This is a genomic window from Agrobacterium sp. 22-3639C2, assembly GCF_053522105.1.
Genome location: NZ_JBNWDB010000002.1, coordinates 970225 through 1149318, shown reverse-complemented (window position 1 = coordinate 1149318; position 179094 = coordinate 970225). Strand labels below are relative to the sequence as shown.

152 protein-coding genes, 2 tRNA genes and 1 pseudogene (1 of these 155 only partly in view) are annotated in these 179094 nt (G+C 58.6%); 107 read left to right on the top strand and 48 right to left on the bottom strand.

The genetic code is table 11. The features are described 5' to 3' along the window. A partial coding sequence (locus ACQZ6D_RS12915; protein WP_212509344.1) for a hypothetical protein occupies positions 1–203 on the top strand: 203 nt, incomplete at its 5' end. A 101-nt stretch (positions 204–304) separates the two neighbouring features. Here the strand turns inward: ACQZ6D_RS12915 and hutC are convergent. After that, the gene (hutC, locus tag ACQZ6D_RS12910) at positions 305–1030 is read right to left on the bottom strand and encodes a histidine utilization repressor (protein WP_025595286.1); all 726 of its coding nucleotides are present in this window, start codon (positions 1028–1030) and stop codon (positions 305–307) included. 48 nt (positions 1031–1078) lie between these two features. Beyond that, complete coding sequence (locus ACQZ6D_RS12905; RefSeq protein WP_448729978.1) at positions 1079–2425, bottom strand: formimidoylglutamate deiminase; 1347 nt, start codon at positions 2423–2425, stop codon at positions 1079–1081. Between the two features lie 115 nt (positions 2426–2540). Between ACQZ6D_RS12905 and hutI the strand changes: the two genes are divergently transcribed. The 6 genes from hutI to ACQZ6D_RS12875 all read left to right on the top strand — a co-directional run bounded on the left by hutI (position 2541) and on the right by ACQZ6D_RS12875 (position 9688). Continuing rightward, positions 2541–3800, top strand: a complete 1260-nt coding sequence (gene hutI, locus ACQZ6D_RS12900; protein WP_448729977.1) for an imidazolonepropionase — start codon at positions 2541–2543, stop codon at positions 3798–3800. After that, a complete protein-coding gene (hutH, locus tag ACQZ6D_RS12895) occupies positions 3797–5332 on the top strand; it encodes a histidine ammonia-lyase (RefSeq protein ID WP_065660391.1) in 1536 nt (511 codons plus the stop codon). The genes hutI and hutH overlap by 4 nt, the downstream gene beginning before the upstream one ends. Before the next feature lies 1 nt (position 5333). Next, the gene (gene hutG, locus ACQZ6D_RS12890; protein WP_065660392.1) at positions 5334–6152 is read left to right on the top strand and encodes an N-formylglutamate deformylase; all 819 of its coding nucleotides are present in this window, start codon (positions 5334–5336) and stop codon (positions 6150–6152) included. Beyond that, positions 6149–7822 carry a urocanate hydratase gene (gene hutU, locus ACQZ6D_RS12885; protein ID WP_121557323.1) on the top strand — a complete coding sequence of 558 codons (1674 nt, stop codon included), beginning with the start codon at positions 6149–6151 and terminating at the stop codon, positions 7820–7822. Before hutG ends, hutU begins: the two co-directional genes overlap by 4 nt. A gap of 245 nt (positions 7823–8067) precedes the next feature. Next, positions 8068–9075: an alpha/beta fold hydrolase gene (locus ACQZ6D_RS12880; protein WP_112682381.1), complete on the top strand. Its 1008-nt coding sequence runs from the start codon at positions 8068–8070 to the stop codon at positions 9073–9075. 43 nt (positions 9076–9118) lie between these two features. Next, positions 9119–9688, top strand: coding sequence for a HutD/Ves family protein (locus ACQZ6D_RS12875; protein ID WP_448729976.1), 570 nt, complete (start codon positions 9119–9121; stop codon positions 9686–9688). On the opposite strand, the gene ACQZ6D_RS12870 is transcribed toward ACQZ6D_RS12875, so the two are convergent. The 4 genes from ACQZ6D_RS12870 to ACQZ6D_RS12855 form a co-directional block, all read right to left on the bottom strand. Then, positions 9674–11179 carry a M81 family metallopeptidase gene (locus ACQZ6D_RS12870; RefSeq protein ID WP_112391380.1) on the bottom strand — a complete coding sequence of 502 codons (1506 nt, stop codon included), beginning with the start codon at positions 11177–11179 and terminating at the stop codon, positions 9674–9676. The genes ACQZ6D_RS12875 and ACQZ6D_RS12870 overlap by 15 nt on opposite strands. A gap of 71 nt (positions 11180–11250) precedes the next feature. Next, the gene (locus ACQZ6D_RS12865; RefSeq protein ID WP_149916139.1) at positions 11251–12339 is read right to left on the bottom strand and encodes a D-TA family PLP-dependent enzyme; all 1089 of its coding nucleotides are present in this window, start codon (positions 12337–12339) and stop codon (positions 11251–11253) included. A 32-nt stretch (positions 12340–12371) separates the two neighbouring features. Further along, complete coding sequence (locus ACQZ6D_RS12860) at positions 12372–12767, bottom strand: RidA family protein (protein ID WP_003511636.1); 396 nt, start codon at positions 12765–12767, stop codon at positions 12372–12374. A 417-nt stretch (positions 12768–13184) separates the two neighbouring features. Then, positions 13185–14570, bottom strand: a complete 1386-nt coding sequence (locus ACQZ6D_RS12855; protein ID WP_448729975.1) for an FAD/NAD(P)-binding protein — start codon at positions 14568–14570, stop codon at positions 13185–13187. Between the two features lie 439 nt (positions 14571–15009). Between ACQZ6D_RS12855 and repA the strand changes: the two genes are divergently transcribed. The 6 genes from repA to ACQZ6D_RS12825 all read left to right on the top strand — a co-directional run bounded on the left by repA (position 15010) and on the right by ACQZ6D_RS12825 (position 20883). After that, positions 15010–16224 carry a plasmid partitioning protein RepA gene (gene repA / locus ACQZ6D_RS12850; protein WP_029658853.1) on the top strand — a complete coding sequence of 405 codons (1215 nt, stop codon included), beginning with the start codon at positions 15010–15012 and terminating at the stop codon, positions 16222–16224. Then, complete coding sequence (gene repB / locus ACQZ6D_RS12845; RefSeq protein ID WP_003511631.1) at positions 16221–17231, top strand: plasmid partitioning protein RepB; 1011 nt, start codon at positions 16221–16223, stop codon at positions 17229–17231. Before repA ends, repB begins: the two co-directional genes overlap by 4 nt. Positions 17232–17416: 185 nt before the next feature. After that, positions 17417–18694 (top strand): plasmid replication protein RepC, encoded by a 1278-nt coding sequence (gene repC, locus ACQZ6D_RS12840; protein ID WP_080671298.1) that lies wholly within the window; start codon positions 17417–17419, stop codon positions 18692–18694. Positions 18695–19093: 399 nt separating this feature from the next. Next, the gene (locus ACQZ6D_RS12835) at positions 19094–19306 is read left to right on the top strand and encodes a hypothetical protein (protein WP_019565010.1); all 213 of its coding nucleotides are present in this window, start codon (positions 19094–19096) and stop codon (positions 19304–19306) included. A 66-nt stretch (positions 19307–19372) separates the two neighbouring features. Continuing rightward, positions 19373–19645 (top strand): hypothetical protein, encoded by a 273-nt coding sequence (locus ACQZ6D_RS12830; RefSeq protein WP_003511627.1) that lies wholly within the window; start codon positions 19373–19375, stop codon positions 19643–19645. Positions 19646–19683: 38 nt separating this feature from the next. Continuing rightward, positions 19684–20883 carry a low temperature requirement protein A gene (locus ACQZ6D_RS12825; RefSeq protein WP_448729974.1) on the top strand — a complete coding sequence of 400 codons (1200 nt, stop codon included), beginning with the start codon at positions 19684–19686 and terminating at the stop codon, positions 20881–20883. On the opposite strand, the gene ACQZ6D_RS12820 is transcribed toward ACQZ6D_RS12825, so the two are convergent. Continuing rightward, positions 20880–22349, bottom strand: a complete 1470-nt coding sequence (locus tag ACQZ6D_RS12820; protein ID WP_448729973.1) for a glycosyl transferase family protein — start codon at positions 22347–22349, stop codon at positions 20880–20882. The genes ACQZ6D_RS12825 and ACQZ6D_RS12820 overlap by 4 nt on opposite strands. 147 nt (positions 22350–22496) lie before the next feature. Between ACQZ6D_RS12820 and ACQZ6D_RS12815 the strand changes: the two genes are divergently transcribed. After that, positions 22497–24602 carry a TonB-dependent receptor domain-containing protein gene (locus tag ACQZ6D_RS12815; RefSeq protein WP_448729972.1) on the top strand — a complete coding sequence of 702 codons (2106 nt, stop codon included), beginning with the start codon at positions 22497–22499 and terminating at the stop codon, positions 24600–24602. Positions 24603–24756: 154 nt separating this feature from the next. Then, entirely contained in the window at positions 24757–25212 is a 456-nt protein-coding gene (soxR, locus tag ACQZ6D_RS12810; RefSeq protein WP_013761951.1) for a redox-sensitive transcriptional activator SoxR, read from the top strand. Positions 25213–25250: 38 nt separating this feature from the next. On the opposite strand, the gene amyA is transcribed toward soxR, so the two are convergent. The 6 genes from amyA to ACQZ6D_RS12780 form a co-directional block, all read right to left on the bottom strand. Then, positions 25251–26738, bottom strand: coding sequence for an alpha-amylase (amyA, locus tag ACQZ6D_RS12805; RefSeq protein WP_080849916.1), 1488 nt, complete (start codon positions 26736–26738; stop codon positions 25251–25253). A gap of 132 nt (positions 26739–26870) precedes the next feature. Next, positions 26871–28601 carry an acetyl/propionyl/methylcrotonyl-CoA carboxylase subunit alpha gene (locus tag ACQZ6D_RS12800; RefSeq protein WP_448729971.1) on the bottom strand — a complete coding sequence of 577 codons (1731 nt, stop codon included), beginning with the start codon at positions 28599–28601 and terminating at the stop codon, positions 26871–26873. A gap of 11 nt (positions 28602–28612) precedes the next feature. After that, complete coding sequence (locus tag ACQZ6D_RS12795; protein WP_448729970.1) at positions 28613–30211, bottom strand: 5-oxoprolinase subunit B/C family protein; 1599 nt, start codon at positions 30209–30211, stop codon at positions 28613–28615. 7 nt (positions 30212–30218) lie between these two features. Then, complete coding sequence (locus ACQZ6D_RS12790) at positions 30219–31028, bottom strand: putative hydro-lyase (protein WP_003511619.1); 810 nt, start codon at positions 31026–31028, stop codon at positions 30219–30221. Between the two features lie 11 nt (positions 31029–31039). Beyond that, positions 31040–31807 (bottom strand): LamB/YcsF family protein, encoded by a 768-nt coding sequence (locus ACQZ6D_RS12785; protein WP_448729969.1) that lies wholly within the window; start codon positions 31805–31807, stop codon positions 31040–31042. 122 nt (positions 31808–31929) lie between these two features. Next, the gene (locus tag ACQZ6D_RS12780) at positions 31930–33171 is read right to left on the bottom strand and encodes an NRAMP family divalent metal transporter (RefSeq protein WP_003511614.1); all 1242 of its coding nucleotides are present in this window, start codon (positions 33169–33171) and stop codon (positions 31930–31932) included. Between the two features lie 263 nt (positions 33172–33434). Here ACQZ6D_RS12780 and ACQZ6D_RS12775 point away from each other — a divergent pair, with 263 nt between their 5' ends. From ACQZ6D_RS12775 to glpK, 19 genes are all read left to right on the top strand, one after another. Further along, positions 33435–34088 (top strand): GntR family transcriptional regulator, encoded by a 654-nt coding sequence (locus ACQZ6D_RS12775; protein ID WP_003511611.1) that lies wholly within the window; start codon positions 33435–33437, stop codon positions 34086–34088. Positions 34089–34190: 102 nt separating this feature from the next. Further along, the gene (locus tag ACQZ6D_RS12770) at positions 34191–34778 is read left to right on the top strand and encodes an ANTAR domain-containing response regulator (RefSeq protein ID WP_003511609.1); all 588 of its coding nucleotides are present in this window, start codon (positions 34191–34193) and stop codon (positions 34776–34778) included. Between the two features lie 36 nt (positions 34779–34814). Next, positions 34815–36092 carry a CmpA/NrtA family ABC transporter substrate-binding protein gene (locus ACQZ6D_RS12765; protein ID WP_448729968.1) on the top strand — a complete coding sequence of 426 codons (1278 nt, stop codon included), beginning with the start codon at positions 34815–34817 and terminating at the stop codon, positions 36090–36092. Positions 36093–36468: 376 nt separating this feature from the next. Beyond that, positions 36469–37761 (top strand): CmpA/NrtA family ABC transporter substrate-binding protein, encoded by a 1293-nt coding sequence (locus ACQZ6D_RS12760; protein WP_448729967.1) that lies wholly within the window; start codon positions 36469–36471, stop codon positions 37759–37761. 112 nt (positions 37762–37873) lie between these two features. Continuing rightward, entirely contained in the window at positions 37874–38767 is an 894-nt protein-coding gene (gene ntrB / locus ACQZ6D_RS12755) for a nitrate ABC transporter permease (RefSeq protein ID WP_035199774.1), read from the top strand. A gap of 13 nt (positions 38768–38780) precedes the next feature. After that, on the top strand, positions 38781–39578 hold the full coding sequence (locus ACQZ6D_RS12750; RefSeq protein ID WP_013761942.1) for an ABC transporter ATP-binding protein: 798 nt from the start codon (positions 38781–38783) through the stop codon (positions 39576–39578). A gap of 5 nt (positions 39579–39583) precedes the next feature. After that, complete coding sequence (gene nirB / locus ACQZ6D_RS12745; protein WP_025595309.1) at positions 39584–42031, top strand: nitrite reductase large subunit NirB; 2448 nt, start codon at positions 39584–39586, stop codon at positions 42029–42031. Between the two features lie 5 nt (positions 42032–42036). Beyond that, positions 42037–42372 carry a nitrite reductase small subunit NirD gene (gene nirD / locus ACQZ6D_RS12740; protein ID WP_065704499.1) on the top strand — a complete coding sequence of 112 codons (336 nt, stop codon included), beginning with the start codon at positions 42037–42039 and terminating at the stop codon, positions 42370–42372. A 214-nt stretch (positions 42373–42586) separates the two neighbouring features. Further along, entirely contained in the window at positions 42587–45235 is a 2649-nt protein-coding gene (locus tag ACQZ6D_RS12735) for a nitrate reductase (RefSeq protein WP_448729966.1), read from the top strand. Beyond that, a complete protein-coding gene (gene cysG, locus ACQZ6D_RS12730) occupies positions 45207–46685 on the top strand; it encodes a siroheme synthase CysG (protein WP_448729965.1) in 1479 nt (492 codons plus the stop codon). Before ACQZ6D_RS12735 ends, cysG begins: the two co-directional genes overlap by 29 nt. A gap of 141 nt (positions 46686–46826) precedes the next feature. Then, positions 46827–47600, top strand: a complete 774-nt coding sequence (locus ACQZ6D_RS12725; protein ID WP_003511588.1) for a DeoR/GlpR family DNA-binding transcription regulator — start codon at positions 46827–46829, stop codon at positions 47598–47600. 108 nt (positions 47601–47708) lie between these two features. After that, complete coding sequence (locus tag ACQZ6D_RS12720) at positions 47709–49232, top strand: glycerol-3-phosphate dehydrogenase (protein WP_113472804.1); 1524 nt, start codon at positions 47709–47711, stop codon at positions 49230–49232. A gap of 38 nt (positions 49233–49270) precedes the next feature. Then, complete coding sequence (locus ACQZ6D_RS12715) at positions 49271–50341, top strand: ABC transporter ATP-binding protein (RefSeq protein ID WP_013761937.1); 1071 nt, start codon at positions 49271–49273, stop codon at positions 50339–50341. Between the two features lie 13 nt (positions 50342–50354). Next, a complete protein-coding gene (locus tag ACQZ6D_RS12710) occupies positions 50355–51425 on the top strand; it encodes an ABC transporter ATP-binding protein (RefSeq protein WP_111788917.1) in 1071 nt (356 codons plus the stop codon). Between the two features lie 2 nt (positions 51426–51427). Further along, on the top strand, positions 51428–52294 hold the full coding sequence (locus tag ACQZ6D_RS12705) for a carbohydrate ABC transporter permease (RefSeq protein ID WP_003511582.1): 867 nt from the start codon (positions 51428–51430) through the stop codon (positions 52292–52294). Positions 52295–52297: 3 nt separating this feature from the next. Continuing rightward, complete coding sequence (locus tag ACQZ6D_RS12700) at positions 52298–53221, top strand: carbohydrate ABC transporter permease (RefSeq protein WP_003511581.1); 924 nt, start codon at positions 52298–52300, stop codon at positions 53219–53221. A gap of 1 nt (position 53222) precedes the next feature. Beyond that, the gene (locus tag ACQZ6D_RS12695) at positions 53223–53516 is read left to right on the top strand and encodes a DUF2160 domain-containing protein (protein WP_111788916.1); all 294 of its coding nucleotides are present in this window, start codon (positions 53223–53225) and stop codon (positions 53514–53516) included. A gap of 76 nt (positions 53517–53592) precedes the next feature. Beyond that, on the top strand, positions 53593–55314 hold the full coding sequence (locus ACQZ6D_RS12690; RefSeq protein WP_003511579.1) for an ABC transporter substrate-binding protein: 1722 nt from the start codon (positions 53593–53595) through the stop codon (positions 55312–55314). A gap of 69 nt (positions 55315–55383) precedes the next feature. Continuing rightward, positions 55384–56883: a glycerol kinase GlpK gene (gene glpK / locus ACQZ6D_RS12685; RefSeq protein ID WP_003511578.1), complete on the top strand. Its 1500-nt coding sequence runs from the start codon at positions 55384–55386 to the stop codon at positions 56881–56883. Between the two features lie 18 nt (positions 56884–56901). Here the strand turns inward: glpK and ACQZ6D_RS12680 are convergent, their stop codons facing one another. Further along, positions 56902–57762 (bottom strand): LysR substrate-binding domain-containing protein, encoded by an 861-nt coding sequence (locus ACQZ6D_RS12680; RefSeq protein ID WP_003511576.1) that lies wholly within the window; start codon positions 57760–57762, stop codon positions 56902–56904. A 99-nt stretch (positions 57763–57861) separates the two neighbouring features. On the opposite strand from ACQZ6D_RS12680, the gene ACQZ6D_RS12675 reads away from it, so the two are divergent. Beyond that, positions 57862–58881 carry a bile acid:sodium symporter family protein gene (locus ACQZ6D_RS12675; RefSeq protein WP_025595317.1) on the top strand — a complete coding sequence of 340 codons (1020 nt, stop codon included), beginning with the start codon at positions 57862–57864 and terminating at the stop codon, positions 58879–58881. Between the two features lie 66 nt (positions 58882–58947). On the opposite strand, the gene hspL is transcribed toward ACQZ6D_RS12675, so the two are convergent. Next, positions 58948–59430 (bottom strand): heat shock protein HspL, encoded by a 483-nt coding sequence (hspL, locus tag ACQZ6D_RS12670; RefSeq protein ID WP_019564988.1) that lies wholly within the window; start codon positions 59428–59430, stop codon positions 58948–58950. Positions 59431–59815: 385 nt separating this feature from the next. Here hspL and ACQZ6D_RS12665 point away from each other — a divergent pair, with 385 nt between their 5' ends. Further along, the gene (locus ACQZ6D_RS12665) at positions 59816–60757 is read left to right on the top strand and encodes an alpha/beta fold hydrolase (RefSeq protein WP_448729964.1); all 942 of its coding nucleotides are present in this window, start codon (positions 59816–59818) and stop codon (positions 60755–60757) included. A 53-nt stretch (positions 60758–60810) separates the two neighbouring features. On the opposite strand, the gene hisN is transcribed toward ACQZ6D_RS12665, so the two are convergent. Then, positions 60811–61587 carry a histidinol-phosphatase gene (gene hisN, locus ACQZ6D_RS12660; RefSeq protein ID WP_003511569.1) on the bottom strand — a complete coding sequence of 259 codons (777 nt, stop codon included), beginning with the start codon at positions 61585–61587 and terminating at the stop codon, positions 60811–60813. Between the two features lie 319 nt (positions 61588–61906). Beyond that, positions 61907–62791, bottom strand: a complete 885-nt coding sequence (locus ACQZ6D_RS12655) for an N-formylglutamate amidohydrolase (RefSeq protein WP_003511568.1) — start codon at positions 62789–62791, stop codon at positions 61907–61909. Between the two features lie 181 nt (positions 62792–62972). Between ACQZ6D_RS12655 and cpdR the strand changes: the two genes are divergently transcribed. The 11 genes from cpdR (at position 62973) to ACQZ6D_RS12600 (ending at position 76348) form a co-directional block, all read left to right on the top strand. After that, the gene (cpdR, locus tag ACQZ6D_RS12650) at positions 62973–63335 is read left to right on the top strand and encodes a cell cycle two-component system response regulator CpdR (protein ID WP_003497910.1); all 363 of its coding nucleotides are present in this window, start codon (positions 62973–62975) and stop codon (positions 63333–63335) included. Between the two features lie 81 nt (positions 63336–63416). Further along, positions 63417–63491, top strand: a tRNA-Val gene (locus ACQZ6D_RS12645). Positions 63492–64045: 554 nt separating this feature from the next. Further along, positions 64046–65059 (top strand): substrate-binding domain-containing protein, encoded by a 1014-nt coding sequence (locus ACQZ6D_RS12640; protein WP_065662405.1) that lies wholly within the window; start codon positions 64046–64048, stop codon positions 65057–65059. Positions 65060–65128: 69 nt separating this feature from the next. Continuing rightward, a complete protein-coding gene (locus ACQZ6D_RS12635) occupies positions 65129–66649 on the top strand; it encodes a sugar ABC transporter ATP-binding protein (RefSeq protein WP_448729963.1) in 1521 nt (506 codons plus the stop codon). A gap of 12 nt (positions 66650–66661) precedes the next feature. After that, positions 66662–67663, top strand: a complete 1002-nt coding sequence (locus ACQZ6D_RS12630) for an ABC transporter permease (RefSeq protein WP_003511562.1) — start codon at positions 66662–66664, stop codon at positions 67661–67663. Between the two features lie 29 nt (positions 67664–67692). Continuing rightward, the gene (locus ACQZ6D_RS12625; RefSeq protein WP_025595320.1) at positions 67693–68667 is read left to right on the top strand and encodes a sugar-binding transcriptional regulator; all 975 of its coding nucleotides are present in this window, start codon (positions 67693–67695) and stop codon (positions 68665–68667) included. After that, a complete protein-coding gene (locus tag ACQZ6D_RS12620; protein ID WP_025595321.1) occupies positions 68664–69662 on the top strand; it encodes an aldo/keto reductase in 999 nt (332 codons plus the stop codon). Before ACQZ6D_RS12625 ends, ACQZ6D_RS12620 begins: the two co-directional genes overlap by 4 nt. A gap of 122 nt (positions 69663–69784) precedes the next feature. After that, positions 69785–71509: an FAD-dependent oxidoreductase gene (locus tag ACQZ6D_RS12615; protein WP_448729962.1), complete on the top strand. Its 1725-nt coding sequence runs from the start codon at positions 69785–69787 to the stop codon at positions 71507–71509. A gap of 2 nt (positions 71510–71511) precedes the next feature. Next, entirely contained in the window at positions 71512–72354 is an 843-nt protein-coding gene (locus tag ACQZ6D_RS12610; RefSeq protein WP_003511545.1) for a class I fructose-bisphosphate aldolase, read from the top strand. After that, the gene (locus ACQZ6D_RS12605) at positions 72347–73846 is read left to right on the top strand and encodes an FGGY-family carbohydrate kinase (protein ID WP_448729961.1); all 1500 of its coding nucleotides are present in this window, start codon (positions 72347–72349) and stop codon (positions 73844–73846) included. The genes ACQZ6D_RS12610 and ACQZ6D_RS12605 overlap by 8 nt, the downstream gene beginning before the upstream one ends. A gap of 297 nt (positions 73847–74143) precedes the next feature. Then, positions 74144–76348, top strand: coding sequence for a methyl-accepting chemotaxis protein (locus ACQZ6D_RS12600; RefSeq protein WP_019564977.1), 2205 nt, complete (start codon positions 74144–74146; stop codon positions 76346–76348). Positions 76349–76364: 16 nt separating this feature from the next. On the opposite strand, the gene ACQZ6D_RS12595 is transcribed toward ACQZ6D_RS12600, so the two are convergent. The 7 genes from ACQZ6D_RS12595 to ACQZ6D_RS12565 all read right to left on the bottom strand — a co-directional run bounded on the left by ACQZ6D_RS12595 (position 76365) and on the right by ACQZ6D_RS12565 (position 88570). Then, on the bottom strand, positions 76365–77333 hold the full coding sequence (locus ACQZ6D_RS12595) for a GNAT family N-acetyltransferase (protein WP_448729960.1): 969 nt from the start codon (positions 77331–77333) through the stop codon (positions 76365–76367). 201 nt (positions 77334–77534) lie between these two features. Beyond that, the gene (locus ACQZ6D_RS12590; RefSeq protein WP_035199743.1) at positions 77535–78683 is read right to left on the bottom strand and encodes an alpha-hydroxy acid oxidase; all 1149 of its coding nucleotides are present in this window, start codon (positions 78681–78683) and stop codon (positions 77535–77537) included. Positions 78684–78769: 86 nt separating this feature from the next. Further along, positions 78770–80392 carry an ABC-F family ATP-binding cassette domain-containing protein gene (locus tag ACQZ6D_RS12585; RefSeq protein WP_003511539.1) on the bottom strand — a complete coding sequence of 541 codons (1623 nt, stop codon included), beginning with the start codon at positions 80390–80392 and terminating at the stop codon, positions 78770–78772. Positions 80393–80554: 162 nt separating this feature from the next. Continuing rightward, on the bottom strand, positions 80555–81793 hold the full coding sequence (locus ACQZ6D_RS12580; RefSeq protein WP_003511537.1) for a vWA domain-containing protein: 1239 nt from the start codon (positions 81791–81793) through the stop codon (positions 80555–80557). A 157-nt stretch (positions 81794–81950) separates the two neighbouring features. Beyond that, positions 81951–82829 (bottom strand): transglutaminase family protein, encoded by an 879-nt coding sequence (locus ACQZ6D_RS12575; protein WP_003511536.1) that lies wholly within the window; start codon positions 82827–82829, stop codon positions 81951–81953. A gap of 4 nt (positions 82830–82833) precedes the next feature. After that, positions 82834–85239: a circularly permuted type 2 ATP-grasp protein gene (locus ACQZ6D_RS12570; protein WP_003511535.1), complete on the bottom strand. Its 2406-nt coding sequence runs from the start codon at positions 85237–85239 to the stop codon at positions 82834–82836. Between the two features lies 1 nt (position 85240). Continuing rightward, positions 85241–88570 (bottom strand): transglutaminase family protein, encoded by a 3330-nt coding sequence (locus ACQZ6D_RS12565; RefSeq protein WP_003511533.1) that lies wholly within the window; start codon positions 88568–88570, stop codon positions 85241–85243. A 71-nt stretch (positions 88571–88641) separates the two neighbouring features. On the opposite strand from ACQZ6D_RS12565, the gene ACQZ6D_RS12560 reads away from it, so the two are divergent. Together ACQZ6D_RS12560 and ACQZ6D_RS12555 are read left to right on the top strand one after the other, a co-directional pair. Continuing rightward, positions 88642–88878, top strand: coding sequence for a hypothetical protein (locus ACQZ6D_RS12560; RefSeq protein ID WP_158006614.1), 237 nt, complete (start codon positions 88642–88644; stop codon positions 88876–88878). Further along, positions 88863–90671, top strand: a complete 1809-nt coding sequence (locus ACQZ6D_RS12555) for an ABC transporter ATP-binding protein/permease (RefSeq protein WP_035199741.1) — start codon at positions 88863–88865, stop codon at positions 90669–90671. Before ACQZ6D_RS12560 ends, ACQZ6D_RS12555 begins: the two co-directional genes overlap by 16 nt. Before the next feature lie 38 nt (positions 90672–90709). On the opposite strand, the gene ACQZ6D_RS12550 is transcribed toward ACQZ6D_RS12555, so the two are convergent. Next, entirely contained in the window at positions 90710–90904 is a 195-nt protein-coding gene (locus ACQZ6D_RS12550; RefSeq protein ID WP_013761913.1) for a hypothetical protein, read from the bottom strand. 172 nt (positions 90905–91076) lie between these two features. On the opposite strand from ACQZ6D_RS12550, the gene ACQZ6D_RS12545 reads away from it, so the two are divergent. The 5 genes from ACQZ6D_RS12545 to ACQZ6D_RS12525 all read left to right on the top strand — a co-directional run bounded on the left by ACQZ6D_RS12545 (position 91077) and on the right by ACQZ6D_RS12525 (position 95788). Further along, positions 91077–91466, top strand: coding sequence for an acyl-CoA thioesterase (locus ACQZ6D_RS12545; RefSeq protein ID WP_003511527.1), 390 nt, complete (start codon positions 91077–91079; stop codon positions 91464–91466). A 165-nt stretch (positions 91467–91631) separates the two neighbouring features. Continuing rightward, on the top strand, positions 91632–92819 hold the full coding sequence (locus ACQZ6D_RS12540) for a carboxylate--amine ligase (protein ID WP_065660426.1): 1188 nt from the start codon (positions 91632–91634) through the stop codon (positions 92817–92819). Between the two features lie 6 nt (positions 92820–92825). Next, positions 92826–93875, top strand: a complete 1050-nt coding sequence (locus tag ACQZ6D_RS12535) for a polysaccharide deacetylase family protein (RefSeq protein WP_448729959.1) — start codon at positions 92826–92828, stop codon at positions 93873–93875. A gap of 160 nt (positions 93876–94035) precedes the next feature. Beyond that, positions 94036–95076, top strand: coding sequence for a four-carbon acid sugar kinase family protein (locus ACQZ6D_RS12530; protein WP_111789632.1), 1041 nt, complete (start codon positions 94036–94038; stop codon positions 95074–95076). 4 nt (positions 95077–95080) lie between these two features. After that, entirely contained in the window at positions 95081–95788 is a 708-nt protein-coding gene (locus ACQZ6D_RS12525) for a FadR/GntR family transcriptional regulator (RefSeq protein ID WP_003511522.1), read from the top strand. Between the two features lie 48 nt (positions 95789–95836). Here ACQZ6D_RS12525 and ACQZ6D_RS12520 read toward each other — a convergent pair whose 3' ends face one another. From ACQZ6D_RS12520 to ACQZ6D_RS12510, 3 genes are read right to left on the bottom strand one after another with little or no spacing between them, the layout of a single operon-like run. Further along, on the bottom strand, positions 95837–96964 hold the full coding sequence (locus ACQZ6D_RS12520) for an iron-containing alcohol dehydrogenase (RefSeq protein ID WP_065704462.1): 1128 nt from the start codon (positions 96962–96964) through the stop codon (positions 95837–95839). Further along, on the bottom strand, positions 96961–97917 hold the full coding sequence (pdxA, locus tag ACQZ6D_RS12515; protein WP_038494367.1) for a 4-hydroxythreonine-4-phosphate dehydrogenase PdxA: 957 nt from the start codon (positions 97915–97917) through the stop codon (positions 96961–96963). The genes ACQZ6D_RS12520 and pdxA overlap by 4 nt, the downstream gene beginning before the upstream one ends. Next, on the bottom strand, positions 97914–99110 hold the full coding sequence (locus ACQZ6D_RS12510) for a sialidase family protein (protein WP_111782982.1): 1197 nt from the start codon (positions 99108–99110) through the stop codon (positions 97914–97916). Before ACQZ6D_RS12510 ends, pdxA begins: the two co-directional genes overlap by 4 nt. A gap of 320 nt (positions 99111–99430) precedes the next feature. Here ACQZ6D_RS12510 and ACQZ6D_RS12505 point away from each other — a divergent pair, with 320 nt between their 5' ends. From ACQZ6D_RS12505 to ACQZ6D_RS12365, 29 genes and pseudogenes are all read left to right on the top strand, one after another. Next, entirely contained in the window at positions 99431–100939 is a 1509-nt protein-coding gene (locus ACQZ6D_RS12505; RefSeq protein ID WP_038495835.1) for an ABC transporter substrate-binding protein, read from the top strand. Positions 100940–101012: 73 nt separating this feature from the next. Then, a complete protein-coding gene (locus ACQZ6D_RS12500; protein ID WP_003511517.1) occupies positions 101013–101927 on the top strand; it encodes an ABC transporter permease in 915 nt (304 codons plus the stop codon). Positions 101928–101941: 14 nt separating this feature from the next. Further along, positions 101942–102865, top strand: a complete 924-nt coding sequence (locus ACQZ6D_RS12495; RefSeq protein WP_038494361.1) for an ABC transporter permease — start codon at positions 101942–101944, stop codon at positions 102863–102865. After that, positions 102858–104498, top strand: a complete 1641-nt coding sequence (locus ACQZ6D_RS12490) for an ABC transporter ATP-binding protein (protein ID WP_038494358.1) — start codon at positions 102858–102860, stop codon at positions 104496–104498. The genes ACQZ6D_RS12495 and ACQZ6D_RS12490 overlap by 8 nt, the downstream gene beginning before the upstream one ends. Next, on the top strand, positions 104495–105376 hold the full coding sequence (locus ACQZ6D_RS12485) for a dihydrodipicolinate synthase family protein (protein WP_038494355.1): 882 nt from the start codon (positions 104495–104497) through the stop codon (positions 105374–105376). Before ACQZ6D_RS12490 ends, ACQZ6D_RS12485 begins: the two co-directional genes overlap by 4 nt. A 197-nt stretch (positions 105377–105573) precedes the next feature. Next, a tRNA-Ser gene (locus ACQZ6D_RS12480) sits at positions 105574–105663 on the top strand. Between the two features lie 318 nt (positions 105664–105981). Further along, positions 105982–106344, top strand: a complete 363-nt coding sequence (locus ACQZ6D_RS12475) for a hypothetical protein (protein WP_003511512.1) — start codon at positions 105982–105984, stop codon at positions 106342–106344. A gap of 296 nt (positions 106345–106640) precedes the next feature. Further along, a complete protein-coding gene (locus ACQZ6D_RS12470) occupies positions 106641–107318 on the top strand; it encodes a helix-turn-helix domain-containing protein (RefSeq protein ID WP_019564961.1) in 678 nt (225 codons plus the stop codon). Between the two features lie 96 nt (positions 107319–107414). After that, the gene (locus tag ACQZ6D_RS12465; RefSeq protein ID WP_019564960.1) at positions 107415–108320 is read left to right on the top strand and encodes a class II glutamine amidotransferase; all 906 of its coding nucleotides are present in this window, start codon (positions 107415–107417) and stop codon (positions 108318–108320) included. A gap of 35 nt (positions 108321–108355) precedes the next feature. After that, positions 108356–109042, top strand: a complete 687-nt coding sequence (locus ACQZ6D_RS12460; RefSeq protein WP_035200614.1) for a GltB/FmdC/FwdC-like GXGXG domain-containing protein — start codon at positions 108356–108358, stop codon at positions 109040–109042. 16 nt (positions 109043–109058) lie between these two features. Beyond that, on the top strand, positions 109059–110387 hold the full coding sequence (locus ACQZ6D_RS12455) for an FMN-binding glutamate synthase family protein (protein ID WP_003511507.1): 1329 nt from the start codon (positions 109059–109061) through the stop codon (positions 110385–110387). Positions 110388–110470: 83 nt separating this feature from the next. Further along, entirely contained in the window at positions 110471–111778 is a 1308-nt protein-coding gene (gene glnT, locus ACQZ6D_RS12450) for a type III glutamate--ammonia ligase (RefSeq protein ID WP_003511506.1), read from the top strand. 91 nt (positions 111779–111869) lie between these two features. After that, positions 111870–112754: a formyltetrahydrofolate deformylase gene (gene purU, locus ACQZ6D_RS12445; RefSeq protein ID WP_003511505.1), complete on the top strand. Its 885-nt coding sequence runs from the start codon at positions 111870–111872 to the stop codon at positions 112752–112754. A gap of 144 nt (positions 112755–112898) precedes the next feature. Then, positions 112899–113594 carry a GntR family transcriptional regulator gene (locus ACQZ6D_RS12440; protein WP_003511504.1) on the top strand — a complete coding sequence of 232 codons (696 nt, stop codon included), beginning with the start codon at positions 112899–112901 and terminating at the stop codon, positions 113592–113594. A gap of 184 nt (positions 113595–113778) precedes the next feature. Next, positions 113779–114639: a transporter substrate-binding domain-containing protein gene (locus ACQZ6D_RS12435; RefSeq protein WP_013761897.1), complete on the top strand. Its 861-nt coding sequence runs from the start codon at positions 113779–113781 to the stop codon at positions 114637–114639. A 76-nt stretch (positions 114640–114715) separates the two neighbouring features. After that, a complete protein-coding gene (locus ACQZ6D_RS12430) occupies positions 114716–115405 on the top strand; it encodes an amino acid ABC transporter permease (RefSeq protein WP_003511502.1) in 690 nt (229 codons plus the stop codon). 29 nt (positions 115406–115434) lie between these two features. Continuing rightward, a complete protein-coding gene (locus tag ACQZ6D_RS12425) occupies positions 115435–116166 on the top strand; it encodes an amino acid ABC transporter ATP-binding protein (protein ID WP_025595347.1) in 732 nt (243 codons plus the stop codon). A 97-nt stretch (positions 116167–116263) separates the two neighbouring features. Then, complete coding sequence (locus ACQZ6D_RS12420) at positions 116264–117442, top strand: iron-containing alcohol dehydrogenase (RefSeq protein WP_038494319.1); 1179 nt, start codon at positions 116264–116266, stop codon at positions 117440–117442. Positions 117443–117560: 118 nt separating this feature from the next. After that, a complete protein-coding gene (locus ACQZ6D_RS12415) occupies positions 117561–118163 on the top strand; it encodes an amino acid synthesis family protein (protein ID WP_003511499.1) in 603 nt (200 codons plus the stop codon). Positions 118164–118174: 11 nt separating this feature from the next. Next, positions 118175–119020 carry an alpha/beta fold hydrolase gene (locus ACQZ6D_RS12410; RefSeq protein WP_035199722.1) on the top strand — a complete coding sequence of 282 codons (846 nt, stop codon included), beginning with the start codon at positions 118175–118177 and terminating at the stop codon, positions 119018–119020. Further along, positions 119017–119955 (top strand): flavin reductase family protein, encoded by a 939-nt coding sequence (locus ACQZ6D_RS12405; RefSeq protein WP_035199719.1) that lies wholly within the window; start codon positions 119017–119019, stop codon positions 119953–119955. The genes ACQZ6D_RS12410 and ACQZ6D_RS12405 overlap by 4 nt, the downstream gene beginning before the upstream one ends. After that, positions 119952–120992 (top strand): LLM class flavin-dependent oxidoreductase, encoded by a 1041-nt coding sequence (locus tag ACQZ6D_RS12400; protein WP_035199716.1) that lies wholly within the window; start codon positions 119952–119954, stop codon positions 120990–120992. The genes ACQZ6D_RS12405 and ACQZ6D_RS12400 overlap by 4 nt, the downstream gene beginning before the upstream one ends. A gap of 4 nt (positions 120993–120996) precedes the next feature. Next, entirely contained in the window at positions 120997–122463 is a 1467-nt protein-coding gene (locus tag ACQZ6D_RS12395; RefSeq protein ID WP_065704548.1) for an aldehyde dehydrogenase, read from the top strand. Positions 122464–122467: 4 nt separating this feature from the next. After that, a complete protein-coding gene (locus tag ACQZ6D_RS12390; protein ID WP_019564951.1) occupies positions 122468–122782 on the top strand; it encodes an NIPSNAP family protein in 315 nt (104 codons plus the stop codon). Positions 122783–122838: 56 nt separating this feature from the next. Next, positions 122839–123849, top strand: coding sequence for an ABC transporter substrate-binding protein (locus ACQZ6D_RS12385; RefSeq protein ID WP_026330721.1), 1011 nt, complete (start codon positions 122839–122841; stop codon positions 123847–123849). 109 nt (positions 123850–123958) lie between these two features. Next, a complete protein-coding gene (locus tag ACQZ6D_RS12380) occupies positions 123959–124786 on the top strand; it encodes an ABC transporter permease (RefSeq protein ID WP_370647636.1) in 828 nt (275 codons plus the stop codon). A 1-nt stretch (position 124787) separates the two neighbouring features. Further along, complete coding sequence (locus ACQZ6D_RS12375) at positions 124788–125588, top strand: ABC transporter permease (RefSeq protein ID WP_035199713.1); 801 nt, start codon at positions 124788–124790, stop codon at positions 125586–125588. Beyond that, positions 125585–126667, top strand: a complete 1083-nt coding sequence (locus tag ACQZ6D_RS12370) for an ABC transporter ATP-binding protein (RefSeq protein WP_065660446.1) — start codon at positions 125585–125587, stop codon at positions 126665–126667. Before ACQZ6D_RS12375 ends, ACQZ6D_RS12370 begins: the two co-directional genes overlap by 4 nt. Before the next feature lie 36 nt (positions 126668–126703). Beyond that, positions 126704–126838, top strand: a pseudogene (locus ACQZ6D_RS12365) (aldehyde dehydrogenase family protein); the annotation flags it as partial. Positions 126839–126876: 38 nt separating this feature from the next. Here ACQZ6D_RS12365 and ACQZ6D_RS12360 read toward each other — a convergent pair. The 3 genes from ACQZ6D_RS12360 to ACQZ6D_RS12350 form a co-directional block, all read right to left on the bottom strand. Continuing rightward, a complete protein-coding gene (locus ACQZ6D_RS12360; RefSeq protein ID WP_035199708.1) occupies positions 126877–127506 on the bottom strand; it encodes a LysE family translocator in 630 nt (209 codons plus the stop codon). Next, positions 127506–127961 carry an Lrp/AsnC family transcriptional regulator gene (locus tag ACQZ6D_RS12355; protein WP_013761886.1) on the bottom strand — a complete coding sequence of 152 codons (456 nt, stop codon included), beginning with the start codon at positions 127959–127961 and terminating at the stop codon, positions 127506–127508. The genes ACQZ6D_RS12360 and ACQZ6D_RS12355 overlap by 1 nt, the downstream gene beginning before the upstream one ends. Before the next feature lie 147 nt (positions 127962–128108). Beyond that, on the bottom strand, positions 128109–129011 hold the full coding sequence (locus ACQZ6D_RS12350; protein ID WP_013761885.1) for a LysR substrate-binding domain-containing protein: 903 nt from the start codon (positions 129009–129011) through the stop codon (positions 128109–128111). 107 nt (positions 129012–129118) lie between these two features. On the opposite strand from ACQZ6D_RS12350, the gene ACQZ6D_RS12345 reads away from it, so the two are divergent. Genes ACQZ6D_RS12345 through ACQZ6D_RS12335 form a run of 3 tightly spaced genes read left to right on the top strand, consistent with a single transcriptional unit; the run spans position 129119 to position 130523 of the window. Then, positions 129119–129520, top strand: coding sequence for a tautomerase family protein (locus ACQZ6D_RS12345; RefSeq protein WP_019564945.1), 402 nt, complete (start codon positions 129119–129121; stop codon positions 129518–129520). Beyond that, positions 129517–129951: a cupin domain-containing protein gene (locus ACQZ6D_RS12340; RefSeq protein ID WP_080671296.1), complete on the top strand. Its 435-nt coding sequence runs from the start codon at positions 129517–129519 to the stop codon at positions 129949–129951. Before ACQZ6D_RS12345 ends, ACQZ6D_RS12340 begins: the two co-directional genes overlap by 4 nt. After that, the gene (locus tag ACQZ6D_RS12335) at positions 129948–130523 is read left to right on the top strand and encodes a DUF4865 family protein (RefSeq protein WP_035199704.1); all 576 of its coding nucleotides are present in this window, start codon (positions 129948–129950) and stop codon (positions 130521–130523) included. The genes ACQZ6D_RS12340 and ACQZ6D_RS12335 overlap by 4 nt, the downstream gene beginning before the upstream one ends. A 47-nt stretch (positions 130524–130570) precedes the next feature. Here the strand turns inward: ACQZ6D_RS12335 and ACQZ6D_RS12330 are convergent, their stop codons facing one another. Both ACQZ6D_RS12330 and ACQZ6D_RS12325 read right to left on the bottom strand, forming a co-directional pair. Next, positions 130571–131602 carry a fatty acid desaturase gene (locus ACQZ6D_RS12330; RefSeq protein ID WP_035199703.1) on the bottom strand — a complete coding sequence of 344 codons (1032 nt, stop codon included), beginning with the start codon at positions 131600–131602 and terminating at the stop codon, positions 130571–130573. Between the two features lie 570 nt (positions 131603–132172). Beyond that, positions 132173–132787, bottom strand: a complete 615-nt coding sequence (locus ACQZ6D_RS12325; RefSeq protein ID WP_019564940.1) for a TetR/AcrR family transcriptional regulator — start codon at positions 132785–132787, stop codon at positions 132173–132175. A 305-nt stretch (positions 132788–133092) separates the two neighbouring features. Between ACQZ6D_RS12325 and ACQZ6D_RS12320 the strand changes: the two genes are divergently transcribed. The 4 genes from ACQZ6D_RS12320 to ACQZ6D_RS12305 all read left to right on the top strand — a co-directional run bounded on the left by ACQZ6D_RS12320 (position 133093) and on the right by ACQZ6D_RS12305 (position 139256). Continuing rightward, positions 133093–134169, top strand: a complete 1077-nt coding sequence (locus ACQZ6D_RS12320; protein WP_025595357.1) for an efflux RND transporter periplasmic adaptor subunit — start codon at positions 133093–133095, stop codon at positions 134167–134169. Beyond that, entirely contained in the window at positions 134169–135254 is a 1086-nt protein-coding gene (locus tag ACQZ6D_RS12315; protein WP_019564938.1) for an efflux RND transporter periplasmic adaptor subunit, read from the top strand. The genes ACQZ6D_RS12320 and ACQZ6D_RS12315 overlap by 1 nt, the downstream gene beginning before the upstream one ends. Then, entirely contained in the window at positions 135251–138322 is a 3072-nt protein-coding gene (locus ACQZ6D_RS12310; RefSeq protein WP_019564937.1) for an efflux RND transporter permease subunit, read from the top strand. The genes ACQZ6D_RS12315 and ACQZ6D_RS12310 overlap by 4 nt, the downstream gene beginning before the upstream one ends. A 217-nt stretch (positions 138323–138539) precedes the next feature. Continuing rightward, complete coding sequence (locus tag ACQZ6D_RS12305; RefSeq protein ID WP_019564936.1) at positions 138540–139256, top strand: FadR/GntR family transcriptional regulator; 717 nt, start codon at positions 138540–138542, stop codon at positions 139254–139256. On the opposite strand, the gene ACQZ6D_RS12300 is transcribed toward ACQZ6D_RS12305, so the two are convergent. Beyond that, a complete protein-coding gene (locus ACQZ6D_RS12300; protein WP_065704453.1) occupies positions 139225–140637 on the bottom strand; it encodes an aspartate ammonia-lyase in 1413 nt (470 codons plus the stop codon). The genes ACQZ6D_RS12305 and ACQZ6D_RS12300 overlap by 32 nt on opposite strands. Positions 140638–140926: 289 nt before the next feature. Here ACQZ6D_RS12300 and ACQZ6D_RS12295 point away from each other — a divergent pair, with 289 nt between their 5' ends. The 10 genes from ACQZ6D_RS12295 to ACQZ6D_RS12250 all read left to right on the top strand — a co-directional run bounded on the left by ACQZ6D_RS12295 (position 140927) and on the right by ACQZ6D_RS12250 (position 151823). After that, positions 140927–142384 carry an amino acid permease gene (locus ACQZ6D_RS12295; protein ID WP_019564934.1) on the top strand — a complete coding sequence of 486 codons (1458 nt, stop codon included), beginning with the start codon at positions 140927–140929 and terminating at the stop codon, positions 142382–142384. Further along, positions 142381–143334 carry an asparaginase gene (locus ACQZ6D_RS12290; RefSeq protein WP_065704452.1) on the top strand — a complete coding sequence of 318 codons (954 nt, stop codon included), beginning with the start codon at positions 142381–142383 and terminating at the stop codon, positions 143332–143334. Before ACQZ6D_RS12295 ends, ACQZ6D_RS12290 begins: the two co-directional genes overlap by 4 nt. Positions 143335–143500: 166 nt before the next feature. Continuing rightward, a complete protein-coding gene (locus tag ACQZ6D_RS12285; RefSeq protein ID WP_003497749.1) occupies positions 143501–143638 on the top strand; it encodes a hypothetical protein in 138 nt (45 codons plus the stop codon). Between the two features lie 12 nt (positions 143639–143650). Beyond that, complete coding sequence (gene kdpF / locus ACQZ6D_RS12280) at positions 143651–143740, top strand: K(+)-transporting ATPase subunit F (protein WP_003511473.1); 90 nt, start codon at positions 143651–143653, stop codon at positions 143738–143740. A 33-nt stretch (positions 143741–143773) separates the two neighbouring features. After that, entirely contained in the window at positions 143774–145477 is a 1704-nt protein-coding gene (gene kdpA / locus ACQZ6D_RS12275) for a potassium-transporting ATPase subunit KdpA (protein ID WP_448729958.1), read from the top strand. Positions 145478–145486: 9 nt separating this feature from the next. Continuing rightward, positions 145487–145651, top strand: a complete 165-nt coding sequence (locus ACQZ6D_RS12270; protein ID WP_162995269.1) for a hypothetical protein — start codon at positions 145487–145489, stop codon at positions 145649–145651. A gap of 44 nt (positions 145652–145695) precedes the next feature. Further along, on the top strand, positions 145696–147780 hold the full coding sequence (kdpB, locus tag ACQZ6D_RS12265; RefSeq protein ID WP_035199695.1) for a potassium-transporting ATPase subunit KdpB: 2085 nt from the start codon (positions 145696–145698) through the stop codon (positions 147778–147780). A gap of 11 nt (positions 147781–147791) precedes the next feature. Next, positions 147792–148358: a potassium-transporting ATPase subunit KdpC gene (gene kdpC / locus ACQZ6D_RS12260; protein WP_025595364.1), complete on the top strand. Its 567-nt coding sequence runs from the start codon at positions 147792–147794 to the stop codon at positions 148356–148358. A 54-nt stretch (positions 148359–148412) separates the two neighbouring features. Beyond that, entirely contained in the window at positions 148413–151115 is a 2703-nt protein-coding gene (locus ACQZ6D_RS12255; RefSeq protein ID WP_019564930.1) for a sensor histidine kinase, read from the top strand. An 18-nt stretch (positions 151116–151133) separates the two neighbouring features. After that, positions 151134–151823: a response regulator transcription factor gene (locus ACQZ6D_RS12250; protein WP_003511468.1), complete on the top strand. Its 690-nt coding sequence runs from the start codon at positions 151134–151136 to the stop codon at positions 151821–151823. A gap of 36 nt (positions 151824–151859) precedes the next feature. On the opposite strand, the gene ACQZ6D_RS12245 is transcribed toward ACQZ6D_RS12250, so the two are convergent. Then, on the bottom strand, positions 151860–152912 hold the full coding sequence (locus ACQZ6D_RS12245; RefSeq protein WP_019564929.1) for a threonine aldolase family protein: 1053 nt from the start codon (positions 152910–152912) through the stop codon (positions 151860–151862). Between the two features lie 371 nt (positions 152913–153283). On the opposite strand from ACQZ6D_RS12245, the gene gltB reads away from it, so the two are divergent. From gltB to ACQZ6D_RS12230, 3 genes are read left to right on the top strand one after another with little or no spacing between them, the layout of a single operon-like run. After that, positions 153284–158029 (top strand): glutamate synthase large subunit, encoded by a 4746-nt coding sequence (gltB, locus tag ACQZ6D_RS12240; protein WP_065704450.1) that lies wholly within the window; start codon positions 153284–153286, stop codon positions 158027–158029. Positions 158030–158037: 8 nt separating this feature from the next. Beyond that, positions 158038–158196, top strand: coding sequence for a hypothetical protein (locus ACQZ6D_RS12235; RefSeq protein WP_158006613.1), 159 nt, complete (start codon positions 158038–158040; stop codon positions 158194–158196). A gap of 15 nt (positions 158197–158211) precedes the next feature. After that, positions 158212–159666, top strand: a complete 1455-nt coding sequence (locus tag ACQZ6D_RS12230) for a glutamate synthase subunit beta (RefSeq protein ID WP_003511464.1) — start codon at positions 158212–158214, stop codon at positions 159664–159666. A 180-nt stretch (positions 159667–159846) separates the two neighbouring features. On the opposite strand, the gene ACQZ6D_RS12225 is transcribed toward ACQZ6D_RS12230, so the two are convergent. The 4 genes from ACQZ6D_RS12225 to ACQZ6D_RS12210 form a co-directional block, all read right to left on the bottom strand. Next, positions 159847–161202: a sensor histidine kinase gene (locus ACQZ6D_RS12225; RefSeq protein WP_065704448.1), complete on the bottom strand. Its 1356-nt coding sequence runs from the start codon at positions 161200–161202 to the stop codon at positions 159847–159849. Continuing rightward, positions 161199–161873 carry a response regulator transcription factor gene (locus ACQZ6D_RS12220; protein WP_003511462.1) on the bottom strand — a complete coding sequence of 225 codons (675 nt, stop codon included), beginning with the start codon at positions 161871–161873 and terminating at the stop codon, positions 161199–161201. The genes ACQZ6D_RS12225 and ACQZ6D_RS12220 overlap by 4 nt, the downstream gene beginning before the upstream one ends. A gap of 206 nt (positions 161874–162079) precedes the next feature. Beyond that, complete coding sequence (locus ACQZ6D_RS12215) at positions 162080–163315, bottom strand: SGNH/GDSL hydrolase family protein (protein ID WP_035200604.1); 1236 nt, start codon at positions 163313–163315, stop codon at positions 162080–162082. 64 nt (positions 163316–163379) lie between these two features. Further along, positions 163380–164603, bottom strand: coding sequence for a lytic murein transglycosylase (locus ACQZ6D_RS12210; RefSeq protein ID WP_003511460.1), 1224 nt, complete (start codon positions 164601–164603; stop codon positions 163380–163382). 195 nt (positions 164604–164798) lie between these two features. Here ACQZ6D_RS12210 and galU point away from each other — a divergent pair, with 195 nt between their 5' ends. Continuing rightward, positions 164799–165686 (top strand): UTP--glucose-1-phosphate uridylyltransferase GalU, encoded by an 888-nt coding sequence (galU, locus tag ACQZ6D_RS12205; RefSeq protein ID WP_003511458.1) that lies wholly within the window; start codon positions 164799–164801, stop codon positions 165684–165686. 59 nt (positions 165687–165745) lie between these two features. Here the strand turns inward: galU and uppP are convergent, their stop codons facing one another. Further along, positions 165746–167224, bottom strand: a complete 1479-nt coding sequence (gene uppP, locus ACQZ6D_RS12200) for a polysaccharide biosynthesis protein UppP (RefSeq protein ID WP_065662448.1) — start codon at positions 167222–167224, stop codon at positions 165746–165748. 404 nt (positions 167225–167628) lie between these two features. Here uppP and ACQZ6D_RS12195 point away from each other — a divergent pair, with 404 nt between their 5' ends. Further along, entirely contained in the window at positions 167629–167994 is a 366-nt protein-coding gene (locus ACQZ6D_RS12195; protein WP_013761857.1) for a PAS domain-containing protein, read from the top strand. 60 nt (positions 167995–168054) lie between these two features. Then, positions 168055–169050 (top strand): KpsF/GutQ family sugar-phosphate isomerase, encoded by a 996-nt coding sequence (locus ACQZ6D_RS12190; RefSeq protein WP_035199687.1) that lies wholly within the window; start codon positions 168055–168057, stop codon positions 169048–169050. A gap of 3 nt (positions 169051–169053) precedes the next feature. On the opposite strand, the gene ACQZ6D_RS12185 is transcribed toward ACQZ6D_RS12190, so the two are convergent. The 6 genes from ACQZ6D_RS12185 to ACQZ6D_RS12160 form a co-directional block, all read right to left on the bottom strand. After that, positions 169054–169521, bottom strand: a complete 468-nt coding sequence (locus ACQZ6D_RS12185) for an NfeD family protein (protein WP_035199685.1) — start codon at positions 169519–169521, stop codon at positions 169054–169056. Between the two features lie 2 nt (positions 169522–169523). Continuing rightward, positions 169524–170573, bottom strand: coding sequence for an SPFH domain-containing protein (locus ACQZ6D_RS12180; protein ID WP_013761854.1), 1050 nt, complete (start codon positions 170571–170573; stop codon positions 169524–169526). Between the two features lie 60 nt (positions 170574–170633). After that, the gene (gene hemH / locus ACQZ6D_RS12175) at positions 170634–171668 is read right to left on the bottom strand and encodes a ferrochelatase (protein WP_448729957.1); all 1035 of its coding nucleotides are present in this window, start codon (positions 171666–171668) and stop codon (positions 170634–170636) included. 357 nt (positions 171669–172025) lie between these two features. After that, entirely contained in the window at positions 172026–173957 is a 1932-nt protein-coding gene (locus tag ACQZ6D_RS12170; protein WP_035199683.1) for a 5'-nucleotidase C-terminal domain-containing protein, read from the bottom strand. A gap of 217 nt (positions 173958–174174) precedes the next feature. Beyond that, positions 174175–174549 (bottom strand): outer membrane lipoprotein Omp10, encoded by a 375-nt coding sequence (omp10, locus tag ACQZ6D_RS12165; protein WP_003511448.1) that lies wholly within the window; start codon positions 174547–174549, stop codon positions 174175–174177. 148 nt (positions 174550–174697) lie between these two features. Then, positions 174698–176143 carry a homospermidine synthase gene (locus ACQZ6D_RS12160; protein ID WP_019564920.1) on the bottom strand — a complete coding sequence of 482 codons (1446 nt, stop codon included), beginning with the start codon at positions 176141–176143 and terminating at the stop codon, positions 174698–174700. 323 nt (positions 176144–176466) lie between these two features. Between ACQZ6D_RS12160 and ACQZ6D_RS12155 the strand changes: the two genes are divergently transcribed. Next, a complete protein-coding gene (locus ACQZ6D_RS12155) occupies positions 176467–177375 on the top strand; it encodes a sensor domain-containing diguanylate cyclase (protein WP_003511446.1) in 909 nt (302 codons plus the stop codon). On the opposite strand, the gene ACQZ6D_RS12150 is transcribed toward ACQZ6D_RS12155, so the two are convergent. After that, a complete protein-coding gene (locus ACQZ6D_RS12150; RefSeq protein ID WP_035199681.1) occupies positions 177372–178007 on the bottom strand; it encodes an aminotransferase class IV family protein in 636 nt (211 codons plus the stop codon). The genes ACQZ6D_RS12155 and ACQZ6D_RS12150 overlap by 4 nt on opposite strands. Before the next feature lie 42 nt (positions 178008–178049). Then, positions 178050–179094, bottom strand: the 3' portion of a protein-coding gene (locus ACQZ6D_RS12145) for a M3 family oligoendopeptidase (protein WP_035199679.1). The gene runs 806 nt beyond the window's last position; the window shows 1045 of its 1851 coding nt (coding positions 807–1851); its start codon lies off the right edge, out of view; the stop codon is at positions 178050–178052.

Sequence of the window (179094 nt, the reverse complement as noted above, 5' to 3'; positions counted from 1 at the left end):
GGAAAACAACAAGCAGTCAGCTCATCAACATGATTTCTTTAGAACGAAAGACTTCGTCGCCAGCAGCGCCGCCGCCCTCGTTCAGTGAGCGGACTTATAAGAGATCACCCTCAAACAAGTCAACACACCAAAATACAAATTCTAAAAAAAACATTCAAAGCATTGATTTTAAAGGGGAGTTTGAAATTAGTCATACAAACTAACAGATTTTAACGTTTCGGAACTGCATGACGGGAGCTAGGGCTTTTCCTACCACGACGAGGGCGCTCTCTTGGGCATTGCAGGCATTGCGCCCTTCCCAGTCTTATTCGGAAGACGGGCTGAAACGGGCGACCAGAGCGTGCGCATTGCCGGGATAGGTGAAGCGTACATATGTGACGGCACCCGAATTGCTCCATGTGCGCCGCTCCACGACAAGGCAGGCCTGCCTGTCGGAGATACCCAACAGGCGTGCCACATCTTTCGAGGGCGTTTCGGCACTGATGCGGTGTTCGGCATTGCTCCAGGGAACATGGCCGAGAAGCCAGGGTCCGGGTGCAATCTCCGTGAAGTCGATTTCAGCGGCATCGGGAACGGTTGCCAGATTGACGAGACGCTGCTCGATGCAGAATTCCCGCGTGCCCGCAAAATGAATGCAGACGATATCGAGCAGCGATGTACCAATGGCAATATCGAGACTTGTCCGATCCTCACGCTTTGCGACACGCTGTGTGCGCTTAAGGACCTTGAAGCCATATTCCAGGCCAAGGGATTCGACTTCCGCCCTGATATCGTGGATTTCGAGAACCGCGGACTGAATCTGCGGCTGGCGAACGAAACTGCCGGATTTCTTGCGGCGCTCGATCAAGCCGGCCTTCACAAGCTGGCCCATGACCTTGTTGACGGTCATGCGGGAGCAATCGTAGTGGGCGGCGAGATCAACCTCGAAAGGCAACCGGTGACCCGGCGGCCATTCGCCCGATACGATCCGGCCTTCTATATCACCGAGGATACGCTGGTGCAGGGTTTGCCCGGCCGATGCTTTCGTCACGTCCGCAATGCCTTCCAACGGCTCGATGTCGTTCCTATCGAGCGCATATCAGCTATCGACAAGTTCGGCCATGACCTTGTTGAAGCGATCCGATATTTCGCGGCGATGGACGTGCCGGCCCGCTTGCACCAGTTTTTTACCGCGCACCCAGACGGTATCGACATGGACGCTACTCGCGAACATCCACTGGTCGAGAATCTGGGATGCCGGAAGATGGGGAATGGCCGAGCAATCAAGCGCGACAAAATCAGCGCTTTTTCCCGCTTCTATCTGATTTTTTGAATCCAGCGCCCTGCCACCGCCGTGAAGCGCCTGCTGGAACAGTTTCTCGCCCGTGGAGCGGCCGGCATCGGCGATGACATTTCGCGCCCGAAGCGACAGGCGCTGCGAATATTCGAGCATCCGCAATTCTTCCGGCACGGAGATCAAAATGTTGGAATCCGAACCGACACCGTAATGGCCGCCTTCCGCGATGAAACCGGGAGCGGGGAAGATGCCGTCGCCAAGATTGGCCTCGGTGATGGGGCAAAGGCCGGCAACGGCACCGCTTTTTGCCATGCGGCGGGTTTCGGCTTCTGTTATATGCGTCGCATGGATAAGGCACCAGCGATCATCGACCGGCGCATTCTGCAAAAGCCACTCCACCGGCCGCGCACCTGAAAAGGCGAGCGAGTCCTCGATTTCCTTGACCTGCTCCGCCACATGAATGTGGATCGGGCCGCCTTTCGCCAGCGGTTCGATCGCCGCCAGTTCTTCACCAGTTACGGCACGGAGACTGTGTGGCGCGATGCCGAGCGTTGCACCCGGAAGCCCATTCACCACGGCTTGGGCGCCCTGCATGAGCCTTTCGTAACTGTCGAGCGAATGGATGAAACGTTTCTGACCGTCTATCGGCGGCTGACCGCCGAAACCGGAATGCGCATAAAATACCGGCAGCAAAGTCAGGCCTATACCCGTTTGCGAGGCGGCGGCACCGATACGTTCGGCCATTTCGGCGATATTGCCGTAATGCGAACCATCCATATCGTTATGCAGGTAATGAAATTCACCGACCCGTCCAAAACCGGCTTCCAGCATTTCCATATAAAGCTGGGCAGCAACCGCCTCGACATGATCCGGTGTCATCGACAGCGCGAATTTGTACATGACCGTGCGCCAGCTCCAGAAGCTGTCATCGGCAGGCCCGCGAATTTCCGCAAGCCCTGCCATGGCCCGCTGAAAGGCATGGCTGTGGAGATTGGGCATGGCTGGCACGATAACGGCATACCGTTCATCCTGCGGCTGCGGAGAAACACCGGTTTCGACGGATGAAACAGCACCGCCCCTGCAATGGATGCGAACATTTTGCACCCACCCGTCGGCCAGAAGTGCTGCGCCCGCGTGAATTACCGTCATGCCACCCTCTCCTCTTGATCTCTTCTGACAAGGCGACGTCGCATACGAAATTGCGGCTTGCCAACGTGATTATTATGTATATACATTTGAGACATAAAAGAAAGGCGAAAAGCAAATGCCAGGGAACAAATATACAAAGGGAATGGCGACGGGTGACACTACCGCATTGTGGCGCAATGCCCGGCTGGCGACGTTTGATCCTACCATGGAAGGCATCGGCGCTATCGAAAATGCAGCCATTGCCATATGCAACGACCGCATCGTCTTTGCCGGCGCTGAAAGCGATCTGCCCGCCGACCTGGCAACGGCCGACGAGATAACCGATTGTGAGAGACGCTGGATCACCCCGGCCCTGATAGACTGCCACACACATCTGGTCTTCGGCGGCAACCGCGCCATGGAATTCGAAATGCGCCTCAATGGCGCGACCTATGAGGAGATCGCCAAAGCGGGCGGTGGTATCGTTTCTTCGGTACGCGACACGCGCGCCCTCTCGGAAGAGGCTTTGGTGGCACAGGCATTGCCCCGTCTGGATACGCTTCTGGCGGAGGGTGTCTCGACCCTCGAAATAAAATCCGGTTACGGTCTTGATATCGAAACCGAACTGAAAATGCTGCGCGTCGCCCGCAAACTTGAGACACTACGGCCCGTTAGAATCGTCACCAGCTACCTGGCCGCGCATGCGACACCGGCCGAATATAAGGGCCGTAACGCCGACTACATTATGGACGTGGTTCTGCCGGGGCTGGAAAAAGCCAATGCGGAGGGACTGGCGGATGCGGTTGACGGTTTTTGCGAAGGCATCGCCTTTTCCGTTGAGGAAATGACCCGGGTTTTCGAGGCGGCAAAACAGTACGGTCTTCCCGTCAAGCTGCATGCCGAACAGCTTTCCAACCTCGGCGGTACGGAGCTTGCCGCATCCTACGGTGCGCTTTCCGCCGATCATCTGGAATATCTTGATGAGGCCGGTGCAGAAGCACTGGCTAAAGCGGGAACGGTGGCCGTGCTTCTGCCCGGGGCCTTTTACGCGCTCCGGGAAAAACAGCTGCCCCCGGTTCAGGCCTTGCGCGATGCAGGCGCTGACATCGCGCTGGCTACCGATTGCAATCCTGGCACCTCACCACTGACTTCCCTGTTGCTGACCATGAACATGGGTGCCACGCTTTTTCGTATGACGGTGGAGGAATGCCTGACGGCGACCACGCGCAATGCCGCAAAGGCGCTCGGCCTGCTTGCGGAAACCGGCACGCTTGAAGCAGGAAAATCCGCTGATTTCACCATCTGGGATATCGAACGCCCGGCTGAACTTGTCTACCGCATCGGCTTCAACCCGCTCCACGCCCGCATTTTCAAGGGACAGAAGGTTTCTCCATGACTATCACGCTTCACCCCGGCAATGTGACCCTTGCTGAACTTGCCGCAATCTACTGGGATAACGGCACAGCGAAACTCGACCGTTCGTTCGATGCCGGCATAAAAAAAGCAGCGGGCCGCATCGCCGAGATCGCCGCCGGCAATGCGCCGGTCTATGGCATCAATACCGGTTTCGGCAAACTCGCCTCGATCAAGATCGACGCAGCCGATGTGGCGACGCTACAGCGTAACCTCATCCTGTCACATTGCTGCGGCGTCGGTGCGGCGCTTCCGGAAAATGTCGTGCGCCTGATCATGGCGCTGAAGCTGATTTCGCTCGGTCGCGGCGCCTCCGGCGTGCGGCTGGAACTGGTGCGGCTGATTGAGGACATGCTGGAAAAGGGTGTCATCCCTTCCATTCCGGAAAAGGGTTCGGTCGGAGCGTCGGGCGATCTCGCACCGCTTGCCCATATGGCCGCCGTGATGATGGGCGAAGGCGAGGCTTTCTATGAAGGTACGCTTCTGCCCGCCGGCGAAGCTCTCACTAGAGCCGGGCTGACCCCGGTCGTGCTCGCCGCCAAGGAAGGGTTGGCGCTGATCAACGGCACGCAAACCTCGACGGCGCTGGCGCTTGCCGGTCTTTTCCGCGCTCACCGCGCGGCACAGGCAGCGCTGATAACAGGTGCGCTTTCCACCGATGCCGCTATGGGTTCTTCGGCTCCCTTCCATCCCGATATTCACACATTGCGCGGCCACAAGGGCCAGATCGATGCGGGGGCTGCACTGCGCAACCTGCTGGAAGGATCCGAAATCCGTGTCAGCCATATCGAAGGCGACGAGCGCGTTCAGGATCCCTATTGCATCCGTTGCCAGCCGCAAGTGGACGGCGCCTGCCTCGATCTTCTGCGACAGGTAGCCCGCACGCTTGAAATCGAAGCCAATGCCGTGACGGACAATCCGCTGGTGCTTTCCGACAATTCCGTCGTATCCGGGGGCAACTTTCACGCTGAACCGGTGGCATTTGCCGCCGACCAGACGGCGCTTGCCATCTGCGAAATCGGCGCGATCGCGCAACGCCGCGTGGCGCTGCTTGTCGATCCGGCTCTATCCTATGGCCTTCCGGCATTTTTATCGAAAAAACCGGGGCTGAATTCCGGCCTGATGATTGCCGAAGTCACCTCCGCTGCGCTGATGAGCGAGAACAAGCAGATGGCTCATCCGGCTTCGGTCGATTCGACGCCAACCTCAGCCAATCAGGAAGACCATGTCTCCATGGCCTGCCACGGCGCGCGCCGCCTGCTACCGATGACGGAGAATCTTTTCGCCATCCTCGGCATCGAGGCGCTTTCGGCGGTTCAGGGCGTTGAGCTGCGTGGGCCATTGAAAACCAGCCCGGAGCTGCAAAAGGCAATCGCCGTGCTGCGTCAGGCGATCCCTTCACTGGAAGAGGACCGTTATATGGCGCCGGATCTGAAGGCGGCATCCGACCTTATTGCGACCGGCGCTCTTGTGTCCGTGATCTCCGACGGCATTCTTCCGAAGCTGGAGGCGTAAGATGCGCGTCTTCGATATTAAAGAAGGCACATCGCCCGTCATTCTCGGCCTGCCCCATACCGGCACCGATGTTCCCGCAGCGATTTGGCAACGCTTGAACGACAACGGCAAGATGCTTGCCGATACCGACTGGCATATTCATGATCTCTACGCGGATCTGCTCCCCGACGCGACGACGGTTCGCGCCACCTTTCATCGTTATGTGATCGATGCCAACCGCGATCCTGAAGGCGTTAGCCTCTATCCAGGACAAAACACCACAGGCCTTGTTCCGGAAACCGATTTCGACGGCAAATCGATCTGGAATGAGGGGCAGGAACCGAATCAGGACGACATCGTCTCTCGGCTGGAAACGTTTCATGCACCCTATCACGCGGCCCTTGCCGCGGAAATCGAGCGGGTTAAGGCCATTCACGGCATCGCCATTCTCTATGATTGCCATTCGATCCGCTCGCATATCCCGTTCCTGTTCGAAGGCAAGCTGCCGGATTTCAACATCGGTACGGATATGGGCAGGACCTGCGACCCAGCCATCGAGACAATGGCGGTCGAAGCGACCGCTGCGGCAGAAGGTTACACCAGCATTCTCAACGGTCGCTTCAAGGGTGGCTGGACGACACGCCACTACGGAAAGCCCGAAACCGGCGTGCACGCCATCCAGATGGAACTGGCGCAATCCACCCATCTAACGACAGAGGCACTGCCGTTTGCCTATGACGACGCCAAGGCCACCAAGCTTCGTATCCACCTGAAAGACATTCTCACGCGCATCGAAACGACTGCGCTGACACTCGCACACACCAAAAGGGGAACCAAATGACCAATCCTCGTCACAATATTCGCGACGTCCGCGCTGCGCGTGGAACCGAGCTGACCGCGAAATCGTGGATGACAGAAGCGCCGCTGCGCATGCTGATGAATAATCTCGATCCTGAAGTGGCCGAGAACCCGCATGAACTTGTGGTTTATGGTGGCATCGGCCGTGCCGCCCGCACCTGGGCGGATTTCGACAAGATCGTCGCGACCCTGCGCGACCTTAACGAAGACGAAACGCTGATGGTCCAGTCCGGCAAACCGGTCGGCGTCTTCCGCACCCACAAGGATGCGCCACGCGTGCTGATTGCCAACTCCAACCTCGTGCCGCACTGGGCGACATGGGATCATTTCAACGAGCTGGATAAAAAGGGTCTTGCCATGTACGGCCAGATGACCGCCGGTTCGTGGATCTATATCGGCAGCCAGGGCATCGTGCAGGGCACCTACGAAACCTTCGTCGAGGCCGGTCGCCAGCACTATAATGGCGATCTCACAGGCAAATGGGTTCTGACCGGCGGCCTTGGCGGCATGGGCGGCGCCCAGCCACTTGCCGCCGTGATGGCCGGTGCCTGCTGCCTTGCCATTGAATGCAATCCCGATTCGATCGATTTCCGTCTGCGCACCCGCTACGTCGATGCCCGCGCCGAAACTCTTGATGAGGCGATGGAGATGATTGAGCGCTGGACCGCCGCCGGCGAGGCAAAGTCCGTCGGCCTGCTCGGCAACACCGCTGAAATCCTGCCGGAAATGGTCCGCCGCGGCATCCGTCCAGACATGGTAACCGACCAGACCTCGGCGCACGACCCGATCAACGGCTATTTGCCGAAGGGCTGGACGATGGCCAAGTGGAAGGATAAGCGCGAGAGCGACCCGAAAGCCGTCGAAAAAGCTGCCCGTGCCTCGATGCGCGAACATGTCGAAGCGATGATTGCCTTCCAGGACATGGGCATTCCGACTTTCGACTACGGCAACAACATCCGCCAGGTGGCAAAAGAAGAAGGGCTGGAAAACGCTTTCGCCTTCCCGGGCTTCGTTCCGGCCTATATCCGCCCGCTGTTTTGCCGCGGCGTCGGCCCGTTCCGCTGGGCGGCACTATCGGGTGATCCGGAAGACATCCGCAAGACCGATGCCAAGGTGAAGGAACTGCTGCCCGACAACAAGCACCTGCACAATTGGCTTGATATGGCCGCCGAGCGCATCGCCTTCCAGGGCCTGCCGGCGCGTATCTGCTGGGTTGGCCTTGGTGATCGCCATCGTCTTGGTCTTGCTTTCAACGAAATGGTCAAGAACGGCGAGCTCAGCGCTCCGATCGTCATCGGCCGCGACCACCTCGACAGCGGCTCCGTCGCCTCGCCGAACCGCGAGACCGAAGCCATGCAGGACGGTTCGGATGCCGTATCCGACTGGCCGCTGCTGAACGCGCTGCTCAATACCGCATCCGGCGCGACATGGGTTTCCCTGCACCACGGCGGCGGTGTCGGCATGGGCTTTTCCCAGCATTCCGGCATGGTCATCTGCTGCGACGGCACCGATGACGCGGCCCGCCGCATAGAGCGCGTGCTGTGGAACGACCCGGCAACCGGCGTCATGCGCCATGCCGATGCCGGTTACGAAATCGCCGTGGAATGCGCAAAAGAGCAGGGCCTGCGACTGCCCGGCATTCTCGGTAACTAAAGAAAAAACTCGGCGCAGTCTTCAGGCTGCGCCGTTTATCTGATCGGGGAAGAGAGCCGCGATCCACCCATCGTACAGTGCCGATAGCGGTGCCGCATCAGTTTCGACGCCGCTGTCGGCGGCCGGTGGAACTTCTGGTCTGTCTGCGGCTTTCTTACGTTGCTGTTTTTAACCGACCGACTGTATGCTCGTTTGAAAGCCGCGCTAACCGTTAGGCAGGCATGAAGGACATGGTAGATCAAAGAATGGCGTACAGGTTCCTTCCGCTTGCATTTACCCTCCTGCTCGGGGCACTTCTTCCGGTTTCCGCTACGAATGCCGTGGCGTCCGAAAAGCAGCAAAATGTTCCCGTGCGGATCGATGTGGGCGGCTACAAGCTGAACAGCATCTTGGTCGAGCCGAGAAAAAGCGCCGAGCTTCCGCCGATCCTCTTCATTCACGGGGCAAGCGCCAGTCTCTATGATCCGATGTTTTCGTTTCTCGAAAAGCTGAGAGGCCGTGCAAAACTGCTATTTGTCGACAGGCCAGGGCACGGCAATTCGGATATCGGCGGCAAGGCAAATATTCTCCCGGATGGACAGGCGGACGCCATTGCCCAGCTTATGAAAAAGCGAGGCGTCCCGAGAGCGATTATCGTCGGACATTCCTTTGGCGGCGCCATCGCGGCATCGCTTGCGGTCCGTCATCCGGAGATGGTCGCGGGCCTCGTATTCCTTTCTCCCGCTGTCTATCCATGGGAGGGCGGCATCGCCTGGTATTACACAGCGGCAAATGCGCCCTTTACCGGTCCGCTGTTTAGCACCTTCATTGCTCCGCCCGCCGGCCTCCTGGCATTGGATCAGGCAACGCGCGGTGTTTTTGCACCCAATTCCAGACCCGCCGGTTATGTGGAAGCAACGCATTCCGTGGCGGCCCTGCGGCCCAGGGCCTTTCGGCACAATGCGCAGGAGGTCGCGGCTCTCAATGAATGGGCGCGCGGAGCTTCCTCGAAGTATCGGCGCATCACGGCACCAACCGTCATCATAACCGGTGATACGGACACGATCGTCTCGCCAGAGGTGCATTCCCGTCATCTCGCCAGAGATATTCGCGGCTCCACTTTGATCGTCGTGCACAATCTCGGGCATAAATCTGACTATGTCGCCAGTGACCTTGCCATTGCCGCGATCGAAAAGGTTGCCGGCCGGCCATCCGATTTAAAGGCAGTCCAAAAAACGATTGAGCGACGCATCGAGAATGATCGCGGATCGTAAACTTTCGCCCCCGCCCCCTTAACGACCCGATTCTGGACATCACATGAGAATATTACGCGCTTCCGAATACAAAACCATGCCGTGGAAAAATGGCGGGGGCGTTACGGTGGAAATCGCCATCCATCCGCCGGGTGCTTCCGTGGATGCATTCGACTGGCGCGTCAGCATGGCGACCGTTGCTCAGGACGGACCATTTTCCAGCTTCCCCGGCGTAGACCGCACGCTTGCGATTATCGAGGGAAACGGCCTTGCACTCGCTATTTCGGGTCATGAGCCGGTGGCGCTGACGACGGAGAGTACCCCCCTGCCCTTTGCCGCCGATGTTCCCGTGGATGCGACCCTGATGGACGGCGCAATCGTCGACCTGAACGTCATGACCCGCCGCTCATCCTTCGCCCACAGCGTGCAAAGACTATCCGGCAGCTGTTCGATGCAAGCGGCAACGGGAACAAGGCTGATCCTCGCGCTCGATCCTCTGACGGTCTCCGTCAACAACGACACAACCCGGCTGGAGAAGCTGGATAGCGTTTTCATCACGGAAAGCGTGCCGTTCACCATCGATGCAGATCATGGTGAAGGCATATTCTTTCTGATCACGCTAAAAGATATCTGAAGCGCCGCAGCCTAAGTCCAACCCCAGCGGATCGGCCACCCGTGGCCATAGCTGGAGGCTTGCCTTGCGATAGGCGGTTGTGGCCGGATCGGTCGGATAGGAAGTGGGCGCGGCGATATAAACGATCTCGGAAGCGACCGGCGCAAAACCCGCATGGAAGTGGTTGGTGGACTTCACCAGCAGCACGTCTTTCCTGGCAAAATCGATGCCGAGATTGGAAAAGATATCCGGCTCATAAGTTTGCGTGCGGCTGGTAATGAGAATGATATCGATTTCCGTTCCGACCGGTCGAACGACGGCGGCGCGGCCGAGCGTGACGCGGCTGTTTCGGAAACTCTGCCACCCTGCTTCTGCAGTGCGCATGACCCTGATCCGGAAATCGAGCGGCTCGCCACCTTCGGGACTGGATTTGCCGCCAATACGCAGATCAATCTCCGCCCCCTCGCCTGCCGCGTGACAGAAAGACACAGCAATCGGATCCCAGATCGTTGCCACACCAATATTGTCCATGCCGCGCTCCACCATGCGCCGCAGAATATGGGTGGCATCACCCGCAACGCCGCCACCGGGATTATCCCATATATCCGACACCACGACCGGCATATCCGGATGCTCACTACGAATGGCGAGAGCCTTGTCGAGACCCGATTCCGTGTCGAGCATCGGCATGGCAGTCAACTTGCGCATGGCATAAAGCTCATGGCCGAGTTTTTCGGCCAGTGCGTCACCTTTTGCCCTGTCATTATCTGTCACGACGACGATACGCGTGCCCATATCTGGTACATCGCCTGCCATGAAACCGTGAATGATGGAAATAGACAGCACGCCGTCCTTGCCCTCCAAAGCCTTCAAACGGTCAACATAAGAACGCATCGGTTCGCGGCTGGTGGGGTAAATGGTGATCATGCGGCAATCGAAAGTGGAAATAACCGGCCTGATTTCTCCGCGGAGGGTGTGAAGTGCCAGTTCAACGACGTGCTCACCACGTTCCTCAAAATCCGTATGCGGGAATTCCAGAAACGTCGCCATGATATCGAGATTTTGGACCCTTAAAGGGGTCAAATGGCTGTGGGGATCGAATTCCGCCGCGATCAGTACGTCGGGACCAACAAGCGTGCGGACATGTGACAGGAAATCGCCTTCCGGATCGTCATAACCCTGCGCGACCATGGCGCCATGTAGACCAAGAATTACCGCATCGACTGGCAGGGCGGCGGCAAGCTCGGCAAGAATCGTATCGCGCAGCGTTTCATAGGTCTGGCGCTGTATCAGCCCCGCCGGTTCCGCCCAGCAGGAGGTACCCTCGATTACCGTAAACCCTTCCGCTTTGCCGCGCCGGCGCAGAATTGGTACCGGTGAGGAGCACAGTGTCGGCGTTTCCGGATGTTCGCCGGGCCCAGCGTAAAAAGCCGCGCGAAAGGCGTCCATGTCCGTCGGGACGGGTGAAAACGTGTTGGTTTCGGTGGCAAGCGATGCCGTGAATATGCGCATGACTGTCATTCTCGTTGCCGATGCCCGCATTTCGGCAGCATCTTTTTTGCAATTTAATTAGCCGGGTAATGTTACCAGACGGTGCCGCGTGCTGCCACGTCTTCCACCCGCGTCACGATACCGTTTCGATGGAAAACCATCCTGTCGAAAAGATTAGTGATGACGCAGGTGTGGTTCGGCACGACCTTGACCAGCTCACCGATTTCCGGCCGGCCCGATGTGCAGCCCGACAAATCGACCACCGCATGTTCTTCCGAAAGCGACATGATTTTCGCGCCTTCATACCCTTCAATCAGCCCGTAATCGCTGAACCCAAGGAGATCGGAGGTCAAAGCCTTGGAGCCACAATCGAGCACAGCGCGATCAGCTGTCGGTCGCGACACCACGGTGGCAAGAACATGCATTGCCAGGTCGCCAGCGGTGCAATGTCCGGCACGCAGCATCGAACGATCATTATATACATAGGTGCCCGCCCGATATTCGGTTGCGGAGGGAACGAGGTGAGCAGAGAAAAAATCCGGTGAGCCGCCACTGGAGCGAACCGGGCAGTCGATGCCCTTTTCCGCAAGCAACGCCATGGTTTCCCGAATGAAGTTCTCCACCTTTTCAGCGCCACCGGGTGCCGGATAGGTCAAAATGCCCTTGAAATTGAGGCCCGGTGCCGCGACGATCTTTTCTGCAAGCTGCAACACGGCTTCAGGGGTCTGCACACCGCAGCGTTTTCCGCCGGTATCGCATTCGACAAGAACGGAAAGCGGTCTTTCCGCATCGAATGTGCCGGCAAGGCCGGCAATCGTCACGGCGCTGTCGGCGACGACGCTCAGTTGCCCTATACGCGCATTCAATGCCCTCAGCCGCGAGAGTTTCGCCACGCCGAGGATATTGTAGGTAATGAGGATGTCGTCGAAACCGGCATCCGCGAAAACTTCCGCCTCGCTGACCTTCTGACAATTGATGCCGATGGCGCCCGCCTGAAGCTGCTGCTTCGCAATGGCTGGTATCTTATGCGTCTTGATATGGGGGCGAAAAGCCATGCCATGTCTATCAAGATAGGACTGCGCCCGCGCAATATTGGCGGCAAGTCGGTCCTCGTCAATCACGGGCATCGGCGTCGAGATCGCATCGAGTGGGGTGCCTTCGTCAGGCCAGGGGTAGGTCATCGTCAAACGCTCTCAGAATCGGAAATTGGCAATCAAACCAGTGGCTTATAGGCTATAACATCCATTTCAACCTTCGCATCGACCATCAGAGGCGACTGCACGGTTGAACGTGCCGGTGGATGATCGATGAAATATTTCTGGAAGACCGCGTTGAAGCTCGAAAAATCCCGAGCATCATCCAGCCAGACATTGACCTTGACGACATCGGCAAGTGTACAATCCGCAAGCGCCAGAACATCCATGATATTGGCCACAACCTGCTCGGTCTGAGCCACAATGCCGCCAGTTACTACTTCACCATCGACCGTTGGCACCTGTCCAGACACATAGACGAAATCACCGGCCCGCACGGCCTTCGCAAAAGGCCTGCGCTGTCCGCCAGCCTGAGCGTCAGCCGTCTCGAATCGTACCAGTTTCTGCTTTTCCATAGATGCCTCGCAAATAATTTTCATGGAAATCGTATTTTTAAGGGTTTAATAGCTCGTTTTGCATCAATATTCCATAAGTGATGTAAATAATTTAGCAATTGTGTAAATCATCAACTCGCGGACGGATGGACGTCACGGTGAGCTATTCGTATCGCCGCACGTTGTCGAACCGAATAATGTGGCTCAAAACCCATTGTCTGTCGCGATCTATGGAAGCGGCTATTGGCTGAGCGAAGGCTCTTACTAACCCTTAGCTCTATCGCGTAATGAGGAAAGCCCGGTACATTCGGATGGCTGCCTGATGAGAGAAATAGAGAGGTTAGCCGCGGCAAACCTCAGTATCTGAAAAGTTAGAGGAACAGTCTCAAGCGCAAACTCTTCAAGACCTGGCACTGTGCGAGTGTTCTTTCCTTCACATCAACCGTGTGCCGAAACCCGCCGGTCCGATACCACTCTGTCCGTGACAGCTTGCGCGATCTTTTGCGCCTGCACGCGGATATCCGGCACGGCGGTTATCTCCCAAAAGCGGCCCGCCGTCAGCGCCCCGGCGGCAAACAGGCCAGGCCAGACCTGCCCGTCCGAGCTTGACAAGCGCGACTGGCCATCGACCTCGACCCCAAGACCAAAGGCGTCGAGCAAAAGCACGCCATCGTCCCGCATGGTTTCCAGAAGCCGTGAATGACCGATCCCCGCCCTCTCCATTCCGGTACAATTAACGACCCAATCGACCTGAAACTCTCTAAGCGTCTCCGTATGCCGACGGCGATAAAGTACGGCGATCCCCTCGTCCTGCTCGTCGAGAGAGCGAAGATAACCGGCATGGATCTCTAGGACGCCGTCAGATAATAGCTTTTCAAAAGCCTTATGCACTTCGGGCGCGATTCGGTGCCGGTGAATGTTCCACCAGGGCAAAGCATGGCGAAGAAACCGGCTTCGCTGCTCAGATGTCAGGCTCTGCCAAAGCAGCTGGGTCTTCGGCCGTAGACCATCCATGACAGTACGCCACGGCGCACCATCCTTCACCTGCCTACGCAGAGCCTGCACTAACCGGCTGATCTCGGTCGAACCTTCTGGTAAGCGCGGATCAGCTGGCGACAGTGGCGGGCTGATATGTGGATGCGGCACAAGTCCGCGGCGGGACAATACGTGGATTGGGCCACGATGTCCCTTTCCTCGAAGCGTCAGGACCTGATCTATCATCGTCAGGCCAGAACCCAGAATACAGATGCGGTCCCCCGCCTTTACTTTCGACAGCCATCCGGACTGCCAGCAATGCCCGATAATGCGATGCGGCGCGTCGTCATCTTTCGTCAGAGTTTGCACCGGCAAACTCGCTGCGCCGACACCAAGACATAAGACAACATTTTTAGCGCGCAGCTTCTCACTATTCTCCAGCGCAAAAGAGAAACCGCCATTCCCATCCGGGCGACAGGCTGAAGCCTTGGCACGGATGAAGTCCACCCTCGCCCGCTGATCCCGGCTTCTCAGCAGGCTGGCGAGCCTGTCCCTGAGATAGAGGCCGTAATCGCCACGTGAGGCAAAAGCCAATGGATCATTGCCGAGCCCATTCTCCGTCAGCCAATCGAGAAAGTCATCCGGCCTGTCGGGGAATACGCTCATGCGCCCTGCCGGCACATTGAGCCGGTGATAGGGCAACTCGGTACGATAGGCCGTACCGCGCCCGAAATCCGACTCGTCGCCGACAATGGCGATCGACGCGTCCCCGGGCAGGGATGATAAGAGATGAGCGGCGGTACAGATAGCCGAGAAACCCGAACCGACGATAGCGACATCATAGGACATTCATTCCTCCAACCTGCAACAGCACGAAAGGTCAGGCGGTGGGCGCCGAACCCGTTGATACTCTAGTCGATGAGTAGAGATTAAACACCTGCCAATGTCTACCCTTCACTTCCACCGGCGGGATCGCGCCTTGCACATTTGGTGCGCAGGATTGTCAAAGTTAGCCGCGGCAAACTTTCGCTCTGATCGCTCCATGTCAATTTTAAAGGAAGCCAAAAAACCGCGTCTCAGCCAGAACGAAGATGAAGTTAGCCGCGGCTAACCGAAAAACTGTCACAAAAAGCAAAACTGATTCTTCCACAATGCCTTAGCGGTACTTCTGCATCCGGGAAAAAAGCCTATTGCGCCAAAAAGAGAATCGGCGCTTATATCTCAGTTGCGGAAAAAACCGTCTTTTTCGAAAAAAACCGCAACTGCAATATCGAGCGAAAGTAGATCCATGACACAGAGTGCCGACTCAAGATTTGCTGCAGGGGCACCCGACCTCACGAGCCTTATACAACAGCATTCGGCTGCATTGTCAGCCCAATTGCAGGCGCATAATGCGAATACGTTTTCACCGCATACCGAAAAGAGTATGCGCCATTTTTCGCCGGCGGAAACCGCCCGGCTGATTGGCATCGGTGAAGCCTATCTTCGTCAGATCGCCGCTGAGCGTCCGGAGCTCGATGCAGCGCAGGCATCCGGTCGTCGTTCCTATTCGGTAGAGGATATGGACGAGATCAGAAAGTTTCTCGATCAGGGCGCGCGCGGCACGCGTCGCTATCTGCCCCACCGTCGCGACGGCGAGGAATTGCAGGTCATCGCCGTCATGAATTTCAAAGGCGGTTCGGGTAAGACCACGACATCCGCGCATCTGGCGCAATATCTGGCACTGCGCGGTTACCGGGTTCTGGCTATCGATCTTGATCCGCAGGCCAGTCTCTCCGCTCTCTTCGGTCACCAGCCCGAAATGGATGTCGGCCCGAATGAAACGCTCTACGGCGCGATCCGCTACGATGACGAACGCCGGCCGATCGCCGAGATCGTTCGCGGCACCTATATTCCCAACCTTCATATCGTTCCGGGCAATCTGGAGCTTATGGAGTTCGAACATGATACCCCGCGCGCACTGATGCGTCGCGCACCAGGCGACACGCTGTTCTTCGCTCGCATCGGCCAGGCAATCGCCCAGGCCCAGAATTTCTACGACGTCGTGGTCATCGATTGCCCACCGCAACTCGGTTACCTGACGCTTTCGGCGCTGACGGCAGCAACATCGGTTCTCGTGACCGTTCATCCGCAAATGCTTGATGTCATGTCCATGAACCAGTTCCTTGCCATGACTGGCGATCTTCTCGCTGAAATCGGCAGGGCCGGCGCACGCTCCGATTATAACTGGATGCGTTACCTCATCACGCGTTTCGAACCGAGCGATGGGCCGCAGAACCAGATGGTGGCTTTCCTGCGCTCGATCTTCGGTGAAAACGTCCTCATTCACCCGATGCTGAAGAGCACGGCCGTTTCGGATGCCGGATTGACCAACCAGACGCTTTTCGAGGTGGAAAGAACCCAGTTCACGCGCTCCACCTATGACCGCGCACTGGAAGCCATGAACAACGTGAACGCTGAAATCGAGGGATTGATTAAAAAAGCGTGGGGTAGGGCAGCATGAGCAGAAAACAGATTTTCGCCAATCTTGGTACGCCAGGCACAGACAACGATACCACTCCCGAGCGGTCCCGTCCGCGTGTCAGACCCATCCTCGGTTCTCCCGAACTGGTGACGGATGTGTTGAACTCGCCAGTCGGCATGATCGGCCAGTCTCTGAACGAAGTGTCGGAGCGCTCCAAGCGTGCTGAAGAGATCGAAAAACGGCTCGCAGAGGGCCTTACGATCGTTTCGCTCAATCCTGCTGATATCGATCCGTCCTTCATACCCGACCGCATGCCAGCCTCAGAAGAGGCGGATGCAGGCCTGGTGGAGGCTATTCGCGAGCAGGGCCAGCAGGTTCCCATTCTGGTGCGCCCTCATCCCGAATTTCCGGGACGTTATCAGGTCGCATTTGGCCATCGCCGTCTGCGCGCCGTTTCCAACCTGGGTATTCCGGTCAAGGCCGTGGTTCGCGATCTCAGCGACGAACAGCTGGTTGTCGCCCAGGGACAGGAAAACAACGAGCGCCGTGACCTAACCTATATCGAAAAGGCGCGCTTCGCCCAGAAACTGCAGATGCGGTTTCCGCGTGATACGATCATGGCGGCGATGTCCCTGCACAAGGGCGATCTTTCCAACATGCTATCGGTTGTCGGTCGCATTCCCGAGGATTTGGTCGATCTTATTGGTCCGGCACCCACCGTCGGTCGCCGTAACTGGATGGATCTCGCAGATCAACTCTCCTCGTCACAGGTCAAGGAAGCTGCGCGCGCTTATGTCAGGGAACCTTCAGTTGCCGCTCTTCCGTCCGAAGAACGCTTCAAGTCGCTTCTGGATTTTCTGAAACCCAAGGCACAGGCAAAGAAAGCCGGTGTCTGGTCTTCGGAAACTGGCAGCAGACTGGCAAAGGTGGTCGAAAGCGACCGCAAGCTGGATATATCCATCGACAAGAACGAGGCGCCGGAATTTGCCGATTTCGTTCTGGAACATCTTCAGGCGCTGTTTGCCGAATACCGGTCCAAGCAGTGATTGTTAATACCAACGACTAACAGGAGACGCATTACAAAAGAAAAAAGCCCCCGAACGTTGCCGCACGGAAGCCTTTCTTTGATCTAAGCAACCAAAGAATCTCATTTCCGCGAATCATAGTCAAGAGTCTTGGCATCGAATTTTTCGGTGAGCGATTTTCTTTTGCCTTGTGAAAGGTGAAAGACATGGACAGCACATGTGTAACGACGCCCTTTGGGCGGCGAGCGATGTCGTTTGGCGTTCTCGCAACTCAGTTTGCCGCGCAGAAAAACAAAAAGACCGAGGCGGTCGATAAATGGAAACTCTACCGTTCGGTCTGTGAAGCCAGACCATTGCTCGGCGTGACCGATCGTTCTCTCGCGGTCTTGAACGCCCTTCTGAGTTTTTATCCGAAAAATGAACTCTCCAGCGAAGCCGGTTTGGTCGTCTTTCCGTCGAATACGCAATTGTCATTGCGAGCACATGGAATGGCAGAACAGACATTGCGCCGCCATCTCTCGGCTCTCGTCGAGGCCGGTCTCATCATCCGCAAGGATAGTCCGAACGGAAAACGCTACGCCCGTAAGCACAGGGGCGGGGAAATCAGCGAAGCCTATGGTTTTTCGCTGGCACCGCTTCTCGCCCGCAAATCGGAAATCGAGGAACTCGCCGAACGCATCGTTCGCGAGCGGCTCGACCTTCAGCGGCTTCGTGAAAACATCAGCCTGTGCCGCCGCGATATCCAGAAGCTTTGCGAAATGATAGCCGCCAGCGGTGAAGTCGTAACGTCAGAAGGATTCCAGGCGCGCTACAATGCCATTGCCCGGTCTCTCGGCCGTAATTCAAAGCCTGTCGAACTCAAGGAAATCGCCGGATTTTTGGTCTCCCTGCGTGCAGAAGTGACCAACTATCTGGAAAATATTGAAAATTCGGAGAAATCGGGCGGCAATGACTGCCAAAATGAGCGCCTCATAAAGAATTCAGAATCCGAATCTATATCTAAACCGCAAAATTTGCGTGAACCGGTAATCGTCACACCTGCCGACACGACAGTCGTACAGCCAGAATACGCCGTACCCGTCAGTGCAAAGCCGTCATCGCAACAGCCAAAGCCTGTTCTTCATAAGCAATTTTTTGTTCCTGATATTGTTTTGGTTGTGAAGGCTTGCCCGGACATTTCTCTCTATGCACCCGGAGGAGCAGTGACTGGATGGCGTGATCTGGAAGTGGCGACATCAGTCATCAAAACCATGTTCAACGTTAGCCAGTCGGCCTACCAGGACGCCCTCACCACTTTCGGTCGACAGGGAACAGCGGCGATTCTTGCCTGCCTGCTGCAAAAGGCGGACCAGATCAGCTCGCTGGGCGGATATCTGCGCAATCTCACCCGTAAGGCCCACGAGGGCGGGTTTGATCTTCAGGCCATGCTTCTGGCGCAACTGCGGGGTCGAACTGACGGGATAGAGAGAAGCATGGCTGTATGAGTTCTTGAGGACGGACAGAAAATGGCGCCGGCTTGCCGAATTCCCAGTCTGCAGCTACATTGACGCTGTTTCTGCAAGACTCCGAAGATTCGCTGTGAGGCTGCCAGTGTTTACGAACAGACTGTGCTGGCAGGGGTTCCTATGGTTAATGCAAAGTAATGAAAGTTAAGCCTCGATTGACTTTCGTTTGAGTTATTCCATGATTGGTTTCAATCGCTTGAGTCCGGGTATCTTTTAGCGGTAGTGCGATGATATGGGCAGGAAAAGCGCGATTTTTACGCGTTTCTTGCCTGACTAGACCGGGGTAATGCAGATATCTCGATATGGCACGATGTTGGAACTGAACCTTCCCTAAGATTGTGCGTTTCCGTGTCGATGTTGGAAGGGGGCCTTGAGCCTATGGTTTTTCCAGACGATATGGAGCTGGCTGTCGCTGTTTACATGGCGGACATTGCATTGCCTCGAGATACCGCCATCGAAAAGCTCTTGAAGGCGGGACTTGAAGAAGCCGGTTATTTGACCGGAGGTGAGGGGCGGCCGCCGGAAATTATCGACGGGCAACCAAGTTCGGACTATGTGCAATATCGCACATATCTGGACGAGGACAGCTGAAAGACGGCTGGAACCAAACCGGGCGAAGGCTGTTTATGGCGCAGTCAATTGTGACAGGATGTGCCGATGTTCTCCAAGTCCCTCTTTATCGCGACAATTGTCATCTCCGCGACGAGCCACCCGATATTTGCTCAGCCTCTAGAGGTCAGCATATTGGAACCGACCAAGACCCGTAGCGCCGAATTCTCGCCTGGGGCGACCGCATCGAATTATATTACCGATGTCTCCGGCAAGACAGTGCGTCTGGTAGGACCGCGTTTTTATCCCGACAATGCGCGGGCGCTGCAGTTTCCCGGCCGGGACTCGAATGTTAATTCTTCGGCTGAAGCGCAACGCTAACGCGATCGCAATAATTCATATTGACGAACAGGGGCAGAATGGGAACCGAAAGCGAAACGTCCGGGCAGAAACCGGATGCGCAAACCTGGATCAAACAGGACGGGCACGAAGCAGAAAAGGCGACCTTTCCTGAACTGTTCTTCGATCTGGTTTTCGTTTTCGCGCTCATTCAGCTTTCCCATGCGCTAGCAAAGGACTTCGGACCGACAGCTGCGCTTGAGGCGGGCATACTGATATTGTCACTTTGGTGGTTGTGGATACACACCACCTGGATCACCAACCTGCTGAATACCGAAAAGGAGCCTGTCCGGATTCTGCTTTTCGTCCTGATGTTCGGCGGGGTTCTTTTGGCCATCGCGCTGCCGGAGGCTTTTGCGGAACAGGGTTTCGTGTTTGCCCTGATCTACAGTGCCATGCAGGTGGGACGGAGCCTGTTTGCACTTTATGCCTTCAAGGGAGAGGACAGGCAGTCTTTTCTGGTTTTTGTGCGCGTGACGATCTGGCTAGTCATATCGAGCCTGTTCTGGCTGGCTGGTGGGCTTGTCGATTTGACGGATCGAATCCTCCTGTGGGGTATAGCACTCGCGATAGAATATGCCGGACCGGCTTGTCGTTATGTCGTCCCGGGATTGAAAGCAAGCGATGCGGATAAGCTGCATCTTTCCGGCGAGCACCTTGCGGAGCGCTGTGCGCTTTTCGTCATCATCTGTCTCGGGGAAACGATCCTAACCACCGGCCGCACGGCCACGGAATATATGAATTCTGGCCTCACATTCATCGTCTTTTGTTCGGCCTTCGTCAGCACCGTCACAATGTGGTGGATCTATTTCCATCACGGGCAGGAAGAGGCCTCCAGAAAGGCCGAGCATGCCGACGAGAAAGCGAAGATTGCCCAGAATCTTTTCAACTACGGACATTTGCCTATCGTGGCCGGCATCATCCTTACGGCAGTTGGAGAGGATTTCAGCCTGTCCCATGCCCATGAAGGGACGACGATGAGGGAGTCACTCGCCATTCTTGGTGGCCCGATCCTGTTTCTAGCCGGTAATATCGGCGTCAAGATTGCTGCCACCTATCAGCGGCCGATCTCGCATTTTGCCGGAGTAGCGGCGTTCTGCCTGCTTCTGCCGGTGCCGGGCGTGCCGCTTTTTGCGCTGCAACTGGCAAGCACGGGGATTTTGCTGCTGGTGGCGCTGTGGGAATATCTGGCGCTGAAAAAATCAGTCGCCAACGCCTAGGCAGTGGCGAAATTGCGTGCCCTGTCGTGCCATAGCCTCAGGCTGCGGGCATAGGCCTCTTCGAAAGGCAGAACCATATCATTGACCAGCATCAGGGCAATGGCAGCGGTGGAGACGATGATGGTTTCCGCTCTCTCGTCTCTGGCCGCCCCCGTCCAGACGGCGCGCCAATATTCGAAGGTGGTGAACATGGTCGGCATTTCGGCCGGTGGCGTTTCGCGGGCGGGAATGACAAACTCGACATCTTCGCCCTTGGAAAGACCGAAGATCCGGGTGCTGCGGAAGGGAGTAAATTGTGCGAAATCCCGCGTATTGCCGAGAATGGCAAGGCTCTCGACGGAAAGCAGCCGCGCCGTATCGCGATGAAGCTCCTGATAGGAGGGGCGGGCGACGCCGATAATGGTGCTTCTGGCGCGAAGCGGATTGAGAAGATGCACGACCGTATTGAGCGGCAGGCGCATTTCCAGAATGCCGTGCAGGCCAAGCAGGCTCTGAAACTGTAACGATAGTCCACCGATCGGCAGATAGGCGATCCCTTGCGAGGCAGTGGCCTTGGCCGCCTGCGAAAGTGAATGGCAGAGCGGTATCCCGCAGGCTTCAGCGGCGAGTTCGAGCTTACCGCCATTTTCTCCCTGGCCCACATGGCCGTGTAACAAGACGCTATATCCCGCCATGGAAACGAGACGCGCGGAATGCAGGAACCAGGGTGCATCGCGATGTTTGGGCGACATATAGGCCGGCCAGTCGAGATCGACCGATGCGGGCGCTTGCTGGTCTCTTTTTATATGGCCCCACATGGCTTCGATAAAACCGGCAAGCTCTGCCGCGGTCACACCGCGATATTGCATGGTCGCAAGCAGCGCTCCTATCTGTATGGGATCTGCATCGCCTTCGAGAATGATCGAAAGCGCGTCCATCGCCTCTTGCTGGCTGAGCGGGCGGCTGTTGCCGATGCCCATCGCCGAGGTCGCTATATATTTGGCGAGCCTGTGCTGCGGATCGGCATTGTGGCCGATGCGGGCAAGGCGGTCCGCTATATTTTCCGGTGTCGGCTGACCTTCCAGAAGAACGCTGGGGCGCAGCGAAAGAGGCGGCGCCTTCATCAGCACCGGCCGCTCCCAGCCGCTAACATTTGCGGCGGCGGGAGCTGCCGCTTTTTCCTGTGAATAATCGATCAGGTTTTCCGCCTCCGCCGCCAGCGAACGAATGCGCAGCCGCATGGTCTCGGCAAAAGGGGTGGGTCGCAAACCCTGGCCGGTGCGTAAGAACAGCTGGTCGCCGTATTTCTCGCGCAGCTGCTGTAATATCCGACTCATCGATGATGTCGGCAGTCCCATGCCTGCCGCTGCGCGGCTGACGCTTCCTTCCCGCAACAACGCATCGAACGCGACAAGTAGTTTCAGCTGACCAAGCCTGTCGGGCTTTGTCGGGGAAGCTGGTTCTTCTTTTCTCTTGCCGGTTGTCATCTTGCTGTTTTTTTACCCCGCCCCCGATTAGAGGGGGCCTTTTTGCAATTTCTGGAATTTAGAACTGTTCGAAAACAAACGCGTTGCGCCAGACCTCCCTCCTAAATAAGTGGGGGTAAATTCTCAAGTTAAATGCGGGGGCGTAACATGGAATTGAAGTACCGCGGGCAGGATATGGCCGCGACGATAATAAAGGCCGGCATTTTCGTCGCTATGGCGGGAACGGCGCTCAGCGTTGCCTTGCCTGCTGTCGCGCAGCAGGCGACCGACGGAACCACCGTTCTTCAGCAGATCGTGGTGACCGCGTCCGGCTTCGAGCAGAATGTAAAGGATGCTCCGGCAAGCATCACGGTCGTGACGCGAGAAGATCTGGAAAAGGGGTCTTACCGCGATCTGACAGACGCCTTGCGCGAAGTTCAGGGCGTGTCTGTCACCGGCATTGCCAATGAGAAGGATATTTTCATTCGCGGATTGCCCGGCGCTTACACGTTGATCCTGGTTGACGGTAAGAGGCAGAGCACGCGCGATGCTCGTACCAATGGTAATTCCGGCTTCGAACAGAGTTTCGTGCCGCCGGTTTCGGCGATCGAACGCATCGAGGTCGTGCGCGGCCCGATGTCCTCTCTTTACGGGTCCGATGCCATGGGCGGCGTCATCAACATCATCACCCGCAAGGTTGGCGATGTCTGGTCTGGCTCCGTCACCAGCGAGGGTACGGTTCAGCAACATTCAAAATTCGGCAATAGCGGTCAGGTGTCCTGGTATGCCAATGGGCCGATCCTGAAGGACCGGCTGGGGCTGCAGATCTGGGGCAGGGGCTTCACGCGCGGCGAAGACCGCATATTGAATGGTACGACGGGCGCGAAGGAATATGATTTCAATGGACGTTTGACCTTCACGCCGAATGAGGATCACGACATCTATCTCGAGGCTGGCAAAGCACGGTTGCGCCGCGATGCCGAGTCCGGCGAGACGCTGGCAGCCAATGCAGACGGCACCTACAACACCAATACGCGCGACCATTGGTCATTGTCGCATGCCGGCCGGTGGGGACCGACCACGTCTGAATTCTCCTTCCAGCAGGAATGGGCCGAGCGCACCAACTTCACCAGAAATTTTCGCACGGGACGCGTCACTGAAAATCCGCGCTCGCCGGAGGTTCGCAATAGCGTTCTCGACGGCAAGTTCACCACGCCGTTCGAACTGTTCGGCAACCATACGCTCGTCACCGGCGGTCAATATTTCGAGGCACAGCTGAAGGACCAGAATCCGGGACGCCGTACCGGTCGCGACGAAACTTTCTCGGCGACGCAATGGGCGCTCTTCGTCGAGGATGAATGGCGCATCGTCGATAGCTTTGCGCTGACGGGCGGCCTTCGTCTGGATAACCATGAAAAATATGGCAATCATTTCAGCCCGCGCCTTTACGGCGTCTGGAGCGCAACCGACGATCTTACGATCAAGGGCGGCATTTCAACAGGTTTCCGCGCACCGGAAATCCGCCAGATCGCACCGGGTTACGCCTATACGACTGGCGGCGGTGGGTGCACCTATGCCTCGAACGGTACCTGCGGCGTGATCATCGGCGATCCGGGTCTGGAGGCGGAAAAAAGCACGAGTTATGAATTGGCAGCACTCTGGGACAATGGTGATGTTGCCCTCGGTGCCACTTATTTCTACACAGATTTCAAGGACAAGATTTCTAACGCGCTCGTGCTCAATCCGGATGGTACGCCTGCCCGCTGGAGCGAAGATAGCAATTATCGCCTCTGGTACAATTACAATATCGACGACGCGGTCATTCAGGGCATAGAACTGACGGCAGCATGGTATGCGACGCCGGAACTGACATTGCGCGGCAACTATACCTATACGCATTCCGAACAGAAGACGGGCGATTACGAGGGTTTTCCGCTGGCGCGGACGCCGGAGCACATGGCCAATCTGAGAGGCGAATGGGTCACCCCGGTGGACGGGCTGGAAGCCTGGGCCTCGGTGAATTATCACGGATCGGAAATCAATGCGGGTCCGCGCATCGGTACGAACGGCAAACCGGTTACGATCAACGGCAAGGCCGGGCGTAAATATGACGCTTACACCACCCTCGACATCGGGGCGAAATATGCGGTGGCCGAAAATGTCGATCTCAACGCGGCGGTTTACAATGTATTCGACAAGGAAGTCGGCGCTGACGATTTCAACACGGTCATGGAAGGCCGCCGCTTCTGGATCAGCATGACCGCCAAATTCTGATCCGCGATATTTAAGAATTCAGAGGCGCCCGATGGGCGCCTCTTTTTGCCATCCATCCTATTGACCTCAACTATGGTTGAGGAATTATACCGGCTGCTCTCTAGTGTGTTTCCGCGTTTTTCAGAGCGGAGGCCGTTCAGAAAACGGAGCCGGCATGGAAAATACCATCTTTAAACACAGCCTGACGGTTGGGGAGGTTGCGCGTCGTAGTGGCGTCGCCGTTTCCACCATCCATTTTTACGAGGCGAAGGGATTGATCGAAGGCTGGCGTACCAGCGGGAACCAGCGTCGTTATCATCGCGCCGTCCTGCGGCGCATTGCCATTATCCGCATTGCGCAGCGGGCAGGTATCCAGCTCAGCATCATCAGGGACGCCTTGGCGGATTTGCCGCAGGACAGGGTGGCGACGACCGCTGACTGGCGCGTGTTCTCGCAGTCCTGGCGGGAAATGCTGCAGCTTCGTATCAACAACCTGATTATGCTGCGCGACCAGCTTACCGGCTGTATCGGTTGCGGTTGCCTCTCACTTGATGACTGTCCCTTACGCAATCCAAACGATGTTCTGGCCGATGCCGGCGCGGGCCCGCGCCGTCTCGTATCCGTCAAATGAGCAAGGTTTCCGGCTGGCTGCTTTAAAAGCAATTGTTCCTACTCGACGTCGGCCGGAACCCAGACACTGACGCTGCCGCCATTAGTGGAAAACAGACCCTTGCCATGCTCGTCAAGGGTGATCTGCTCGTGACGGTGACCAAGGAAATCGCGCCATACAGCTCCTGCCTGCTCAGGGCCGAGATCTATCTGTTTTTCCGCCGCCTCGCCGTTCGACATCACCACAACGCAGCCCGGCTCATCGGCGGTACCGTGGCGAATAAACGCAACGCAGCTCGGATCGTCGAAAATATCCGTCTGGGCACCGTTGGAAAAGCGGCTGCGTGCCTCGATAAGCTTCGGAAGGCATTCAATAGCCGGCATGACGATCTCATGGTCGTTGCCGTCATTGCCGGTGTCTGTATAGGTCGTACCGAAAAGATCGGGATAAAAGACGCAAGGCACACCTTCTTCGCGCAGCAGAATGATCGCATAGGCCAGAGGCTTGAACCAGGGTTCTACCGGCGCTTCCAGAGATTGCAGCGGCTGCGTGTCGTGGTTGTCGACAAGCGTGACGGCGTGATCTGGAACAGCGGAAAGCAGCGAACCATCGAAGATAGTGCGCATGTCGAAATCGCCGCCCTGCTTGGAAGCGTCATGGAAGCGGTGGTGAAGGGCGACATCGAAGAGCATCAGCTGCTTGTCCACCAGATCGAGATAGCTTTTTAGCGCGTCTATATCGGGGTGCCAGTATTCCGCGACAACGAAGAGGTCGGGATTAATCGTGTCGCGCATATGGCCTACCCAGTCGCGGAAGAACCATGCCGGAATATGTTTGGCCGCATCCAGACGGAAACCATCCACCTGCACCTGTTCGGCAAGCCACCGGCCCCAATATTTCAGTTCCTCGTAGACAGCCCTGTTTCGGAATTCGACATCCGCGCCCATGAGATAATCGAAGTTGCCGTTTTCCTCGTCGACCTCCTCATTCCATTCGCCGTCGCCATATTCGTTGACGAGACGGAAAATGCCGTCCTCATCAGGCTCCTCGATATGGTCGACGCCGCTGAAGCACTTCAGGTCCCAGATGAATTTGGAATGTGTGCCGTTTCGGCCGGGAAACGTGAAGCGCGTATAGGCGTGCGCCTCGAAATCCTCGTCCTCTATTTCGGTGCGGTCATCGGGATTGACGCGACGAACCCGCACCTTCTCCCGTTCATCCGCGCCCATCTTGTGATTAAGAACCACGTCGTGAATGACGCGGATGCCGTTTTCCTTCAGCGTCCGACCGGCCTGTTCGAGGGCAGCGCGATCACCGTATTTGGTCGCGACTGTTCCCTTCTGGTCGAATTCGCCAAGGTCGAAGAGATCATAGGTATCGTAACCTACCGAAAAACCGCCGGCAGAACCCTTGTAGGCCGGCGGTAGCCAAACGTCGGTAATACCCATTCGGGCAAGGCTTTCCGCCTTTTCGGCCACCTCGCTCCATAATTTCCCTCCGTCCGGATAGTACCAATGGAAGAATTGAAGCAAGGTGCGTCCGGCCATATTTCCCTCATGATGGTTAGCAGGTCGCGCCATAAACGGCCCGGCGGCGAAAGGGTTCCGCCGCCGTATTGACCAAACTTCGATTGTGAGGGGACCACCTTCCCTGATGGGTCCGGTGGCCTGGTCTATGCGTTATTCCGCAATTTCGAGAAGTGCCGCGCCCGCCTGAAGATAGTCGCCTTCCTTGACGATCAGGCGGACCTTGCCGGCCTTCGTCGCCACGATTTGCGTTTCCATTTTCATGGCTTCCATGACGGCCAGAAGATCGCCTTTGGAAACAGTTTCGCCATCGTTCACCTTGAACGATTGCAAGGTGCCGGAAACGGGAGCGATAATTTCACCTTCCTTCTCCTTGACCGACGCGCCGGGGGCTGCGGCATTGCCGCCGCTGACAGCGCCGAGGCCGGAGAGCAGCAGGTTCGGCAGGCCGACAGAAACACGCTTGCCGTCGATTTCCAGAAAGGTGCGCGTGATGGAAGGGTCTTCAGCCGGTGCAGGACGTTCCATGGCGTCAGGCATGGCGGCGAAATCGGTCTCGATCCAGCGGGTATGAACCTTGAAACCGTCGGTGCCGATGAAGTCGTCCGTCTCGATTGCGGCGCGATGGAACGGCAGAACCGTGGCAATGCCTTCGATACGGAATTCTTTCAGCGCGCGGCGCGCGCGGCGCAGAACCTGATCGCGGTCGGTACCCGTAACGATGAGCTTCGCCATCAGCGAGTCGAATACGCCAGGCACGCTGGAGCCGCTGACGACGCCGCTATCCATACGGATGCCGGGGCCGGAAGGAGCATCGAAAATCGAGATCGTGCCGGGTGTTGGCAGGAATCCTCGGCCGGGATCTTCGGCATTGATGCGGAATTCCATCGAGTGGCCGCGCGGTTCCGGCGTTTCAACCACCCGCAGGGTGTGGCCCTCGGCAATGCGGAACTGCTCGATGACGAGATCGATACCGGTGGTTTCCTCGGTAACGGGATGTTCCACCTGCAGGCGCGTATTGACCTCCAGGAAAGAAATCGTGCCATCAACGCCGAGCAGAAATTCGACGGTGCCGGCACCGGAATAGCCCGCGGCGGCACAGATCGCCTTTGCCGCGTCGTGGATTTTTTGTCGCTGTTCGGCAGACAGGAACGGGGCCGGAGCCTCCTCTATCAGCTTCTGGTTTCGACGTTGCAGCGAGCAATCGCGAGTGCCCAGCACCAGCACATTGCCGTGCTTGTCGGCCAAAACCTGCGCCTCGATATGGCGGGGCCGGTCGAGGAAGCGTTCGAGAAAGCACTCGCCGCGACCGAAAGCGGCGGTCGCTTCGCGAACGGCGGATTCGTAGAGATCGGCGATCTCTTCCATCTTCCATGCGACCTTCAGGCCGCGCCCACCACCGCCATGCGCCGCCTTGATGGCGACGGGCAGGCCGTATTCTTCGGCAAAAGCGGTGACTTCGGCGGCGGTAGAGACGGGGCCGTCACTGCCGGCCACCAGCGGTGCGCCGACGCTGGTGGCGATGCGCCGCGCCTCCACCTTGTCGCCCAGCGCTTCAATGACATGTGGGTCGGGGCCGATCCAGCTAAGGCCGGCATCGATAACCGCCTGCGCAAATTCGGCGCGTTCGGACAAAAAGCCGTAACCGGGATGCACGGCATCCGCGCCGGCGCGTTTGGCAATCGCGATCAGCTTGGCGATATCGAGATAGGTTTCGGCGGGGCGGACGCCTTCCAGCGCATAGGCCTCATCCGCCAACCGAACGAATAGCGCATCCTGATCGGGATCGGCATAAACGGCAACCGATTGCAGGCCGTAATCACGGCATGCGCGGATGATCCGCACCGCGATCTCGCCGCGATTGGCAATCAGCACTTTTTTCATCGCTATTCTCCCTACAGACTTTTAGCCGCCGCGATTTCGGCAAAAGGGCCGATCGGGCGGAACTTGATTTTGGCATTGACGGGGATTTGCCCCGCAAGATCGAGATGGTATTCCGCGACCGCGCCGATGACGGGATAGCCGCCGGTCAACGGGTGGTCGGCAAGGAAAAGAACGGGCTGGCCGCTATGGGGAATCTGGATTGCTCCGGTGGCCGTGCCTTCGCTCGGCAATTCGGCACTGTCCCTGCGCTCCATCGGCACTTCGCCGGCAAGGCGAATGCCGACGCGGTTCGATTGCGGCGTGACCTGCCAGAGCTGGCCGGTCAGCGTATCGAGGCCCTTTTGCGTGAACCAGTCGGTACGCGGTCCGAGAACCACGTCGAGCGTCACAATATCGCCGGTTGCCGGCGGATCGAAGGCCGGAGCCTCGTCGACAGACACGCTGGAAAGTCCTGCCTTTTCGCCCTTCAGCGGCAGAGTAGTGCCCGCAGTCACGCTTTCTGGACCGACTACGGCGAGCGTATCCGTCGCATAGCTGCCCAGCACGGGCTCGACATCGAACCCGCCACGCACAGCAAGATAACAGCGCATGCCCTTCGGCGGCTGACCCAGGGTTACGATATCGCCGGGTTCGAGAGACACGGGAACATGGGTTTGTGCGGTGAAACTGCGATCTGCGGTCTTGACGGTGATGGGGCAGGGCGCGCCCGCAATGCCGATGACAGCGCGGCTCGTGCTTTTGAAGGAAAAGCCGCCGAGCGTCAGCTCGAGACACGGCGAGTTAACGGGATTGCCGACGATACGGTTGGCGGCGTTAAACGCGCCACGATCCAGTGCGCCGGAGGCGGAGACGCCCTGCCCGGTTTGCCCGAAGCGGCCAAGATCCTGAAAAATGGCGGGCATGGGGGCCGCGAGCACCTCGAAATGCGGGCCTTCTCTCGTCATCTCAGGCCGGGCGGTGCGCGGCAATGAGGTGGGAACATCAACCGTTCTTCCGGCCTTGTCCATATCGAAGAAACGTACGCGATAACCCGGCTGGAAAAGCGCGCCGGGATCACGGTCTATATCCCACATCTTCACCGGTGTGGTGCCGATGATCTGCCAGCCGCCGGGGCTGTTTTGCGGATAGACGCCGCTGAAGGCGCCAGCCAGCGCCACCGAACCCGCCGGAATGCGGGTACGCGGGCTTTGCCGGCGCGGCACGTGAAGAGCCGTATCGCCGCCAACCAGATAACCGAAGCCGGGCGCGAAACCGCAGAAGGCCACGGTAAATTCGCTTTCGGTATGGCGGCGGATGACTTCTTCGATGCTCATGCCGGTCAGTTCGGCAACGTCGGCCAGATCTTCGCCGTTATAATGGACGGGGATTTCCACCAGATTGTCCGAGGGCGCGATTTTTGCGGAGAGATCGCGGCTGGAAAGCCGTGCAACCAGCGCCTCTGCGCCAATCTTTTCGGGGCGGAAACGGATCATCAGGGTGCGGGCAGCCGGAACCGTTTCGTCGATGCCCTCGATCGGATCGTTCTGAAGCGAGGCGAACAGCGCCAGCGTTTCATCGAGATCGGCAAGTTCGACGAGAATGGTGGTGAGGCTGACGGGGAGAAAACGCATCATATCCTCACGCGTGATAGGCAGAATCGGGAATGTCGGTGATGAACATGTGCCCGGGCGCATGGGTAATCGCGAACGGCACGCCGGACGCCATGACTGCAGCCTGAGGCGTCACGCCGCAGGCCCAGAAAACTGGAACCTCGCCGGGTTCGATCCGCACCGCATCACCGAAATCCGGTTTCGCGAGATCCGATATGCCGATTTCTTCCGGCGCGCCGACATGCACGGGCGCACCGTGAACCGCCGGAAAACGTCCTGAAATTGTCGCGGCATCGGCCACGCGCGAAGCCGGGATCGGTCGCATGGAAACGACCATGTTGCCCTTAAATCGGCCGGCCGGCCGGCAGGGGCGGTTGGTCAGATACATCGGAACGTTGCTTTTGTCGGTCATGTGACGGATTTCGATACCCGCTTCGACCATCGGCGTTTCAAAGGTAAAACTGCAACCGATCAGGAAAGCGACGAGATCGTCACGCTCTGCCCAGGCGGCGGTCGCATCCGCCGTTTCCTCGGCAAGTTTGCCGTCACGCCAGATACGGTAAAGCGGCAGGTCGGTCCTGAGATCGGCACCGGGGGCAAGAAGCGTGGTTGGTGAGCCGGGATCTGAAACATCGAGCACAGGGCAGGGCTTGGGATTACGCTGCGCATAGAGGAGGAAATCGAAGGCCCAGTCGCGCGGCAGCACGATCATGTTGGCCTGCGTGAAACCTGGAGCGATGCCGGAGGTCGGTGCAACGAGGCCGCCACGATAATCGGCGCGGGCCGTCCGGGCGGCATCCGCATTGGTGTGGCTCAGAAAGGATAAGGGTATCGTCATTGGTCGCCCTTTTAGAGAATGGATGCAAAAGAGCGGATTTCGATGCCCTCGGCTTCGAAACGGCGGCGGATTTCCTGGGCGATCGCCACCGCGCCGGGGCTGTCGCCATGCACGCAGATGGATTGTGCTTCGATCTTGATGCTGCTGCCGTCGATGGCTTCGAGTGTTCCTTCGCGGGCAAGCTGCACCATCCGGTCGGCGATTTTGGCAGCGTCGTGCAGTACGGCGCCCGCCTCGCGGCGCGAGACGAGTTGGCCTTCTGGCGTATAGGCGCGGTCAGCGAAGGCTTCCGCGACGACGGCAAGGCCTGCCTTGCGGGCGAGATCGAGGATGGGCGAATTGGCAAGGCCCATCAGCACCAGCGAGGCATCGACGGCCTTTATACCGTCGATGACCGCTTGTCCCTGTTTCGCGTCATTGGCGATGCGGTTGTAAAGCGCGCCATGCGGCTTCACGTAACGCACCGTGGTTCCGGCAGCGGCGGCAACACCCTTCAGTGCGCCTATCTGGTAGATGACATCGGCTATCAGCTCTTCGGAGGTCACATCCAGATCGCGGCGGCCAAAGCCGACGCGGTCCGGGTAGGAAACATGGGCCCCGACGACCACGCCTTTTTCGGCAGCGGCCTTGACGGTGCGGTAAATCCCGGCCGGGTCACCTGCGTGAAATCCGCAGGCGATGTTAGCGCTGGAAACGATGGCAAGCATCGCCTCGTCGTCTCCCATGCGCCACGCGCCGTAACTTTCGCCAAGATCGCTGTTGAGATCGATAGCGGCCATGTTTGCCTCCCTTTAGAGCATTTCCAGCAAAAGTGCGTAGCGGTTTTGCGTCGGGAAAATGCGTAATAACAAATATATAGAGCGTTTCCGCTTTTCTCCGAAATGCGGAAACGCTCTAGTTTTTACAGGCCGAGCAGGCCGAAAATGGTGCCGGCGGACTTGTAGCCCATGTACCACGTCAATGCGCATGTCAGAACGCCAAGCCCGAGCAGAATGCGCGAGTAGCGATGGCCGCCCATCAGGTCTTCACGCTTCCATGCGGCAAACAGGAAGATGCTAAGGCCGATGGGCAGGATAAGACCGTTCAGGCCGCCGACGAAGACCAGCATGGCGGCGGGCGGCGTCGTGATGAGCAGGTAGCAGACGAGCGAGACAGCGATGAAGATGACCGTCGCCATGTTGCGGGCGCGTTCGGTCATGTCCTGCTTGAACACGGGCAGGAACGAGACGGAGGTATACGCCGCGCCGATGACGCTTGTGATGGCCGCAGCCCAGAAGATGATGCCGAATAGGCGGAAGCCGAGATCGCCCGCGGCCGACCGGAAAGCCTGTGCGGCGGGATTGGCGGCCTGGCCCGATGTATCGATGACGACGCCGCTGGCGACAACGCCGAGAATGGCGAGGAACAGCACGTAACGCATGATGCCGGTGACAGCGATGCCGGTCAGAGCGGCGCGGTTGACGGCGGGCAGGTTTTCAATGCCGACCATTCCCCGGTCCAGCAGGCGGTGCGCGCCGGAATAGGTGATGTAGCCGCCAACGGTGCCGCCGACGATGGTGGTGATGGTCGCGAAATTGATTGTGTCCGGCAGGAAGGTCTGGCGGAAGGCATCACCGACCGGAGGCGCGGATACGAATGCAACGTAGAGCGTCAGCACGATCATCAGGATACCGGCGAAAATGATGAACCGGTCGACGGCGAGGCCAGCCCGTTTGGAAACGAAGATGGCGATGGAAAAGATTGCGCTGATGGCGCCGCCGATTTTCGGATCGAGCCCGAAGATGGCGTTCAGGCCGAGGCCGGTGCCGCCAATATTGCCGATATTAAAGAAAAGGCCGCCGATGATGACGAGAATGGCGAGAAGATAGCCGGAGCCCGGAATGGCAGCATTGGCGATGTCGGACGCACGCATGCGCGTCAGCGTTACGATGCGCCAGATGTTGAGCTGAACGACGAAGTCTATGAGGATGGAAGCAAGAATGCCGAAGGCGAATGCGGCACCAAGCTGCATGGTGAATGTCGCCGTCTGCGTGATGAAGCCGGGACCGATGGCAGATGTTGCCATCAGGAAGATTGCTCCCAAAAGAGATGCACGTTTTGACATTTTGAGATCGGCAGTCGGGGTGAGCTTTTTCTGCTCCATGGATTTTCTCCGCTCCTGTCGCAATCCGCCCCTCGCGGATGCTTTATGACGCCGATCTTGTCTTGTTCCGTGAGATTGTCAATATTGTTCAACAATAAATGATAATCGTTCTTTTATTTTGTCTATTTGTTGGACGTTATGAGTATGAATTCATCACGTTTTTTTGGCGCTTTGCTGAAGCTTTGTGCTATGGGCAATCATGCCGTGTCCGAACATGCCTGTCACGGAATTCCCAACGTTGCATTGCTCTTAAGGAAAGCGCCATGACGGAAACGATAGAGGGTCTGCCGCTTGCGGATCGATTGGCAAAGGGTATTCGCACCCTGCTGATCTCCGGTGAACTGATGCCGGGCCAGCGTCTTTCGGAAGCAGCCTTCAGCGAACGTTTCGAGGTCTCCCGCAATTCGCTGCGTGAAGCCTTTCGTCTCCTGACCAAGGATGGTCTGCTGCGTCACGAGGCCAATCGCGGCGTTTTTGTCGCCGTTCCCACCCTGGCTTCGGTGATTGATATTTACAGGGTGCGGCGCATGGTGGAATGCGGGGCGCTGCGTCAGGCCTGGCACAAGCACCCGGCCATCCGGACAATGCGCACGGCGGTCGATGATGCCAGGATAAAGCGCGACCAGGCAGACTGGTTAGGCGTGGGCAGCGCCAACATGAAGTTTCACGCCGCCGTAGTCGACCTTCTCGACAGCGCTCGTCTCAGCGATTTTTACGAGCGCATTGCCGCTGAGCTCAGGCTTTGTTTCGGCCTGCTGAAAGACCCGGAACAGCTCCATTCCCCCTTTGTGGACATGAACAGCAAGATTCTGTCGCTGATGGAAGAGGGCAAGGCGGCTGAGGCCGGTGACGAGATGGAAATCTATCTCAATCTTTCCGAGCGGACGGTTTTGAAGGCGCTCGAACGGGCGTCCTGAGAAATCAGGCGGAGCGGGATGAAAACGTCCCTTTCACGTCCGCTCCATTTTTATATCGGCGCCTGATTGCCAAGTTTGTTGCGGTGCGTCATCAATGCCGACATGACGCTTCGCGACCTCACCATTCTCGTTATAGACGAAAACGCGATCCGCGCCTCGATCATCGAGGAGGGGCTGCGCGAAGCCGGGTATAATCGCGTGACGCTCATCCATGAGGTGCACGGCGTGGCGCGGACCATCGAGACGCTGCAGCCCGATGTCATCTTCATCGACCTTGAAAATCCCAACCGCGACATGATGGAGCATCTTTTTCAGTTGACACGCACGGTCGGCCGGCCGATCGCCATGTTTGTCGACCGCTCCGATACCGCGTCCATCGAGGCGGCCGTTGAGGCCGGTGTTTCCGCCTATGTCGTTGACGGGCTGAAGAAAGAACGCGTCAAACCCATCCTCGATATGGCGGTCAGCCGCTTCAACGCTTTCAGCCGTCTGCGACAGGAACTTGCCGAAGCAAAATCGGCGCTTGAGGAGCGCAAGGTCATCGAGCGCGCCAAAGGCATTTTGATGAAAATGCGTGGCCTGTCCGAAGAGGAGGCTTTTGCGCTTCTGCGGCAAACGGCGATGAACGAGAAAAAGAAAATATCCGAGATCGCGCAAAGCGTGGTCACCGCGGCCGGTCTGTTGATGTAACGAACCCGCCGGCAGGACAGTCGAGGAGTGTATGATATGGCGGCACAGGAAAAATCGGCCGGTTCAAAAGCGGGCGCGCCGGCAATTGTTGGCAGCGACCGGCAAAAAATCCTGCGGGCAGGTTTTATTCCTCTTGTCGATGCGTCCGTCCTCATTGCTGCGGCGGAATTCGGCTTTGCCGAGCGCGAAGGCCTGACGCTCGATCTCGTCAAGGATGTTTCCTGGGCGAATGTGCGCGACCGGCTGGCATTCCGGCAATTCGACGTTGCCCATATGCTGTCGCCGATGCCGGTTGCCTCCATGCTCGGACTCGGCTCCAACCCTTCGCCGACGATCACGCCGTTTTCACTTGGGCGCGGCGGCAATGCTATAACGCTTTCGACGCGGCTTTTTGCCCGGATGAAGGCGTTGACGGGGCTTTCCGAAACGGCGGGGGCGCTGGAAAATGCGAAGGCCTTAAAGGAGGTGCTGGATGACATGCGAGCGCGGGGCGAAGCTACACCGACGCTCGGCATGACCTACCCGTTTTCCTCGCACAATTACGAATTTCGCTATTGGCTCGCCGCTGGTGGCATTCATCCCGATCACGACGTCAAACTGGTGGTCGTACCACCGCCATTGACGTCGGACGCATTGGCGGCGGGCGCCATAGATGGTTTCTGTGTCGGTGCACCGTGGAACATCGTTGCCGCCGAGCGCGGTGTGGGCAGGATCGTCGCTGCCAAGCAGGATTTGTGGCCGTCTGCGCCGGAAAAAGTGATCGGGATGCGGCCTGAATGGGCCGAAAGCCAGCAGGAAACGGTCAGCCGGCTGCTGACGGCGCTCGATGCCGCCGCACGTTGGTGCGACCTTGCGGAAAATCACGATGATCTGAGCAGGACACTTGCCGATCCGCGTTATATCGGTGCGCCGCAAAGCATCATCCGCCATGTGCTTGCCGGTGAATTCAACATCGACAGCCAGGGCAACCGCCGGGTCATCGACAAATATTTCCTCTTCCACGGCGGCCATGCCAATTATCCGCGCCAGAGCCAGGCACTGTGGATTTACAGCCAGATGATCCGCTGGGGGCAGACGGAGTTTTCGCAAGGTGGTGTGGAGGCCACCCTGTCCGCTTACCGTCCAGATATTTATCGGGCGGCACTGGGCGATGCCAATGCGCCCGATGATGCCGATATTCGAGTCGAAGGGCAGGAGGCGGGTGACCGGTTCGTGGACGGTTTTGTTTTCGATCCCGCAGACATTGCTGGCTATGTGAATGGCTTTTCCGTGCGCAGTTCTGCCTCGTTTTCCATCTCCCAAGGCGAGGCCTGACAGCCGTCGGCCGGGCAAGCTGCGCAAATTTCAAGCGAGGAATTTATCCATTTGCGCAAACCATAGACAAAATTTCTACTGATTAAAATTTAATCGTCCGATTCAATCTCGGAAATTCCGTTTTTTTCCAAGGCGATAGCTTCCACAAGTAAAACTGGCACGCCTCTTGCTTCGTCGTCTTTGCACTGGTCAACGGCGATCGGGGCGAGCAGGGCGCGGCATAAGCGCTTTCACAGACATAGACGTCGCAAGGTTTTGCTGCCCGGAACACCTCCCGTTCCGAAGGCGCAAACACCGAGCGGCGTTTTTTTATTTTCAGGTTTTTTCGCAAGCGAACGCGCCACCCATGCGGTGGTCCAATAAGGGGAAGATGCGAATGAAAAAGATATTCTCGGGCGATGTCAGCCGCCGCACCATACTGAAGACGACAGCCGCCGCAGCCCTTGTTACCGCCGTGCGCACCGCTTTTCCGTCAGGCGCTTTCGCAGCCACGGCTGAGCCGGAAGTGAAGGGCGCGAAAATCGGCTTCATCGCGCTGACCGACGCCGCCCCGCTTATCATCGCGGCGGAAAAGGGACTGTTCGCCAAGCATGGCATGCCGGATGTCGAGGTTCTCAAACAGGCATCCTGGGGTGCGACACGTGACAATCTCGTGCTCGGCGGCGCATCGAACGGCATTGATGGCGCGCATATCCTGACCCCGATGCCCTATCTCATGCATACCGGCAAGGTGACGCAGAACAACGTGCCTGTGCCGATGGCGCTTATCGCCCGCCTCAATCTCGACAGCCAGGGTATTTCCGTCGCCAAAGAATATGCTGAAACCGGCGTTCAGCTCGACGCGTCCAAGCTGAAGGAAGCTTTCGAGAAGAAGAAGGCAGAAGGCAAGGAAATCAAGGCTGCCATGACATTTCCCGGCGGCACGCATGATCTGTGGATCCGCTATTGGCTGGCCGCCGGCGGCATCGACCCGGACAAGGACGTCTCCACCATCGTCGTTCCGCCGCCGCAGATGGTCGCCAACATGAAGGTCGGCAATATGGACGTCTTCTGTGTGGGCGAACCCTGGAACGAGCAACTCGTCAATCAGGGCATCGGCTTCACTGCCTGTACCACCGGGGAACTCTGGAAAGGGCATCCCGAGAAGGCGCTCGGCATGCGCGCCGACTGGGTGGAAAAGAACCCCAACGCCACCAAGGCATTGCTGATGGCCGTGATGGAGGCCCAGCAATGGTGCGATGAGATGGCGAACAAGGAGGAGATGTCCACGATCCTCGGCAAGCGCCAATGGTTCAACGTGCCACCGAAGGACGTTCTTGGCCGCCTCAAGGGCAATATCAATTACGGCAACGGCCGCGTGCTGGAAAATACCGGTCTGCAGATGAAGTTCTGGCAGGATCACGCGTCCTATCCCTTCCGCAGCCACGACAGCTGGTTCATCACGGAAAACATCCGCTGGGGTAAATTTGCACCCGATACGGACGTGAAGGCGCTGGTTGCCAAGGTCAACCGCGAGGACATCTGGCGCGACGCTGCAAAGGATCTCGGTGTTGCCGATATTCCCGCCTCCACGTCGCGCGGCAAGGAAACCTTCTTCGACGGCAAGGTCTTCGACCCCGAAAACCCGTCGGCCTATCTCGAAAGTCTTTCCATCAAGGCAGCCTCCTGAGGAGGAGACACGGGTGTCGCCCCTCCTCCGCCGGGTTGCCATTTAAAGTTGGACACCAAAGGCCGGATGAGGGGCGAGACCCTGACCGCAACCGAAATCCAAAGGAAACGCCATGTCCGCATTGGCTCGAAATTTCAAGGAACAGCCGCAGCAACCGGTGGTACAAAAGGCAAACGTCGTGACCCTTCCGCCCAAACATCCCTCGCGGTTCAATCTGCGTAAACTGGGTGCTGCGGCGGCCCGCAATATCATACCGCCATTTGTCGTCCTCGCCGTTCTGCTGGGCGTCTGGCAGGTGCTCTGTTCCGCCCCCGGCTCGTCCCTGCCGCCGCCAAGCCAGGTATTCGAGGAAAGCTACGATCTCATCGTATCGCCGTTCTTCCATAATGGTTCGCAGGATATCGGCCTCGGCTTGCGCGTGCTGGTCTCGCTGGAGCGCGTGGCATACGGTTTCGGCCTTGCGGCCATCGCCGGCATCATTCTCGGTGCGGTCATCGGCCAGTCGGTCTGGGCCATGCGCGGCCTCGACCCGATTTTTCAGGTCCTGCGCACCGTGCCGCCGCTCGCCTGGCTGCCGCTTTCACTTGCCGCCTTTCAGGACAGCAATCCGTCGGCCATTTTCGTGATCTTCATCACCTCCATCTGGCCCGTCATCATCAATACGGCGGTCGGCGTGCGCAACATTCCGCAGGACTATCGCAACGTTGCGAAGGTGCTGCGGCTCAACCAGATCGAATTCTTCTTCAAGATCATGCTGCCGTCGGCCGCGCCTTACATCTTCACCGGTCTGCGCATAGGCATCGGCCTCTCCTGGCTCGCCATCGTGGCGGCGGAAATGCTGACCGGCGGGGTCGGTATCGGCTTCTTCATCTGGGATGCGTGGAACTCCTCGCGCCTGCCCGACATCATCGTGGCACTCGCTTACATCGGCGTTGTCGGCTTCATGCTCGACAAGCTGGTAGCGGCGCTCGGCAAGGTCATCACCCGCGGCGCTGCGGCCAACTAAAAGGGCGACCATCATGAACGCTTATCTGAAACTCGATCATATCGACAAATATTTCGACAAGGGCGGTTCGCGCGCCGAGGTGCTGAAAGGCATCAACCTGACCATCGGCAAGGGCGAATTCGTCTCGGTCATCGGGCATTCCGGCTGCGGCAAGTCCACCATGCTCAACCTCATCGCCGGGCTGACCAAAGTCTCAGCAGGCGTCGTGCTTCTGGAAAACCGCGAGGTCAACGAACCTGGCCCGGAACGCGCCGTCGTCTTCCAGAACCACAGCCTGCTCCCCTGGCTTTCGGTTTATGAAAACGTCAACCTCGCCGTCGCGAAGGTCTTCAGCAATACCAAGACCAAAGCGGAACGCCATGACTGGGTCATGCGCAATCTGGATCTCGTGCAGATGGCCCATGCCAAGGACAAGAAACCGTCTGAAATTTCCGGTGGCATGAAACAGCGCGTCGGCATTGCCCGGGCGCTCGCCATGGAGCCGAAAATCCTGCTGCTGGACGAGCCTTTCGGCGCACTGGATGCGCTGACGCGCGCCCACCTTCAGGACGCCGTGATGGAAATCCACGCCCGGCTCGGCAACACCATGGTCATGATCACCCACGATGTGGATGAGGCGGTGCTGCTTTCCGACCGTATCGTGATGATGACCAATGGTCCCGCCGCCCATATCGGCGAAGTGCTTGACGTGCCGCTGCCGCGCCCGCGCAACCGCATCGAGCTTGCATCCGACAAGACCTACCTCAAATGCCGCGAGGCCGTGCTGAAGTTCCTTTACGAACGTCACCGCTTCGTCGAAGCTGCGGAGTAACCACCATGGCGCAAAAACTCGTCATCATCGGCAATGGCATGGCGCCGGGGCGCATGCTGGAAAACCTTTTCGAAACCGCCCCCGGCCTCTACGACGTCACCATTTTCAACGCCGAGCCGCGCGTCAATTACGACCGCATCATGCTCTCGCCAGTACTCTCAGGCGAAAAGAGCTATGAAGATATCGTCATCCACAATGACGAATGGTACGCGGCCAACAATGTGACGCTGCACAAGGGCGCCAAGGTCACCGGCATCGACCGCGACAACAAGACCGTAACCAGCGAAAACGGCATCACCGTTTCCTACGACAGGCTGGTGATCGCCACCGGTTCCCTGCCCTTCATCATTCCCGTCCCTGGCCATCAATTGCCGGGCGTTCTCGCCTATCGCGATCTCGACGATGTCACGAAGATGCTTGAGATCGCCGAGGGCAAGGGCCGCGCCATCGTCATCGGCGCCGGCCTTCTGGGTCTGGAAGCAGCTTACGGGCTGAAGCGCCAGGGAATGGACGTCACCGTCATCCATCTGATGCCGACGATCATGGAGCGGCAGCTCGATCCGGCAGCGGCCTATCTTCTGGAAAAGGCGCTGAACGAGCGCGGCATCGACATCATCACCAAGGCCAATACCAAATGCATTCTCGGCGCGGAGAAGGTCGAAGGCATCGAGCTGGAAGACGGCCGCGTCATTAAAGGCGACATGGTGGTGATGGCGGTCGGCATCCGTCCCGCCTCGGGTCTCGCCAAGGAAGCCGGCATCGCCGTCAATCGCGGCATCGTCGTGGATGATGGCATGATGACGTCGGATGCCTCGATATATGCGCTTGGCGAATGCGCCGAGCATCGCGGCATGTGCTACGGGCTGGTCGCGCCGCTTTATGAATCTGCGCGGGTGCTGGCGGACCGGCTTTGCGGCGGTTCAGCCGAGTATCATGGGTCTGTTACCAATACCAAACTGAAGGTCACCGGCATCAACCTGTTTTCCGCCGGCGATTTTGCCGAGGGCGACGACCGCGAGGAAATCGTGCTGCGCGATGCCACCGCCGGTGTCTACAAGCGCCTGATCCTCAAGGAAAATCGCATCATCGGCGCGGTTCTTTACGGCGAGACGGCGGATGGTTCGTGGTTCTTCGACCTGATGAAGAAATCGACCGACATTTCCGCCATGCGCGAAACCCTGATCTTCGGCCAGGCCTATCAGGGAGGGTCCCCGCTGGACCCTATGGCGGCCGTTGCAGCCTTGCCGGATGATGCGGAAATCTGCGGCTGCAACGGCGTCTGCAAGGGCAAGATCACCTCGGTCATCACCTCAAAGGGGCTGACCTCGCTGGATGATGTGCGCGCCCATACCAAGGCATCCGCCTCCTGCGGCAATTGCACCGGTCTTGTCGAACAGCTGATGACGCTGACGCTTGGCGACAGCTACAATCCCGCTGCCGTGCAGCCCATGTGCAAATGTACCGATCTCGGCCACGATGATGTGCGCCGTCTCATCAAGGCCAAGGGCCTGAAGACCATTCCCGCCGTGATGCAGGAACTGGAATGGAAGACCTCCTGCGGCTGCGCCAAGTGCAGACCTGCGCTCAACTACTATCTCGTCTGCGATTTTCCCGACGAATATGCCGACGACTACCAGTCGCGTTATATAAATGAGCGCGTCCATGCCAATATCCAGAAGGACGGCACCTATTCCGTCGTTCCGCGCATGTGGGGCGGTGTCACATCTTCCTCCGAACTGCGGGCAATTGCGGATGTGGTCGACAAGTTCGAAATCCCGATGGTGAAGGTGACAGGCGGGCAACGCATCGATCTTCTCGGCATCGAGAAGGAGGATTTGCCGGCGGTCTGGGCCGATCTCGGCAAGGCCGGTTTCATTTCCGGCCAGGCCTATGCCAAGGGGCTTCGCACCGTGAAGACCTGCGTTGGAGAACAATGGTGCCGCTTCGGCACGCAGGATTCCACCGGCCTCGGCATCCGCATCGAAAAATTCATGTGGGGCTCATGGACGCCCGCCAAGCTGAAGCTTGCGGTTTCCGGCTGTCCGCGAAACTGCGCTGAGGCGACATGCAAGGATATCGGCGTCATCTGCGTCGATTCCGGTTTCGAAATCCACTTCGCCGGTGCCGCTGGTCTCGATATCAAGGGTACGGAAGTGCTGGGCCTCGTCCATACCGAGGATGAGGCGCTGGAGCATATCGTGGCGTTGACCCAGATGTACCGCGAGCAGGCGCGCTACCTCGAGCGCATCTATAAATGGGCCAAGCGCATCGGTTACGACGAAGTCCGCCGCCAGATCATGGACGATGCCGACAAGCGCCGGGCCTATTTTGACCGCTTCGTCTTCAGCCAGAAATTCGCGCAGGTCGATCCCTGGTCGGAACGTGTGTCCGGCCACGACAAGCACGAATTCAGGCCGATGGCGGCAATCGGTTTCAACGAGGCAGCGGAGTGAGAACGATGGACAGCAACTGGATCGATATTGGCGACATTTCCGACATTCCGCTGCGCGGCGCGCGCTGCGTGAAAACGCCTATGGGCAAGATCGCCGTATTTCGCACGGCTGACAATCAGGTCTTCGCCATCGAGGATCATTGCCCGCACAAAGGCGGCCCGCTGTCTCAGGGCATCGTGCACGGGGCTTCGGTGACATGTCCTTTGCACAATTGGGTCATTTCGCTGGAGACCGGCAAGGCGTTGGGGGCGGATGAGGGTGAGGTGAGGACCATTCCTCTCCGCAATCTCGACGGGCGGCTTTCGATTGCGCTCGAAACTTTGATGATTGCGGCGGAGTGATATCAGATGTTGGCGACGATACTCCCCTCTGTCCTGCCGGACATCTCCCCCTCGAGGGGCAAGATCGACAAGTGGCACGCTTCTCGCTTCATCTCTCTTGTCGGAGACGAAAGCTGTAAAATAGAGCCGGTGCCACAATTGATCTACCCCTTTGAGGGGCAGATGTCCGGTAGCGCAGAGGGGGGTAAACGCCACTTGCTCACGGGGCAAACCCATGCCCGTTGAAACGAAAACCACCTGTCCCTATTGCGGTGTCGGCTGCGGTGTCATCGCCACCGTTGCCGATGACGGCACCGTTTCCGTCAAAGGCGATCCGGACCACCCCGCCAATTTCGGTCGACTTTGCTCCAAAGGTTCAGCTCTGGCCGAAACCATCGACCTCGACGGACGGCTGCTCCATCCCGAAATCCACGGAAAGCGGGTGGCATGGGACGAAGCGCTTCAACTCGTTGCTTCAAGATTTTCCGAGGCCATTTCCGAGCACGGCCCGGATTCGGTTGCCTTTTACGTTTCCGGCCAGTTGCTGACGGAGGATTATTACCTCGCCAACAAGCTGATGAAAGGTTTCATCGGATCGGCCAATATCGATACGAATTCACGGCTTTGCATGTCGTCTTCGGTCGCCGGCCATCGCCGCGCCTTCGGGGCCGATACGGTGCCTGGCACCTATGAGGATATGGAGCTTGCCGATCTGGTAATCCTCACCGGATCCAATCTCGCCTGGTGTCATCCCGTCCTCTATCAACGGCTTGCTGCCGCAAAGGCGGCGCGGCCGGACATGAAGGTGGTGGTCATCGATCCGCGCCGGACGATGAGCGCCGATATTGCCGATATGCACCTCGCCATCCGCCCGGATGGAGATGTGGCGCTGTTTACCGGTCTTCTGGCCCATCTTTCCGGCAGTTCCGCGTTCGATAACGCTTATGTTGGAAACCACACAGTAGGCCTCGATGCCGCGATGCAGGCAGCGACCGGGCACAGCCTGCCGGAGATTGCCGACAAGACCGGTCTGACAATCGCGGAACTGATTTCCTTTTACGAATTGTTCGAACGCACGCAAAAAACCGTCACCTGCTACAGTCAGGGCGTCAACCAGTCGCAAAGCGGCACCGACAAGGTCAACGCCATCATCAATTGCCATCTCGCCACAGGCCGCATCGGCCGGCCGGGCATGGGGCCGTTTTCGCTGACCGGCCAGCCCAACGCCATGGGCGGACGCGAGGTGGGCGGGCTTGCCAATATGCTGGCGGCCCATATGGCGATCGAGAACGCTGAAGACCGCGACCGCGTGCAGCGCTTCTGGGCCTCGCCGGCGATTGCGCAGAAGCCTGGCCTCAAGGCCGTGGATATGTTCGGGGCGGTTGCCGATGGCCGCATCAAGGCGCTGTGGATCATGGCCACCAACCCCGTCGTTTCCATGCCGGATGCCGGTGCCGTCGAGGCGGCGATCAAGGCCTGTCCCTTTGTCGTGGTGTCCGATGTCATCGCCAATACCGATACCGCCCGCCACGCCCATGTGCTGTTGCCATCGCTCGGCTGGGGTGAAAAAGACGGCACGGTCACCAATTCCGAACGACGTATTTCCCGCCAGCGCGGTTTTCTTGACGCGCCCGGCGAAGCAAAGGCCGACTGGTGGCAATTCGCCGAAGTTGGACGGCGCATGGGTTTTGACGCCGCCTTCGGCTACCGGCAACCTTCTGAGGTTTTCGCCGAGCATGCCGCTCTCTCCGGCTTCGAGAACGCCGGAAGCCGCGATTTCGATATCGGCGGGATCGACCGTGATTCCTACGATACGATGACACCGTTTCAATGGCCAAAAGCCGAACCCGGTGAAGCCGCCACGACCCGCTTTTTCGCGGATGGCCGCTTTTTCCATGCGGATGGCAAGGCCCGCTTCATCGCCACGGCACTGCCGGAGACCGGCAGGACATCGGCGGACTACCCGCTGACGCTGAATACTGGCCGTATCCGCGACCAATGGCACACCATGACCCGCACCGGCAAAAGCGCGCGGCTTACCGCCCATATCGCCGAACCCTTTGCCGAACTTCACCCGCGCGATGCACAGTTGCTGGGCATCGACAGCGCCGATCTGGTGGAGATTGAAAGCCCGCACGGCAAGGTCCTGCTGCGGGCTCTGGTCAGCGAGAGGCAGGCACGGGGAGCTGTGTTTGCGCCGATGCACTGGAACGACCAGTTCGCCTCGCAGGCCCGCATCGATATGCTCGTGCCAGCGGTCACGGACCCGCATTCCGGCCAGCCCGCTTCGAAGAATGTCGGCGTGAGTGCACGACGTTTTGTGGCGAAAGCCTATGGATTTGCGATCTCCCGCACCCGGCCTGATGCGCCGGGCTGCGCCTATTGGGCAGTTGCGAAGGCGGATGGCGGCTACCGCATGGAGCTTGCCTTCGAGGAACAGCCGCAGGACTGGACGCTCTGGGCGCGACAGGTTTTCGGCATCGATATCAGGGTTGAGCCTCTGGGTTACAGTGACCGGCAGACGGGCGATCTGCGGCTTGCTTTCTTCGACGGTGATACCCTGCTGGCAGCGCTCTTCGTCGCCAGAGAGCCGGTGGCCGTTGCCCGCAACTGGGCGATTTCACAGCTGAACGAACGCCATGAGGATTTGCGCATGCGTTTTGCGCTGGTCGCCGGGCGTCCCGGCGCCGGTCGCGCCGATCCGGGGGCGACGGTCTGCTCCTGCTTCAATGTCGGGGTCAACCAGATCACGGCTGCCGTCCGCGATGGCTACCACAGCGTCGAAGCCATAGGTGCTGCGTTGAATGCCGGAACCAATTGCGGCTCCTGCCGCGCCGAGATCAGGGGGATCATCGATGGATGCCTTAAAACTGCAGCGGAATGAACCGAACCGCATGGAGAAGCTCGCCAAGTTGCCGGTCTTCTGGGGGCTTGAGGGCAAGCGCGTGGTGCTGGCGGGCGGATCGGATGGGGCCGCATGGAAAGCGGAACTGCTGCTTGCCTGCGGGGCGGAACTTCACCTCTATTGCGAGGAAAGCGAGCTTTCGGATTGCTTTGCGGCGCTCGTTTCGACAAGCCAGATGCTGACATGGCATGACCGTTCCTGGGGTCCGGATAGTTTCAAAGGCGCGGAACTGGCGCTGGCGGATTGTGAGACCGACGAAGAGGCGGGAAGATTTTACAATGCCGCGCGCTCAGCCGGCGTGCCTGTCAATGTCATCGACAAGCCGGAATTCTGCCAGTTCCAGTTTGGCTCCATCGTCAATCGTTCGCCGGTGGTGGTGTCGATCTCCACCGATGGCGCCGCACCCATTCTGGCGCAGGCCATTCGCCGGCGCATCGAGACTTTGCTGCCGCACGCTCTCAAGGATTGGGGGGCGCTTGCCCAGACCATCCGAGAGCGGGTCAATATACGCCTCGCGCCCGGCCCGGCGCGGCGATCATTCTGGGAGAAATTTGTCGATCTAGCGTTTACCGAAAGGCTGGATGAGGGCAGCGAAGAAAGGCTGCTAACAGACATCGGCACGCAAGCCGGTCGGAGAGGATCGGGACGTGGCCTTGTGACGCTGGTCGGTGCCGGACCGGGCGATGCCGAGCTGCTGACGCTGAAAGCGGTACGCGCCCTCCAGGCGGCGGATGTCATTCTGTTCGACGATCTCGTTTCATCCGAGGTGCTGGAACTGGCGCGGCGGGAGGCGAAGCGTATGCTTGTTGGCAAACGCGGCGGCCGGGAAAGCTGCAAGCAGGAAGATATTAACGACATGATGATCCGCCTTGCCAAGGCCGGCAAAAGGGTAGTGCGGCTGAAATCCGGCGATCCGATGATTTTTGGACGCGCCGGCGAGGAGATCGCGGCGCTGGAGGCTGAAAACATCCCGGTCGAAATCGTACCCGGCATCACCGCGGCAAGCGCCATGGCTTCGCGGCTCGGCGTTTCCCTCACCCACCGCGATCACGCCCAGTCGGTCCGCTTCGTCACCGGGCACTCCAGACAGGGCAAGCTGCCCGAGAATATAGACTGGCAGTCCCTGTCGAACCCTTCCGTGACCACGGTTTTTTACATGGGCGGGCGAACCGCTGCCAGCATCGAGGAAGCCCTTCTGGCGCATGGCATGCCGGCCTCTACGCCCGTCGCCATCATGATTTCCGTCAGTCGCGAAAATGAGCAGCGCTGGTGCGGTTCGCTTGTGCAACTGGCTGCGGCGGTTGAGCGCCTGGGCGTGAACGAGCCTATATTGATCGGCATCGGTGATGCGTTTGGTGCTGCAATCTCTGCGTTTTCCGAGATCGGCCTGCCGGAGCCGGTCCCGATGTCAATTCAGAAAGCCGGCTAATAATCTTGATGGTCCGTGCGGATACGTTTTTCGCATACCTCCGCAAGTGGACCTGATCGGCGCCACAAAACCGTCCCTTGACATTGGTTTTTCGTTCGCTCTTCAATAAAACGAAAAAATTGAAAGAGGAGGGAGGGTGAAATGATGCTCACACCGCGTCAGGATGAAATCGTTGCGCTGGCGAAAGCAAGCGGGCGTGTGCTGGTGGACGAGCTGGCCACGCGGTTTTCGGTAACGCCACAGACGATCCGCAAGGACCTCAACGATCTCTGCGATACGCGGGTGCTGACGCGCATCCATGGCGGCGCACTTTTTCCGAGCGGCAACGAAAACGTCAAATACGAGGCACGCCGTGCGATCGCCTCCTCCGAAAAGCAGGCGATCGGCGCCGCTGCCGCTGCCCTAATCCCCAACAACTCCTCGCTTTTCATCAATATAGGTACGACGACCGAGGCGGTGGGCGAAGCGCTGGCGGATCATCACGAGCTGATGGTCATCACCAACAATATTAATGTTGCCAATAGGTTACGGGTTTTTCCGGGCATCGAGGTGGTGATCGCTGGCGGCGTCGTGCGCGGTTCCGATGGCGGCATCGTTGGTGAGGCCGCAGTGGATTTTATCCGCCAGTTCAAGGTCGATTTCGCCGTCATCGGCGTTTCTGCAATCGATGAAGACGGCGCTTTGCTGGATTTCGACTTTCGCGAGGTCAAGGTTGCCCAGGCGATCATGTCCAACGCTCGCCACGTCATTCTTGTATCGGATTCACTGAAATTCGAGCGGACGGCGCCGGTGCGCATCGGCCATCTTTCACAGGTGCACACCTTCATTACCGATCATTGTCCGGTCGATTCGATCCGATCCATCTGTGCCGATCATGACGTCAGGTTGATTGAAACCGAGGTTGGGGAGCCTTGATCCGAACCGCCCCGGAATTTCGTTTGACATTCGTTTTGTCTTCAAATTAGATGTCCGTGCTTTCAATATATCGATGAGGAGAGCGTCGATGAAAGCACGGGAGGGTCCATGTCTGACGAGGCAATCCACGATGTTTTCGTGATCGGCGGCGGCATCAACGGCTGCGGCATCGCGCGTGACGCTGTCGGCAGGGGTTATTCTGTTGCGCTTGCGGAAATGAACGATTTTGCCTCCGGCACCTCGTCGGCCGCCACAAAGCTCATTCATGGCGGTTTGCGTTATCTCGAACATTACGAATTTCGTCTGGTGCGAGAAGCGCTGATGGAGCGCGAGGTGTTGTGGGCCATGGCGCCGCACATCATCTGGCCTATGCGCTTTGTTCTGCCATTCCAGAAGGGCGGCGTGCGCCCGGCCTGGCTCGTGCGTCTCGGGCTTTTTCTTTATGACCATCTCGGCGGCCGCAAGCTTTTGCCCGCCACCCGCTCGCTCGATCTGCGCCGTGATCCCGCAGGGAAACCGCTGAAGCCGATTTTTGCCCGGGCTTTCGAATATTCTGACGGCTGGGTGGACGATGCCCGTCTTGTGGTGCTGAACGCCCGCGATGCCGCCGATCGCGGCGCCTTGATCCTCAACCGCACGCAGGTCGTTTCGGCACGCCGCGAAGGCGCCTTCTGGCGGGTCGAAACGAAAAATGGTGCCGGAGAAACCGCGACCTACCGGGCGCGCATGCTGGTAAATGCGGCTGGCCCCTGGGTGGACAAGGTTCTGGCTGCGACGTTCGGTAAAAACAATGTCCACAATGTCCGCCTCGTGCAGGGCAGCCACATCATCGTGCGCAAGAAGTTTTCCGATCCGCGCGCCTATTTTTTCCAGAACCCGGACGGGCGCATCATCTTCGCCATCCCCTATGAGCAGGATTTTACCCTGATCGGCACGACGGATCGCGACTATACCGCCGACCCCCGGGCTGTTAAGATCAGCGACGAGGAGATCAGCTATCTTTGCAACGCGGCGAGCGAATATTTCGCTGAACCGGTGACGTCGGCCGATATCGTCTGGACCTATTCCGGCGTGCGGCCGCTGTTTGACGACGGCGCATCGAAAGCGCAGGAGGCAACCCGCGATTATGTGCTGAAAACCGAAGGAGCTGAAGGCGAAGCGCCGCTTCTCAATATCTTCGGTGGCAAGCTCACCACCTATCGGCGGCTTGCCGAACATGCTCTTGAAAAAATCGGTGATGCGCTGGGTGAAAAGGGCTCGCCGTGGACGGCCGGTTCACATTTGCCGGGCGGAAATTTCGGTGCCGAGGCTTATGCGGGAGAGGTCACGGCCCTGCGGTCGCGTTATCCTTTCCTCGATGAGCGGCATGCGAAGCGGCTCATCCGCTGCTACGGAACGGACGCCGCGTCGATTATTGGCAATGCCGGGGACATGGCAGGGCTGGGACGGCATTTCGGCGGCACGCTTTATGAGGCCGAGGTGCGCTGGCTGATGGCCCGGGAATGGGCGCTGACGGCGGAGGATATTCTGTGGCGCCGCACCAAGCAGGGGCTTTTCTTTACCCCCGAAGATGTGCGCGGGCTGGAGGATTACATCGATGACATTGCAGGTGGACGCTTGAAGGCAATCTGACGATCCGAATCAAAAAGCGGAGGAGGCTTTGGATCACCATGCTTGAATTGCGAAACGTCTCGAAGATGGCCGGCGGTGAATATCATATTCACCCGACCGATCTGACGTTGCAGCGCGGAAGCCTGAACGTCCTGCTTGGACCGACACTTTCGGGCAAGACGACACTCATGCGGCTGATGGCCGGGCTGGACAAGCCAAGTGGCGGTACGATTCTCTTTAATGGGGAGGACGTGACGGGCTGGCCGGTTCAGAAGCGCAATGTCGCCATGGTCTATCAGCAGTTCATCAATTATCCGGCGCTCAGCGTTTATGAAAACATCGCCTCGCCGATGCGCGTTGCCGGCAAGGACAAGGCAACGATCGACAGGGAGGTGAGGAAGGCCGCCGAGCTTCTGAGGCTGACGCCCTATCTCGATCGTACGCCTCTCAACCTCTCCGGTGGCCAGCAACAACGCACGGCACTTGCCCGCGCCATCGTCAAAAACGCCAATCTGGTGCTCCTCGACGAGCCTCTCGCAAATCTCGATTACAAGCTGCGTGAGGAGTTGCGTGAGGAATTGCCGCGCATCTTTGCCGAATCCGGTGCGATCTTCGTTTATGCCACGACGGAACCCTCCGAAGCTCTGCTGCTTGGTGGCAATACCGCGACGCTGAACGAGGGCAAGGTAACGCAATTCAGCCGCACGATCGAGGTTTACAGGCGTCCGGTGGATATCGTGACCGCGAAAATCTTTGCCGATCCGCCACTCAACACCATCGAGGTCATCAAGACGGGCGGCGCCTTCACGCGCGCCGACCATGCGGTTGTGCCGGTGCCAGCGCATCTTGCCGCCATGCCTGACGGTCCAGTGACCATTGCCTTCCAGCCACATCATCTTTTCCCACAGCAAAAGGGGCAGGCGGCGCAATCCATCCGGGCGCGGACACTGATCTCGGAGATCGCCGGATCGGAAAGCTTCGTACATGTGGAATTTTCAGGCCAGCGTTGGGTGATGCTGGCGCAGGGCATTCACGACATCGAGCCGGACACGGAGATCGAACTGTTTCTCGATACGCGGCACCTGATGGCTTTCGATACGCACGGCCACGCCATCGGCGAAGCGGCTTAAGGGGAGATCGATCATGGCACGCATCACGCTCGATCATATTCGCCACGCTTACAACGCCAAGGCGCAGGCGGCAGGTGATTATGCCCTGAAGGAAGTTCATCACGAATGGGAGGATGGCGGTGCCTATGCGCTGCTTGGCCCTTCCGGCTGCGGCAAGACCACGTTGCTTAACATCATTTCCGGCTTGCTGCGCCCCTCGGAAGGTCGCATCGCCTTTGACGGAACGGATGTCACCGATCTTTCCACCGAAGATCGCAACATCGCCCAGGTATTCCAGTTTCCGGTCGTTTACGACACGATGACAGTCTATGACAATCTGGCTTTTCCGCTGCGCAACCGGCAAGTGCCGGAGGCCGAAATCGACCGCCGCGTGCGGGAAATCCTCGAGATGACCGATCTTTCCGGCATGGCAAAACGCCACGCGCGCGGACTTACGGCGGACCAGAAGCAGAAAATTTCGCTGGCGCGCGGGTTGGTGCGATCCGACGTCAATGCCATCCTCTTCGACGAGCCGCTGACGGTGATCGATCCGCATATGAAATGGGTGCTGCGCTCGCAGTTGAAGCGCCTCCACCGCCAGTCCGGTTTCACCATGGTCTACGTTACGCACGACCAGACCGAAGCGCTGACTTTCGCCGACAAGGTGGTGGTCATGTATGACGGTCAGATCGTCCAGATCGGCACACCCGCCGAGCTTTTCGAACGCCCGGGACATACGTTCGTCGGTTACTTCATCGGTTCGCCCGGCATGAATGTGATGCCTGCCAGCATCGATGGCGCAACGGCGGTTGTCGGCGGCCTTGGCGTTCCGCTTGCCGGCGTGCCGGTGGTGGATGGATCGAAGCGGATCGAAATCGGCATCCGCCCGGAATTCGTTCGGCTGGAGCGGGGTGGCATGCCCATCACCGTCGACAAGGTCGAGGATATCGGCCGGCAAAAGATCGTTCGCGCCCGGTTCGCCGGCCAAAAGCTTGCGATTGTCGTTCCGGAGGAGGAGGACATTCCGGCAGAAGCGGGTGTTCGCTTCGATCCGGCCGCTATCGGTGTCTTTGCCGATTCCTGGCGTGTGAAGATGGGGGCCTGACCATGGAAAAGACCTGGAACAACAAAGCGTGGTTCATGGTGCTGCCGGTTCTGGTGCTGGTCGCATTTTCCGCCGTCATCCCGCTGATGACGGTCGTGAACTATTCGGTGCAGGATACTTTCGGCAACAATCAATTCTTCTGGGCGGGAACCCAATGGTTTCAGGAAATTCTTGGCTCCGACCGTTTCTGGAACGCGCTCGGACGCAATCTGGTATTTTCCGGCATCATTTTGGCGATTGAAATTCCGCTCGGCATATTCATCGCGCTCAAGATGCCCAAATCCGGCATCGGCGTGCCGGTCTGCCTCGTCACCATGGCGCTGCCGCTTTTGGTGCCATGGAATGTGGTAGGCACGATCTGGCAGGTGTTCGGCCGCAGCGATATCGGGTTGCTGGGTTATTACGCCAATCAGCTTGGGCTTGATTACAACTACGTCAACGATCCCGTCGACGCATGGATCACCGTCGTCATCATGGATGTGTGGCACTGGACAAGCCTCGTCGTCCTCCTGTGCTACGCCAGCCTCGTCTCCATTCCGGATGCCTATTATCAGGCAGCAAGGATCGATGGCGCATCGCGCTTTGCGGTTTTCCGGTTCATTCAGTTGCCGAAGATGAAGCGGGTGCTGCTGATCGCATTCCTGCTGCGCTTCATGGACAGCTTCATGATCTACACCGAGCCTTTCGTCGTCACCGGCGGCGGCCCCGGAAATTCCACCACCTTCCTGTCCATCGATCTCGTCAAGGTAGCGCTCGGCCAGTTCGATCTGGGTCCCGCGGCCGCCATGTCGCTGATCTACTTCCTCATCATCCTGCTGTTGTCCTGGGTGTTCTACACCGTGATGACCAGCCACGACGCGGAGACTTGAGACATGAGCGCCTCTGATGTCACCACAAGCGTGGAACTCAACGGTATCGGCAATCCACCGGTAAGAGCCAGTTCGGCAAGAATATCAGGCCTTGCTGCGAATTCACGATCGCGCCGCCGCCATGGGCCATCGCGCTTTTCCTGGCTGGTGCCGACGATCTACATCATCCTGCTGCTCGTGCCGATCTACTGGCTTATCAATATGAGCTTCAAGACGAACACAGAAATCGTCTCGTCGATGACGCTTTATCCGCACCAGCCGACGTTGCAGAATTATCGGACGATCTTCACGGATTCATCCTGGTATTCGGGTTACATCAACTCGATCATCTACGTCGTCATGAATATGGTGATCTCGGTCTCGGCGGCCCTCCCGGCGGCCTATGCCTTCTCCCGTTACCGCTTCCTGGGCGACAAGCACCTGTTCTTCTGGCTTTTGACCAACCGCATGGCGCCACCCGCCGTCTTCGCGCTGCCCTTCTTCCAGCTCTATTCCGCTTTCGGGCTGATCGACACGCATATTGCCGTGGCGCTGGCGCATTGCCTGTTCAACGTGCCGCTGGCGGTGTGGATTCTCGAAGGTTTCATGTCGGGTGTACCGAAGGAAATCGACGAGACCGCCTATATTGACGGCTATTCCTTCCCGAAATTCTTCGTGAAGATTTTCATGCCGCTCATTGCCTCCGGCATCGGTGTCGCCTGTTTCTTCAGCTTCATGTTCTCGTGGGTCGAGCTTCTGATCGCCCGCACGCTGACGACGACCGACGCCAAGCCGATCGCCGCGACCATGACGAGAACCGTTTCTGCCGCCGGCATGGACTGGGGCCTGCTCGCCGCCGCCGGCGTGCTGACGCTCATTCCCGGTGCGCTGGTGATCTGGTTTGTTCGCAATTACATCGCCAAGGGCTTTGCGCTGGGGAGGGTTTGACATGACGAAGATGCCCGATTTTACCTGGATGGCATGGACCTGGCAGACGGCCGCGTTTTTCGGTGCAATCGCCGTGTTGCTGGTTGGGATGTGGTTCTGGGAACAGTTCTCGCCCGGCGGCAACCCCCGCTTCGGCCTGCTGCGCTTCGAGACAACGCGTGGCGACAGGTTGTTCATTTCGCTGCTCGGCAGCGCTTTCATTCATCTTGCATGGCTCGGGCTGGTCGGCCCGAACCTGTGGTGGGCTCTCGCTCTATCGGCGGTTTACGCAATTGGCGTTTTCCGTTTCGTCTAGAGCAGGAAGAACGGTGCGGCGGAGGAAAACCGCACCCGGCAGACTTCGTGCAATCGCAACCCTTGGGAGGACTGATATGCGACGGCATCTGATGACGACGACGGCAGCCATGCTGCTGGCAATGACAGGTTCCGCTTTCGCCGGAATGGAGGAGGCAAAGCAATTTCTGGACAAGGAAATCGGCGATATGTCGTCGCTTTCGCGTGCAGATCAGGAAAAGGAACTGCAATGGTTTATCGATGCCGCGAAACCTTTTGCTGGCATGGACATCAAGGTCGTTTCCGAATCCCTGACAACACATGAATATGAATCGAAGGTCCTGGCACCGGCGTTTACCGCTATTACCGGCATCAAGGTCACGCACGACATCATCCAGGAAGGTGACGTCGTCGAAAAGATTCAGACCCAGATGCAGACCGGCCAGAACCTCTATGACGGCTGGGTGAATGACAGCGACCTCATCGGCACGCATTGGCGTTACCAGCAGGTGCGCAACCTCACGGATTTCATGGCAAATGAGGGCAAGGACGTCACCAATCCCGGCCTGGATCTCAAGGATTTCATCGGCAGCGCCTTTACGACGGCACCGGACAAGAAGCTCTACCAGCTTCCCGACCAGCAATTCGCGAACCTGTACTGGTTCCGCTACGACTGGTTCAACGACGACAAGAACAAGGCCGATTTCAAGGCCAAATACGGCTACGACCTTGGTGTGCCCGTAAACTGGTCGGCCTATGAGGATATTGCCGAATTCTTCACCGGCCGTGATGTCGGCGGCAAGAAGGTCTTCGGCCATATGGACTATGGCAAGAAGGACCCGTCGCTTGGCTGGCGCTTCACCGATGCCTGGCTTTCCATGGCCGGCAACGGCGACAAGGGCCTGCCAAACGGCCTGCCTGTCGATGAATGGGGCATCAAGGTCAACGACAAGTCGCAGCCGGTCGGCTCGTGCGTGGCACGCGGCGGCGATACCAACGGTCCGGCGTCGGTCTATTCCATCGAAAAATATCTCGAATGGCTGAAGAAATTTGCGCCGCCAGAAGCGCAGGGCATGACCTTCTCCGAATCCGGTCCGGTGCCGGCGCAGGGTAACATTGCCCAGCAGATCTTCTGGTACACAGCCTTCACTGCCGATATGGCCAAGCCCGGCCTGCCTGTCGTGAACGAGGACGGTTCGCCGAAATGGCGCGTCGCACCTTCCCCGCATGGCGTCTACTGGAAGGACGGCATGAAGCTCGGTTATCAGGACGTGGGTTCGTGGACGCTGATGAAATCCACCCCTGACGATCGCGCCAAGGCCGCATGGCTTTACGCGCAGTTCGTAACTTCCAAGACCGTGGATGTGAAGAAGAGCCATGTTGGTCTAACCTTCATTCGCGATACCACCATCCATCACAAGAGCTTCACGGACCGGGCCGCCAAGCTTGGTGGTCTGATCGAGTTCTATCGCTCGCCCGCTCGCGTGCAATGGTCGCCAACCGGCACCAACGTGCCTGACTATCCGAAGCTGGCACAGCTCTGGTGGCAGGCAATTGGCGATGCATCTTCGGGTGCCAAAACCGCTCAAGCCGCAATGGACTCGCTCTGCGCCGAGCAGGAAAAAGTCATGGCCCGTATCGAGCGCGCCGGTGTGCAGGGCGATATCGGCCCAAAACTGGCGGAAGAACACGATATCGACTACTGGAACAAGGACGCCGTTTCGAAGGGCAATCTGGCACCGCAGCTGAAGATTGCCAACGAAAAGGAAAAGCCGGTCACCGTCAATTACGACGAGCTGGTCAAAAGCTGGCAGAAGTAATGTCTGCGTGAAATCTTAAACCGGGGCGGCTTTGCCGCCCCGTCATTGCGTTTGAAAGGGAGTGACATAATGGGCGGTTATATTCTGGCGATCGATCAGGGGACGACATCGACAAGGTCGATGGTCTTTGATCGCGACATGCGGGTCATCGGTGTCGGCCAGCGAGAATTTCCGCAGCATTTCCCGGCCTCCGGCTGGGTCGAACACGATGCCGAGGATATTTGGAAAAGCGTGCTTGAAACAATCCGGCTGGCGCTTGCCGATGCCGGTATCTCCGCTTCCGATATCGAGGCGATCGGTATCACCAATCAGCGCGAAACGACCGTGCTGTGGGACCGTAATACGGGTGAGGCCGTGCATCGGGCCGTTGTCTGGCAGGATCGCCGTGCTGCACCAATTTGCGAGGATTTGAAACGAAGGGGGCTGGAGCCGCTCTTTTCGAAAAAGACCGGTCTGCTGCTCGACCCCTACTTTTCCGGCACGAAGCTGAAATGGCTTCTCGACAGCGTCAGCGGCCTTCGCGAAAAAGCCGTGAAGGGCGAAATCTGCTTCGGCACGGTCGACAGTTTCCTGATCTATCGCCTCACCGGCGGTCGCCGCCATGTGACCGACGCCACCAATGCCTCGCGCACGCTGATCTACAATATCGAGGACAATGCCTGGGATGACGAATTGCTGTCCATCCTCGACATTCCCCGCGCCATGCTGCCGGAGGTGCTTGATTGCGCTGCCGATTTCGGCGTAACGGACAAGGCGCTTCTGGGTGCGGAAATTCCGATCCTCGGCGTCGCCGGTGATCAGCAGGCTGCCGTTATCGGTAACGCCTGCTTCGAACCCGGCATGATGAAATCGACCTATGGCACCGGCTGCTTTGCGCTTCTCAATACCGGCACCGACCGGGTCGCCTCGACAAACCGGTTGCTGACGACCATTGCCTACCGTCTCGATGGCGTGACGACCTATGCGCTCGAAGGCTCGATCTTCATTGCCGGCGCCGCCGTGCAATGGCTGCGTGACGAGCTCGGTTTCATATCGGTCGCGTCTGAAGTCAGCGCCCTTGCCGAAAAGGCTGATCCCAAGCAGCGGGTTTACCTCGTGCCGGCCTTCACCGGCCTTGGCGCGCCCTATTGGGATGCCGAAGCGCGGGGCGCGATTTTCGGCCTGACGCGTGGCACCGGCCCTGCGGAGTTTGCCCGTGCGGCTCTCGAAAGTGTCGCCTATCAGACTTTCGATCTTCTGGATGCCATGCGCAACGACTGGGCGGGCGACAATGGCAAGACGGTGCTCCGGGTCGATGGCGGCATGGTTGCCTCGGATTGGACCATGCAGCGGCTGGCGGACATTCTCGCTGCACCGGTCGACCGGCCGGTATTCCTGGAAACCACCATTCTCGGTGCGGCATGGCTCGCAGCATCGCGCGCCGGCATCTGGCCGGACCGGGAGGCCTTTGCCGCCCATTGGAAACGGGATCGCCGTTTTCTGCCAGATATGGATGAGACTGAGCGTAAGAGCGCCATCGCGGGGTGGCGTGATAGTGTTGGCCGCTGCCTCTCGAAACGGGAAGATTGACGCAAGCAAGCGTCTTTTTTACGCAAAACTGCCCGGTGCGATGCTCTTGCTGGATACCAGATCGGAAAGGGCGCGCACCAGTTTTGTGTCCGCGCCCTTACTTGGCTGAAGCACGAATTCCACGTCTTCGAGCGCCGGCAGCACATCAGCCGCAATCTCCCTGAGGCCGGCTGGCGCCATGCTGCGCGGTTGCACGAGGATCCCCATGCCCGCCCTTGCGGCAGCGGTCAGTCCGCTAAGGCTGCCACAGGTGCAGACGATCCGCCACGCGAGACCTGCCCGATCCAGCGCTTCCTGTGCCGCCTTTCGAGTAATGCTTGGCGGCGGAAAGGCGATCAACGGCAGGGCGTCCGGTTGGCTCAGCATTCGCTCCGGGTCACGCGCGAGCCATACCAGAGGTTCGCGGTACAGGAAGTGGCCGAGCTTATCACCGAGTCGACGTTTCGCGAGCACGACGTCCAACTCGCCATTATCCTGCATCTGGTAAAGCACGCCGCTCAGCGACACCGTCAGCTCCAGATCGACCAAGGGATACAGGCGGATGAATTCTTCCAGAATGGCAGTGAGCCGGCTGGCGACGAAATCCTCGGAAACGCCGAGCCTTAAGCGCCCGCGCAGGCGGTTTTCGCTGAACAGCGATGAAACCCTGCTGTCGATCTCCAGCATATTGCGGGCATAACCGAGCAGCGCCTCGCCTTCGCCCGTCAGCTTCACCTGATGGGTGCTGCGCGCAATCAACCGACGGCCAAGTGCCGCCTCAAGCCGCTGAATATGCTGGCTGACGGTGGATTGGCCGATACCCAGCCGCTCGGCAGCCAGCGTGAAGCTGCCGGTTTGCTGAAGCATCACGAAGCTGGCAAGATGTTGAAGGTTCAGCATTTATCTCATATCGTGATAACTGTTAGTCTTTGCATCCGAATTCATGATGAGCGATAGTATGGGATATTTCAAGCAAAACCGATGTCGGAAAGACCTCCCATGACCCGCTTCCTGCCTGACCGTTTCACCATGATGCTGGTGGCCACCGTGATCCTGGCTTCCCTTTTGCCGATCAGCGGACAGCCAGCGGTGTATTTCGGGCTTGCCACGAAACTGGCAATCGCATTGCTGTTTTTTCTCCACGGCGCGCGGCTGTCGCGGGATGTGGTGATTGCGGGTATCTTGCACTGGCGCCTGCACATGGCGATCCTTCTCGTCACCTTCGGCCTTTTCCCATTGCTGGGCGTGGCGATCGGTTTCATTCCCGAGAGCATTCTGCCGGCACCGCTTTATATGGGTGTGCTGTTTCTCTGCGTCCTGCCGTCGACGGTGCAATCGTCCATCGCCTTCACATCCATGGCAGGCGGAAACGTGCCTGCCGCGATCTGTTCAGCCTCCGCCTCGAATATTTTCGGCATGGTGCTGACACCGCTGCTGGTCGGGCTGCTGTTCACGGTCGGTGGCCATGGTGGTGGATTTTCGCTGGATGCGTTCCTGCAAATCTTCCTGCAACTGCTCTTGCCCTTCATCGCCGGCCAGGTGCTGCAGCCTTGGATCGGTGACTGGATCAGGGCACGCAAGAAATTACTGTCGCCGGTCGATCGCGGTTCCATCCTGATGGTGGTCTATCTTGCCTTCTCCGAAGCAGTTATCGAAGGCATATGGCAGACGTTTTCCGTGCGCGATATCGGCGTTGTCATCGGCATCAATATCGTTCTTCTGGCGCTTGTTCTCTGCGTGACGATGTTCGGCAGCCGGGCGCTCGGTTTCGACAAGGCGGATGAAATCACCATCACCTTCTGCGGGTCGAAGAAGAGCCTTGCCAGCGGCGTGCCCATGGCAGGAGCGATCTTCGCCGGCCAGAGCATCGGCGCAATCGTATTGCCAATCATGCTCTTCCATCAGATTCAGCTGATGGTCTGCGCAGTGCTGGCCCAGCGTTATGCCCGCAAGGCCCATGAAAAAGCAGCGATAACGGAAACTGTCGCTGCGGAAGGCGCGGCAGTATCCACCCGCTGAGGGCTGAATTTTCGGCAAACAAAAACGGCCCCTTAACGGGGCCGTTCGTTTGATATCCGGATCGGCTTAGTTGACCTGGGCCGGCGTGATCTGTGCCTCGATCGTCTTCGGCGCATCTGCGCTGTCGGAGGAGATCGCGATACGGCGCGGTTTCATGGCTTCCGGAATATTGCGGACGAGATCGATGTGAAGCAGGCCATTCTTCAGGGAAGCGGTCTGGACTTCGACATGATCGGCCATCTGGAAGCGGCGTTCGAAAGCGCGCGTGGCAATGCCGCGATACAGGAACTCGCCTTCAGACGACTTCTCATCTGCAGCCTTCTCGGCTTTCACCGTCAGCGTATTGGCACGGGATTCTATGCTGAGTTCCGTTTCATCGAAACCGGCAACCGCCATGGTTATACGATAGGCGTTTTCACCCGTCCGCTCGATGTTATAGGGCGGATAGGACTGGGCCTGTTCGGGCTGGCCGAGGCCGTCGAGCATCGAAAAAAGACGGTCGAAACCGACGGTGGAGCGATAGAGGGGGGAAAAATCGACGTGACGCATGGTGTCCTCCTTATGAAGCGACTGTTTGCGGTTGATCCGGCGTCCCGTTCTGGCGACGGCCGGACATATGGCGCGGCCCCGTTCTGGCGGCCGCATGAATGAGATGGGAATGGCTTGGCGCTCCGTCAAGGGGGCGCATTAAAGCGGAAAGGGCGACAACAAGATGAACCATCGCTGAACATCCGGTTCCAGGATCGTTCAGTTTGAGAGCCATAAATATCCGTCATCGGAGACATGCTCCGTGGCAGAAGCAATAACGTCCCTTCTTCTTCTGTCCTATTCGCCGGAACCGCGACTGCTTTAACCGACGGTTCCGGCAATTTTTTCTTTGACCTTCCGCCGCCGCCGACCTATCCCGAAAAGGCAGAGAAGCCGGAAAAGACCGATGATCGAAGCCACATTGCGCGAGAGCGAAGACAACCCGGTTCCCGGCAACCATACCGTCGGTTATTTCACCGGCCACGGCGGCAAACAGCTTCGATACGCGATCTTCCGCGCCAGCCGACACATTGCGCGCGGAACCGTGGTTCTGCTGCATGGTCGCAACGAATGTATCGAGAAATATTTCGAGACCGTCAGCGATCTGACGGCCATGGGATTCTGGGTCGCGACCTTCGATACGCGCGGGCAGGGCGGTTCCGAACGGCTGCTGAAGAAGCCAGGCGCCGGGCATGTACGACGTTTTTCCGACTACAAGCGCGATATAAGTTTGTTTCTCGAACAGGTGGTGCTGCCGGATACCCGGCTGCCATTCTTCATGATCGCGCATTCAACCGGCGCACTTGCAGCACTGGCCGCAGCACCCGGCCTGTCGAACAGGATCGACCGTCTGGCGCTTTGTTCGCCCTTTATCGAGCTGGACAGCCAGCAATCCGTTCCGTCGTCAGTCATCCGGCTGGTCGCGACCGCTTTAAGCCTGTTGGGTCTTGGAAAGCTTCAACTCGGCAGGGATCAGCGCGAACGGGATTTCGATGGCAACCCGCTGACCTCTGACGCCAGACGTTTTGCCAGAAATCTTGCGCTGCATCGGCAATTTCCGGAACTCTTCATCGGCGCACCGACAGCGCGATGGGTTTATGAAGCGCTGAAAACAATGGGTTGGGTGACCCGTCAGGACCATCTGACGGACATAACCATTCCCACCCTCATTCTTGCGCCGATGCTGGATACGATCACGCCTTATAAGGCGCAGGAGGAACTCTCGCGCAACTTCCGCGCGGCGCAGCTTCTTCCCATAACCGGCGCGCGCCATGAATTGCTGCATGAGCGCGACGTTTTCCGCAAACAGGCGCTGGCGGCCATTGACGCCTTTTTCGCGCCGGAATGACGCGGCGATGACGGGGATGGCGCGGTTTGCGCCATCCCCGTCAGTCGTACCATCTACAGTTTTGAAAGAATGGCGAGCGCCTGTTCGTGCACGGCTTTGGAACCGGCTGCCAGAATGCGGCCGCCATTTTCCGGACGACCCCCATCCCAGGTGGTGATGATGCCACCCGCCTGTTCAATCACTGGAATGAGGGCGCCGACATCATAGGGCTTCAGGCCCGATTCGATCACCAGATCGACATGGCCGGCGGCAAGCAGGCAATAGGCGTAACAATCCACGCCATAACGGAAAAGGCGAACCTGATCCTGCACCTTGTCGTAAAGGGGCTTTTCTTCCGCCGTGAAGATATGGGGTGTCGTGGTGAACAGCACAGCATCCGACAGCGAAGCGCATTCGCGCGTGCGGATCTTGCGTTCACCATCCGGCCCGAAATACCATGCGGCCTCGCCGTCGGCGAAATAACGCTCTTTCGTGAAGGGCTGGTCCATGATGCCCATCGAAGCGCGGCCGGCCGACTGGAAGCCGATCAACGTGCCCCAGACCGGCACGCCGGAAATGAAGGCGCGTGTGCCGTCAATTGGATCGATAACCCAGATATGTTCGCGATCGAGACCGACATTGCCGTGTTCTTCACCAAGAATGCCGTGTTGCGGGAAACGTGCCTCGATGAGGGCGCGAATGGCGCTTTCTGCTGCCTGATCGCCTTCCGTCACCGGGTCATAGCCGCCGTCCTCCTTGTTGGTGACGGCAATGCCTGTGCGGAAGCGGGGAAGCGTTTCAGCGCTGGCGGCTTCGGCAAGTTTGAAGAAGAAATCCCGGTCGGGCAGCATGCGAAACCTCATTGCCTGAATTATTGGGCCTGAATTGTATGGCGAAATGCATAGACCGGAATTGCACCCGCCGTCCACACGTACGGATGCAGGCAAGGCCGATTCCAAATTTTCAGCATAAGCCTAAAAAAAGTGCATAAAATAAAATGATTGACAATTGTGCATATAGTGCGTAGCGTGACCCTGCAGTCTTTGACTGTAAATACCCTCCTTGGGTGTTTCCTCCCTAGACTTGACCGCGCCAAGGCGCGGTTTTTTTTGCCCGCGCGTGGCCAGGCGGTCTGGAACAGGGATCTGAAATATCCTGGAATTTGATGTGTTATTCGGCGGCGAGCGAGGTTTCGATCGCGTATTCCGAAACAAAAGCGCCGAGCTGGCGCATGAAGATTTCAAGCGATGCCTGAATGGCGGGAAAATCTGCTTTCTTCGAAAGCGTTTTTTCATCGACGTACAGCGCCCGATTGACCTCGATCTGGAGCGCGTGAAGAGAGCGGATCGGTCGCCCGTAATGTTCCGTGATGAAGCCGCCGGCATAGGGCTTGTTGCAGACCGCAACAAAACCCAGTTCTTCAAGAAAATGCAGGGCGGCGCGGGAGACCTCTTGGGAAGCACTGGTGCCGTAGCGATCGCCTATAATGACATCCGGCCGCAGGTTCGAGCCGGCAACGCGGATATTGCCCGGCATCGAATGGCAATCGATCAGTACCGCCATGCCGAAATTGGCATGGGTGCGTGACAGCAGCCGGCGCAGGCAGGCGTGGTAGGGTTTGTAAATCGTCTCGATGCGTGACAGCGCCTCGTCCACCGGCAGGCGGTGGGCATAGATGTCCATATTCTCGGCGACGATACGGGGTACCGTTCCCAGGCCGCCGGCGACCCGCATGGAGCCGATATTGGCATAGGGAGGCAGAGTGCCTTCGAACATGCGTGGATCAAGCTCGTAGGGCTCGCGATTGACGTCGAGATACGCGCGGGGAAAATTGGCTTTCAGCAGCGGCGCACCGATGTCGGGCGCAGCGGCGAACAGCTCGTCAACGAAATGATCTTCCGAGCGCCGGATCTCGTGCGAATCAAGCCGTGCCGATTCCAGAAAGGAGATGGGGTAACAGCGACCGCTATGGGGTGAATTATAGACGAATGGCAGGGTTTGAACGGCAGGTTCCGTTACTTCGAACAGCTCGTATTCACCCGTTATCCAGTCCATTCAGTGCCATTTACCATGTCGTAAACTATCAGGATGTTCATGTTGCCAGTTACGGTGCGGCAAGTCCATACTATCGACCATGCAGCGCTATACCGATTCTTGTGTTCACATGATATTTACCGTGAAAATCCTATAATCGGGCTAGGGTATCTCAAACATTGAGCAGTTACGGTCACTTATGATGAATCAGAAAATTCTTCTCGCTGAAGACGATAACGATATGCGCCGCTTTCTCGTCAAGGCGCTGGAAAAAGCCGGTTACAAGGTTTCTTCCTTCGACAATGGCGCAAGCGCTTACGACCGGCTTCGCGAAGAGCCTTTCTCGCTGTTGCTGACAGATATCGTCATGCCCGAAATGGATGGCATCGAGTTGGCCCGGCGCGCGACTGAACTCGACCCCGACCTGAAAGTCATGTTCATCACCGGCTTTGCGGCCGTCGCGCTGAACGCCGATTCGAAGGCTCCAAAGGATGCCAAGGTGCTTTCCAAGCCGTTCCATCTTCGCGATCTGGTGGATGAGGTCAACAAACTCCTTGTGGCGTAAGGGGTCTCAAAAAACCTTCACAAAACCGAAAAAAAGCAGTTGACGCATGAACCGGTTTTGTGGTCTATCCGCCGCCACGGAGGGCGTGTAGCTCAGCGGGAGAGCACTACGTTGACATCGTAGGGGTCACAGGTTCAATCCCTGTCACGCCCACCATCCGAATTCTTAAATATCAAGGCCTTGCGAGAAATCGCAGGGCCTTTTTGCATAGTGGCCTCAGTGTCAATCGAACCTGTCCCCTATGGAGTATGCGTCAACGGTCCCATCACAGGAACACGCTGCGACACCGTCATAAATACCACTCCAACTAGGGCAAAGAGGATCGGCAGCAGGACTTTGAGGCCTTCCATGCGGCATGGACATAGAGGAGGGCGTGATGAACCGAAGCGTTTACGCGCTACCCGCCATTTGGCGTCCTGAGTACATCGCGCCTAGCCATCCCTTGGTCTTAAGACATCCGACTGCCGCCAGCTGATTGGTATAGGCAAGCTGATTGACTGCCTATTCGATCCGCGGAGTTCGCTCGAGCGACGGGCTATCCTGTAGGCAGCCTCCAAACTATCCATGCGCTCCGCAATAAATTTCACTCAAAAAAATAAAATTCAAACCGGATTGACGCTTGCCCGGTTTCCCGATATCTCAAACGTCGTGCAATAAATTACGCGACTTAAAATTTATTGCGGATTGGTCATTGTCCTTGGGAGGGGAATATGTTGGCTTTTCTGAAATCGACCGTTGCCGCGGGTATTTTAGCCGTGGCGATTTCCGCAGGCGCCGGCTCTCAAGCCGCTGCTGCGGGCAAATTCGCCTGTGAGCCGGGCGAGACCTATGTGATGAACGTCATGGTTTCCAGCCACCCCTATTGGGTGCCGGTGTTTGAAGGTTTCAAGCAGGCCGCGAAGGCCTTGGGCTGCGAGGCCGTTTTCACCGGCACGCCCGAATACGACATCACCAAGCAGATCGCGTCCTTCGAGCAGGAACTGGTGAAAAAGCCGAAGGGTATATTGCTGCATCCGATGCAGGCCGATCCCTTTATCGAACCGATCAACAAAGCGATCGACTCCGGTGTCTCGGTGACGACTTTTGCGGCGGATTCGCCGAAGTCGAAACGCACCGCCTATATCACCTCGGACAATGTTGCCGAGGCGAAATTTGCGGCTGACGAGATCGTCAAGAAGCTGGGCAAGAAGGGCGAATATGCCGTTCTCGAAAATCCGGGCCAAAGCAACCATGATCTGCGCGTCACCGCACTGATCGATTACATGGGGCGCACCTATCCAGAAATGAAGCTCGTCGGCCGCCAGGCGACCAACCAGGATGCAAACGTCGCCTATCAGGCGGTGGGTGCCCTGTTGCAGGCCAACCCCAATCTCGGCGCATTGTGGATTCCTGAAGCCGGCTCGGCTGAAGGCGCAACGACCGCTGTTCTCGAGGCCAAGAAGAAGGTCCTGATCCTGCATGCGGATATTACCCCGGCGACGCTGGAGCACATCAAGCAGGGCAACATCTACATGTCCATCAATCCCAATCAGGGCGTTCAGGGCTTCATGGGTTTCATGAACACCTTTCTGGGTGCCCATTCGGATCTGATCGACCCCTTCAACGACTACAAGGTATCGGGCTTCAACCCGATGCAGGTTCCTTCGATGGACAATGGTTTCGCCGTGATTACCAAGGCGAACGCCGCTTCCTTTGATCTCAATGACTATATGAAGGGGCGCTGACGCGCCGCCCTGAAACCGGCGAGGTTTACGCCTCGCCGGCAAAGGGGAGCCACGTTCGGGAGGGGCGTTATGGGCGAGGTCATCCTCAACATGACGAATATTCACAAGGCGTTCGGGCCCGTGCGGGCGTTACGCAGTGCTGCCTTTGAGCTGCGCCGGGGAGAAATCCATGCGCTCGCGGGTGAAAACGGCGCCGGTAAATCGACGCTGATGCATATTATCGATGGCATTTTGCAGCCCGATGGCGGCGAAATCCTGCTGGACGGCAAACCGGTCAAAATATCCTCGCCCAATGCGGCGAACCGGCTCGGTATCGGTTTCGTGCATCAGGAGATTGCGCTTTGCCCGGAAATTTCGGTTGCCGAAAACATGTTCATGTCGGAGACCGGCCAAAGCAAATCCTGGTTCATGAATTATCGCGATCTTGGCAAGCGGGCGGCAACCATCCTCAAGGAAATCGGCGATATCGATCCCGCCAGCCGCGCCGGTGATCTGTCGATTTCGCAACAGCAGATCGTCGAGATTGCCAAGGCGCTGACGCTGGACTGCCGTATCCTGATCCTTGATGAGCCGACGGCGGCTTTGACCGAAACCGAGGCCCAGACCCTTTTCCGGATCATGCACCGGCTGGCGGAACGCGGAATTGCGATCATCTATATCTCGCACCGGATGGCGGAGATTTTCGAGCATTGCGACCGCATCACGGTGATGCGCGACGGTTGCCACATCAGGACGGGGAATATCTCGGAGATTTCCCCGGAGGAAGTCGTCAACAGCATGGTGGGACGGGTGCTCGACAAGCTCTACCCACCGAAACTTGCAGAAGAAGAGAAATCGAGTGACGTCATTCTCTCTGTTCGGGGACTGAACGAGGGAAAGCGCGTTTTCGATGTCGATTTCGATCTGCGCCGGGGCGAAATCCTCGGGCTCGCCGGCCTGATCGGCGCAGGGCGAAGCGAAATTGTCCGTGCGGTCTGCCGGCTGGAGGGAAAACCAAAAGGCGAGGTCACGTTGCGCGGCCGGCCGCTGAGGCTCAATGACTATCGCGACAGCATTCGGGAGGGGCTGGTCTATCTGTCGGAAGACCGCAAGGGCGAGGGGCTGTTTCTCAACATGTCCATTGCCGCGAATGTCTCGGCGCTCGATGTCGGCAGGATATCGAACGGCATGGGCTTTATCGAACGGCGCAAGGAAATGAAGCGCGCCGACGAGTTGGGACGCCGGCTGAAATTGCGGGCAAACAGCGTCGGTGACGCTGTCTCTACCTTGAGCGGCGGCAACCAGCAGAAGGTGGCACTGGCAAAGATGCTGTCGGTGGAGCCACAGGTCGTCTTTCTCGACGAGCCGACACGCGGGGTGGATGTGGGCGCAAAGGCCGAAATCCACCGCCAGATCCGGGAATTGGCACGCGAGGGTGTGGGCGTGGTCGTCATATCCTCCGAATTGCCGGAACTCATCGGTGTCAGCGACCGCGTGCTGGTCGTGCGCGAGGGGCGCATTGCTGGCGAGGTTGAGGGTGAGGACATGACGGAAGAAAAGATCATGCAGCTTGCATCGATCAATATTGCAGAGAGCCCGGCAGGGGCCTGAGGGAGCGGGAAAATGGCAACATCGGAAACACCTTCGGGCATTGCAGAAGTGGCGGTTCGCCGCACAGGCTGGTGGGAACCGGCGCTCAAGGCACGGGAAACCGGACTTATCGTCATCATCCTCGCCCTTTTCGCGGTGATGTCTTTCATATCCCCGTATTTCCTGACGGTCGACAATCTGCGGGCCATGGCGATGGTTTTCGCCATCGAAAGCATCGTCGTGGTCGGCATGACGATCCTGTTAATCTCGGGCGGCATTGATCTATCCGTCGGTTCCGTCACGGCGCTTGCGATGGTTGCGGCTGGCTGGCTATTCCTCAACGGTGTCGATCCCTGGGTCGCGGCCGGGCTGGCAATCTGCCTCACCACATTGGTCGGCATGGCCATGGGATTTCTGACAACGGTCATCGGCCTGCATCACTTCATCGTATCGCTCGGCGTCATGGTGATTGCGCGCGGCGTCTGCCTGCTCGCAACGGGCGGCCGGCCGCTTGGTCTCTACTCGCTGCCGCCGGAATTCAAATTCATCGGCCAGGGCGCGCTTGGCGGCATTCCGCTGGTGCTGATCATATTCGCGGTGGTGGTCGTCTGCTTCGATCTCTTGCTGCGGCGCACGACGGCATTCCGTAAGGTGTTCTATACCGGCAGCAATCCGAAAGCGGCGGCTTATTCCGGCATCCGCGTCGGCCGGGTGGTGTTTGCCACCACCACGCTTTGTTCGATGCTGTGCGGTGTTGCAGGCGTGATCTACATGGCCCGCTTCGGGTCAGCACAGCCGAGCTTCGGAGTCGGCATGGAACTTAACGTGATTGCAGCCGCGGTCATCGGCGGCGCCAGCCTTTCGGGCGGCTCTGGCACCATTCTCGGCGCAATCCTCGGGGCGATCCTTCTGTCGGTCGTTTCCAGTTCGCTTGCCTTGCTCAATGTGTCTGTCTACTGGCAGGACATCATCAGGGGAAGCATATTGCTGACGGCGGTCCTGTTCGACCACTATCTTGTCAAGCGTCGCCGCTGAGCGCCTGTGGTAATTGGAGATATACGATCATGCTGGATACCAAGGACGATTTCGATCAACAGAGGCAGATGTACTCCGTCCTGGTGCTGCATTTCATCGAGGGCGTGAAGCAGTCGGAAATTGCCGAGCGGCTCAATCTTTCCCACACCAAGGTGAACCGTATGATAGCGGCGGGCCGCAAGGCAGGCATGGTAAAGATCACTATCGCCAGTCCCTATCAGAGGCTGGTGGACCTCGAAAACGAGATCACACGCCGCTTCGGCCTCAGACAGTCGGTGGTGACACCGACGGTGTCCGACAATCCGGAAACCGCGCTGCAGATGGTCGGACGCGTGGCCGCCAACCACTTGCTGGAGACTATCCGCGACGGCGACGTGATTGCGATTACCGGCGGCAAGGCGGTGAGCGCCGTCGTCGATAATCTGGAGGTGGAGCGCCGTTTCGATGTGCGGGTAGTGCCGCTGACCGGGGGTGTGCAGGGCAAGCATTATACGGATGTCAATCATCTGGCCACGCAACTGGCGGAAAAGCTCGGAGGCAGCGCGTCGCTCATTCATGCGCCGCTATTTGCCGAGGATGAGGAACAGCGTGATCTCCTGATGAATGTCGCTTCGATCCGCGAAGTGTTCGACTTAGCGCGACAGGCGCAGGTGGCACTGGTTGGCATCGGTTCCGTGGAGGCGCCCGGTTCCGGTTATTACGATCTGCTGCCGGATGTGGCCCGTGGCGGGCAGGCGCTGGTGGATGCGGGCATTGCCGGGGAATTCCTTGCCCATCTCACCATGGCGGATGGGCAGCTGGCGCGGATCGATCTCAACTCGCGCGTGGTGGCGCTGGACCCCGGGCAGCTTGCCCGGTGCCCGAACATCATCGGCGTGGCGGCCGGGGCCATCAAGGCCGGACCGGTGGCAGCCACGCTTGCCGGCCGCTATCTGACCTCGCTCGTCGTGGACGAGGCGATCGCCGGCTATTTACTGGATCAGGAAGAGGGGGAAACTTCGTGACGGACAATTCAATATTGACCCGGACGATTGGCGGCAGCGGTATCAGCGCATCAGCCGTGGGGCTGGGCACCTGGGCCATCGGTGGCTGGATGTGGGGCGGCACCGATGAGCGGCAATCCGTCGCCGCTATCCAGGCCTCCATTGACGCCGGCATTTCCCTGATAGATACCGCGCCAGCCTATGGCATGGGTCTTGCGGAAACCATCGTCGGCAAGGCGATTGCCGGCCGGCGCGACAAGGTGGTGCTGGTCACCAAATGCGGGCTGGTCTGGCATGTGAACGAGGGCGCCTATTTCTTCCACCAGGATGGCAAGCCAGTTCACCGTTATCTCGGCGCCGCTTCGATCCGGCATGAGGTCGAAGAGAGCCTGAAGCGGCTCGGAACCGACTATATCGACCACTATGTCACCCACTGGCAGGATGCGACGACGCCGATTGCCGAGACGGTGGAAACGCTTGTGCGCCTGAAGGACGAAGGCAAGATCCGTTCGATCGGCGCGAGCAACGTCTCGCCGGAGGATTTGGTAGCCTATATCGCCACCGGCGCGCTGGATGCCATCCAGGAAGAATATTCAATGGTGCGGCGGGACATCGAGACGACACTTCTGCCGCTTTGCCGCACGAGTGCTGTTTCGGTCCTGAGCTACTCGTCGCTGGCGCTCGGTCTCCTCTCGGGCAAGGTCGGACCTGAACGGGTTTTTGCAGGGGATGATCAGCGCAAGGGCAATCCGCGTTTCAGCCAGGCAAACCGCGAGAAGATCGCGCGGCTGATGCGGGGTCTGGAGCCGGTGGCCGAAGCGCATGGGGCGTCGATTGCGCAGGTCGTGATTGCCTGGACGATTGCCCAGCCCGGCATAACATTCTCGCTGTGCGGGGCGCGCGATCCGGCTCAGGCGGTTGAAAACGCTGCTGCGGCCCGCCTGCGCCTCGCGGAAAATGAACTTGCTCTCATCAGCGCTGGCGTTGCCGAGCATCTCGTGGGGCTCGATGCGTAAATCATGTAGCTGAGACGGGGCTTCAGGCGAATAGCGCATAATTTTCGCTACCCCTCTCTCTCGTCGCTTTAAACGTTTAACAACATTGGGACGCTGGTTGTTAGCCAGCGAACGGTATTCCTATGCCCAGTTTTCGCGAGGACGCTCTACGCCGCATCCGGCAAGACGGTGATTTCGACGCCGTCGTCATCGGTGGCGGTATCAATGGTATCGCCGCCTATCGCGATCTCGCTTTACAGGGACTGCGGGTGCTTCTGGTAGAGCGCAACGACTTCTCGTCCGGTTGCAGTGCCGCACCCTCGCGCATGATCCACGGTGGCCTGCGGTATCTCGAAAATGGTGAATTCGGCCTTGTGGCGGAATCGCTGCGGGAGCGTGATGCGCTTCTGACGCTGGCACCGCATATGGTTCATCCGCTGCCGACGACGATCCCGATCTTTTCAACCTTCAGCGGCTTGTTCAACGCGGCTGCGACCTTTGTGGGTTCCGGCGGAAAACCTGCCAGCCGGGGGGCACTGGCCATCAAGGCAGGCCTCATGCTCTATGACTTCGTCACCCGCAAAAATCGCATCCTTCCCCGACACACCTTCCGCAACGCACGCAAGACGTTGCAACGCTGGCCGGGCCTGACGCCAGGCATCAGATATTCGGCCACCTATTACGATGCGTGGATCAGCCAGCCCGAACGGCTTGCGCTGGAGCTTCTGATCGACACCCGGGCCGATGCGCCGCAAAGCATTGCGCTGAACTATGCCGAGTTTGTCCGCGCTGGCGGTGATTATGGTCTTAAGGTGGAGGGCACGGACGAAACCTTGCCCGTCCGGCCACGCATCATCGTCAATGCGACGGGCGCCTGGATCGATGAGACGATTGGAGCGCTAACGACCACACAGGCTGCGGGGAGGGCGAAACCGACCGTTTCCGGCACCAAGGGATCGCATCTGATCCTCGCCAACGAGGCGCTCTTTAAGGCCTTGAACGGCCATATGATTTTTTTCGAGAATGCCGACAACCGTGTCTGTATCCTCTTTCCCTATCTTGGCCGGGTTCTCGCTGGTTCGACGGATATCAAGGTGGATCGTCCCGAACGGGTGCGATGCGAACCGGAAGAGCGTGATTATATTCTCGATGCGGTCCGTCAGGTCTTTCCGCATATTTCCATCGACCATTCCGACATCGTCTACAGTTTCAGCGGCATACGCCCGCTGCCGCGCAGCGACGCCGCTTTTACCGGAAGAATATCCCGCAGCCATTTCATCCACCGCGTGAAGGGCGATCCGCCACAGCTCTGCATGATCGGCGGCAAGTGGACGACGTTCAGAGCCTTTGGCGAACAGGTGACCGACGAGGCTCTGGCCTTTCTCGGACGCAAGCGGCTGACTGGCACAATGAACCGCCCGATCGGCGGCGGCAGGAACTTCCCCAGCGGTGCCGGGCGCCTGCCGGCCCTGCTGTCGGAGGAATTTTCGATCGACCGGGACCGGGCCGAGTATCTGGCATCGGCCTACGGTTCACGTGCCTTCGAGTTGATGGGTTTTTGTCGGGGCCGCCCGGATGACAGTCCGCTTTGCGAAAAACCGCCGATCACGGCGGCAGAGGTGGTCTGGCTGATCCGCTGCGAACATGTCCGCCATCTGACGGATCTCATCCTGCGCCGCACGACGATTGCCATTACCGGCGTCATCAATGCCGATCTGATCGATGCGATCCTTGGCGTCGCAGCGCGCGAGCTGGGATGGGCGCCACAGCAGGCGGCGGACGAACGGCAGCGGCTCGTTGATGAATTGGAGACCTTTTACGGGGTCACGACGGCAATGCTTAAACACAGATGCAAGGAGAATGCATGATGATGCGGATTTCGAAAAAGGCGCGCATGAACCGGCTGTTCCGCAATGGTGGATGCTTGGACGTTGCCATTGACCATGGGGTTTGCAACGAGCCGAGCTTCCTCGTCGGGCTGGAGGATATGGCTCAAACTGTCGACAGGCTGGTGGAAGCAGCTCCCGATGCCATCCAGATGACCTACGGACAGGCGGACCTATTGCAGCAAAGGCCGCAGCGCGACAAGCCGGCGCTCGTCATGCGCATCGACATGGGCAACCCCTATAATTCAACGCGCCACAGAACCATGTGGTCGCAGCTCCAGAACTATCACGATCCGATCATCGGCGCGCTGGAGATGGACGCCGCCTGCGTCGTCGTGAACCTGTTCATGTTGCCGGACGAGCCGGAACTGTTTCGCCAATGCGTCGAGAATATCAGCCGCGTGCGCGCCGATTGCCATCGTTACGGCATGCCGCTGATGATCGAACCGCTGGTGATGTTGCCCAATGATGTGCGCGGCGGTTACCAGGTGGATGGCGATGCTGAAAAGATCGTCACCCTGGTGCGTCTTGCCTCGGAAATGGGAGCCGATATCATCAAGGCCGATCCCACCAGCAATCCGCTGGATTTTCACAAGGTCATCGAGGCAGCGCGGTGCCCGGTTCTGGTGCGGGGCGGGGGGCGTGAGGACTTGCGCAACGTGCTGGCGAAATCAGCGGCACTGGTGGCCGAAGGTGCGAACGGGATGGTCTATGGACGCAATATCTACCAGCATGACAACCCCAAGGCCGTCGTTGCGGCCTTGATGGCTATCATCCATCAGGGTGCGGGCAGCGAAGAAGCATGGGACATCTATAATCGTGGCTGATAAAAATCATATATTGGGTCTGGATGTCGGCAACACGGTTATCAAGGCGGTGCTGTTCGACACGGCCGGCCGGCAGGTCGCGCAACACGCCATCGACGGCCATTCGACATTTCCGCAGCCCGGTTACGTCGAGCGCGATCTGGAGGAGTTGTGGCGCAACGGATGCGAGGCGATTCGCCAGCTTCTGGCAAAATCGTCCGTCGATCCCCGGAGCATCCTCGCCGTCGGTTGCGCCGGCCACGGCAACGGTCTCTACCTGCTGGACAAGGATCAGCAGCCCCTGATCGGTATCCAGTCGCTTGACAGCCGAGCCGCCGATGTGGCGGTAGAGCTTGACCGGAAAAGCGGCGCGCAACTACAGAACCGTTGTCTGCAACGGCCTTGGCCCGCGCAAACGCCCAGCCTGCTGGCCTGGGTGAAAAGGCATGCGCCCGATACATATGCCCAGATTGGAACGGTGCTGTTCTGCAAGGATTTCCTGAACTTCCGCCTGACCGGTTGTCTTGCCAATGATATTTCCGATCTCAGTGGTGCGGGGTTGCTTGCCTTCCCCGAAGCGAAGCTCGACCGGGAACTCCTGTCGCTCTACGGGCTTGAGGATGCCGTCGCCTTTTTTCCGCGCCTCGTAGAATCGGCGGATATCGTCGGCTATGTGACAGCTGAGGCTTCGGCTCTGACGGGGCTTTCCGAGGGCACACCCGTTATCGGCGGTTTTTTCGATGTCGTCTCCAGCGCCATGGGGTCGGGCGTCATCAACGCCGGGGAGGCTTCTATCATCGCCGGCACCTGGAGCATTAATCAGGTTTTCGCGGATAAACCGGTCATCAGCCCCGATGTCTTCATGGTCACGACCTTTGGACGTGGCCGCTATGTCAATATCGAGTCCAGCGCCACCTCTGCGGCCAATCTTGAATGGTACGTGCACCGTGTTCGCGGTGACCATGGTGACCATGCCTTCGAGCGCTGCAACGATCTGGTCGGTTCCGTTTCGCAACGCGCCGACGATCCGTTCTTCCACCCGTTCATCTTCGGCTCGCGACTGGGCGCGGAACTTCGGGGCGGGTTTTATGGTCTGGCGGGATGGCATGGCGAAGGCCACATGCTGAGAGCCCTGTTCGAGGGTGTGTGTTTCGAACACCGCCGCCATATCGGCGTTCTCAGGGAAGCGGGGCTGCCGATCGACAGTGCCGTCATGTCCGGCGGCGGTTCCCGCAGCCAGCATTGGCCGCAGATCATGGCGGACGTTCTTGAAATCCCGCTGCGTGTCGCGGAGGCCCGCGAGACCGGCGCGCTTGGTGCGGCCATCGGCGCGGCCGTGGCGGTCGGTCTCTATCCCGGCTATGAAGCGGCGGTCGCAGCGATGACCCGCGTGGCCAGTGCCTACCGGCCGGATGCGGGGCAACTCCCGCATTATAGGCGGCGCTACGGCCTCTATACACAATTGACCGACCAGTTGCGCGGCTTCTGGAGTGATCTGCGTTTGCAGGACTAAAGGCCCCCGGTTTTCCTGATCAGCGGCACGCAATGATGCGTGCCGCATGAGCTTGCTCGTAGCTTGCAATATATGCTGGCGTTTCGGAAGGTTCGGATATCGCGTAATATTTTGTTTGTACTGTAATATTACGGTTTTATAATTTATTTCTGTTTTCTTAATTGCGCTAAAAATATGAATTAAAGTAATTTTTAAGCATAGTTTTCTAATATTATCGTCTGGCCTGGTTGCTGACATTTTGGGCTTGCGCGCAGCGACCTCAGCCGTCGCGGCCGGGATTTTTTGTGGGGATGTGACATGCTGTTTAAATCGACAACGGGCCGTAATATCTTCGCAGTCGCCGCGTGCGGCGTCGTTGCAACGATCGCGGCTTCGGCCGTGCTGTTTTATCGGTCCTTTGAGGATACGAGGGCCAACAGTATGGAGCGTATGCAGCAGATCGCGCAAGCCGAAGCCCTGACGACCGAGAAAAATATCGGCGGCATGATTCACATCGTCAATAGCCTCGGCTCGGTTCTGGAATCGATGAAGCAGTCGGGCGATGCCGATCGGAGCAAGGCCGATCAGCTTATCCGGCACATGCTGGCGAACAATCCCGATTTGCTTGGTCTCTGGACCGGATGGGAGCCCAATGCCTTCGATGGCAAGGATGCGGACTTCGTCAACAAGGAGGGATATGATGCGACTGGTCGTTATGTACCCTATTGGGTGCGGAGCGGAGGCAAAATAAGCAACACCGCATTGACGGATTATACCACCGCGGGTCCAGGCGATTATTATCAGTTGCCCTTCACATTGAAGAAAACAGTCGTCATCGAACCCTATTCTTACGCAATCGATGGCAAGGAGGTTCTGATTACCTCGGTCGCCAAACCTGTCATCGTCGACGGTAAAACTCTGGGCGTCGCTGGCCTCGATCTGTCGCTGGAGGAAACGAACAAGGCGTTGTCAGCCGTCCGGCCGATGGGAACGGGCTTCATGAGCCTTGTGAGTGGCGGCGGCAAGATCATCAGCCATCCCGATGCGACGATAATGGGTAAGAACCTCGCAGATGGCGGCGCACAAACCGCAGGCTGGGATAAACTGATCGCCAATCCCGGAAAAGAGCTGGAAATGACGGCACAGGACGGCACGGTTTCCCTTGCCGTCGCCTTGCCGGTCATGCTCACCGGCGACATGAAATGGTACGCAATCGTCTCGGTTCCGGAAGACACGGTCTTTGCGCAGCTGCATGCAATGATGCGTGACGCCGTCCTGACGATCGTAACGGCGGCGGTGCTGCTGGCGTTGGCCGGCTGGTTTATTGCACGGCGGTTCATCAACCGCATCACGAATGTCATCGATGAGACCGCCCAGATCGCTCGGGGAAATCTCCAGCTGACATTGAAGGATATCGAGACCAGGGACGAGATCGGCGATCTTGCCCGCTCGCTTGACGTTTTGCGCGAAAACAATCGTGAAAAAGCCTTGCTGGAGCAGGAAGCGGAAGCCAACCGAACTCTTGGCGAACAGGAGCGGGTGGCCCGCGAACACAAGGCGGCCGATGAGGCGAGCGGCATCCGTTTCGCAGTTGACAGTCTGGCTCAGGCGTTGGCCAGGCTCGCAGATGGCGACGTGTCCTGTCGTATCAACGATCCCTTTGTCGAGCGGTTCGATGCCGTGCGCAACGATTTTAACGGTTCTGCCGGGAAGTTGCAGAACGCGCTTCTGCGGGTATCAGATAATGCCGCCGGTATTGATGCCGGCGCTAATGAAATCAAGGCAGCCTCCGATGATCTGGCAAGGCGGACGGAACAGCAGGCTGCTGCCGTGGAGGAAACCGCCGCAGCTCTTGAAGAGATCACAATAACCGTGAAAGATGCCGCAAACCGTGCGCATGAGGCGGGCCGTCTGGTTTCCCGCACGCGCATCGGTGCGGAACGATCGGGCGAAGTCGTGCGTCAGGCCGTGATCGCGATGGAGCGGATCGAAAAATCCTCGAACGAGATTTCCAGTATCATCGGTGTGATCGACGAGATTGCCTTCCAGACGAACTTGCTGGCACTCAATGCCGGCGTGGAAGCGGCGCGAGCCGGCGAGGCGGGCAAGGGTTTTGCCGTGGTGGCGCAGGAGGTGCGCGAACTTGCGCAGCGTTCTGCCGGCGCGGCGAAGGAAATCAAGTCGCTCATCACAAAATCGAACCAGCAGGTCGAAGAGGGCGTGCATCTTGTCGGCGACACCGGCAAGGCACTCGACGCGATTGTCGCCGAAGTGCAGGAGATCAACCAGCACGTCGCCGCGATCGTCGAATCCGCGCAAGAGCAGTCGTCCGGCCTTCAGCAGATCAATACCGCCGTGAACCAGATGGATCAGGACACGCAGAAAAATGCCGCGATGGTGGAAGAAATGACCGCCGCAAGCCACAATCTTGCAGGCGAGGTCGATGCGCTGAACCGGTTGCTCGGCCAGTTCGAGCTGGGTTCAGGCGCACTTGCTCATCGGGGGGCTCTCAAGGCGGCTTGATCGGCCGCCACGGGGTTTAGTTCGCTTCACGTTCAGCGCCGCCAACCACAGGAAGCGGCCTGACGAAGCGCTGTTCCAGAACCTCGCTTCCCCACTGGCTGCCGGGACGTTCCTCTACACAGGTAAAACCCTGGGCCTCGTAAAGATGCCGTGCCGCCAAAAGTCCGTTGAAAGTCCACAGATGGGTTTCGGCGAACGCTTTTTCGTCCGTGAACGCAAGGGCGGTTGCCAACAGCCTTCGCCCGCCGCCGCCGCCACGCACGCCATCATCGACGATGAACCAGCGCAGATGCGCGGTTCCCGGTCCCAGATCTTCACCGTCGATTGCGACGGAGCCGATTACATCGTCTCCACGCATTGCGACCCAGATCGCATTTTGCGGGCTTTCGAGCCGGTTGCAAAAGGAGGCGAGACCTTCGGCAACAACGGATTCGAAGCGCTGGCCGAAGCCTGATGTCCGGGCATAATAAAGCGCATGCATTTGCGTGATACGGGCAATAAGGCCGGGCCTGTAGCCCCTGACGATTTCGATCGGGGGAGCCGCGGCGTCGGCCCGGTCTCCCAGCGCGTCGGCATAAAGGCGAAGCCCGTCAAGGATTTTTTGGCCATCCGCAGGCGCGAGCCGCGACAGTGCGTTTGATACCTGTCGGTTGGCAAAGGTGTGGATGGCTTCGACCCGCTTCTGTCCTCGCCCGGCGAGGCGCAACCGCTTGATACGACTATCCTCTTCGTCCGTTTCTTCCAGAACATCGCCCGAAAGAACCAGTTTGCGAAGCATGCGGCTGATGCTCGACTTTTCAAGCCGAAGCATCTTTCCCAGATCGCGTGCGGTAATGCGTGGGCATGCCTCGATCTCGATCAGGGCGTGCACGGCGGAGGGCGGCAGATCGGTGCCGGCAAAGTCTCCAACCATGAAGCCGAGTTCGCGCACGAGCCGACGCGAGGTGGAGCGGATATCGTTTACGGGAACGGGTCTTTCGGACATGCCAAAATCCATTATGGTTGCATAATGCAACCATAATCATATTCGATCGGTCTTGCCAAGGTCACCACAGCGCAGCGCCGATAGCGTGAAAACCTCCCGAAACCGCTATGTGGTTTCAAAGGGGTCATTCGGTACGGGTGATTATCCGACTATATTGTCGATAAGCTCGACAGGCCTCGATTTTCTCGCGCTGACACCGCTCTAGTCACGAAACCGCAGGTTCCGGCGTGTCAGTTGGTCGACGGTGGTGCAGCCCATCAGCTTCATGCCGCGCTCGATTTCGATGCGCATCAGCTCAAGCGCCCGCTCGACACCCGGCTGTCCGGCGGCGGCAAGCGGGAAAAGGTAATAGCGGCCAAGCCCGACGGCCTTCGCCCCCAGAGACAGGGCTTTGAGGACGTGCGTTCCGCGCTGAACCCCGCCATCCATCATGACATCGATACGGTCACCGACTGCGTCGACAATCTCGGCCAGTTGGTCGAAGGCGCTACGCGAGCCATCGAGCTGGCGACCGCCGTGATTGGAAAGCACGATGCCGCTGCAACCGATATCGACGGCGCGTCTGGCGTCCTCCACGGACATGACACCCTTCAGACAAAAAGGGCCGCCCCATTCACGCACCATCTGTGCGACGTCGTCCCACGTCATGGATGGGTCGAGCATTTCGGTGAAATAGCGACTGATGGAGAGCGCGCCGCCGTCCATTTTGATGTGGCCGTCGAGCTGTGGCAGGCTGAAGCGCTCATGCGTCAGATAATTGATCCCCCAGGCCGGCTTGATGGCGAATTGCGCAATTCCGGAAAGATTGAGCTTGAACGGAATGGCAAAACCGGTGCGCTTGTCGCGCTCACGGTTCCCACCCGTGATGCTGTCCACCGTCAGCATCATCGTCTGCACACCCGCAGTCTTGGCGCGCGCCATCATATCGCGGTTGAGACCACGGTCCTTGTGGAAATAAAACTGATAGACCTGTGGGCCGCCGCTGATCCGGCGCGCTTCCTCGAGGCTGGTGGTGCCGAGTGAAGAAACGCCGAACATCGTGCCGAATTTTCCGGCTGCGGCCGCAACCGCCCGCTCCCCCTGATGGTGGAAGAGACGCTGAAGCGCCGTCGGGGAACAATAGACCGGCATCGCCAGCTTCTGCCCCATGACGGTGACAGACATGTCCACATCGGCCACGCCCCGCAACACGTCGGGAACGAGATCGCAATTCTCGAAGGCGGCCGTATTTCTCCGGTACGTCACCTCATCGTCGGCAGCACCGTCGATGTAGTTGAAGATCGGTCCGGGAAGACGCTGTTTTGCCATTCGGCGAAAATCGTGGAAATTGTAGCAGTCTTTAAGTTGCATTTGTTAGTCCACCGATCCGCTCTGCAAACGTTAAATGATGAAACCTGTCCCGGGAATTCTGCGTCTCATACGTCCGTCAAGCTGCCTCAGCTGCGCAGGCCCGGCGCTTCCTGTCCGGTGCTTTCTACATATTCCGTATATCCGCCGCCAAATTGGTGGATACCGTCAGGCGTCAGTTCCAGCACCCGGTTGGAAAGGGCGGCCAGGAAATGGCGGTCATGCGAAACGAAAAGCATGGTGCCTTCATATTCCGACAGGGCCTTGATCAGCATTTCCTTGGTGTCGAGGTCGAGATGGTTTGTCGGCTCGTCCAGCACGAGGAAATTCGGCGGGTCGAACAGCATGGCAGCCATGACCAGACGGGCCTTCTCACCGCCGGACAAAACGCGGCAGCGCTTCTCCACATCGTCACCGGAAAACCCGAAGCAGCCGGCAAGGGCGCGCAGCGGTGCCTGCCCGGCTTTCGGGAAACGTTCCTCCAGCCATTCCAGAATGGTGCTGTCGCCGTCCAGAACATCCATGGCGTGCTGGGCGAAATAACCGAGCTTGACGCTGGCGCCGAGAGTGACATTGCCGGAATCCGGCGTGGTCGTGCCAGTCACGAGTTTCAGCAAGGTGGATTTTCCGGCACCATTGACACCCATGATGCACCAGCGTTCCTTGCGCCGCACCATGAAGTCAAGTTCGCCATAGATCGTGCGGCTGCCATAGGCCTTGTTCACTTTCTTCAGCGCGACGACATCTTCGCCAGATCTCGGCGCCGGCGCAAATTCGAAAGCGACCGTCTGGCGCCGCTTGGGCGGCTCGACGCGGTCAATCTTTTCGAGTTTCTTGACGCGGCTCTGCACCTGTGAGGCATGCGAGGCACGCGCCTTGAAGCGCTCGATGAACTTGATTTCCTTGGCGAGCATCGCCTGCTGGCGTTCGAACTGCGCCTGCTGCTGCTTTTCGTTCTGCGCACGCTGCTGTTCGTAAAAGCCGTAGTCGCCGGAATAGGTGGTGAGGTTGCCAGCGTCAATTTCGATGATCTTGGTAACGATGCGGTTCATGAATTCGCGGTCGTGCGAGGTCATCAAAAGCGCGCCGTCGTAGTTCTTCAGAAAATCTTCGAGCCAGATCAGGCTTTCGAGATCGAGATGGTTCGAGGGTTCGTCGAGCAGCATCACGTCCGGGCGCATCAGAAGGATGCGGGCGAGCGCCACGCGCATCTTCCAGCCGCCGGAAAGTTTGGCGACGTCGCCATCCATCATTTCCTGACTGAAGCTCAGCCCGTCCAGAACCTCGCGCGCGCGGCCCTCCAGCGCGTAGCCGTCCAGTTCTTCATACCGCGCCTGCACTTCGCCGTAACGCTCGATGATGGCATCCATTTCGTCCATCCGGTCGGGATCGGACATGGCGGCCTCCAGCTGCCGAAGTTCGGCCGCGACTTCGCTGACCGGGCCGGCGCCTTCCATGACTTCGGCCACGGCGGAACGGCCAGACATTTCGCCGACGTCCTGGTTGAAATAACCGACCGTCATGCCCTTTTCGACGACGACCTGTCCCTCGTCGGGCTGTTCCTCGCCGGTCATCATTCGGAACAGCGTGGTCTTGCCAGAACCGTTGGGGCCGACAAGGCCGATCTTCTCGCCGCGATTGAGCGCAGCGGAGGCCTCGATGTAGAGAATGCGGTGACTGTTCGACTTGCTGATATTTTCGATGCGGATCATGACAGGGGCCTGTGAATGGGAGCGGCTCTCCTATGCCATGTGTCGCCGGCGCTGTCACCTGCCGCGCACGCCGTGCCAGCCATGCAACCCGGCAAGGTCGCCCCGGGAACATCGCTCCCCGGAAGCGGGGTCGTTTCCGGGGGATGCTGGCTTGATTTTCCCTTAATTGGTCAGCGTTGCCAAACTACCGGCAGCCTTGCGGGCAATTTCGCCGAAGGCGGTAACGATCTGCTCCATGTTTTCAGGCGCGTAATAATTGTCGAGACTGGACGCACAATGTTGCAGCAGCGACTTGCCCTTGTCCGGCGCCATGAACGCGACGCTGAAAATCTTGATACCGTCTTTCTTGGCCGTATCGCAGGTATTGCGCACAGTCTGGTCGATGCTGGAACTCCAGGAGGAGCTGTTCCCCGTCATTTCGCCATCCGTCATGAGAACGATGTATCGCTCGAAGGATTCGCTTTTCTTGTCCTTGTGTTCTTTCGCTTCAACGATATTCGCTTTTTTAAGGGCGTTGTATGCGGCATTCAGACTGCTGCGGGCATCCGTACCGCCAGACGGAAACTCCGGGATCTGTTTGTCGACATAGGTGGCAACGCTGCTAGTACCCCAAGTGATAGGCTGGGCCGCGTAGGTCTCATGCGTATAGACCGAGGCTCCTGTTCGAACCAGTTCGGAACCGCCGTTGGCGGTATAAGTGGGATCGGCCTTGTTCAACGTCGCGACGAGATAGCCGACCGCGGTTTTTAGCGAAGTAGCCTTGTTGACGTAGCAGGGCGATGTATTTTTGAGATTGGGATAACTCCCCCAGTTATCGACCGTGTAGTTCTGGCACGACGTTTTCTTGGTGTTGAGCGTATCGGTCTTGAAGGACATCGAACCCGAGCGGTCGAGCACCAGATACATGGAGATCGGCGCGCCCTTGTTGACAGTGCTTACCGCGGTGCCTGTCGCGGCAAGATCGAGTGTTTTCGCCCCGAAGAACCCCAAGAGCGGATTAAGCTGCATCTGGTAGTTTATCGTGGTCTGGATGGTGTAGGTCTTGCCGCGCGCATCGTCCGTTGTGCCAATATTGACTGGAGAGTTTTTCTCGAGCGCCTTCTTCTCCTCCTCGGTCAGGGTCTTTTCCATCTGGCTGGCGATGAAGGCCTTGGCGATTTCCTTGATTTGTTCGTCCGTCAGAGCGCCTTCTTTCAAGCGGGCCTCGGTCGCGGCCGCGAGAGCCGCCGAATCCGCCGTGTTCTGCAGGTCCGCTTTCACCTGCATCACATTCGCCAGCTCCATGCCGGCGCCGGCAAAACCAAGCAGCACCGGCAGCAATATTGCCGTCATCATGCCAAAATTGCCGCCCGTATCGGCAAGGAAACGGCGCGTCATTTTTTGATATGCGGAGGAGATCATAACGGGCTCACTAATTAGAACATTAGACTGAGCGCAGGAAACCCGCAAACGATGTAGAATCCACTAATGTAGACGGTTAAATTTTATATGTCGTTCAAATTGGTGCAGTTTTTCAAGTATTAATTCGAGTATGCTCATAATAACACGTAATGTATCATTACTGGACGGGAATGACGTCGACGGCCTGTTTGATCTGCTGGTTGCCGTAGCTCTTCAATACGCCGATCACCGGCGCGACATCGGAATAGTCCCGGCCATAGCCAACGACGATATGGTCGCTGCCGGCAACGATATCGTTGGTGGGGTCGAGCTCCAGATAACCGGCGGCCTCACCGCACCATACTCGAACCCAGGCATGCATCGCATCGGCACCTTCCAGACGTTCCTTGCCCGGCGGGGGGATGGTGCGCAGGAAGCCGCTGACGTAACCGGCGGGAATTCCGAGGCTGCGCAGCGCCATGATCATGATATGCGAAAAGTCCTGGCATACGCCGCGTTTCAGCTTGAAGGCTTCCGACGGTGTCGTATCGACAGTCGTCGCTTCACCGTCATAGGTGAAGTCCTTGTGTATGCGTTTGCACATCGAGAGTGCGATTTCGCGAATGGTCATTCCGGGCTTCAGCAATTCCCGCGCATAGGCCGATATCGCCGTATCCGTCCCTAGTCTCGGGCTGGCGCCGATGAAGTGATGCGGTGACTGGAAGTCGACCGACCAGACGTCTGCAAGGTCTTGCGGCAGGCGTGAAAGCTCGGGTGAAAAATCTGCCGTCAGCGCAGGTGCCTCCACCATCACACGCGCCTGCATGCGGATATCCAGCTTTTCGTGCGGTGCGCGCAGATGCACTGAGGTGGCCGATTGATGAAAGAAATCCTCAAAGACCGCCCGTTCTTCCGGCACCGGCGAAACATCGATGGTGCCGGCGATGAAGCGCTGACGGCCCGGGATCGACAGGGGCAGCACTCGGATGATGTGGCGCGCGCCATGGGCCGGCGTGTCGTAGGTGTAACCCATATGCAGGGAAAGGTCATAAAGCATCGGGTTATCCGAGATATGTCTGGGCCAGAACATCGGAGAGATGTTCCATGTCCGTTTCGAGCTGGCGGTAGATCGCGCCGTTCATGTTTTCCGGCGTCATGACGGCAAGGCCGGAATGCAGCCGCATTGCCTCGCGGTAAAAGGGCGACATCTGGCCGTTCGTAAAGGCGTTCGGCAGCTGCTCCACCTCAGTACGAATCTCGTTCAGCTGAAACAGGATGGACCGTGGGTTGAGCGGATCGAGCGCCAGAAGATCGGTGACGGTCAGACCCGCCGTGCTGACATTGTATCGGCGGCGATGGGTCATGACGCTGTCACCGATTTCGAGCAGCATGTCATAGGATCCATCTGGCGCATCCGGTCCGGTCATATGGCCGAGAAGCCTTGTCATATGCAGGCCACGCTCGAGATAGCGGCCGATCGACAGGAAACGCCAGCCGGTGAAACGATACATGTTTTCGTGCACGAGACCGGCGAAGCCTGCAAGCTTGCGAAGGAGGATCGTCATGGCATGGGTCGCGTCGTCGCCCGGCGAAACCTTTGCGTGGAACCGACGGGCAGTCTTGGCAAGGTCATTCAGCGCAAGCCATCCGTCCGGCGAAAAACGGTCTCGGATGTTGCTGGCGGAATAGAGCGCGCTGTTGATGTTGTTCAGCAGGCTTTCCGGCACGGCATCGTTCATTTCCACATCCAGCGCTTCGAGATAACGCGTCACATGCGCAAGCAAGGGCTGACGTGGGTCGGCGGATTCGGCATAACGTCCGTGCCAGGCGCGCAAGATGCGCAATGCGCCTTCCGAACGTTCGATATAGCGGCCGAGCCAGAAGAGATTGTCCGCCGCACGGCTCGGCAGGCTACCCGGCATGTTGCGGGTGAAGCTTTCTTCCGCCGGTAAAAGCGTAGTGCGTTCCACCGGCTTGTCGCTGACGATCCAGACATCCGCGGCACTGCCGCCTGATTGCATGGCGATGGCGGATACATCGTTGCTGCTGCCGATCCGCGCAAAGCCGCCCGGCATGATCTGCCAGCCATCCTGGGTGCGGGCGGCAAAAACGCGAAGGCTCATCGGGCGCGGCACGAGCTTGTTGTCGATATAGGCCGGCGTGGTGGAAAGCGTCACCACCTCTTGGCCGACAAGCCTGTGGCCATCGGAAGCGAGCCAGTCGCTGATCGATTCCTTCGCCGTTTCGCGTAAGGACGAGCCGAGCACGGACTGACCGTTGTCTTCGAAGAAGGGCAGCCGGGAATAGGCCGGGCCTATGACCATGCCTTCGATATTGCCGGCAACGTGGCGGCGCTCGGATTCCTGTCCGCACCACCAGGTCGCGATGGACGGCAGTTTCAGGTCTTCGCCAAGCAGGTGGCGACAGACGCGCGGCATGAAGGACAGCAGGGCCCGTGTTTCGAGAATGCCGGTGCCGAGCGCGTTGACGATTGTCAGTGCCTCATTGCGCAGCGCCTGCACCATGCCGGGCGTACCGATGTGGGATTGCTGGTTCAGTTCCAGCGGATCGGAATAGGAGGCATCGAGGCGCCGCCAAAGCACGCCGATCGGTTTCAGTCCGGCCACGGTCCTTACCATCACGCGGCCGTTGACCACGGTCAGATCCTCACCCTCTAGCAGCATGAAGCCGAGATAGCGGGCGATATAGGCGTGTTCGAAATAGGTCTCGTTTGCGGGGCCGGGCGTCAGCACCGCGATGCGGTCATCCGGATGTTTTCTGTGCGACTGCAAGGTGTCGCGGAAAGCGCCGAAAAATGAAGCGAGACGGTGAACATGGGTTTCGGCATAGATGTCGGAAAGCGCGCGTGTGGTCGCCACCCGGTTTTCCAGCGCAAAACCTGCGCCGGAGGGCGCCTGTGTCCTGTCGGCAAGTACCCACCAGTTGCCATCAGGTCCACGTCCAATCTCGAACGAGCAGAAATGCAGATAATGGCCGCTTGCCGGTTTTACGCCGACCATCGGCCGCAGATATTCCGGATTGGAGGCGATCAGTGCCGGCGGTACGTAACCTTCCTTCACCAGCCGGTTTTCGCCGTAAAAATCGGCGACCATGGCTTCCAGAAGATTGGCGCGCTGTTTAAGCCCTTCGGAAAGAACCGTCCATTCCTTGTCGTCGATCAGCACCGGGATATGGGAGATCGGCCAGTTTCTTTCGCTGCTGCCCTTGCTGTAATCGCGGTAAAACACGCCCGCATCGCGCAGATAGCGGTCGGTGCGGGCAAAGCGCTCATGCAGTTCGCGTTCCGACATGCGCGACAGGGCACCGAGCAGGGTTTTCCAGACCGGTCTGACCTTGCCGTTGGTATCGAGCATCTCATCGGCCACGCCGGGCAAGGTGGAGTAGTCAAGCCCGCGCGATTGCGCGCTCGTTTCCGTCTTGCGTTCCGTGGCCGGGGCTTTGGACAATTTACACTCCGTATGGCCGGCGCAGATCGAGCGTCAGCGGAAATTCTGGCGACACGGTTTCCGCCATCAACGGATATTGCCCGGCCGTATGTCCCCATGGTTCGAAACGGGCAAGGCGGCGTGCCTCGGCCTCGTTGCCGTTGACGGGAAAGGTCTCGTAATTGCGACCACCCGGATGAGCAACATGGTAGATGCATCCGCCGATCGATCGTCCCGACCATGTATCATAAATGTCAAAGGTCAAGGGCGAATTGACCGGCAGAACGGGATGCAGGCCGGAAGAGGGCTGCCACGCCTTGAAACGAACACCGGCGACCGCAACGCTTCGGTTTTCCGTTGGAGTTAGCGGAACGGCGCGACCGTTGCACGCCACGGTATAGCGCGCAGGGTTGGAGGTTTCGAGGCGGACCTGCATACGCTCGACGGAGCTGTCGACAAAACGCACGGTTCCGCCGATGGCACCCTGTTCACCCATAACATGCCAGGGCTCCAGAGCCTGGCGCAATTCCAGCTTCGCGCCTTCGTATTCCACCTCACCGAAGAAGGGGAAACGGAATTCCTGCTGGGCTGTGAACCATTCCGGCTTCAGGTCGAAGCCATTTTCCCTCAGGTCTCCGAGCACGTCCATAAAGTCCGCCCAGATGTAGTGCGGCAGCATGAATCGGTCTGCAAGTGCCGTGCCCCAGCGCACGAATTTGCCGGCGGCGGGGTTTTTCCAGAAACGGGCGATGAGGGCGCGCACCAGCAATTGCTGGGCGAGCGACATGCGGGCATTCGGCGGCATTTCGAAGCCGCGGAACTCCACAAGGCCAAGGCGGCCGGTCGGCCCATCGGGAGAAAACAGCTTGTCGATGCAGATTTCGGCGCGGTGGGTGTTGCCCGTCACATCCGTCAGGAGGTTGCGGAACAGGCGGTCGACCAGCCATGGCAGCGGCGGCGCACCCTGGCCAGGGGCAGGCACCTGCGCCAGCGCGATCTCCAGTTCGTAAAGACTGTCGTGGCGGGCTTCGTCGATGCGGGGCGCCTGACTCGTCGGTCCGATGAACAGGCCGGAGAACAGGTAGGAAAGCGACGGGTGCCGCTGCCAGTGCAAGACAAGGCTTTTCAGAAGGTCGGGACGGCGCAGGAAAGGGCTGTCATTCGGGTTGGCCCCGCCCACGACCACATGGTTGCCACCACCGGTGCCGGTGTGACGACCATCGATCATGAATTTGTCAGCGCCCAGACGCGTCTGTCGCGCCTCTTCATAGACCGCCGTGGTGATGTCGACACAATCCTTCCAGCTTGCGGCCGGGTGGATGTTGACCTCGATGACGCCGGGATCGGGCGCTACACGGATGACATTGATACGCTCGTCATGTGGTGGAGCATAACCTTCGATATGGACGGGCAGCCCGAGCTCGGCCGCTGCCGCTTCTGCCGCTGCGACCAGTTCCAGATAATCCTCGATGCGTTCGACAGGCGGCATGAAGACGCAGAGCCGTCCATCGCGCGGTTCCACCGACATGGCTGTGCGCACCGCGCCGCCGATTTCACCAAGCGTCTGCTCGATGCGTTCCTGGCCGGATGCCTCATCCGCATGGAAAGACGCTTCCGGCATGGTGCGTCCGGAGGGCTGGAATTTCTCGGGAAGCGGCCCTCGCGGGATCGAAGGGTCAGCTTCATGGATATAAGGATAGGCGGATGGCGGCACATGGGGCAGGGTGCCAAGCGGCAGGCGGTAACCTACCGGGCTATCACCCGGAACGAGGAAAATCTTGCCGCGCCGTGTTTTCCATTTCTCGCTGACCCAGCGTTTGTCTGTGGTGGGCTTGGCGTTCCACGCCTGCACCGGAAGAATATAACCCGTCGGTGTCGTCAGCCCGCGTTCGAACACGCGGGCAAGGCGATTGCGTTCTTCCGGGTCTTTCAGTTTCGAGTTGGACGGATCGACATTTTCGGGAAGACTACCTTCCTTGATGATCCATTCGGCCGGATCCTCATAGGCCGGAAGCACCAGATCGGGCTCCACACCGAGATGAGTGGCGATACCGCTCAGTAGCTTTTGCGCGTCGTCGGCCGCAACACCGGTATTTGCGCCTTCTTCGGCAATCAGCGCAGGGTTCTGCCAGATCGGCAGACCGTCCTTTCGCCAGTAGAGTGAAAATGTCCAACGCGGCAGGCTTTCGCCCGGATACCATTTTCCCTGCCCGTAGTGCAGGAAGCCGCCGGGCGCGAAACGTTCGCGCAGGCGGCGGATCAACACGTCCGCTTTTTCGCGTTTCGTCGGTCCAACCGCGCCGGTGTTCCATTCCTCGGATTCGAAATCGTCGATGGAAACGAAGGTCGGCTCGCCGCCCATGGTCAGCCTGACGTCATGGGCGTTCAGAACCTGATCGACCTTTTCGCCGAGTGCATTGAGGCTCTCCCAGCTCTCATCGGAGAAGGGTTTGGTGATGCGCGGGGTCTCGGCAACGCGCCGAACCTGCATGTCGAAAGCGAATTCCGTATTGGCCTCGCCGAAATAACCGCCGGAAATCGGCGCGGCATTGCGGAAATGCGGCGTTGCCGCCAGCGGAATATGGCTCTCGCCGGTCAAAAGCCCCGAAGTGGGGTCGAGACCGACCCAGCCGGCGCCCGGCATATAGACCTCGGCCCAGGCATGCAGATCGGTGAAATCGACCTCTGTCCCTGACGGGCCATCCAATGCCTTGAGATCCGGTGTCAGCTGGATGAGGTATCCCGACACGAAACGTGCGGCAAGGCCGAGATGTCTCAAGATCTGGACGAACAGCCAGCTGGTGTCGCGGCATGAACCCTTGCCGGAAGCCAGCGTTTCTTCCGGCGTCTGAACACCCGGTTCCATGCGGATGACGTAACCGATTTCCTGCTGCAGACGGGCGTTGAGGCCGACGACCATATCCACCGTCGGCTGTCCGGGTGTGTGGTCCACGGTGGCCATGAAGGCGGAAAGCAGGGGGCCGGTCGGTTCCGGTTTCATGTAGATGGACAGATCTTCCCGCAGCTCCTGCGGATAATCGAACGGCCACTTGGTCGCCTCTTCCTCAACGAAGAAATCGAACGGATTGTAAACCGTCATATCGGCGACAAGATCGACCTCGATCTTGAATTCCGTCGCCGGCTCGGGAAAAACGAACCGGGCGAGATAATTGCCGTATGGGTCCTGTTGAAGGTTCACGAAATGATTTGACGGCGAAACCTTGAGAGAATGGCTGATGACATGGGTTCTGGAGTGCGAGGCGGGCTTCAATCTTATGATTTGCGGTCCAAGGCGAACCGGATTGTCGTATTTATAATGCGTCAGATGATAGATGCTCGCTTTGATCGCCATTAATCTGCCTTGCCCGGTTTTCCGGTTTATGCGGTTTGTCCGCCCCTCTGAAATTATTTGGATTTTGTGCAATGCAGGAAAAGAAAGCAAGGATCATTTCCGGAGGCACCCGCATTGTTGGCCGAGGCGCCGATGTTTGCCGGCGCGAAGAATTGCCGCGGCTTTTTAATTGTCTCCCTGGGGATTTCTCCTCGGTTGTGGACAAGGTTGAACGGCGTGTTATTGCTGGGCATCGCAAGGTGCAGCATCGCAAACCGCTTTCCTTGCCGACTGACGTTTCGGAATGGAATGAATGGCAACAACGGTGACCGACGATCAGCGCAAGAGTGCGGCGAACCTTTCGGGCTTCGATCTCGATTTTCGTTCGCAACTACGCATGATGGGCAATGCCTTCTGGACGTCGCCGGTTCGCAACCGGCTGATATTGCTGTCGATTGCCCTGCTCACGGTGATATTGCTCACCGCTTACGGGCAGATCAGGCTCAATGAGTGGAACGCGCCGTTTTACAATGCGCTGGAGCGGCGCGATCTTGACGCCTTCCTGCATCAGCTCGAAGTCTTCGCGATCATTGCTGGGCTGTTGTTGCTTCTCAATGTCATTCAGACCTGGCTTAACCAGATGACGGCGCTGAACATGCGCGAGGGTCTTGCCAAGGATATGGTGGACCAGTGGCTGAAACCGGGGCGCGCCGCCCGCCTTGCCGGTTTCGGCACGATTGCGATCAATCCGGACCAGCGTTTGCACGACGATGTCCGCAACCTTGCGGAAAGCAGCACGGCGCTTTCCATCGGCCTTGTGAATGCGACGATCCTGCTCATCAGCTTCATCGGCGTTCTGTGGACATTGTCGGCAGGCTTTTCCATCACGATCAACGGCGATCCGGTTGCGATTCCCGGATACATGGTCTGGGCGGCGATCCTTTATGCGGGCTCGGCGTCCCTGCTCAGCAACCTTGTCGGCTATCGTCTGGTCGGCTTGAATGCTGAACGTTATTCAAAAGAGGCCGAACTACGCTTTTCCCTGATGCGGGCCAGCGAAAATCTGGCGGCGATTGCGCTTGCGCGTGGTGAAAAAAACGAGCGGCGGCGGATCGGCGTTGATATCGATGCCGTGCTCGGCGTAATCCGCGGGCTCGCTTTAGCAATGACGCATCTGACCTGGGTGTCGTCGGGCTACGGCTGGTTGGCGGTTGTGGCGCCCATTCTTATTGCAGCGCCGGTCTATTTTTCCGGCAACCTCACCTTCGGCGGGCTGATGATGGCCGTCGGCGCCTTCAACCAGGTCAATACCGCACTTCGCTGGTATATCGACAATTTCGGGCCGATTGCCAGCTGGAAGGCGACGTTGCAGCGTGTTTCGGTGTTTCGCAACGCTCTGATCCAGATGGATAGCGTTGAACAGCACGGCCTCGCAATCGATCTTCAACGGAGTGCCGACAACGAAAAAATCCGCCTTCGGTCGGTGACTATCTGCCGCGATGCGGGCGGACAGGATCTGGAGCGGGGTTTCCGGCTGCGTGAGGCCGAGGTTGAAATCGGGCGGGGTGATCGTCTGATGATCAATGGCGAACAGGGCGTGAACCGGCGGCTGCTGTTTGCCGCCATGGCCGGCCTGTGGCCATGGGGGCAGGGCAGGATAGAAATGCCCGAACAGTCCGACACGCTTTTCATTGCCCAGCACGGCTATTTGCCAACAGGAACGCTGCGCGAAATTCTGGCCTATCCGCGCGCGCCCCAGCGGTTTGTGGAGGCAGACTATGTCGCGGCGCTGACCGCGTGCGGTCTCGGTGAAATGGCGCCCCGGCTTGATGAACACATTCGCTGGGACAAGAAGCTGGATTCGGATGAACAGGCCAGCATTAGGATCGCCAATGCCCTGTTGTTGAAGCCGAAATTCATCGTCATCGACGATTTGCTGGAAGGGCTGGAAAAACAGACACAGGATACGCTGGCGGAGGTTTTGAATGGGATCGACGGCGTAGCGATTATCTATATCGGCAGATCAGAGACATTTTTGTCGGTTCTTACCCCGGCTTTGGCCCATCTGGACCATGCCCCCATGAAGGAAAATACCGTAAAGCCGGATATCGCTCCAAAATAAGCCGCCGGGTTATGCTGCTGTTGATCTCACAGTGCGGATCAAAGCCGCAAATGCCATTTTTCGAGGTCCAGCCGTTGCTGTTTGGCTAGGCTTATGGTGCCGTCCGGCTCCATCTGCGAGCGCAGAACAAAGGTGCCGGTCGCCAGGCTGATGGCAATGACGCTGGCAACCGCGAGAATGATACGGTCGTAGCGCTGCTGTATCTTATTGTTTCCACTCCAGTCATAGGCCATTCGCACGCCCTCGCGGTTTTTTGGAATCGTGCCGCATCATGGTTAACCGAAGCTTACGATGGCTTCGTGATTCCTTGCTGTTTTGGAAGGGCTGCCGCGAAAAATCGGCTATTGGCTGAGGGGGCGCGGTTGTTTAAATCCGGCGGCGGGAGGTTCTTGAAAGGAATTTGATATGGAACAGCAACCGCCCGCCGATATGGAACTCACGCTCAGAACGCTTGCCATGCCGGCTGACGCCAATCCGGCCGGCGACATTTTCGGCGGTTGGGTGATGTCGCAGATGGACCTTGCCGCCTTCGTCCGCGCCAATGATGTGGCAGGCGGGCGTACCGTCACAGTGGCGGTTCATGAAATCGTCTTCAAGAAACCGGTCAAGATCGGCGATACATTGTGTGTCTATACCAGGATCGAAAAGGTTGGGCGCACCTCCGTCACGCTCAAGATCGAGGCCTGGACCCGCAGGCACTATCAGGATTCCCGGGAAAAGGTTACGGAGGCCGTCTTCATCATGGTAGCGGTGGATGACAAAGGCGAGCCGCGCCCTGTGCGCAAAGAGGCGTAAGGCGCTTGCCTTCGAAGCAAACTTCCAACCGTTCGCAGGCAGCCGAAAGAGCATGAGGCTCTTCGGCTCCGCCAATTCGATCTCCGAACGCGCAATACTTTAGAAATATCCAATTTATTTATCAATTTTTGCGATCAAGGTATGGAATAGGGCGGGGATCAGGCTGTGACCATTCCAGGTGTTGTTATTGTTGGTGGCGCTCACGGCACGCTTGCCCTTGCCCGCAGCCTTGGCGCCCTTGATGTGCCTGTGCACTATATCACCCATGATTCACCGCTGCCGGGCTGGTCGCGTTTCGTGAAGAACACGATCCGCTGGTCCGGTCCTCATGATGCAGGGGCGATGGCGTTTTTACGCGATATGGCAGAGAAGCATCATCTGAAAGGGTGTCTTCTGGTGCCATCAGGGGATGGCGAGGTTCAGCTCGTTTCACAACATCGCGACGAGCTTTCCGCCCTTTACAAAATCGTCCTGCCTGATTGGTCCTCCCTTCAATGGTTGTGCGAGAAACCGCTGCTCTACAAACGCGCGGCGGAACTCGGTGTCAGCTTCCCCCGGACCTATGCCATGACCTCGTCCGATGACGCCGATGCGCTGGACGTGACGTTTCCCGTTATCCTGAAGCCGAATATGGGCGGGGGCGATACCGCGATTTCCCGGGCGAAGGTTATCCGCGCCGATGACAGGCAGGCGCTGAAAGCCGCTTTTGCCGCTGCGAGCGGCGAGATCGGCGCGGGCAATGTCGTCGTGCAGGAGCTCATTCCCGGCGGGGGAGAAAGCCAGTTTTCCTATGCGGCGCTCTGGCGCGATGGCGAGCCTGTTGCAGAATTCACCGCCCGACGCCTGCGTCAGTATCCCGTCGATTTTGGTTACACCAGCACCTGTGTCGAGGTTGTCGACAACCCTCAAGCGATCGATGCGGCAAGGAAGATATTGAAATCGGCCGGTCACAGCGGGTTGGTCGAGGTGGAGTTCAAGCGGGATGGCAGGGATGGATCGCTGAAACTTCTCGATGTTAATCCTCGCCCATGGTCGTGGTTTGGCCTGTGTTCAGCGGCCGGCATCGATCTCGGCGCGCTGCTGTGGCAGGTTGCCAACGACATGCCGCGCGGCCAGATGCTAGATGCGCGGCAAGGTGTGTCATGGTCCTATCTTGTCCGTGATGCCATTGCCGCATTGACGTTGAATCGACGGGGACAGGCGGGAATTGGGGACTATGTCGCCTCTCTGCGCACAATCCGCAGCTGGGCGGCTTTTGCGGCGAACGATCCTTTGCCGGGCCTTATCGACCTGCCCCTCACGGTCTGGAGAGTCATCAAAAAACGGGTTCTGCCCGGTTTGAAGTTGCGGTAATCGGTAATGGTGTTTTTGCGGTCGGTAAAACGCTCTCTGAAATATGGGGTCATAAGGGCGGGGCTGGAGATAGCTTCCCTGCCGGCGGTTCGTGCGGCTTTTCCGGCTCTTGCCGGGCGTGGCGTGATCTTCACGCTCCACCATGTTCGTCCGGACGAGGAAGCGTCAGCTTTTGCGCCGAATGCACACTTGTCGATCACGCCACAATTTCTGGAAGAGGCGATAGAGGCGGCGCTCGAATGTGGTCTCGTTCCCGTTCATCTGCACGATCTGCCGGGCCTGCTCGGCGATAGTTCCGAGAAACGGTCGTTCTGCGCTTTCACGCTTGATGACGGCTATCGCAACAATGCCGAATATGCTGCACCGATTTTCCGGAAATATGCTGTTCCCTATACGATTTTCATCACGCCGGGTTTTGTGGAGCGGACGCGTAGCGTGTGGTGGGAAACCACTGCCACGCTGACGCAGAAAGCCACGTCCTTTGAATTCGATTTCGGGACAGGGCCGGAGCAGATTAAATCCGGCAGCCTTCCACAAAAAGCGGAAGCCTTTGCGCGTCTGGAAAACTTCGTCCAGATATTCGCGGAGGACGAGGCGGTGGAGAGGATCGACCGTGTCGCGGGGCAACATGGTATCGATCCGATCGCGATCGTGGAAAAACTCGTCATGGATGCGGCCGAACTCAAGGCGCTGTCGAGCGATCCCCTGGTCCATCTCGGCGCGCATACCATGATGCATGTGAACATGCGCAAGATCGATGCGGCGCGTCTGGCATACGAAATCGAGGAATCGACAAGACGGGTGGAGACCTATGTCGGCCGTCGACCGAGGTCCTTTTCCTATCCCTATGGCTGGATAAAGGCCGTGGGAGAACGCGAGGCGAAAGCGGTGTTTGATGCGGGATTTCCCGTAGCTGTTACCACGCAGGCCGGTATTCTTGGGGCCGATAGCCTTGAAAAGCCGATGCTGTTGCCGCGCGTTTCGCTGAACGGCCGCTTTCAGAAGAAGCGCTTTGTCAAAGCGCTCATCTCAGGCCTGCCTTTCCGGTTCGTCTAGCGATCAACCTCTCCCTGCCGTCTTTCGCCGATGACGACGACATGTGTCGGTGCGGCTAATCGAGCTGTCGTGTTGTTTTTGTTATTCACATCCATTTATCTATTGATTATAAATAAATTTATCGAAGGAAAACATTACAACTTTTCTTAAGGTTTCGCCCGTGCTGTTGATTTTTTCCGATGACCTGACCGGTGCGCTTGATGCGGCCGCCCCCTTCGCCGGGCGTGGGCTTTCGACTGAAGTTGCGATTGGTCTTGACGGCGTCCGTGCAGCGGTGGCCGATGCGCCGGCCGTCCTCAGCGTCAATCTGGGTTGTCGGGATGGCAAGGCGGATGAAGCCCGCCGCCGCACGCAGGAACTGATGGCACTGGTTCCGGCCGATACAGTTCTGTTCAAGAAGATCGATTCCCGCCTGAAAGGACATATCGCCGCCGAAATGGATGCTGTTTCCTATCGGCATGCGCTTGTAGCGCCAGCCATTCCGGATTTTGGACGCATCGTCGTAGACGGTTCCGTGTCCGGCTTTGGCGTTGACGGCACGATTTCGGTTCATGAAAGACTGGGCGGTCACGCCAGCCGCTGCGCAATACCAGACACCCTATCGCATGCGGACATCAGGGAGGCTTTGCTTGCCGGGCGCGCAAACGGGGTTGATCTTCTGGTGGGCGCGCGAGGGCTGGCCGAGGCGCTGGCCGAAATGATGACAGCGCAGGCGGTGCCCGAAGCGGCATCTATTCCCGCGGGTAAGGGGCTTTTCGTCATAGGTTCGCGCGACCCGATCACCGTTGAACAAATTGAAATCCTTAAAGGAACGGGGTTGGTATCGGTCACCGATGCACCCAATGGCGTCGTGCCGTTTCACGCGCATGCTCGTTCCAGCCTGACGCTCGTTTACGCGACGCAAGGGGCGGAAGATCTTTCCCCGCTCGAGGTTTCAGACCAGCTGGCGTATGGCGTCGTGCCGCTTTTCACCACCGGGACCGACACGTTGCTTTTGTCCGGCGGCGCCACGGCCGAAGCGGTGCTGCTTGCCATGGGGGTATCGCGTCTGCGCCTTGCCGGCGAGTGCCTGCCCGGTCTTGGTGTCGGCTGGTCCGGCGACCAATGTATCATTGCGAAGTCAGGTGGTTTTGGGCAAGCTGACACGTTGAAACGGATTGCGAAAATGATGCTTGGCGAAAATGACGCTGGAGAAAGCTGACCAGATGGGGCTGATGAAAGAAACGGCGCGCAAGGCACTTCCGGACATTATTTTCGAGAGAATGCACCGGGCGATCAAATCCGGCGCCTACAAGCCGGATGAACGGCTTCCGACCGAACATGAACTCGCCATGGAATTCGAAGTGTCGCGACCGGTGGTCCGCGAGGCGCTTCGGCGGCTGCGCGAACAGGGGTTCATCTATTCGCGAAGGGGTTCCGGCAGCTATGTGCGGGCATTCGGCCTGCGCGAGCCGCTGGGCTTCGGCCAGCTCGAAAATGTCGCTGACCTGCTGAACTGTTATGAATTCAGGCTGACTCTGGAGCCGGCAGCTGCGGCGGCGGCGGCCTTGCGGCATGATGGCGAGAGGCTCGTCGCAATCAAAAAGGCGCTCGAGCTGATGCGGGACGCCACCAATCGCCAGTCCCACCGTGAGGATGCCGATTATCAGTTCCACCTTGCCATCGCGCGGGCGGCACGGAATAGCTATTTCTCCACTGCGATGGAGGCTCTCAAGGACCACATTGCGGTGGGAATGAAGTTTCACGGCATGTCGGTGAAGCGCGAGGCATCCGGCCTTACCCGCGTGTTTGCCGAGCACGAGGCGATTGCGGTGGCGATTGCCGAAGGAGATGCCGAGGCCGCGCGGCGGCTGATGCACGACCATCTGACGGGATCACGTGACCGCCTCTTCGAGTCTTCGCATACGGATTGAGGGAAGTGACGGCGAGCCGGTGCGCGCGATAGCGCACCGGACTTTCGATTAGAAAGCGCGGCGGTAAATGCCGAGCACGTCATCAAGGCTCATATCGACGGGATTGTTGTCCATCAGCCGGCGGATTGCGTGAGCGTCTTGCGCATAACGGGGAAGGTCGGTTTCGCTTGCCCCGTGCCGCGCAAGGGACATTTCAATGCCGAGGCCGGCGCAGAAATCTGTCGCTGCCTTGCGAAGATCATCGGATGAAAGATGCTCGCGAAGCCCAAGCGCTCCGGCCACCTCCGCCGTCTTTGCCGAAACGGCGTGCTGGTTGAAAGCCAGAACATGCGGGAAGACGATAGCGTTTGCCAACCCGTGCGGCAGGTTGAGAAGCGTGCCGAGCGGATAGGCGATGGCGTGACCCGCCGCCGTATTGACCGGGCCAAGGCAGATGCCGCCATAGTAGGAGGCGAGCATCATTCCTTCGCGGGCTTCGGTATCAGCGCCGTCGCGAACGGCGCGCGCCAGATATTTGCCCACCAGCGAAAAGCCCATGCGGGCAAAACCGTCGATCATCGGATGGGCCTTGCGATTGGTGAAAGCCTCCACGCAATGCGCCATGGCATCCACCCCCGTCGCCGCTGTCACAGCTGATGGCACGGAATACGTGAGTTCCGGATCGAGCACCGCGAAATCGGCAATCAGATGAGGGCTTTCGACCGCGACCTTGCTGCCCTTGACGGGATCGGTGATGAGCGAGCGAATCCCGGCTTCCGAGCCGGTTCCGGCGGTGGTGGCGATCTGGACGAGCCTGGTGTCGCGCCCTGCGACCCTGTTCGGTCCTGCCACATCCTCAAGCGTCTGGCTGGAATTCCAGAGTGCGGCGACGAGTTTCGCCACATCCATCACCGAGCCACCGCCGAGGCCGATGACGAGATCGGGTTTGGCGGCGCGCGCTGCGGCCAGTGCTGCATCGAGCGTCCCTGTGTCCGGTTCGCCGGGAATGGCGTCAAAGACAGTGAAAGGACCCTGCAATTGCAGCCGGTCGGCAAATTTCGCGGTCAGCGGCGTGGCGATCACCAGGGTCGAAGCGGTTTTGACGGCCCAGGCGCCGACCTGAGAAATGGTGCCGGCGCCAACGGCAAGCCTGCGCGGCTGATGGATGAGAATGGAGGCTGTGGACATGGTGTTCATCCTCTTGCGCCCTTGCCCGCCACGAGCTTGCGCGCATAGGCTATGGCCTCATTCATGTTGCCGTGATTGGCGATGCCTTTGCCGGCGATGTCGAAGGCCGTTCCATGATCGACCGAAGTGCGATCAATCGGCAGATCGACCGAGACATTGACGGCGGTATCAAAGGCGACGAGCTTGATCGGGATATGGCCCTGATCGTGATATTGCGCGACAACCAGATCGAAAGTGCCCGAATAGGCGCGGTGGAACACGGTATCGGCGGAGATCGGCCCGTGTACCTCGATGCCTTCAGCGCGCGCGGCGGCAACCGCTGGCGCAATCTGGTCATCATCCTCGGTGCCAAACAGACCGTTTTCGCCGCAATGCGGATTGATACCGGCAACCGCGATGCGCGGCCGCTCGTAACCGATGCGCTTCAGATGAGCATTGCCAGCGCGGATGGTCGCCAGCACCCGCTCCGTCGTTGCCCGTTGAATGGCTTCCTGCAGGGACACGTGGGTCGAGACGTGAATGACCTTCAGCCGCTCGGAGGCAAGCAACATGTAGGCGGCTGAAGAACCGGTCAGGCTGCGCAGCATGCCGGTGTGGCCGTCATAATGGTGGCCCGCAAGATTGAGGGCCTCCTTGTTAATCGGAGCAGTGACGATGCAGCCGATTGCGCCCGCTTCGGCATCCCGCACCGCTTTTTCAATGAAACGGAAAGCGGCGTCTCCGGCAACCGGCGACAGCGTGCCCCATGGCAGCGGCGCACCCTCCACCGGCAGATCGACCACATTCCGAGTAAGATCGATGTCGATGCCAAGCGCACCCCGCGCCGCTTCCAGCGTGGCAAGGTTGCCATAAATCCGCGTTGCTTCCCTATCCGGGGCGGACATTTCCGCAAGCGCGCGGACGGTTATTTCCGGGCCGACGCCGCAGGGGTCACCCATGGTGATACCAATGATGTTGCTCATCCGATTCTCCCGTCCTTGGCGTCTGCCCAGCCGGGCGCCAGCCGGACATATTTGATTGCGCGGCGATGATAGGTGTAGCTTGCGTGCAGGGTACCGTCCGCTGCCTCCAGAAGCCATGGATAGGACATTTCCAGATTGCGGCCGTCGGTCGAATCGTTGGACAGGCAGGTGCCCGGCCCGTCCTCGATCAAAATCCGGGTAGGAAAGCTGCGGCCGTCGTCATCGGACAGGCAGATGGAAACCGGCGCGCGCGGCACGCCCCATATGGGCACACATCCACCGCTCGGATCGGCATCCGGTCTGTCGTCTTCCTCGCCCAGTTCGTCATAAAGCGAGGCGCGACGGTCGCTGGATTGCGCGGCGTTGATGGGGTTGCAGATCATCGCCAGCCTGCCGTGTGCGAGCCTGATCGCGGCGATGGAGGAATTATTGTTCGGTACGTCGGTCGGCAGCGGTTCTGTCCATGAGCGACCGCCATCTGTGCTTTCCGTGCGGTAAACGAGATCGGCCTGACGGCGGCGAAAAAAAGCGGAGTAGCGCCCATTCGCGCCCGCAACCGGGCTCATATGAACGCAGCCGGTCGAGCCCGCCAGCTCCTGCAATTGCCATGTGAGGCCGTTGTCTTTCGATATGCCGAGTGCTGCGGTATCGTGGCTGCCGTTCCATTTCTGGCCGGGGCGTTGGACGCAGCGGAAGATCGGCAGAAGCCATGCGCCGTCATCGCGGATGCGAAGCGGCGCACGGATGAAGCAGCCTTTCGGAAGATCGAGAAAACGGCCATCTTCGGCGGACAGCTTTTCCGGCGTTGCCGGGTCGTGGACGACCCGCGCCATGCGGATGCGGCATTCGTCCTGATTGCCGGATGGCTGGGCGGTGTGAAACAGCCAGAGAGTGCCATCAGGTGCGGTGAAAATAACCGGATTCTGTTCGGAATGGGCGGGATCGTTGCTCAGGCGCTGCGGCGCTCCCCACCGGCTCGCGCCGGGTGTGAGCGCGGACGCGAAGATCGAAATATCCGATTTTCCCTCCAGCGTTCCGCCAAACCAGGCGCACAGCAGGGTGCCGTCCTGCAGAAGGTGCAGAAAGCTCGCATGGTTCTGGATCATCGGCGATGGCAGGAACGCTTCGTGCCGGTTTTCCGAAACGGCATGGATGGCTCCGGTCATGGCGTGAGCAATGTCATCAGGGGTCATCGTGGTCTCCTCTTGGTCTGATGAAAATGGCATATTCAAAAAGTTGTCAAGTTTATTTAAGACAAAAGGACGTCCGAAAATTTTTGATGAATTAAAATAAGTGTATGTTTTATAAACATAAAACTTCTGTACTAAGTCTCAATAAAAAATCCTTCTGAAAAATAATTTGACAAAAAATGTGATAGCGTCGATGCTTTGATAACGGGTGGAGGAGACGATCATCCGCACGCCATGCTCCTCAATGCAGGAGACGGGGCTTTTGAATGCCTCTTGCGGCACGCCGCCATGTTGCTGAATTTCTGATCTGGGAGGAGAACGGAATGAAGAAGTCATTGATTGCGGGCGCCCTTGTTATGGGTTGCCTTAGCGCCGCGGTTTCGCCGGCGCTTGCGGCGTCGGGGCCGATCAAGATCGTGCTGGCGGAAGAGGCTGACCTGCTGGAGCCTTGCATGGCGACCCGCTCCAATATTGGCCGTATCATCATGGAAAATGTCAGCGAGACGCTGACCGAGCTTGATGTGCGCGGCAAGAACGGCGTGCAACCGCGCCTCGCTGAAAAATGGGAGCAGAACGTGGATGGCAGCTGGCGTTTCCACCTGCGTGAAGGCGTGAAGTTTTCCGACGGCACGGGTTTCGATGCCAAGGATGTCAAGCATAGCTTCGAGCGCATCATGAGCGACAAGAATGCATGCGAATCCCGTCGTTACTTCGGCGGTATGACCGTCACCCCCACGATTGTCGACGACCATACGATCGACTTCAAGACAGAGCCAGCCCAGCCCATTCTGCCGCTCCTGATGTCGCTCGTCACCATCGTGCCCGAAGAAACCAAGATGGAATTTATCCGCGAGCCTGTTGGCACCGGACCTTACAAGCTGACCAACTGGACACCGGGCCAGCAGATTGTTTTGACTGCACGTGACGACTATTGGGGCGCCAAGCCGCAGGTGACGGAAGCGACCTATCTTTTCCGAGCTGATCCCTCGGTTCGCGCCGCCATGGTGCAGACCGGCGAAGCCGATCTTTCACCCTCCATTTCGCAGCTCGACGCGACAAACCCGAAGACCGACTTTTCCTATCTCGACAGCGAGACGGTCTACATGCGCCTCGACCACAACATCGCGCCGCTGAATGACGTGCGGGTGCGCCGTGCACTCAACCTCGCCATCGACCGGCAGGCTTTCCTCGGCACGCTGGTTCCCGAAGGTGCTGTGCTGGCCACCGCACTCGTTCCGCCGACCACGCTCGGCTGGAACCCTGATGTCAAGGTTTTCCCCTACGACCCTGATGGCGCGAAGAAGTTGCTGGAGGAGGCAAAAGCTGCTGGTGTGAAGGTGGATACGCCGATCACCATCATCGCGCGCACTGCGAACTTCCCTAATGTCACCGAGATCATGGAGGCGATCCAGCAGCAATTGCAGGAAGTCGGCTTCAAGATCGACCTCAAATTCGTGGAAGTGGCCGAGCACGAAAGCTATTATTCCAAGCCTTTCAAGGAAGGCCGGGGACCGCAGATCGTCGCTGCCATGCACGACAATTCCAAGGGTGATCCGTCCTTCACCATGTTCTTCAAATATGCCACCAAGGGCACGCAATCCGGTTTCTCGGACCCCAAGGTGGATGACTTGATCGAACGAGCATCCGCAGCCGTCGGCGATGAACGCGCCAAGCTCTGGTCCGAGCTCATCGCCTACCTGCATGACGATGTCGTGGCGGATGTGCTGCTGTTCCACATGGTTGGCTTCTCACGCGTCTCCGAACGGCTGGACTTCAAGCCCACCATCGCCACCAATTCGATGCTGCAGCTTTCGGAAATCGGCATCAAGTAAGCCGGTATTTCATCTGCCAAAGAGCGGCGGCGGAGCTTTAGCTTCGCCGTCGTGCTGAACACCGGAGGTAACCATGCTGAGCTTCATCCGAAAACGTTCCGTTGCAAGCCTGATCTCCCTGATCGGCCTCATCGTAATGGTTTTCTTCCTCTCCCGCCTGACGGGCGACCCGGCCGCGCTGTTTTTGCCGGTGGAGGCTTCGGAGGAATTGAAGCAGCAGTTTCGTGCGCTGCATGGGCTGAACGATCCGCTGATGGTGCAGTTCCTGCGCTACGCGGGCGACGTGATGACGGGGGATCTGGGTGAATCGCTCAGGAAAGCCCGCCCTGCGCTGGATGTGGTGCTGGAGGCTTTCGTCTGGACGCTGTGGCTTGCGGTCATCACCATGTCCCTCGTCACCACCGCAGCAATCGTCGTCGGTTCGCTTGCCGCTTTCCGCTCCGGTGGCTTCTTCGATCGCATGGCCTCCACCATTTCGCTCATCGGCGCTTCCGTGCCGGATTTCTGGCTCGCGATCGTGGCGATCGTGGTGTTTTCCGTCAATCTCGCCTGGCTGCCCACCTCCGGCACCGGCTCGGTGCTGCACTGGATATTGCCGATCTCGGTTCTGTTCGTGCGCCCCTTCGGCATCATCGTTCAGGTGGTGCGCGGCTCGATGATCGGTGCGTTGTCCTCTGCCTATGTCAAAACGGCGCGCGCCAAGGGTGTGAAATCGGGTCCGATCATCTTCATCCACGCCTTGCGAAACGCCATGCTACCGGTCATCACCGTCATCGGCGATCAGGCGGCAAGCCTTCTCAACGGCGCAGTCATCGTCGAAACCATCTTTGGTTTCCCCGGGGTTGGCAAGCTGATGATCGATTCCATTCTTCAGCGCGATTTCAACGTCGTGCTGGCAGCAATTCTTGTGACCGCGCTTGCGATCTTCCTGATGAATCTTCTGATCGATATCGCCTATGCGCTGCTCGATCCGCGTATCCGGCACTGAGGAGACGTTCAGCCATGAGCCTTTCAAACGCCGATACAGAGATTATCGATGAGCCATCCTTTGCAACGCGCATGCTGCGCATGTTGTGGGCCGATAAATTCGCCCTCTGCGCCGCGATCTTCCTCATCGTCGTCATCATTCTCGCCTTTGTCGGCCCGGCGTGGCTTGGCGAGCTGGCGACGAAGCAGAACCTGCGTGGACGCAACCTTGCCCCGTTCCAATGGCAACGCGAATGGTATTTCTGGCTGGGGGCGGATGCGCTCGGTCGCCCGCTGCTGGCGCGCATCGTCGCCGCCACGCAAAATACACTGATGATCGCCGCCGGTGCCGTTTTCCTTTCCGCCGTCACCGGCACCGTGCTTGGCCTGATCGCCGGTTTTTCCTCCAACCGTGTTGGCCAGATCATCATGAGGCTGGCGGACGTGATCATGTCGTTTCCGTCACTGTTGATCGCGGTCATCGTGCTTTATCTGCTCGGCTCATCCATCCTCAACCTGATGCTGGTTCTGGCGATAACCCGCATCCCCGTTTACATCCGCACCACAAGGGCCGAAGTGCTGGAGGTGCGTGAACGCATGTTCGTACAGGCGGCGCGCGTGATGGGCGCATCGGGCAAACGTATCCTGTTCCGCCATATTCTACCCGTGGTCCTGCCGACGCTGACAACGCTTGCGACGCTCGATTTCGCCTATGTGATGCTGGCGGAAAGCGCGCTGTCTTTCCTTGGTATCGGCATTCAGCCGCCGGAAATCACCTGGGGCCTGATGATCTCGCAGGGGCGGCAGTACCTCACCAATGCCTGGTGGCTGTCCTTCTGGCCGGGCCTTGCCATCATACTCACCACCCTGTCGCTCAACCTGCTGTCCAACTGGCTGCGCATTGCGCTCGACCCCGTGCAGCGCTGGCGGCTGGAAATGAAAGGCCGCAAACATGGCTGACCATCTTCTCGATGTGCGCAACCTTTCCGTGGAGTTTCACACCGCAGGCGGTGTCGTGCATGCGGTGAAGGATGTTTCCTATCATATCGACCGTGGTGAAACGCTTGCGATCCTCGGTGAAAGCGGCTCGGGCAAATCGGTATCGTCCTCGGCCATCATGAACCTCATCGACATGCCGCCCGGACGTATCAGCGGCGGCCAGATATTTCTTGATGGCAAAGACCTTCTGACAATGCCGGCTGAGCCACGCCGCGAGATCAATGGGCGGCGCATCGCCATGATCTTTCAGGACCCGCTCAGCCATCTCAATCCGGTCTATACCGTCGGCTGGCAGATCCGCGAGGCGATGACCACCCATGGAATGGACAGGGTGAAAGCCGAAGCGGAGGCGAGGCGGCTTGTCGCGCGCGTTGGAATTCCTGATCCGGACGGAGCCTTGAAGAAATATCCGCATGAATTTTCCGGCGGCCAGCGCCAGCGTGTGATGATCGCCATGGCGCTTGCGCTCCGGCCCGATCTCCTGATCGCCGACGAGCCGACCACGGCACTCGATGTGACGGTTCAGGCTGAAGTTCTTGCCCTGCTCAAGGAATTGCAGCGGGAAACCGGTATGGCCGTTCTCATCATCACCCATGATCTTGGCGTCGTCGCCGAAATCGCCGACCGGGTGGTCGTGATGGAAAAAGGCGTGCTGGTGGAGGCAGGCACGGTTCGCGAGGTCTATCGCAACCCAAAGCATCCCTATACCCGCAAGCTCATCAGCGCCGCCCCCGGCAGGGGCGAAATGCACGAGCCGAATGCGACCGGCGAACCGCTCCTCCGTGTGCGCGATGTGCGCAAACGTTATGGGGCTTTCGAGGCACTGAAGGGCGTTTCCTTTGACCTTATGGCGGGGGAAACCATAGCTGTCGTTGGCGAAAGCGGTTCCGGCAAATCGACACTCGCGCGCATTCTGCTCCGGCTCGACGAGCCGGATGCCGGCAGCGCCGAGTGGAAGGGGCGTGATCTCTTCAAGCTTTCGCCTGCCGAACTCTTTGCCCTCAGGCGTGATTTACAGATGGTGTTTCAGGATCCAACCCAGTCGCTGAACCCCCGCATGACTGTGTTCCAGCTGGTTTCCGAAGCCTGGGTGATCCATCCGGACATACTACCCAAAGCGAAATGGCGCGAACGGGTCGCGGAATTGCTGCATCAGGTCGGCCTCTCGCCGGAACATATGCGCCGTTATCCGCATCAGTTTTCCGGTGGGCAGCGGCAGAGGATCGCGATTGCCCGCGCGCTGGCGCTGGAGCCGAAGCTCATCATCTGCGATGAAGCGGTCTCGGCGCTCGACGTGTCTGTCCAGGCGCAGGTTGTTGCACTTCTCGACAAGCTGCGCCGTGAAATGGGCCTCTCCTTCATCTTCATCGCGCATGACCTGCCGGTGGTCCGCGATTTTGCCGATCACGTCATGGTCATGCAGCGGGGAGAGGTTGTGGAATTCGGGACTGTCCGGCAGGTTTTCGAAGCGCCGCGCGAGGCCTATACGCGCGCACTTCTTTCCGCCAGCCTCGATCCCGACCCCGATATGCAGTCTGTGCGTCCGGCCGATGCCGATCACACTATTGGAAATCCAAGCGGAGTTCTTTCATGACCAAACAAGCCTTCGTCGCGCTCGTGACCTGTTTCAACGAGGACGAAACCATCAATTACGAAGCGACCCGTGCGCAGGTGCGCCGTCAGGTGGCGGCCGGCAACAACATCATGTGCGCCGGAACTAACGGCGATTTCACCGCACTGACGCATGAAGAAAAAATCCGGCTGACGGAAGAGGTGGTGGACGAAGTTGCGGGCCGTGCGAAGGTCATCGTCAACGCCGGCATGCCCGCCACTTTCGAAACGCTGCAACTCGCCAAAGCCTTCGACCGCATCGGCGTAGACGGTATTGCCGTCATCACACCCTTCTTCATCGCCTGCACCCAGGATGGGCTGATCCGCCATTTCTCGACTGTGGCCGACGCCGTCGAAACACCGGTCTATCTTTACGATATTCCCGCCCGAACCCAGAACCACATAGAGCCGGAAACCGCCCGCAAACTTGCCGCCCATGGCAACATTGCCGGCATCAAGGATTCGGGCGGTGCGCAGCAGACGCTGGAAGCCTATCTACAGGTAGCAAAGGAGATGCCCGGTTTCGAAGTCTATTCCGGCCCGGATCATCTCGTTCTCTGGTCGTTGCAGAACGGTGCCGCCGGCTGCATCTCCGGCCTCGGCAACGCGCTCCCGGATGTACTTGCCGGCATTCTCAATGCCTTCAACGCCAGCGATATCGCTGAGGCCGAACGCCAGCAGGCGATCTATACGGATTTTCGCACCGATCTCTATGCGCTCGGTTTTGCGCCCGCCATGGTCAAGCGCTCGCTTTACCTTCAGGACCCATCCGTCGGCGCCAGCCGGCAACCCGCCCTTCTGCCGGATCAGGAGCAGGATGACCGGATCGTGGAAATCTTACGTCGCTATCACCAGCTGTGACGCCACCGCCCGAATGTGACGTGGAGGAGTGAAGCCGTGTGGCGCCACGTGAAAAATATCCACAAAACGGCCAGAAGCCGAAGCATTTATACAGCCTTGTCCGGGACGAATAATTTGTGACACAAACACGAAATTTCCCTTGTCAGTCCCGCCATTGATGTTTATGAGGAGCGCGCAACGCAAGCGTTCGCGCATGCGGAGAGGTGGCAGAGTGGTCGAATGCACCGCACTCGAAATGCGGCATACCTGCAAGGGTATCGTGGGTTCGAATCCCACCCTCTCCGCCATAATTTACGCTGAGCCGTAAGATTTTTCCGAGATAGCCTGATTCATTCGTTGGTCGCTTTGATGCTGCAGTCCGCTAGCGAAGCCGGTGCCGCTTTGCGCCAGCGGAGGCAGACTGGTTGAGATAGCCGTTGGCTTCCATTTCGTTGCGTCCCACCCGCGATCTTCAGCACCTGTTGGAGGCCCACATGGCCACGCTCCCGAAAAATTGGGATGCCGGCAAGTGCTCGTTGATATCCGCCATTGCCTCTTACGGCAGAGGCGCTATCATAATTGTGTTGTAGGACGATAAGCTTTGGGAGGAGCGATACGTGAGACGGATGTGGCCAGACGAATTTGCCTTTCTGCTGGACGGCGCGGAAGAGGTTGACCTGCATATTCCATCGGGGGCACACGACGACAGTTCGCCCGAAGAAACGATATCCAAGAAGGCTTTGAAAGCCCGCATCAGCCAGCAGGATTTTGAAAAGATTTGGCATCTTGCAGAGGCTCGCTATCGGCTGACCGGCAGGTTTTCGGGCAAGGCGATTACGCTGATCGCCAACAATCCTCACTATCAGAAATGGCATCCCTCCGACGGCGGCAGCGTCGAGAGCGTGTCCGATAGCGGTCAGAAATACACGACGCGCTATGTGATCGTGCATTTTCTCGTTGATGATGTTCGCGAGCTGGTCGAAGCCTGAACTCCGCAGGAACGGTTCTTGCCATTGACTGGTCGAAGGGCCTTTCGAAATCCAGCGGTGCCGGGTAATTCTTGGCACCGCTTGGCGGCGTGTTAGAGGTGAGCTTCAATATCTGCGTAAGACTACGATGGACAGCGCGTGTCCGTAGTCCACTGAAATGCCTCTATACTGGTGCCGTCTTTGACCTCTCCGATGGCAGGGTGACGTACTGACCTTCCGCAGGCTTTACCGATGCTGCGATGTAAAAATTTCCTCTGAATTAAAATAGTTTTCCTTTAAAGAAGGGAAAACACGTTATGCCGGAGGATCACATGGCAAAGGACAGCACAAAGACCGAGCCTGCGCTTTTGTCGCAGGACCCGCATGCGGTTCGCGAGCCGAGGGTCAATAATCTCGAAATGGCGATCGGCCATGAGGTGCGTGCCTATCGCAAGAAGCTGGGCATCACGGTCACCGATCTCGCATCGGCCACCGGTGTATCGGTGGGAATGCTCTCAAAGATCGAAAACGGTAATATTTCGCCGTCCCTCACCACGCTGCAGACGCTTTCAAAGGCGCTTGGCGTGCCGATCACGGCGTTCTTCCGTGGCTTCGAGGAGCCGCGCAGCGCCACCTTCGTCAAGGCGGGCCAAGGGGTGAACATCGAGCGTAGAGGCACCCGCGCCGGCCATCAGTACAGCCTGCTTGGCCATATCGACAACAACACCAGCGGCGTCACCGTCGAGCCCTATCTCATCACGCTGACGACGGACTCGGATGTATTTCCGACCTTCCAGCATGAGGGCATGGAGTTCCTATACATGCTGGAGGGAGAGGTGGTTTATCGCCACGGCGAGCAGCTTTTCACCATGCAGGCGGGTGACAGCCTGTTTTTTGATGCTGATGCGCCGCACGGCCCGGAGGAACTGGTGAAGCTTCCCGCTCGCTATCTGTCGATCATTTCCTATCCGCAAAGGCGGCTGACAAATGATTGAAAAGTTGCCTTAGAAGAAAAAAATATTCCTGATAGTTGACGAGATGGAATTCCATATGCTAGCTCTTCATTCAGAAACGAATGGAGGTGCCTGTCGATGTGCGGCATTGTTGGACTATTCCTGAAGGACAAAAGCCTTGAACCGCAGCTGGGTGAGCTGCTTTCGGACATGCTCGTGACCATGACGGATCGGGGACCGGATTCCGCCGGCATCGCGATCTATGGAAGCGCTGCCGATGGCCGGGCAAAAGTGACCATCCAGTCAGCCGATCCCGTCGCCGATTTTTCGGGCCTTGCCGAAGCGCTGAAGGAAAATGGTGTTGAAGCTTCGGTTGCGGTGAAAAGCACCCACGCGGTCCTGGATATTCCATCGGCAAAGCTCACGGAAATTCGCTCGGTCCTGGCTGCCATCCGCCCGAATGTGCGGGTGATGGGCTCCGGCGACAGCGTGGAAATCTACAAGGAAACCGGCCTGCCGAAAGATGTCGTCGCCCGTTTTGGCGTGCGCTCCATGGCGGGCAGCCATGGCATCGGCCACACCCGCATGGCAACGGAATCGGCTGTGACGACGCTTGGCGCACACCCCTTCTCCACCGGTGCCGACCAGTGCCTGGTGCATAACGGTTCGCTCTCCAACCACAATAATCTGCGTCGGGAACTGGTACGCGAGGGCATGACCTTCGAAACCCAGAACGACTCGGAAGTGGCCGCCGCGTATCTCACGGCTGAAATGGCCAAGGGCAAGGATCTGGGCGAAGCGCTGACCGGCGCGCTCGATGATCTCGACGGGTTCTTTACCTTCGTCGTCGGCACCAAATCCGGTTTCGGCGTGGTGCGCGATCCCATCGCCTGCAAGCCGGCGGTGATGGCCGAGACCGATCAATATGTCGCTTTCGGCTCTGAATACCGCGCGCTGGTCAATCTGCCCGGCATCGAAAATGCCCGCGTCTGGGAGCCGGAGCCGGCGACCGTCTATTTCTGGGACCATGAAAAGGCCGCGTGAAACCGTCATCGGCGCATATTGCGAAAGTCATATCCATGCCAGTTTTCGATCTCTCCCACACGCCTTTGCGTGAACTCAACAGCGCGCTCCATGGGCTTTCCTCGGGCACAAACGACACCGAATTCGAAGTTGTCAATCCGCGCGGCCACCATGCCGTCGCTGTTGGCATAGACAGCCCCGTCATCGTCGATGTTCGCGGCTCGGTCGGTTATTATTGCGCCGGCATGAATGATGGCGGCACCGTCACCGTTTACGGCTCGGCCGGGCCGGGCGTTGCCGAAAACATGATGTCGGGCACCGTCGTCATCGAGGGCGACGCTTCGCAATACGCAGGTGCCACCGGTCGCGGCGGGCTGCTGGTCATCAAGGGCAATGCCGCTTCCCGCTGCGGCATTTCCATGAAGGGCATCGATATCGTCGTGAAGGGCAATATCGGCCACATGTCCGCTTTCATGGGCCAGTCGGGCCACCTCGTTGTCTGCGGCGATGCGGGCGATGCGTTGGGTGACTCCCTTTATGAAGCGAAGCTTTTCGTGCGCGGCTCGGTCAAAAGCCTCGGCGCCGACTGCATCGAAAAGGAAATGCGGCCCGAACATCTGGAAAAGCTTGCCGAGCTTCTTGAAAAAGCCGGCGTCTCCGATGTCAGCCCAAGCGAGTTCAAACGCTACGGTTCGGCCCGCACGCTCTACAATTTCAACATCGACAACGCCGACGCGTATTGAGGCGAGGGATTTTCCGATGAGCTATCACAACCCCTTCACCCCACCGCGCAAGTCCGCGACTTTCGATGATCATACGCTGGCGGAAATCCGCCGTGCGGCTGCGACCGGCATCTATGATATTCGCGGCGCAGGCACGAAGCGCAAGGTGCCGCATTTCGACGACCTGCTGTTTCTCGGCGCGTCCATCTCGCGTTATCCGCTCGAAGGTTATCGCGAGAAGTGCGATACGACCGTCACCCTTGGCACGCGCTTTGCCAAGAAGCCGATCACGCTGAAAACGCCGATCACCATTGCCGGCATGAGCTTCGGCGCGCTTTCCGGCAACGCCAAGGAAGCGCTCGGCCGTGGCGCGACCATTGCCGGCACGTCCACCACGACGGGCGATGGCGGCATGACGGATGAGGAACGCGGCCACAGCCAGACGCTGGTCTATCAGTATCTGCCGTCGCGTTATGGCATGAACCCCAAGGATTTGCGCCGTGCGGACGCCATCGAGGTGGTCGTCGGCCAAGGCGCGAAACCGGGCGGCGGCGGCATGCTGCTTGGCCAGAAGATTTCCGATCGCGTCGCCAATATGCGCAATTTGCCGAAGGGCATCGACCAACGTTCCGCCTGCCGTCATCCTGATTGGACCGGCCCGGACGATCTGGAAATCAAGATCCTTGAACTGCGCGAAATCACCGATTGGGAAAAACCGATCTACATCAAGGTTGGTGGTGCGCGCCCCTATTACGACACCGCACTTGCCGTGAAGGCCGGTGCCGATGTGGTGGTGCTTGATGGCATGCAGGGCGGCACGGCGGCCACGCAGGACGTCTTCATCGAAAATGTCGGCATGCCCACGCTTGCCTGTATTCGCCCCGCAGTACAGGCGCTTCAGGATCTCGGCATGCATCGCAAGGTGCAATTGGTCGTGTCCGGTGGCATTCGCTCGGGTGCGGATGTCGCCAAGGCTCTGGCGCTTGGTGCCGATGCGGTTGCCATCGGAACGGCGGCGCTGGTGGCGCTGGGCGATAACGACCCGAAATGGGAAGATGAATACCAGAAGCTAGGCACCACGGCCGGCGCTTATGATGACTGGCACGAGGGCAAAGACCCCGCAGGCATCACCACGCAGGACCCGGAACTTGCCGCACGTCTTGATCCAATCGCCGCCGGTCGCCGCCTCGCCAACTATCTGAAGGTCATGACGCTCGAAGCCCAGACCATCGCACGCGCCTGCGGCAAAAACCATCTCCACAATCTGGAGCCGGAAGATCTGGTGGCTCTAACCATGGAGGCTGCGGCAATGGCGCAGGTTCCGCTGGCGGGAACAAACTGGTTCCCGGGTAAAGGCAGCTTTTAAAAAACACAATGGACGGGCGCATTTGGGAGGATGTGGCCGTCTTTTTCGATGAAGTGTCTGATATTCAAAAAAAGGGGAATGACGTGACACTGGACCTCTCCAAGTTTGCTGCCGAAAAAGGCATCAAATATTTCATGATCAGTTATACCGATCTCTTTGGTGGCCAGCGCGCCAAGCTGGTTCCTGCAGAAGCGATTGCCGATATGCAGAAGGGCGGCGCCGGATTTGCCGGTTTCGCCACATGGTTCGATCTGACGCCCGCCCATCCCGATCTCTTCGCAGTGCCGGACGCCTCCTCGGTCATCCAGCTTCCCTGGAAAAAGGATGTGGCCTGGGTTGCTGCCGATTGCGTCATGGAAGACCAGCCTGTGGAACAGGCGCCGCGCGTCGTTTTGAAAAAGCTCATCGCGGAAGCGGCCGGGCAAGGGCTGCGGGTCAAAACCGGCGTGGAACCGGAATTTTTCCTCATTTCGCCGGACGGCGCGAAAATCTCCGATGAGTACGACACGGCGGAAAAGCCCTGCTACGACCAGCAGGCAGTGATGCGTCGTTACGATGTGATCGCGGAAATATGCGACTACATGTTGGAGTTGGGCTGGAAACCCTACCAGAACGACCATGAGGACGCGAACGGCCAGTTCGAGATGAACTGGGAATATGACGATGCGCTCCAGACGGCGGATAAACATTCCTTCTTCAAGTTCATGGTCAAGTCGGTTGCCGAAAAGCACGGGCTGCGCGCGACATTCATGCCGAAGCCTTTCAAGGGTCTGACCGGCAACGGCTGCCACGCTCATATTTCGGTCTGGGATCTGGACGGCAAGGTCAACGCTTTTGCCGACAAGGCAATGCCTTTCGGGCTCTCCGCAAAGGGCAAGACGTTTCTGGGCGGCATCATGAAACATGCCTCCGCTCTTGCGGCCGTCACCAATCCGACGGTTAATTCCTACAAGCGCATCAACGCGCCGCGGACCATCTCGGGCGCGACCTGGGCGCCGAACACGGTGACCTGGACCGGGAACAACCGCACCCACATGGTTCGCGTGCCAGGGCCGGGGCGTTTCGAACTGCGTCTGCCGGATGGCGCCGTGAACCCCTATCTGCTCCAGGCCATCATCATTGCGGCCGGTCTGTCGGGTGTCCGCTCACAGGCCGATCCCGGTCCGCATCACGATATAGACATGTATCGCGAAGGTCATACCGTGACGAATGCGCCGAAACTGCCGCTCAATCTTCTCGATGCGCTGCGCGAATACGAGAAGGACGAGGAACTGCAGCAGGCATTGGGCATGGAGTTCTCAAAGGCCTATCTCAAGCTCAAGCAGGGCGAGTGGAACGCTTATTGCGCGCAATTCACTGCCTGGGAGCACCAGACAACGCTCGACGTTTGAGTTCGGGTTTCCCCGCCGCCCTCGCGGCTTTTCCCCGCGCTCGTCAGACAGCGCGGGGTTTTTCCAGTATCGATGACAGAGAGAGTGCCGGATGACGAACTTCGTCCTGACCGTAACCTGCAAGTCCACCCGAGGTATCGTCGCTGCCCTTTCAGGCTTTCTCGCTGAAAAAGGCTGCAACATCGTCGATAGTTCGCAGTTTGATGATCTCGGTACGGGCCGTTTCTTCATGCGCGTGGGCTTCATTTCCGAAGAGGGAGCAAAGCGTGACGACTTGATGGCTGGACTGATGCCGATCTCGCAGAAATTCGGCATGGAAGTGGCGCTTCATGACCAGTCCGAGCGGATGAAGGTCCTGCTGATGGTGTCGCGCTTCGGCCATTGCCTGAACGATCTGCTTTACCGTTGGCGCATCGGGGCCTTGCCGATCGATATTGTTGGCGTCGTCTCCAACCATTTCGATTACCAGAAAGTGGTGGTCAATCATGATATTCCCTTCCACCACATTCCAGTGACGAAGGAAAACAAGCCACAGGCTGAAGCCCGGATCATGGATATTGCCGAAAGCACCGGAACCGAGCTGATCGTGCTTGCGCGTTATATGCAGGTGCTTTCCGACCGGATGTGCGAGACGATGTCGGGGAAGATCATCAACATCCACCATTCTTTCCTGCCGTCCTTCAAGGGCGCCAACCCTTACAAGCAGGCCTATCAGCGCGGCGTGAAGCTGATCGGTGCGACGGCCCACTATGTCACCGCCGATCTCGATGAAGGTCCGATTATCGAGCAGGATATTGTGCGTATTACCCATGCCCAGAGCGCGGAGGATTATGTTTCGCTCGGCCGGGATGTCGAGGCGCAGGTTCTGGCACGCGCCATCCACGCCCATATCCACCACCGTACTTTCATCAACGGTAACCGCACCGTGGTCTTCCCGCCAAGCCCGGGCAGCTATGCATCGGAACGGATGGGGTGACGCGGCATTGCGACAAGCGGGTCGCGCGCTGTTGCCATAAACATGGTGCGCGGCTAAATAAGTTGGTACGCCATAATATAAAGAGCCAGAACCTGTTTTCACGCCCGGCGGGCGGAAGCGGGATGTGCCAAACGAGGTGATACCATGACCGGTGCTTTGCAGGGAACTGCCATTCGCGTTGAGCGTCCGACCAAGACGCTGAGGGAGCTTGCGCTCGACAAGGTGCGCGACGCCATCGTGAACGGTTACTTCCGTCCGGGAGATCGCCTCGTAGAGCGCGATCTCTGCGCCCAGCTGGGCGTTTCCCGCACCATCGTGCGCGAAGTCCTGCGGCATCTGGAGTCCGAGGGGCTGGTGGCGAATTTGCCGAACAAGGGGCCGATGGTTGCGCTGCTCGATCTCGCCGAGGCCAAGCAGATTTACGAAATCCGCGGTGCGCTGGAGGGAATGGCGGCGCGCCTTTGTGCGGAACGTCGCGATCCCGCCATTGTCGAGGCGCTTGAGGCTTCACTCGAGCATATTCGCGAAAGTTACGTTGCCAAGGATATGCCCGGTGTTCTCGCGCATACCTCGTCTTTTTATCATACGCTGTTCAGCAAGATCGACCGGCATGTCGCCTGGGGCGTCGTCAATTTGCTGACGGTGCGGATCAACCATCTTCGCTCCATGACGATTAAGACGAAAAGCCGCGATACCGAAGGTCCGGCGCAGATGAAAAAGATCGTCGATGCGATCCGGAAAGGTGACGGGGACGCCGCTTACAAAGCCGCTCTCGATCATGTCACCAGCGCATGCGCTATCGCCGAAGCCGTTCTCACCGCGCAAAAAACGGCTGACTGACGGTTTTTGGCGCTCCGTTCTGCTTGTCTTGCGGTTGCCCAGTTGGCGGCCGCAGGCTCTGCGGTTTTTTGATTTTATGGTTGTTTTACAATAATTTAGAAAAACAAATGACCGCTTATTGACAGGGCAATCCGTTTGGTGTGATGGTATGCCATAATAAATAATATAAAGAGCGGAGCTTAATATGAACTGGAATCCGATTTCCCGGAAATGCATAGCCGTGCGCGCCAAAACCTCTCTGGCGGGCTTTGTCATCAGTCTTCTTGCCGGTGCGGCCGTTGCACAGGACTGCACGCCGAAAATATCCAACGATCACCTCATCAAGCCCGGCCATCTCGTGATGGCGACCAGCCCGACATTGCCGCCCATGGCCTATGCCGACCAACAGGGTGTGCTCAAAGGCCTTCGTATCGAGTTGGGTTATGAAATCGCCAAGCGCCTCTGCCTGAAGCCCGAATATATCAGCACGGAATATGCCACCATGGTGCCGGGCCTGCAGGGCGGCCGCTGGGATATGATCAATGCCGGCCTGTTCGTGACGGCGGAGCGGCGCAAGATCCTGTTCATGATCCCCTATGAGAGTCTCGCCATCAGCATTTCAACGGCCGTCGGTGCATCCGAGCCCATCACCAAGGTGGACGATCTGGCCGGTAAGGCCGTCAGCACCGATATCGGTGGCTATGCCGAGCGCAAGATCAAGGAATTGAACGAGGACTTCAAGAAACGCGGTCTTGCGCCGATGACCATAAACCTGTTCGACAATTACGCGACCGTCTATCAGGCGCTGCGGGCAGGTCAGGTTCAGGCCGCGGTCTCCATCGATCCTGTCGCCAAGCAATACCAGGATCGCGGCGAGTTCACGCATGCACTTTCCGGCATGTACCCTACGCCCGGTTCGCTTTCCTTTGGAAGCAAGGACGTCGCCAGTGCCGTCTCTGCTGCTCTCAAGGAAATGAAGGCCGATGGTTCGCTTGAAAAGCTGATGGGTGGTTATGGCGTGAGCATCGCGCCCGGCGACCTCGCCGTTCTTGGTCCGGAAGGCTGAAATCTCCTCCATCTGAACTGTCAGCGCGGCGGGAGAGTTCTCGCCGCGACCATTCCCGCATGAATTGGAGAAAGACGTGAAGGGTTGGAACTGGGAAGGTTTCTTCGAATACCTGACGAATTATTATCTTTTCGAGGGGGCGATGGTGACGCTCGGCCTCACGGTTTTTGCCATGACGGCGGGTCTTGCGCTGGGCTTCGTCATTGCGGTGATGCGCATGTCGAAATACCGGTTCCTCTCCGGACCGGCCTATTTCTACACCTGGATATTTCGCGGCACGCCGCTGCTGGTGCAGCTCATCATCATCTATACCGGCCTGCCGCAGCTCGGCATCAAGCTGACGGTTCTGCAGTCCACCCTGATCGGCCTGTCGCTTTGCGAGGCCGCTTATCTGTCGGAGATCGTCCGGGCAGGTATCGCCGCGGTTCCCAAAGGCCAAATCAATGCGGCGCGCGCCATCGGCATGACCGAGGCGCAGGTGATGCGCTACATAGTTGCGCCGCAGGCCTTCCGCATCATCATTCCGCCGCTTGGCAATTCCGTCAATGGCGTGCTGAAGACAACGTCGATCGCCTCCATCATTTCCATGGAGGAGCTGCTGCGCCGCACGCAGGTTCTTATCCAGGAAAAGTTCCTCGTTCTGGAGCTCTTCATGGTTGCGGCCCTTTATTACCTCGCCATGACGACCGCCTGGGAACTCATCCAGCGCCGTATCGAGAAACGATTCGGCAAGGCCTACGGCCCAATGTCGGCTGACGTACACTAGGGAGAAGTCCGATGTCTCAAGCAACCAGCATGATCGAACTTCAATCCGTCAACAAATGGTACGGTCCGACCTTTCAGGTTCTGACCAATTGCAGCCTGAATGTCGCCAAGGGCGAAGTCGTCGTGATCTGCGGGCCGTCCGGTTCGGGCAAGTCGACGCTGATCAAATGCGTCAATGCGCTGGAGACGATCGGCAACGGCATCATCACCGTCAACGGGGTTGAGGTGACCAACCCCAAGACCGATATGCCTAAGCTGCGCTCCAAAGTGGGCATGGTGTTCCAGCATTTCGAACTCTTCCCGCATATGACGATCCTCGAAAATCTGTGCATCGGGCAGGAGAAGGTTCTCGGCCGCTCCCCTGCGGAGGCGCTGGTCAAAGCCAACGCCCTTCTGGAGCGGGTGGGGCTTACCGCGCATGCGAAGAAATATCCCGGTCAACTTTCCGGCGGTCAGCAGCAGCGCGTCGCAATCGCCCGCGCGCTGGCGATGGATCCGGTCGCCATGCTTTTTGACGAGCCTACATCGGCGCTTGATCCGGAAATGATCAACGAGGTGCTCGACGTCATGGTCTCGCTTGCGCAGGAAGGCATGACGATGATGGTGGTGACGCATGAAATGGGGTTTGCCCGCAAGGTGGCTGACCGCATCGTCTTCATGGATGGCGGCGAGATCGTCGAGATCGGCGAGGGTGACAGCTTCTTCACCAATCCGAAGACGGATCGCGCACGCTCGTTCCTGTCGAAAATCCTGGCGCATTGACGCCACGGTGACCGGAGCGGGATGGCGAAATCCCGCTTCAGATCGTGTGCCTTAGGCCGTTCCGAACAACGCAGAATGATAGTGGCGGAGAACCGCAATGATAAACCGTGTCCTGATGCCTCGCGAAATGCTCATCGGCGGTGGCAGCCGTTTCCGATTGCCGTCACTGTTGAAATCTCTGGGGGTGAAGCGCCCTCTACTCGTCTGCGATCCAGTCATGCAGAAACTCGGCCATGCGGATGCGCTTTTGCAGGCGCTTGGCGGTGAGGGTATCGATGCCGCCATTTTTGCGGATGTCGTAGAAGATCCAACGGATATATCCATCGCCACACTGGTGAAACGCGTTTCCGGGGGCGGTCATGATGGTCTCGTCGCACTCGGCGGCGGTAGCGCCATGGATACGGCGAAAGCAGGCGCCATCGTTGCAACCAGTGGCGAAGAGCTGCGGGCGCTGAAAGTTCCAAGGATCGTGGATTTTGCCGTCATGCCGGTAATTGCCATACCCACAACCGCAGGAACCGGATCGGAAGTAACACGCGCCGCCGTCGTGACGGATACGGCTGCCAGCGAAAAAATGCTCATCCTCGGCACTGCCGCTTTGCCCGTTGCGGCCATCATCGATTACGAGCTGACGCTGACCTGCCCTTACCGCGTCACGGTCGATACCGGCATAGATGCGCTGACCCATGCGCTGGAAGCGCTGGTCAACCGCAACGGTAATGCCCATTCCGAGGCGTTGGCGCTGTCCGCGCTGAAACTGATCGGGGCAAATCTCGAAAAAGTCGCGAACGACCCGCAAAACCGGGAAGCACGCGAAGCGATGATGCTCGGGGCGACGCATGCGGGTCTTGCCGTTTCCAACACATCCACAGCGTTGATCCACGGCCTCAGCCGGCCGGTCGGTGCCTTTTTCCATGTTCCGCACGGCATGTCGAATGCGATGGTGCTGCCGTTGGTCACACAATTTTCGTTGAATTCCGCTCTACCGCAATATGCCGCCGCCGCCCGCGCACTTGGTTGCGCCAGTTCGACGGACAGTGACCAGATTGCAGGCGCAAAGATGGTGGAGGCTTTCATCGACCTGAACAGGCGGTTGAAGGTGCCGACCCCGCAGGAATTCGGTATCGACAAAACCCGCTATCTCGATCTTTTGCCGGAAATGGTGCGGCAAGGCCTCGCCTCCGGCACACCGGCAAATAACCCACGGGTTCCGACGGCAGCGGAAATGACGCGCCTTTACGAACTTGCCTTTGACGGCCGCATGGAAGGGCCTTGAGCCATAACCTCCTGTAAGAATTGTTATTTTTCACAACTTCAAGCCGCAGACTTCCGCCACTTGACACCTGCATATTATGGCATACCATAAGACATCATATTTATCGGAGAGAACGCCTATGCCCATCCAGATCCGTAAGACCCTGTTGCAGGTCGAAACAACGTTGATTGAAGGAGGCAAGGCCGCAGCGACACCTTTGAAGCTGTTCACCGCCATCGCGGTCGTGAAAAATCCCTGGGCTGGAAAAGGCTTCGTGGATGATCTCAAACCGGAAATCCACGCCGGTGCGCCGGTGCTGGGCGAACTCCTGACGAAGATGATCCTTGATGCCGTGGGTTCCGGCGAAGCGGTGGAGGCCTATGGCAAGGCGGCCGTCGTCGGGCTGGATGGTGAGATCGAACATGCCTCCGCGCTCATTCACACGTTGCGTTTCGGCAATCACTATCGTCAGGCTGTGGGTGCCAAGTCCTATCTCGCCTTCTGCAATACGCGTGGTCCCGGCAATGCGCCGATCATGATCCCCTTAATGGACAAGAACGATGAAGGCCGCCGTTCGCACTACCTGACTATCCAGACCTCCGTTCCCGATGCTCCGGCTGCCGACGAGATCGTCGTGGCGCTCGGTGCTTCAGTCGGCGGCAGGCCTCATCACCGCATCGGCGACCGGTATCAGGATCTGAAGGATCTCGGTCAGGATGTTGCCAACCCGGCGGGCGTTTGAGGGTGATGCAAATGCAGGAGGCCGCCACCACGTCACGGGTCAATGCTGCAAAGGCAGGTGCTGCTGTGCTCCCTCGCAAGGTGACCGAGGGCGGGGCGGCCTATTTCGAGGCAGGCGCCGGTGAAGACCTGATCCTCATCCACGGCGTGGGAATGCGGCTGGAAGCCTGGAAGCCGCAGATCGAAATCTTTTCAAAGACGCACCGTGTCATCGCGGTAGATATGCCGGGGCATGGCGGCAGTGAACGCCTGCCAGCGGGCAGCTCGCTCAAGGATTTTGTCGGCTGGTTCGGCCGGTTTCTTGACGATATGCGGATCGCGCGTGCCAATGTGGCCGGGCACTCCATGGGTGCGCTGATTTCCGGCGGTGCCGCTGCAACCTTTGGAGATCGAATTGCGCGCGTTGGTTATCTGAACGGCGTCTACCGCCGTGATCCGGCCGCGAAGGCTGCGGTTCTTGCACGCGCGGCTGCCATCCGGACCACTGGCGTGGACAAGGAAGGCCCTTTGTTACGCTGGTTCGGCGACGATCCAAAGAGCCAGCAGGCGCGGGAGTTGACGCGGGGCTGGCTGGAAATGGTCGATCCCGAAGGTTACGCGGTTGCCTATACCGCATTTGCGGGCGGCGACGAGACCTATGCGGATCGGTGGCCCTCGGTCATCTGCCCGGCTCTTTTCCTGACGGGTTCGGACGACCCCAATTCGACGCCGTTGATGGCCGAGCAGATGGCGGCGATCACACCGCGCGGTTACGCCCGCGTCGTTGAGGCGCACCGGCATATGGTCAACCTGACCGCGCCTGAAACTGTCAATGCAATGATGGCCGAATGGCTGGCTTTAGAGGAGGAGCCGCAATGACTGTTGCAACCCTTGATCCGCGCGCTTTGCGCGATGCATTCGGCGCTTTCGTTACGGGAGTAACAATCGTGACCACCCGGGACGATGCAGGAAAGCCCATCGGTTTTACCGCCAACTCCTTCACCTCGGTTTCGCTCGATCCGCCGTTGCTGCTGATCTGCCTTGCCCGTAGCTCGCGCAATTTCGCGACGATGACGGGCACCAAAAACTTCGCGGTCAATATTCTGTCGGAAAGCCAGAAGGACCTCTCCAACACCTTCGCCCGGCCGGTCGAAGACCGTTTCGCCACCGCCAGCTGGTTGGATGCGCCGAAGGGCTCCCCGGTCTTTGCAGACGTCGCGGCCTGGTTCGAATGTTCGATGCAGGAGGTTATCGAGGCCGGCGATCATGTCATTCTGCTCGGCCGTATCGAGGCTTTCGACAATAGCGGCCTGAACGGTCTCGGTTATGCGCGCGGCGGCTATTTCACGCCGATGCTGGCTGCAAAGGCGGTATCGGCAGCGGCAGAGGGCGATATCGTCGTGGGCGCCGTTCTGGAACGGCGCGGCGAGATTTACCTCGTTGGCGACGACGTGCTGTCGCTTCCCGGTTGTGTCGTGGCAAGCGGCGATCCGGTCGCGGCGCTGACATCACGTCTCGAAGACCTGACGGGTCTCTCCGTCAAAACGGGATTTCTCTACTCGGTTTATGAGAACAAGACGGATGGGCGCCAACACGTCGTCTATCACGCGCTTGCCGATGGCGATCAAGCGCCGCGCGAGGGCCGATTTCTGTTGCCCGGCGCGCTGGCTTCGGCAAAATTCGACTCCGGCGCTACGGCGGATATCGTCAATCGTTTCGTGCTGGAAAGCTCGATCGGCAACTTCGGCGTCTATGTCGGTAACGAGACTGCCGGCAAGGTTCATCCCATCTCCATGAAGGGGCCAAACCCATGAAATTCTCCCTCTTCGTTCACATGGAGCGGCTGGACGCCTCCCAGGACCACAAGACACTCTACGAGGAGTTCGTAACGCTTTGCGAAATCGCCGATCGTGGTGGCATGCATGCCATCTGGACCGGCGAACATCACGGCATGGATTTCACCATAGCGCCCAACCCCTTTGTAACGATCGCCGATCTGGCGCGGCGTACGAAGACGGCACGCCTGGGTACGGGAACGGTGATCGCGCCTTTCTGGCACCCGATCAAGCTTGCCGGAGAAGCGGCGATGGCGGATCTGATCTGTGACGGCCGTCTTGATATCGGCATCGCGCGTGGCGCCTATTCGTTCGAATATGAGCGGCTGCTTCCAGGCCTCGATGCCTGGGGCGCCGGCCAGCGGATGCGCGAGCTTATTCCGGCTGTCAAAGGGGTTTGGGCGGGTGACTACACCCACGACGGCGAATTCTTCAAGTTCCCGGCCACCACATCGGCTCCCAAACCGCTGCAGCAGCCTTTTCCGCCCATCTGGGTGGCGGCGCGTGATCCGAATTCGCATGAATTCGCTGTCGCCAATGATTGCAATGTTCAGGTGACGCCGCTCTGGCAAGGCGATGACGAGGTGGAAACCCTGATGGGCCGCTTCAACGATGCCTGTGCGAAAAATCCGGATAAACAGCGGCCGAAAATCATGCTGCTGCGCCACACCTATGTCGGTTCCGATGAAGCCGATATTGCCCAGGCGGCCCATGAGATGAGCGTCTATTACAACTACTTCTTTGCATGGTTCAAAAACGAAAAGCCCGTTCATCAGGGGCTGATCGAGCGTATTGCGCCGGAGGAGATTGCCGCAAACGCCATGCTTTCCGGTGATGTCATGCGCAAGAACAACGTTGTCGGCGATGCCGATGAAGTTATTACCCGGCTTAAGGCCTACGAGGCCATGGGCTACGACGAATATTCCTTCTGGATCGATACCGGCATGAGCTTCGAGCGCAAGAAGGCCTCGCTGGAACGCTTCCTTTCCGATGTCATGCCGGCTTTCAAGGAGTAAGATGATGCGCCGTTTCCAATGTTACATCGACGGGCGCTTCGAGGATGGTGAGGCGAGCTTTTCGAGCCTCGACCCGGCAACCGGTGAACCTTGGGCAGAAATGCCGGAAAGCCGCGAAGCGGATATTAGCCGCGCCGTAGAGGCTGCGCATCGGGCGCTTTATGACGATGCCGCCTGGTCGAAACTGACGGCGACGCAACGCGGCAAGCTGCTCTATCGGCTTGCCGATCTGGTTGCCGAAAATGCAAAGACGCTTGCCGAGCTCGAAACCCGTGACACCGGTAAGATCATCCGCGAGACCTCGGCGCAGATTGCCTATGTCGCGGACTATTATCGCTATTATGCGGGCTTGGCTGACAAGATCGAGGGCGCCTACCTGCCGATCGACAAGCCGGACATGGATGTCTGGCTGCGGCGCGAACCCGTGGGTGTGGTGGCCGCGATCGTCCCGTGGAACAGCCAGCTTTTTCTGGCAGCCGTTAAAATCGGCCCGGCGCTCGCTGCCGGCTGCACAATCGTCATCAAGGCCTCGGAAGACGGACCGGCGCCGCTTCTGGAGTTCGCCCGGCTGGTGCAGGAGGCTGGTTTTCCTGCCGGCGTCGTCAATATAGTCACTGGTTTCGGTGCGTCCTGCGGCACGGCACTCACCACACACCCCAAGGTGGCCCATATCGCCTTTACCGGCGGGCCGGAAACGGCGCGTCACATCGTTCGCAACTCGGCCGAAAATCTTGCCTCCACGTCGCTCGAACTCGGCGGCAAATCGCCAATCCTCGTCTTTGCCGACGCCGATCTCGAAAGCGCCGCCAATGCGCAGGTCGCGGGAATTTTCGCGGCAACCGGTCAGAGCTGTGTTGCCGGATCACGGCTGATCGTCGAGAGAAGCGTGAAGGATCGCTTCCTCGGGATTTTGAAGGCGAAGGCTGAGGCGATCCGCATCGGCTCGCCGCTGGACATGGCAACGGAAGTGGGGCCGCTCGCGACCGAGCGGCAGCGCAAGCATATTGTCTCTCTGGTCTCTGCTTCCGAAAAAGCCGGTGCGAAGGTGGTGACGGGCGGTCTGGCGGTGGATTGCGCTGGTTATTTCTACCCTCCGACCATTCTCGATTGTGACGGCATTCGTTCGCCGTCCATGGAAAGGGAGTTCTTCGGCCCGGTTCTTTCGGTTGTTTCCTTCGAAACCGAGGCGGAAGCGATCGCTTTGGCCAATGACACGGTCTATGGCCTCGCCTCGGGCGTCTTCACGCAGAACCTGACGCGCGCCCATCGGCTGATGAAGGCGATCCGTGCCGGTGTGGTTTGGGTGAACACCTATCGCGCCGTCTCACCGATTGCGCCTTTCGGGGGTTTCGGTCTTTCCGGTGATGGTCGCGAAGGCGGGCTTGCGGCAGCGCTCGATTACACGCGCACGAAGACCATATGGCTTAGAACCTCCGATGACCCGATCCCCGATCCATTCGTGATGCGGTGACGCGATGTTTTACGAGATCCGCACCTACCGGCTGAAGAACGGCGCCATTCCGGCCTACCTTCGGGTTGTCGAGGAGGAAGGCATCGAAATCCAGAAAAGCCATCTGGGCGAGCTGGTGGGTTACTTCTTTTCCGAGATCGGGCCGATCAATGAAATTGTCCACATCTGGGCTTTTTCCAGCCTGGATGACCGCGAAGAACGGCGCGCGCGGCTCCTGGCCGATCCACGCTGGTTGTCTTTCCTGCCTAAGATCCGCGACCTCATTGAAGTCGCCGAAAACAAGATCATGAAGCCGGCGCCTTTTTCACCGCTGAAGTGAATCTGCCGGCCGCGAAGTGCATGCCAACAACAAGCTCTAAAACGGAGTAAGGGAACATGAGATCGAAACTGGTATTGATGACATGCGCAGCAATTTTCGCCCTGGGCGCATCCGCACAGGCGAATGATCTGGTTTTTTCCAGCTGGGGAGGAACCACGCAGGACGCGCAGAAGGCGGCCTGGGCCGAAAAATTCATGGTGGCGACCGGCATCAACGTGCTTCAGGATGGCCCGACGGACTATGGCAAGCTGAAAGCCATGGTCGAGGCGAACGGCGTGACATGGGATGTGGTCGACGTGGAGGGCGACTACGCCGCGCAGGCCGGGCCGAAGGGCCTGCTGGAGAAGCTTGATTTCGCCGTCATCGACAAAACGAAGCTAGACCCTCGTTTCGTCACTGATTACTCCGTCGGAAGCTTCTATTATTCCTTCGTCATCGGCTGCAATGTTGATGCTGTAGCCGCCTGCCCCAAGAGCTGGGCCGACCTTTTCGATACGGCAAAGTTCCCCGGCAAGCGCACCTTTTACAAGTGGTCCGCGCCGGGTGTGATCGAAGCAGCCCTGCTGGCCGATGGTGTTGCCGCCGACAAGCTATACCCGCTCGATCTCGATCGCGCCTTCAAGAAGCTGGACACGATCAAATCCGATATCATCTGGTGGTCTGGCGGTGCGCAATCGCAGCAGTTGATCGCTTCTGCGGAGGCACCCTTCGGCAGCGTCTGGAACGGCCGCATGACAGCGCTTGAGAAGAGCGGTGTGAAGGTGGAGACCTCCTGGGAGCAGAACATCACGGCAGCGGATTCTCTCGTCGTTCCCAAGGGAACGAAGAACAAGGACGCGGCGATGAAGTTCATCGCTCTTGCGACCTCCGCGCAGGCGCAGGCGGATATGGCGTCTGCCACGGGTTATGCCCCGGTCAATGTCGAATCCGCAAAGCTGATGGATCCGGAAACGGCAAAGACCCTGCCTGACCAGCAGACAGCGAGCCAGGTCAATGCCGACATGAACTACTGGGCGCAACATCGTGACGAGATCGGTGAGCGCTGGTACGCCTGGCAGGCCAAGTAAGGCAACGGCGCGGGCAGCCAAAAGCGCCCGCGCAAATTTTCACCTCCGGGGAGGTTTGGGCATGGTCTCGCTTACCGATGAAACAGAAAGCCCGAAGACGAAGGTGCGGATGCCCTTCCGGCCCGGCAATTTTGCCGCCACCCTGCCGGCATTCGTTCTGCTTGCCCTGTTCTTCGTCGTGCCGGTTATCATCCTGCTGTCGCGCAGCGTTACCGAGCCTGTTCTGGGCTTTGGCAATTACGCCGCATTGCTGGGCAGCTCCACCTACCTGAAGATTTTCTTCAATACATTCGCGGTCTCGGCGCTGGTCACGCTCGTAACGCTGGTCATCGGTTTTCCTGTCGCGTGGGCGCTTGCCATCATGCCGTCGCGGCTTGCCTCCGTCGTTTTCGCAATTTTGCTTCTGTCCATGTGGACCAACCTTCTGGCACGCACCTATGCCTGGATGGTGCTGTTGCAGCGGACGGGTGTCGTCAACAAGACGCTGATGGGCCTTGGCATCATCGACAAGCCGCTTGCACTGGTCAACAACCTGACCGGCGTCACGATCGGCATGACCTATATCATGCTGCCATTCATCATCATTCCGCTCTATGGCGTCATCCGCAAGATCGATCCGGCCATTCTCCAGGCGGCGGCGCTGTGCGGGGCAACCCGCTTTCAGGCGCTGACCCGCGTTCTCATTCCACTTGCCGCTCCCGGTATGATCTCCGGCGCGCTGATGGTGTTCGTCATGTCGCTTGGCTATTTCGTCACCCCGGCGCTGCTGGGCGGCACGGCGAACATGATGCTGGCCGAGCTTATCGCGCAATTCGTGCAGTCTCTCGTCAACTGGGGCATGGGCGGGGCAGCGGCGCTGGTGCTTCTGGTGGTGACGCTGACGCTTTACGCAATCCAGCTGAAATTCTTCGGCGCGGCCGGGGCAGGGGGGCGCTGACATGCTTTTGAACTACAACAGCCTTGGCGCATGGAAGTGGCTGCTCCTTTTAATCACCGTGCTGACAGCGGCATTCCTTATCCTGCCGATTGTCTTCATCGCTGCTTTGTCCTTCGGCTCGTCGCAATGGCTGATCTTTCCGCCGCCCGGCTGGACGCTGAAATGGTATGCGGATTTCTTTGCCGATCCGAGGTGGCTGGATGCTGCCTGGACAAGCCTGCGTATCGCCGTGATGGTCACAGTCCTGTCGGTGTTGATCGGCCTCGTGGCCTCCTTCGGCCTGGTGCGGGGGCGTTTCATTGGGCGCGAGGGTCTGCGGGCTTTGTTCATGACGCCGATGATCCTGCCTGTCGTGGTGCTGGCGGTGGCGCTTTATGCTTTTTTCCTGAAGCTCGGCCTTGCGGGCACCACTACGGGCTTTGTCATTGCCCATCTTGTCGTGGCGCTGCCTTTCTCCATTCTGGCGTTGACCAGCGCGCTCGAGGATTTCGATAAATCGATCGAAGACGCTGCAGTGCTATGCGGCGCGAGCCCGCTGCAGGCCAAAATCCGCATCACCTTGCCGGCCATCAGCCATGGCCTGTTCTCAGCCGCGATCTTTTCTTTCCTCACTTCCTGGGATGAGGTGGTGCTGGCGATCTTCATGGCAAGTCCAACGTTGCAGACGCTGCCGGTGAAAATCTGGGCGACGCTGCGGCAGGATCTGACGCCGGTGATCGCCGCTGCATCGACGCTTCTCATCGCGGTGACCATCATTCTCATGCTGCTTGTCGCGGCTGTGCGAAAAGGATTGAAAACATGACCAAACCGCTCCTGCAAATTCGCGGCATCGCCAAGCAATACGGACCGGTCGTCGCCGTTCAGGATGTCAATCTCGAGGTGCAGCCGGGCGAGTTCATGACGTTTCTCGGACCATCCGGTTCGGGCAAGAGCACGACGCTCTACATTCTGGCCGGTTTCGAACAGCCGACGGCGGGCGACATCCTGCTGAACGGCGAAAGTCTGCTCTCCACGCCGTCGCACAAGCGCAATATCGGCATGGTCTTCCAGCGTTACACGCTGTTTCCGCATCTGTCTGTTGGCGAGAATATCGCCTTTCCGCTGAAAGTGCGCCGAAAGAGCAAGGCGGAAATCGATGCGAAGGTGAAGGAGATGCTGAGGCTCGTTCGTCTCGAAGGTTTCGAGGACAGAAAGCCTGCGCAGATGTCGGGCGGCCAGCAGCAGCGCGTGGCCTTGGCAAGGGCGCTCGCTTATGATCCGCCGGTTCTTCTGATGGACGAGCCGCTCTCGGCGCTCGACAAGAAGCTCAGGGAAGAAATCCAGTTCGAAATCCGTCGCATCCACCAGCAGACGGAAGTAACGATCCTTTACGTCACCCATGATCAGGAAGAGGCCTTGCGTCTTTCCGACCGGATCGCGGTGTTTTCAAAAGGCGTGATTGACCAGATCGGTACGGGGCCGGAGCTTTACGCTCACCCCACCACCCGCTTCGTGGCCGAATTCATCGGTGACAGCGACTTCATCGCCTGCGATCTCCTCGCCGCCTCGGGCGGCAAGGCGACGGTTTCGCTCGGGCAGAATATCGTCTTTGACCATATTCCGGTTCATGGCGAAGCTGCACCGGGAAAAAAGGCGGCGCTGATGCTGCGTCCGGAGCGTTTACAGCTCAGCCGCAACAGGCCCGGCTCTTACGCCGGTTTTCAGGCCACCGTCAGCGATATCACCTTCCTTGGCAACAACGTCCATGTCGTCGCCCATACAGGTTCGGGAGAGCCCTTTGCCGTGCGCCTGCCATTTGGCCATGAGGCGATTTCGGGCCTCAACCGTGGTGATCTCGTGCATCTGGCCTTCGATCCCGCGTCGGCGCAGGTTTTCTGTTGAGGGTCGGAAATATGCATCTTAATGATCCCATGCTCTTCGGCGAGCACGGGAGGACATCTCTACCGGCAATGCGCGCCGACCATCAAGAAACTGGGACTGGAACTTTGCGGCAATGCGCCCTTCATCGTCGACGACGCCGATCTCGATGCGGCCGTGGAGGGAGCGCCGATTTTCCCAGAAGTTGGAGCCGCAGAAAAAACCGTTGCATTTCAATGAGCCATCATGCCCCAGGCAAGTGAACCTAGGGAAAAAATCCCGAATAAGACAAGGATCACTCCGGACAGGCGGGAAACCCAGCGGGCAAAGGTGGTGGGAAGGCGCTGCCGGGCAAATGCAACGCCGCCGCTCAACATGAACCACCACAATAAAGACCCTAGAAAAACGCCCGCGACCACAAAAAACGCGCTCGTCGCTCCCGATGCGTCAGCAAGGCCGAGACCCGCGAAAATTGCTGCAAAGGACAGAATCGTCATGGGGTTGGTGATCGTCAGGAAAAAGGTCGCGGTGATGGTGCCGAGCAGATCGCGCGCTCCAACCTTGGCCGCTTCTGCCAGAGGTTTGGGCCTCAGGCTTTTCCAGCCGAGCCACAGCATGAAAAGGCCGCCGACGATTTTGAGCGGCGTATCGATTGTCGCAAGGGTCGCCGCGAAAGCGGAAAAGCCCAGCGCTGCGAGGCTGGCATACACGGCATCCGCCAGAGCAGTCCCAAGGCCACCTGCCACTCCCGCCCAGAACCCGCGCTCAAGGGTCCGGTTGATGCAGAGGGCGCCGATGGGGCCGAGCGGGGCTGCGACCGCAAGGCCCAGCACAATGCTTTTCAAAACGAGCATCAGTTCCATCAGTCCACGCTTTCCTTCGGCATAAATGGTCCCGGCACGACAGAAGACAGGGCGATGATCGTTTCGGTACGGGCAAGGAACCCGTTCTGTTTCATTGTCGCCAGAAAGGTTTCGATCTCCGCCAGCGACCCGACGTGAACTTTGACGAGGTAGGACCACTGCCCGGTCACATGGTGACATTCCGCAATAGCGGACTGCGACGCCGCATAGACACGAAACGCGGCCTCGTCCGCATCCGGCGCCAACGCGATCCACACGAAGGCGATCACGGGCAAATCGAATGCGGATGGATCGGCATCAACGGTGATGCGACGGATCGCCCCGCTGGCCGTCAGGCGTCGGATGCGCTCGTTCACGGCCGAAGCGGAAAGCTCCACGACATTTCCGATATCGGCCAGAGAGCGGCGGGCGTCTTCTGCAAGAAGACTGATGATTTTGCGGTCTGTTGAATCCATTTCCGCAGATAATCATGTTTATTGTGATAATGAAAGATATTATGCGGAATTTTTGTGAATCGAGCGCAAGCCTTTAAACCGAGCCAAGAATCCCCTGCAGCTTCGCCGTGCCTGTAATCTTGGCGGAAGCTCATGCTATTTCAGCGATTACGGTCGCACTATCCATGCTTCCGGCAGCGTTTCCTGCAAGGCTTGGCGGATGATCGTGGCGAGATGGGCGCTGATTGGATTTTCGTCTTTTCCGGAGCGAAGAAGGCTGAGCCCCAGCGACGGGAGTTGTGGCAAACCATTGGTGAGTGGATCGAGAACCCGTACGGAAGGCGGCCGGCCGAACGGTGTGCGAAGTGCGATGCCAAGGCCTGCGGCTGTCGCAGCCCACAACCCGCCGAGGCTAGGGCTGACGAATGCAATGCGCCAGGCGATACGCTGTTGATCAAGGTGGTTGCAGGCAATGCTACGTAAAAGGCACGGCGCTTCCAAGACTGCAAGTGGCAGCGGCTCTTTCCCGCCGGTCTGCCAGACAGTTTCTGTTTCCGCCGCGCCCAGCCAGCACAGTGGCATGGATGCAACCGTTTCAGCCGGCGAAGCCGTGTCGTCATTCCAAGCCAAGGCGAGGTCAAGATGGCCGGACTCGACCTTCTCCCGCAATTCGCTATTGCGAGCGATGCGCCCTTCGATCCGAACCCGCGGATGGGCCCGTGCGAAACGGCCCAGCACCTGCGGCAACACGGTTTCTCCGAAATCCTCCTGAATCCCGAGGCGGATCCAGCCTGCGAGTTCCGGCCCGCGAACGGCGCTGATCGCCTCGTCATTCAGGCTCAATATGCGGCGGGCATAGGACAGCAGCACTTCGCCGCTCTCGGTCAGCGCCAGCCCCCGGCCGGATTTGCGCACCAGAGCGGTTTCGGTCTGGTCCTCCAGCTTCTTGAGTTGTGCGCTGACCGCAGAGGTCGAACGCCCCAGTCTGTCTGCGGCCTGCGCGAACGACCCGCTCTCGATGCCAATCACGAAACTGCGGAGCGCGTCCAGATCCAAATGGGTAAGGCGCAAATTAAATGTCCCTAAAATCAGGACGTAGTGTCCTGAATAATTTGATTTTCAGGATGATGATGTCGTTTCATAGTGTGGCTGTCAATCCTCTTGAACGGAGCGCATCCATGCCTTTCACCCGAATATCTTTGCTTGCGGGCAAATCCACCGACTATCTCAAGGCGGTTTCCGACAGTCTCGACCGCGCGCTTGTCGACTGCTTTGACGTTCCGGAAAACGACCGCTTCGCTGCAATCCACCAGCACCAACCGGGCGAACTGATCTTCGACCGAACATATCGCGGCGGCCCTCGGTCGGATGATTTCATTTTCTTTCATATCACCACCGGCAAGACGCGATCGCCGGAAACCAAGGCGCGCTTCTATGCGAGGCTCGTCGAAAACCTGGCGGTGTCGCCCGGTGTGAGGCCGGAGGATGTGATGGTCGCCATCGTCAACTCGACGTTTGATGACTGGTCCTTTGCATCAGGCGTTTCAGCAGGCACACCAGCGGATGGGAGTGGCCGATGACCGATTTTTTCGAGATGCAACCGGCCTGTCCATCCACCATGAGCGTGCGTCGAGCCGGTGACGGAATAGTTGCTGCACCTGAGGGTATCTCCAGCGGATCCTTCCTCGTCCAGATGCTGTTATCGAGCCGGATCGATGGCGAGATGACGGCAATGCGCGCTTTTGTGCCGCCGGGGGTCGTGACCCATTGGCACAGTCATCCGCGCGGCCAGCTTCTCTTCGTGCTGGATGGCATCGGTCTCATCCAACGCAAGGGTGACGATCCGCGTGAAGTCCGTGCCGGAGATGCGGTGTGGTTTGCGCCCGGCGAAGCCCATTGGCATGGCGCCGCGCCGTCCTGTCCCTTCAGCTATCTCAGCGTCCAGCCGGTCAGGAGTGGAACTGCCGTCCACTGGATGGAACCTGTCAAAAAAGAGGAGAGCACGTCATGATCGCCATGCAATACAGCTTCACGCTGCCTGCCGGCTACGACATGGCGATCATAGACCGGCGCATAAGGGAGAAGGGGCCGCTGCTCGATGGCTTTCCACGCCTGCGTTTCAAGGCCTATCTTTCGGCGAGAAAGCAGGATGCCGGCTTCACCAGTGCTGAAAATCTCTACGCGCCGTTCTATCTCTGGGACGAGCCAGAAGGGATAGACAGCTTCCTGTCCGGTCCAGGTTTTGCGGTTCTGACACGGGACTTCGGCTGGCCATCGGTGCAGACATGGCTGGTCTGGCACGCCGACCACGTACCTGATCTTACAGCTTCGCGATATGCCACACGGGAGGCTCGGTCCATAGCGCCCCATTCTGATCTGGCCAAGCTACGCGATACGGCGACCGCGGACGCGCGTTCAGCAATCAGGGCCGGCGCGCTCGCGGCCATAGCCGCATTCGATCCAACAAAATGGCTGCTGCTACAATTCAATCTCTGGCCGACAGTGCCGGCCGTTACTGAAACAATGCAAACCTACACTGTTGGCCACGTCTCATTGGGGTCGGTTCTGCATTTAGCGGAATGATATCTCACGCACCGGCTCAAAGGGTATTGCGTCGTTCCAGCTCTCGTCTATCGCGGTTGCTTTTCTGCCTCACGTAGCGAAATCAGCCGTTTGGTGGATTCGTCCCACAGAATGAGCTTTACGCAGCCCAGGCTGTCGCGAAGGCTGATGCGACCAAGTTTCGCAAGCTCCGGGTAGTCGTGCAGAATCTCTGGCAACCTGTAAAAAGGTACCTTGCTCGACAAATGGTGGACATGGTGCATGCCGATATTGCCGGTGATCCAACGCAGCGGACCCGGAAGATCGTAATACGAGGCGCCATGCATCGCCGCATGGGGAAAAGCCCATTCCGGAGGCTTGGACCAGTGGGTTTCTTCAAACTGGTGCTGGACATAAAACAGCCAGACACCTGCTGACCCGGCAAGCAGCACTATTGGCAGATGAACCAACAGAAAAGGCACGAGCCCTATCGCCCAGATAAGAAGAATGGCCAATACGGCCACACCGGCATTTGTTGCCATTGTCGAAATCCAGGGCAACGCTCCAGACCGCATCATGCCAAACGGTAGCCTTTGTTTGAACAGAAACAGGAAAGCAGGACCGATGCCGAACATCACCAGCGGATGCCTGTACAAGCGATAACCGAGTTTTCCGCGTGAGGAGAGTGCACGATATTCGGTCACGGTCAGAGTTGTAATGTCGCCAACCCCTCGCTCATCGAGATTGCCGGCTGACGCATGGTGTTCCGCATGCGCGCGGCGCCAATAGTCGTAGGGCGTCAGCGTCAGGATACCGATTGCGCGACCCGTCCAGTCATCCCAGCGACGGCGCCCGAAAAAAGAGCCGTGTCCGCAATCGTGTTGCAGTATGAAGAGCCTCAACAGGAATCCGGCTGCGGGGATCACCAGAAGCAGGCCAAGCCAGTAACCAAAATGAATCGATACCGACGCTGCTGCCCAAAGGAATACAAAGGGAACAAGCGTCACGGCAAGTTCGTACAGGCTGCGGCCGGTGCGGGGTTTGCGATAATTCGAAAGTATTTTAAGCAGGGCCTTTTCACTCGCGCCGCCAGGTAATTGGGCTGTTAACGTCGCGGTCATGGTTGATAGCAATCCTTCTGGTCGCCTGCATTTCGAAAAAAGTGTTCACCGCGCTGGCGGTCGTTTTCTGGAATAGCCCGATCTCGAGCCAACACGCGTTGCCGCGGCGGTTCCGTGCTCTGCTCGGCGCGGGCATTCACTGTTTTGTTCATAAATGTTCGAGCTGTAAGCTCGCTCCTGAAATCTGAAACGGTTAATTAAGTCGATCTGCTCGGCGAGGATCTCGCACAACTCTGCGCGGCTGGAACCTGTTCTGTCTAACTGTACCGGCGCTGTTTGCACAGAGGGGCAGGGTGACCTCAAATTGATTGAAGGGTACTAGAATTTAATCGGCACTGGCATTCTCTCGCAGGAGCACAGCTCGACTCGGCAACTAAAATCGCTGAAAAGTTGGAGTGGTGAGCGGGTCTCGGCAACAGGATGGCAATTACTCGTTCAAATACGAGCAATATGCTCGAGGCAACAGACCCTTACCGCAGCATTGTGGCTGTATCGCGCCCGACATGTAAGGTTTCTTGCGATGTATCAGATCGCAGCATCAGGGGTCATCGACTGGCAGGAGAGTGCCCCTTATGCCAGCAGCCCGCGCATGATCAGTTCGAGATGAATCTTCAGAACGACCTGCTTGTCCAGACTGCGCCGATCGTCGAAAATCAACCGGAAAACCAATGTTCCGACTATGGGTGACATGACGACCTTGGCCAGTTCGGTGGGGTTGGCTCTAAACCTTTTTTTCGCCACGCCCTCTTCGAGGATCGTATTGATCCGCTCGAATACCGGCGCCATCACCACGTCATGGTGCTGGTCGATGAGATCGGGGAATTTTGCTCCTTCCGCAACGATGAAGCGAAACAGTTCCCGCATCTTTCTATTGTCGACGAGGGCGTCGAACAGGAATTCAAGAAGCATCCGAAGCTCCTCGACGGGATCATCCGACGTGCGTGCATAAGCCTTGAATGCCTCCTGAAAAGGTGCCGAGGCATGCCTGATCATCGCCTCGAAAAGAGCCTCCTTGGTTTCGAAATAGACGTAGACCGTGCCTTTCGTCACTCCCACCCGCTCGGCAATGTCCTCCACCCGCGTGGCCGTAAATCCTCTCTTGGTGAATTCCTCGAATGCGGCGTCGAGAATTTCCAACGGACGTTGTATCTTCTGTTCTGCGCGTGTCAGTTTTGCTTTTGCCATAACCCCGGATCCCTACGTATTCTTTCGGCACTTGCCTTTTTACCCGTCGCAATCGGCGGAAATGACAGGTGGTTTGCCTATAGCACCGGCGTAAAAACCGGAATCGATTTTTACAAGACGTGGTGCGTGGTTCAATATGTCGGCACATCCCCCGATGCGTCCGAGAGGACGCGCCGGGCATTCGTAATGATCATTCGGGGAGCCCGGTTTGACGTCCGGACGGTTCCCGATCGGCGACACAAGAATTTCATTGACTATTCAGTCAGTCAAATATTATAGGGTGAGGCGAAGATCAAGAGGTCACCATGAAAAGCATTCTTTTAGCAATGGCGGTCGGCGGCATTTTCGCCCTGTCGTCCTGCAGCAACGAAGAGCCGCCTGCTGAAAAGCCGTTGCGTGTCGTCGATGTGGTTGCGGCAGCGAAAAAGCCCGTCGGCCGTGGCAGCGTCATCACCGGTGAAGTAAGGGCACGGGTCCAGACGGACCTTTCCTTTCGGGTGAGCGGCAAGATCACCGAGCGGCTGGTGGATGTGGGTACCCCGGTAAAGGCCGGGCAATTGCTTGCTCGCATCGACCCGGAAGAGCAAAAGGCGGATATCGACGTTGCGGTGGCCAACCTGCAATCTGCCGAAGCGCAGATGACGCAGGCGCAGTTGGCATTCGATCGCCAGCAAAGTCTTTTCAAGACGCAGGTGACTTCGCGCTCCGCGGTCGACAAGGCGCAGGAAACCCTGCTCACCACACAAGGCGCCGTCAGATCGGCGCAGGCCCAGCTGGATACGGCGCGCGATGCGCTTTCCTACACCGAACTCAGGGCCGATGCGGATGGTGTGATCACCGCGCGCAATGTCGAAGTCGGTCAGGTGGCGCAGGCCGCTCAGCTCGTTTTCACGCTGGCGCATGACGGGCCGCGCGATGCGGTATTTGATGTCTACGAATCCCTGTTCCTCGAGCGCGATATCGACAATCTCGTCAATGTCAGCCTCCTGTCGGATCCCGCCCGCGCTGTCGAGGGACCGGTGCGGGAGATTTCCCCGACGATCGATCCCGACAATGGGACGATCCGGGTCAAGGTTGGCCTGAACGGCGATATGACCATGCCGCTCGGAGCACCGGTATCGGGTCATTTCCGCTTCAAGCAGGTGGAGGCGATTGAGCTTCCCTGGTCGGCAATGGCATCGCAGAACGGCCTTCCCGCCGTCTGGGTGGTCGATGCGCAGTCCTCGGAAATCGCCATGCGCCGGGTTGAGGTCTCCGACTATGAGACGGGTCAATTCGTCGTGGCGGAAGGACTTCTTCCCGGCGATCTCGTCGTGACCAGCGGGACCAAATTTCTCCGCACCGGTGAAAAGGTCGCCTATGAAAAGGGGCAGGCACAATAATGTTCAGGATAAACAGAAGCTTGTTTTTGCTGCTTCCGGCGATTGCGGTCTCGTCCTGCCAGGAAAAGCAGGAAGCGCCCGCTGAGGCGCCGCGCCCGGTGCTCTCCGTTGTCGTAGGGGAGACGCGCGCCGATGCGCTGCGGCTGACCGGCACGGTGGAATCGAGAATTCAGACCGATCTCGGCTTTCGTGTTCTCGGCCGGATCATTGCCCGCAATGTCGATGTGGCCGATCTGGTCAAGAAAGGCGATGTGGTGGCCTCGATCGATCCGCTCGCGCTGGAACTTTCGGTAAAGAGCGCCCAATCCGATCTGTCCAACGCCGAAGCGCAACTGGCCAATGCGGTGACGACCGAGCAGCGTCAGCGCGTGCTGGCCGAGGCCCGCAGCGGCACGGAAGCAGCACTTGAAGAGGCCGAGCAGGCCACGCGAACGGCCAATGCCGCCGTCGCCAAAGCCCGTGCAAATCTTGATAAGGCCGAGGAGCAACTGGGCTATACGCAGCTACACGCGGAATTTGACGGCGTGGTGACTGCGACATCCGGTGAAATTGGCCAGGTCGTCTCTGCCGGACAGACGGTCGTGACCATTGCCCGCCCGGAAGTGCGGGATGTTGTGGTCGATGTTCCGCAATTTGCGGCGCAGCGACTTGATATCGGATCGACCTTCGATATCGCCCTGCAACTGGACCCAAAGATACGCACCACCGGCGTGGTGCGTGAGATTGCCCCAGAAGCCGAAACCGCAACACGCACGCGCCGCACGAAAATCAGCCTTCAGGATGCGCCGCCGACATTCCGGCTCGGCTCGGTCGTCACGGCCTCAGCAATTGCCGCCTCCGAATCGCAGATCATGCTCCCCTCGTCGGCCCTGCTGAAAACCGAAGACGGTTGGAGTGTCTGGATCGTCAATACCGATACGGCCACGGTCACCTCGCGCCCGGTCAAAATAGAGGGCGAGCCCGCTGAAGGCGGCAGTGTGCGCATCACCGGCGGCGTCAAGCCCGGCGAACGTGTCGCCAGTGCCGGCGTTCACAAGCTTAAGGATGGTCAAGCCATCAGGATCGATCAGGAGGTCCATCAGTGAAGAAATTCAATCTTTCCGACTGGGCGCTCGAGCACCGTTCGCTCGTCTGGTACTTCATGCTGGTCTTCGTTCTTGCCGGTGTTTTCTCCTATCTCAACCTCGGACGTGAGGAAGATCCGAATTTCACCATCAAGACAATGGTGATCAGCGCGCAATGGCCCGGCGCTTCGGCGGAGGAAGTGGCCAGGCAGGTGACCGACAGGATCGAGAAGAAGCTCGAGGAACTCGACAATCTCGACTATCTGCGCAGCCAGACAGTCGCTGGCAAGACGACGATTTTCGTGGAACTCGTGCCGGAAACCAAAGCCAAGAATGTCGAACCCACCTGGGTGCGCGTGCGCAACATGATCGGCGACATCAAGGGCGACTTCCCCTCGGGCGTTGTCGGCCCGTTCTTCAACGACCGTTTCGGCGATGTTTATGGCAATATCTACGCCTTCACCAGCGACGGTCTCAGCCAGCGGCAATTGCGCGATCTGGTGGAGGACGCGCGTGCCAAGGTTCTGACTGTCGACAATATCGGCAAGGTTGATGTCATCGGCGCGCAAGACGAGGCGATCTATCTGGAGTTTTCCACGCGGCAGATCGCAGCGCTGGGCATCGATCAGCAATCGATTATCAAGACGCTGCAAGCCCAGAATGCTGTCACCCAGTCCGGCTTCGTCAATGCCGGGCCGGAACGTGTTGCGCTGCGTGTCAGCGGCCAGTTCACCTCGGAAGACAGCCTTCGCGCCATCAATCTGCGCGTCAACAACCGGTTCTTCCCGCTGACGGAAGTGGCGACGATCCGGCGCGGTTATGTCGATCCGCCGTCTTCTCTGTTCCGCTTTAACGGGCAACCGGCCATCGGTCTTGCCATAGGCATGAAAACCGGTGCGAACCTCGTGCATTTCGGCGAGGAGCTGGATGCACAGATGAAGCGTATCGTGGCGGACCTGCCTGTTGGCGTCGATGTGCATCGCGTGTCCGATCAGCCGGCCGTGGTCGATGAGGCGGTCTCCGGCTTCACTTCGGCGCTGTTCGAGGCGATCGCAATCGTTCTCGTCATCAGCTTCATCAGCCTCGGATTGCGGGCGGGCATGGTGGTTGCGGTCTCCATACCGCTCGTGCTGGCGATCACCTTCGTCTATATGGAATATACCGGCATTTCGCTGCAACGCATCTCGCTCGGCGCGCTTATCATCGCGCTCGGGCTTCTCGTCGACGATGCTATGATTGCTGTCGAGATGATGGTCGCACGCCTCGAGGTCGGCGATGATCTCAGAAAAGCGGCGACCTATGTTTATACTTCGACCGCATTCCCGATGCTGACCGGTACGCTGGTCACCGTTGCCGGTTTCATTCCCGTCGGCCTCAACAACAGCGCGGCGGGTGAGTTCACATTCACCCTGTTCGTGGTGATCGCCGTTTCGCTGATCGTGTCGTGGATTGTCGCGGTTGTGTTCACGCCACTGCTTGGCGTGGCGATGTTGCCCAAGACGATGAAATCGCACCATGAGAAGAAGGGCCGTTTTGCCTCTGGCTTTTCCTGGCTTCTAGCCCGGGCGCTGCGCTTTCGTTGGGTTACGATCATCCTCACGGTTGCGTTGTTTGCCCTTTCCGTTGGCGGCATGAGCCTCGTGCAGCAGCAGTTCTTCCCGGCTTCTGACCGTGTGGAATTGATCGTAGACTGGAACCTGCCACAGAACAGCTCGATTGCCGAAACCAACCGGCAGATGGCACAGTTCGAGCAGGAAGCGCTGGCGAAAAACCCCGACATCGACCACTGGACGACCTATGTCGGTGAAGGCGCACCACGTTTCATCCTCTCCTTTGACGTGCAGACGCCTGATGTCACCTTCGGCCAGACAATCATCGTCACCAAGGGGCTTGATGTGCGCGACAAGGTGCGCGCTGAGTTGCAGGACTATCTGAACCGGACGTTTACCGGCACCGACGCCTTCGTGAAATTGCTCGACATCGGCCCTCCGGTCGGAAAGCCGGTGCAATATCGCTTGAGCGGTCCGGATATCCAGCATGTCCGCGAACTAGGCCAGCAGCTGGCGGGCATCGTCGGCGAGCATCGGCTGCTGTCCAACATGGTCATGGACTGGAATGAGCCGACGCGGGTGGTCAAGGTCGACGTTTTGCAGGACAAGGCCCGCCAGCTCGGTGTCTCTTCGGAAGACATCGCCAATGCAATGAACAGCATTGTCGAGGGTTCCACCGTGACGCAGGTCAGGGATGATATCTACCTCGTCAATGTGGTGGCGCGTGCGCAGCTGGCGGAGCGCGGCTCCATCGAAACATTGCAGAACCTGCAATTGCCGGCCACGAACGGCAAGGCCGTGCCGCTGTCGGCAATCGCCAATTTCCGCTACGAGCTGGAACAGCCGACCATCTGGCGTCGCGACAGAATTCCGACAGTCACGGTCAAGGCTGCCATCATCGGCCCGACGCAGCCGGCGACGATCGTGGAGCAGTTGAAGCCGAAACTCGAGGCTTTCGAAAAGTCGCTCCCCGTGGGGTACAAGGTGGAAATAGGAGGCTCGGTGGAATCCAGCGCGGATTCGCAGGCGCCAATCGTAGCCGTGGTGCCTCTGATGCTGTTTGCGATGGCAACGATCCTTATGGTTCAGTTGCAGAGCTTCAGCCGGCTGTTTCTTGTCTTTGCCGTTGCTCCGACGGCGCTGATCGGCGTGGTGGCAGCGCTGCTGCTCTCCAACGCGCCGATGGGTTTCGTCGCCATTCTCGGCATATTGGCACTGATCGGTATTCTGATCCGAAACTCGGTCATTCTCGTCGTTCAGATCGAACATCTCAGAAGCGAGGGGGTCTCGGCCTGGCGCGCCGTCATCGAGGCGACCGAGCATCGCATGCGACCGATCATGCTGACGGCTGCGGCGGCAACACTTGCCCTCATCCCCATATCTCGGGAGATATTCTGGGGTCCGATGGCCTATGCCATGATGGGCGGCATCGTGGTTGGCACGGCGCTCACGCTGCTGTTCCTTCCGGCACTCTATGTCGCGTGGTTCCGCATTCCGCGCGAAGATGACAAGCAGGAAGCACAGGAAATCAAGACGTAATTTCCTGTGAGACAGCCACACCCTCGTGATCGCGAGGGTGTGGCGCCGGCAAAGCCACTGTCCCGCTTAAATTCTGCAAATGTGCCCGCCATCGTTGTTCCTTCGGCGCAGATAGTGTTAGGAAGATCGGCTTAGCTGCGGCAGCGGCGCTGTCCTTCAATAGATAAGCGTTTGCTTCTGCGTCGTTGACAGACCAAGGGTGCCGGAGGGTTCAAGGATGGGCGGGTTGTCGGATTGGCTTGCGGACGCAAAGCCGATCAATCGCAAGAATGCCGCAGAAGTGGTGTTCGAAGATATCCGTTCGGCCATCACCTCTGGTCAGCTCGTGGTCGGAACCCGGCTGCCCTCCGAAGCCCATCTGGCGGAAAGATATGGTGTCAGCCGGCCGATCGTGCGCGAGGCGTTGCGATCTCTCCAGACTCTGGGGTTGACGCAGACGCGCACGGGTAGCGGCACCTATGTAATGACCGCCACACCGCCTGCTGAATTGAGTTACGGAGCATATTCCGCCCGTGACCTGATCGAGGCACGCCCCTTCATTGAGGTGCCGGCGGCCGGTTGGGCGGCGCTACGGCGCACGGATGCCCAACTAGAGACCCTGCTCGAACTCTGCGACAGGATGGAGGCTGAGGAAAGGCCGCATCCGTGGGTGCTGCTGGACGGGCAATTTCATTGCGCCATTGCGGAAGCCTCGTCCAATGCACTGTTTGCCAAGGTTGTGGCCGATGCGCGCGAGGCTCTTTCCCAACAGTCCGAGATGGTCAACCTGATGGCTGGCCGGCGCGTTGCATCGAATTTGGAGCACCGCCGGATCGTCGAGGCGATCCGGCGGGGTTCGTCCCCCGATGCGCGCGAAGCGATGGAGCTTCACCTGGGTCAGGTGAAGCAGGTGGTAACGACCATTATTGGAGAAGATCGGGCTCGACACCCGTAAGCGCGGGTAGGTTGGCGAGGTGGCGGGGGCTCAGTGCCTGATGAAGTTGCTCCTCCGTCAGATAGCCGCGCTCCAGCACCACCTGCGGGACGGTGCGGCCGCTGGCCAGCGCCTCCCTTGCGACGTCAGTTGCTGCATAGTATCCGATCAGCGGGTTAAGCGCGGTTGCGAGACCGATCGATTCCTCCACACGCTGTGCCATGATGGCGGGATTGGCGACGATGCCATCGACACAACGTGCCGCCAAAGTCCGGCAAGCGGCGCTCAGCTGGCTGATGCTCTGGGAAAGGGCACGCACCATGATCGGCTCGAAGGCGTTCAGCTGTAGCTGCCCGGCTTCGGCGGCCATTGTGATGGTGATGTCGTTGCCGATTACCGCATAAGCCACCTGATTGACCATTTCGGGAATGACCGGATTGATCTTGCCCGGCATGATGCTGGACCCCGCCTGAACGGAGGGCAGGGTGATTTCGCCGATGCCGGCGCGCGGGCCGGAAGAGAGCAGGCGAAGGTCGTTGCAGGTTTTTGACAGTTTGACGGCGACACGTTTCAACACGCCGGACAGATGCACAAATGCGCCGGGGTCCTGCGTCGCTTCGATCAGGTCGGCGGCCGTCACCAGCGGGCGTCCGGTCAACCGCGCCAGATGCTGGCAGGCAAGCGCCGCATAACCGCGCGGTGCATTGAGCCCGGTGCCGATGGCGGTGGCGCCGAGATTGATCTCGTGCAGCAGGGCTGCGGATTCGATGAGGCGGGCCTGATCCTCGCCCAGCATCACCACGAAAGTGCGGAACTCCTGACCGAGCGTCATCGGCACGGCATCCTGCAATTGCGTCCGTCCCAGCTTGATGAAGCCGGAAAACTCCTGTGCCTTGCGATCGAACGCGTCTTTCAGCACACCCATCGAAGCCGCGAGATCGTCGATCGCTTCGATCATTCCTACATTGACCGCCGTCGGATAAGCATCGTTGGTGGACTGGCTGAGATTGACGTGGTCGTTGGGGTGAAGGTGGGCATAATCGCCTTTCGCGTGGCCGAGCAGTTCAAGTGCCCGGTTGGCGATGACCTCGTTGGCGTTCATGTTGGTGGAAGTGCCAGCACCGCCCTGAATTTCGTCCACGACGAACTGCTCGTGAAGCGCACCCTCACGAATTTCGCGGCAGGCTCTGACGATTGCTTCCATCCGCTCCTGGTCAAGCAAGCCAAGCTCGTGATTGGCGAGGGCGGCGGCCTCCTTCACATAGGCAAGTCCCCTGACGAGATAGGGGTTGTGGCCGATCGTTACGCCGGTGATCTGAAAGTTCTCCACCGCGCGTGCCGTGTGCACGCCCCAATAAACATCTGCCGGAATTTCCTTCGTTCCGAGCAAATCATGCTCCATGCGCGTCACGCCCACTTTTTCCTCCAATAGCTCAAAGCGTTACCAAAATCTGTAAAGCTGTCTTACAGATTTTTCGACCTTAATCCTTCGCCGTACGAAGGTCAATAATGCTTCGATCCCCTTGACGAACGGCATTCTCTGCAATTATGAGGGCAAAAATCTGTCATGCAGCTTTACAGCGATGCATGAGCTTGCTGGCGCTGTATCCAGCGCCGAGCATGCCAGTTCCAATTTTGATTTCCGGCGTATCGCCGACTGCAAAGCAAATTCATTGGGAGGAGAAATATCAATGAAATCTGTAAAAACGGCACCTGCCGAACGCGAGGTCTTCACGGAAGAAGACCTCGGATACCACAAGGCACTTAAACCGCGTCAGATCCAGATGATCGCGATTGGTGGCGCAATTGGCACCGGGCTGTTCCTGGGCGCCGGTGGACGGCTGGCGCAGGCCGGTCCGGCGCTGGTGTTTGTTTATGCGCTTTGCGGCTTCTTTGCGTTTCTGGTGCTGCGTGCACTTGGCGAACTTATCATGCATCGCCCGAGTTCCGGCTCGTTCGTGTCCTATGCCCGCGAGTTCTATGGCGAGAAGATGGCTTTCTTTGCCGGCTGGATGTATTGGTTGAACTGGGCAATGACCTCGGTGGCCGATGTGACCGCCGTTGCGCTCTATATGAACTTCTTCAAGCACTACGTCCCCTGGCTGGCGGGCATCGACCAATGGGTGTTTGCGTTGACGGCACTTCTGGTTGTGCTGGCGATGAACATGCTGTCGGTGAAGGTTTTTGGCGAGCTTGAGTTCTGGTTCAGCCTGATCAAGGTGCTGGCGCTTGCGATCTTCCTCGTCGTTGGCGTCTATTTCGTCATCTTTGGCACGCCCATTGAAGGGCATGTGACAGGCTTCAGCATTATCACCGACAATGGCGGCTTCTTCCCGAACGGCATTCTTCCTGCCTTCGTCATCATTCAGGGGGTAGTGTTCGCTTACGCCTCGATCGAACTGATCGGCACGGCGGCAGGGGAAACCGAAGACCCTCGCAAAGTCATGCCCCGCGCCATCCGCGCCGTGGTGCTGCGCCTCGTGGTGTTTTATGTCGGCTCGGTATTGCTGTTCACGCTGCTTCTGCCTTATACCGCCTATAAGGCTGGCGAGAGCCCCTTCGTTACCTTCTTCGGTTCCATCGGTGTTCAGGGTGCGGATGTGATCATGAACCTTGTGGTGCTAACCGCCGTGCTGTCTTCGCTCAATGCCGGGCTTTATTCTACCGGCCGTATTCTTCATTCGATGGCGGTCTCTGGATCGGCGCCGGCAGCGCTGGCAAAGATGAACAAGGCCGGCGTGCCCTATGGCGGTATTGCGGTGACCGCCGCCGTCACCGTTCTCGGTGTGGCGCTGAACGCCGTCGTGCCAGCTGCGGCCTTCGAAATTGCACTCAACCTGTCGGCGCTCGGCATCATCTGCGCATGGGCCGTCATCGTGCTCTGCCAGCTCAAACTGTGGCAGCTTTCCAGGCGCGGCGAACTGGCTCGCCCGGATTTCCGCATGTTCGGTGCGCCTTACACTGGCATTCTCACACTCGTCTTCCTGTTCGGCGTGCTGGTGCTGATGGCTTTTGATTACCCTGTCGGCTCGTGGACCATCGCTTCGCTGCTGGTCATCATCCCGGCGCTGGTCATCGGCTGGTATATGCTGCGCGACCGTATCCACCGTCTGGCCGGCGAACGTGCAGGCGCGGGAGCGTCGCATTGAGCGGGCATGGTGAAGCTCCATTGGTGGCGGTCATCGCCACCGGTGGTACCATCGCCAGCAGGCGCGGCGCCGATGGCGCCAGCACACCAAGCCTTTCGGGTGAAGACCTGCTTGCACTGGTTCCGCAAATCAACGCGAGGCTGAAGCCGGTCGATCTGATGGCGAAGGATTCCTCCAGCCTGACATTGGCCGACATACAGCGCATCAGCGATGCGGTAGGCGTGGAGCTCAATGATCCCGCTGTCACCGGTGTCGTCGTTCTGCATGGAACCGATGCGATGGAAGAATCCTCGCTGCTCGTGCATTTGCAGCATGCCACCACCAAGCCGGTTGTCTTCACCGGCGCACAGTTTACGGCCGACCATCCGAATGCGGACGGGCCGTCCAATCTGGCCGCGGCCATAGAAACGGCGCTTGATCAGACGAATGCCGAACGCGGCGTGCTTTTATCCTTCGGCGGCAGATGTCTGCCGGCATGGGGGCTGTACAAGCTGAGCGCGGATGCGGCGGATGCGTTCCGCTCTGCGCGGCCGGCGGCCCATGCCGCAGCGCTGGAGCTTGCTGCGCCCCTCGCCGATCTGCGGGTTGATATCGTTGCCATTTATCCCGGTTGTGATGCCGCCCATATCGAGGCAAGCCTGCAGGCCGGTGCGGATGGGATCGTGCTTGCCGCACTTGGCTCCGGCAACGCCAATCCGGGCATCGCTGTGGCGGTGAAGCGCTGTGCCGAGCGAGGCGTTCCCGTCGTCGTCTCCAGCAGGGTCCCGGAAGGACTGCTGGTGGCGAGTTACGGCGGTGGCGGCGGTGGTCACGATCTGGTCGCGGCCGGTGCCATCCATTCGTCAACGCTGCGCCCCGGACAGGCGCGTATACTGCTTGCGGCGCTGATTGCCGCCAACAGCCCGGCGGAAAAGATCGTTTCCGCGTTCAAAGACGGCTCGCTCTCTTAAGCATCGGCTGCAATGCCCGCATTGGCGGGCATCGAAATTCCTATGAGATTCCTATTTTATTCCATCTGCCGCCGTCTCGAACCTTTATGCGGTTCGGGTGCATTCTTCTGTGCGGGAAGGGATGGTGTTTCTTCCCAGCCAGAAAGAATGAAAAGCGACGTCCCACATGACGGCGCTTTTCTTCCTGTCCGGCTCCTCGGTTAAAAAAGGAGTCCCATCGATGATGGACGTTATTCTGATCGGTGCAGCCACGGTGTTTTTCGCGCTTTGCTTTGCCTATACGCGCGCCTGCGACCGGCTTTAGGCGGAGGTCGAGATGTTATTCGATTATGTTTTGAGCGGTGCCGTCACCGTCTTTATCGCCGCCTACCTCACCTATGCTCTCATTCGCCCCGAACGCTTCTGATCGGGAAGCGGCGGCTATTGAAAGTTCAATACCATGACCCTCAATGGATGGTTTCAGATCCTGCTTTTCTGCGGGATCGTTGTCGCGCTGGTGAAGCCTCTCGGCTTCTATATGGCGCGAGTCTTCAATGGCGAACGCACCCTGCTTTCGCCGGTTCTCGCACCCGTCGAGCACGGCCTTTATGCCCTTGCCGGGACAAGCGAGCGCGAAGAACAGCACTGGACGACCTATGCGTTTTCCATGCTCCTCTTCAACCTCTTCGGTTTTGCCCTGCTCTACGCCCTGATGCGCTTTCAGGGTATGTTGCCATATAATCCGGAAGGAATGGCAGCAGTCGGGCCGGAACTGTCTTTCAACACGGCAGTCAGCTTCGTCACCAATACCAACTGGCAGAATTATGGTGGCGAAAGCACCATGTCCTATCTGACCCAGATGGCTGGTTTCACCGTGCAGAACTTTGTTTCTGCCGCGACGGGCATGGCGATTGCAATCGGGCTAATCCGCGCCTTCGCGCGCGCTTCCGGCAAGGCCATCGGCAATTTCTGGGTGGATATGGTGCGCTCGACGCTCTACATCCTGCTGCCTGCCTGTATCGTGCTTACCCTGGTTTACGTATGGCTCGGCGTGCCGCAGACGCTTGGCGCTTATGTCGGTGCCCAGACGCTTGAAGGCGCGCGGCAGACGATCGCAGTCGGCCCGGTAGCGTCGCAGCTGGCGATCAAGATGCTCGGCACCAATGGCGGCGGTTTCTTCAATGCCAATTCCGCGCATCCGTTCGAAAACCCTGATGCCATCTCCAACATGATCCAGATGGTGTCGATCTTCGCGATCGGTGCTGCCTTCACCAACGTCTTCGGCCGTATGGTCGGCAACACCCGTCAGGGCTGGGCAATCCTTGCTGCCATGGGTGTTCTGTTCATCGCCGGTGTTGCAGTGACCTATTGGGCGGAAGCGGCCGGAAATCCGCTTATGCACAGCTTCGGCCTTGCCGGAAGCAACATGGAAGGCAAGGAAGCTCGCTTCGGCGTGGCACTCTCGTCGCTCTTTGCGGTCATCACCACCGCTGCCTCCTGCGGTGCGGTCAACGCCATGCATGGCAGCTTCACGGCGCTCGGTGGTCTCATTCCGCTCATCAACATGCAACTGGGTGAGGTAATCGTCGGCGGCGTTGGCGCGGGTTTCTATGGCATTCTTCTCTTCATCATCATCGCCATTTTCGTGGCGGGGCTGATGGTCGGGCGCACGCCGGAGTATCTCGGCAAGAAGATAGAGGCCAAGGAGATGAAGATGGCGGTTCTGGCCATTCTCTGCCTGCCGCTCGCCATGCTGGTTTTCACAGCCACCGCCACCATCCTGCCCTCGGCGGTCGCGTCGGTCGGCACAGCCGGACCGCACGGGTTCTCCGAGATTCTTTATGCCTATACCTCGGCTGCTGCCAATAACGGCTCTGCCTTCGGCGGCCTCACGGGCAACACGACCTGGTACAACATCACGCTTGGTTTTGGCATGTTGATGGGACGTTTTCTGGTGATCATCCCGGCGTTGGCGATTGCCGGCTCGCTGGTTACCAAAAAGACCGTTCCGGCATCAGCCGGCACCTTCCCCACGGACGGCCCGCTCTTCGTCGGTCTGCTCGTCGGCACGATCGTGGTCGTCGGTGGCCTCACCTTCCTGCCGGCCCTGGCGCTTGGTCCGGTCGTGGAACATCTGGTCATGGCCACCGGCCAGGTATTTTGAGGTGGTGCCATGACGAAGGATACTCCCCGACGTAACCGCACCCTTCCTGTCCGCACTGGCGCTCCTGTTCACGGGAGCGCCGGCCCGGGCGGCTGGTGCGCATCCAATCTCATTCTTGCAATGATGGCGGCTCTGTTCGCCGCCGTCTGCGCTCTCGAAGTTCTCACGGGCTGATCGACCCTCATCGGTCGCCCTGTTTCAAACGCTGGAGTCTCTTCATGAGCCAGTCCAAACAAGCGAGCATCCTTGATTCTCGCATTCTCGTTCCGGCAATTGCCGACGCATTCAAAAAGCTCAATCCGCGCACGCTTGCGCGCAATCCGGTCATGTTTGTCGTGGCAACGGTATCGGTGCTGACTACCGTGCTGTTCGTTCGCGATCTCATCATCGGCAATGCAAATCTCGGCTTTTCCTTCCAGATCAATCTATGGCTTTGGTTCACCGTTCTCTTCGCCAATTTCGCCGAGGCCGTAGCCGAAGGGCGCGGCAAGGCGCAGGCGGATTCGCTGCGGAAAACCCGCACGGAAACCCAGGCGAAACTTCTGACCGGTGATGATCGTAGCCAATATACGATGGTAGCCGGCGCTGGCCTCAAGGTGAACGATGTCGTTCTCGTCGAGGCTGGCGACATCATTCCGTCCGACGGTGAAGTCATCGAAGGTGTTGCCTCAGTCAATGAAGCGGCAATAACGGGCGAATCCGCCCCTGTTATCCGCGAATCCGGCGGCGATCGCTCGGCTGTCACCGGTGGTACGCAGGTGCTGTCGGACTGGATAAGGGTTCGCATCACCGCTGCTGCCGGCTCCACCTTCCTCGACCGGATGATTTCGCTCGTTGAAGGCGCCGAGCGCCAGAAGACGCCGAACGAAATCGCGCTCAACATTCTGCTTGCGGGCATGACGCTCATCTTCGTTCTGGCCACCGCGACCATTCCGAGCTTTGCGGCCTATGCCGGTGGCTCCATCCCGATCATCGTGCTGGTGGCGCTGTTTGTGACGCTCATCCCGACGACCATCGGCGCTCTCTTGTCGGCGATCGGCATTGCCGGCATGGACAGGCTGGTGCGTTTCAACGTGCTTGCCATGTCCGGCCGCGCGGTGGAAGCCGCCGGCGACGTCGACACGCTGCTGCTCGACAAGACCGGCACGATAACGCTCGGCAACCGCCAGGCAACCGAATTCCGCCCCGTCACCGGTGTTTCCGAACAGGAACTGGCCGATGCGGCGCAGCTTGCATCGCTTGCCGACGAAACGCCGGAAGGCCGTTCCATCGTCGTTCTCGCCAAGGAAAAATACGGCATCCGTGCCCGCGACATGCAGAAACTGCACGCCACTTTCGTGCCCTTCACCGCCCAGACCCGCATGAGCGGTGTGGATTTCGAAGGCTCTTCCATTCGCAAGGGGGCTGTCGATGCCGTTCTTTCCTATGTCGATGGCGGTGTTACGCAGCAAGGCAATACGGCGCTTGCCGTTAAAACCGAAACGGATGTAACGCGCGACATCCGCACGATCGCGGAAGAGATAGCCAAGACAGGCGGCACACCGCTTGCCGTCGTGCGCGACGGAAAGCTGCTCGGCGTCGTGCAGCTGAAGGATATCGTCAAGGGCGGCATTCGCGAGCGCTTCGCCGAACTTCGCCGCATGGGCATCCGCACGGTGATGATCACCGGCGACAATCCCATGACGGCCGCTGCCATCGCGGCGGAAGCAGGGGTGGACGATTTCCTCGCCCAGGCGACCCCGGAAAACAAGCTGGAGCTTATCCGCGAGGAACAGGCCAAGGGCAAGCTCGTCGCCATGTGCGGTGACGGCACGAACGATGCGCCCGCACTGGCGCAGGCCGATGTGGGTGTCGCCATGAACACCGGCACGGTCGCAGCGCGCGAGGCTGGCAACATGGTCGATCTCGACAGCGATCCGACCAAGCTCATCGAAATCGTCGAAATCGGCAAGCAATTGCTGATGACGCGCGGCGCGCTAACCACATTCTCCATCGCCAACGACATCGCCAAATATTTCGCCATCATCCCGGCAATGTTCCTGGCCTTCTATCCGCAGCTTGGCGTGCTGAATGTCATGGGTCTTTCGACACCGCAAAGTGCGATCCTGTCTGCCATCATCTTCAACGCGCTCATCATCATCGCGCTCATCCCGCTCTCGCTGAAGGGCGTCAAATACCGCCCGATCGGGGCCGGGGCGCTGCTGTCGCGCAATCTGGTCATCTATGGTCTGGGCGGCATTATCGTGCCCTTCATCGGCATCAAGGCCATTGACCTCGCCATTACGGCGCTTGGTCTCGCCTGAGGAGTATGGAAATGTTGAAACAGCTACGTCCCGCACTGGTGCTGATCCTTGCCACCACCGCAATCACCGGCCTTGCCTATCCTCTTGGAATGACGGGCCTTGCACAGGCTATCTTTCCCTTCCAGGCAAATGGCAGTCTGATCGAGAAGAATGGGACTGTTGTCGGGTCGCAATTGATAGGGCAGGCCTTCACCGGCGAGAAATATTTCCACGGCAGGCCGTCAGCTGCCGGCGACGGCTACAATGCCGCGTCGTCTTCCGGCTCCAACCTGGGACCGACGAGCGCAAAGCTTATCGACCGGGTGAAGCAGGACTACGAGGCTGCTAAAGCCGAAAATTCGGCAGCCGAGGTTCCCATTGATCTGGTGACGGCATCGGGCAGCGGTCTTGACCCGCATGTGTCGCCTGAGGCCGCCTATTTTCAGGTCTCGCGTGTCGCCAAGGCAAGGGGCATGAACGAAGCGTCACTGCGCGCCGTCGTCGACGCCCATGTGGAGGCGCCTGAATTGGGCTTCATGGGCGAGCCCGTTGTAAATGTGCTGGCTCTCAACATGGCTCTTGACGCAGCCGGCTCATGAACTGAAATGGCTATGGCTTCTTTGGAAGCCATAGCTTGTCCACTGGTGAGTTAAATGCCTGACGATAATCGTGATATGCCGAGCAGACCATCGCCGGATGCGCTGCTTGAAAACGCCCGGCGCGAGGCGCGAGGGCGGCTGAAGATTTTTCTGGGCGCAGCTCCCGGTGTCGGCAAGACCTATGAAATGCTGATGTCTGGCCGGGCAAAACTCGCAGATGGTGTCGATACCATTATCGGTGTCGTGGAAACGCATGGCCGCAAGGAAACCGAAACACTTGTGCAGGGTTTCGAGATCATTGCGCGCCGGAACATTGATTATCGCGGCCAGTCGCTGAACGAGATGGATCTCGACGCCATTCTCGCCCGTCGACCGGCGCTGGTTCTGGTCGATGAGCTGGCCCACACCAATGCGGCCGGCAGCCGGCATCCCAAGCGCTATATGGATGTTCAGGAAATTCTCGCGCAGGGCATCGATGTCTATACGACATTGAACATTCAGCATGTGGAAAGCCTGAACGATGTGGTGGCGCAGATCACCCGTATCCGCGTGCGCGAAACGGTGCCGGACAGCATCATTGACCGGGCTGACGATGTTGAGATCATCGATATCACCCCCGACGATCTGATCAAGCGCCTGCAGGACGGCAAGGTCTATATGCCCCGCACCGCGCGGCGCGCCATCGAGAACTATTTTTCGCGCGGCAATCTGACGGCCCTGCGCGAGCTTGCGCTACGGCGCACAGCGCAACGGGTGGACGAGCAATTGCTCAACCACATGCAGTCGCACGCCATCTCCGGGCCGTGGGCTGCGGGAGACCGTGTTCTGGTCTGTCTGGACCACGGCGGCAACGGCCCCGGTCTGGTGCGTTATGCCCGTAGGCAGGCCGATCGCCTGCGCGCGCCGTGGACGGCACTGCATCTGGACACGCCTCGCTCTCAGCAATTGTCGGAGGCGGAGAAGGATCGGCTGGCCGGCACCATGCGGCTCGCGCAGCAGTTGGGCGGCGAGACAGTAACACTGCCGGCGCTCGACCTGACGCACGAAATCATATCCTATGCCAACGCCAATAACTTCACCCACATCATCATCGGCCGTCCCAGAAGGTCGTGGTGGCAGAGAATTCTGCAGCGTTCGCTGACGCATGATTTGATAGACCATGCCGGCGATATCAGCGTGCATGTCATTTCCGGCGACAAAAACGCGGAGAAGCCGGTCCAGACCGTGAAGCCGGCAACGGCTCAATCGCGGTTTTCGATACTGCCCTATCTCAACAGCACCCTGTTTGTCGGACTGGCAATCGTAGCCGGCATCGTACTTGACCAAGCCCTTGATGTTCAAAATCTGGCGCTGGTGTTCCTGATGGCGGTTTTTGCGGCGGCCGTGCGCGGAGGGCTGGGGCCTGGCCTTTATGCTTCCCTGCTTGGTGCCTTTGCGTTCAATTTTTTCTTTCTTGAACCGCGTTATACCCTGACTGTCCGCGATCCCGAAAGCGTTGTGGCGCTGCTGTTCTATCTCGGTGTGGCGCTTGTCGCCTCAAATCTGACTGCGGCGGTGCAGCGGCAGGCCGCAGCTGCACGGATGCGTGCGCGAACCACGGAAGATTTGTACCTTTTTTCCAAAAAACTCGCGGTTACCGGCACGCTGGATGACGTATTGTGGGCAACCGCGTTCCAGATGGCGTCGATGCTGAAAGTCAGGGTCGTCCTGCTTCTGCCCGAAAACAATTCGATCACCGTCAAGGCGGGCTATCCGCCCGATGACACGCTCGTGGATGCGGACATTGCGGCCGCTCACTGGGCCTGGGAACATAACAAGGCTGCAGGCCGGGGCGCCGATACGCTCCCGGGTGCCAAACGCCTTTATCTGCCGCTGCGCACCGGCAGCGGCGCCGTCGGGGTGGTGGGGCTGGACGACGACCGGCTTGGCCCGCTTTTCACACCTGAGCAGCAGCGGCTTTTCGATGCGCTGGCGGATCAGGCGGCACTTGCCATCGAGCGCATCCAGCTGGTTTCGGATGTCGATCGGGCAAGGCTTGCGGCGGAAACCGACCGGCTGCGCACCGCGCTTTTGACCTCCATCTCCCACGACCTGAAAACGCCACTCGCCGCCATTCTGGGTTCCGCCGGAACGCTGAAGGATTTCGCCGACGACATTCCGCTCGAGGCGCGCACCGAACTGCTTCTAACCATCGTCGAGGAATCCGAACGGCTGAACCGCTTCATTTCCAACCTGCTCGATATGACGAGGATCGGTTCGGGCGCGATGGAGCCGAATTACGGCTTGCACTTTGTTGGCGATATGGTCGGAACAGCGCTTTCACGCGCGGCGAAAATAATTGTCAGGCACGAGATCGTTCTGGACATTCCCTCCGATCTGCCGATGCTGAAGGTCGATCCGGTGCTTTTTGAGCAGGTTCTGTTCAATCTGATCGACAATGCCGCCAAATACGCGCCCGAACAAACCCTAATCCAGATTCGCGGGTGGCGGCAGGGCAGACATGTCTTCCTGTCCGTTGCCGACGAGGGGCCGGGTATTCCCCCTGATGATACCGAGCGGGTGTTCGACAGTTTCTACCGTGTGCGCAAGGCGGACCATGTGCAGGCCGGGACCGGCCTCGGGCTCTCCATCTGCAAGGGGTTTATCGAGGCCATGGGTGGATCTATCCGCGCTGAAAACAGATCAGGTCGCACGGGCGCGCAATTTACCATAAGCCTGCCCGTTCCCGCCGAAGTGCCGGTGCTGAATCATGACTAGGGCTGAAGGAGATCGGCAATGACCAATTCCGCCGTTCGCATTCTGATCGTCGACGATGAACCGCCGATCCGCAAACTTTTGCGGGTCGGTCTCTCGACGCAGGACTATGCGGTCAGCGAGGCGATGAATGCCCGCGTCGCGATGGAGTTGATGAACGAGGACAAGCCCGATCTCGTGGTCCTTGATCTCGGTCTTCCGGATATGTCGGGACACGAGCTTCTGGAGAAATGGCGGGGCGAGGGACTTTCCCTACCCGTCATCATTCTTTCCAGCCGCACTGACGAGGCGGGTATCGTCAAGGCACTGGAGCTGGGTGCCGACGATTACATCACCAAGCCTTTCGGCATGAACGAGCTTGTTGCCCGCATTCGTGTCGCCCTGCGCCATCGCCTTCAGAGCCAGGGTGAGAGACCGGTGTTTCATACCGGCGATCTTTCGGTCGATCTCGTCAGACGCATCGTCAAGGTGGAGGACCGGGAGGTGAAACTCTCGCCCAAGGAATATGATATTCTGCGGGTCCTGGTCCAGCATGCGGGCAAGGTGCTGACGCACCGTTTCCTGCTGGAGCATGTGTGGGACGAGTTGACCGACGTGCAATATTTGCGCGTTTACGTACGCCAGCTTCGCCAGAAGATCGAAAAAATTCCGGATCAGCCGCGCTATATCCTTACGGAAACTGGTGTCGGCTACCGGCTGCAGGAGGTTTGAGGGCGCCGTTAAGAAACGGCGCCCCCGAATGTTTTGTCAGACGGCGGCGCAGATCGACAGGAATTCGTCGACATCAGCCTCGGTCGTTGCGAAGCTGGTGACCATGCGGATCAGCACCTCGTCCTTTCCGACCTTTTCCGGCATATCGCGGGGCACCAGCCAGTCGTAGAACTTCGCGCCTTTCTCCGTTGCCGCTTCAGCGGCGGCTTTCGGCAGAATGGCGAAAACCTCGTTTGCAGTGGTTGGCCATGCCAGACGGGCACTGTTAAGCGAGGCGAAGCCGGCCCGCAGCCGATTGGCCATGGCATTGGCGTGGCTTGCGAGACCCAACCAGAGATCGTCCTGCAGATAGGCTTCGAATTGTGCGGCGATGAAGCGCGACTTCGAAAAAAGCTGGGCGGTGCGCTTGCGCAGGAAGGCGAAGTCTTTGGCGAGCGCGGGGTCGAAAAACACGATCGCTTCCGCGCACCAGCAGCCGTTTTTCGTGCCACCGAAAGAGAGCACATCAACGCCGCGTTTCCAGGTCATTTCGGCGGGCGTGGTGCCGAGTGCGGCAAGCGCATTGGCAAAGCGCGCGCCGTCCATATGCAGCGGCAGGCCGTTCTCCTTGGCGATTTTGGCAATCGCGTCGATTTCATCGAGCGTATAGACAGTACCGGCCTCGGTTGCCTGTGTCATCGTAACCGCTGCGGCGCGTCCGTGATGAACGGCGTCCTGCGGATAGCGCGAAATGCGCTCGATCAGATTTTCCGGCAGCATTTTGCCGTTCGGTCCCTCGACGGCAACCATGCGCATGCCGGAGAAGAAATCCGGCGCTCCACATTCATCCTCGATCACATGGGCTTCGGAATGACAGAAGGTCAGGCCGCCGGGGCGGGCAATGCTTGCCAGCGAAAGAGAATTGGCCGCCGTACCTGTGGCGACGAAAAACACCGCCACTTCGCGTTCGAATATTTCATTGAAGCGCTTTTCTATGGAAAGGTCGAGGGCGCTGGTGCCATAGGCAGCCGCAAATCGGGTGGATTCCCGCGAAAGGCGCTCGTTGATGGCAGGGTGGGCGCCGGCCCAGTTGTCTGAGGCAAAAAACATCTCTGAAAGCTTTCCGATGGCTGTTGTGCTGGTGTTGGGAATGCGTTGACGATGATCCGCAAAGTTCTAGGACCTAACCTCGCGGTTGGCAAATCCGGCAATGAAAGCAACGGCCCGAAGCGTTTTGTGACAAGAAAGTTTCGCGCAATGGGTCAGTATCGAAACTTCGCTGCAAATCGGCACTGCGACTAATTGGATTCGCACCCTTGCTAAACCCGCGGGTTTCTGCCAAAATTCTCTCGAATTGAGACAGCTTTGCTGTCCTAAATTTGGTCGAGCCGGATTGAATGCGGATTTTTCGGAAAGCGAAATTCGTGTCGAGCCGGATCTTCGCATGAAACCATGCAAGTAATTTTGCAGGAGGGACGAAAATGACAAACAAGCTGCAGGCAGACAACGTCGCCGCAACCCTGACCACAGACTGTCCCACCGCGGCTGCGGCCGCACCCGTTTCTGCGAAGGGGCGTTTCGCGGGCGGCCTGCCGGAAAAGCAGGGTCTTTACGATCCGCGCAATGAGCACGATGCCTGCGGCGTCGGCTTTGTTGCCCATATGAAGGGTCAGAAGTCGCACCAGATCGTCAAGGACGGCCTGTTCATTCTTGAAAACCTGACGCATCGCGGTGCTGTCGGCGCTGATCCGCTGATGGGCGATGGTGCGGGCATTCTCGTGCAGATCCCCGACCGCTTTTTCCGCGAGGAAATGGCGAGCCAGGGTGTGACGCTGCCGAAAGCTGGCGAATATGCCGTTGGCCACATCTTCATGCCGCGCGATCCGTCCCGTATCGATCACTACAAGAAGGTCATTGTCGACGTGATCGGCGAGGAGGGACAGCAGTTCCTCGGCTTCCGCGACGTGCCAGTCGACAATTCTTCCCTTTCCAAGGCACCCGATATCGCTGGCACCGAACCGCACCATGTTCAGGTTTTCATCGGCGCCGGCCGCGATGCGGCGACCAATCATGACTTCGAGCGCAAGCTGTTCCTGATCCGCAAGGTTCTCTCCAACCGCATCTACGACGAGGGCGGCGGCAAGGAAACGCAGGATTTCTATCCCGTCTCGCTGTCCTCCTCCACCATCGTCTACAAGGGCATGTTCCTCGCCTATCAGGTTGGGGCCTATTACAAGGATCTGGCGGACCCGCGTTTCGAATCCGCGGTTGCGCTGGTGCACCAGCGTTTCTCCACCAACACCTTCCCGTCCTGGAAGCTCGCGCATCCCTATCGCATGGTCGCCCATAACGGCGAGATCAACACGCTGCGCGGCAACGTGAACTGGATGGCGGCGCGTCAGGCGTCTGTTTCGTCGGCGCTGTTCGGTGACGATATCTCCAAGCTCTGGCCGATTTCCTATGAAGGCCAGTCGGACACCGCCTGCTTCGACAACGCGCTCGAATTCCTCGTGCGCGGCGGTTACTCCATGGCCCATGCCGTGATGATGCTGATCCCGGAAGCCTGGTCGGGCAACTTGTCCATGTCGGCTGAACGCAAGGCTTTCTACGAATATCATGCCGCGCTTATGGAGCCGTGGGACGGCCCGGCCGCCGTTGCCTTCACCGATGGCAAGCAGATCGGCGCAACCCTCGACCGTAACGGTTTGCGCCCGGCGCGCTATCTCGTCACCGACGACGACCGCGTCATCATGGCGTCGGAAGCCGGCACGCTGCCGGTTCCGGAAGAACGCATCATCAAGAAGTGGCGTTTGCAGCCCGGCAAGATGCTGCTGATCGACATGGAAAAGGGCTCGATCATTTCCGACGAGGACGTGAAGCACGAGCTTGCTGCCAAGCACCCCTATCGCACCTGGCTAGACCGCACCCAGCTCATTCTTGAGGATCTGAAGCCGGTGGAGCCACGGGCGCTGCGGCGTGACGTGTCGTTGCTCGATCGCCAGCAGGCCTTCGGTTACACCAGCGAAGATACCAAGCTCCTGATGTCGCCGATGGCAACAACGGGCCAGGAAGCCATCGGCTCGATGGGTACCGATACGCCGATTTCGGCCATGTCGGACAAGTCCAAGCTGCTTTACACCTATTTCAAGCAGAACTTCGCGCAGGTGACCAACCCGCCGATCGATCCGATCCGCGAAGAACTGGTGATGAGCCTCGTTTCGTTCATTGGCCCACGCCCGAACCTTCTCGATCACGAGGGTGCGGCCCGTGCCAAGCGTCTGGAAGTGCGCCAGCCGATCCTCACCAATGGCGATCTGGAAAAGATCCGCTCCATCGGCCACACCGAAGACCGTTTCGATACCAAGACGCTCGACTTCACCTATGATGTGGAGCGCGGCGCCGAAGGCATGCCTGACATGCTCGACCGCCTGTGCGAGCGGGCTGAATCCGCTGTTCGCGGTGGTTACAACATCATCGTTCTGTCCGACCGCCAGCTCGGCCCGGACCGGATTGCGATCCCCGCGCTGCTGGCGACGGCTGCTGTGCATCACCACCTGATCCGCAAGGGTCTGCGCACCTCGGTCGGCCTCGTCGTTGAAACCGGCGAACCGCGCGAAATCCATCATTTCTGTCTGCTCGCTGGCTATGGCGCGGAGGCGATCAACCCCTACCTCGCCTTCGACACGCTGCTCGACATGCACAAGCACGGCGCCTTCCCGAAGGAAGTGTCGGACGACGAAGTCGTCTATCGCTACATCAAGGCGGTGGGTAAGGGCATCCTCAAGGTCATGTCCAAGATGGGCATTTCCACCTACCAGTCCTATTGCGGCGCGCAGATTTTCGACGCCATCGGCCTGTCGTCGGAATTCGTCGAGAAGTATTTCTTCGGCACCGCCACCTCCATCGAGGGCGTGGGTCTGACCGAGATCGCCGAAGAAACCGTAACGCGCCACACAGCGGCTTTCGGCAAGGATCCGATCCTTGCCAACACGCTCGATATCGGCGGCGAATATGCCTATCGCATGCGCGGCGAAAGCCACGCCTGGACGCCGGATGCCGTCGCCTCGCTGCAACACGCCGTGCGCGGCAACAGCCAGGAGCGCTACCGTGAATTTGCCGACATGGTGAATGAGACGGCGCTGCGCATGAACACCATTCGCGGCCTGTTCAAGGTCAAATCGGCGGAAGCGCTCGGCCGCAAGCCGGTTTCCATCGACGACGTCGAACCGGCGGTCGATATCGTCAAGCGCTTCTCGACTGGCGCCATGTCCTTCGGCTCGATCAGCCGCGAGGCGCATACCACGCTTGCGATTGCGATGAACCGCATCGGCGGCAAGTCCAACACCGGCGAAGGCGGCGAAGAATCCGACCGTTACATGCCGCTTCTGAACGGCAAGCCGAACCCCGAGCGTTCCGCCATCAAGCAGATCGCATCCGGCCGCTTTGGTGTTACGACGGAATATCTCGTCAATGCCGACATGTTGCAGATCAAGGTCGCGCAGGGTGCCAAGCCCGGCGAAGGCGGCCAGCTGCCCGGCCACAAGGTGGATGCCACGGTTGCAAAAACCCGTCACTCCACGCCGGGCGTCGGCCTCATTTCGCCGCCGCCACACCACGATATCTACTCCATCGAAGATCTGGCGCAGCTGATCTACGACCTGAAGAACGTCAACCCGGAAGCAGATGTTTCTGTGAAGCTCGTGTCGGAAGTGGGCGTTGGCACGGTTGCGGCGGGTGTCGCCAAGGCGCGCGCCGACCATATCACCATCGCCGGTTTCGATGGCGGCACCGGTGCTTCGCCGCTGACGTCGCTGAAGCATGCCGGTTCGCCTTGGGAAATCGGCCTTGCCGAAACCCAGCAGACGCTGGTGCTGAACGGCCTTCGTTCGCGCATCGCGCTGCAGGTGGATGGTGGTCTGAAGACCGGCCGCGACGTCATCATCGGCGCGCTGCTTGGTGCGGATGAATTCGGCTTTGCCACCGCGCCGCTGATTGCTGCGGGCTGCATCATGATGCGCAAGTGCCATCTGAACACCTGCCCCGTCGGCGTCGCAACGCAGGACCCGGTTCTGCGCAAGCGCTTCAAGGGCACGCCGGAACACGTCATCAACTACTTCTTCTTCGTGGCTGAAGAAGTGCGCGAAATACTCGCCTCGCTTGGCGTTACCAAGCTGGACGAGATCATCGGCGCTTCCGAACTTCTCGAAAAGGATGAGATGCTGGCGCACTGGAAGGCCAAGGGTCTGGATTTCAGCCGCATCTTCCACAAGGTAGAGGCTCCCAAGGAGGCAACTTTATGGACCGAGCGTCAGAAGCACCCGATCGACGATATTCTCGATCGCAAGCTGATCGAGAAGTCGCTACCGTCGCTGGAAAACCGCGAGCCTGTCGTTTTCGAAGTGCCGATCAAGAACGTCGACCGTTCCGCCGGTGCCATGCTGTCAGGCGCGCTTGCCAAGCGCTGGGGCCATAAGGGTCTGAAGGACGATACGATCCACGTGACGCTGCGCGGCACGGCTGGTCAGTCCTTCGGCGCGTTTCTCGCTCGCGGCATCACCTTCGATCTGGTGGGTGACGGCAACGACTATGTCGGCAAGGGTCTTTCGGGTGGCCGCATCATCGTGCGCCCGCCGGAAAACACCCGTATCGTCGCTGAAAACTCGATCATTGTCGGCAACACCGTTCTTTACGGCGCCATCACCGGCGAGTGCTATTTCCGTGGTGTTGCGGGTGAGCGCTTTGCAGTGCGCAACTCCGGCGCGGTCGCGGTTGTCGAAGGTGTCGGCGACCACGGTTGCGAATATATGACGGGCGGTATTGTCGTGGTGCTCGGCGAGACGGGCCGCAACTTCGCGGCCGGCATGTCCGGTGGCGTGGCTTACGTTCTCGACGAGAAGGGCGATTTCGCCACCCGCTGCAACATGGCCATGGTCGAGCTGGAGCCGGTTCCGGAAGAGGACGACATGCTCGAGAAGCTGCACCATCACGGTGGCGACCTCATGCACAAGGGACGCGTTGACGTATCCGAGGACATGACGCGTCACGACGAGGAGCGGCTCTACCAGCTGATTTCCAATCACTTCCACTACACCAACTCTGCACGCGCCAAGGATATACTCGACCGCTGGAGCGAGTTCCGTCCGAAATTCCGCAAGGTCATGCCGGTCGAATACCGTCGTGCGCTTGAGGAAATGGAGCGCATGCGTATGGGCGTCGCGGCGGAATAATCCGCCGCGTGGGGATACTACACCAACTGGTCTCGCTGATGATCGCGGTCGCCGTTCCCATGGTGATCTATTGGACAAGCGGCGAGACCGGATTTGAATTCATCGTATTGGGGGCGGCTTTCGGTTTCGCTTACTGGTACTGGGGCCTAACAGGCGCTCCGCTTTGATGTGAGGACATAAACGTGGGCAAGGTTACAGGTTTTCTTGAGATCGACCGGCAGGTGGGCAAGTATCAGCCCGCATCGGACCGTATCCGCCATTTCCGCGAATTCACCATTCCGATGTCGGATGCCGAGGTGCAGAAGCAGGCGGCGCGCTGCATGGATTGCGGCATTCCCTACTGTCACGGCCCGACGGGCTGTCCCGTGCACAACCAGATCCCCGACTGGAACGATCTGGTTTATAACAACAATTGGGAAGAGGCGATCCGCAACCTCCATTCCACCAACAACTTCCCGGAATTCACCGGCCGCGTCTGTCCGGCACCCTGCGAGGAAGCCTGCACGCTGAACCTCGAGGATGCACCGGTCGCCATCAAGACCGTGGAGCAGGCGATTGCCGACAAGGCCTACGAGCTGGGCTTTATCGTGCCGAAGCCGGCGACGATCCACACCGGCAAGAAGGTCGCCATCATCGGTTCCGGTCCTTCCGGCATGGCGGCAGCGCAGCAGCTTGGCCGCGCCGGTCATGAGGTCCACGTTTACGAGCGTGAATCAAAGCCCGGCGGTTTGCTGCGTTACGGTATTCCGGATTTCAAGATGGAGAAGAACTTCATCGACCGCCGTGTCGAGCAGATCAAGGGTGAAGGTGTTACCTTCCATTGCGGCGTCAACGTCGGCGTGGATGTAACGGTCGAAGCGCTTCTGGCTGATCACGATGCGGTTCTTTATTGCGGCGGTTCGGAAACTCCGCGCCCGGCTGGCATCGGTGGCGCCGATTTCAATGGCGTTTACGACGCCATGCCCTATCTCGTGCAGCAGAACCGCCGCGTTGGCCGCGAAAACATCGACAGCATCGGCTGGCCGGCCGATCCGATCCTCGCCGGCGGCAAGCATGTCGTCGTCGTCGGCGGTGGCGATACGGCGTCTGACTGCGTCGGCACGGCCTTCCGTCAGGGTGCGGTTAAAGTCACCCAGCTCGATATCCGCCCGATGCCGCCGGAAAAGGAAGACAAGCTTGCCGTATGGCCCTTCTGGGCAACGAAAATGCGCACCTCTTCTTCGCAGGCAGAAGGTGCCGTTCGCGAGTTCCAGGTTGCCACGCTTGAATTCGTCGGTGAAGACGGCGTTTTGACGGGTGTGAAGTGCTGTCAGGTGGACGACCGGCGCAAGCCCATTGCCGGTACGGAATTTATCATCAAGGCTGATCTCGCCTTCATCGCCATCGGTTTTTCCGGTCCTTTCACCGATAGCGTGCTGAAGGAAATGGATGGCAAGCTGTCGCTCAACACCGATCGTCGCGGCTCCACCAACGTGATCGCCAACGAAACGGACTACAAGACCTCGGTCGACAAGCTGTGGGCGGCGGGCGACGTTCGCCGTGGCCAGTCGCTGGTGGTCTGGGCAATCCGCGAAGGCCGTCAGGCCGCACGTGCGATCGACGAAGAGCTGATGGGCGCAACCGTCCTTCCGCGCTGAGCGAGTTGACGCGGCGCAAGCCGTCGTAACGAAAACAAAAAGGCCTGTTGTGTTTCACAACAGGCCTTTCGGTTGACTGGAGAACCGAAACGCGATGGAGGTGTCGCATGCAGGGGGACGGCAACATATCGCGCCTGAGAATTGCGATGACACTACGTGCTTCCGAAGACGGGGTTCGTGTCAGCAATAGGGAAGGCTGATACGGAAGGAGGCGCCGCCGGATGGGGAATCACTGATGGTGATCTCCCCTCCATGGTAGCGGACGATTTCCTGCACGAGATTGAGACCGAGCCCGGTACCGCGATCCTTCGGTATCAACCGGTGAAATGCGTCAAACACGGCTTCCCGGTCCTCTTCGGGAATTCCGTTGCCTTGGTCGGATATGTCGATCACGCGGTTGGCCCCCACTTTTATGGTGATCGTTCCGCGATTGCCGCCATGTTCGATGGCGTTTTGCACGACGTTCATCAGGGCGCGTTGCAGCGAGGCGTCATCGGCAAGGGCGAGGATCGGCTCTTCGTCCGGCTCGAACGAAAGTTCGTAGCCTTGAGAGATTGCAAGCGGCGCCATATCAGCGACGACAGACCGGCAGAGGCCAACAAGATCTAGTGGAATAAGCGGCGCCTTTTGCCCGCCAAGTCGTTGCAGATCGAGCAACTGTTCGGCAAGCACGGCGAGACGGCTGGCATCGGCTAATATCCGGCTCCGGTCCGGTCCGTCCAGCAACGTTTCGACACGGGTCTGGAGAATGGCGACAGGGGTCCGCAATTCATGGGCGGCGTCGAGAATGAAGCGCTTGTGCCGCTCGTAACCATCGTCCAGCCGTTTCAGCGCGCCGTTGACGGCATGCACGAGCGGCTGCACCTCCCATGGAATATCGCCATCCGGCAATCGATATCCGCGCTTGTCGATGTCGATGCTTTCCGCCGTTCGCGCAATTGCGGAAAGTGCGAAAAATTCCCGACGGATGATCCATGGAATGGTCACGATTGTCACAATGGACATGATAAGGAGGATCGGCATGATCAGTATGTTGGAGAACAGCAGGACCGGGAATGCCATACTGAAGGCTCCGCCCTTGCCGACCATAACGAATTCGCCCGCCGGTCCCGATGCACGACGCACGACGGCGATTCGCAAGACAGCAAGATAGGAGTAGGACAATGCCGCATCGCGTACGTCCGACACTTTGACGTCGCTAAGCTGTTGATCCATGTTGCTAAAGGCCTCAGGCACCGGCCCACCCTGCACGATCTCACCTTTCTCGCTGACTGCAACGAACCAGAAACCGGGCATGCTGTCGCGCAGCTCGACAAATTCATTTGTTTCGTCAAGCATCAGCCGGCCATCCTTGTCACGCATGATGGCATTGGCTGTAATCTGGGCCGCTGCCGGGCTGAGAAGGGCGCTGCCCGAAGCGCCGCTGGACAGGTAAGCGACGAAGGCGGCAGTGACGATGAAAAGGCTGCCGATCTGGAAAAGCAGCAATTGAATGGTCAGGCGTCGCTTGAGCGATTTCCTTCCGGCCGATTTCATGAGGCCGCCCTCAGCAGATAACCGACGCCGCGAATACCGTGAACCTCCAGACCCGCATCCGCTGCCTGCAATTTGCGGCGCAGACGGGAGATATGGGAATCAAGCGCATTCGACTGGATTTCATCGTCGAAATTATAAACCGCCTCTTCCAGTACCGATCGCAGCACCGTTCTGCCCTGCCGACGCAACAGGGCTTCAAGGATCAGCAATTCGCGTCTGGTCAGGGGAATAAACTCTCCCTTGATGCGGACTTCGCGGGTTTCGAAGCAAAATTCCAGCTTGCCCAGTTTCGCCGTCATCGTCACGCTGCCGGCTGGCCGGCGCATCAGGGCGCGGATGCGAGCAAGGAGTTCCTCGACAGCGAAGGGCTTGGCCAGATAATCGTCCGCACCAAGGTTCAGGCCGTTCACCCGATCCGCAAGCGTGCCTTGCGCTGTCAGCACGATGACGGGCGGTGTGACGGGAAGCAGACGCAGATCTTCTATAAGCTGGATGCCATCGCCATCGGGCAATTGCCGGTCGAGTACGACAAGATCGTGAACACCGTCCATGATCGCATGCCGGGCAAGATCGAGCGTGCCGACATTGTCCACGATGATATCGAACCGGTGCAGGGCGGCGGAAAGGGCTGCTGCCATTTCGCGTTCGTCTTCAACAAGCAGCAGGCGCATGAATTGTTCTCGGCAGTGTCTGGCGGACGCCTTCCCGGAGAGGAAGGGGCGCGGGGGCATCGGATAAATATCACCGTGCAGTAAGACGCGGGCAGGGGAGGGCAATTGGCCGACCCCGCATTTGCTGCAAAGCTGAATTTATCCTGCCATTGCCGGGTTGCCTCAACATTACGCCGGTTCGAGCCGTAGCGACGGCGGAGAAGTGGCTACTGTCTGGCCTGAGCAGTATCCGGGACAATCCGGTAGTCATCGATACGACCCGCCGGTGCATCGGCCATCTCGCCCCGCTTGGTCAGCCGTTCGCGTGGCGATTCCACCACCGAGACACGTGCCGATACGGCCGTCGAAGGGACATCGCCAAGCAGCTTGTCACCGCCATCGAGGTTCGGATCGGTCAGGCTGATCGGCTGGGTGCGCACCTGTCCCGCGTCGATGCCAAGCGCGGGCAGGGAGGTGAGTGCAGGCAAATTGCTGCCGTCCAGTTTCACGAGGTCCGGTCCGGCGCTGTCGAGGTGCCTGCGCACGAATTTCTCGACGTAAAAAGCAAGCTTGCGTTTGCCGGCCTGCGTCATGCCGACGCCATCTGCCTCACGCAGACGGGCCTGCTGCCCGTTCATGTCGTAGCCGGTGATGACAAATTTACCGGCCTCGTCGACAAAGCCGTCCCAGACATCGACGAATTCGCCGCCGTATTTTTCGATATGGCTGCGATAAAGCCGGTTGAAGCCGACGAGATCGGCCGAGAGTGAGGTTGACTGGAAGGCCGGCAGGCCAACCCACAGCAGCGGCACCTTCGGGCGGCCGGCAAGGGTCAGAAGTTCATCGATCCGCCGCTCATATTCCTTGAACCAGACATCGGTGCCAAATTTTTCCCTGGTATCGCCGATCTGCATCTGCTGGCGATCGTTCGATCCCATCATGATGACGATGGTGGCGGGATTTGTTTCGGTTATGAACTGCGGCAGATTGGCGAACCAGTCGTAATAATCCGTGCGTACGAGGCCCGAAGAACCATTCGCGCGCACATCGACCGAAATTCCCGGAGAGCTGGCGAAGGCATTGACCAATTCTTCCCCCATGCCACCGGCCAGAAAATCACCGACGACCAGAACACGCCTGGCATTTTCAAGCTTGGCGGTCGGCTCCGGTTTTATGGTTCGCATTTGAACCACCGAAGGCGCTTTTCTTGCGGGTTGCGGACGGGTGACTGATTTTTCACGCGGGGCAGCCGGGAAATCCCGGCGACTGCGGGGCTGGTATTCGCGGCCGGGCGTGTCCTCCCGGCCCACGGGCCGGCCAAACAGCATTTCGAAAAGGGTGCGTCGCTGTTCCTGGGCGAAGGTTTGCGAAGGGACAAGCGGCGTGCACAAGACAGCACAAAGAATGATGGCGCAGATGCGCCAGCCCGTACTTGTGCTTTTCGCCGCAGGTTTCCTACTCATGACATCGATCCTTCCGGATGCTTCGGCGGCGTTGAAGACCGCCGCCGAATTCACCGGCATATTATCAATTCCGCAGTGCTCTCAGCAATCGCTGCGACGGCTGACCGTCGGTTTCGAGGCCCATGCGCGACTGGATGGCGCTGATCGCCGCCTTCGAGCCGGAGCCGAAATTGCCATCGACTTCGCCATCGTAATAGCCAAGTTCCTTCATGCGGGTCTGGAGTTCGAATTTTTCACGAATATCCAGCGTGCCGTCCGGACGCGGCCATTTCTGCTGCATGCCGCCATAACCGGCGATCTCGTCAGCAAGCAGGCCAACGGCCAGCGCATAGCTGTCGGATGCGTTGTATTTCTTGATGGTGAAGAAGTTTTTCATCATCAGGAAACCTGGACCATTTGCCCCACCCTGCAGTTTCAGCATGGCGCGATCGGAGCCGCGGGTGAAATTCTTGCCGTTCGGGCGGGCAAAGCCAAGCTTGGTCCATTCCGCAATGGACTTCGTCTGCCCCTCATAACGGGCGCCGCCACGCGGCACGGCTGTTTCGTAACCCCAGGTCCGGCCGGGTTCCCAGCCATTCTTGGCGAGTAGATTGGCGGCCGTCGCCAGCGCGTCCGGAACCGAGTGCCAGATGTCGCGCTTACCGTTGCCGTCCGCATCGACAGCATAGAGCAGGTAGCTGGTCGGAATGAACTGGGTATGGCCCATTGCCCCCGCCCAGGAACCCGTCAGCTGCTTGGGCGTGACATCGCCTGCCTGCAGGATTTTGAGTGCGGCGATCAATTGCGTGCGCGCGAACTTGGCGCGTTTGGGGTCGGAATAGGCGAGCGTGGCCAGTGCCTGCGGAATATTGTGCAGGCGCTCCGGCTTTTCGAGAACCGCGCCGTAATTCGATTCCATCGACCAGATGGCGAGAATGATATGTTTGTCGACGTTGAAGTTGCGCTCGATCCAGTTGAGCGTCGTCGCGTGCTTCATCTTCATCTCGCGGCCGATGCGCACCGTATAGGGGTTGACGCGGGAATCGAGATAATCCCAGATCTGGGTGGTGAATTCCGGCTGGAAGGTCGCCTTGCGCAGCGCATCCGGATCCGGCTCGCTGACACCAGCAAAGGCTTTCTGGTAGGTCGCCTTGCTAATGCCTTCTTTCGCGGCTGTTGCGTAGAACTGGTTGATCCACTGCTTGAACCCAGCATCGGCCCGGGCCGAGACGGGGGCCAGCGAGATCGCCAGACCTGCAACCATCATGCAGCCGAATTTGCGGACATTTGAAAGGATCATCTTTGTCATCGTCAGTCTTTCGTTCTCTCGAATATCATTTCGATTGCGAAAACGCATCGGGCGTCGTCATGCATAACAAAAGAATGTCAACAAATTCTTTACCATTAATAGATGGTAGCGTCACCCTTTACAAAACGTTGTTATTTTTGAAATAACAACACTGTGCGGGGATTGTGATCAAGTTTTATCTCTCAGGAGGGATATGTGGTAGAACATAAGAAAATTCGGAAGGCCGTATTTCCGGTCGCAGGTCTGGGTACGCGTTTCCTGCCCGCAACCAAGGCGGTTCCGAAAGAAATGCTCACTGTCGTTGACAAGCCGGTCATTCAATACGTCGTCGACGAGGCGGCGGAAGCGGGCATCGAGCATTTTGTATTTGTCACCGGCCGCGGCAAGGCGGTGATTGAAGATTATTTTGATATTCAATTTGAACTCGAACAAATGCTGCGCGAGCGCAACAAGAATGCCGAGCTTACATTGCTGGCCGGCCTTCTGCCCAAGGCGGGCACGGCAAGCTTCACGCGTCAGCAGGTGCCGCTTGGTCTTGGCCATGCGGTCTGGTGTGCGCGTGATATCGTCGGCGACGAACCTTTCGCCGTGCTGCTGCCTGATATGATCATGCATTCACAGAAAAGCTGCCTCAAGGGCATGGTCGAACTTTATGACCAGACCGCCGGCAACGTCATCGCGGTGCAGGAATGCGCTCCCGATCAGACGCATAAATACGGCATCGTCGGCGTGGGTAACGCCGTGGGCGAGGGTTTCAAGATCACTGAAATGGTCGAGAAGCCTGCCAAGGGTACGGCACCTTCGAATTTCTACATCAACGGTCGCTACATCCTTCAGCCTGAGATTTTCGACATTCTGGAAAATCAGGAACGGGGCGCCGGCAACGAAATCCAGCTGACGGACGGCATGTTGACGCTTGCCAAGTCCCAGGAATTCGCTGGCTATCATTTCCGCGGGCAGACGTTCGATTGCGGCGCCAAGGACGGTTTCATTCTTGCCAACGTTGCTTTCGCGCTCGAACGCGCTGACATCCGCCCCGCAATCGAGGAGCCGATCAAGGCTCTTATCGACGGACTGAAGTAATTTACCAACTGGACAACGGGATCCCGGCCTTCGCGCCGGGATTTCTGTTTGGGGCAACGTTATCGTTTCAGGACAAGCCCCGCGCCGACGCGCAGTTCGTTGCTGTCATAAATTGGCGTCCACTGATAACTAACGTCCGCCGTCAGATCGAGATAGCGGTTCAGCCCCCAGGTCAAGCCAGCGCCTGCGGTGTATTCCACGGCATCCTCGATATCGGAGGAGGGAAATGTCCGGTGCACGATCTGCCCGGTCAGCCGCGCGACCAGATTGCTGCGCAATTCATGGGTCAGCCCGGCATCCAGCCGATAGGAAATCCAGCCGCCCTGTGGTCCGCCGGCGAAATCCTCTATCGTCGTGCGCAGGCCAAGATTGACGTTGGTGCCGCGCTGCGGCGACCAGTTCAGTTCGCCGTCCAGTGTCAGCGCGCCGATGGAAGCGATGCGGTCGTCGTCATATTGTTTACGTAGATAGCCGATGGCGGCCTCGCCGCGGGTCTTCTCGCCAAGATCGACCTCGGCTCCAATTTTGGCGCCGTAGGAATTCGAGGACCGTGCGTAACCGGTATTGTCCAGGCGCCTGTCATATTTGGTCGTTCCCGCGTTCAATTCGAGGAACGGGATCAGGGCCGGTGACAATTCGTAGCCGATACGGCCGCGCAGGTTCGCGCCGTTCTGGTCGCGATCGCTAAGACTGATCGGCTGGCCGTTTATGCCCTTTGCATCCGTGTAGACCGTACGCGACAGATCGAGCGCCGCTAGCCCGCGCAGCTTGCCGAAATCCCGTTGGATCGATGCGCCGGTCGTGAAACGGTGTTCTCCGCCCTGCACGGCAGCGCCAGTCAAAGCGTTGGGGTCCGTAGTGCCTTCACGACTGAATTCGTAACCCGCCTTGAGATTAGCCGTCGTTTCTTCGCCGAGATCGAGGCGCAGATCGGCTTCTATCCGCGCCCTCGGCTCTTCACCATTCTTGCTGCCGAAATTTTTCTCCCAGGCTCCATCGCCTGTTACAGTCAGCGCATGGCGGGACCAGTCGCTGGTTAGTGTGCCGCGAATACCTGTCGTTAGGTAGTTACGTCTGGAAGGGCCGCCGGTGTTCGTCTGCTTTTCCGTATTGATCGTCTGGCTGATCGAAGGCCGCAGCAGGAATGTACCGAGCCGGATACCGGGGGTTTGTCCGGGTTCGGTGGCTCTTTGCGGGTTTTCACCGCCGTCTACCGTTGGCTCATATGGGTTTTCCGCGTCGGCATAAGGCTGGCCCGCTTCTTCCCGCTGTTCGGAAATCGGGTCGCCCGGATTATTCGAGGGGCGCCATAGTTGCTGTTGCGGTGCTGCTCGCACCGTGCTTGCCTCGTTTTCAGTTGTCGTTGTGGGGTTCTCTGTCGGCGTTGCATCGCCGGATGGAACTGCGACCGGCAGCCGCGTGGCCGCTGTTTGCGCGAAAACAGTTCCCGGGGTGTAGAGAAGCGTACAGGCAAGCAGCAGCAGGGTTGCTGCTTTCCGCGACGTCGGCAGACGTGTGGCGGTGCCCTTCACAATCATTCCTCTTCACCCGGCGCATTTGGCCGATGTCGGATCGAAAGTTCGTCTCAGCATTTCCTGAAGCCGAATGAGCGGCAGACGGATGAAGTGGACGACCCAGAGACCAGACACGCGACGCAAGTTTTAATATCGCTTTAACAATAGGATTTTTATGGTTAACAGTTGATAAAGACCTCCCGGATTTCACCACATCTGTGGCTGCGGCAAAGCTGGGGGGCTTCCTAGTTCGATCTGGCCGCTTCGGCACCGCGACTGAAGAAAATTTGCCGAGATGCCCAATATTTCGAATATGATCAGATTTAAACGTTTCATTTTGATACGGAATCGCCCTATGATTGGGTGGAACTCATCCGTTTTATTTTAGCAATCCAATTGATTTTTATTTTGTGTCACAGCGTCGTTTCATGAATCCCGTTTTGAACGTCAAGCAGGTCGGTTTTTATTGCTGGGATATTACCAATGACCGATTCTATCTAGACGAAGTCTGCGCTGAACTCTTGGGCATTCCTTTGCGGCAGGCGATGCAGGGCATCAGCATTTTCCAGATGCTCGAAAAAGTGGATATCGGCCATCGCAATCATGTGATCGAAACTGCGCTCACGACGCTCAAGGCCGCCAGCTTTTACCATCAGGAATATGCTGTGCGCCGTGATGACGGCTCTATCTCGTGGATTAGGACAGTCGGGCGATATTTGGTCGATGAAGAGAACATCCCTTTCAAGCGGATGGGAACGATGGAGGAGATTTCTCCGCCGAACCTGCGTCACTAAAGAGCGGCAATTTTCGGCTGTAGAGTGGACTTATTCCAGTTGAAATAGTAACAGTCGGCCATGATTACGAGAGCCGTGAAACTGGTTGAAGACAATGCGATTGAATCCGCCGTGCGGACGATTTCGATGGAGAGGGCTGGCCTTGCCGCTCTTGAAGAGGCCCTCAAAAACGGGCTTTCCGAACCTTTCTGCAAGGCGATCGAGACGATCGGCCAGTCTAATGGCCGCCTCATCATCACCGGTGTTGGTAAAAGCGGCCACATAGGCGCCAAGCTCGCGGCCACCTTCGCCTCCACCGGAACGCCTGCATTTTTCGTGCATGCGGCAGAGGCCAACCATGGCGATCTGGGCATGATCGGCGGCGATGATGTGGTGCTGGCGATCTCCAAAGGCGGTGAAAGTTCAGAGCTGCGTAGCATCATCAACTATTCGCGCCGTTTCTCCATCCCGCTGATTGCACTTACCTGTTCGGAGAGTGCATCGCTGGCGAAGGCAGCCGATATCGTGCTTCTGGTTCCCAATGAACAGGAAGCCTGCCCGCTCGGTCTTGCGCCTACCACCTCCACATTGATGCAGCTGGCACTTGGCGATGCCCTTGCCGTTGCGCTTCTGGAAGCACGCAATTTCACTGCCGGTGATTTCAAGGTGTTTCACCCCGGCGGCAAACTGGGCGCGGGCCTTACGCTGGTCAGCGATATCATGCATACCGGCGACCGGGTGCCGCTAGTCGGCAAGGGAACTTCCATGCCGGAAGCAGTCAGTGTTCTTTCCCGCAAGCATTTCGGCTGCGTCGGTATTCTGGACGAGGATGGCCGTCTGTGTGGCATCGTCACCGAGGGCGATATGGCGCGCAACCTGTCGCGCAACCTCGCTGAATTGACGGTGGACGACATCATGACCCGTACTCCGAAAACGGTCAAAAAATCGGTGCTGGCGACCAGCGCTCTCGCGACGCTGGAAAAATTCCACATCGGTGCGCTGATCGTCGTTGATGACGATAACCGGCCGATAGGGCTGGTGCATTTCCACGATCTGTTGAGAATCGGTGTGGCCTGATCGCTATGAGCGGTCGAGCGGCTCTATTGTCAGGGTGCGGCCACGCGCAGCTGCGATCCTGACACGTGTTCCTGCTGGCATGTCCTCACCGTTAACGGACCACCAGGTATCGTCCAGCCTTATGCGGCCGCGCCCTTCGACAACCGGCTCCTGCAGGGTCGCTGTGCGGCCAACAAGGCTGGCTTCCCGCTGATTGAGGAAGGGTTCGTCGCTTGCCTCACGGTTTTTGCCGAAATATTTCCTGCCAAGCAGGGCGAAGGCGATGGAGAGGGCGGCAAACAGCACCAGTTGCAATTGCCACGCCCAGAATGCGGCATCCCAGAACAGCAGGGAGAGCGCGCCGATCACCAGCGCGGCAATGCCAATCCAGATCAGAAACACGCCCGGAGCGACCAGCTCGGCAGCCAGCAGAATGAAGCCGGCAATCCACCAGCTCCATGGTCCCAGTTCCGTGGCAAGCCGTTGCAGCATCGTCACTTCTCCGATGAAGAGCCGAAGGGATTACCGGGAATTGTCACGTTGATGGCCTGGGCCGAAGGCCGCGACGGCGGCACCGAGCGGGAAGATGCGGGGACGGCAGGCGCCGTTGGTGCATCGCCCTTGTCGCCGAAAACGTCACGGGCGATTGCCCCTATGCCGCCGAGCGAGCCGATCAACGCAGACGCCTCCATCGGCATCAACACGATTTTCGAGTTTTTGGCGGTACCGATACTGGAGAGCGCTTCGGTATATTTCTGGGCAACGAAGTAATTGATCGCGTGGACATTGCCGGCAGCGATGGCTTCCGACACCATGCGGGTGGCGTTGGCTTCGGCCTCGGCCAGACGCTCGCGGGCCTCGGCATCGCGGAACGCCGCTTCGCGCTGGCCTTCCGCCTCGAGAATGGCAGATTGTTTTGCGCCCTCTGCGCGCAGAATCTGAGCATTGCGGGCGCCCTCGGCCTCCAGCACCTGCGCGCGTTTTTCACGCTCCGCCTTCATCTGCCTAGCCATGGAATCGACGAGATCTTTCGGCGGCGCGATATCTTTTATCTCGATGCGCGTGACCTTGATACCCCATGGTCCCACCGCCTCGTCCACCACGCGCAGCAGGCGATCGTTGATGGCATCACGGTTCGACAATAACTCATCGAGATCCATCGAGCCCATTACCGAGCGGATGTTGGTCATGGTGAGGTTTTCAATCGCCATTTCCAGATTGGTAATCTGGTAAGCGGCCTGTGCGGCATTCAGGACCTGATAGAAAGTGACGGCATCAGCCGAGACACTGGCATTATCGCGGGTGATAACTTCCTGTGTCGGTATATGCAGAACCTGCTCCATCACATTCATCTTCGAACCGATGCTTTCGAAGAACGGCACGATGAGGTTGAGGCCCGGCTCGAGTGTGCGGGTGTAGCGCCCGAACCGTTCAACCGTGTAGCGATGTCCCTGCGGTACGGTCTTGATGCCGGCAAAGAGCACCAGAATGACCAAAACAACCGCCGCTATGACGACGATATCGAAACCGCCCAATGCAATCATCACTTCTTCCTCCAGCACCACAACCTTTTGGGATCTTACACCCGCATCGTTATGGCAAGATTACACCCAACCTTGCAACTCTTGTCGTACAACCTTTTCGAGAACTGTCATACCGTCTACGCTGTCGTTGAGACACGGGATGTGGGTGAATTTCTCGCCGCCATTGTGCAGGAAGATTTCTCCGGCCTCACCGGCAATTTCCTCCAGCGTTTCAAGACAATCCGATACGAAACCGGGGTTCATGACGGCGATGCGTTTGATGCCCTCGGATGCCAGCTTTTCCATGGTCTTGTCGGTATAGGGCTGCAGCCATTCTTCTGGCCCAAAACGCGACTGGAAGGTGATCATGAAGTTCTTCTCGGTCCGTCCCAGCGCTTCCTTCAGCAGACGGGCGGTCTTCTGGCAGTGGCAATAATAGGGATCGCCCTTCCTGAAGTAGGATTGCGGAATGCCGTGGAAGGAGGTGATCAGCATCTCCGGTTCCCAGTCCAGCGTTGCCAGATGGTTTTTGACGGAGGCGGCAAGCCCCTCGATATAGGCAGGATCGTCATGATAGGGCGGAACGGTCCGGATGGCGGGCTGCCAGCGCAGCTTCATCAGATGTTCGAAAGCCTTGTCGTTCACCGTCGCCGTGGTCGATGCGGCATATTGCGGATAGAGCGGGAATAGCAGGATTTTCTCGCATCCCTGCTCCTTCAGCGCGTCGATTTTCGAGGCGATGGAAGGCTGGCCGTAGCGCATGGCCCAGTCAACGACGACATTCGGCAAATCCTTCAGCGCCTGTGCCATCAGTTCGCCTTGGCTTCGGGTATAGGTGCGCAGATAGCTTTCGTTGCGATCGCGGTTCCAGATTGCCTCATAGGCCTTGCCGACCTTCTGCGGGCGCTTGTTGAGGACGATGCCGTACAGGATCGGATACCAGTAGAGGCGCGACCATTCGATCACGCGTTTGTCGCTCAGAAATTCCGCCAGATAACGGCGCATCGGCCAATAGTCCGTACCATCCGGCGTGCCAAGATTGACAAGCAGAACGCCAACCTTGCCAAATCTTACGCGGGGATGGTCTACGGGAAGTGCGGATAATTCTGTCGTCATGAATGACACCCTGAACTCGTACTGGTTGCGTGAGAACGTTTCCGTTTGGGATAAAGGGCGGAAACGCTCCATTTTTTGTTTTTATACATGGCCGGACGCAAACCGTGACGCGGTTTTGCCGGAAATGCTCAAGCTATATGCTCGTGCCGTCAATTTGTTCACGTGTTCTAGACGAAATTTGTAAGGATTGAACCACCTGCGGAGGTGATTTCCGAGGTGCGGTAACGGACGCATTGTCTTTTGATAAAACGCAGCCTGTAATGATCTGTTTTTAAAGGGAAAATAAGAAGCCGGCCTCATGGTGCGAGGCCGGCTTCCCATCTGCGGCAAATTGCCCTGTCTGTATGTGTTCGCGGCTTATTGAGCCGGAACCTCCAGTTCCTCGCCGATCTCGATATGGTTCGGATGCTTCAGCGTGTTTGCCTTGGCAATCCTGGTCCAAAGGGCACCGTCGCCATACTTCTCCGCCGCGATCTTCCAGAGCGAATCGCCCTTTGCGACAACATATTTGCTGGCGGCAGCCGCGGCCGCTGCCGGCGTGGTGGTGGCAGGTGCGGTCGCGGCAGGTGCTGTGGGAGCCGGGGCCGGTGTGGCGGCCGGAGCGGTTGCAGTTGCCGCCGGTGCTGTTGCGGCAGGCGCTGGTGCAGCGGGCTTTGCCGGAGCTACATAACCGGCAGGCGTCACTTCAGTGATGCGGCCGTCCGTGAAGGGCTTATAGGGGCTGTTGGCCGTAATATATGCAGCTACAGCCTCTTCGAGGTTGGGGCCGAAGTCATAGGCGTTGATCGCCTTGGTCGCGAATACCTTGAAGCCATCGCCGCCGGTGCGAACGTAATTATTCGCCGCAACAGTGTAGGTCTTTGCCGGGTCGAGAGGCACGAAAGCGTCGCCCTCCTTGACCTCGACCGCAGTAACACGGCTGCCGGCCGGCTTGGAGCGGTCGAAGGAATATTTCATGCCTGAAACCTGCATGAAACGACCTGCGCCATCGTCGATCTGGCTGACGCCGTTTTCGAGGGCAGCGCGAATATCCTCGCCCTTCAGCTGGAAAGTCGCGACCGTGTTCTGGAACGGCAGAACCGTCAGGACTTCGCCCATCGAGACATCGCCGCTATCGATGGAGGAGCGCAGGCCACCGCTATTTGCGAAAGCGATGGTGACGCCCTGATCCTTGACGCGGGCCAGGGTCGCATCCGCTACCAGATTACCCATAGAGCATTCTTTGACGCGGCAAACCTTGCGGTCACCTTCGATCGGGCCTTCCGAAGTGCCGACGACCTTCGATTTCAACGCCTCGATTGGTGCTTTCAGTTCATCGATACGCTTGAGCGTTGCTTCGTCGGGTTTGAAGGATGAATCGATCAGGATCGGATCGCCCTTGCTTTCCTTGACCACGCCGCTGTCATCGAAGACGACGCGCAGGTCACCCAGGTATTTGCTGTATTGCCCTGCCTGAACGACCGGAACCTTGTAGCCGCCGGGATTGTCGACGAGTGTCGGATAAGGCCCTTCGGCCTTCTGATCGGTGTTGGAGAGCAACGTATGCGAGTGGCCGCCGACAACGACGTCCACATCCGGGATTTTCGCGATGAATTCGAGGTCGCGCGGATATCCGACATGGGTCAGGGCAATGATCTTGTTGACACCCTCGCCTTTCAGCTTCTGCACCTGTTCGCTGATTTTCGCGACATCTTCCGCAATGGTGATGTTGGGGCCGGGGGTCGCAAGTTCCGCCGTGTCGTTGGCGACAGCGCCGACAATACCGATTTTCTGGCCGCCGACTTCAAGGACGATGGACGGCTTGACGCGATCGCCGATTTTCGAGGCGGCGCTGGCAACCACATTGGCGGTCACGACCGGAAACTGAACCTTGTCGAGGAAGCCCGCAAGCCCGTCTTCGCTATCGTCGAATTCATGGTTGCCGACGGTCATGGCGTCGAACTTCATGGCGTTCAGCACTTCGGCTTCAACGGTACCCTTGTAGGTGGTGTAGAACAGCGAGCCTTGAAAATTGTCGCCGGCATTGAGCAGGAGAACGTTCTTGCCTTGAGCCTTGAGCGCGTCCCTTGTCTGGTTGATTGCGGTCAAGAGGCGCGCGGCGCCGCCAAAGCATTCGTTTTTGCCTTCCTCTTCCGCTGAGCAGGTCGAGTCGAATTTATTGATCGATTCGATACGGGAGTGAAAATCGTTAATGTGAAGAATGTTGAGTTCGTAGTCGGCCAGAGCCGCTCCGGCTGAAAGCGTTATCGCGGAAACGCTCAGCATACTCAGTCTCAAAATTTTCTTCATGGTCCCTCTCTCCTGTTCAAAGCGGAAGCCTTGGCCGGTCGATCATCATCAGGCCGTGCTCATTCTCTAGTCTGAAAGTATGTCAGTCTTTCAAAGCGCGATGTTTCCATTTAGCGGCAGCTGCCGCAAGCGGAAATTGTGACAGTGGCGCAATAAAGCAAAACGCACGCTTGAGGCGTGCGTTTTAAAAGCTCATGCCATTGAAAAGTCTGTGTTATCAGCCCTGACGCGTTAGCGAGAACTGGCTGTTGCTGTCTGTCGTGCAATTCAGTTGCGACGGGGAGACGAGCGCGCAGTTGACGCGCGATTGCGTGTTGCGCACCAATGACGTCATGTTGATCTCATAGAGCGTCGGCGAAATCGTAACATAGGTGCCGGATGCGAGAAGCGTGTTGGTATCGGTCGAACGGGTGGAGAAAGCACCGTTCTGGAATGTCGATACGATGCCGTTGCGGTCGATCCAGCGGCCATCCACGGCCGGGCCGCGGGCAAGCGAGGGTGCCATCGACGTCTGCTGGGAGGGACCCGGCGCAACGCATGAAGACACCGCGATTGCGGCACAAAGCAAAGCAGCGCTTGTCTTGAAGTTCATGAGCCTGTTCTCCTGCGATTCGATGAAACCCTGATGTTTCGACCATGCCGTGAAGCGTTATTTATTTCAAGGCAACGTTGTTTGCTCTCCCGGGTTCCTGACATCCGTCATGAAAACACCTGCGTGACAAATATGAGACGCCATGCCCTCAGCGCACGAGGATGTTGCGGAACTGCCAGGGATCCGAGGTGTCGATATTGTCTGGAAACAGTCCCGGGCGACCGTCGAGCGGCGTCCAGTCCGTGTAATGTCCTTCGACCGGTCCAAGATAGGGACGCTGCACCTCAAGGCAACGGCGATAATCCATTTCATCCGCCTCGACGATGCCGGCTTGCGGATTTTCCAGCGCCCAGACCATTCCGGCCAGTACCGCGGAGCTGACCTGCAATCCGGTCGCGTTCTGGCTGGGGGCGAGCGCCCGTGCCTCCTGCAAGGTTAGCCGCGAGCCATACCAATAGGCATTTTTGTCATGGCCGTAGAGAAGAACACCCAGCTCGTCGGCACCATCGACAAGCTCGTCTTCGCCAAGCACATGCTGGATCGGCTGCGGCGTGCCGCCATTACCGAAAAGTTCGTGCAGGGAAAGGACGGCGTCGTTGCAGGGGTGGTAGGCATAGTGACAGGTGGGCCGGTAGATCAGATCGCCATCGTCATTGCGGACGGTGAAATAGTCGGAAATCGAGATCGCCTCGTTGTGGGTGACCAGAAATCCATATTGCGGCCCTTGTCCGGGACACCATGTCCGTACCCGCGTATTGGCGCCGGGCTGATCGAGATAGATCGCTGCCTTGCTGCCCTTTTTTTGTTTTTTCGCGTTTTTTGGCATCCAGTTTTCATGCGTTCCCCAGCCGAGTTCGGCGGGCTGAAAACCTTCGGCGATAAAACCCTCGACGGACCAGGTGTTCCAGAATGCGCCGAATGGCTTGGGATTTTTTGCCCGCTGCGTATCGCGCTCTGCCACATGCACGCCCTTGACGCCGAGCTGCTGCATGAGCTTTGCCCATGCCTGCTGGTCATGCGGTCGCGGCTCTTCGATGTCGAGACCGCTATCCTTGGCGAGATTGACCAGCGCCTGTTTTACGAACCAGGACACCATGCCGGGATTTGCGCCGCAGGTGGAAACGGCCGTTGTGCCGCCCGGTTTCCGAGCCTTTTCTTTCAGCATGGTCTCGCGCAGCGAATAATTGGTACGGGAGGCATTGTCGGCGTCTGCATCGAAGTAAAAGCCGGGCCACGGCTCCACTACGGTGTCGATGTAGAGCATGCCATGTTTGCGGCAGAGCCTCATCAGATCGACGGATGCGGCATCGACCGAAAGATTGACGCAGAAGCCCTGACCCTGAACCCCTTTAAGGAGTGGCTTGAGCACCTCCTTGTAGTTTTCTTTGGTCAGATGCGTACGGATATGGCGAATGTTTCTCTCGGCCAGATACGCTGCGATATCCTCGCGCGGGTCGATGACGACGAGCCTGGTCTTGTCGAAGTTGAAATGACGTTCGATCAACGGAAGAGTGCCGCGCCCGATGGAGCCGAAGCCGATCATGATGATGGGGCCGTCAATATCGCCGTAAATCGGATGGTTTGCGTCCGTCATTCGTCATTTTTCCTTTTTAAGCCAATAAGTAAGCTAGATCATAAAAGCGTGCCACAATAAAGGGCAGGTGCATGACGGACATATGACGGTGGCGCAAGCCCGGGATGCGAAAGTTGTGACGGGTTGGTGTGTGGTGATCCCGTTCTGCGCGGTTGCGATCCGGCGAGATTGAAGTCGAGACCTTCCGACCGCATTCTTCCCCTTCGCATTTTAGAGACTACGTTTATAATCAAGTTCTTCTTTTCGTGTATATGCCCTAGGGCTTGGGGGCTTTTGCAAGATGACGAAAAGGGGGCTTTTCGTCATCACAGGAGTGTTGCCTGTTGAATAGTCTTATCGAGCGTGTCGCAGCGCTTCAGAGCGCCACCCCCGTTCTTATTGCACTTTACGATTCCGAAGACCGGTTGCGGCATGCCAACCCGTCGTTTCGGCAGAGCTTTCAGCTTGCCGACGATGATTTTTCGACCTGGGCGGAAATCATGCGCTTGAACCACCGTCTGCGAACCGGCGTGGTCGTCAGAAACAGCGATTTCGAGGGCTGGCTTTTGTCGGCGCAGTCCCGGCGCGGCAAGCTGCCGTATCGTGCCTTCGAGATGGACATGTATGACGGCCGCTGGTTCTGGATGACGGAGACGGTGCAGCAGGATGGCTGGATGCTGTGTGTCGCAAGCGATGTCACCGAATTGCGCCAGGGCTACAGAACCCTGCGGCAGGACCGGGATCTGGCGGTGCGCGCCTCGCAGACCGACGAATTGACGGGAACGGCGAACCGGCGTTTTGTTTTCGCCAAACTCGCGCTACAGGTGGAGCGGGTCGGCAAGGGGCTTGAAGCACCCTTTTGCCTTTGCACGCTCGACATCGACTTTTTCAAGCACATCAATGATCGTTTCGGCCACAAATGCGGCGATGCGGTGCTGCGCGATTTTGTCGGGATCGCCCATTCCGTCGTCCGGCGGGTGGATTGTTTTGGCAGGATCGGCGGTGAGGAATTCATGCTCATCCTGCCGCGCAGTTCGGTTGTTGAGAGCCGGGAGATCGTCGAGCGGCTACTGCAAAAGGTGCGTCTTTCCAGACCTCTGGCCGAGTTTCCGGATTTTTCCTATAGCTGTTCCGCTGGAATGACGACCTATCGGATGGCAGAAAGTGCCGACGATGTTTTCATGCGCGCCGATCAGGCGCTTTACGCTGCCAAGGAAAAGGGCCGCGACCGGCTTTTGGCGGTGACGGTTTAGACCAGCTCCGCCGCAATCAGCCCATGCAGCGAATTTCCCACGAACAGCCGTCGACCGGCAATATCCTCCGGCTTCAATGCCTGCCCGCGTGCCTTGCGCTGGCGGATGAGATCGGCACGCAGAACGCCCGGCAGAATACCGCTGTCGAGCGGCGGCGTCAGCAATTGCCCGTCCGGCATTTCGACGAAGATGCTGGTCGATGATCCCTCGCACAACTCGCCGCGCTCGTTGAGCAGCAGAACCTCGTCTGCATCCCCGGCTGAAAATTCGGCGCGGGCGGCATCATAGGGTTCCCGGCGCGATGATTTGTGGCGATAGAAGGTGTCGGTGGAATCAAGCCTGGTTTGCGTCGCGATGCGGATCCGCCAGACGGTTCCCTCCTGCAACGGCCGAAACTCGGCCGTTTCGATATCGAGCTCACCCTTGTAGTTCATGACCAGCTTCACGCAGAGCGGACTTTCGCCGCCCACCTTCTTCTCCAGTACCTGAACCGCGTTGACCGGTGCTCGGAAACCGAGCGCATCGGCTGAGCGCAATAACCGGCGCATATGCTGGTCAATGCGCTGAAAACCCGATTGCGGCTCCCAGCGCAGCGTTTCTCTCAAGGTCAGATCGGCGGGTTTGCGTTTCATTGCCTTTGCTCGTCGCCTGTCATCGGTATTTTTCGGAGGCAATCAGGCCTGTTTGCTGTCAAGCGCTTCCAGTTCGTCGATCAGCCCTTCGATCATGGCAAGACCCTTGTCCCAGAAGGAAGGGTCTGTCGCATCGAGGCCGAATGGTTTCAGAAGTTCCGAATGGTGCTTGGTGCCGCCTGCTTTCAAAAGCTCGAAATATTTCTCCTGAAAGCCGGTCTCGGCCTTCTGGTAAACGGCATACAGCGAGTTCACCAGGCAATCACCGAAGGCATAGGCATAAACATAGAAGGGAGAGTGGATGAAATGGGGGATGTAGGTCCACCAGGTCTCATACCCTTCGGAAATCTTGATCGCCGGGCCGAGGCTCTCGGCCTGAATGGAAAGCCACAATTCACCGATCTGTTCGGAGGTCAACTCACCCTGCTTGCGGGCGGTGTGCAGCTTGCGTTCGAATTCATAAAACGCGATCTGTCGCACGACCGTGTTGATCATGTCCTCGACCTTGCGGGCGAGCATGGCCTTGCGTTCCCTGACGTCCTTCGTGTCGTCAAGCAATTTGCGGAAGGTCAGCATTTCTCCGAAAACGGAGGCAGTTTCGGCAAGCGTCAGCGGCGTCGCGCACATCAGCGCGCCTTGGTCGCCGGCCAGCACCTGGTGCACGCCGTGGCCAAGCTCATGGGCAAGCGTCATCACGTCGCGCGGTTTGCCGAGATAGTTGACGAGGACATAAGGATGGGCCGAAGGCACGGTCGGATGCGCGAAGGCGCCCGGCGCCTTGCCGGGCCGGGCGGGGGCGTCGATCCATTGCTCATCGAAGAACCGGCGGGCAATATCGGCCATCTCCGGCGCAAAATCACCATAGGCGGACAGCACGGTGTCCTTCGCCTCATCCCAGGGAATTATCGTATTCGATGTATCGGGAAGCGGCGCGTTGCGGTCCCAGTAGTTCATCTGTTCCATGCCGAGCCATTTCGCCTTCATGGCGTAATAACGATGCGAAAGGCGCGGATAGGCGTTTTTCACGGCGGCAGCCAGAGCGTCTACGACCTCGCGCTCCACACGGTTTGCCAGATGGCGGCTGTCG

Excerpts from the sequence above, each read along its gene's own strand:
- ACQZ6D_RS12835 (WP_019565010.1), top strand. The coding sequence starts at position 19,094 with ATGGTTTTTCCAGACGATATGGAGCTGGCTGTCGCTGTTTACATGGCG.
- ACQZ6D_RS12870 (WP_112391380.1), bottom strand. The coding sequence starts at position 11,179 with ATGCGCATATTCACGGCATCGCTTGCCACCGAAACCAACACGTTTTCA.
- ACQZ6D_RS12440 (WP_003511504.1), top strand. The coding sequence starts at position 112,899 with ATGACCGGTGCTTTGCAGGGAACTGCCATTCGCGTTGAGCGTCCGACC.
- ACQZ6D_RS12210 (WP_003511460.1), bottom strand. The coding sequence starts at position 164,603 with ATGACAAAGATGATCCTTTCAAATGTCCGCAAATTCGGCTGCATGATG.
- ACQZ6D_RS12550 (WP_013761913.1), bottom strand. The coding sequence starts at position 90,904 with ATGGCCTATGACTGGAGTGGAAACAATAAGATACAGCAGCGCTACGAC.
- ACQZ6D_RS12790 (WP_003511619.1), bottom strand. The coding sequence starts at position 31,028 with ATGACGATACCCTTATCCTTTCTGAGCCACACCAATGCGGATGCCGCC.
- amyA (WP_080849916.1), bottom strand. The coding sequence starts at position 26,738 with ATGGCCGGACGCACCTTGCTTCAATTCTTCCATTGGTACTATCCGGAC.
- ACQZ6D_RS12150 (WP_035199681.1), bottom strand. The coding sequence starts at position 178,007 with ATGAAACGCAAACCCGCCGATCTGACCTTGAGAGAAACGCTGCGCTGG.
- nirD (WP_065704499.1), top strand. The coding sequence starts at position 42,037 with ATGGACAGCAACTGGATCGATATTGGCGACATTTCCGACATTCCGCTG.
- ACQZ6D_RS12610 (WP_003511545.1), top strand. The coding sequence starts at position 71,512 with ATGCGGATTTCGAAAAAGGCGCGCATGAACCGGCTGTTCCGCAATGGT.
- ACQZ6D_RS12220 (WP_003511462.1), bottom strand. The coding sequence starts at position 161,873 with ATGCGCCTGCTGCTTGTTGAAGACGAACGCGAAATGGCAGCAGCCCTT.
- ACQZ6D_RS12905 (WP_448729978.1), bottom strand. The coding sequence starts at position 2,425 with ATGACGGTAATTCACGCGGGCGCAGCACTTCTGGCCGACGGGTGGGTG.
- glpK (WP_003511578.1), top strand. The coding sequence starts at position 55,384 with ATGGGCGGTTATATTCTGGCGATCGATCAGGGGACGACATCGACAAGG.
- ACQZ6D_RS12360 (WP_035199708.1), bottom strand. The coding sequence starts at position 127,506 with ATGGAACTGATGCTCGTTTTGAAAAGCATTGTGCTGGGCCTTGCGGTC.
- ACQZ6D_RS12170 (WP_035199683.1), bottom strand. The coding sequence starts at position 173,957 with ATGAAGAAAATTTTGAGACTGAGTATGCTGAGCGTTTCCGCGATAACG.
- ACQZ6D_RS12420 (WP_038494319.1), top strand. The coding sequence starts at position 116,264 with ATGATAAACCGTGTCCTGATGCCTCGCGAAATGCTCATCGGCGGTGGC.
- ACQZ6D_RS12180 (WP_013761854.1), bottom strand. The coding sequence starts at position 170,573 with ATGATTGCATTGGGCGGTTTCGATATCGTCGTCATAGCGGCGGTTGTT.
- ACQZ6D_RS12505 (WP_038495835.1), top strand. The coding sequence starts at position 99,431 with ATGAAGAAGTCATTGATTGCGGGCGCCCTTGTTATGGGTTGCCTTAGC.
- ACQZ6D_RS12190 (WP_035199687.1), top strand. The coding sequence starts at position 168,055 with ATGATTACGAGAGCCGTGAAACTGGTTGAAGACAATGCGATTGAATCC.
- gltB (WP_065704450.1), top strand. The coding sequence starts at position 153,284 with ATGACAAACAAGCTGCAGGCAGACAACGTCGCCGCAACCCTGACCACA.
- ACQZ6D_RS12580 (WP_003511537.1), bottom strand. The coding sequence starts at position 81,793 with ATGATCTCCTCCGCATATCAAAAAATGACGCGCCGTTTCCTTGCCGAT.
- ACQZ6D_RS12875 (WP_448729976.1), top strand. The coding sequence starts at position 9,119 with ATGAGAATATTACGCGCTTCCGAATACAAAACCATGCCGTGGAAAAAT.
- ACQZ6D_RS12635 (WP_448729963.1), top strand. The coding sequence starts at position 65,129 with ATGGGCGAGGTCATCCTCAACATGACGAATATTCACAAGGCGTTCGGG.
- ACQZ6D_RS12555 (WP_035199741.1), top strand. The coding sequence starts at position 88,863 with ATGGCAACAACGGTGACCGACGATCAGCGCAAGAGTGCGGCGAACCTT.
- ACQZ6D_RS12590 (WP_035199743.1), bottom strand. The coding sequence starts at position 78,683 with ATGCAACTTAAAGACTGCTACAATTTCCACGATTTTCGCCGAATGGCA.
- ACQZ6D_RS12585 (WP_003511539.1), bottom strand. The coding sequence starts at position 80,392 with ATGATCCGCATCGAAAATATCAGCAAGTCGAACAGTCACCGCATTCTC.
- purU (WP_003511505.1), top strand. The coding sequence starts at position 111,870 with ATGACGAACTTCGTCCTGACCGTAACCTGCAAGTCCACCCGAGGTATC.
- kdpF (WP_003511473.1), top strand. The coding sequence starts at position 143,651 with ATGTTATTCGATTATGTTTTGAGCGGTGCCGTCACCGTCTTTATCGCC.
- ACQZ6D_RS12305 (WP_019564936.1), top strand. The coding sequence starts at position 138,540 with ATGGGCGGGTTGTCGGATTGGCTTGCGGACGCAAAGCCGATCAATCGC.
- ACQZ6D_RS12185 (WP_035199685.1), bottom strand. The coding sequence starts at position 169,521 with ATGCTGCAACGGCTTGCCACGGAACTGGGACCATGGAGCTGGTGGATT.
- ACQZ6D_RS12490 (WP_038494358.1), top strand. The coding sequence starts at position 102,858 with ATGGCTGACCATCTTCTCGATGTGCGCAACCTTTCCGTGGAGTTTCAC.
- repB (WP_003511631.1), top strand. The coding sequence starts at position 16,221 with ATGAGCAGAAAACAGATTTTCGCCAATCTTGGTACGCCAGGCACAGAC.
- ACQZ6D_RS12750 (WP_013761942.1), top strand. The coding sequence starts at position 38,781 with ATGAACGCTTATCTGAAACTCGATCATATCGACAAATATTTCGACAAG.
- kdpB (WP_035199695.1), top strand. The coding sequence starts at position 145,696 with ATGAGCCAGTCCAAACAAGCGAGCATCCTTGATTCTCGCATTCTCGTT.
- ACQZ6D_RS12595 (WP_448729960.1), bottom strand. The coding sequence starts at position 77,333 with ATGTCCGAAAGACCCGTTCCCGTAAACGATATCCGCTCCACCTCGCGT.
- ACQZ6D_RS12860 (WP_003511636.1), bottom strand. The coding sequence starts at position 12,767 with ATGGAAAAGCAGAAACTGGTACGATTCGAGACGGCTGACGCTCAGGCT.
- ACQZ6D_RS12355 (WP_013761886.1), bottom strand. The coding sequence starts at position 127,961 with ATGGATTCAACAGACCGCAAAATCATCAGTCTTCTTGCAGAAGACGCC.
- repA (WP_029658853.1), top strand. The coding sequence starts at position 15,010 with ATGACACAGAGTGCCGACTCAAGATTTGCTGCAGGGGCACCCGACCTC.
- ACQZ6D_RS12400 (WP_035199716.1), top strand. The coding sequence starts at position 119,952 with ATGAAATTCTCCCTCTTCGTTCACATGGAGCGGCTGGACGCCTCCCAG.
- ACQZ6D_RS12615 (WP_448729962.1), top strand. The coding sequence starts at position 69,785 with ATGCCCAGTTTTCGCGAGGACGCTCTACGCCGCATCCGGCAAGACGGT.
- ACQZ6D_RS12800 (WP_448729971.1), bottom strand. The coding sequence starts at position 28,601 with ATGAAAAAAGTGCTGATTGCCAATCGCGGCGAGATCGCGGTGCGGATC.
- ACQZ6D_RS12325 (WP_019564940.1), bottom strand. The coding sequence starts at position 132,787 with ATGGCAAAAGCAAAACTGACACGCGCAGAACAGAAGATACAACGTCCG.
- ACQZ6D_RS12390 (WP_019564951.1), top strand. The coding sequence starts at position 122,468 with ATGTTTTACGAGATCCGCACCTACCGGCTGAAGAACGGCGCCATTCCG.
- ACQZ6D_RS12160 (WP_019564920.1), bottom strand. The coding sequence starts at position 176,143 with ATGACGGACGCAAACCATCCGATTTACGGCGATATTGACGGCCCCATC.
- ACQZ6D_RS12775 (WP_003511611.1), top strand. The coding sequence starts at position 33,435 with ATGACGGAAACGATAGAGGGTCTGCCGCTTGCGGATCGATTGGCAAAG.
- ACQZ6D_RS12410 (WP_035199722.1), top strand. The coding sequence starts at position 118,175 with ATGCAGGAGGCCGCCACCACGTCACGGGTCAATGCTGCAAAGGCAGGT.
- ACQZ6D_RS12770 (WP_003511609.1), top strand. The coding sequence starts at position 34,191 with ATGACGCTTCGCGACCTCACCATTCTCGTTATAGACGAAAACGCGATC.
- ACQZ6D_RS12675 (WP_025595317.1), top strand. The coding sequence starts at position 57,862 with ATGACCCGCTTCCTGCCTGACCGTTTCACCATGATGCTGGTGGCCACC.
- ACQZ6D_RS12495 (WP_038494361.1), top strand. The coding sequence starts at position 101,942 with ATGAGCCTTTCAAACGCCGATACAGAGATTATCGATGAGCCATCCTTT.
- hisN (WP_003511569.1), bottom strand. The coding sequence starts at position 61,587 with ATGCTGCCCGACCGGGATTTCTTCTTCAAACTTGCCGAAGCCGCCAGC.
- ACQZ6D_RS12600 (WP_019564977.1), top strand. The coding sequence starts at position 74,144 with ATGCTGTTTAAATCGACAACGGGCCGTAATATCTTCGCAGTCGCCGCG.
- ACQZ6D_RS12250 (WP_003511468.1), top strand. The coding sequence starts at position 151,134 with ATGACCAATTCCGCCGTTCGCATTCTGATCGTCGACGATGAACCGCCG.
- ACQZ6D_RS12195 (WP_013761857.1), top strand. The coding sequence starts at position 167,629 with ATGAATCCCGTTTTGAACGTCAAGCAGGTCGGTTTTTATTGCTGGGAT.
- kdpA (WP_448729958.1), top strand. The coding sequence starts at position 143,774 with ATGACCCTCAATGGATGGTTTCAGATCCTGCTTTTCTGCGGGATCGTT.
- ACQZ6D_RS12385 (WP_026330721.1), top strand. The coding sequence starts at position 122,839 with ATGAGATCGAAACTGGTATTGATGACATGCGCAGCAATTTTCGCCCTG.
- ACQZ6D_RS12460 (WP_035200614.1), top strand. The coding sequence starts at position 108,356 with ATGCCAGTTTTCGATCTCTCCCACACGCCTTTGCGTGAACTCAACAGC.
- ACQZ6D_RS12425 (WP_025595347.1), top strand. The coding sequence starts at position 115,435 with ATGATCGAACTTCAATCCGTCAACAAATGGTACGGTCCGACCTTTCAG.
- hutH (WP_065660391.1), top strand. The coding sequence starts at position 3,797 with ATGACTATCACGCTTCACCCCGGCAATGTGACCCTTGCTGAACTTGCC.
- hutU (WP_121557323.1), top strand. The coding sequence starts at position 6,149 with ATGACCAATCCTCGTCACAATATTCGCGACGTCCGCGCTGCGCGTGGA.
- ACQZ6D_RS12380 (WP_370647636.1), top strand. The coding sequence starts at position 123,959 with ATGCCCTTCCGGCCCGGCAATTTTGCCGCCACCCTGCCGGCATTCGTT.
- ACQZ6D_RS12295 (WP_019564934.1), top strand. The coding sequence starts at position 140,927 with ATGAAATCTGTAAAAACGGCACCTGCCGAACGCGAGGTCTTCACGGAA.
- ACQZ6D_RS12335 (WP_035199704.1), top strand. The coding sequence starts at position 129,948 with ATGATCGCCATGCAATACAGCTTCACGCTGCCTGCCGGCTACGACATG.
- ACQZ6D_RS12370 (WP_065660446.1), top strand. The coding sequence starts at position 125,585 with ATGACCAAACCGCTCCTGCAAATTCGCGGCATCGCCAAGCAATACGGA.
- ACQZ6D_RS12765 (WP_448729968.1), top strand. The coding sequence starts at position 34,815 with ATGGCGGCACAGGAAAAATCGGCCGGTTCAAAAGCGGGCGCGCCGGCA.
- ACQZ6D_RS12825 (WP_448729974.1), top strand. The coding sequence starts at position 19,684 with ATGGGAACCGAAAGCGAAACGTCCGGGCAGAAACCGGATGCGCAAACC.
- hspL (WP_019564988.1), bottom strand. The coding sequence starts at position 59,430 with ATGCGTCACGTCGATTTTTCCCCCCTCTATCGCTCCACCGTCGGTTTC.
- kdpC (WP_025595364.1), top strand. The coding sequence starts at position 147,792 with ATGTTGAAACAGCTACGTCCCGCACTGGTGCTGATCCTTGCCACCACC.
- ACQZ6D_RS12255 (WP_019564930.1), top strand. The coding sequence starts at position 148,413 with ATGCCTGACGATAATCGTGATATGCCGAGCAGACCATCGCCGGATGCG.
- ACQZ6D_RS12330 (WP_035199703.1), bottom strand. The coding sequence starts at position 131,602 with ATGACCGCGACGTTAACAGCCCAATTACCTGGCGGCGCGAGTGAAAAG.
- ACQZ6D_RS12780 (WP_003511614.1), bottom strand. The coding sequence starts at position 33,171 with ATGGAGCAGAAAAAGCTCACCCCGACTGCCGATCTCAAAATGTCAAAA.
- ACQZ6D_RS12345 (WP_019564945.1), top strand. The coding sequence starts at position 129,119 with ATGCCTTTCACCCGAATATCTTTGCTTGCGGGCAAATCCACCGACTAT.
- ACQZ6D_RS12725 (WP_003511588.1), top strand. The coding sequence starts at position 46,827 with ATGATGCTCACACCGCGTCAGGATGAAATCGTTGCGCTGGCGAAAGCA.
- ACQZ6D_RS12315 (WP_019564938.1), top strand. The coding sequence starts at position 134,169 with ATGTTCAGGATAAACAGAAGCTTGTTTTTGCTGCTTCCGGCGATTGCG.
- ACQZ6D_RS12215 (WP_035200604.1), bottom strand. The coding sequence starts at position 163,315 with ATGAGTAGGAAACCTGCGGCGAAAAGCACAAGTACGGGCTGGCGCATC.
- ACQZ6D_RS12700 (WP_003511581.1), top strand. The coding sequence starts at position 52,298 with ATGAGCGCCTCTGATGTCACCACAAGCGTGGAACTCAACGGTATCGGC.
- cysG (WP_448729965.1), top strand. The coding sequence starts at position 45,207 with ATGGATGCCTTAAAACTGCAGCGGAATGAACCGAACCGCATGGAGAAG.
- ACQZ6D_RS12415 (WP_003511499.1), top strand. The coding sequence starts at position 117,561 with ATGCCCATCCAGATCCGTAAGACCCTGTTGCAGGTCGAAACAACGTTG.
- ACQZ6D_RS12475 (WP_003511512.1), top strand. The coding sequence starts at position 105,982 with ATGTGGCCAGACGAATTTGCCTTTCTGCTGGACGGCGCGGAAGAGGTT.
- ACQZ6D_RS12520 (WP_065704462.1), bottom strand. The coding sequence starts at position 96,964 with ATGAACACCATGTCCACAGCCTCCATTCTCATCCATCAGCCGCGCAGG.
- ACQZ6D_RS12715 (WP_013761937.1), top strand. The coding sequence starts at position 49,271 with ATGCTTGAATTGCGAAACGTCTCGAAGATGGCCGGCGGTGAATATCAT.
- cpdR (WP_003497910.1), top strand. The coding sequence starts at position 62,973 with ATGAATCAGAAAATTCTTCTCGCTGAAGACGATAACGATATGCGCCGC.
- ACQZ6D_RS12500 (WP_003511517.1), top strand. The coding sequence starts at position 101,013 with ATGCTGAGCTTCATCCGAAAACGTTCCGTTGCAAGCCTGATCTCCCTG.
- ACQZ6D_RS12855 (WP_448729975.1), bottom strand. The coding sequence starts at position 14,570 with ATGTCCTATGATGTCGCTATCGTCGGTTCGGGTTTCTCGGCTATCTGT.
- repC (WP_080671298.1), top strand. The coding sequence starts at position 17,417 with ATGGACAGCACATGTGTAACGACGCCCTTTGGGCGGCGAGCGATGTCG.
- ACQZ6D_RS12300 (WP_065704453.1), bottom strand. The coding sequence starts at position 140,637 with ATGGAGCATGATTTGCTCGGAACGAAGGAAATTCCGGCAGATGTTTAT.
- ACQZ6D_RS12270 (WP_162995269.1), top strand. The coding sequence starts at position 145,487 with ATGACGAAGGATACTCCCCGACGTAACCGCACCCTTCCTGTCCGCACT.
- ACQZ6D_RS12695 (WP_111788916.1), top strand. The coding sequence starts at position 53,223 with ATGACGAAGATGCCCGATTTTACCTGGATGGCATGGACCTGGCAGACG.
- ACQZ6D_RS12395 (WP_065704548.1), top strand. The coding sequence starts at position 120,997 with ATGCGCCGTTTCCAATGTTACATCGACGGGCGCTTCGAGGATGGTGAG.
- ACQZ6D_RS12705 (WP_003511582.1), top strand. The coding sequence starts at position 51,428 with ATGGAAAAGACCTGGAACAACAAAGCGTGGTTCATGGTGCTGCCGGTT.
- ACQZ6D_RS12565 (WP_003511533.1), bottom strand. The coding sequence starts at position 88,570 with ATGGCGATCAAAGCGAGCATCTATCATCTGACGCATTATAAATACGAC.
- pdxA (WP_038494367.1), bottom strand. The coding sequence starts at position 97,917 with ATGAGCAACATCATTGGTATCACCATGGGTGACCCCTGCGGCGTCGGC.
- ACQZ6D_RS12455 (WP_003511507.1), top strand. The coding sequence starts at position 109,059 with ATGAGCTATCACAACCCCTTCACCCCACCGCGCAAGTCCGCGACTTTC.
- ACQZ6D_RS12655 (WP_003511568.1), bottom strand. The coding sequence starts at position 62,791 with ATGGACTGGATAACGGGTGAATACGAGCTGTTCGAAGTAACGGAACCT.
- ACQZ6D_RS12525 (WP_003511522.1), top strand. The coding sequence starts at position 95,081 with ATGGGGCTGATGAAAGAAACGGCGCGCAAGGCACTTCCGGACATTATT.
- ACQZ6D_RS12760 (WP_448729967.1), top strand. The coding sequence starts at position 36,469 with ATGAAAAAGATATTCTCGGGCGATGTCAGCCGCCGCACCATACTGAAG.
- ACQZ6D_RS12630 (WP_003511562.1), top strand. The coding sequence starts at position 66,662 with ATGGCAACATCGGAAACACCTTCGGGCATTGCAGAAGTGGCGGTTCGC.
- ACQZ6D_RS12720 (WP_113472804.1), top strand. The coding sequence starts at position 47,709 with ATGTCTGACGAGGCAATCCACGATGTTTTCGTGATCGGCGGCGGCATC.
- ACQZ6D_RS12680 (WP_003511576.1), bottom strand. The coding sequence starts at position 57,762 with ATGCTGAACCTTCAACATCTTGCCAGCTTCGTGATGCTTCAGCAAACC.
- ACQZ6D_RS12320 (WP_025595357.1), top strand. The coding sequence starts at position 133,093 with ATGAAAAGCATTCTTTTAGCAATGGCGGTCGGCGGCATTTTCGCCCTG.
- ACQZ6D_RS12735 (WP_448729966.1), top strand. The coding sequence starts at position 42,587 with ATGCCCGTTGAAACGAAAACCACCTGTCCCTATTGCGGTGTCGGCTGC.
- ACQZ6D_RS12470 (WP_019564961.1), top strand. The coding sequence starts at position 106,641 with ATGCCGGAGGATCACATGGCAAAGGACAGCACAAAGACCGAGCCTGCG.
- omp10 (WP_003511448.1), bottom strand. The coding sequence starts at position 174,549 with ATGAACTTCAAGACAAGCGCTGCTTTGCTTTGTGCCGCAATCGCGGTG.
- ACQZ6D_RS12815 (WP_448729972.1), top strand. The coding sequence starts at position 22,497 with ATGGAATTGAAGTACCGCGGGCAGGATATGGCCGCGACGATAATAAAG.
- ACQZ6D_RS12785 (WP_448729969.1), bottom strand. The coding sequence starts at position 31,807 with ATGGCCGCTATCGATCTCAACAGCGATCTTGGCGAAAGTTACGGCGCG.
- uppP (WP_065662448.1), bottom strand. The coding sequence starts at position 167,224 with ATGATTGTGAAGGGCACCGCCACACGTCTGCCGACGTCGCGGAAAGCA.
- ACQZ6D_RS12665 (WP_448729964.1), top strand. The coding sequence starts at position 59,816 with ATGATCGAAGCCACATTGCGCGAGAGCGAAGACAACCCGGTTCCCGGC.
- hemH (WP_448729957.1), bottom strand. The coding sequence starts at position 171,668 with ATGACGACAGAATTATCCGCACTTCCCGTAGACCATCCCCGCGTAAGA.
- ACQZ6D_RS12830 (WP_003511627.1), top strand. The coding sequence starts at position 19,373 with ATGTTCTCCAAGTCCCTCTTTATCGCGACAATTGTCATCTCCGCGACG.
- ACQZ6D_RS12225 (WP_065704448.1), bottom strand. The coding sequence starts at position 161,202 with ATGAAATCGGCCGGAAGGAAATCGCTCAAGCGACGCCTGACCATTCAA.
- ACQZ6D_RS12880 (WP_112682381.1), top strand. The coding sequence starts at position 8,068 with ATGGCGTACAGGTTCCTTCCGCTTGCATTTACCCTCCTGCTCGGGGCA.
- ACQZ6D_RS12535 (WP_448729959.1), top strand. The coding sequence starts at position 92,826 with ATGGTGTTTTTGCGGTCGGTAAAACGCTCTCTGAAATATGGGGTCATA.
- ACQZ6D_RS12285 (WP_003497749.1), top strand. The coding sequence starts at position 143,501 with ATGACGGCGCTTTTCTTCCTGTCCGGCTCCTCGGTTAAAAAAGGAGTC.
- ntrB (WP_035199774.1), top strand. The coding sequence starts at position 37,874 with ATGTCCGCATTGGCTCGAAATTTCAAGGAACAGCCGCAGCAACCGGTG.
- ACQZ6D_RS12820 (WP_448729973.1), bottom strand. The coding sequence starts at position 22,349 with ATGACAACCGGCAAGAGAAAAGAAGAACCAGCTTCCCCGACAAAGCCC.
- ACQZ6D_RS12690 (WP_003511579.1), top strand. The coding sequence starts at position 53,593 with ATGCGACGGCATCTGATGACGACGACGGCAGCCATGCTGCTGGCAATG.
- ACQZ6D_RS12640 (WP_065662405.1), top strand. The coding sequence starts at position 64,046 with ATGTTGGCTTTTCTGAAATCGACCGTTGCCGCGGGTATTTTAGCCGTG.
- ACQZ6D_RS12510 (WP_111782982.1), bottom strand. The coding sequence starts at position 99,110 with ATGACCCCTGATGACATTGCTCACGCCATGACCGGAGCCATCCATGCC.
- ACQZ6D_RS12545 (WP_003511527.1), top strand. The coding sequence starts at position 91,077 with ATGGAACAGCAACCGCCCGCCGATATGGAACTCACGCTCAGAACGCTT.
- ACQZ6D_RS12435 (WP_013761897.1), top strand. The coding sequence starts at position 113,779 with ATGAACTGGAATCCGATTTCCCGGAAATGCATAGCCGTGCGCGCCAAA.
- ACQZ6D_RS12405 (WP_035199719.1), top strand. The coding sequence starts at position 119,017 with ATGACTGTTGCAACCCTTGATCCGCGCGCTTTGCGCGATGCATTCGGC.
- ACQZ6D_RS12795 (WP_448729970.1), bottom strand. The coding sequence starts at position 30,211 with ATGCGTTTTCTCCCCGTCAGCCTCACCACCATTCTCGTCGAACTTGCC.
- ACQZ6D_RS12575 (WP_003511536.1), bottom strand. The coding sequence starts at position 82,829 with ATGCTTTATGACCTTTCCCTGCATATGGGTTACACCTACGACACGCCG.
- ACQZ6D_RS12375 (WP_035199713.1), top strand. The coding sequence starts at position 124,788 with ATGCTTTTGAACTACAACAGCCTTGGCGCATGGAAGTGGCTGCTCCTT.
- ACQZ6D_RS12485 (WP_038494355.1), top strand. The coding sequence starts at position 104,495 with ATGACCAAACAAGCCTTCGTCGCGCTCGTGACCTGTTTCAACGAGGAC.
- ACQZ6D_RS12340 (WP_080671296.1), top strand. The coding sequence starts at position 129,517 with ATGACCGATTTTTTCGAGATGCAACCGGCCTGTCCATCCACCATGAGC.
- ACQZ6D_RS12710 (WP_111788917.1), top strand. The coding sequence starts at position 50,355 with ATGGCACGCATCACGCTCGATCATATTCGCCACGCTTACAACGCCAAG.
- hutG (WP_065660392.1), top strand. The coding sequence starts at position 5,334 with ATGCGCGTCTTCGATATTAAAGAAGGCACATCGCCCGTCATTCTCGGC.
- soxR (WP_013761951.1), top strand. The coding sequence starts at position 24,757 with ATGGAAAATACCATCTTTAAACACAGCCTGACGGTTGGGGAGGTTGCG.
- ACQZ6D_RS12245 (WP_019564929.1), bottom strand. The coding sequence starts at position 152,912 with ATGTTTTTTGCCTCAGACAACTGGGCCGGCGCCCACCCTGCCATCAAC.
- nirB (WP_025595309.1), top strand. The coding sequence starts at position 39,584 with ATGGCGCAAAAACTCGTCATCATCGGCAATGGCATGGCGCCGGGGCGC.
- ACQZ6D_RS12560 (WP_158006614.1), top strand. The coding sequence starts at position 88,642 with ATGCAGGAAAAGAAAGCAAGGATCATTTCCGGAGGCACCCGCATTGTT.
- ACQZ6D_RS12465 (WP_019564960.1), top strand. The coding sequence starts at position 107,415 with ATGTGCGGCATTGTTGGACTATTCCTGAAGGACAAAAGCCTTGAACCG.
- ACQZ6D_RS12865 (WP_149916139.1), bottom strand. The coding sequence starts at position 12,339 with ATGACCTACCCCTGGCCTGACGAAGGCACCCCACTCGATGCGATCTCG.
- hutI (WP_448729977.1), top strand. The coding sequence starts at position 2,541 with ATGCCAGGGAACAAATATACAAAGGGAATGGCGACGGGTGACACTACC.
- ACQZ6D_RS12625 (WP_025595320.1), top strand. The coding sequence starts at position 67,693 with ATGCTGGATACCAAGGACGATTTCGATCAACAGAGGCAGATGTACTCC.